The sequence below is a fragment of the Burkholderia sp. BCC1208 genome (genome assembly GCF_902833095.1).
GTDB lineage: Bacteria > Pseudomonadota > Gammaproteobacteria > Burkholderiales > Burkholderiaceae > Burkholderia.
Window position 1 is genome coordinate 57672 of sequence record NZ_CADFDY010000007.1, and the last position, 230686, is coordinate 288357.

Genomic DNA, 230686 nt, shown 5'->3' on the forward strand with positions numbered 1-230686 from the left:
CGCGCAAGTGTTCTTCAAGTGCGAGAACCTGCAGCGCATGGGCGCCTTCAAGTTCCGCGGCGCGTTCAACGCGCTGTCGCGCTTCAACGCGGAACAGCGGCGCCATGGCGTCGTCGCGTTCTCGTCGGGCAACCATGCGCAGGCGATCGCGCTGTCGGCGCGCATCCTCGGCATTCCCGCGACGATCGTGATGCCGCAGGACGCGCCGGCCGCGAAAATGGCCGCGACGCGCGGCTACGGCGGCAACGTCGTGACCTACGACCGCTACACCGAGGATCGCGAGCAGATCGGGCGCGAGCTCGCGGAAAAGCACGGGCTCACGCTGGTTCCGCCCTACGATCACCCGGACGTGATCGCCGGCCAGGGCACCGCGGCCAAGGAACTGTTCGACGAAGTCGGCCCGCTCGACGCGGTGTTCACGCCGCTCGGCGGCGGCGGGCTGCTGTCGGGCACCGCGCTCGCCACGCGTGCGCTGTCGCCGCATGCGAAGCTGTACGGCGTCGAGCCCGAAGCCGGCAACGACGCCCAGCAATCGTTCCGGTCCGGCACGATCGTGCACATCGACACGCCGCGTACGATCGCCGACGGCGCGCAGACGCAGCATCTCGGCAACCTGACGTTCCCGATCCTGCGCCGCGACGTCGACGACATCCTGACCGCGACGGACGCGGAACTCGTCGACTGCATGCGCTTCTTCGCCACGCGCATGAAGATCGTCGTCGAGCCGACCGGCTGCCTGTCGTTCGCCGCCGCGCGGCGGATGAAGGATGCGCTTCAGGGCAAGCGCGTCGGCGTGGTGATCAGCGGCGGCAACGTCGATCTCGAGAACTTCTGCGCACTGGTGTCGGCACCGGCCTGACCGTCGCGGCGCGCATGAAGATCCTGTCATGCGCGCGCCGCCCACCCTTCACGTCGCGTTAAGTTTCGCGCCCTAGACTGATTGCGTCGTCCCCGAAGTCAGTCGTATAGGAGTCGCCATGAATATGCACGCGATCGTCGCCGCCGCCTTGGCGGCCGCTTCCCTGTCGGCGTTCGCTCAACCGGGCGTGACATCATCCGGTTTTCCCGCCGCCTCGCCTCACCCTGCAGTCGGGCAAGCGATGCACCGTTCGCCCGCCATGTTGCCGCCCACCGGCTTCGTGCTCGCGAAGATCGATCAGAACAATACGCCACCCGATCAAGGAGACGACCCGGGCGGCCGCACGCACGGCGGCACGCACATGTAACGACACGCGCCGGCCGTCGGCATCCGGAACGACGGTAACCGGTTCCGGCGCGGCGGCATGCATTCGAACCCGGCCGTTTCTTCAGACCTGAAACACTGTCCGCGCACATCGAACGAAAGGATTTGGAAAGCCGACGCCGGACAATGACGTTTTTTCGCATCCGCGCGCAGCCGGACGATTGACGCGCCCGAGCGCACGCCATTACCCTTGCGCGCTGATGGTTCCCGGAGACGGGATCAAAAGGGAACGCAGGCGAGGCAATGCCTCGAATCTGCGGCTGCCCCCGCAACTGTGAGCGGCGAATCCGTGCCACCGCGTGCCACTGGGAAACCGGGAAGGCCTGCACGGATGGCGACCCGCGAGCCAGGAGACCTGCCATCGACCCGAGGTCCAGCAGCCGCACCGGGCGGGGTGTCCCGATGTGCAAGCACCGCCGTTGGCGGTCGCCCGTTGCATGGACGACCCGACCTCAGGATCCGTCAGATGTCCATCGTTCCCGAACCCGCTTCCCTGCCGGAAGCGTCGCACCGACACGCCGTCGGCATGCGCCCCCTGCTCGCCCTGCGCTCACGATCGCCGTACCCGCCACACGCTTTGTCCCGCCGCCTCATGCACATTCGTCACCTGCTTGCCACGTCCGCCGCCACCGCGCTGTTGTCCCCGCTCGCCCATGCGGCCGGCGACACGGCGCTTGCGCAGCCCACCGTGCCCGCGCCGGGCGCGGACCTGCCGACGATCAGCGTGACCGACACGCGGCATCTGCCCGAATCGTTCGACCGGCGCTACGCGTCGACGCAGGTGCTCACACGCGAGGATCTCGACCGGCTGTCGCCGACCGACCCGAGCATCACGCAGGCGCTCGCGACGCTGCCGGGCGTGACCGTCGCGCAGAACGGCGGGCCCGGCTCGTCCGCGTCGGTCAGCATCCGCGGCTCGTCGGCGAGCCAGGTCGCCGTGTTCATCGACGGCATCCGGATCGGCTCGCCGACCACCGGCATCGCGCCGTGGGCCGACCTGCCGACCGAAGCGTTCGAGCGCGTCGAAGTGATCTCCGGCCCTGCCGCCGCGTCGTTCGGCAACAACGCGATGGGCGGCGTCGTGCAGTTGTTCACGCGCCGCGCCGCCAATCAGCCGAACCGGACCACCGTGTCGTTCGGCGGCGGCTCGAACAAGACGTTCGACACGCAGTTCCGCACGTCGGGCACGGTGCCGTCGACGGGGCCGCTGGCCGCGCTCGGCGGGCTCACCTATTCGCTCGGGCTGCACGACTACAACACGGCCGGCATCGATGCGACGCGGCCGTTCTTCTACGGCCACGAAGACGGCCGCAATCCGTATCATGCGCAGGATCTCGATGCACGGCTCGGCTATGCGCGCGACAACTGGTCGATCTCGACGTTCGCGCTGTACCACCGCTCCGATCTGTCCTACGACAACAGCGGCTACGCCAATCGCGAGCTCGATCACCAACTGACGACCGGCGTTGCGTTCCATCTCGACATCACGCCCGATACGCAGTTCGACCAGTCGTTCGGCTATGCGAACGACCGCCAGTTCATCCACGCGGACAACCCCGCCCTCGCGACGGATCAGATCAATTCGCAGCGGATCAGCACATCGACGTCGCTGACCCATCAGGAGCACGGCTTTCACCTGTTCGGCCTGCCGCTGTCGGGCGAATCGAAGCTCGCCTACGACTTCACGCGCGAACAGGCGTTCCTGCCGGTCGACGTTCCCGGCGGCGTGCCGACGCGCAACGATTCCGCGTTCTCGCTGCATCAGTCGGCGACGCTCGGCAGCGTGACGATGTTCGTCGCCGGCCGTCACGAGGTCGTCTCCGGGCAAGCGGTGAACACCGGCAACGCCGCGCTGTCGTGGGCGATCACGCCGGTCTACACGGCGCGCGTGTCGTACGGCAATGCGTTCCATCTGCCGACGTTCAACGACCTGTACTACCCCGGCTACGGCAACCCGGCCCTCAGCCCGGAACGCAGCACGTCGATCGAGGCCGCGCTCGACGCGAACACGGCGTACGGCACGTTCACCGCGGCGATCTACGACACGCGCGTCAACAACCTGATCGCGTACAACCCCGCGACATTCTCGCCGATGAACATCGGCCGTTCGCACATTCGCGGCATCGACCTGTCGTACAAGGGGACGATCGGCCGCTCGACACCGGTGAGCGTTGCCGTCGGCATCCTGAATCCGCAGGACGAGACCAACCAGACCTGGCTCAACCGCCGGCCGCGCCAGACGGTCAGCCTGAACGTCGACCACACGTGGGACGAACTGAAGCTGCACGCGCTGAGCACGGGCGCGTCGCTGCTGTACGGCGGCTCGACGTTCGACGATCCGGCCAACCGGCAGTATCTGGCGTCGTACCTGACGGTGAGCCTGCGCGCGTCGTACCGGATCAATTCGCACCTGACGGTGTCGGCGTCGCTGTCGAACCTGTTCGACCGGCAGTACATGACCGCGTACGGCTACAACACGCTCGGGCGCACTGCGTTCGGCAAGGTCAGCTATACGTTCTGACGGCCCGGCGGATCGGCGCAATGCGCCACACCGGCACGCGCGGGAAATTGACATCGCGGCAAAAACTAATAGAATTAGTTTCTTGACTAACCCGCATAGCATTCGTCATGGCGCGTGCCGGCATTACCGTGGACAAGCTCGTCGAAGCCGGCGCGCAGCTCGCCGATGAAACCGGCTTCGAGCAGCTCACCGGCGCGGCGCTCGCGCGACATTTCGACGTCAAGCTGGCGAGCCTGTATTCCCATATCCCGAGCTTCGACGATCTCAAGAGCCGGATCGCGCTGTTCGCGCTGCAGGAGCTGGCCGATCGCGCCACCGACGCGCTGGCCGGCCGCACCGGCAAGGACGCGCTGGCCGCGCTCGCGAACGTCTATCGCGACTACGCGCGTGCGCATCCGGGCCGCTTCGCGGCCGCGCGCCATCCGGTGAGCGCCGAGCGCGCGGCCGCGAGCGCGGGCGGGCAGCTCGTCAGGATGACGTCGGCGGTGCTGCGCGGCTACGGCCTGCCGGATACCGAACTGGCGCATGCGATCCGCCTGCTCGGCGGCTTCTTCATGGGCTATGTGACGCTCGAAAACGCCGGCGGGTTCTCGCACAGCGCGCCGGACGCCGACGCGTCGTGGTCGCGCAGCCTCGATGCGCTCGACGTGATGTTGCGCCACTGGCCTTCGGCTGCATGACACACCGAACGGAATCCAAGCCATGAAAGACAAACCCGACGGCGTCGTGCTGCCGAGCCGTGTCGTTCCCTTCCCGACCTCGATCAGCGACGAAGCGCGAGCGGCGCTGCGACGCCTGACCGGCGATGACGGCGTGCCGCTGAATGCGTTGCACGTGATGCCGGCGCCCGACGATATCGATGCGTGGATGCGCGTGAAGGCCAGCGCCGACGCCCATTACGCGGCTGCGGTCGAGCAACTCGCCGGCTATTTGCGTTCGAGCGTCGAGACGATTCGCGTCGGCGATGCGGACGTGCATGTCGCGACACCCGAAGCGGCGGCTTCCGGCGCCTACGCGACCATCGACCTGCACGGCGGCGCGCTGGTCGCCGGCGGCGGCGCCGCGTGCCGCGCCAGCGCGCAGATGCAGGCCGACCGGCTCGGCATTCGCTGCTACGGCGTCGACTACCGGATGCCGCCGCAACACCCGTATCCGGCCGCGCTCGACGACTGCATCGCGGCCTATGCCTACGTGCTGGAGCATCACGCACCGGAAAACGTCGTCATCGGCGGCCGTTCGGCCGGCGGCAATCTCGCAGCCGCGATGGTGCTGCGCGCCCGCGACGAGGGCCTGCCGCTGCCGGCCGCGCTCGTGCTGTTGTCGCCGGAAGCCGACCTGACCGAATCCGGCGACAGTTTCGAGACTAACCGGCTCGTCGATGTCGTGTTGCCGGGGCCATTGATGGCGAACAACCTGCTCTACGCGAACGGTGCCGATCTCGCGCATCCGTACCTGTCGCCGCTGTTCGGCGATTTCGCCGCCGGCTTCCCGCCGACCTTCATCCAGAGCGGCACCCGCGATCTGTTTCTGTCGAACGCCGTTCGCCTGCATCGCGCATTGCGGCGCGCACAGGTGCCGACCGAGTTGCACGTGTTCGAGGGGATGCCGCATGGCGGGTTCATGGGCGCGCCGGAGGATATCGAGCTGAGCCAGGAAATCACGCGCTTCGTGCATGCGCACTTGCATTCGCCCGCATCGAATTGAGCCGGCGATGAACGGGAAAGCCCACAAGGACGACATCGGCATCGGCCCGGATCGCGGGATCGAATGCGGCGATCTCGCGGGCGGCCACGGACATGCGGTCGACGTCGATCCGCATCTGGCGGCCGTCATGCCGTTGATCGACGCGCTGGAGATCCACTGTCTCGCCGGATGCTGCGGCATCGACGCGTTCGGCTTCTGGCCGGACGAACTCGCCGCTGCGCTCGACACGGCCCCGCGCGCCTAGATCAACCCGCGCACGCCCGCGACCAGCTGGATCGCGCCGAATACCGCGACGACGGCCGCCGACACGCGCGACAGCCCGTGCATGAACGCGAACGACAGCTTCGCGCGCAGCGCGGCGGTCGCGCTGCTCAGGCACAGCCACCACGTGGCCGAGCCGACGAACACGCCGGCGACCATCCATGCGACGGTCGCCCACATCGCGCCTTCCCGCGCACCCGGCAGCGGGCCGAGCGCCGCGAAGATTCCGACGAACGACACGATCGTCATCGGGTTCGACAGCGTGAGACCGAACGTCGTCAGGAAATCGCGCAGGACGGTCGTACGCGGCAATTCGCGCTGCCCCGCCGGTGCGGCCGGCGCCTGGCGCGCAATGGCCCACGCGAGCCACACGAGAAACGCGCCGCCGCCGATCTTCAGGCCGACGGTCAGCATCGGGAACGCGGTGACGATGCCCGCGACGCCCAGCGCGCCGAGCAGGCCGTAAATCGCATCGGCGCACGCCGCGCCGATGCCCGTCGCGAATCCCGCCCGGAAGCCGCGGCTCAGGCTGCGCTGGATGCACAGCATGCCGATCGGGCCGACCGGCACCGCGATCGACAGCCCCATCACGACGGATTTGATGAACAGCATCGCCTGCCCCTTGCAACCCCCGGTGGATCGAATAGGCATCGTAGGGAAAGTCCGGCCCCCGCTGAATGCGTTTTTTAAGGAAAAATGGCGGCTCTACCTTAAAAATTCCACTGCGATGGACGATCTGGACTGGAAGGTACTGGCGCTGCTGCAGGACAACGGGCGCATCAGCTATACGGAGCTCGCGCGCCAGGTTCACCTGTCGGTGCCGGCGGTGACGGAGCGCGTGAAGCGTCTTGAAGCAGCCGGTGTGGTCGAAGGCTACACCGCCCGGATCAATCCTTCCGCGGCCGGCTATCCGGTGAGCGCGCTGATCGGCATCACGGTGCCGCAACCCGCGAAAGCGAAGTTCCTCAAGCTGCTGGAGACGATTCCCGAAGTCGTCGAATGCCATCACGTGACGGGTGCGGATTCGTATGTGATGCGGTTCGTCGCCGTCAGCATGGCCCATCTCGAACACCTGATCGAACGCATCAACCTGTACGGCGAAACGCGCACGTCGATCGTGATGTCGACGCCGCTGCCGGCGCGCGGTTTGGCGCGGCCGGCGTCGAAGTCCGGCGACACGCGCAGGTAGCGGGCCGCGGTTTCACGATCGTCGGACGTCCCGGCGGGGACCGGCGACGATCGATGGCGGCCCCCGGCCCGGTTCCCGCATGACGATCGGTACGCGCCGGCTATTTGCCGACCGCGCCGCCGAGCAGGCCGCCCACCAGCGACGTCACCGGCGCGAGCGGATTGGCGAGGCCGCCCAGCGGCGTGCTGCCCCCCGTACCGGTCGCGGCGCCGTCGTGCACGGTGGCCGGGATGCCGCCGACCACGCTCGTCACCAACCCGGAGATCGGCACCGCGCCGTTCGCACCGGCCGGGTTCACGAGACCGCCCACATTGGTTACCGTGTTGCCGACCGCACGGACGAGATCGCCGACGCCACCGACGATCGGCTGCGGCGACGCGGCGGTCACCTTCCATCCGGTCAACGTGATTGCGCTGCCGACCTGTCCGAGCAGGCCCGCGACCGGCTGCCCGAGGCCGGTTGCGGTGCCGACCTGCTGCGTGAGGTGGCCCGCCGTCGTCACGAGCGGCGTGATCGCGGTGCTGATCACCTGCGTCGCCTGCTGGACCGGGGCCGACGACAGCGATGCGTCGAGCGTCGCGCCGCCCGTGCGCAGACCGCTCGCCACCGTGTCGAGCAGCCCGCCGACCGGCGTCGTGATCGGCGCCAGCGGCGCCAGCGGGCCAGACCCGAGCGCCTTGACGGTTTCGCTGATGCCGCTGACCGGGTTACCGGCCGTGGCTACGACCGTACCGAGGCCGCCGACCGTCGTGCCGACCGGGTTCGGAACGATGCCGATCTGGCCGAGACCGTCGCTCACGGCGTCCGACGTATCGCGGATGATCGTGCCGACGCCGGTCACCGTATCGGCCAGCCCGACGGTGACGCCCTTGCTGACGCCAGGCACGCTCGCGCTGCCGAGCGTGGCGCCCGCGTCCATCACGATCCCGCCGATGGAGGTGACGATGCCGTTCGTACCCGGCGCGCCGCTCGTGCCCCAGCCGCTGGTGTTGCCACTGCTCGTGCCGCTGCTGCTCGTGCCGCTGCTGCTCGTGCCACTGCTGCTCGTGCCACTGCTGCTTGTGCCACTGCTGCTCGTGCCACTGCTGCTCGTGCCACTGCTGCTCGTGCCACTGCTGCTTGTGCCACTGCTGCTTGTGCCACTGCTGCTTGTGCCACTGCTGCTTGTGCCACTGCTGCTCGTGCCGCTGCTGCTCGTGCCACCGCTGCTTGTGCCGCTGCTGCCGCTTGAGCCATTACTACCGCTAGTCCCACTCGTCCCGCTCGTGCTCGTCCCAATGTTGTTACCAGCAAGCGTCGGCGCCGTAATGTCACTTCCGCCGCACGCCGCGAGCGTACACGCCACGGCAATAGCGGCGAGCGTAACGTTCGCCTTGATGAAATGATTTTGCATGGAAGCCCCAGTCTGCTAATCAGCGCGAACATTTCATCAAGCATCTACCATGCCATCTCCTTTGGTTTCCTTAACAGTTTCACAAACGCCTTGCAATGACCATCCAGACCGCACTGCTCGGCACGGCGCATCGCATGCGGATGGTGCCTTACGGCGCAGCCCGTCCCGACATGTCGATAGCACTGACGTAACACCGGCCCTGCGTTACGTAGCACGAACCCGGAAAGCCGACGGCATCTACCCGCGCACGCGCCACATCCTCGTCACGGCCGCTTCACCAGCTTCATGATCGTCAGGGTGCCGTTGACGTTTTCCACCCGAACCCGAACCTTGTCGCCCACATGCAGCGACGAGATCATCGCCGCGTCGCCGGCCTTGAACGCCATCGTCATCGGCGGCATCCCGATGTTGTCGAGGGCGCCGTGCTTCAGCGTCATGAGTCCGCGCCCGGCATCGATTTCCTTGACCTCGGCATCGGTCAGCTTCGCATCCGGCGCCGGCACGTTCGTATCGCCCGACTTCATGCCCGGCATGTCGCCACCCGCAATCACCGGCGTGGCAACGACCGCCATCGCGCACGACATGGCGACAGCGTGAAAGCAGGTTTTCATCGAGCGTCTCCCGCCGGACCCGGCTCATTTCTGCTGCCAGCCGGCGCCAAGCATCACACGATCAACGTCACGCCGGCCCAGGCAATCAGCACGACACCCAGCACGCGGCCGACACGATCGCCGCCGGGCAGGACCTTTTCCACGAACACGAACAGCGACAACGCGACGATCCACACGACATTCATCACGCCGCCGACGAACAGCAGCGCCATCAACAACCAGCAGCAGCCCACGCAAACCATGCCGTGCCGCACGCCCAGCAGGAAGCTGCCGGCAACGCCAGGACGCCAGTGCGCGACGAGAAACGCCGCCGGCGCGCGGCATTGCCGCAGACACGCGCGTTTCAGCGGCGAGAATTGATAAAGCCCGGCCAGCGCCAGCACGACGGCGGAAAGGCGCGCGCTCTTCGACCACAACATCATCGCGGAGATCAGCCCGGCCGGCTGCAGCAGCGCCTGAAGCAACGCCGCCCCGATCGAGAACGCGAGCCATGTCGTCAGATAGCCGGCCAGCAGCGCCGCCGACGTGAACGCCGATCCCGCCGCCCCGCGGCCGCGCTGCCGCAGCACGCGCCGGTACAGCATCACGAGCGGCGCCGCGCCGGGCGTCATCATCGCGATCATCATCACCCACCACATCGCGATCACGGTCGCCAGAGACGGATCCATGCTGCCCATGCCGTCCGCCAGCCGATGCGGAAACAACGCGACGGCCGTCATCTCCCACGCCGACATGCCGGTTCCCGCGCCGGTCCACAGGTAGAACCAGCACAGGCCGACGAGCGCGGCCATGCCAATCAGCATGACGGCGCGCTCGCGCGCGAGCCAGGTGTCGAACGGCGTCATGCCGCGGCGCGATGCCGGATCAGCCCGTGGTTATTCAGATGCAGCCGCGCGAATTGCGCATACGTTCCGTCGAGATTCAGCGCAATGTTGCCCTGCGAACGCCCCGTGCCTGAACCGATTTCGGCCAGCTCGTATTCGAAACCGTGCGGCAGGTCGATCCGCGCGCGATGCTCGGCACCGGTCACCGGATTGTGGATCGGTTCGCCGATGACGTCGAACACCCCGTCCACGTGAATCCGGCCGCGCCGCGCATCGACATCGACGTCGAAATCGATCTTCGTGAAGATCGGATCGAACGCGTGCTCGAGCGTCGACGCATACACCGAGAACATCGTCGCGAATGGATCGGTATCCTGACCGGTCATGATCTTCAGCACGGCGTCGCGTTGCGCCGGACTGGCGCGCTCGTCGACGACCGGCTGGCACTTGCCCTTGCCTTCGTGAACGGCGCCCGGCCACTGGAACACCACCGCGATCCTGACGCCGTCGAGCACCACGTCGCCGTAGTGGCCGCTGTCGATCGAAATCGCACCCATCGCTTCGCAGTTGCCGTTGGTCGGCAATGCATTGAACTGGCAAGGGCAACCGTATGAGCAATTGCAACTGATCATTTCGGTACCCTGAATTTCCCACGGCGTCATGGCTCCACCTCGCGCGCTGAAACGGACGAACGCTTCGAATCTAGTGCACGCGATCGGGGAAAGCAAAGCAGCAATGGCAGCGTGAAAACCGCGGGCGCCTGCCTCACGTAAGACGTTTCGGGATGCGTTCGCCGCGCTGTTCCGGAAACCGTCCCGTCGCCCGTTCTCACACGAACAACGACGCGACGATCGCACACCACACCGCGCCGGCACCGCACAGAAACGCGCGCCGCGCGACGAACATTCGCGACTCGTCGTCGGGTGTTTTCATTGGCGAGGTCGCGAGAAACGGCACGCTGACGAGGCACGCGAAACCCGCCAGCGCGGGCACGATCACGACGCAGTCGCCGACTCGCCAGGGCAGCGCTTCGTGCAATCCCCAGTAGCCGAGAAACAGCATGCCCATCGAGGACATCGTCGCCGAGGCCGAGCTGAGCGCGACCACCGATCCTGTCGGAAATTGCACGGGAACCTCCCCTCGCACGGCAGGCGTGCTGCCGCTCATCTAGCCGGGGATCGCGATGATCGCGTCCGCCGGCGCGGACTCACGCGCTCATTTCCGGCTCGAACGCATGGCGTGCGCCTTCGCGGCCGAACAGCGAATGCGCGTTGTCACCGATTGACGGATTGGGCCCGATCGAGCGGTTGGGTCGTACGCGTTCGACAAGGACGCGCGTCGCGCCGCTAACCCGGCTTCTTCGTGCCCTGCGCAACGGAAATCCACCCGACCACGGCCGCGGCGACCCAGCAACAGGTGATCATCAGGTCAAGATCCATCCAGCCCTGGAAATTCGTACTGTTTTCGAAACTGCAGCGCTGATAGCCCCTGATCCACATGCAGCCGCTGACCAACTGCTGGATATGCATGTAGATGCTGTACACGGCAACGGCCGAAGCGATGACGGCGACCCGCAGGCTTATGCTCTTTTTCATTGACGCTGAAGGCGTGGAATGATCTCCCGCCGATCTTAAGCCAATGGCGATGCGTGACGCAATCGATCCGGTATCGCCCGAGGTGTATGCGGCATCGTGCGTGCAACCGGTCGCGCACGGCGAAATCGTCGCAACGGGGTCGTCGCGCCCCGTCGCCCGGTCACGCTCGAGAACATCGAGGAATGCGCTGAAGAACCGCCGCGTGCTCGAAGGCAGCCGTGCAGACATGATCGCGAATGCGCTGCCGACAATGGTGCGGGCGCGGGGAGACGCGGCGGCCTGGGTGCATGCGCGCGTGCGGGCATGACGCTTGCGTGGGCTGATGCCCTCGCCTGCTGACAGCACGCTGGCAGCAGGCGGCGCTTAAGGTTGCACGATCGCTGCCCAGGAACGTCGCCATGGCCCATACCGCGGAACTCGCCGACCACGCCCTCAAACGCCGCGGCGTGACCCTGCTCACGCTGTGCATCGCCGTACTCGTGGCCCAGGTCGATACGGCCGTCGTCAACCTCGCCACGCGCGCGATCGGCGCCTATTTCCATGCCGGCGTCGGCGCATTGCAATGGGTCGTCGACAGCTACAACCTCACGTACGCGGTGCTGCTGCTGACCGGCGGGCTGCTCGCCGATCTGTACGGTCGCCGCCGCGTCTTCATGGCCGGCACGGCCGTCTTCACGATCGCGTCGCTGCTGTGCGCGCTGGCGCCGTCGGTGTCGGTGCTGATCGCCGCCCGCGCGCTGGCCGGCGTCGGCGCGGCGCTGCTGCTGCCGGCGTCGCTCGCGATCGTGCGGGTCGTATGGCGCGACCCGGTCGAGCGGGGCCGCGCGCTCGGCATCTGGGCCGCGTGCAACGGCGTCGCGATGGCGATCGGCCCCACACTCGGCGGCGTGCTGATCCGGCACTTCGGCTGGCGCAGCATCTTTTTCGTCGTCGTGCCGCTGAGCGTCGCCGCGATGCTGCTCGCGATCCCGGCCGTGCCCGAATCATCCGATCCGCACGGCCGGCATTTCGACGGCACGGCGCAAGTCACGGGCGCACTCGCGCTCGGCGGGCTCGCGTATGCGGCGATCGTGTTCCGCGAGGCGCCGGTCGCATGCGCGATCGCCGGCTGCATCGCGGTCGCGTCGTTCGTCGCGTTCGTGGCGATCGAGCACCGCCACGGCGAATCCGCGCTGGTGCCGCTCGACATTTTCCGGATCGGCGCGTTTCGCGGCGCGATCGCCGCGACCACCGGCATGACGTTCGGGATGTATGGCGTGCTGTTCCTGCTGCCGCTCACGTGGCAGAGCACCGGCCGCCTCGATTCGACCGGCGCGGGCCTCGCATTGCTGCCGATGGCGCTCGTGTTCGTCGCCGTGTCGCCGTGCTCAGGGCGGTTGTCGGAACGCATCGGCACACGGGTGACGACGGCCGGCGGCGTCGCGGTGATCGCGAGCGGGCTCGCCGCGATCGGTGCATCCGCCGGTTCGTCGAGCCTGCTCGGTGCCGAGATCGGGCTCGCAATGACGGGGCTCGGGATGGGGATCGCGACAGGCCCGCTGATGACCGTCGCGGTCGGCGCCGTCGAGGCCGCGCGCTCGGGCACCGCGAGCGCGCTCGTCAACGTCGCGCGGATGACCGGCGCGACGCTCGGGATCGCGGTGCTCGGCACGCTGTTCGCGGCCGCGCATGGCGGTACCGCGGGGTTGCGCGCGGCGATGTTCGTCGGTGCGGCGGTGCAGTTGGCGGGCGCTGTCGGGGCAGCGATCAGTGTGCGACGCGCGCGCCAATCGGCGTGACGCTGCGCGACCGGCTGCACCAGCGGCGGCGCGCGTCGCATGCGCCAGTCGCAGACGATGGCCTCAGCCGATATCTGCCGCCGAATCAACGATGCTTTCCGCCGTGCTTGCGCGCCCGATGTTCGGCACGCTTCTGCAACAGCGCCGGCATCAGTTCCTCGATGTATTGCCGCGCCTGCCCGCGCGTGACGATCTCGCTGAACCGCCGGTGAGCCTTGTCCTGGCCGACCAGCGCCGCATGCGCTTTCCGCAGGATGTGCAGATAGGCGATCAGGCTCGTGCCGTCGCGCACGGGCAGCGCATCGCGCGGATCCAGGGTCGGGGTGGTACTCATGTTCCGATCCTTTGCGGACAATCGGTCCGGCATGTCGCCGTGACGAGCGCGAGCAGGTCATGGGCGAGACGATCGCGGTCGGTCAGCGGCGCGAGGCCGAACAGCCGCTCGAGCGTCGCGGCCACCGACGCGTGGTCATACTGCGTGTGATCGACGTGCCCGGCCGCGACCCACGGCGAAATCACGATCGCCGGCACGCGCACGCCGTACACGTCGAAGCCGAAGCCGCTCGCGTTCAGCGTCGCGGGCGCGCCATCGTTCGGGGGCGGCGCGGCGCCCGGCCGGACCGAATCGTAGAAGCCGCCATGCTCGTCGTAGACGATCACGAACAGGCTGCTGTTCCATACCGGCGAGTTGCGGATCGCGTTGTACACGCGTGCGGCGAGCTGGTCGCCGCCGGCCAGCCCGTCCATCGGGTGCTGCGAGCTGCCGTTCCGGTAGGTGCCGTGCACGATGTCGCCATAACCGGGCTCGATGAACGTGTAGCGCGCGGTGTAGCCGGCCGCGAGATCGGCTTCGAAATGCGCAAGATCGTCGATATCGAAGAAGCTGATGCCCTTCAGCGACGCGACCTGCGGCACGTGGCCGAGCGGGTCGCCCGTCTGGTCCTGGTAGATGCGCCAGTTGTCGTCGCCGAGTGCGGCGAAGATCGAACCCTTCGGGTAGGGAAAGCCGTCCAGTGCATCCCAGCCGCACATTTCTTCCTTGGTCGGCGAATGGTCGAGCCCGGCCGACGACGCGCCGTGCAGAAAGAACCGGTTCGGCCAGGTCGGCCCCGGCATCGATGCATGCCATGCGTCGCACAGCACGAACGCATTCGCGAGCGCGTACAGCGACGGTGCCTGCGTCGCGGCGTCGACGCCCTGCATGATCTTGCCCGCGTCGGCCGGCTGCGGCGGCGTGCCCTCGGAATGCGACGTCGCGTAGTTCGACACGAATCCCGAATTGGCGACCGGCGGATACGCGTGCCCTTGCACGAACGGCACGCCCGCGCCGCAGAGCTGTTCGAGCACGTCGGTGAATTCGTGACACGGATCGGTCGGCATCCGGTCGGGCGCGCCGCCGCCGAACGGATAGACCGCGCCGCCGTACGCGTTGCTGTTGCCCGGCGACGCGGCGACGATGTCGGCGATGCCCGACAGCGCGAAGAGGTGATCGAAGGAACGGTTCTCGAGCATCAGCACGAACACGTGCTGGATGCGATCCCGAACCGACGGGGATGCGGGGGCTGCGTCTGCACTCATGGCGCCTCCTGGCGTCGCGCGACGAATGTCCGGCCGGCACGGCCGTTGGCCCGTTGAAAGCACTGAAGGGATTGAAAGCCGCGCGCGGGCCGCGCATTGCCGACGAGTGTACGACCGCGCCGGCCCGCGCGTAAAGCTGCGGGCGAACGGCGTCGCAGCACGTGCGGTCAGTCGTCGACGGTGTGGACCACGATGCGTTTCGCCGGCTCGAGCGGTGCGTGACGGAGAGATTTACTGCGGGACGCGGCTGCCTGAGCGTCGTATACGCGCGGCGCCGGTAAAGGCGAGAGGCAGAAGAAGTCGCTGCGGCGCGACGGCGCCGCCGGCGATCGACGAAAGGCACATCGTGCGCCGTTCATCCGGCTCGTCCAGCCAAGGGGCCGAACAAGTGTCGAACGGTGCGCACTGTTGCGCACCGTTCGTGGCCGCTTAGCGGCGCGGCTGCCCGCTTCGCGGCGGACGCGGAGAATTCGCGTCCTTGTGCCGGAAGTTGATGCGGCCCTTGGTGAGGTCGTACATCGACAGTTCCAGCGTCACGCGATCACCCGCGAGAATGCGGATGTGGTTCTTGCGCATGCGGCCCGACGCGTACGCGCCGACCACGACGCCGTTTTCCAGCGTGACACGGTATTTGCTGTCCGGCAGCACTTCGTCGACGATTCCGTCCAGTTCCAGCAGTTCTTCTTTTGCCAAACCAATTCCTCCAGAGGTGATTGACCGCGGCCGCGGCGACTGCCCGGCGCCGGCTCCCGCAACGGGACGGCGGCCGGCAGGCGGCCGGGATCGGTTCGTTCAGACGGGCCATGGGCCTGTCTTGCGATCGGAGCCCGGCGCATTGCGGCGGTCGGGCGGTCAGTGGCGGCGGCGCAATGAGCGCGCCGCGCAAGTCGGGACCGCGCCGGCTACGGGGCATGGCGGCGGCCTGCTCGGGTTGATGCGTTGAAGCGGTGATGCGCTGGCGAAGCGACGAGCGCTTCGCGAGGGCGTTGCGTCGCACGCGGGTCACGCATGCGATGAGGGAGGCGTCACGACCGATGCATCGTGAATGTCGCGATGCATCGGTCGTGCGCATCGGAACGCACGGGCCGCCGTCATGCGGCGCCCCGCGCGATACTCCATCCGGCCTCGGCCGCCGCATGGCGACCGCTGCCGATGCGGCTTACTGCGGCGTGATGTTCGACGCTTGGAGACCCTTCGGGCCGCGCTTCACTTCGAAGCTGACCTTCTGGCCTTCGGCCAGGGTCTTGAAGCCCGTGCCGCGAATTTCCGAGAAATGGGCGAACAGATCGTCGCCGCCGTTGTCCGGGGAAATGAAACCAAAGCCCTTGGTTTCGTTGAACCACTTGACGGTACCGGTATCCACAAATACTTCCTTAATACAAATAATTGAACATGCGCCCTCGACGGGCACAGAAAGAATCAAAGAGGGAGAGACCAACGACTGCCGCACGGTGTGCGGCCAATGATGAGCAATCGAACTTCTTGACGACTTCGGTCTCGGACACTACGCGGTAACGGCCGCTTCGTCAAGTTATTTTGATGCGACGCACAAGTGCCGACCTCCGGGCGCCGTCACGGACGCCAACCGGTCGAGGGCATTACATCGCCTGTCGGAGCGCGAGGACGGGCGGTAAAAGGCGAGGATCGCGGCGTGAAAACGCGCCGGCAGAGGATTCGGTGCCAGGGGCGTGAAACGTGGCGACAGTGTCGAACCGGCCACGGGCGCCAGACGTCGTGCGCCAGCCTGCCAGCGGGCCGCCTCCCCGGCTTTGCGCGACGGCGGCGGCCGCCGCGACGCTAGTCGAACGGATTCAGCAACCGGACGCCCGTACGAGCGAAATCGTCGACGTTGCGCGTGACAACCGTCAGATCGTTGATCAGCGCGGTGGCCGCGATCAGCTTGTCGAGTTCGTGCGTCGGATCGGGCACGCGCAAATGCCCCCACATCTGGCCGATGTCGATATCGACCGGCAGGATGTTCGGCGCATAGCCGGACAGGATCATCCCGATCCAGGCCTCGAGCGCCGACGCCTGGCTGTGATCGCCGCGATGACGGATCAGGTCGACACCGCGCCGCAACTCGGCCACCGTCACGACGGACAGATAAAGCGGGCTCGCATCGGCCTCGGCCTGCGCGAAGAACGCCCGCACGCCGCGGTTGGTTCGCTTGCCCTTCCTGATTTCGCTGATGACGTTCGTATCAATCAAAAACACGCCTGACCTCGCCTGAATCCTGAACACGTTGGAAATCCGCGTCTTCGCCAACCTCCGGCATGCTCATCAGCGCTTGCGCAAAGGTCCGCCGCTTCGGCCGGCCGAGCGCTTCGGCCAGAATGGCTCGATGTTCGGCCTCGGCGCTCCTGCCATTGGCCGCAGCCTGCTCGCGCAGGCTTTGAACGAGAGTGTCATCCACGTTACGCACCAGAAGATTTGCCATGAGTACCTCCATCCAGATTTGCTATCAATGATAGCATCGCGAAGGTAAATTGCAAGCATTGCTATCACCTTCGTGACCGGACAGAACACTGAGTCGGCGTGGACCAGCGGCAGCCGACGATGAGAATTTCGTCCCTCATTCGCCGCTGCTCCGACGCACCGAACTGCTGTCGCTCAAGGTAAGCCGGAGCGGGACGATGTGGAAGCCGGCCGGATGGCCAATCGAGTGCATCGCATCGATAACGGCGAATGTCGGGCCGGCGAGGAACGGGATTTGCGACGCGAGCGTCGTTGTGCGACACGCGCCCCGAGTACGGGGTGTCGCATCGATTCGCGCTGAAACATCGTGTTGCACAACGCGCCGCGATCATCGCCGTCGTTTGATACCATCGGATCACAAGACCGGCGATCGAACGCCGTGCGAAGCGCGCAGAAGACCTTGCATCGACGCGGACCATCCGTGCCTGAAATCCCGATCCAAGACACGAGACGCTCTTCAGTGGACTTTGTTACGCCCTCTCTGGAAACCCTGTTCTCCCCGACACCCGACAAACTCTACTTCCCGGCATGCGTTGCAGCCGTGGCGATCATCGCGTGGCTCGTCGCCCGACACGTGCCGTTCTACCGATCGGCCGTCGACAAGTCGCTGTCGATGCGCTATCGCAATCTCGACGGGTTCCGCGGCATCCTGGCCACCTCCGTGGTCTTCCATCACTTCGCGTGCAATCAGGCGTTGCTGTCGACCGGCGTCTGGGGTGCCGGCACCGACTTCCTGCGCAATCTCGGGACGATTCCCGTCGCGATGTTCTTCATGGTCACCGGGCTGCTGTTCTGGGAACGCGCATGCAGAGGCGCACTCGACATGCGGACCTTCTTCGTCGGACGCGTGCGACGCATCGCGCCGCTCTATCTGTTTTACGCAGCCGTCATCGTCATCTGCACGCTTTACTGGTTTCCCCGCAACGCCGTCGGCGCACCGACGCAGTTGCTGGCCGACCTGCTCAAGGCCGTTTCGCTCGGCTGGTTCGGCGCGTTCCCGATCAACGGAGCGGAGCGAACCCCGTATCTGAGCGGCGTCTGGTGGACCCTCGCCTACGAATGGCGGTTCTACGTCGCCGTTCCGTTTCTCGCGTGGTTCGTCGCCACGCGTGCGTGGCGCAAGCTGCTCGCCCTCGCGATCGTCACGGCCTGCGCGGCGCTGTTCGGGCCGCCCGGCGGCATGGCGCTGCTGTTTGCGTTCGGCGCGGTGGCCTACGAGGTGTCGCGGCATCCCGCAATCCGAGCGCGGCTCGCGACGAAACCGGCGGCGACCGTCGCGCTGCTGATCCTCGCGATATCTCCGTCTCCCGCCGAACGCTATTCGCTCGCCGGCGCGCTGCCGCTGCTTCCGGTGTTTCTCTGCATCGCCAGCGGGAACACGTTCTACGGCGTGCTCAAGACCCGGCCGCTCGCGCTGCTCGGCACCGCCAGTTTCAGCATCTACATGATCCACATGGTGATCGTGTACATGATCGTTCACGCGTTCGACAAGTTCGTTTTCCCGATCAATTCGGCCGACGACTCAGGCATCTGGGCGCTCGCGCTGGCATCCGCGCTGGTTGCCGTCTTCTGTGCGCTGCTGACTTACCGCTACGTCGAGCATCCGTTCATCGCAAAACGCAACGACACTCGGTCGGCACGCCGCGCGGCCGAAATCGCTCGCGAGCGTCAAACGGTCACGACGTGACCCGCTCGCGGCTCAGAAGCGGTACGAGATGCCGATCTGCAGGACCGGATACCACCGATAGCGGGACATCATCTGCCGCAGCGAGTCGAGCCCGCTCGCGACCAGCACCGGGCTCTTCGCCGGCCCGGCCGCCGCGCCGCCCCTCCCGACGATCACGCCCGCTGCGATGATCGACGTGCACGCCTACCCGCGCGCCCTGCCTGATCGCCGGATGCTCGGCGATCAACCGCTCGACCTCCGCCGGATGGCGTTGAAACCGCCGACGACGAACATCTCCCCGATGCGGTTGACGAGATCGCTTCCCGATGACCGGCGGAATCGGTACCATCGAGCGGGCGCCGCGCGACGGTGCACCGGCGCCGGACTTTCGTACCACCGATTTCGCCATGTCCCGGGAACCCACACATTCCGCGTTGCTCTGGATCGTCGCCGCTGCGTTCTTCATGCAGTCGCTCGATACGACGATCGTCAACACCGCGCTGCCCTCGATCGCTCAAAGCCTGCAGGCGTCGCCGCTCGCGATGCAGCCCGTCGTGGTCGTCTACACGCTGACGATGGCGATGCTCACGCCGGCCTCCGGCTGGCTCGCCGACCGGTTCGGCACGCGCCGCGTGTTCTCGGTCGCGATCCTCGTGTTCGTGCTCGCGTCGATCGGCTGCGCGGCGTCGCACACGCTCGGCCAGCTCGTCGTCGCGCGCGCCGTGCAGGGCATCGGTGGCTCGATGCTGCTGCCGATCGGGCGGCTCGCCGTGCTGCGCCGCGTGCCGGGCGAACAGTACGTCGCGGCGATCGCGTTCGTGTCGATCGCCGGCCAGCTCGGCCCGATCGTCGGGCCGACGCTCGGCGGCTGGCTCACGCAGGCGATTTCGTGGCACTGGGTGTTCATCGTCAACGTGCCGGTCGGCGCGATCGGCTTCGTCGCGGTTCAGCGCTACCTGCCGCACGACCAGGCGACACAGCCGCCGCCTTTCGACTTCATCGGCTGTGCGCTGCTGTCGGCCGCGATGATCGCGTTGTCGCTCGCGATCGACCCGCCGATGTCCGCGCACCGCGCCGCGTGGGCGGCCGGGCTCGCCGGACTCGGCCTGGCGAGCGCGCTGGCGTACCTGCCCCACGCACGGCGACGCACGCAGCCGCTGTTCCGGCTCGGGTTGTTCCGCGAGCCGAACTTCGGATCGGGGCTGCTCGGCAACCTGCTGTGCCGGATCGGCACGAGTTCGGTGCCGTTCATGCTGCCGCTGCTGATGCAGGTGCAGCTCGGCTATACGCCGCTGCAATCGGGGCTGATGATGCTGCCGGCCGCGATCGCGGGCGTCATCGCGAAGCGGTGGATCGCGCCGCTCGTGAAACGCTTCGGCTATGCGGCGTTTCTGGTCGTGAATACGGGGATCGTCGGCTGCGCGATCGCGGGGTTCGCGCTGGTGTCGGCGCGGCCCGCGCCGGTGCTGGAAAGCGCGCTGCTGACCGTGTTCGGCGCAGCGAATTCGATGCAGTTCGCGGCGATGAACGGCGTGACGCTCAAGGGGCTGTCGCACGCCGACGCGGGCAGCGGCAACAGCCTGTTCACGATGATGCAGATGCTCGCGATGGGGCTGGGCGTGTCGATCGGCGGCGGGCTCGTCAACCTGTTTGCCGCCTATCGGGGCTCGATGGCGCACGGGTTCATGCTGTCGTTCGCGTGCATGGGCGCGGTGACCCTGCTGTCGTCCGTCGTGTTCCGGCGGATCGATACGGCCGCGCCACCGGCCGGTGCGGCGGCGCGCCCTTCCGCGTGATCGCGGCCGTCAGTTCACCTGGCGGCGCTCGACGACGCGCCTGAGCACCCAGCGGATCGACGAACCGTCGGCCGGCGGCCGCGCGACGTGATATTCGTCGACTTCGAGCGTGTACAGATAGCCGGGCTGGTACGCAAACCCTTCGATCCCCGCGTACCACAGGCTCCAAGGCTCGGTCGGGCTGCTGCGCACCTGCAGGCACTCCATCGGCGCGACGCCCGTGCAGCGCGCGGACTGCGGCGCGACGTAGACGGTCTTGGCCACGGGCTTGCCGTCGGCCGGGCGGATGGCATTCGGCGCGGTGGCCGCCGCATCGATCTGGCATCCGGCGAGGAGCGTGCTGCCGGCAAGGACGGCCGCGCCAAGCAGCGTTCGGGTCTTGTGAATCATCGGATATGCCTCTGGGAGCGTTGGAGGGCCAATTAGACGAGCCACCCGGCGAGAAGGTTCACAAACACCTTACAGAACGCGTTCGAGGACCGTCATTTAGCGGATGTCGCGTGCGAGCCGATACATTACGGTGTTCCGGTTCCGCCGCGCGCTTCAACCGGCCACGCGATCGCCGTCGACGGCGGCTTCACCGTGTAGCGATCGTGTACCATCGACGCTTCCCGATACGCTTCGGCACGCTGCGTTCGTCCGCCCGGCCCCGCCCGCGCGGTTCGCGCGGCACGTTTCTCCTTCGCATGACCTCATCCGTTCCGTCCGACACCGCGCTGCGCCCGCTGCCGATCGATACGCTGGCCGTACCGGCCGCGCTCGACGGACGCACGGGCACCAACCGCTCGGGCAGCGCGCATCCGCAGATTGCCGCGACCAACGACCTCGACGCCGTGCGCGCATGGCTCGCCCGCTTCGTCGATACGCCGACCACGTTCCAGAACTACCGCAAGGAAGCCGAGCGCCTGCTGCTGTGGGCCGTGATCGCGTGCGGCAAGCCGCTGTCGTCGCTCACGCACGAGGATCTCGTCGTCTACCGGCAATTCCTGCTCGCGCCCGCGCCGGCCGATCTGTGGTGCGCGAACGGCGGCCGCAAGCATCCGCGCGACGATCCGCGCTGGCGGCCGTTTTACGGGCCGCTGTCGGCAGCCAGCCAGCGACAGGCGCTGGTGATCCTGAACGCGATGTTCTCGTGGCTCGTGCAGGCCGGCTATCTGGCCGGCAACCCGCTCGCGTTGTCGCGACAGCGGCAGCGCCGGCCCTCGCCGCGCATCACGCGCCATCTCGGGCAGCCGCTGTGGCAATCGGTGAAGGACGCGATCGCCACGATGCCGCGCGATGATGCACGCGCGTGCTTCCATGCGGATCGCGCGCGCTGGCTGTTCACGCTGCTGTATCTCGGCGGGCTGCGCATCACCGAAGCGGCCGATACGACGATGGGCCAGTTCTTCTGCCGGCGCGATGCGAACGGGCACGAGCGCTGGTGGCTCGACGTGACGGGCAAAGGCGGCCGGCAGCGGCTCGTGCCGGCCACCGACGAGATGATGGCCGAGCTGGCGCGCTACCGGCGTGCGCACGGCCTGCCCGCGCTGCCGTTCGACGGCGAACCGACGCCGCTCGTGCTGCCGGTCGGCGGAACGCGCAAGCCGCTCACGCGCGCGGCGCTGCACCGGATCGTGAAGCAGGTGTTCCGGCACGCGGCCGACCGGCTGCGTGCGAACGGCGAAGCGGGCGAGCAGGCGGCGCGTGTACTCGAACAGGCGTCCGCGCACTGGCTGCGCCACAGCGCGGGCTCGCACATGGCCGACGGCCGCGTCGACCTGCGGCTCGTGCGCGACAACCTCGGCCATGTATCGCTCACGACGACGAGCCAGTATCTTCACGCGGACGACGACTGGCGCCATCGCGAGACGGAGGAAAAACACCGGATCGGGTGGTAGGTGCGCCGCGCGGCGCATCGTGCACGATCAGTACACGGCCACCCAGTGCCCGGGCACCCACGCCCAGTGATTGCCGGCCCACCGGTAGTGCCCCTTCGCCCAGCGATAGCCGGGCGCGGGCGGCGGCGGCGCCACCTCGACGACGGGCGCCGGCTGCGGCGGCCGCACCGGTTCGACCACGCAGGCGGACATCAGCACGGCACTCGCGCTCACCAACACGGCGAGCGAAACGGATCGGATCTTCATCGTCGATTCTCCCTGTTGTGTAATCGGTTAGCGGGAGCGGACGCGGCAACGCGCCGCATCACGCGGCCCCGCGAATCAGGCCGCTCATCGGCCGTGGGGCGCCGCTTTCCGCAAATAACGCAGCCGCGGTGCGGTGCGGATCGAGCCGCAGGCTTTCGGCAGCCGCGCCCGCGATCAGCGCGTCGAGCGACGCGGTCGGCTTCAGGTCGCGCCCTTCGTACAGGTCGCCCGGCCGCAGCCCCGGCCAGTCGGCGATCACGCGGCCGCCTGCCACTGCGCCGCCGGCGAGCATCGCGACCGACGCCTGCCCGTGATCGGTGCCGCCCGTGCCGTTCACCGCGGCCGTGCGGCCGAACTCGGTCGCGACCAGCACCGTGGTCTGCCGCCACGCAGGCCCGAGGCCATCGCGCAGTGCGGCGAGCATCGTGTCGAGCGCCTTCAGCTGATTCGCGAGCCGCGCGTTCTGCGCGCTGTGGGTATCCCAGCCGCCGGTCTCGATCATCGCGATCCGCGGGCCGTCGTCGCGCGCGAGAAACGTCGCGGCGAGCTTGCCGACGCCGGCCGGGTCCTGCCGTGCATGCGCATCGCCAGCGAGGCCGCGCGCCTCCATCGCCGATTGCCACAACGGACCGAGCTGCGCGTCGGCTTCGTAGAGCGCCGACACGCGTGTGAGCAGATCGTCCGGCGCGGCCGGCAAACCGGACGGCGCATACGACGCCGCCTGCACCGTGCCTCGCAGCGCGAGCGGCACGGTCGGCGCGAATGCGATCGCGCTGTCGCGCGTCGCCGGCAGCAGCGCGGCGAGCCGGTTCAGCCAGCCGTCCTTCACCTGGTACGGCGCACGGCCGCCCGTTTCGAGCACGTTCTGGCCGTCGAAATGCGAGCGGTCGCGATACGGCGATGCAATCGCATGGACGAACAGCGCCTGACCGTCGCGGTACAACTGCGCGGTCTGTGCGAGCGACGGATGCAGCGCGAACGTACCGTCGAGCCGCGTCGCGGCCGCCGTGTCGATCGCGAGCGGGCCGCGCAGCGACGCATACGCGGGCTCCGCATACGGGACGACGATGTTCAGGCCGTCGGCCGCGCCGCGCTGGATCACGAACACGAAGCGCCGGTCGTTGTCGACGTTCGCGAACACGATCCGCGGCGCGACGAGGATCGCGCCCGCGCCGGCGGCGGCAACGCTGAGGAATTGTCGGCGAGACAGTGCCATGATCATCTCCGTTGGAAATCGGGCGACACGAGCAGCAGCGCGAGGGACGTCGTCGCGCTTTCGGCGCGCGCGAGCGCGGTCGCGGTCGGCGCGCTCATCGAACCGGCGAGCAGCGTGTTGCCGAGCGTGCGCGGGTCGAGCCGGTCACCGGTACGCGCGGCCAGGCGCTGCGCGATTTCGACGCGGCGCACGAGCGCGTCGGGCGCGGCCCAGCTCGCGGCGACGTCGTCGTAGCCGGCCGGCGAGCCCGGCCGCCACACCGGCTGGCCGAGTTGAGCAAGCAGCGGCGCGGCCTTCAGATCGCCGGTGTCGCGCCAGCCGAGCCCGCGCAGCGACGATACGGCCCACTCCCACGGCGTCTTGAACTTTCGGTTGGTCGGCGACCAGGCATCGGGCGCGTCGACGAGCGCGCGATAAACGGTCGGCAGGTCGCCGCCGCTGTCGTCGAACGCGCGGGCCAGACGATCGATCAGCGCCGGCGGCGGATTGTCGGCGACGAAATGACGGGCGAGCTGGAACGCGATGTGCCGTCCGGTCGCATCCGAACGAGCGAGATCGTGCAGGATCGCGCGAGCCTGGGCTTCGCCCGGCTGATCGTAGGTGCGCCCCATCACCGTGCGTGGGCCCGGTTCGTGCAGATTCGGGCGGAATATGAATGCGCCGGGCGCCGCGTCGCCCGGTTGCGGCCCGCGTCCGCCGGCGATGCTCCAGCCGGTCAGCGCGCGCGCGAATTCCGTCACGTCGGCCTGCGTGTAACCGGTGCGCACGCCGAGCGTATGCAGTTCCATGATTTCGCGCGCGAGGTTCTCGTTGAGCCCGCGCTTCGCCGACGGATTGCGTGTTTGCGCACGCAGCGCGGCCGGGCTGTCGGGGCCGACCGAGCGCGCCTGATCGAGGAACACCTGCATCGCGGGATGCTGCTCGACGGCGACGAGCATGTCCTCGAAACGGCCGAGCACGTGCGGGCGGATCGCGTCGCGTTCGAATGAGCCCGCGTACGCGGCCACCTGCCCCTTGTCGACCGATACCGCGAAATGGTTCGCCCAGAAATGCACGAGACGCTCGACGAACGGCGCGGGCGTGCTCAGCGCGCTGTTCATGCGCGCGGCGACGGCGCTGCGATACGCGTCGTAGCCGTCGCGGCGGATCGACTGCGCGGTTGCGCGCTTTGCGGCCGCGTCGTCGCTCGTCATCGCGTTGCGTGTGTTCGCGAAGCGCGTGGCGAGCGTGACCGCGTCCGGCTCGCCTGCCCATGCGGCCGGCCGTGCGTCGTAGCGGTCGAACTGGGCGAGCAAGGCGGCCTTCGGGTCGGCGGGCGGTGCTTCGTCGGCCCGCGCGCCGAGACCGAAGCGGTTCAGCGCGATCGCGGCCGGCGTGGAGTCGTTCGGGTAGTCCATGACGGGCTCTCTTGCGGTGCGTACTCACGTTCAACGTGGAAGCACAGCAAAATCCGTCGCGGGGATGGCGAATATTTTTTGTTCGTCGCGGATTTCCGGGGTAGGCACTTGCCGACCCTTCTCGGCCGCTCGACGCTACCCAGTCCTAGGTCTGCTCTCAACCCGCAAGGGGACGGTCGCCCACACGCAAAGCGGCCATTCGGAGACGCTCCGCCGGGCGCTTTGTTAGCGAAATGCCTGCCGGATTCCCAGCGCAATCATGAGCCCTCCACACGTTAGGTCGATCCGTGCCTTCGCGCGACGATACGTCGTCGCAATCGCCGCGTGCGATAGAACGAGCGCGACTGCTCCGTACCAGCACGTCGCTGATGCACCGACGGTAGCAAGCATCGCGAAGAACGTCGGCGTTGAAACGTGGGTGGGCACCGCTGAGGAAAACACCGCCGCATAAAAGGCGATGGACTTCGGGTTCGCGATATTTGTCGCGATACCTTGCAGGAAGGCGGCACGAAACAGAGGCGCGTTCGTTTGGTGAGGTGCTCCAGAGGGGGTTGCTCGTGCCGACACAACGAGCCGCAGCCCGAACCAGATCAGATAGGCCGCGCCAGCAAGCCTGACGCCGACAGCGAGCCACGGGAAAATAGCGAACACCATTCCGATACCAAGGATGGCGCAAGTCGCCCAGAACAGATTCACCGTCACGATGCCGGCGACAAGCGCGAGCGCATCGGAGCGTGTGCCGGCTACCGCCTTGTGAGTGATTGCGACAAAGTTCGGCCCGGGTATGACGACACCTGCCGCATAGACAGAAAAGACTGTCGCAATAGCAGACCAATCAACCATTTGTAGCCTCAGTGAATTGTCGTTGTACAAAACGTGGAGTTGCCTCATCTGCCAGTATTCTGAAGCAATTCACGACTGACCGCTGTTGGCCGACTACGACCTGTCCGCAAGTAATCCCTCCGCGAATCCGCGAAGATCCAATATTTTTCAGTACGTCGTCGACGCGCAACGGCCCCGCGATCAGTCCGGCGCACGCATGCGCGTGACCGAAGGCGAGTGTCGGCGACACGCGTACCGCGTGTCGCCCACTCGACGCTTACTCGCTCGCCGATGCCTCCGGCTTCTTCTGCAGCTTCGGCGGCAAACGCCAGTTGCCGCTGTGCTGCAATCCGTCGACGAACTTCGCGCGCTCGTCGGGCGTCAGCGTCGCCGCGAAATCGACAACACTGCGCTCGACCTGCGCCCGCATCGCGGTGTCGGCCGCGCGCGTGCGGTCGAGCGCCGCATCGATCGCCGCGCGATCGAGTTGCGGCGCGGCAAGCAGGTCGAGCACGGTAATCCGCCCGTCGCGCCCTTCCCGCGCGAAATCGCGGCCGCTCTTGCGCGCCGCCTTCAGCGCGGCGGCGAACTCGCGCTGGCGCGCATCGGGCAATTCGTCCGCCGCGAAACGCAACGCCGTGCGCGACGCGGGCGTGCCGGCCGCGTGCAGGTCGCCATGCGTCGAGAACCACTGATACGCGCCGCCGCCGATCGCGCCGAGCATGAACACGTTCAGCACGACCGAGCCGACGAGGGTGAATTTCCAGCCGCGCTCGGTCATTCGTCGCCCCCGTCCACGCTCGGACCGCCGAACGTCGTCGTCAGATAACCCGGCTCGTGCTGTGCCGACGGTGCACTGCCGAGCATCAGCATCGACACGGCCACCGCCCCCGCGAGCGCACCGGCCAGGCCGACGCCGGCGAACGCCGCGCCCGACCACCATACGGCGCCGCGCCGGCGTGCGCGCTGCGGCGCGGGCGCCGTCGCGACGATGCGTTCGACGAGCGTCGGCGCGGGCGGCGCGACCGTGTCGTACGCCAGCCACGCATCGAGGTCGGCCGCATCGTCGAGCGCCAGCAGCGCTTCGCGCGGGTTCGCATGCGCCCACGCTTCGGCGGCCGCGCGCTCGCCGGCCGGCCAGCGCCGCGCGTCCGAGCCGTACGCGGCGACGATGGTACGAAATCGTTCGGGTGTCATCGCTTGTCCTCGCTAGGTGGGTCGCCGGCCAGTTGCGCGCGCAGGTTGCGCCGCGCACGGGCGAGCAGGCTTTCCAGCGCATCGACGGTGATGCCCATCAGGTTGGCCGCTTCCACATTCGACATTTCCTGATAGTACTGGAGCACCAGCGCTTCCCGCTGCCTCGGCGGCAACGCGGCCAGCGCCTGCCGCACGCGCGCGTCGCGCGAACGCAGTTCCGCATGCGCGGCCGGTTCCGGTTGCGTGTCGGGCACGTCGGGCAGCGTATCGACGGGCTCCTCGCGCCGGCCTCGCAACCGGTCGTAGCACAGGTTCAGCACGACGCGATGCAGCCACGTGTCGAAACGAGCTTCGCCTTCTCGCCAGCGCGGCGCCTGCTTCCAGATTCGCAAGAACGTCTCCTGCGCGACATCCTCGGCTTCGTTCCGGTCGCCGAGCATGCGCGTCGCCAAGGCGAGCAGCCGCGGCAGCTTGCGCGCGACGAGCACGCGTACCGCCGACGCATCGCGCGCGCCGACGCGCGCGACGAGTTCCGCGTCCGGATCGCGGTCGCCGCGATCGTTCAACGCCGCCTGCTCCGTCGCGCGGCGCGTGGGCGCCGCACTGTCACGGCATGGGTATCCGCCGCCCGGCTGAAGCTCATCGTCGTGCTCTCCTTGCATGCGTCGGGCCATCGCCGGACGGCGCCATGCCGACGGTTCGTCGACACCGCGCGCATCGCGCCCGGCATCGCACACGGCGTCGGCCGTGTCGGTTTCATCGACATCCGGTTCGCGCCGCATGTCGATCCTGTCGGCCGGCCGCGCGACCGTCGGCCGGCGCGCTCAATATACGACGACCGGCGCGGGCCGGTAATACACCGGACAGGCCGGCACCACGACGCAGCCGGCCAGCACGATGGCTGCGACCGCCAGTATCACGATGATTCGAAAAGGCATCGCCACGACTCATGATGTTGCGTGAAAAATCCGCTGCGCCGGTACCGCGTGCCGCGCGACGGCGTGCACGTCAGGCCCAGTGGCCCGGCACCCAGCGCCAGGCCGGGCCGCGCGCGGCCCAGTGTCCGGGCACCCAGTGATAACCGACGCGCACGACCTGCCAGTGGCCCGGAATCCATACGTAACGGCCCTGCCGCCAGTGCCAGTGCCCTTGATCCCATACGTAACCCGCCCGGGGCGCCGGCATCACTTCGACGCGCGGCGGCGGCGGCGCGTAAGGCGCGACGATGACGGCCTGCGCGAATACGGCCGACGTCGCGAGTGCCGCCACGCACCCGGCGGCCAATCGCAATGGAACAGAAAGTTTCATGAAAGACTCCGAAATAACGGGCATCGACCGGAAGCGATCGTTCATGCGTTAAACGGAGCCGGCAGACGTAATCCGTCGCGGCGTCGGCAAATAAATTTTCGGTGGCCCCACCTTGCTTCGGAGCAGGCCGCAGGCGCGCGACGCGCGATCGTACGTATCGGCCGCCGCACCCACGGGGTTGCGGTACTGTCACAACGCGGCAAAACTGCCCTTCGACAATGCATGCGACCGGGATCCCGCTCGTTTCCGGCCCACGCCCCGGCCGTGCTCGCGCATGGCCGCGCGGTTCCGCATCTCGCGCCCCATCAACGAAAATACCGACCATGTCGAACCAGGACACTCTCCCTGACCAGCCGAACGAGCCGGCCGCCTCCGTGTCGCGTCGCGGCTTCCTGAAACTCGCCGGCGTCTCCGGCCTCGCGACCGCCGCCGGCGGCCTCGCGGCAGCCCGCGCCGGCGCGTCGAATCCGGACGGCACGCCCGAGCAGGTTCACCTGACGTGGGGCAACGACCCGACGTCCGAAGTCGTGATCTCGTGGGCGTCGCTCGCCCCGGCCGTCAATCCGCGCGCCCGCATCGTCGCCGACGGCGAGCCGGCGCGCACCGTGCACGGCGTCCAGCGCCTGTACACCGACGGCCTGAACGGCGAGACCGTGTTCGCCTACCACGCGCGCGTGCACGGCCTGAAGCCGGATACGCACTACCGCTACGAGATCACCGCCGACAACGACAGCAATGCCGCCCAGCCGTTCTCCGCGAATTTTTCGACCGCGCCGCGCGGCCGGGCGCCGTTCCGTTTCACGAGCTACGGGGATCTCGCGACGCCGAACGGCGCATGGGTGCTGTCGTCGCCGCAAAGCCGCTTCGCGGTGCAGGCCGTCGAGCAGTTCCAGCCGCTGTTCCACCTGCTGAACGGCGACCTCTGCTACGCGAACCTGAACCCCGCGCACCAGCCCGACGTATGGCGCGATTTCGGCAACAACAACCAGACGTCGGCCGCGAATCGCCCGTGGATGCCGTGCCCCGGCAATCACGAGATCGAATTCAACAACGGTCCGCAAGGGCTCGACTCGTACCTCGCACGCTATACGCTGCCGGAGAACGGCACGCATTTCCCCGGCCGCTGGTACAGCTTCCGCGTGAGCTCCGTGCTGTTCGTGTCGCTCGACGCGGACGACGTCGTGTACCAGGACGCCGCCGCGTTCGTCGGCGGCCCTGCGCCGCTCGTGCCGGCCGCGAGCACCGGCCGCCCGCCGATCGAGCCCGGCACGTCGTTCTACGTGCGCGGCTACAGCAACGGCGAGCAGACGCGCTGGCTCGAACGCACGCTGCGTCACGCCGCGCATGACGACGACATCGACTGGATCGTCGTGCAGATGCACCAGGACGCGCTCAGTTCGTCGAAGACAGGCAACGGGTCCGACAAGGGCATTCGCGAAGCGTGGTTGCCGCTGTTCGATCGTTACGGCGTCGATCTCGTGCTGTGCGGCCACGATCACGACTACGAGCGCAGCTATCCGGTGCGCGGCTGCAATCACCGCGCAGGCGTCGATGCGAAGACCGGCGAAGTGGTCGAAACGCTGCAGCCGCGCCCGGTCGGCTCGAACGATCCGAATCGTACGACGTTCGACACGAGCCACGGCACGATCCATCTGATCCTCGGCGGCGGCGGCACCAGCGCGCCCCTCGACGTGTACGGCGAAAACCCGTCGACCGGCTTTGCGCAGGCGAAGGTGTTCACGAAGCCGAACCGGCCGGTGCCCGGCACCGCGCCGAACACGTTCGTGCGCCAGCCGGCCGATGCGCTCGAGGATGCGGTCTGGTCCGCGCGCCGCGACACGGGCACCGGCTACGGGATCGCCGTGTTCGACCACGATCCGGGCAAGCCGGGCGGCCACACGACGATCACGATGCGCTACTACCATGCGCCGGGCGCCGATCAGCACCCGACCGCGCAGTACGAGCTGTTCGAGACGATCGAGCTGAGCAAGAAGCGGCACGAGCGGTGATCGACGCATCAGGCGCCCGCCACGGCAGGCGCCTGACGTTACCGTCGACGGACGGGACGCGCGGCGTGCGTTAGACTGCCCGCCTCGCACACCGGTCCATGCAGATGAGTTTCGAATACCGCATTCACACGCCCCCTTCGGCCGACGCATTCGACGCCATCGCCAATGTGCTGCGGCAAGCGCATGGCGACATCGATGTCGATCCACATGAACGGCGGCTTGAAATTCGCGATGCGGCCGGCGGCTGGCCGCTGATCGACCTGTCGATCGAAGAAGCCGGTTTCTTCCTTGTCACCACACTCGGCCCCACACGCAATGCGATGCTCGACGCGATCGGACATGCGCTGCCCGGAATCGGCGCCCCTTGGCGTATCGACGACGCGTGACCGGCTCGCGCGACTGAATCGATCGCACACGCCCATCCGGCCGCATCGCCGCAACGGCCGCGCCACCGTAAAATGCGCGTTTCCGCCGAAATCTTCTCGTTGTATCGCCGCTCGTGATGACGGCACGCGCAGCCGGAACCGAATCATCCGAAATCGAATGGGCATGTTGAAACAGGCAGCAAGCATGAAACGCAAGAACAAGGCAACGCTCATCGGGCTCGGCGCGGTACTGTTATGGGCTTCGGTCGTCGCGCTCGTTCGCGGGGTCAGCGAAAGCCTCGGCGCCACCGGCGGCGCAGCGATGATCTATACCGTGGCGTCCGTGCTTCTGCTGTTTTCGATCGGCTTCCCCGACCTGAGCCGGTTCCCGAAAAACTATCTGCTGTGGGGCGGGCTGCTGTTCGTGTCGTACGAGCTGTGCCTGTCGTTGTCGATCGGCTATGCGAGCAACGGTCGGCAAGCGATCGAAGTCGCGATGGTCAACTATCTGTGGCCGAGCCTGACGCTCGTCGCCGCCATCGTGTTCAACAAGCAGCGCGCGAACCTGCTGGTGGTGCCCGGCGTCCTGCTGTCGATGCTCGGCATCTGCTGGGTGCTCGGCGGCGACCAGGGGCTCGATCCGGCCGGCATGCTGCGCAACGTCGCCGACAATCCGCTCAGCTACGGGCTGGCCTTCGTCGGCGCGCTGATCTGGGCCGGCTATTGCACGGTGACCGCGCGCATCGCCGACGGCAAGAACGGCGTCACGCCGTTCTTCATGCTGGTCGCCGCGGTGCTCTGGATCAAATTCGCGATCGAAGGCGGCGGCGGCATGACGTTCAGTTTTCATGCGGTCGTGTACCTCGTGCTGGCGGCGTCGGCGCTCGGGTTCGGCTATGCGGCCTGGAACACCGGCATCATGCACGGCAACGTGACGATCATCGTCGGCGCATCGTACTTCACGCCGGTGCTCGCCGCCGCCTTCGCCGCCACGCTGCTGCACGCGCCGCTGTCGGCCGAATTCTGGCAAGGTGCGTCGATGGTGTGCGGCGGCTCGATCCTGTGCTGGCTCGCGACGCGCAGCCGGCGCCACGAAGCCGAGCCCGTGCGGATCGCCAAGGAGGCCGACGGCAATTGCCACGGGTGACGATGGCCGGTGCCGTCGACGGAAGGCCGGATCGCGGCCGGCCATGCGCCGCAGCGTCGGCCGCCGCGCACTAATGTTGCGATTCCAGCGCGATCCGCATGGCCAGCCCGGCCAGCACCGTCCCCATCAGCCAGCGCTGAACCGTCGCCCAGAGCGGTCGCCCCGCGAGAAAACCCGCGATCGAACCGGCCGCGCAGGCAATCAGCGCGTTGACGCTGACGCTCACCGCGATCTGCACGCAGCCGAGCGCCAGCGATTGCGCGAGCACGCTGCCGTGCCCCGGCACGATGAACTGCGGCAGCAACGACAGATACATCACCGCGATCTTCGGGTTCGCGAGGTTCGTGACGAAGCCCATCGCGAACAGCCTGACGCGGCTGTCGTGCGGCAACTGCCGGACCTGGAACGCGGAGCGCCCGCCCGGCTTCAGCGCCTGCCACGCCAGGTACGCCAGATAGAGCGCGCCGGCAAAACGCAGCGCATCGTACGCATACGGCACGGTCATCAGCAGCGCGGTGATGCCTACCGCCGCGCACACCATGTAGAACACGAATCCGAGTGCGACACCGCCGAGCGACACCAGCCCGGCGCGGCGGCCCTGGCAGATCGAGCGCGAAACCAGATAGATCATGTTCGGTCCGGGCGTCAGCACCATGCCGAGCGACACGAGTCCGAACGCAAACAGGGTGGGCAGGGCCGGCACGGCACACTCCTTCAGGGTAACGATAACGAGGTCCGAACAATATATTGCATCTGGTCCATCGTCGGCATGAATAAACTGCAAGTGGCCCATGAGCGCCGTTCATCGTGCCAGCCGGTCGCTACCTGCTCTTTTTCGCGCGCGTCCGGATCGCCTTTTCGGCCTTCGCACGCTGCGCGTCGACGAGCCGCACGAACTCCTCGGTAACCGCGTTGCCGGCGGTATTCCATGCCAGTCGCACGGAGCGATGCAGTCGCGGCGACAGTGCGAGCACGCGGCCGCCGAACGGCGTGTACGTGAGCGTGATGCGCGGCACGATCGATACGCCCATGCCGGCCTCCGCCATCGACAGGATCGTGCGCATCTCGACCACGTTGAACGCGGCCCGAAGCGGCGCGCCGCCGCGTGCGAAGTAATCCGCGATCACCGGCCCGCATCCCGCCTTCGAGAAGATGAACGGCGCCGTGGCCAACTGCTTGGCCGATACGCTCTTGCGGTCGGCGAACATGTCGCCGGCCGCCACCGCGACGAAATCCTCGTCGAGCAGCGGCAGGTTGTGTGCGAAGGTCTTGGTGCCGGCCACCACGCCGACATCGGCCGTCCCGTCGGCGATCCACCCTTCGACTTCGTTGTCCGTACCTTCGAGCAGCACCGCGGATACGCCGGGGTGCATCTCCTTCAATGCCTCGAGCGCGGGAACGACGAACGCCAGCGACACGCTCGGCAGCGACGCAACCACCAGCTTCCCTTCGAGCTTGCCGCGCGACAGGCTGAACTGCTGGCGCAGCATCTGCGCTTCCCGCACCACGCTCTGGACATACGGCCACAGGCGTTCGCCGGCCGCCGTCAGAACGACCGGCTGCCGGTCGCGCCAGAGCAGCTTGACCTGCGTGATGTCCTCCAGCTCCGTCAGCGCATGGCTGATCGCGGATTGACTGCGGCTGAGCCGGTCTGCCGCGGCCGTCAGCGAGCCGAGTTCGACCACGGCAGCCAGGGCCTGCAACTGGGCAAGCGTCATCGGGTTTCCTTGTTCGGTGGCATGCATACTGCGCATGAAGCGCACGATTCACTTGAATTATATTGAACCGATGCGACGGGCACGCAGCCGACATGCGTACCTCGTCACGCACGCACCGAATGTTCCGCGCAACGCTCGGGCACGATGCACGATCGAACCGCCGGCATGCTGCATGCGACCGATCGCGCATGCGTTCTGAAAGCTGCAACGCGTAGTATTCGCAGACCGGCATATCGTGTCGACCGACAGCACGGACGATACGGAACCTGCTTTGCCGCCACTACGCCGATTGTCGATGTCGGCGTTGCCATGCTTTCAGAGGCACGAAATGGAAACCTATGTGTTGCTGGGCTGCGGATTGGGCCTTGGCCTGTTGATCGCGATCTGGGGTATCTGGTCGCTCCGATGACGCGCGCCGGCTCCGTCCGCGCGCAAGGAATCCGTATGGAGAAGGACGGGAAACCGTAGTGGCAGCGAAGCGTTCCGGCTCACTTGATTCGCAGTCCGATTCAGTCTGCCGTCGCCCGCGCCCCGAACCGCCGGCCGCCTCTGCCGCCCTCGCGCAATACGTCCGACGCCACGTCCTGCTCCATTTCCGAAGACGCGTTAGACTATTCGGATGGAACAATGCCGTTATTGTCAGAGAATCCGCGATGAATGGGATTGCCATGGCGACGAATGCCGCCGGGCAATCGCCAAGGCGCTGCGCCGGCAGCGCGCGGGCCTGCCGATGGTCCCCGATCGCATTCGCAACGAGCTGCCGTCCGGCGCGCCGACCCAGCAGGTGATCGCCGTCCTGTCGCGCCAGCGCCTGCGCGCGCGCCGCGGCAACGAGGAACGCCGCGAGCGCAAGGAAATCGACGACGACGGGGTCGGGTCCGGCAACTCCTAGTCCGCGATTCCGCCGCGAACGAGATGTTCGCCGGTCCTCCCCGGCCGGGCACCTGCCCGTGCGCGACATCCCGCCCCTCATTCTTCTGCCATTGCCTGCCATCCCCGCAATACAGCATGGGGACAGTACGCGGTCGCGCCGAAATTATTACCTTCAGCGCAACGATCTTTCACTAAAACCCACGTTTACCCTAGGCGAACCGACACCTACGATGTAATCAACCGCTGACGACAAGGTGTCGAACGCGGAAAGCCAATAAACATCGGAGGTCATCATGAAATCGCTCGTTTCCGCAGTCGCCGCCGCCGTCGCACTGTCCGCCTCGTTCGGCGCATTCGCGCAAAGCACCGTGACCCGCGCCCAGGTGCGCAATGAACTGGTCCAGCTCGAGAACGCCGGTTACAAGCCCAGCCAGTCGAGCCCGCACTATCCGGCCGACCTCGAGGCCGCGGAAGCCCGCGTGCACGGCAACGACAACAGCGGCATCGGTTCGCAACCGGCCGCGGCCGTCGAGGGCGGCGCACCGGCCGTCCGCGCACACAACCCGCGCGACTCGGTCTACTTCGGCCACTAAGCGCGCCGCGCGCGTGCAGTCCGCCCACGCAACGAGCCCGTCCCGCGACGGGCTCGTTGCGTTCCGGCGTGTCGTCAGCGATTGCCGCCCGACGCGACGCGGCCCGTCTCGTCAGGCCCGCCGCCGCGGACCAGATCCTGATAGCGCACGCACACGCACTGCGCGGACGCCTTCGCCGCGTACATCGCCGCGTCGGCCTTGACGAGCAACTCTTCGGCCGACGCGCCATCCGCCGGAAACTCGCTGACGCCGATGCTCGCGCCGACGGCCATGCGCCCTTCGTCGACTTCCAGTTCCTCGGCCATCACGATCTGGATGCGCGTCGCGACATCGCCGATCACCGCCGGTGAACGCACGTCCGAAATCAGCACGACGAATTCGTCGCCGCCGAGCCGTGCCACCATGTCGCCGTTGCGCAGCACCTGGCTCAACCGCTTCGCGACCGTGACGAGCGTGCGGTCCCCGGCCGAGTGCCCGTGCTGGTCGTTGATCTGCTTGAAGCGGTCGAGATCGACGAACATCACCGCCAGCCCCTCGCGCACCGCAGCCGCATGCCGGATCGCGGCATCGAGATGCTCCATGAACAGCAGGCGGTTCGGCAGGCCGGTCAGCGGGTCGTGACCGGCGAGGTGGGTCAGCTCCAGCTGCTTCGCGCGCAACATCGCCATCTGCGTGCGGATCTCGACGCGCATGCTGTCGAAACAGCGCGCGAGCACGCCGATCTCGTCGGCCCGCGCAACGGGCAGCCGTTCGGCGGCCTGATCGTCGAACACATGCGTCGCGGCGCGCGCGAGCGTCTGCAGCGGTCGCGTGATCGCACGCGCGAACAGGATCGCGAGGATCACCGCCAGCACGCTCGATACGAGCACCATCCTGACGATCCGTTCGCCCAGCATGCCGGCCGGCACGAGCACGTCCGCCAGCGGGCGGGCCATCCCGAGCACGACGAAGCGGTTGCCCTCGTCGTGCCCGAACGGCGTGCGCACGAACGCGAACATCTGGCCCGGCGCCTCGTCGGGCTGCGCGAGGCCATTGAGCGTCACGTTCGTGCGCCCGCTGTCGAACAGCGCACGCGTGACGGCAAAGCGATCCTGCATCAGCACGCGCCGGCCGCGATCGAAGCCGAACGTCTGCTGCGGATCGGGATGCACGAGAAAATCGCCCCACTCGTTCGCGAGATAGACCGCATAGTCGTCCGGCAGATCGCGTTCGAGACGGTCGAACACCCGAGAGAGTTCGACGTCGACGACGAGCGCGCCGACCGTCTCGCCCGATGCGTCGACCACCGGCGTCCCCACGCGCAGGATCGGCAGCCCTTCCGCCGCATGCGATCCCGTCTCGTGATCGATCGCGATCGGCGACAGGTAGATATGGCCGGGCGCCGTCGCGAGCGTATCGAATACGTAGGAGAACTGCCCTTTCTCCTGAAACACGCTTTCGGGAAGCACGACGATGCCGCGCGCATCGCGGTCGAGGCGAATGCGTTCAATCCCGAAATGCCCGCTCGCGATCAGGCGGATCTGCAGATATTCGGCATGATTTCTCATGAAGCTGTAATACACCTGCTCGAGCCGCATGCGTCGCGCGCTGTCCGGATGGTCGCCGCCCGCGACGAACGCGGACGACGGCAACTGCGCGAGCACGAGCACATCGTCGGCAACATCGGCGAGCGCGGTCGTGAAGCGCTGCCCGAGCAGTTGCGTCGACATCAGCAGACTGTGCTCCGCTTCCTGCACGAGCATCGCGCGGTTGGCGCGATATGCGTAGTAGCCGGTCGTGCCGGACGCGATCACGCCGATGCACGCGAACAGCACCGACAGCTTCGACGTGAGCCCGAGCCGGATCATTTTTCGAATCGCTCCGGCCGATCGCCCGACACGATACGGCTCCACAGCGACTCGCGGCGCGCGATGTCCTCCACGGGCTGAATCCACACGAGATGCTGGTGCCCGGTATCCAGGCCGCGCGGCGGTTCGAGCGTGTTCGCGAGGCCCTGACGCTCGGTGAGCAGCGCGCCGATCGCCGGTTCGAGCATGTAGTCGATCCACGCGAATGCAAGCTCGGGACGGAGCGCGCCGCGCGTGACGGCCCAGCAATCGAGCCACGCGAGCGCGCCTTCGTCCGGGATCACGTAGCCGACGTCCGCGCCGGCGCGACGCAACTGCTCGACCTGCTGCGTGCCGTAGTTGCCGAACATCAGCGCCGCGCGATGCTGGACGAACAGCGCGGTCGCTTCTTCAGGCAGCGTGTAGTACGTCAGCAGGTTGCGGCGCAGGTCGATCAGCTTGCGGGCCACCGCAAGCGTCTGCGCGGGCGACAGGTGGAACGGATCGGGATAGCCGAGCGCCAGCGCCGTGAACGAGAAATTGTGCTGCGCGCTGTTGAAGTCGAGCACCTTGCCGCGATAGCGCGGATTCCACAGCTCGCGCATCGAGTGCGGCGCGGCCGGCACCTGCTTGCGGTCGTAGATCAACCCCATCGACGAATACGTGAACGGGATCGCGTAGGATGCGCCACCCTGCACGAGACCGCCGATCGTCGCGAGCTGCTGGAAATTCGGTAATTGCCGCCGCCGGTTCGGGATGCGCGACAGGTCGATCGGCGCGAGCAGGTGTTCATGCGCATAGCGCTGGATCTCGGCCGTGTTCGCGGCCAGCACGTCGTACGGCGGCGGCGAAGCGCTGTGCATCCGCGTCCACAACGCTTCGTCGGAATCGACGAGCGTCACCTCGACGTGCACATGAAACTGCGCCTCGAATGCGCTGACGACATCGCTGTCCGCGTAACCGGGCCAGGCCAGCACGCGCAGCACGTTGTCGTTGATGGTTTCGGGGGAGACGGCGAAGGCCGGCAGAGCGCGCGCAAGCAAGCCCAACGTCAATACGACGAGCAGCATGCGCACGGCGCCGCGGGCGCGTGTGCGTACGCCGATTCCCCTGATCAATCGCACCCCGCGTGAATCGCCCGGCTGCATTCGACTGTCCTTTTTCGAGTCGATGCGATATCCCGCAACGAGACCATAAAACGCATGGTCACGCAATCGGAACAAGCCGCACATCGCGCATATTCACTGGCCTCACGGCTGAATGCGACCCAATTACAGGGGTCCACGTCGGGCCGCGAATACGCGATTACGCGAACACGACCGTCAGCGCCAGGCCTGCGTGAATTCGGCGATCACGCGCGACAGGTGCGCGCGCATCGCGTCGCGCGCCCCGTCCGCGTCGCGCGCCATGATCGCCGCGAAGATCCGCTGGTGATCTTCCTGCGACGCCTCGCGCAGCGCGGTCGAGTGAAAGTGCTCCTCGATCTTGTCCCACAGCGGATCGCTGCGCGCGCAGTCCCACATCGCCGTGACCATGTGCAGCAGCACCGTATTGCCGGTCGATTCCGCGATTCGCAGGTGGAACTGGCGATCGGCCGCGTCGTATGCGGCCTTGTCGTTCATCTGCTCGCGCATCGTCGTCAGCGAGAAAAACAGGCGGTCGAGATCGGCATCCTTGCGTTCGGTCGCCGCGAGCGCCGCGATTTCCGCCTCGATCAGCCCGCGCGCGCGCAGCGTCTCGATCGGCCCCGGCCCGCGCGGCACGTCGAACGTCACCGGTCGCGCGGCATCGGCCGCCGACACGTAGATGCCCGAGCCGATCCGCACCTCGACGATCCCCTGTACCTCGAGCGCGATGATCGCCTCGCGCACCTGCGTGCGGCTCACGCCGAACTGGTCGGCCAGGCTGCGCTCCGACGGCAGCCGTGCGCCGGCTTCGAACGCGCCGGCGGCCACCATCGCGTGAATCTGCCGCGCAAGGCCGATATAGGAGCGGTCCGCGGCATCGGTGTCGCGGCTGGCGGACAGGCTGGAAAGATCGGTCATCGAAAGGCTCGCAACAGGCTGCGCCGCTGCGGCGCCGGATCGCCGAAATGGTACACCAATTTGGTCCGAAGCCGGTGCGGCCTGCCGGCGAGCCCGACCAGCCGTTTCCTCGAATGTCACGCTGACCATCGTTCCCCCTCAACAACTGGTAAACCACTATCCCGCACAATTGGCATACCAATCATAATCCCCCACACCGATGACGGGCCGGCACGCCGCCGCCCGGTCGTCCACCGCATGAACCGCCAGCCAGGAGCCGCTCCAGTGAAGATGTCTTTCCGTTGGTACGGCGAGTCCGATCCGGTCTCGCTGCAATACATCCGCCAGATTCCCGGCGTCACGCATATCGTGTCCGCGATCTACGACGAGCCGGTGGGCGAGGTCTGGCCCGTGCACAAGATCGACGCGCTGAAGGCGACGATCGAGCGCGCGGGCCTGCAGTTCGACGTCGTCGAATCGGTGCCCGTGCACGAGGACATCAAGCTCGGCAAGCCGACCCGCGACCGCCTGATCGACCACTACCGGCAGACGATCCGCCATCTCGGCGCGGCCGGCATCCGCGTCGTCTGCTACAACTTCATGCCCGTGTTCGACTGGACGCGCACCGAGCTGTCGAAGACGCTCGACGACGGGTCGACCTGCCTCGCATTCAGCACCGACGCGGTCGACCGGATCGATCCGAACGACGGGATCGCACTGCCCGGCTGGGATTCGAGCTACCGGCCCGAACAGTTGCAGGCGCTGCTCGCCGATTACCGCGATATCGACGAGAACGCGCTCTGGGCCAACCTCGAATACTTCCTGAAGGCCATCATTCCGGTCGCCGAGGAAGCCGGCGTGAAGATGGCGATCCATCCCGACGATCCGCCGCGCCCGATCTTCGGGCTGCCGCGCATCGTGAAGAACCGCGACGATCTCGCGCGGATCGTGCGCATCGTCGACTCGCCCGCGAACGGGCTGACGCTGTGCTCGGGCTCGCTCGGCGCGGGCCCCGAGAACGATGTCGAAGCGCTCGTGCGCGAATTCGGCGCGATGGGCCGGATCCATTTCGCGCACATCCGCAACGTGAAGGTCGACGCGAACGGCGATTTCGAGGAAACCGCGCACCTGTCGAGCTGCGGCTCGCTCGACATCGCAGCGATCGTGAAGGCGTATCACGACACCGGCTTCACCGGCTACGTGCGCCCCGACCATGGCCGCATGATCTGGGGCGAGACGGGCAAGCCCGGCTATGGCCTTTACGACCGCGCGCTCGGCGCGGTCTACCTGAACGGCCTGTGGGAAGCGCTGGCGAAGTTCGATCACGCGCCGCAAGCGTCGCGGTAATTCGCCCTTCGAGGCGGCCGGCGCAGCGGATCGCCGGTCGCCCGCCACGATATTCCGCGCGGAGACACCTGCATGCCACGCATCCGATGGGCCATGATCCTGATGTGCTTCCTGGCCAACGTCATCAACTTCATCGACCGCGCGAACCTCGCGATCGCTGCGCCCAGCATCCGTGCCGACCTCGGCCTCGACGCGGTCGGCATGGGGCTCGTGCTGAGCGCGTTCTTCTGGACCTATGCGTTCCTGCAATTGCCGGCCGGCTGGTTCATCGACAAGGTCGGCGTGCGCGTGAGCCTCGCGCTGGCCGTCGGCTGGTGGTCGGTGTTTACCGTCGCGACGGGCGCCGCGCGCGGCCTCGCGCAACTCGTCGGCGTGCGGCTGATGCTCGGCGTCGGCGAAGCGGCCGCGATCCCCTCGTTCGCGAAGGTCGCGTTCAACTGGTTTCCGCGCAGCGAGCGCGGCCTGGCCAGCAGCATCTTCGACAGCGGCTCGCGCGTCGGCTCCGCGCTGTCGCTGCCGCTCGTCGCGTGGCTGATCTCGATCGTCGGCTGGCGCGGGTCGTTCGTGATCACGGGCGGCATCGGCATCGTGTGGGCGCTGGCATGGTGGTTCGTCTATCGCGACCCGGAACGCTATCGCGCGATCGCGCCGGACGCCGTCGATGCGCTGCTCGCGCAACGCGGCGCAGCGACGGTTGCGTCCGCAACCGACAGCCCGAAGGTGTCGTGGCTCGACCTGTTCCGCTACCGCACCGTGTGGGGCATGATGATTGGCCTGTTCTGCCTGAACTTCGCGATCTACTTCTTCATCACGTGGTTCCCGAGCTACCTGTTGCAGTCGCGCGGCTTCTCGCTCGCGTCGCTCGGCACGTGGGGCATGCTGCCCGCGCTGCTCGCGATTCCCGGCGGCTGGCTCGGCGGCTACGTGTCGGACAGCCTGTTCCGCCGCGGCTGGAGCGCCACCGCCGCGCGCAAGACCTGCCTCGTGCTCGGCATGCTGCTGTCGTCGTCGATCGCGCTGTCCGCGTTCGTCGAAAGCGTGTGGGCCTGCCTCGGCCTGTTCGCGCTCGCGTATGCCAGCCTGTCGTTCGCCGGTGCCAACGTATGGACGCTCGTCGGCGAAGTCGCGCCGACGCCTGCGCACGTCGCATCGCTCGGCGGCATCCAGAACTTCGCGGGCAATCTCGCGGGGATCTTCATCACGACCTTCACCGGCGTGATGCTGTCGATCACGAAAGGCTCGTTCGTCGTGCCGCTCGCGGTGGCGGGCGCGCTGTGCGTGGTCGGCGCGCTATCGTACCTGTTCATCGTCGGCAAGGTCGAGCCGTTGCCGCCGCTGCGGCGCGGCAGCAACGGGCGGAACGTCGAGCCGAACGCGGCCTGACGCAGCGGGACGGCGCGGCCGAAACACCGGCGCTTTCCTTTTGGGGCCGCGAATCGGACAATGAGCCGCGCCCGCCGGCGCGGCGCCGCCTCGGCTCGCGTGCGGCTTCGAACACTGCGTGCGCTTGAACTTCGGCCATCCGTGGAGCCGCGACATCGAACGCGCGATCCGCGTGCTCGGCGAACTGGTCGCGCAGCCGTCGGTCCGCCAGGCCGGCCGAATCGCACGACGAGCGCGCTGCGCCGGCTGCATCACGGCCATGCAGCCGATCGGCACGCGGGTTACATTGCAGGACTCCCCGCCTTTTCACGATTGCCCATGAGCCCACTGCCTTACCTCGATCACGACGCGCTGCTGAAACTGACGGCCGAAGCGGCGCACGTCACGCAGCCGTGCACGTGCACGAAGACATCGCTCGCCGGCTGGACGACCCTGCCGCTGTCGCTGCCGGACACGCAGCTGCTCGAAGTGGCCACGCTCGCGCCGCCGGGCGACGCGGAGCCGACCTACGCGGAACATCATCCGGCCGGCACGCGCTACGCGTCGGACGACGCGCCGATCGCGCTGCGCCATTTCCCGTACAACCGCTGCACCGTCGGCCGCTGCCGCGCGTGCGGCCGCCTGTTCCTGCGCTACCAGGAAGGCGGCGGCTACTTCATCGACCAGCGCATTCGCGCGCTCGATCCGGCGCTCGTCGTCGACGCGTGACCGCGGAACGCACGGGATGTTCAAGCGCGATGTTCGGCGACGATGCCGAGCTTGCGACCGCATGACGGCAGCTCGACCGGTTTCCGGGTTTCCATCAGCGCGATGCGAGAACGACCATGTCGCCGCAGGACGCGGCAGCGCAGGCAGGAAAATGAAACGGGCGGTTCGCTGGCCGCCCGTACGATGACCGGAAGCAAACCGGCCGGCGCCCGGCCGTCACGCGGGCGCTGCCGGCGGTTAGTGCGCCGCTGCCGGCTTGCCGAATGCGCCGAGGATCTTCTTCTCGAGCGCGATGTAATCGCGGCCGAAGTGATGATCACCCTCCGTCCTGATCACGTCGGCGCCTGTGTTCGCCAGCGCCGGGCACATCGTGTCCTTCTCTTCCGCGCCATAGAAGCACTGCACGAGTTGCGGCGGCACCTTCGCGATTTCCGGCGCGACCTTCAGCGCGTTGTCGCTCGCGGGCATGCCGAGCCAGCCCGTCACGCGGATCTGGAAATCGGCCGACGGCGCGAAGCCGAGCAGCGACATCACCGCGACCTTGTCGCGCAGGTCCGTTGGCAGCCGGTTGTACGCGAACGGCATCACATCGGCGCCGAACGAGTAGCCAACCAGCGCCACGCGGCTCGCATGCCAGCGCGCCATGTAGGTGCGCATCACGCGGGCAAGATCGCGACTCACCTGCGCGGGCGGCTTCTCGCTCCAGAAATAACGCAGGCTGTCGATGCCGACCACCGACACGCCGTCGCGCTGCAGCGCCTCGGCGATCGTCTTGTCGAGATCGCGCCAGCCGCCGTCGCCAGAGATCACGATCGCGAGCCGGTCGCTGCCGCCCTTGGCCGGCAGCTCGACGAGCGGCAGGTCCGACACGTCGAGCTCGTCGCTGCTGCTGGTGTCGCGCAAGTGCGACGTGACGAGCGACACGAGCTTCGCGGTATCGCCCGCGGCAGCCGTTTCGACGAAACCCGGCATCGCGCGGCGCACGATCGTCGGATCGGGCGGGCACGGCTTGAAGCGCGGATCGAGCTTCGCGGCCGGCCCCACCGCGACGACGCCGGCGATCGTGTTCTCCGGCGCCATCGACAGGATCTGCTTCGCGATCGCGCCGCCCTGGCCCACGCCCGCGACGATCGGCGTGAAATAGCGCGACGACTGCGCGAGACGTTCGAGCTGATGGCTGACCGCCTCGGCGTCGCCGTCGAGGTGATGGCAGGTCTCCTGCTTCGCGGCGAGGTTCGCGGCGTAACGCCCGGAGCCGACGCCGACCGTCATCGCACCGGCTTTCGCGAGCGCGTCGGCCGCCTGCTGATCGGCGGCATGCCAGCCGGCCTCACGCGAGAACAGCACGACGAACCCGCGCAGCGGCCCGCTCGGCTTGGTCACGGTCACGGGTCCGTAGCGGCCGCCGGACACGGTTTCGGCTTTCACGGCGGCCGGCTGCGCGGCGCCCGCGGCGCCGGCCAGCATCATTCCCGCGCAGGCGGCTGCCGCCCGCGCGATTACCTTCTTCAACATCATGAACGCCGACCTCCAGCCAGCAATGACAGATCCGCAAGCGTGACGAACACGCCGACCGAGCCCGAGGCCGCGAGATAACGCGGCTCCCAGTGCGGTTCGAACTTGCTCTTGAAAGCGCGCAAGCCGCGGAAGTTGTAGAAGCGGCCGCCGAAGCGCCAGACCATCAGGCCGAGCCGGTGGAACGGCGACGGCATCTTCGCCGCCCCCATCCCCGAGAACGGTGCGATGCCCAGGCTCAGCTTGCGGAACCCCGCTTCCTTCAGATGCAGCGCGAGCTGCGTAAACAGGTACTCCATCGCGTACGGCGATGCCTCCGGCAGATGGCGCATCACGCCGACCGTCGCCTCGGTGTTGAGGTCGGTCGTCATGAACGTGACGAACGCGATCGGCTTGTCGGCCTGCCTCACCAGCATCACCGACTGCGTCGCGAGATAGCCGTCGTGGAACGCGGCCACCGAGAAACTCTTCTCGCGCGCATCGCGGCTGTCGAGCCAACCGTCGGAGATGCCGCGCAGCGCCGGCAACGCGGCCGGCACGTCGTCCGGCGCGATCACCTCGACCGCCAGCGCATCCTTGTCGCCGCGGCGCAGCGCGTAGCGCAGGTGCGAGCGGTTCGATCCTTTCAGATCGAACTGATCGAGCGCGATGTGCGCTTCCTCGCCCAGCTTCATCAGCGTGAGCCCTGCGTCGAGATACAGCGGCAGCGCGTTCGCGCGCACCTGGTAGAACGCCGCGCGGCCGCTGTGCGCATGCGCGAGCGCGATGAACTTGCTGATCAGCGCCGGCCACTCTTCACGCGGCCCGACCGGGTCGTGCAGTGCGGCCCACGTGCGGCCGTTCTTCGCGTACATCAGGAACGCGCGGCGCGACTCGGAGAACAGGAACGACTTGTCGCCCATCAGCGCCAGGCCCGCGTCGCTGCACTCCTGCGCGCGGATGATCTGCTCCGCGTCGACCAGGTCCTGCTCCGCCGGCTTCACGAAACGACCGGGCGCCGGACGCAGCAATTGCCACAGCGCGAACAGCGCGACGAACACGCCGGACGCGAGCGTCGCGCGCAGCGCCCGCGGCGCGCGGGCATCGAACGAGAAATGCGACCACAGCTCGCGCGTGTAAGGCACGTCGCGGAACGCGAAGAACAGCACCCACACGGCCAGCATCAGCACCATCGCCACCGACACGAACCAGCTCACCGTGAAGCGCTCGGCGAGCAGCGACGAATGACGGTTGAACCGGCGACGGCTGACGAGCAGCAGCACGAGCAGCGTCCCGAGCACACCGGCCTCGACGAACGCGAGGCCCTTGGCCAGCGACAGCGCGAGGCTCGCGAGCGTCAATGCGAAGGTCATCCACCAGGCGCCGTCGAGCCGGCGCAGCAGCCCGCGCGCAACGAACAGCAGCGCGACGCCGAGCACGCTGCAGATCACCTGCGAGCCTTCGAGCACCCACAGCGGCACGATGTGGCGCAGGATCGCGATCCGGTGCCAGAACGCGGGCGTCGCGCTCGAGATCACCAGCATCCCGCCGACCGCGAACGTCACGAGGCTCAGGAACACCGGCGCGAGCTGCGACACGCGCACGGCCTGCCGCGTCACGAGCCGGCGCCGCAGCGCGCGGCCCTCGAACCCGGCCAGCAGGCCGGCCGACAGCACGAGCGGCACGCCGAAATAGATCGCGCGATAGGCGATCAGCGCGGCGACCATCGCGTGCGCGGGCACTTCGCGGCCGAGCGTGAAGACCATCGCCGCTTCGAACACGCCGATCCCGCCCGGCGTATGGCCGATCATCCCGAGCAGCAAGGCGGCCGCGTAAACGGTAATGAAGGTCGGGAAGCCGACGGGCGCCGCCGGCAGCAATACCCACAGCGTCAGGCCCGCGGCAACGACGTCGAGCACCGCGTAGACGACCTGCGCGACGAGGTCGCGCCGCGCCGGCACGTCGAACGACAGCCATTTGAAGCGCGTGACGACCGGGCGCGCGGTGTTGCCGCACAGCACGACCAGCGCGGCGAGCGCGACGAGCAGTGCAGCGCCCGTCCACGTGAGCACGCCGGGCGCGACGTGCAGCATCGCCGCGAGCGCCTCCGGCACGCAGACCATGCCGACCGCCGTCATCAGCACCATCGCGAGCGCCAGCGTGCCGCTCGTAAACACCGTCATCCGGCCGATCTGGGCAGGCGTGACGCCCGACACGCCGTACACGCGAGCGCGCACCGCACCGCCCGTCAACGCGCCGAAGCCGGTCGCATTGCCGAGTGCGGAACCGGCGATCGCGCCGATCCACAGCGCGACGCGCGGCACCTTGGCCGCGACATAGCGCAGGCCGACCGCATCGCGGGCGACGAGCGCGAGATAGCTGAGGGCCGTCGCGGCCAGCGCCGCGCCCCACTCGCCGACGGACAGGTGACGCAACTGGCGGATCACCGACCGGTAGTCGACGGATTCCGACAGATGCTGGAAAACCACGATCAGCAGCAGGCCGATGCCGAGCGCGAGCAGCGGCGACAGCACGCGCTCGTTGCGGATCAGCGCCCGGGTACGGGCGATCGCCGCCGCGGCACGGCCCGGCGACCCAGGGTGGCGGGAAGACATAGGTTGTTCAGTGGTGGTGCATAGCGTGTCGCGGCGCGGGATGGCCGGGCGGCGACGTATCTGGTTGTTCTGCGTGGGCGCCGGCCGAAGACGGGCTCGGAGCGCCTGGATCAGAACTTACGAGTATACGGAATTAATATTACAGAATCTTTCACGTCGGCTTTGTGCGGATTTGTGGTTTCTCGCACATCAAAACGCATAAAGAGACAGTGCGTCCTACGAACGCAAGGTGCGCATCATACCGGGAACCGGGGCGGTTTTTTCATCGGATGAATGACTTGTCGTCCATTTGGGAAGAATCTGCCGGATGGGCTCTGCCCCGCGAGGACGAACGCGTCGCGTCGCGAGGCTTTACCGGAATGGGGGCGGATTAATTCGGACGTCCGCGCCAGCGCGGAAACATCCTGCCTCCCTTACTTCGCCCGCTCATGCTCCCCCAACCCGATCGCCTTGTAGTCGTAAGTCGGATAGAACTCCGTCCGGTACACACCCCACGCCGTATCCTCGAGCACGCGATTGACCTCGCGTAGCCGCGACGCCGGCAGTCGCAGCACGACGATCTGCCCGATCCCCATCGTCACGGTCCAGCTCACCACCTCGACACCCGGCGGCGGAAACGCCTTGTAGAACCCCTGCTTTGCAAGCTGCGCATTCAGCTCCGCGAGCGGGCGCGATTCGTCGTGTTTCAGGAAGACGGTCAGCAGTACCGCGTTGTCGGGCGTGGCGACAGCCGAACCGGCCGGCACCGTCGACGTCTGACCGACGGCCGGCGCGCCGGAGATCGCGGCCGCCGCCAACGTTGCGGCAATCACGAGCGTTCGAATCGGAACATGCGGGAATACGGTCATCACGCGACTCCATGGCTTCGTGGCTGGAGCCGTCATCATGCACCGCCGGATCCATTGCTGCAGTGAGCCACGCCGATACGATTACGCCGCGTCCGCGCCTTCGCGCTCGCGCAGCAGATCGATGAATGCCCGCAGCTTGGCCGGTACATGCTTGCGATTCACGTAATACAGCCACATCGGCGGCAGCGTCCGGCACGCGCCGGGCAACACCTCGACGAGCGTCCCGTCGCGCAGATCCTGCTCGATCCGCTCGCGCATGAACGCGAATGCAATGCCGATGCCCGCGCGCGCCGCGTCGATCACCGCATCCGCGTCGTTGGTCACGAATGCGCCGTCGGGATCGAGATCGACGTCGCGGCGCCCATCGCGCAGCAGCCACTTGTGCAGGCGCCCGCTTTCCGAAAAGCGGAAGCGGATACATGGATGATCGCCGAGATCCGCCACCGCCTCCGGCGTGCCGTGCCGCGCCAGGTAGTCCGGCGACGCGACGAGCGCGCACGACAACGCGGGGGCGATTCGCACGCCGATCATGCCCGGCTGGAGCCGGTCGGCAAGACGAATCCCCGCATCGAATCCGTCCTTCGCGATATCGACGAGTTCGTTCTCGTAATGGATCTCGAGCCGGACCTTCGGGTAGCGGCGGCGGAATTCCGCCAGCATCGGCGCGATCACGAGCGTGCGCGCCAGCGGCAGCGCCGTGATGCGCAGCAGGCCGCTCGGCTCGCTGCGTGCGTCCTTCAGTTCTTCCCGCACCTGCACGACTTGCCGGTACGCGGGCTCCGTCTGCCGCCAATAGCGCTGCCCCGCTTCCGTCAGGCTCACGCCGCGCGTGCTCCGGTTGAACAGCTTGACGTTCAGTTCGCCTTCGAGTTGCCCGATCGCAAGGCTGACGGCGGCGGGCGTCAGGCCGAGCGCGGCGGCCGCCCGGGTGAAGTTGCCGGACGTCGCGACACTCATGAAAACGTGCAGCCCGGCCATCGGATCGCGTCGGCTCATTATTAGAAAAACTTGAAACTCTTTCGAGCGGAATGGCGATTCTCCCATATAACCGGACTGCCTAAACTGGCCCTGTCGTCCAATCGGAGCCCCGCATGAACCCGTTCAGCACCGCACTGCCGCTTGCAGCCGCCCAACGCACGATCGACGCAGGACTCGCGCATGCCGCCGCATGGCAGATCGCGGGTGTCGCCATCGCGATCGTCGACGCCGGCGCCAACCTGCTCGCATTCGCGCGCACCGACGACTGCTTTCTCGGCGCGATCGACCTCGCGCAGCGCAAGGCGCTGACGGCGATCCGCTTTCGCGCGTCGACCGCGTCGCTGGGCGCGATGTCCGGCGTGGACGGGCCGTTGCGCGGCATCGAGCACAGTCACGGCGGGCTCGTCACGTTCGGCGGCGGCGAGCCGCTCATCGACGGCGACTGGCGCTGCGTCGGCGCGATCGGCGTGTCGGGTGGCAGCGTCGAACAAGATGAAGCGATCGCGCGAGCCTGCAGCGATCATTTCCTGGCAACACTCAACCGCAAGGAGTAGGCACATGGCACAAAAACGCATCCTCATCACCGGCGCGGGCTCGGGCTTCGGCCTCGAAGTCGCGCTTCGGCTCGCCGAACGCGGCCACGACGTGACGGCCGGCGTCCGCGCCGCCGCCGAGATCGACGTCGTGACGAGCGCCGCCGCCCGACGCGGCGCGACGCTGCGCGTCGTCAAGCTCGACGTCACGTCCGCGTATGACCGGGCCCGCGCGGCCGATGTCGAGGTCGACGTGCTCGTCAACAACGCCGGCGTCGGCGAAGCCGGCGCGCTCGTCGACCTGCCGATCGAGATCGTGCGCGAACTGTTCGACGTCAACGTGCTGGGGCCGCTCGAGCTCACGCAACAGATCGCGCGCGGCATGCTCGCGCGTCGCCACGGCAAGATCGTGTTCGTGTCGTCGATTGCCGGGTTGATCACCGGCCCGTTCACGGGTGCGTACTGTGCGTCGAAACATGCGGTCGAATCGATCGCCGAGGCGATGCATGCCGAACTGGCGCCGCACGGCATCCGCGTCGCCGTCGTGAATCCCGGCCCGTACAGCACCGGCTTCAACGACCGGATGATGGAGACGCCGCAACGCTGGCGCGATCCGGCCGTTCACACCGTGACGCCGGAAAAGCTGAGCTTCCCGCTCGAACAACACGATCCGGAGGAAATGATCGCGAAGATGGTGGACGTGATCGACGGCGACGGCGGCGTGTTCCGCAACCTGCTGCCGCGGTCGGCAGAGGCATTCGTCCGCGCCGAGCAGGCGCATGCGTGGGATCGCCAGCAGTAAGGCAAACCGGCGGCGGCAGGCGGTTCACGCAGAGGCACCACGCCAGCCGCCGATCACGCCACACCACACGCAGCGTTCGCCATCGACGGCGTCCCGACAGCCCGGACTGCCGACGGCCGACGCGCGGCCAGCCGCCGCGCGGAGCCCGCATGCCGGCGCGGCGGCATCAAGCCGCTCCGCCTGCGTTCAATACACGTCCCGCATATAGCGCCGTGCCTTCGAAAGCCGCGCGACGTAGTCGTTCGCGGCTTCGTCCGACATCCCGCCGTGCTCGGCGACGACCGCCTTCAGCGCCGTATCGACGTCCTTGGCCATCCGCGCGGCGTCGCCGCACACGTAGAAGTGCGCGCCTTCCTCCAGCCATGCGAACAACTCGGCGCCCTGTTCGCGCATCCGGTCCTGCACGTAGACCTTGTCGGCCTGGTCGCGCGAGAACGCGAGATCGAGCCGCGTGAGGAACCCGCTGTCGTGCATCGCGCCCAGCTCGTCGCCGTAGTAGAAGTCGGTCTGCGCGTGCTGCTCGCCGAAGAACAGCCAGTTGCGCCCGCGCGCGCCGCGCGCCTGCCGCTCGTGCAGGAAGCCGCGGAACGGCGCGACGCCGGTACCCGGGCCGACCATCACGATCGGCACGTCGCCGTTCACCGGCGGCCGGAAATGCGCGGACTTCTGCACGAACACGGGCACGCGGCCGTCGTCCGCGCGATCGGCGAGGAACGTCGACGCGACGCCTTTGCGCGCGCGCCGGCCGTTGTGATAGCGCACGGCCGACACGGTCAGGTGAATCTCGCCCTCGTGTGCGCTCGGGCTCGACGCGATCGAATAGAGGCGCGGCTGCATGCGCTTGAGCATGCCCACCAGCTCCGCGCCCGACAGCTCGACGGGGTATTCGTGCAGCACGTCCGCAAGCTGTTGCCCCCACAACCATTGCTTGAGGTCGGCCTTGCGATCGTCGCCGAGCAGCGACTTCAGCGCGCCGTTCGCGCTGCGCGATGCGATGAAGGCCAGCGTGTCCGGATGCGGGCGCGTGATGTCGAAGTGGCGTGCGAGCGCATCGCCGAGCCGGATATCGCCGATGCCCGCCACCGACACGGGCGCATCGGCCTTCAGCGCGGTAACGGACAGCAGTTCGTCGACCAGTTCCGGGCAGTTGGTGGGCCATACGCCGAGCGCGTCGCCGGTTTCGTATTCGAGGTTCGCGCCCTGGGTCGACAGCGACACATAGCGCGTGTCTTTCGCGGCGCCCGGCCGGTTCAGCCGCAGGTTCGCGACGAGCTTCGACGGCGCCGGATGCGCCTTCGTCGGCAGCAGCCCCGACGGGCTCAACCCGCCGGACGGCACCGCGTGCAGCGCGGCATCGGCCTCCTTGATCCGCGCGACGACGCGCTCGAGCCACTGATCGGCATCGTGCTGGAATTCGACGTCGCAGTCGACGCGCGCGCACAGGCGCGCCGCGCCGAGTTCCGCGAGCCGCGCGTCGAGCCGGCGGCCATGGCCGCAGAACTGGTCGTAGTTGCGGTCGCCGAACGCGAGCACCGCGAAATGCACGCCGTCGAGACGCGCGGCGCTGCCGGCCTGCAGCGCGTCCCAGAACTCGCCGCCGTTGTCGGGCGCATCGCCGTCGCCGAACGTGCTCGTCATCAGCAGCACGTATTGCGCACCGGCGAGCGACGTGACCGGATAGTCGGACATGCACGCGGTGCGGATCTCGAAGCCCGCGTTCATCAGCTTCGTCGCGTAATCCTCGGTCAACGATTCGATGTTGCCGGTCTGCGAGGCCCACAGCAGCACGACCTTCGGGCGCGTGCGCACGATGCGCACACCGCCGGACGCGGCGGCGTCGGCCGGCAGCGCGGGCGCCACGGCAATCTGCGCACCGGCCGGCAGCGAGCGGCTGAACAGGCCCGCGAGCATGCCGTCGAGCCAGAACCGCACGGGCGGCGTCAGCGGAGCGCCGGCCGGCAGCACGGGCACGCTGCCTTCGCGACGGCCGGCGCTCGCCTTCAGCCCGCCGACGAGGCCGGCCACGTACAGCCGCTCGGTGTCGGTCAGCGGCGGCGGCGCGAGATCGGCGACGCCAAGCGCGGCCGCGAAAGTGTCGATGTCTGCCATGTCGGATTCCTGTGAAGCAGTGGCCTGCACCATCGCCGGCGCGGGCCGCGCGTCGTCGGCGCACGCATCGGGTCGCGCGGTGTCGTCGTCGGTGGACGCGAACGCGTCGGCCTCGACGCGCGTCAGCGCGACCGCGCAGTATTTCAGTTCGGGTTGCTGCGATTCCGGGTCGATCGCGTCGTTCGTCACCGCGTTGATGCACAGATCGTCGCCGTATACGTCGTTCCAGTGCATCGGCGCGAAGCAGTTGCCGCACCGCACGCGCTCGGTCACGACGGCCGGCAGCACCGCGCGGCCGCGCGCCGAACGGATCTCGACGCTGTCCTTCGCGGCGATGCCGAGCGCGCTCGCATCGTCCGGGTGCAGTTCGACGAACGGGCGCGGGTTCAGCTTGTTCAGCATCGCGACCTTGCCCGTCTTCGTCATCGTGTGCCACTGATGTTGCAGCCGCCCGGTGTTCAGCACGATCGGGAACGTGTCGTCGGGCAGCTCGGCCGGATCGACGTGCGGCCGCGCGAAAAAGCGCGCCTTGCCCGACGACGTCGGAAACGCGAGGCGCGGGGCCGCGCTGCCGTCGGCCGCGGTGCGCGGCGTCTGGCTCACGCCGTCGTTCAGGTAGCGGATCGGGTGCCGCTCGCGCGCGGTGCCCGGCGCGACCGGCCACTGCACGGGCCCCTCGCGCAGCGCCGCATGGCTCGCGCCGCGCAGGTCGTAGCCCGTCGCCGGATTCGAGAAACGCACGATCTCGTCGAACACGTCGGCCGCCGACGCATAGTCGAACGCATCGCCGAAACCCATCGCACGCGCGACTTCCGCGACGATGCGCCAGTCGGGTAGCGCGTCGCCGGGCGGCGCGACCGCGGCGCGCATCAGCGTCATGTTGCGTTCGGAGTTGATCATCACGCCGTCGCCCTCGGCCCACAGCGCGCCGGGCAGCAGGATGTCCGCGTAGCGGTTGGTCTCGGTGTCGAGGAACGCGTCCTGTGCGATCACGAGTTGCGCCGCCTGCAGCCCGGCGATCACGTTGCGCCGGTTCGGCACGGTCGCGACCGGGTTCGTGCAGACGATCCAGCATGCCTTGATGTCGCCGGCCGCCATTCGCGCGAACAGGTCGACCGTGCCGTTACCGGTTTCCTTGCGCAGCGTGCCGGCCGGCACGCGCCACAGGTTCTCGACGAAGCGGCGGTCATCGTCGGATGCCACCGAGCGCTGGCCCGGCAACCCCGGCCCCATGTAGCCCATCTCGCGGCCGCCCATCGCGTTCGGCTGGCCGGTCAGCGAGAACGGCCCGCTGCCCGGGCGGCAAATCTTGCCGGTCGCGAGATGCAGGTTGCAGATCGCGTTGGTGTTCCACACGCCGTGCGTGCTCTGGTTGAGCCCCATCGTCCAGCAGCTCATCCATTCCTGCGCGTCGCCGATCCATTGCGCGGCGGTGCGGATGTCGGCTTCGGCCAGCCCCGTGATCTCGGCGACACGCTCGGGCGTGTAGTCGGCGAGGAACGCGGGCATCGCGTCCCAGCCTTCGGTGTAGGCGTCGATGAACGCGGCATCCGTGCGGCCGTTCGCGTGCAGCAGATGCAGGAGCCCGTTCGTCAGCGCGAGATCGGTGCCCGGCCGGATCTGCAGGAACAGGTCGGCCTTGTCGGCGGTGCCGGTGCGGCGCGGATCGACGACGATCAGCTTCGCGCCGGCCTTCACGCGATCCATCATCCGCAGGAACAGGATCGGGTGGCAATCGGCCATGTTTGCGCCGATCACGAAGAACAGGTTCGCGCGATCGAAATCCTGATACGACCCGGGCGGGCCGTCGGCGCCGAGCGACTGCTTGTAGCCGGTGCTCGCACTCGCCATGCAGAGGCGCGAGTTCGACTCGATGTTGTTGGTGCCGACGAAGCCCTTCGCGAGCTTGTTCACGAGATACTGCGCCTCGATCGACATCTGCCCCGACACGTAGAACGACAGCGCATCGGGCCCGTGCGTATCGAGCACCGCGCGCAGCCGCCGCGCGGTCTCGGCGATCGCGTCGCGCGCCGGCAGCGGCACGAGGTCGTCCTCGCGCGCGCGCCGCACGAACGCGCGGTCGAGCCGCCCCGAGCGGCGCAGCGCGACGTGCGCCGACGAACCCTTCGTGCACAGCCGCCCGAAGTTGGTCGGATGGTCGGCGTCGCCGGACACCTTGACGACTTCGCCGTCCTCCACGTGCAGCACCATCCCGCAGCCGACGCCGCAGTACGGGCACACGCTCTTGACGGGGGTGGCGGTCATGCGTGCTCCGGAGCGCTCAGGCCGCGATCCACACGAAGCCGTCCTCGACCCGCGACGGATACGCGTTCACCGACTGCTCGGGCGCTTCCAGGCATTCGCCGGTACGCAGGTCGAAGTGCTGCTTGTACAGCGGCGATGCAACCACGACGCGCTCGCCGAGGCTGCCGATCAGTCCGCGCGACATCACGGCGGCCCGCGACACGGGATCGACGTTGTCGATCGCGAACACGCCGCCGTCGGCGTGCGCGACGTGAAACACCGCGACCTGCTCGCCGTTGACGAGCGCGCACACGCCGGTGTTCGGCACGATGTCGTCGAGCGGGCACACGCGGGTCCAGGACAGCGGAAGACGGTCGTTCATGATGGGCTCCTTGTAAAAGACGCTGGCGTCGGTCAGGGTCAAACGGTTGCGGGTTCGGCGACGACGGGAATCGACACGGGCTTGCCCCCTGTGCGCTCGCCGGGCGTCGCGGGCCGGATCTGGCCGCGCGTCTCGACGAATTCGATGGTCGTGTCCGGCGCCTCGCTGTTCACGAAGTGGCGGAAGCGCTTGCGCGTTTCGGGATCGGTGACGGCCTTCTTCCATTCGCACTCGTAGGTGTCGATCACGTGCTGCATGTCGGCTTCGAGTTCGGCCGCGATCGCGAGCGTGTCGTGCACGACGACGTCGATCAGGTAGTCGAGGCCGCCTTCGAGGTTGTCGCGCCACACGCTGGTGCGTTGCAGGCGGTCGGCCGTGCGCACGTAGAACATCAGGAAGCGGTCGATGTAGCGGATCAGCGTGTCACGATCGAGATCGGACGCGAGCAGCTCCGCGTGGCGCGGCTTCATCCCGCCGTTGCCGCACACGTACAGGTTCCAGCCCTTCTCGGTCGCGATGATGCCGACGTCCTTTCCCTGCGCTTCCGCGCACTCGCGCGTGCAGCCGGACACGCCGAACTTGATCTTGTGCGGCGCGCGCAGCCCCTTGTAGCGATTCTCCAGGTCGATCGCGAGGCCGACCGAATCGTCGACGCCGTAGCGGCACCACGTCGACCCGACGCACGACTTCACGGTGCGCAGCGCCTTGCCGTACGCATGCCCCGATTCGAAGCCGGCGGCGATCAGTTCCTCCCAGATCGACGGCAACTGTTCGACGCGGGCACCGAACAGGTCGACGCGCTGGCCACCCGTGATCTTCGTGTACAGGCCGTATTTTTTCGCGACCTGGCCGACCGCGATCAGCCCTTCCGGCGTGACTTCGCCGCCCGGCATGCGCGGCACGACCGAATACGTGCCGTCGCGCTGGATGTTCGCGAGGTAGTAGTCGTTCGAATCCTGCAGCCCCGCGTGTTCCTTCTTCAGCACGAACTCGTTGAAACACGACGCGAGGATGCCCGCGACGGCCGGCTTGCATACGTCGCAGCCTAGCCCGCGGCCGTGCTTGTGCAGCAGTTCGTCGAACGTCGTGATGCGCTCGACGCGGATCAGATGGAACAGCTCCTGGCGCGAATGCGGGAAGTGCTCGCACAGATGGTTGTTGACCGCGAGGCCCTGCTTCTTCATCTCGGCCTTCATGATCTGCGTGACGAGCGGCACGCAGCCGCCGCACGACGTGCCGGCGCCCGTGCACGTCTTCAGCGCGCCGAGGCTCGTCGCGCCGTCGGCCACCGCCGCGCAGATCTGCGACTTCGACACGTTGTTGCACGAGCAGATCTGCGCGGCCGCGGGCAGCGCATCGACGCCGATCGCCGGCTTCGCCGCGCCGTCCGACGACGGCAGGATCAGGAATTCCGGCGATTCGGGCAGCTCGATGCGGTTCAGCATCATCTGCAGCAGCGTGCCGTACTCGGTTGCGTCGCCCACCATCACCGCGCCGTGCAGGAACTTGCCGCAGTCGGACACCACGAGCTTCTTGTAGACCTGGCGGCGCTCGTCCGCGTACTGGTAAGTACGGCTGCCGGCCGTCGTGCCGTGCGCGTCGCCGATGCTCGCCACGTCGACGCCCATCAGCTTCAGCTTCGTGCTCATGTCGGCGCCTGCGAACGCGGCGGCGTCGCCGGCCTCGCCGCCGAGCTGTTTCGCGACCACGCGCGCCATGTCGTAGCCGGGCGCGACGAGGCCGTACACCATGCCGTTCCAGGCCGCGCATTCGCCGATCGCGTAGATGTCGGCGTCACTCGTGCGGCATGCGTCGTCGATCGCGACGCCGCCGCGCGGGCCGATGTCGAGCCCGCACGCGCGGGCCAGTTCGTCGCGCGCCCGGATGCCGGCCGAGAACACGATCATGTCGGTGTCGAGATGCGAGCCGTCGGCGAACGCCATCCGGTGCGTGCCTGCTTCGCCGTCGACGATTTCGAGCGTGTTCTTGCCGGTATGCACGGTCACGCCGAGCGCCTCGATCTTCGAACGCAGCATCCGGCCACCGCCGTCGTCGACCTGCACGGCCATCAGGCGCGGCGCGAATTCGACGACGTGCGTGTCGAGCCCCATGTCGCGCAGCGCCTTCGCGCATTCGAGGCCGAGCAGCCCGCCGCCGATCACGACGCCGCGCGTCGCGTGCGCGCCGCACGCCTGCATCGCTTCGAGATCCTCGATCGTCCGGTACACGAAGCAGCCCGCGCGATCGCGGCCCGGCACCGGCGGCACGAACGGACGCGAGCCCGTGGCGAGCACCAGCTTGTCGTACGCGAGCGTTTCGCCCGACACGAGCGTGACCGTATGCGCGGCGCGGTCGATCGATGCGACTTGCGCGTTCAGGCGCAGGTCGAACTGCGGATGGCGTTCGAAGAAGCCGGGTTCGACGAGCGACAGGTCGTCCGCCGACTTGCCCGCGAAGAATTCCGACAGGTGCACGCGATCGTAGGCCGGGCGCGGTTCCTCGCCGAGCACGGTGACCTGCAGCGCGCCGGCCGTGCCGGCTTGCGCCGCGACGCATTCGAGAAGCTTGTGGCCGACCATGCCGTGGCCGATGACGATGAGTTTCATGATGACGGTTCCTTCGGTCGATCAGTTCGCGGCGCCGGCGGCGGCCAGCGCGCGATCGCGCAGTTCGGCTTCGCGCGCCTTGTGCTCTTCGCTGAAGCGCACGGCCATCGCGCACAACGCGGTCGCGGTGACCGCGAGGCCGAGCAGGCTCAGCGTGTGCTGCACGTCGCCGACGCCCTTCAGCAGGAAAGCCGCGGCGACCGCGCCGACGTTGCCGCCCGCGCCGACGATCCCCGCGACGCCGCCGAGCGCCTTGCGGTCGATGAACGGCACGAGCGCGTAGGTCGCGCCGCACGCCATGTGCGTGAAGAGGCCGAAGGTCAGCATCGCGACGAGGGCGATGCCGATGCCTTGCGCATGCGAGAACCAGATCAGCCCGAGCCCTTCGCCGATGATCAGCGCGCACAGCAGCATCGCGCGCACGTCGAGGCTGCGGCGTGCGGCGATCTTGTCCGACAGCCAGCCGCCGAGCGCGCGGGCGAACAGCGCGAGCAGACCGAACAGGCCGACCGCGAAACCGGCGTCCTTCAGCGACAGATTGAAGTGATCGACGTAGTACAGCGCGGCGATGTTGTGGATGAACACCTCGACGCCGAAGCACGCGCCGTACGTGACGAACAGCATCCACACGCGGTAGTTGCCGCATGCGGCGAAGAAGCTGGCCCAGCCGCCCTTCTTGCCGCTGTCGACCGTCACGCCCTGCTTGCGCAGCGCGACGAAATCGCCTTGCGGGCAGTCCTGCGTGAAGCGCCAGTAGGCCCACGCCATCACGAGCATCGCCACGCCCGGCACGACCAGCGCGACGCGCCATGACGAGTCCTCGCCGAGGCCGAGCATCAGGCCGGCGGCGACCAGCAGCGGCATCAGCGCCTGCGTCGCGCCCGCGCCGGCATTGCCCCAGCCGGCCGTCGTCGCGTTCGCGGTGCCGACCACGTTCGGCGCGAACATCACCGAGGTGTGGTACTGCGTGATCACGAAGCCCGCGCCGATCGCGCCGATGCCGAGCCGGCAGATCAGGAACCACAGGTAATCGTGCGTGAACGACACGGCGAACACGGGGATCGCGCCGAGCAGCAGCAGCCCGGCATACACGCGGCGCGGACCGAAGCGGTCGCACATCGGACCGACCAGCAGCCGCACGGCGATCGTCGCGGCCACCGCGGCGATGTTGACGTTCGCGACTTGCGCCGCCGTAAGATGGAATTCGCGCGCGATCAGCGGCATCAGCGGCGCGCACGCGAACCACGCGAAAAAGCATACGAAGAACGCCATCCACGTCAGATGGAACGCGCGCATCGGCGCGGTGCGGAGGCTGAAGAGATCGATACGGGTAGCTTTGTCGGTCATGTCATCCGCCAAACGAAAAACGGCGTCCTGCGCACCCGGTCTCGTGGAGAGACCCGATGCGTAGGACGCCGTTGCCCATGATGAAGCCCGTTGCCGGGCGGTTCTGTAATCGGTACTGCGGACGCATCGCCATTGACGCGTCCGAACCACCTTACGCAAACACCGTGCCATGTCGGCCCGAGTCGCGCTGGCGGCCCCGCCGCGCAAGGCTCGCCGGCCAGGCTGCACCGCGCTCCGGCATGCGGCGCACGATGCGCCGCGATGCAGCGAGGCACAGTTGTGGTGCGCTGCAGCACTGTCGCCGTGCGACATTGCGGTGCGCGTTGACGGGGCACGATGCACACCGATGCGGCATCGCGCCGGCCCGTGCGCGGCAAGCGCATGCATGCGTACGGCCATCGCGCGGTGCATCGCGGCGCGCGATGGCCGTACGTTGAGCCGGTTGGCCCGGATATTGCTGAACCCTATGCATCACACCGGCAACGGCGCCGGTGGGCAGTCCCCGCAAAACCCTGCTCGCCCTTCACGGCGAGCCATCCAGGACAACGGCGTCCCCCGTGCTCGGCACGGCCGGATGCCGGTGCGTTTCGACCGCCCGCCGCCGCCGCGCAACAACGCGTTATCAGACCGCCGCATGGATGCGATGCGGCACAGGAACACGACATGACGACAGGCAAAGTCACCTTGCTGGGCGCCGGCCCCGGCGACCTCGATCTCCTCACGCTGAAGGCCGTGAAAGCCCTGGCCGCCGCCGACGTGCTGCTGCTCGACGATCTCGTCGCGCCCGGCATCGTCGAACTCGCGCCGCGGGCGCGCGTGATCCGCGTCGGCAAGCGCGGCGGCTGCCGCTCCACGCCGCAGGCGTTCATCGAGCGGCTGATGCGTCGCTACGCGCTGCGCGGCGCGCACGTGGTGCGCGTGAAGGGCGGCGACGCGCTGCTGTTCGGGCGCGCCGGCGAAGAGCTCGCGACGCTGCGCGCGGCCGCGATTCCCGTGGAGATCGTCAACGGCATCTCGTCGGGATTCGCGGCCGCCGCGAGCCTCGGCATCTCGCTCACGCACCGCGAGCACTGCCAGGGCGTCACGTTCGTCACCGCGCACCGCCAGGACCACGGCGAACCCGACTGGGCACGGCTCGCGGCGACCGGCACGACGCTCGCGATCTACATGGGGATGAGCCGCGTCGACAGCCTCGCGGCGGGCCTGCTCGCCGCGCTGCCGGCGTCGACACCGGCGGCGGCCGTGCAATGGGCCGGCACGCCCGACGAACGCCGCTGGACCGGCACGCTTGGCAGCCTTGCGTGCGGCATCGACGAAGCGCGGCTCGGCAGCCCGGCCGTGATCCTCGTCGGCGGCGCGATCGGCGAGGCGGCCGTGCAGCACGAGGATGCCGCGCGCGACACGGCGCTGGTCCGGGCCGCGTAGCATGCGCTGCATCACGCGGCGCCGGCCGCCCACCTTCTCCGAATCCATAGGCCACGTTCGCGCCGGCCGCCGGCCGCGCACGCACGGTAACGGGGCCACGCGGCGACTCGGCCGTCACATGCCGTTCGCGCGTCGCGCCGCCCTTCCGCCGCTTCCGCTCGCCTCATGAGTTCGTCCGCCCCGCCCCGCCTGCGCGTGCTGCTCGTCACCGATACCGACAAGCCGATCGGCGAACTCGGCGACGCGCTCGCACGCCTCGGCTACGAGATGCTGAACGACGTCGCGACGCCCGCGCGCCTGCCGGCGGCCGTCGAGGAACAACGCCCCGACGTCGTGATCATCGATACCGATTCGCCGTCGCGCGACACGCTCGAGCAGCTCGCGGTGATGAACGCGACTGCGCCGCGCCCCGTGCTGATGTTCAGTCACGACGGCGACCAGGCGCTGATCCGCGCGGCGGTCGGCGCGGGCGTCAGCGCGTATCTCGTCGAAGGATTGTCGGCCGAGCGCCTCGCGCCGATTCTCGAAGTCGCGCTCGCGCGCTTCTCGCACGACGATGCGCTGCGCCGCCGGCTCGCCGACGTCGAGCGCGAACTCGCGGAGCGCAAGCTGATCGACCGCGCGAAACGCGTGCTGATGGACCAGCGCAGGCTGTCCGAGCACGATGCGTATGCGGCGCTGCGCAAGCGCGCGATGGATCAGGGCCTGCGCATCGTCGATGTCGCGCGGCAGTTGCTCGATGCGTCACCCCAGTCATGACCGCCATGAATATTTCGCCCCCCACCGCGCCGGAACGCGCGCATCTTCGCCTCGGGTTCGTCGCGCTCAGCGACGCGGCCCCGCTGATCGTCGCGCAACGCCTGGACCTCGGCGCACCGCACGGCCTGACGCTCGAACTGAACCGCCAGCCGTCGTGGGCCGCCGTGCGCGACAAGCTGCTGAGCGGCGAGCTCGACGCCGCGCATGCGTTGTACGGGCTCGTCTGCGGGCTGCAGCTCGGCATCGGCGGTCCGCAGGCGGACATGGCCGCGCTGATGGTGCTGAACCGCAACGGCCAGGCCATCTCGTTCTCGCGCGGCCTCGCCGACGCGTACCGCGAGGGCGGCAGCGTGCGCGACGCGCTCGCGGCGCTCGGCCGCAAGCCGCTGCTCGCGCAGACGTTCCCGACCGGCACGCACGCGATGTGGTTGAACCACTGGCTCGCATCGCACGACGTCGATCCGCTGCGCGACGTGCGCAGCGTCGTGATTCCGCCGCCCGAGATGGTCGCCGCGCTCGCGGGCGGCGAGCTCGACGGCTTCTGCGCGGGCGAACCGTGGCATGCGGTCGCCGAAGCGTGCGGCGCGGGCCGCACCGTCGCCGTCACGAGCGAAATCTGGCCCGATCATCCGGAGAAGGTGCTCGCGGCCCGCCGCGACTTCGTCTCGCTGTATCCGGCCACCGCACGCGCGCTGATCCGCACGCTCGTCGATGCGTGCGCGTGGCTCGACAGCGCCGCGCACCGCCGCGAGGCGGCCGACTGGCTCGCGTCGCCCGACGCGCTCGGCGTGCCGGCCCGGCTGATCGCACCGCGCCTGCTCGGCGACTACGGCGCGGGGCCGTTCGCCACGCCGCTGCTGCCGATCCGTTTCCACGACGGCGGCGCAGTGAACCGGCCCGATCCGCGCGAAGGCCGGTGGTTCCTGACGCAATACCGGCGCTGGGGCATGCTCGACGGGCCGCACGACGACGCGGGCATCGCCGCGGCGATCGCGCAGACCGCGTTGTATGATGCTGCGGTCGCCGAAGGCGGCGCAGGCCCGTCGCGGGCGTGACGCGCGCCGCGCGGTGCAGCCGACGTGTGCTGCCGGGCCACGGCGCCCGGCCGCTGTCCGCCCATGCCGCTCGTGCCGCCCATGCCGCTCGTGCTGCTCGTGCTGCTCGTGCTGCTCGTGTCGCCCGTGCCGCTCATGCCGCTCGTGCGATAGCGCCTTGCCACTCCGTCCCCGCTCCGAATCGATGCCGAAACGAACGCGCGCGCCGCTCGACGTGCTGCTCACCGAAATCCGCGCGTGCCGCGCATGCGAAGCCGACCTGCCGCTCGGCCCGCGCCCCGTCGTGCGCGCGCATCGCGACGCACGCATCCTGATCGTCGGGCAGGCGCCCGGCGCACGCGTCCATGCGAGCGGCATCCCGTGGGACGACGCGAGCGGCAAGCGGCTGCGCGACTGGCTCAGCGTCGACGCCGACACCTTCTACGACGAGACGCGCTTCGCGATCGTGCCGATGGGCTTCTGCTACCCGGGCCGCGGCGCGAGCGGCGACAACCCGCCGCGCCCCGAATGCGCGCAACTGTGGATCGACCGGTTGGTGGCCGAACTGCCGTCGATCCGACTCACGCTGCTGATCGGCCAGTATGCGCAGCGGCATTTCCTGCACGGCACGCGCAAGGCGACGCTGACCGACACCGTGCACGCGTGGCGCGACTACGGCCCCGCGATCCTGCCGCTGCCGCATCCGTCGCCGCGCAATCAGGCATGGTTCAAGCACCATCCCTGGTTCGACGCCGAGGTCGTGCCCGAGCTGCGGCGCCGGGTCGCGCCGCTCGTGGCGGGCTGACCGCGCAGGCGCCCATCCCCGTCGCGCCCGGTTCGCTGTACCATCGCGGCTCCACCGCGTCACGAACAGCAGAATCCTTCATGCCCTCCACCGCCCCGCCGCGCCTGTACGGGATGCCCGAACGCAGCGACCGGCTCGATTTCTACATCCGCGACCAGGCGTCGCGCCAGGCGATCACCGAGCCGCACCGGCACGCGTATTTCCAGATCCAGTTCAACCTCGGCGGCGACACCGAGCAGCGCATCGGCGGCGTCACGCGGCCGTTTCCGCGCGGCGCGCTCGCGTTCGTGCTGCCGCACCGCGAGCACCTGATTCCGCATCCGGAAGGCGCGCACTTCATCGTGATCAACTTCAGCCAGGCGTTCCTGCGCGCCGATCTCGACGTCGATCCGCTCGATCTCGAGGACGTGCCCGCGCACCGCTTCCCCGAGCTCACGCCGTTCCGCTTCCAGGAGCATCTCGACTTCATCCTGACCGGCGATACGTACGACGAAGCGCGCCGCCTCGCGCTGTGCATGCTCGACGCCGATCGCGTGCGCACCTTCGGCTCCACCACGTTGCTGCGCGGCTACCTGCTGCAACTGATCGGGCTCGTCTGCACGCAGTACGCGGGCGCGCTCGACAAGCTCGCGCAGCGCGGCGCCCAGCGCGCCGGCCGGCGCGACGCGCTGGCCCGCGTGCTGCGCCACGTGCGTGCGAACCTGACCCGTGAGGACCTGACGCTCGCCGCGACCGCCGAAGCCGCGTTCCTCTCCCCGAACTACCTTGCGCACCTGGTCCGCAAGGAAACCGGCAGCACCTTCACCGATCTCGTGACCGAGCGCCGGATCGCGCTGGCGCAGTCGCTGCTGGCCCATACCAGCCGGCGCATCGCGGACATCGCCCGCTCGGTCGGCTTCCGCGACGAAGGGTATTTCGCGCGGCGCTTCCGCGCGCGGGTCGGCGTGTCGCCGAAGGCGTACCGCGACGCGAACGCCGCGCTGCCCGCCGACGACGATGCGCCGGCGGCCGCCGACGCGTAGTTTTGTCCCGGTAAAACGCAGTTGCGTCGCATCCGGGCGCACGCGCGTCGGGTATCGTTGCACGCATGCCGGCGCGGTGCGCCGGCCATCCGTCTTCCTACCGAACGAGGGCCATCCGATGTCCGCCTATGTCATCGACGCCGCCGAGCGTCCTTCCGTCGAAGTCGAACAGTCGTCCGCGCGCTTTCCGGTGCGCCGCGTATTCTGCGTCGGCCGCAACTACGCCGACCACGCCCGCGAAATGGGCGCCGACCCCGACCGCGAGCCGCCGTTCTTCTTCACGAAACCGGCCGACGCGATCATCCCGGCCAGCGGCACGGTCGCCTATCCGCCGCTGACGAACGATCTCCATCACGAAATCGAGCTGGTCGTCGCGATCGGCAAGGACGGCCGGTCGATCGACCCGGCCGACGCGCTGTCGCACGTGTGGGGCTATGGCGTCGGCGTCGACCTCACACGCCGCGACCTGCAGGCCGAAGCGAAGAAGCTGAGCCGTCCGTGGGACTGGGCGAAGGGTTTCGACGCATCGGGCCCCGTGACCGCGCTGCGCGCGGCGACGGCCACCGGCCATCCGGCCACCGGCCGCATCTGGCTCGCGGTCAACGGCGAAACCCGCCAGCAAGGCGACCTCGCCGACATGATCTGGGCCGTGCCCGACGTCATCGCGTACGTGTCGCGCTCGGTCGAACTGAAGGCCGGCGACCTGATCTTCACCGGCACGCCGGCCGGCGTCGGCGCGCTGCAGCCGGGCGACCGCGTGACGGGCGGCGTCGACGGCATCGCGACGTTCGAATTCGTGGTCGGCGCGAAGCCGTAACGCGGCACGCGGGGCGAGCGCCCCGCGATACCCCGATGCCGGTCAGTCGTAGCGGCGCAGGAAGGCATCGGCGACGGCCGGCGGGTTCAGCGCTTTCGCCGATGCGTTTTCCAGCGCCTCGGCCGCGTCGTCGTCGCTGATCGACACGAACAGCGTGATGGCCGCCCTGTCGTCGCCCGTGCCGAATACGCCGTCGCGATCGAGCAGGCGCAACGCCTCGATCATGTCGGCGTGCAGTTGCCGCGAAAATTCGGTGAATCGCGACCGGACGAACTGCGGGCTCAGCACTTCGTCGGCCAGCCTGCCGCAGATCGCGTTGAACGGCGACGCCTCGGCCGCCGCGTACGCCCATTCGGAAACGCCCCACACGAACGACGGATCGTCGTCCGTAACCGCCTGCTGCGCGCTGATCCGGCGCAGCCCTTCGACCGAATTGGCTGCCGGCACCACCGTCATCGCGCCGCTGTCGGTGTACAACGCAAACGCGTAGAAATGCTCGTCCGGGTGCAACGCCCGCAGCGCCCTGAAGGTCGCCCTCGCGGCATCGGCAATGTCCCGCTGGAAATCAGAAAAGTCGCTCATCGCATCCTCGTCCAGTCGCCTTTCGTGCTCGTCGGGACACGCGGCGCGCGGATCGTGCGTCGTCTCCCGGCATGCGGCGGATTGTCCGTCATTCGGCCGCGCGCCGGTACCGGGGCGCACCCGCGCTCACCGCCCGGCGTCCTGCCCGTCGAACGCCCGCACGCACACGGCGGCCGCCAGCGCGACCGCCGCCGACAGCAGCATCATCGCGAGCGGCAGGTAGCCCGCGTTGGCCGGGGTCAGCAGCGCGCCCGTCAGCGACGACAGCGCGCCGCCGCCGCCGATCGTCATCGCGCCGGCCAGCCCCGACGCGCTGCCTGCGAGTTCCCGCCGTACCGACACCGCGCCCGCATGGGCGCCGGGATTGCTCAGCCCGTTGCCGACGCCGACCAGCACGCACGGCCCGAACCATGCGAGCGCGTGGGTCGCGCCGCCGAACACGAGCACGAGGCCGATCAGCGGGCCCGCACACGCCACGACCCGCCCGCAGAGGATCGTCGTGGCCAGCGCATGGCGGCGCGCGAGCCGCGCGGCCAGGAAGCTGCCGCACACGAAACCGGCCGTGATCGTCCCCATGTAGAAGCCGATCTCCGCCGGCGCGATGCCGAACAGCATTTTCGCGGCGAGCGGCGCGCCGGCCAGAAACGCGTAGAACGCGCCCGTCGAAAACGCCATGCAGAGCGCATAGGCCCAGAAACGGCGCGCACGCAGCAGCGCCGGATACGCGCGAAGTTGCTGCCCGAAACTCGACGGTCGATGCGTATGGGTTTCGACGAGATCGAGCGCGCACCACGCGAACAGCGCGATGCCGACTGCGGCCAGCAACCAGAAGCTCGCGCGCCAGCCGACCGTCTGGTCGAGCGCGCCGCCGAGCGTGGGGCCGAGCATCGGCGCAAACGCGGCAGCCATCGCCGCATAGCCGATCCGGCTCGCCGCGCGCGCGCCGCCGCCGGCGTCGCGGATCGCCGCCATCGACACGGGATAAACCGACGTGATCGCCGCCTGCATCAGCCGGCAGCCGAGAAACACGCGGATATCGGTCGCCATCGCGCAACCGAGCGAACCGAGCGCGAATATCGCGACGCTCGTCAGCACGATCGGCCGCCGCCCGAACCGGTCGGACAGCGGCCCCGTCACGCATTCGAGCGACGCGGCCACCGCCGCATACCCGCCGAGCGACAGCGCGACGAGCGCATAGTCGGTGTGCAGGTCGCGCGCGATCGCCGGCAGCGACGGCAGGAACAGGCTCAGCGGCAGCACCGACAACGCGCACAGCAGGATCAACGTTGCATGCCGCGGCGATGCCGGGTCGGAAGCGGTCGACAGATTCGATGCCAAGCGGATGCTCTCCCGCGCACGGGCCGCACGGCCGCGCGCAATGCAAAAAAAAGCCCCCGAACGAGTCGGGGGCGCATGGATGCCGGCGCGGTGCCGCTACCGGACCCTGCGCCTGTGGACTACTACGATGAAGCAAGCCGTTTTCATGCCGAATGGCTCCTGAATGCGTGGCGGACCGCCAGCGATACCGGACGATGTTAGGTGACCAACAACAGCCGCGTCAACGCCCTAACGCGTGCGCACCGAGACGAACTTCCGCGCGTTGTTGCGCTGGATCAGCACGGCGATCACGCTGCCGCCGGTCGCTTCGAGCGTCTGCACCTCGTCCGGCGTCTCGAGCAGCGTGTCGTTGAGCTCCAGCACGACGTCGCCCGGCTGGATGCCTGCGCGCGCGGCGGGGCCGTGCACCGCGTCCACCATCATCCCGACCGCGAGCCCCGTCGAACGGCGTTCGACGTCGCTCAACGCGTGCATCGTCAGTCCGAGACGGTCGCCATGGTCGCCGCTGTCGCCTGCGTCGCCGGTGCCCGACCCCGGCCGCGCGGCGGCCTTCGGCGCGGCCATGCCGACCGTCGCCGCCGCGCTCCCGCCCGCTTCGTCGGCGCCCGTGATCGTCAGCGTCATCGGCGCACGGTTGCGGATCACGCGCAGCGGCGCCTTCCCGCCGGGCGGCAACGCGGCGGCCAGGTCGTTCAGTTCGGCCGAGCGACCGATGGCCTTGTCGCCCATCTTCACGATCACGTCGCCGGGCTTCAAGCCGGCCGCTGCGGCCGGCGAGCCGGGCTCGACGCCGTTGACGAGCGCGCCTGCCGGACGCGGCAGCCCGAACGCCGCGGCCAGACCGACGCCGACGTCCTGGACGTCGATGCCGAATGCATTGACGGACGGCGCGCCCGGCACGGGCGCCTGAGGCTGCTGCGTCTGCATCTGCGCCTGCTGTTGCGCGCGCAACTGGGCGCGCACCTTTGTCGCGAATGCGATCGGAATGGCGAAGGTCGTGCTCGCGTAGCGGTCGGCGCCCGTATAGACCTGTACCGCGATGCCGATCACGTCGCCCGCGCGATTGAACACGGGGCCGCCCGAGTTGTCCGGGTTCGGTGCGATGTCGGTCTCGAAGAACGGGAATGCGCTGCCGTCCGGCAACCGGCGCGACGTCGCGCTGACGATGCCGGCCGTCACCGTGTTGCCCGACCCGTCCGGCGCGCCGATCGTCATCACCGGTTCGCCCGCGCGGACTTTCGACGAATCGCCGACCCGCACGAACGGCAGCTTCGTCGCGTCGACGCGCAGCACGGCCACATCGCTTTGCGGATCGACGGCCAGCACCGTCGCCTTGAATTCGCGGCGGTCGGTAAGCCGTACCGTCACGTCGGTCGCCTCATCGACCACATGGGCGGACGTGAGAATCAGGCCATCTGCGCTGACGATGAAGCCCGAGCCGCTGCCGGACACCGCGCGCGGCGCCGTATCGGGCGCCGGCGCCTGCGGCCCCTGCGCGGGCGGCGGTGCGCCATGCCGGAAGAACGCGGCGAGCGGATCGTCGGGGTCGAGGACGGCAAAGGCCGGCCCGCCGGTTTGCGGATCGGGTGTGGCGGCCAGGATGGTCACGACCGCCGGGCCGTAGCGCTCGACGATCGCCGGGAAATCGACCGGCATCGCGTAAGGCGCGGCGGGCGGCCGCGCCTTCATCGCCGGCGGTGCGGCGTGCGGCGCGAGGGTGCCGGCAACGGCGGCGGGCGGCGGTAAACATCCGGCAAACACGCCCCCGATCAACGCGGTGCGAAGCACGGCGCGAGCAAGCGTCTGGCAAACCACGGCGCAACCTCCCCCGGCAGCCGCGGCGCCACGTTGCGCGAGACGCGCAGGCGCCCGACAAGCACCGGTACACCCAACCATTTATAGCCCACGCGTCGGGTGGAACGTACGAATCGAAACCCGTATGCCGGGAGGCGCCGTGGCGGCGGAACCGCGACGGCGTTCGTTTCGAACAAAGTACGCGGTTCGTCAATCCGCACAAGTCCTGCGACCGCTCACTCCCCGCCGACTCGCTCCGCGATCGCCGACACCATCCGCAACATCGGCTCGAACGCATCGGCCGACGTATTGCCGAAACCGAGCACGAGCCCGTTGCCGGCCCGCCCCGCGTCGATCGCGAAACCCGACAGCGGGAACGGCCCGATGCCATGCGCGCGCGCCGCTTCGACGATCGCGCGATCGCGATAACGCGCCGGCAGCCGCAGTGCGAGATGCAGCCCGCATGGGCCGCCCTCGACCTGGTGCGGCACGCTCAGGCTGCTATCGAGCGCGGCGAGCAGCAAACGCCGCCGGTCGCGATACAGCCGACGCATCCGCCCGAGATGCCGGCCGTACTCGCCCGTCTCGATGAAATCGGCCAGCGCGAGCTGCACATGGCGCGTCCCGCCGCGCAGCATCTCCGGCAGCGCCGGCCGCACGGCGGCCAGCAACGCGTCGGGCAGCACGAGAAAACCGATCCGCAGCGCCGGAAACATCGTCTTGCTGAACGAGCCGAGATAGACGACCGGCGAATCGGGCGCGAGCCCATGCATCGCGCCGATCGGCTCGCCGGTGTGACGGAATTCGCTGTCGTAGTCGTCCTCGATGATCCACGCGCGATGGCGGCGCGCCGCATCGATCAGCGCGAGCCGGCGCGAGATCGACAGCACCGCGCCGGTCGGGAACTGGTTCGACGGCGTCGTATAGACGAGGCGCGGCGGCCGCTCGCGCCAGTCGTCCGGTTCCGCGCGCAGTCCTTCCGCGTCGACCGGCATCGGCACGACGTCGAGGTCGGCCGCCTGCATCGCGGTGCGCGCGCCACGATAGCCGGGCTCCTCGACCCACACCGTATCGCCCGGATTGGTCAGCAACTGCGCGCACAGCGCGATCGCCCCCTGCGCGCCCTCCGTGATCACGATCTGCTCGGGATCGCAGCGTATCCCGCGCGTGACGGCCAGGTGGCGCGCGATCGATTCGCGCAACGCCGGCTCGCCGAGCGGATCGCCGTACGCGAGCAGGTCGCGGCCGGCGCGGCGCAACGCGCGGTCGATTGCGTGCCGCCACGCATCCACCGGGAAATGCGACAGCGCCGGCACGCCGGGCCGGAAGCCCTCCGATTCGCCGGTGCCGACGAGGCTTGGCCGAATCCGGCCGAGCCGCTGCGCGACGGCCGGCGGCGCGGCACGCCGGCGCGGCGGCGCGGGCCGCGACAGCCCGACGACCCGCGTGCCGCGACGGTCCGACTGCAGGAAGCCTTCCGCGACGAGCTGCTCGTACACGGCGGCCGTCGTATTGCGCGACACGCCGAGCGTTTCGGCCAGCGCGCGCGTGCCGGGCAGCCGCGTGCCGGCCGGCATCGCGCCGCCGAGAATCGCGTCGCGCACGCGGCGCAACAACTGGCGCTGCAGCGAAGGTGCGCCGGGCGCACGCGCCAGCGGCGCATCGAGCGGCAGCAACGGCGCATCACCGGGAGGAAAGGGAGTCGTCATCGGAACGTCGCAGCGTGAAAAGGTCGACCGTACGGTGAACGGCGTACGGCCGACGGCCACCGATCGTGGCACCATAAATTTGCCGTTCTCTGGCGCTTCTCATGGTACCTCGCCGGGACTACGATCGTCTGCATGCCGGCATGTCGCCGGCCGCCAACCGAAGCGAGATCGACCTTGCCCACGCTCACCAACGCTTTCCAGCAGCCCATCGGCCAACCCGTTCCCGACTGGTCCGCGCGTCCGCGCCCCGAGCGCATCGCGCTCGACGGCCGCTATTGCCGGCTCGAACCGCTCGACGCCGAGCGCCACGCGGCCGACCTGTACGCCGCCTACGCCCAGGCGCCTGACGGCAGCGACTGGACCTATCTGGCGCACGGCCCGTACGCCGACGAATCCAGCTACCGCGATTACGCGCGCGGCGCGCAGGCGAGCACCGATCCGCTGCACTACACGGTGATCGACCGCGCCACGGGCCGCGCGGTCGGCACGCTCGCGCTGATGCGCATCGATCCGGCCAACGGCGTGATCGAGGTCGGCTCCGTCACGTTCTCGCCGCTGCTCAAGCGCACGCCGGTGTCGACCGAAGCGCAGTTCCTGCTGATGAAGTATGCGTTCGACACGCTCGGCTACCGGCGCTACGAATGGAAGTGCGACGACCTGAACGCCCCATCGCGCAAGGCGGCTGCGCGGCTCGGGTTCCGCTACGAAGGCACGTTCCGGCAGGCGATCATCTATCGCGGCCGCAATCGCGACACCGCGTGGTTCTCGATCATCGACGGCGAATGGCCGGATGTGCGCGCCGCGTTCGACGCGTGGCTCTCAGCGGAGAACTTCGACGCGCAAGGCGAACAGCGCCAGTCGCTCACCGCGATCCGCCACGCGCAGGCCCGCGCGCGCGACGCCGCCAGCCGCGCGAACGACGCCACGCGCGTCACGGTCCGTGCGCTCGTCGCCGCCGACGAAGCCGCGTGGCGTCCGCTGTGGCAGGGTTACCAGAACTTCTACGGCACCGCGCTGAGCGACGCGGTGTTCGCGACGACGTGGGCGCGCCTGATGGATCCGGCCGAGCCGATGTTCGTGCTCGGTGCGTTCGACGCATCGGGTGCGCTGGTCGGGATCGTGCATGCGATCTACCACCGCTCGTGCTGGACCGAAGGGCCGTACTGCTACCTGCAGGATCTGTACACGGCGCCCGACGCACGCGGGCAAGGTGCGGGCGGCGCGCTGATCGAGGCCGTGTACGAACGGGCCCGCGAAGCCGGCGCGAGCCGCGTGTACTGGCTCACGCGCGAGACCAACACGACCGCACGCGCGCTGTACGACAAGCTCGCGAACAACGCCGGTTTCATCCAGTACCGGCACGATCTGAAGCAGTAACGTCGCCCCGTCCCGACGGCCGATGTTCAGCCATGAACATCGGCCGGATGGCGTGCGTCGCCGTCCTCCGGCACGTCATCGCGCGCCGCACCGGCCATGCCAGGCACCGCTGCCGGGCGAATCATCTCGTCGCCATTGGCCGGCACGGGCCGCCGTACCGGCCGGAACACCGGTTCGCCGGGCTCGATCGGCTGCCCCGAGAGCGCGCAGCGACCGGGCTGCAACGCGACGCGCAAGCGCCAGCGTTGCTCGCCGTAGTGACAGCGACCGCTCTCGACCCATCGCACCAGCAGCCCATCGTGCCCCGCCTCCAGCACCGTGACGAACAGTTGCGGACGCAACGGCGACGCCGCGGCCGGCGCGTGCTCCGGAATCGGCGCGCGACCGATCGTCACGAGCGGATGCGCGACCACGCCGCCGCGTGGCAGCATCGCATCGTCGTCGCCGAGCGCGGACGCGGACACGTCGCACGACAGGTCTTCTTCGCAGATCGGGCTTTCCATGGTGTTTTGAGCATGCTTGACGGATTTCCGTGCAGGTTGAACGACGCCGGCGCCGCACTCAGCGCCGGCCCATCGGTTCGCGCAGGAGGGACAGGCCGATCGCCGCGCCGGCGACGCCGGCCGCGAGCATCAGCCCGATGCCGCCGGACCAGCCGAACGCACCGACGATCGCGCCGATCGTCAGCGGGCCGATCACCTGGCCGAGATAGTTGCCCTGCACGACCCAGCCGATGCTGAGCGGCGCCAGCGACGGCGACGGTGCGGAACCCGGCGCACACGCGAGGATCGTCGCGGGCAACATCCCGGCCATGGCCGAGAACGCGAACCCGAGCGCGACCGCGAGCGGTGCGGGCGTCGCGGCGCTGAAAAGGCCCGCCCCCGCCGCGCCGATCGCGACCGACGTCGCGGCCATCACGAGCCCCGGTCGCGCGCCGCGCGACAGCAGCCAGCCGGCCGTCAGGTTGCCGATCACGCACGCGGCGACGATCGCCGCACTGATCAGCCCAGCCGTGCCGACGGCAACGCCGAGGCGCTGCATCAGAAACACCGGCAGGAACGTCATCACCGCGAAGAACTGCACGTTGTAGGTCGCGAAACCCAGTGCGAGGAGCGTAGTCGAGCGCGCCGCGAGCACGTTGCGCAGCGCGGGTCCGATGCGCGTCGCCCCCGTCTGTCGCGACGGCGCGTCGGCCGACGTCGTGACCGGCACCGCGGCTGCGGCGACGAGCGTCAGCGCCGCGGCCGCGAGCCAGCCGTTGCGCCAGCCGCCGAGCAGCGGCCCGACCAGCATCGACAACGCCATGCCGGCCGGCATGAAGGTGCTCCACAGGCCGAACGCGAGATTGCGCCGCTCGGGCGGCGTCACGCGGTTCAGCACGGCCGGCGCGGCGACCACCACGATCACGAACCCGAGCCCTTCCGCAACGCGCGTGGTCAGCAGCAGCGCGAAGCTGCCCGCCCATGCGCCGGCGACGCTCGACAGACCGAGGATGACGAGGCCCGTCACCAGCAGCCGCCGGTCGCCCCAGCGCCGCACCAGCAGGCCGGCGGCGATCCCGCCGAACACGCCGACGAACGGAAACACCGACATGATCCCGCTCAGCGACGCGAGCGAGCCGCCGAACTCGTGCTGAAGCGACGGCAATGCGATCGTCGCCTTGCCGACGTGCAGCGCCGACACGATGCTCGCCAGCACGACGTTCGCGACGGCGGCCCGGTAGCTGCGCGACGGCAGCGTGGCGGCATCGGCCGCGACAGGCGATTCGGTCATCTTCACCTCCGTTGAAGCGGCCGCGTGCAACGGGATGTGTCACGCGGCCGCAATCGGACTGGCGCACATGATACAAATTGAAGTTCACTTCAAGTAAAGGGGTAACGCGCGCAACGATCCGTTTCGGCGATGGCGCCAATGGGCCGAATTCATGCCGCGCGCACCGGTCGCGGTGAACGAAGCCGTCTCGCGATTCGTCTCATTGCGCTGAGACGAACGTCCCGGCGTCTCACCTGGCCCCCGACTTCGCAATCGCAGCAAATTCGACATGCCGTTCCTTTCGAATCTTTGCGCGTCGGCCGTTAGCGAAATGATGCAACGCATCCAACGCACCCTTTCCGACCGCCACGCATCGCCCCGATTCACGCTGGCCCCGTTCCTGCATACCGGTCGATCGCGCAATCGCGCGACGGGCACACCGGCAGCGTTGCCGCGCGCCCGACGACAACCTGACGGAGACAGCAACGTGAGTACACCGGCACCGATCACCACCCCCAGCATGAAAGCCGCCGTCTGGCACGGCCGCCACGACATCCGCGTCGAAGAGGTTCCCGTTCCGCAGCGCCCGCCCGCAGGCTGGGTCACGATCCGCGTGCACTGGTGCGGCATCTGCGGCTCCGACCTGCACGAATACGTCGCCGGGCCGGTGTTCATCCCGGTCGACGCGCCGCATCCGCTGACCGGCCTGAAGGGCCAATGCATCCTCGGTCACGAGTTCAGCGGCGAGATCGCCGAACTCGGCGCCGGCGTATCGGACTTCGCGGTCGGCGACCGCGTGACGGCCGACGCGTGCCAGCATTGCGGCACCTGCTGGTATTGCAAGCACGGGCTGTACAACATCTGCGAGAACCTCGCGTTCACCGGGCTGATGAACAACGGCGCGTTCGCCGAATACGTGAACGTGCCGGCCGAACTGCTGTACAAGCTGCCCGACAACTTCCCGACCGAGGCCGGCGCGCTGATCGAACCGCTCGCGGTCGGGCTGCATGCGGTGAAGAAGGCCGGCAACATCGTGGGGCAGACCGTCGTCGTGGTCGGCGCGGGCACGATCGGCCTGTGCACGATCATGTGCGCGAAAGCCGCGGGCGCCGGGCGCGTGATCGCGCTGGAGATGTCGGCCGCGCGCAAGCAGAAGGCGCTGGAGGTCGGCGCAAGCATCGTCATCGATCCGAAGACGTCCGACGCGATCGCCGAAGTCCGGGCACTGACGGGCGGCTACGGCGCCGACGTGTCGTTCGAGTGCATCGGGCACACGGCCACCGCGAAGCTCGCGATCGACGTGATCCGCAAGGCCGGCAAGTCGGTGATGGTCGGCATCTTCGAGGAACCGACGTCGTTCAACTTCTTCGACATCGTGTCGACCGAGAAGGAAGTGATCGGCTCGCTCGCGTACAACGGCGAATTCGCGGACGTGATCCGCTTCATCGCGGACGGCCGCATCGACGTGCAGCCGCTCATCACCGGGCGCATCGCGCTCGGCGACATCGTCGCGCACGGCTTCGAGGAACTGGTCAACCACAAGGACCGCAACGTGAAGATCATCGTCCAGCCGGCCGTCTCCTGACCGCACGCGCGCGGCCGCGGCATCGATTCGGCATCGATTCGCGCCCGCCGCGCAGGCTGCCCGCTCCGCCGCCGAGCGTCGCACGTTCGGGGGGCGGCGCGCCTGCCCGCGCCTCCGTTCCCCGCTGTCATCATCGACAGAAACAGCCGCCATGTCGCGTTCCATCCGGATGCGGCATGCTGAAACATTCGGAACCCCTGGCTCGGCGCGATTCTTCGATATACTGGGCCGAACCCTTTTCGGGGCAACCGGAGGCAACCACGCCTCTCGCGCGTCCGCCCCCGACCTGCGTGGAATGGCGCACCGTGAAACCGCGAGCCGGACTGATTCTCGAACTCTTCGTCAACCTCGTGCTGCCCTGGGTGGCCTATCGGGTCGCGCATCCATATTTCGGCGAAACCGGCGCGCTGTACGCGTCGGCGGTTCCGCCGATCGTCTGGTCGATCGTCGAATTCATCCGCTCGCGCCGCGTCGACGCGGTGGCGGCCATCGTGCTGCTCGGCATCACGCTGTCGATCGTCGGGATGGCGTTCGGCGGCAGTCCGCGCACGCTGCTGATGCGCGAATCGATCGGGTCGGGCACGATCGGCGTCGTGTTCCTGCTGTCGCTGCTCCGCGAACGCCCGCTGATCTTCTATCTGGCCCGCGCCACCGTGGCCCGCGAGATGGACGGCGGCGCCGCGCACTTCGAAGCCGTCTGGGACGCGCAGCCGGGCCTGCGGCAGATGCTGCGCCTGATGACGTTCGTGTGGGGCGCCATCATGACGCTCGAGATGCTGCTGCGCTGGTGGATGGTCGTCAGCTGGCCGGTCGAGCGCGTGCTGGTCGTGTCGCCGGTCATGGGCTACACGGTGTTCGGCTGCCTGCTGCTGTGGACCTTCTGGTACCGGCGGCGGATGCGCGTGCGCAACAGCGTCGACATCCCGGGCCGCGGCGGCGTCACCGAAACCGCCGGCCGCTGACACGCGGCTGGCCGGCTGCCCGGCGGCGTGTCACCGCACCTGCTGTATGATGCGCGGCGTCTCGTCCGCCCATCCGTTTCCCGTCATGTCTCTTTCGCTCCTTCCGTGTGCCACGATCTGGCTCGCCCTGTTCGCGGCCGCCGCATTCGCGTGGCATCGTCCGCTGCACCGCCTGAGCATCGGCCTCGCCGCGCTCGGCTATGCGGGCGCCCTGGCGTTCGGCCAGCTTGCGCCGATCACGCTGGCGCCGTTCGCGCTGCTGATCGCGGCCGGTTGGGGCGTGTTGCCCGGGCGTCCGCTCGCGGTGCGCGTCGCCGCGCACCTCGTCTTCGCCGCGCTCGCGATCGCGCTGAGCCTGCATCTGATTCCCGGCTTCCATAATCCGCGCGTGATCGCCCCGACCCGCTTCACGCCGGACGCCGTGCCGTTCACGATGTACCTGAATTTCGACAAGCCGCTCGTCGGCCTGTGGCTGTTGTGGGTGCTGCCGTGGGTCGCGCCCGACGTCGCGCCGTTGCGCGCGCTGCGCACCGGCGTGGTGGCGGCCGTCGCCACGGCCGCCGCGTGCCTGGCCGGCGCGCTCGCGGTCGGGATGGTCGGCTGGGCGCCCAAATGGCCGCCGTCCGGCTGGCTGTGGCTCGTGAACAACCTGTTGCTGGTGACGCTCGCCGAGGAAGCGCTGTTCCGCGGCTACGTGCAAGGTGGGCTGACCCGCGTGTTCCGCGCCCACTCATGGGGCCCGTGGGTCGCGCTCGCGGCCGGGGCGGTGCTGTTCGGCGCCGCGCACGCGGCAGGTGGCTGGCAATGGATCGTGCTCGGCACGGTGGCCGGCGTCGGCTACGGGCTCGCCTGGCGGCACGGCGGCCTGCTCGCCGCCGCGCTCGCGCATGTGGGGCTGAACGTCATCCACTTCGGCCTGTTCACCTACCCGATGCTCGCCGCCGCGCGCTGATCGCGGCGCCCGCGCTGCCGCTCAGTTGAACCCGGCCACCGCGTGCGGCACGTACGGGCGTTCGAGCGTGGCGATTTCGTCGTCGGTCAGCTTCAGCGCGAGCGCGCCGAGCGCATCGTCCAGTTGCCGCGGCTTCGAGATGCCGATGATCGGCGCGGTGACACCGCGCTTTTGCGCAACCCACGCGAGCGCGACCTGCGCCCGCGGCACGTTGCGCGCGGCGGCGATCGCCGCGACGGCCTCGACGACCGCCTTGTCGGCATCGGCCGTCGCGTCGTACAGCCGCTGGCCGACGTCGTCCTTCTGCTGCCGTTCCGACGATTCGTCCCAACTGCGCGTCAGGCGCCCGCGTGCGAGCGGGCTCCACGGAATCACCGCGATGCCTTCGTCCTCGCACAGCGGCAGCATTTCGCGCTCTTCTTCGCGATACAGCAGGTTCAGGTGGTTCTGCATGCTGACGAAGCGGGTCCAGCCGTTCTGCTTCGACGTGTGCAGCGCCTTCGCGAACTGCCACGCGAACATCGACGATGCGCCGATATAGCGCGCCTTGCCGGCCTTCACGACGTCGTGCAGCGCCTCGAGCGTCTCCTCGATCGGCGTGCCGTAGTCCCAGCGGTGAATCTGGTAGAGATCGACGTAGTCGGTGCCGAGCCGCTTCAGGCTCTGGTCGATATCGGTCATGATCGCCTTGCGTGACAGGCCGGCGCCGTTCGGCCCCGGCCGCATCCGGTAGAACACCTTCGTCGCGATCACGACGTCGTCGCGCTTCGTGAAATCGCGCAACGCGCGGCCGACGATCTCCTCGGACGTACCGTCCGAATACATGTTCGCGGTGTCGAAGAAGTTGATGCCGGCCTCGACCGCCCGCTGGATGATCGGGCGACTTTCCGCTTCCGGCAGCGTCCACGGGTGCGTGCCCCGCGACGGCTCGCCGAACGTCATGCAGCCCAGCACCAGCTTCGACACGTCCAGCCCGGTCGATCCGAATTTCACGTATTCCATTGCACGCCTCGCCACTCGAGTTGGGGTTGCGGCCGGATGCGCGCCGCGCATCCGCCAGACGTCGCATGGTATCCCTCATGCCGCGAACGCGTATGACCGCGCGCCGCGTGCAGGCTGCGTGAAAGGAACGAAAAGGACAGGACGAAAAAGGACGAACCGGAAGACCCGCCTACTTGGCCTGGTCGGCGATCGGCTGCAGGAACGCGGAGAAGCCGGTCAGCATGATCTGCACGCCGATACACAGCAGCAGGAACGCCGACACGCGCTTCGCGACCTTGGTCCCTTCACTGCCGAGGTAGCGCGCGAGCAGCGCGGAGCGGCTGTAGACCTGCCAGATCACGAGCGCGACGAGCACGGACACGGCAATCGACACGATGCTCGACAGCATGAATTCCGACAGCTTGTGCGTGCGGTTCGCGTTCAGCGCGATCGCGGTCGCGATCGAGCCGGGGCCGACCGTCAGCGGCACCGTCAACGGGAAGAACGCGCGCGTCATGATCGCGTTCGCGTCGATCGGCTTGACCGGCGTGTCGCCGCCGCCCGGCCCGTCCGGTTCGTTCAGCATCTGCCAGCCGGCCACGGCAACCGCGAAGCCGCCGCCGATGCGCAGCGCTTCCATCGAGATCCCGAAGAAATGCAGTACCGGCGTGCCGGCGAAGAACGCGACCATCAGCACGACGAACGCGTTGAACGCGACCTTCCTCGCGAGCAGATCCCGTTCGTGCGCGGTGAGCGCCTCGGTCCGTTCGAGAAACAGGAACGCGATACCGATCGGATTGATGATGCCGATCAGGCCGGTAAAGCCGAACAGGATCTCGGAGACGAGGCGATTGACGATCATCGTGCGAAGCAGCGGTCGGGACGGGGCCGGCAGCGCGCCGGGGGTCACGCATTGTAGTGCAAGCGCCCGTGCCCGAGACGCAAAATGCGGCCGGCCCGGTTTCGCCGTCGATCGTCGTGAAGGTTCGTCGTGCAGCCTTATTCGGCGCCTGCGTCCCAGGCCGGCGGCCGCTTCGCGAAGAAAGCCGCGAAGCCTTCCTTCGCTTCGGGCGTCGCCCGCACGCGGGAGATCGTCTGCGCGGTGAACGCCGCACGTTCGTCCGACGGCGGGTACTCGCCGATCGCATCGAAAAAGCGCTTGATCTCCATCAGTGCGTGCGGGCCGTTGCGGCCGAGTTCCGCGAGCGTCCGGTCGAGCGTGTCGTCGAGCGCATCGAGCGGCACGGCCTGATGAATCAGACCGATCGCGACGGCTTCGGCAGCCGCGAGCTGCGTCGCCGTCAGCGCGAGCCGGCGCGCCTGGCGCTGGCCGACCGCCTCGACCAGATACGGGCCGATCACGGCCGGCAGGATTCCGAAGCGGGCTTCGCTGACCGAGAATCGCGCGTGGTCGCTCGCAATCACGATGTCGCAAGCGGCGCACAGGCCCACGCCGCCGCCGAACGCGTGGCCCTGCACGCGTGCGACCGTCGGTTTCGGGCACTGCCGGATCGCGCGCATCATCGCGGCGAACCGCTCGGCGTCGCGCAGGTTCGCGGCCGCATCGTTCGTGCTGGCGCGCTGCATCCACTGCAGGTCGGCGCCCGCGCAAAATGCGCGACCGTCCGAACGCAGCACGATCGCGCGCACGTCGTCGCGCCGGCCGAGCATCGTGAACGCTTCGGTCAGCTCCGCGATCATCGTCTCGTCGAATGCGTTCAGCACGTCGCCGCGCTGCAGCGCGACGGTCGCGATGCCGCGCGCATCGACCGCGACGGCCAGGGTCTTCAATCCATCCATCGAACAGGTTTCCTCGGGTAGAACAGCCAATATCGGAATCAGGCGGCCTGGCGGCGGTCGATCACGCGCCGGGCCTTGCCGGTCGCGGTCGCGGGAATGCCGCCGGCTGCCAGCACCGTCACGCCGGACGACACGCCGACCATCGTCTTGATCCGGTGCTGCAGCTCGCGTGCGAGCGCCGCGCGATCGCCGTCGGTGACGGACGTCGTCGCTTCGGAGCGCAACTCGACCGCGAGGTCGAGCCGGTCCATGTGACCGTCGCGCGACAGCGTGATCTGGAACTGGCCCGACAACTGCGGCAGCGCGACGACGATCTCCTCGATCTGGCTCGGGAACACGTTCACGCCGCGCACGATCAGCATGTCGTCGGAGCGGCCCGTGATCTTCGCGAGCCGGCGCATCGCACGCGCGGTCGGCGGCAGCAGCGCGGTGAGGTCGCGCGTGCGGTAACGGATCACCGGCATCGCTTCCTTGGTCAGCGACGTGAACACGAGCTCGCCCTGGCTGCCGTCGGGCAGCACTTCGCCGGTGACGGGATCGATGATCTCCGGGTAGAAGTGGTCTTCCCAGATCACCGGGCCGTCCTTCGTCTCGACGCATTCGCACGCGACGCCCGGGCCCATCACTTCCGACAGCCCGTAGATGTCGAGCGCGTCGATGCCCACGCGCGTCTCCACTTCGTCGCGCAGCGCCTGCGTCCACGGCTCGGCGCCGAAAATGCCGATCTTCAGCGACGATTCGGCCGGGTCCATCCCCTGCCGCACCATCTCGTCGATCAGGTTCAGCATGTACGACGGCGTGACGAGGATGATCTTCGGCTCGAAATCGCGAATCAGTTGCACCTGCTTCTCGGTCTGCCCGCCGGACATCGGCACGACCATGCAGCCGAGCCGCTCCGCGCCGTAGTGAATCCCGAGACCGCCCGTGAAGAGGGCCATAGCCGAACGCGTTGTGCAGCGTATCGCCCGGGCGGCCGCCGGCCGCGCGGATCGAGCGCGCGGTCACGTTCGCCCATGTGTCGATGTCGCGCGCCGTGTAGCCGACCACCGTCGGCTTGCCGGTCGTGCCGCTCGATGCATGCACGCGCACGACCTGCTCACGCGGCACCGCGAAGAGGCCGAACGGATAGTTGTCGCGCAGGTCGTTCTTGGTCGAGAACGGGAATTTCGCGAGATCGGAGAGCGACTTCAGGTCGTCCGGATGCACGCCCGCCGCATCGAACGTGCGCCGATAGTGCGAGACGTTGTCGTACGCGTGGCGCAGCGACCACTTGAGGCGTTCGAGCTGCAGCGCCTGCAGTTCGTCGCGGCTGGCGGTCTCGATCGGCTCGAGGGCGGCGGCGGGATGCGTCGGGTGAGTCATCGGGGTGCTCCTCCAATGGAGTAATGTCGTTGTCGTGTTCGAGGTGGCAAGGCGGTCATGACCGGAACGTGCGACCGGCCGCGTGCAGCGCGGCGAGGCGCGGCGACACGCGATAGCGGTCCTCGCCGTAGCTCGCCGCCAGGTTCGACAGCACGCGATGCACGCGGCCGATGCCGATCGCATCGGCCCACGCGAGCGGGCCGCACGGGTAGTTCACGCCTTTCTCCATCGCAAGATCGAGATCGGCCGGCGAGCACACGCCCTGGTTGACCGTATCGGCCGCTTCGTTCGCGAGCATCGCGACGGTGCGCATCGCGACCATCCCCGGCACGTCCGCGACGCCGACGACGCGAAAACCCGCCTGCTGGAACAGGCCGACCGCATCCGCATAGGCGGCATCGCTGCACTGGAGCGCGCGCGTCAGCGCGACGAGCCCGGCCTGCGCGTAATCGCGCGCGAGATCGACGAGCACGAGATCCGCCACGCCGGTTTGCGCGGCGCGCGCGGTGGCCGTGCGGCCGTCGGTCAGCGCGATCGACGCGCGGCCAGCCGTGGCGAGCAGGTCGTCCGGCTGTGCGCCGGCGTGCCGGACGCCTTCGATACGTTCGGCGAAACGTGCGTGCAGCGCGGCGGCCGGGCCGTCCTGCGCAAACAACACGACGTCGGCCGGCGCGGCGCGCGGCGCTTCGAGCTCCGGGGCCGGCGGTGTCGCGCCGTCCGCGTACGAATAGAAGCCCCGCCCGGACTTGCGCCCGAGGAAGCCCGCATTCACGAGTTCCTGCTGGATCAGCGACGGCGTGTAGCGCGGGTCGTTGAAATACGCGCGGAACACCGACTCGGTCACCGCGAAGTTCACGTCGTGGCCGATCAGGTCCATCAGCTCGAACGGCCCCATCCGGAAGCCGCCGGCTTCGCGCATCACCGCGTCGATCGAAGCCGGCGCGCCGCCCTGCTCGTTCAGCACGCGCAGCGCCTCCGCGTAATACGGCCGGGCGACGCGGTTCACGATGAAGCCCGGCGTCGATTTCGCCATCACCGGTTGCTTGCCCCACGCGGCGGCGGTCGCATACAGGCCCCGCGCAACCTCGGGCGCGGTCGCGAGCCCGCTGACCACCTCGACGAGCGCCATCAGCGGCGCCGGGTTGAAGAAATGCAGGCCGGCGACGCGCTGCGGCACGCGCAGCCCGGCCGCGATCGACGTGATCGAGATCGACGACGTATTGGTCGCCAGCACGCATGCGTCGTCGACATGGCGTTCGAGGGTCGCGAAGATCTCGCGCTTCACGTCGAGCCGTTCGGCCGCCGCCTCGACGATCAGCGCGGCGCCCGCGAAATCGGCCAGCGCGCGCACCGCGCGGATCCGGCTGCCGGCCGCATCGGCCTGCGCCGGTTCGAGCCGGCCCTTCTCCGCCAGCCGCGCGAACTGCGCGCGGATGCCGGCCAGCGCCTTGTCGCAGGCCGCTTCGTTCAGGTCGTACAGCAGCACCGCATGGCCGGCCGCCGCCGCGACCTGCGCAATGCCCGCGCCCATCGCGCCGGCGCCGATCACGCCGACGACGGCCGACGGCGCCAGCGCGCCCGAGTTCACCGAATGTGCAGAGGAAACAGCCATCGCTTGCGATCCGTCATGAAGTGGAAGTGCGAACGATTATAAACCGACCGGTCGGTATATTTATGTCAGGGCGAGCCCGAATGTGTCGTGCAAAAGACCGTTACGAAACCTGCAACGACAAAAAAATCGAAAGATGGGGGCACTTTTTGTAAACCGAAAGGTCAACGTAAGGGTTCGAATATGAGATAGTGACCCCCGAACGCCTGATAAAATTCGACAAATTGCCGGATTCCAGGGGGAATGCGTGTCGCGCCGTCACCGCCGTCCGTCGCCCTGTTTCGGGGTCGAATCGAGCTTCCGGCCCGCGTCGTCACGTAGGCTTGTTTCGCCGTCCGCGGGTAACCGCGTCAACCGTTTCATCCCGCGACGGGCTTCGGCCCGCCCGCGCCCCTCGCCGCCTCGCGGCAGCGAACCCTGGGCAGCACCGTTGCGTGCCGCCCCTCTTCGGTTTCATCGTTCTCGTTCGGCGGATAGTACGGCCGGGCTTCGTCAACCCGTGACGGCGCGTCGCGCGCCGTCACCCGCATAAGGAAACCCTTCATGCCGCTCTCGTCCAACCAGCTCCCGCGCTGGACCCTCTGGGCCCCGCTTGCCGCATGGCTGGTACTCGCGCTGTCGCGCGTCGTGCCAGCCGAAGGCCTCGTCATCGCGGTATTCGCCGCCGCGCTCGCCGGCGCCGTGTTCGCCGCCGTCCACCATGCGGAAGTCGTCGCGCACCGCGTCGGCGAACCGTTCGGCACGCTCGTGCTCGCGGTCGCCGTCACCGTCATCGAAGTCGCGCTGATCGTGTCGGTGATGCTCGGCGCGGGCCCCGAGAAATCGGGCCTCGCCCGCGACACCGTGTTCGCCGCCGTGATGATCATCTGTAACGGCATCGTCGGCATCTGCCTGCTGGTCGGCGCATGGAAGCACGGCGAACAGGACTTCCAGGGGCGCGGCGCGAGCAAGGCGCTCGCGGTGCTCGCGTCGCTGTCGGTGCTGTCGCTCGTGATGCCGAACTACCTGAGCGCCGCGCCCGGCCCGTTCTTCTCGAAATCGCAGCTCGCGTTCGCCGGCGTCGCGTCGCTGGTGCTGTACGGCGCGTTCGTGTTCGTGCAGACCGTGCGCCACCGCGACTACTTCCTCGCCGCGCACGATAGCGCGGACGAAGCGGTGCACGCGGCGGCGCCGAGCAATCGCACCGCGGTCACCAGCATGGTGCTGCTGTTCGCGAGCCTCGTCGCGGTCGTGCTGCTCGCGAAGCTGCTGTCGCCGGCCGTCGAGCATGCGGTGCTGAAGCTCGGCGCGCCCGAAGCCGCGGTCGGTATCGTGATCGCCGCGCTCGTGCTGTTGCCGGAAGGGCTCGCGGCCGTCACCGCCGCGCGTGCGAACCGCCTGCAGACCAGCATGAACCTCGCGCTCGGTTCCGCGCTCGCGAGCATCGGGCTCACGATCCCGACCGTCGCGGCCGTGTTCATCTGGGTCGGCCAGCCGCTCACGCTCGGGATCGGCGCGATGGAAACGGTCCTGCTGGCGCTCACGCTGCTGGTCAGCACGCTCACGCTGAGCCAGGGACGCACGACGGTGCTGCACGGCGTCGTGCACCTGTCGCTGTTCGCCGCGTACCTGTTCCTGTCGATCACCCACTGACGCCCATACGCGCGCGGCACGGCGAATCGCCGCCGTGCCGCGCGCTTCCTTTCACGCCCCTTCACACGCCTTCACTTCACGCGAGCGCTACCGCACCGGAATCACCAGATGCTGGCCGGCCAGGATCAGGTTCGGATTGGCGAGGTTGTTGCGGCGCTGGATCTCGCGATAGCGCTGGCCGCTGCCGAGCTTGCTGGCCGCGATCATGTTCAGCGTGTCGCCCGCCCTCACCACGTACATGTGCTCGCCCGACGCGGCCGCGGTCGTCACCGCCTGGTCGCTGACGAAGTACTTGCGCAACAGGTCGAGATACTGCGGCGACTGCTTGAGCTTCGCGATCGCGGCGTTCAGGTAGATCAGCAGATCCTGGTCGGCGGCGCGCACGCCGATCTTGTACGCGATGTTCGAGCCGTCGAGCTTGGTCACCGCGAACTTCAGGTCGGTGTCCTTGATCGAGCGGACCGCGAACGGATAGTCGTAAATGAACGCGTCGACCGTATGGCCGTCGATGCTCTTCGCGATGAACCCCGGATCGGAATCGTCGACCTCGACGAACCGGACGTTCGGATACTGGCGCGTGACGAACGCGCGCACGTCGGGATCGCCCTTCAGGATGCCGACCGTCTTGCCCGCGAGATCGTCGGCGGAGCGGATCGCGGACCCTTGCCGCACGATCAGCGAATAGCCGAAATCGTCGACGTACGGCACCGAATAGACGATGCCCGCCGGCGTGTTGTCCGGGAACGTCAGCCCGTCCATCGCCACATCGACGACGTGGTTTCCCTTTGCATCCGTATCGAGCAGTTGCTTCGGCACGCCCGGGTACGTGTCGACCTCGTGACGCGTGTCGACGGCGACCGGCTTGCCGCCGTGCGAGAACGACGGATCCGCGAACAGCAGCCGGGCGAATTCGACGTTGAAGCCGTGCGGTGCGCCCTTGTCCTCGCCGAAGAACGGTTCGCTCGGGTTCTGCACCGAGATCCGCACGATGCCGTTTTCGGCAATCGACTTCAGCGTGCTGGCCTGCGGCGTGAAACCGGCCGGCAGCACGTTGACCGACGGCGACGGCTGCGCGGGCTGGCCCGCGTCGCCGGCCTGCGCGGACGTCGCGGCCGGGGCCGGGGCAGCGTCATGCGCGGGAATCAGCGTCGATAGGCCGCCCTCATGCACCAGCCATACGCCGACGAGCACCACCAGAAACACGACTGCACCGAGAAGTTTTTTCATGGTTGCGTGCCTGCGGGAAGTTATTGTTGTTTCGACTGCAACACGGCGGGATTCGCCGCATCGGGCCCGGGCACATGGCTGCCGTTCATCACCGCCTGCTGCTGCGCCTGCTTGACCTCGGGGTTATCCATCAGCGACGTCTCCATTTCGGAGAACGCCTTGTTGACCGAGCGCATCACCGAATCGACGGCCACGTCTGTCTTGATCTGCTCGAACGTGTCGGCCGCCTGCCGCCCCGCGAGCTTGTTCATCTGCTGCGCTGCCTGCGACATGTCCCACATCGCCTTCGCGCGATCGATCGCCGACGCGAAATTCTTCAGTTCGGCCTGCACCTGCTTGTAGCGGCCCTCGCGAAACGCGAGGAGCTGCTTCATCGTATCGAGCTGCGACCGGAAGCGCGGCGCATCGTCCGGATACTGCTTCTCGAACAGTTCCGTCTTGCCCTCGAAGTTCTTCACCTCGGTGCGGAACGCGGTGATGCTGTCCGCGAATTTCTGTGCCGCCTGGCGCTTTTCCGCGAGCTGGTTGATCAGCGTCTCGATCGGATTCGCCTGCGCCTCCTCGACGATCATCTTCACCTTCTGGTTCGCGAACTTCATTGCGACGACCGGCGCCAAATAGATCGCGCCGAGGCCGATGACGCCTGCCGTGATCAACGCGATCATCCCCTTCAGAATGAACAGTGCGGCCGGCGCTGCGATGGCGACGCCCGCGATGATGATCGCCCACTTGATCAGCTTGACCTTGCCATTCCCCGAACTGCCGTTTGCTTCATTCGAAAGCTGCGACATGAGTTTTTCTCCTTGTACCTCGAACCGAACTGCGTGCGTGTGCTGCTTCAAGCTCAATCGAAATGCGTCGGACTCCAGTGCCGCCGGACGATCGGGAAAGCCGGCGGCGCAATACACGGACGAGCGCCGGCGGGCGTCACGAAACGCCGGTGTAGGCACCGTTCAGGATGCGGAAATCGGGGGCGGGAGGCGGCGGCGCGATGCGGCGGCGCCGAACAACGCCGGACATCGTCGCGACCATCGCGCAGACGGGAAAGTGTACCGACGCACGGTACGAAACGGGATGACGGATACGTGACGCGACGGGCGTCGGGAGAATCGTTGCGCCGGCAGCGCCGATCGATGCGGGGCCGGGGTTCCGTTAAGAGTGCGTAAAGGCTCATCGTTGTTCTTTTGCGTATCGCGGGTGCAGGAACCGCACAGCCGGCGCGGCCCGCTCCAAATGCACCGACGTATCGTGCGCCGGCCGGCATGCAGCGTCAAGCGGTTGTCGCAGTGCAGCGAACCGCCGCACTCCGCCGTCGAAACGCAGGCATCGCGCCAGCTTTCATGACGGTAAGGATTCGCACGACGCCCGGCTGCCGCGTTCGATCAGGATTGCTTGTCATTGCATGCGGCAAGCTTCCGGATTGAAAGCTTGTTACACGACGTGGGCGCATTACGCCGCCGCGTCATCCGGCTCCTGCACGAGAAACCGCTCGACCATCGCGTTGAACACCGGCAGCGCCGGATTGTCGTTGTCCGCGCGCCATGCGAGATACAACTCGGCCGCCACGTTGACGCCCGCCAGCGGCCGGAACACCACGCCGTCCACATGAAGCTCGCGCGCCGACGCCGGCACCAGCGCCGCGCCAAGCCCCGCACGCACGAGGCCGAGGATCGTATGCGTCTGGCCGACGTAATGCAGGTAGTTCGGCAGCCGCCCGGCGCCCGCGAACATCCCCGAAATCATGTCGTGGAAATACTTGCCCTCGTTCGGCGAATACGCGATGAACGGCTGCCGGTCGAGCTCGTCGGGGCCGATCTGCTCGTAGGCCGCGAGCGGCGCGCCTTCCGCGACCGCGACGAGCATTGGTTCGCGCTGCACGAGCCGGTATTCGAGCGGCTGGCGCGCGGCGCGCTGGCGCACGAAACCCGCGTCGAGCATCCGCGACGCGAGCGCGTCGATCTGCACGGTCGACACCATCTCGCGCAGTTCGACGTCGACGTCCGGCAACGCATGCGCCGCGTGCGCGAGCAGCACCGGAATCATCCGGTACGCACTGACGGCCGTGAAACCGAGCGTGATGCGCCCGGCCCCGCCATGCGCGACCCGCTGCGCGGCCTGCTCGGCCCGCGCGGAAAATTCGAGGATGTGCCGCGCGTCGCGCAGGAAGCGTTCGCCGGCCGCGGTCAGGCTGACCTGCCGGCTGCTGCGCTCGAGCAGCGCGATGCCGAGCGCGTGTTCGAGCAACTGGATTTGCCGGCTGAGGGGCGGCTGGGTCATGAAGAGCCGCCTGGCCGCACGGCCGAAATGCAGCTCTTCGGCAACCGCGACGAAACAGCGAAGCTGATGAAGTTCAATCATTCAAAACTTGAATCAATCGATAGTCTTTTGATGTTAGACCGATATCGATGCGATTTCTATACTCGGTTCCACCCGATGCGCGGCCCGCGCCGCGCACGACGACCGAGACCTTCATGACCATCGACATCCTGCTGACCCAGCCGCTGCCCGACACCATCGACGCCGAACTGTCCACCCGTTACACCGTGCATCGACTGTATGCGGCCGAGCAACCGGACGCGTTGCTCGATCGCGTGGCGCCGCGCATTCGCGGCGTCGTGACCGGCGGCGCGAACGGCCTGTCCGCCGCGCTGATGGACCGGCTCGGCGCGCTCGAAATCATCGCGATCAACGGCATCGGCACCGACGCGGTCGATCTGGACCGCGCACGGGCGCGCGGCATCCACGTGACGACGACCCCCGACGTGCTGACCGACGACGTCGCCGACATGGCGCTGGGGCTGATCCTGATGACCCTGCGCGACCTCGGCGCGGGCGAGCGGATCGTGCGCGCCGGCCGCTGGGGCAAAACGGCCCAGCCGCTCGCGACGCAGGTCACGGGCAAGCGGCTCGGCATCGTCGGGCTCGGCCGCGTCGGACGCGCGATCGCGCAGCGCGCGCAGGCGTTCCGGATGCCCGTCAGTTACTTCGGCCCGCGCGAGCATCTCGACAGCGGCTATCGCTTCGTGCCCGACCTCGCCGCGCTCGCGCGCGACAGCGACGTGCTCGTGATCGCGGCCTCGGCCGATCACGGCAACGTGCTCGTGACGGCCGACGTGCTCGCCGCGCTTGGCCCCAAAGGATTCCTGATCAATGTCGCGCGCGGCAAGCTGGTCGACGAAGCCGCGCTCGTGCGTGCGTTGGCCGACGGCACGATCGCCGGCGCCGGTCTCGACGTGTTCGCGAACGAACCGCACGTGCCGGCCGCGCTGCTCGAACTCGACCGCGTCGTCGTGCAGCCGCACCGCGCGAGCGCCACGCATGAAACGCGCGAGGCAATGGGCCGCCTCGTGCTTGCCAACCTCGCCGCGTGCTTCGCGGGCCAGCGCCCGCCGACCAGCGTCACGCGCTGAACGCGGCACCGCCCTCTCGTTACAACACCGGATGCCTCCGCACGACGGAGGCCAGGAGACACGCATGTCCAATCGATCCAGCGGCGCTGCCGTCGCCGCATCGCCCGCCGCCTCGCGCACGATCGGCCGCGTCCGTTATGCGGTCCTCGCGCTGATTTTCGCCGTCACCGTCGTCAACTATGCGGATCGCGCGACGATGTCGATCGCCGGCACTGGCGTCGCGCACGACCTCGGGCTCACGCCCGTGCAACTCGGCGTCGTCTTTTCGGCATTCGCATGGGCCTATGCGATCGGCCAGATTCCGGGCGGCTGGCTGCTCGACCGCTTCGGCGCGCGACGCGTGTACGGCCTGAGCCTGTTGCTGTGGTCGGTATTCACGATGCTGCAGGGCACGGTCGGCGGGTTCGCCGTGCAAGGCGCGGCCGCGACGCTCGCGCTGTTCGTGATGCGCTTCATGCTCGGCCTCGTCGAATCGCCGGCGTTTCCGGCCAATTCGCGGATCGTCGCATGCTGGTTCCCGACCGCCGAACGCGGCACCGCATCGGCGCTGTTCAATTCCGCGCAATACATGGCCGTCGTGCTGTTCACGCCGGCGATGGCGTGGCTCACGCATGCGCTCGGCTGGGAGCACGTATTTCTGTGGATGGGGCTGCTCGGCATCGCGCTCGCCGCGCTGTGGTTCGCGTGGTATCGCGAGCCGCACGGCCACCCGCGCATGACCGACGCGGAGCGCGACTACCTGCGCGCCCACGGCGCGCTCGTGGATCTCGAGGCGAACCGCGTGCGCGAGCGCCCGCGCGCGTCGTGGCACGACGTGTCGCAACTGTTCCGCCACCGGAACCTGTGGGCGATCTACATCGGCCAATACTGCATCACGGCGCTCACGTACTTCTTCATCACGTGGTTCCCGATCTACCTGATCAAGGGGCGCGGGATGACGATCATGGAAGCCGGCTGGGTCGCCGCGCTGCCGGCGATCTGCGGCTTCACGGGCGGCGTGCTCGGCGGCGTGCTGTCGGACTGGCTGATCCGGCGCGGCATGCATCCGTCGAGGGCGCGCAAGACGCCGTTCGTCGCGGGGATGGCGATGGCGACGCTGCTCGTGCTCGCGAACGGCGCATCGTCGAACGCGGTCGTGATCGCGCTGATGGCGATCGCGTTCTTCGGCAAGGGGCTCGCGGCAGTCGGCTGGGCCGTGCTCGCCGACACGGCGCCGGAAGGCATGGTCGGGCTGAGCGGCGGCGTCTTCAACGGCCTCGGCAACATCGCAGGGATCGTCACGCCGCTCGTGATCGGCTACTTCGTCGCCAGCACGGGTTCGTTCGCCGGCGCGTTATGGTTCGTCGCCGCGCACGGGCTGATCGGCATTGCCGCGTACGCGTGGCTCGCGGGCCGCTTCGAGCGGATCCGCATCGCGCCGGCCGCATGAACGTCGCGGCGGCACGCACGCGTCGTCACGCGCGCCGGCGGCCGCCCGGCATTTGCTCCGTCGTCAGCCGGTCGAGCTCGCGCAGATCGTTCTCCAGCGCAGGCGTGAGCGTCGTGCGCAGGTGATCGAGGAAGGTGCGGATCTTCGCATCGAGATAGCGGCGCGTGGCATACACGGCATAGACGCTCACCGTCTGCAGCCGGTACTCGGGCAGCACGCGGATCAGGCGCCCTTCGCGGATATCGTCGAGCACGGTATACAGCGCCACGCACGCGATCCCGCGCCCGGCACGCACCGCGACGCACAGCGCGTCCGGCACGTTGACCTGGAACGGCGCCGGCTGCAGCGCGTAGACGGTCTCCTCGCCGTCGCTGCGCTCGAGCCGCCATTCGCCGGCCGGCGACGCGGGCGTGTCGAGGCGCAGGCACACGTGGTTCGGCAGTTCGTCGGGCGTCTGCGGCGTGCCGTGCCGCGCCAGGTATTCGCGCGACGCGACGAGCACGCTGCAGCTCGTGCCGCAGGTCTGCGCGACATAGCCGGAATCGGGCAACTGCGACGCCGTCACGATCGACACGTCGTAGCCCTCTTCGACCAGATTCGGCATCCGCTGCGCCAGCGTCAGCTCGACCGACACGTCGGGATTGTCCGCCTGGTAGCGCACGATCGACGACACGACATGGCTCTGCCCGAGCCCCGTCATCGCATGAATGCGCATCTTGCCGCTCGGCCGCAGCAGCGCGTTGCGCGCCTCCGCGTTCGCGTAATCGAGTTCCGCGAGGATCGATTTCGCGCGCTCGAAATAGCGCTCGCCGCTTTCGGTCAGGCCGAGGTGGCGAGTCGTGCGATGCAGCAGGCGCGTCTGTACGTGGGCTTCGAGGTTCGAGACCGCGCGCGACACCTGCGCGGTGGTCGCGTCGATTTCCTTCGCGACCGCAGTAAAACTGCCGGCTTCGACAACGCGCACGAACAGGCGCATGTTTTCGAGCATGTCCATTGAATTGGCTTGGGGAGAGTCAGTGGGGAGGCGTCGGCGGCGCTCGCGTCAGAGGAGCAACGGAGCGCGGCCGCGAACCACGTCGAATCGATCACCGTGCCGGGGAGAAGGCGGGAGAGCGGGCATCGCGGACGGGGTTCTGGCATGACGGGGGGAATTGACTGCGCCGAATTGTACGCCGCTGCAGACAAATTTGCGCGGTTCCGCGTGGGCAAGTTCCCATCCGACGAAAGGATTTTGCAAGACTTGCACGTCGCACGTCTGCAACAGCTTGATGCAGCGCGACAATATGTATCACAACACGATATAATTGCAGGCTTGTCGCCGCGCCTCCCCGCATCGTCATTTTTACCGCTTACCGTCCATGTCGTCAGGCTCCTCCCCGTCGCGCCGCACGTTGCGGCAATGGCTGCACAGCTTCATTCCCCATCCGATGACACTCGGCTGGCGCGAGCGCCTGCGCTCGTGCACCGGCGCGCTCGTGGGCATTGCGACGGTCGGCGTCACGATGCGGCTGCTGCCCGGCGTGCCGGGCCTCGTGCCGCTGCTCGTCGCGCCGATGGGGGCGTCGGCGGTGCTGCTGTTCGCGGTGCCGGCCAGCCCGCTCGCGCAGCCGTGGTCGATCATCGGCGGCAATCTCGTCGCGGCGACGGTGGGCGTCGCATGCGCGCAATGGATCGCCGATCCGATCACGGCCGCCGCGGTCGCGATTGCCTGCGCGATCGGCGGCATGTTCGTGCTGCGCTGCGTGCACCCGCCGTCGGGCGCCGTCGCGCTCACGGCCGTGGTCGGCGGCCCGGCAATCCATGCGCTCGGCTTCGGCTTCGTCCTGCAGCCGATCGCGCTGCAATCGGCGATCCTGCTGTCGGCCGCGCTCGTCTACCACGCGCTGACCGGGCACCGCTACCCGCACGGCGGCGTGCGCCCCGAAGCGAAACAGCAGGCCGGCGCCGCACCGGCGCGCGGTGGCTTTACGCGCGGCGACCTCGACGCGGTGCTGAAGCGCCGCAGCGAATGGCTCGACGTCGATCCGGACGATCTCGAAGCGCTGCTGCGCGAAACCGAAATGCAGGCTTATACACGCACGTTCGGCCAGTTGAAGTGCGCGGACCTGATGACGAAGAATGCGATCGAGGTCGCGCCGTCGACGTCGGTCGCGGCCGCGCTGACGCTGCTCGACCGTCACCGCGTGAAGGCGCTGCCCGTGGTCGACGGCGAAGGCCGCCTGACCGGCATCGTCACGCGCGCCGACCTCACGCGTCAGTTGCGCCGTCCGACGCCGCTGTGGCAGCGTCTGTCCGCCCGGTTGCCGCAATCGTTCGGCGGCCAGCCCGCGAGCGTCGCGTCCGTGATGACGCGCGACGTCGCGTCGGTGCCGGAAACGATGCCGATCACGGCGCTCGTGCCGCTGTTCACGCATTCGGGCCACCACCATATTCCGGTCGTCGATGCATCGCGCCGGCTCGTCGGCATCATTACGCAGACGGATCTCGTCACGGGCCTTTATCAGCAGACCCAGATGCTCGAGGCCGCGTAGCGCGCATCGCGCGACGCAACCGCCTGCGAAACGCGGAATGCATTCGTTCCGCCCGATTTCGGCCATTTATATCATGTTGTGATATATTTACCGCCACCGTAACCGACTGCCCGACCGACCTCGATGAACGATACCCGACGCGCGCTCGCGAAAAGCGATTTCCAGCAACTGTCCGAGTTCCGCTACCAGATGCGCTGCTTCGAGCGCTTCTCCGAACGCGCCGCGCAAAGCGAAGGCGTGACGCCGCTGCAATACCTGCTGCTGCTGCACATCAAGGGCTACCCGCATCGCGAATGGGCGACCATCGGCGAACTCGCGGAACGCCTGCAGGCGCAGCACCACGGTGTCGTGGCGCTGGTGACGCGCTGCGAAGCGCTCGGGCTCGTGAAGCGCAAGCCGAGCGAAGCCGATCGTCGCCAGGTCGAAGTCCACCTCGAACAGGCGGGCGAAACGCTGCTCGCCCGTCTCGCGGCCATGCACCGCGCCGAGCTGAAGTCGCTCAAGGACGCGTTCCAGGTTCCCCAGATCGATTACTGACCCTTGCCCTTGCCACTCCGATGAACGCACCACACAAACGCGATTTTTCGATCAACGAACGCCTGCCCAGGATCGCGTTGCTTGCCGCCGGGATCGGCCTGCTCAGCACGCTTGCCGCGTTCGTGCTGTTGAGCCTGATCCACCTGTTCACGAACCTGTTCTTCTTCCAGCAGTTCTCGTTCGCCGACCATTCGCCCGCGAACAACACGCTCGGCGCATGGGTGATCGCCGTTCCGGTGATCGGCGGGCTGATCGTCGGCTTGATGGCGCGTTTCGGTTCGGAGAAGATCCGCGGCCACGGCATTCCCGAAGCGATCGAGGCGATCCTGTTCGGCAAGAGCCGCATGTCGCCGAAGGTCGCGATCCTCAAGCCGCTGTCGTCCGGCGTCGTGATCGGCAGCGGCGGCCCGTTCGGCGCCGAAGGCCCGATCATCATGACCGGCGGCGCGCTCGGCTCGCTGATCGCGCAATGCGTGCACGTGACCGCCGCCGAGCGCAAGACGCTGCTCGTCGCCGGTGCGGCGGCCGGTATGACGGCCGTGTTCGGCACACCGGTGGCCGCCGTGCTGCTCGCGGTCGAACTGCTGCTGTTCGAATGGCGTCCGCGCAGTTTCCTGCCGGTCGCGCTGGCGTGCGCGGTGGCGGGCTTCGCACGCGCGGTGTTCTTCGGCGTCGATCCGCTGTTTCCGGTGACGACCGCCGCGCCGACGCCCGTCGCGCTGCTGTCGTGCATCGTCGCGGGCCTGCTGTCGGGCATGCTCGCGTGCGGCCTGTCGGCGGCGCTCTACCGCGTCGAAGACGCCTTCGCGAAGCTGCCTGTGCACTGGATGTGGTGGCCCGCGCTCGGCGCGATCGTGATCGGCATCGGCGGCTGGCTCGAGCCGCGCGCGCTCGGCGTCGGCTACGACGTGATCGGCGACCTGCTGCACCAGCACATCGCGCTGAAGATCGCGCTCGCGCTACTGATCGTGAAAGCCGTGATGTGGGTGATCGCGCTCGGTTCGGGCACCTCGGGCGGTGTGCTCGCCCCGCTGCTGATGCTCGGCGCCGGCCTCGGCACCGTGCTGTCGCCGGTACTGCCGGGCGGCGATCCGGCGCTGTGGCCGCTCGTGTGCATGGCCGCGACGCTCGGCGCGACGCTCGGCGCCCCGCTCACCGCGATCGTGTTCGCCTTCGGCCTCACGCACGACGCCAATGCGCTGTTGCCGCTGCTCGCCGCGACGCTCGTCGCGCACGGCTTCGCGACCATCGTGATGAAGCGCTCGATCATGACGGAAAAGATCGCACGCCGCGGCTACCACATCTATCGCGAATACGGCGTCGATCCGCTCGAGCGGCACGACATCGGCGAGGTAATGACGTCGGCCGATCGGCTCGTCGCGATCGACGGCTCGGCGACGCTCGATACCGTCGAGACGCAATACTTCGGCGCGAAGCAGACGCATCGCGCGTATCCGGTCGTGCAGAACGGCCGCCTGCTCGGCCTCGTCGATCGCGCGACGCTCGATGCGCAGCGTGCAGAGGCCGGCGCCGACGCGCCGATCTCGGCCGCGTTCGCCAACCGCGCACCGGCCGTCGCGCTGGCGCACGAAACGTGCCGCGTCGTCGCGTCGCGCCTCGCGATGCTCGGCCTCGAACGCCTGCCGGTGGTCGCCGACGAGCAATCGCTGCGCATCACGGGCATCGTGTCGCGCAGCGACCTGATCAAGCCCGCGCTCCAGCACTTCGACGACGAACACAAGCGCGAGCGCTTCCGTCCGGTCGTCCCGGCCAACCTGCGCGACGTCGGCTCGCGCAAGATCGGCTGACACGGCCCGCGTGCGCGGCGTCCGGCCGCGCACCGCTTCCCCGCCTCGCCTTGCTGCCCGATGCCGCGTGCCCGCCGCACGCCGCATCGCGGCCCCGCACCTTCTCCGTTTAAAGTTGGTTAACAATTCGGCAGACGAAAGTTTGTCATCATGGTGCTCATGCGACGGGGCCATCCATCAGCCATTCCACTTCGTCATCAGATAAAGAGTCGCGGCGCGGCATGCACGCACATGCCGCCCGCCGCGGCCGTCATCTCACCACACCACGACCGGGCAGCGCAGCGACCGCGCGAGGCATGACGTTGAGCCGTACGCGACGCATGCCGCACCGCAGCAACATGCGCAGCATCCGAGCCGCCGTTTGGCAAGCGCGTTAACAACTTGTTTCGGAATGACCGGAACCGCGCCTGCCCGATGCGAATCTCACTTGCACGCAGCACTGCTGCGCATCCCACTCAATCAATCACGACTCGAGGGAGATAACGTGAACGTGAAATACTTACCGCTCATCGCATTGACCGTGGCAATTTCTGCTCATGCCGCCGAACCTGCCGTGCAGAACGTGGGACAAAGCCAGAAAGCGGCTCCCGACGTCTCGGCGTGCATCGCCAAGACCTGGGCCGACAAGTCGCAACAACAGGTGATCTCGCAGAACGTGCTGGCCAACGGGCTCGCGACCGACGTGTACGCACCGGGCCAGCAGCCGCCGAACGGCGCCGCCGCGATGGTTCGTCCGTCGTGGAAGCCGGGTGCGAAGACGTGGGTCGGCGTGCGCGGCGACGCAGCGTCCGCCGGCGACATCAACGCCTGCCTGTAACGATGTAACGAGAACAGGCGCTCCGGATGGCCTTGCGCCATCCGCTTGCGACGAGCCCCGCTTCGGCGGGGCTTTTTCTTTGCCGTGTGGGAAGCGTCTTACAGGTAGCTGCAGACGTAATCGAGCGTCTCGAGCACTTCGATGTCGAAGCGGCTCTTGCCCGGCACGGAGAACGATTCGCCGGCGCCGTAGGTCTGCCATTCGCTGCTGCCGTCGAGCTTCACGCGGCACTTGCCGGCCTGCACTTCCATCAATTCGGGCGCATCCGTGCCGAAGTTGAGCGCGCACGGCAGGATCACGCCGAGCGTCTTGCGCGTGCCGTCCGGGAAGAGCACGGTATGCGACACGCACTTGCCGTCGAAATAGACGTTCGCGCGCTTGACGACCGATACGTTGTCGAATTGGGTTGCACTGGTCATGTGATGCCTCTGATTGCTGGATGCCGGATGGCGATGGGGTTGAAGGCCGGCCGTAGCGGCAAGCCGACGCGACGGGCCGGCCGCTATGATACCGGCTCGCGCAATGTGCGCCGCAATGATCCGCGGCCAGCGCAGGCCCGGCCCCACGATCGTCAGGATCACTACGCGATCTGCGCGGGGTACCGACTCACCGCAACCCCTTGCGTCGCGCGGAGTCGCGCAGGCAATCGAGCAGCATCGCCGCGGCCGGCGTCAGCGGGCTGTCGCGGCGCGTGACGACCTGCACCGATACGCCCGGCAAGCGCTCGCGGATCGGCAGTACCGCGAGCTGGTCGCGCGCCCACTCGCCTTGCAGCAATTGCTCGGGCATCGATGCGATCAGGTCGCAACCGGTCATCAGGCTGTGCGCAAGACCGAAGCTCGGGCATTCGACGACGCGCGCCGGCACCGGCAGCCCGTACGCGACGAACGAGTTGAACAACACCTGTGTCGAGCTTTCCGGAGACGGATTCATCAGCCAGTCGGCCTCGACGAGATCGGCAAGCGACGTGGCCGACGCGAGCGGATGCCCTTTGCGCGCCACGATCAGCGAACGGCTCGCATAGAGCTCCGCATGATCGAACTCGGCCGCCAGCAGTTCGGGCACGACGACGGCCACCGCGAAATCGAGCGAACCGTCGTGCAGGCGCGGCAGCGCGACGCCCGGAAACCCTTCGACCAGATTGACGCGCGCCACCGGAAAGCGGCGCCGGAACGCACGAAACGCGTCGGGCAGGATCGTCACCGCCGCCGCCGGCGTGATCGCCGCCGCGACGGAACCCGTCATCGCGCCCTGTGCCTGCTCGATGTCGTCGCGGGCGCGCTGCATTTCGGCGACGATCAGCCGCGCGCGCACCTGCAGTTTCTGGCCGAACGCGGTGAGCTGCACGCCGCGTGCGGTGCGCACGACGAGCGATACGCCGAGCGCGATCTCCAGTTCCTTGACCGCCTTCGTGAGCGCAGCCGGCGACACGTTCAGGCGCCGCGCGGCCGCGCGAATGCTCCCTTCCTCCGCGGCGGTGACGAACGCTTTCAGCTGATGATATTTCATGGCGGCAATGCGTGATCCGTGGAAACCCTGGGCGCCGCGCCGTGCAGTGGCTCAGGGTATTCCCGAGCGGCAACCGACGGTGTGCACCAAAGCAATTTAGCAGCTTCTGGTACGCAAAAGAAATTTATATGCTTGGCCGTCATATGCGCGTCAAACGCCCCACCGGCCCCACAGGAGACACCATGCTGCAAGCCGTGAACCCCGTCATCCCCGGCATCGCCGCGATCGCCCCCGAGCTCGTCGAAGTGCGCCGCCGCATCCACGCCCATCCCGAACTCGCATTCGAAGAAACGCTCACGAGCGACCTCGTCGCCGAGCTGCTCACCGGCTGGGGTTACGACGTGCATCGCGGTATCGGCAAGACGGGCGTGGTCGGCGTGCTGCGCGAAGGGCAAGGCACGCGCACGGTCGGACTGCGCGCCGACATGGACGCGCTGCCGCTGTCGGAAACCACGGGCCTGCCCTACGCAAGCCGCCACGCGAACAAGATGCATGCATGCGGCCACGACGGCCACACCGCGATGCTGCTGTGCGCGGCGCGCCACCTCGCGGCGACGCGCCAGTTCTCCGGCACGCTGAACCTGATCTTCCAGCCCGCCGAGGAAAACTTCGGCGGCGCGAAGGCGATGATGGACGACGGCCTGTTCGACCGTTTCCCGTGCGATGCGATCTTCGCGATCCACAACATGCCGGGCCGCGCGGCCGGCGACATGGCGTTCCGCACCGGCGCCGCGATGGCGTCGGCCGACCGCGTGACGATCACGCTGCGCGGCGTCGGCGGCCACGGCGCGATGCCGCATTTCGCGCGCGATCCGATGTCGGCCGCCGGCAGCATCATGGTCGCGCTGCAGACGATCGTCGCACGCGAGGTCGACGCGCAGCATGCGGCCGTGATCACCGTCGGCAGCGTGCAGGCCGGCGAAACGTTCAACATCATTCCCGAAACCGTCGTGATGAAGCTGTCGGTGCGCGCGCTGAACGCCGACGTGCGCGCACTGCTCGCGCGCCGCATCGAAGCGCTCGTGAAGGGCCAGGCGGAAAGCTTCGGCGTCACCGCGGAAGTCGACTACGACTATGGCTACCCGGTGCTCGTCAACCACGCGGAACCGACCGCGTTCGCGGCCGACATTGCACGCCAGATGCTCGGCGCCGAGCGCGTCGAAATCGAAGCCGCGCCGCTGATGGGCAGCGAGGATTTCGCGTTCATGCTCGAAGCGCGCCCCGGCTGCTACGCGTTCATCGGCAACGGAATCGGCAGCAAGGGCGGCTGCATGGTGCACAACCCCGGCTACGACTTCAACGACGACATCCTCGCGATCGGCGCGAGCTACTGGGTTCGCGTCGCCGAAGCCTGGCTCGCGGCCTGACGGCCCTTCATCACGCAGTTCCGCGCTCAAAGCAAGGGAACCCCATGGAAACGTCCGCCCTTTCGTTCGCCGGCACGCCGGTCGATGCCCGTGCCGCCGCCAAGAAACGCCGGCTGATCGCAGCCGCCGCCGTCGGCAACGCGCTCGAGTTCTATGACTTCACGGTCTACAGCTTCTTCGCGATCCTGATCGGCAAGCTGTTCTTTCCCGTGCATTCGTCGTTTGGACAACTGATGCTCGCGGTCGCGAGCTTCGGCGTCGGCTTCGTCACGCGTCCGCTCGGCGGGCTCGTGATCGGCATGTACGCGGACCGCGCCGGCCGCAAGAAGGCGATGATCCTCACGCTGCTGCTGATGGCGTTCGGCACCGCGATGATCGCGGTCGCGCCGACCTTCGCGCAGATCGGCATCGCCGCGCCGCTGCTGCTCGTGCTCGCACGGTTGCTGCAGGGGTTCGCGTCGGGCGGCGAAGTCGGCGCATCGACGACGCTGCTGCTCGAACAGGCGCCGCAGCATCGACGCGGTTTCTATGCGTCGTTCCAGTTCTCGAGCCAGGGGCTCGCCGCGCTCGCGGGCGCACTCACCGGCGTCGCACTGACGTCGACGCTGAGCGCCGCGCAACTCGAAAGCTGGGGCTGGCGCGTGCCGTTCATCATCGGCACGCTGTTCGTGCCGATCGGCTACTGGCTGCGCCGTACCGTCGAGGAAGTGCCTGCCGCCGTGCCGGCCGCCACGCACGACGAGCCGGTCGCATCGCTGCCGCTCGCCGACGTGCTGCGCCATCACGGCAAGGCCGTGTTCGCCGGCCTCGGCGTGACGATCGGCGGCACGTCGATCCACTACATCATCGTGTTCTACATGGCGATCTACGGCGTGCAGGTGCTGCACTTGCCGACCTGGTTGTCGATGACGGCGGGCTGTGTCGCCGGTGCGATCCTGATGCTCGTGACGCCGATCGGCGGCCATCTGTCGGACGTGTACGGGCGCAACCGGATCGTCTGGTGGACGCGCATCGTGCTGATGGTCGCGATCTATCCGGCGTTCATCGCGCTGAACCGTTGGCCGGGCGCCGTGTCGCTGCTGTCGATCATCGCTGCACTGTCGATCGTGCATGCGATCAACATTGGCGCGACGGGGGCGATGCTCGGCGAGTTGTTTCCGCGGGCGGTGCGTGCGACGGGCGGTGCGCTCGTGTACAGCGTCGGCGTCGCGATCTTCGGCGGCTTCGCGCAGTTCTTCGTCACGTGGCTGATCGCGGCGACCGGGAGTCCGAATGCGCCGGCGTGGTATGCGATCGGCTGCGGCGCGATGACGTTGCTTGCGATTCGGTGCATGGACGAGAAGGCGGGGAAGGCGTTGGATTGAGCAGCGGCCGGTGCGCGGCACGTGATGACGCGGCGCACGCGCATCAAGCATGATGCGCTCCATCGTCACACCACGACCACACTTCGACTACGCCCCGCGCGAACGCCTTAGCCGGGCTCGCCTGATTGCGCTAACGACGGTCAATCTGACACAGTTGACATGCGAGCGAGGGTTCCGCTTCGTGGAACTCATGCCCAGCTTATACCGGATGACCGACGCACTGAACACGTTGGAGCAATTTCGTTCGCCAAGCGAAACGTCGTCGAACGATTACTGCCGGTCAAGCCACATTCGACTGTTGTGAGGCTTCGAAATTATGATAGCGACAGACGAAAGCGCGTTCATTGAAAACAGCTTGAAAACGTCGATCCCTCTGCTCGACCTCTACCTGTCGCGCTACACCTCCGCCAACAGCTTCACGCAGTTCGTCTTGTTATCGAAGAACGACGGCTCCGTGATCGTTCGTTGCCCGATGCGGCCGAGCCTCGCGCGGATGTCCGATGTTGTAGCGTTACACAAGGCTCGAAATCACGTGACAACCGCATGTAGCGCGATGGCCGTGCCGCGCTATCGGAATGCCGTTGTCCTTCATCGACTCGTCGCCTTCCTCGATGACGTTCGGCGACACGTCCGGATGCTCCGGGCACGATACATGGTCACCTTTGCGGGCAACGTAGCGGCCATCGAATTTCATGCTCGATGAACCCGTTTCGACTTTGCCACCGTGATCGGTATCATCGCCGACTCGAATAAAATTGATCATCTGCCGGGTACCCGGGGGAAGTGAAGAACAAATTCACCAGTTTTTAAAGAAATTAAGTCTGGCCACACAAGCGTTGTGCTCTTCCCGCAACTTTGCTGCGGTCATCTTGCAATTCAAATCCACATATTTAACCCAATCTGGATTGCTTCCATCTGGTGTGCTTTTTATCAATTTAGATATTACCTTGTTAGTGTCTCCGCTTTCGTAAAGATTCGCCATGACGGAGAGCGATCGTCTGAAATCATCCATGCCAATAGATGATCCTAAGTAGCGAATTTCATTCGTTCTCACCTCTGTCGCCGATGTCAAACAAGTCCATTTGTCGATAGACGCCTCCGCTCCCGGGGCGGTGGCGTCAAAAGCCGCATTGCAATATTTCTCTTTATATGTAACCCACGCCCTTTGGGCTAAGATGAGATTTTGCTTCTCCAGAGGAGCCGCTTTCCCCAGAAATTCACTGTAGCTTCTGTTTAATATTTTATCCGCCTCCTCGTAATTTGTTTGTGCACAATTGGTTAACTCCGCATTGGTTTGGCCATTACAGACTACCTTCGAAAAGGCTGCGCTCGAAATCATCACCAGTACAAAAAAAGCAATATTCTTCGTCACAATTTATCTCCAACAATCACAAGTCATACCTTTCTCGAACAGAACTGCCTCCTTCTCTCGCCGTTTGAGCAGGCCGTCGTTCCCGGTTCCTTCCCATAGTACTTTCATGGCACGTAACTGTGCCGCAACTTCCGGGAGGTTCTTATTCTGAATGGCTGCTCTAATGTTTCTCATGTGAACCCGTGTTTTTTGTCCGGGCTTGTCTTCAAGCTGAGCCCCGCGATTATAGACTAAACTGAGCAGCGCCCCTTGACAATGAGGATGTAGTTCTGTCGTACCTGGGAATGCATCAACGGTAAATTGAGCGTAACGTTGCTTAACCCTCTTGGCCATCTCGAGGGCTTTGGGTTCGGATATTTTTATATCACTAAAAGACGGAATAAATGCACGCGCCGCGTCCCCTCGCTTCCCGAGCGCGGTTAATAGCAGGGAAATCTCTTCCTCAGTAAAGAATCCATCCAAATCAACGCGAACCATTGCTTCGGTTTGTTGTCCCAAGTCATAGCCGTAACCAATTGTTACACCACTGGACTGGCTATTTTTAGGAACATACGGAATTTCACCAAATCCTTCCGAATCGAGAATAAGGTGAAAACCTTCCACGGAAGCATAGAACATTCCCTCCGTGGTGTGAAATTCCAGCACGTCAGTTTTACATTTTTGGCTACAACCAGCCATAAAATTTCCAATCAAACCGATCGGATGGAGGTGCCAAGGCGAAAGGTCCGTGGGGAAGCCATCGACACCCTTGATTTCCTCCCACCACTGAAGCTTCGCGAGCCGATCCAGTTCTGTCTTCCACATCTCGGTCTGCTTCTGCATGAGCGGGCTGAGTTCTTCCCACTTGCCCAGACCGCCGCCCCATTCAGTTTCATTGCGCACCACAAGATGCGACACCGCTTCGGCCATCCACCGCGTTTCCAGTGCGTGTTTCAGTTCCTTCGCCGTCACCTTCCCGTCGTGGTCCGTATCGATTGCCTTTTCAAGCTTCGTGATGAGTTCGCCAGCGTTGACCTTCGCCGATTCCCCCATAAACTCAGTCCCTTCCTCGTCCGCTAGATATTGTTCGGTCGTATGGATATGGCGTTTGAACATGTCGGCAGGGCTGACGCTGCCGTTGTCGACCAATTCGAAACCCGGCCATTCCCAAGGACTACGAAACTGTACGTGTGGGTGATCTGTGTCGCACACCCAGCCTTTCAGTTCCGAACCGTCCTTCAAACCAATCGTGATATTCCACCAATGATGGCCCTTGTCATCAATTGCGACGCTGCCTTCACCGAGTTTGTCAAGTTCGGTACGACGAAGCACGTCTCGGAAATCCGCTCCCGGCCCGCTCGCCTTGGATACGTCCAGCGGAAAGTTCTGCCATCCAGCAACGTTCGCCGTGCTGATCGTGTTCGCCAGACTGCTTTCGACCCACAGCGGTTTGCCAACGTCCGCGAACGTTTGCTTGGCCTTCTGTTTGCCCTTCGCGGGCACATTTGTCACACTCTTGGGCTGAACCCTGATCCAGCGCGAACCCTTTGCATCGCCTATCGGCACGAGCTTCAACCCGGATTGGGTCAGCTTCTGATCCGGCGCGGGCACTTCGCTTACCAGCTTGGCCCCCGGCTCGATTTCCAGAAGCGGTTTGTTTTTATCGTTCAGTTCTTTCGCACGCGCACGGCTTTGATCAATGAAGTCTTTCAGGTCCGGCCCCGCGAACACTTCGAGATGCAACATCGGGTAGTTCGACTTGGGCGGTATCGGACTGGCCTTCATGGGCCATTGATACTGACCGACATGCGCGACGACTTCGCCTGCCTTGACGTGCTGCGGCTCCTTCAGGATCACGACCGTATCAAGCGGTTTCGGATCGACAACGGCGTCCAGTTCCCCTTTGAACACGTAGCTCCACTGTGCTTGGGGAGATACCGGCTTACCCACTTCGGCAGACAAAACCGTGCCCGGTTTTATGGCCTTGATCTTGATCCAGTCCGGGTGTGCAGGGTCGCCTTCGCCCGCAATGATTTCGGCTCCGGTCGGTAATATCCCGATAATCTTGCTCTTGCCATCCGGCAACTCTCGAATGTGCAATCCCGTCTCGGGAGCCGGTGGTGCGGCATCTTGATCGCTATTCGGAGGCGGCGGTGCGTCCTGATTGGTGTTGTTAATCGGCAGATCGTCAGCCCCATCGGTCCGCTTCGCGGGCAGCTGCGCAGGCGCTTTCGGCTTCGGAACGGCTTGCTTGTCCTTCGCCTTGTCGCCCACCCGATAGTACCGGTCGCCTTCCCAATATGACATCGGTGACGGAAGTGGCTGGTCCGGATGCCGGTCCGTTTTCGCTTGCCCCATCCCCTTTTGATAGGTTTCCCAATCCATCGTGTGCATATACAAGCTGAAGAACACGAGGGATTTGTCCTTCGCCGGTTTGCTGCTGGGCGGGTTGTCGGCGGGAGCGGGTGTCGGAGGCGTGGCGGTACTCGATGCGGGCGCGGGAGCCAACGCCGGTGCCGAAGCCGGTTTCGCGGGTTCTGTCGGCGCCGGTTTCGGCGGCAATTTCAGTTCGTGGCGAACCAGTACAAAGCCGGTCGAGTAGTGCGCCAGACCAACGTTGTTCGGGTACGTCGTTTCCTCGTATTTCGTGTTCAGCCGGTACGCCACGATTTTGCCGTCCGCAATCGCACGCACGCCGCTGTCCTGCTTCAGCATTTCCGCGCTGCCGTCGGCGAAATGCACGCCGCCGTGCCACATGCCGCTGACACCGAGCGGATAAAAGCCGTTTTCGCACTTGGCCAGCGCCGTGAAATAGGTCATCGGGTCGGCTGCGTCGTTCTTGCCTACGGGCGTGAACGGGTAAGCCCAACTCAGTGGCGTATCCGCCGGTTCGGCAGGTTTGGGGGCCGATTTTGGAGCGGCCGGTGGATGGTGCTTCTTTTTAGGCGTTGTCTTGCTCATGATTCCCGACTCGGATTCGGTTTCAGGATTTCTTGTATTGGAACGATCCCCCCGCGCGGTTTAACCGGAGAACACCGTGAAACGACCTCCGTCGGCCGATACCGGCGACGAATGCAGCGGATTTTTCAGCGTGCCGCTTGCCGCTCCTGCTTTCTCCCAATTCGCGCACTTTTCTACAATCTGGCCCGACGTTGCGTTCTCGATCATGTTCGCTGTCAGCTTGATATACGAGCCGTTCGCGCCGATCCAGATTTCATCGGCCGACAGATACATCTTCTTGCCCGCCGTAATCTTCACATCTTGCGAAGCAGCCAAACTCATCGAATCATTCTGCGCCTGAAGGTCTATCGGGCCGCTCGCCGCGTAGATCTTGACGCCGAGTTTTTCCGCAAACAGGCTGATTTGCTCCAGCACACTGGCGAGTAACGCCCGTCCGGCCGCGAGGTTAATGTCTTCCCCCGCAACCAAGTTGGTCTGCTTGTTTGCTGTGATGTGCGCCGATCCTTGGGTCGATGCGGCTATGCCTTCCGGGCTCGACAGCAGCATGATCGGCTTCGCAAAACCGTTCGCGTTGCCCGTGCCGCCGCCCGCCGTACGCCCGCCCTTGCTCGTGCCCGCCACTACGTGCTGCGTGGCATCGGTGAAGGCTTTCAGCGCGTCGTGGCCGCTTTGCTGGCTTTGCGCCCGATTCGTCTGGCTCGCCTTCGACGTCGTCGCCAGCATTGCTTCGGCGCGGGTAAGCTGTTCGGACGCTGCCGTCACACTCAGCGGCTGGGTCGCGGCGGGTTGCGTCGAAACATAGAGCCCTTGTTCGGCCCGCACCGCACCGTAGCCCAATGACTTGAGGTCAAAGCCCTGCCCGATGAACGCACCACGCGTGTTGCCCGAATGCTGGATCAGATAGCCCAGATGCAGATGCGAGCTATAACTCGTCGAGTACAAGTGCACGCGGTTCTGCCCGCTGGCGTCATCCATCATCAGTTGGTTATAACCTTCACCGCCGTATTCGCGCGACAGCAAGCCCGAGGTCAGCCCATGCGTGTGCCATTCCGGCATGCTTTCGCCGCCGTGCATTCTCGACAGAATCACCGGGCGATCGCAATCACCGTTGATGAAGCCGATCAAAACTTCATCGTTCTTGCGCAGTGGAAACATGCCGCCGCGCTTGTGGCCCGCGTCCGGCATCGCCGCGCGTATCCACGCCGATACGTTCTGGTCGCCGTCATTGAGTCGATTGGACGTCAGCCGGATCTTCGCTCGCAGCATCGCATCCGTATAAATTTCTTCGCCCTCCGGCCCGCCGACGATGCCCGTCTGAAGCTGCATGATCGGTTTCTTGTGTTCGAATGGGCTACGAAACGCGACGCGGCGCCGTTGCGCTTCGATTTCGACGCGGAAGAATCCAACGCCGCCGTCGTCATGACGCACGGACGAACCCGCACCGCTCGCGCGCGCCTGCTCGACTTCAGCGCGCAGGCTCCTGCGAAAACGCATCAGGTTGTCGAGTCCCGGCACGTTGTTCTGGATGAGCCAGCTTACCGAGAGAATCGCCATTTCACGATCCTGATCCGGCTGCGCATCATGGACGGGGTGCCCGGTCAGCACCCCATAGCGGCCAGGCCATGCGCAACGCAACGCGCCCACACCGTAGAAGCGTTGCGCGCGTGAGCGCCATTCTTCGGTGACAACGTTTGCCTGAGCCTCGCCCATGTCGCGATCGGACCACGTATGCGCCCCCGTGTATTCGTACTGCTCGCCCAGCCCCGGTACATCGTCAAGATCGAACGCGGGCATCATGACGTGCTTCGAAAGATCCGGACGCTTGTAGTCGAACGTGCCCGTGTCGAGTTCGGCCGTCTGAATTTCTTGCGAGTCGATCCACTCGCTAAGACCATCGAATTCCTCGTCCTGTACCGAGCGGCTAAACGAAATGGTTTTTTGCTTCAATTCGGGAACCGAGAAAAGATCGTCCATGATGACGACCTTGTGAGACTTGCCGTCCTGCGCAATATCGAAACGCGGAAAAAGACCGAGCTCTTCGAATGTACGATGCACGTAATTCCAGTCGGATTCCCATTGCATCCGCTGAGAATACGAACGCAACGCTTGGCGCAGTTGCCAGGTAAAGTTACCGGCAGCCTGCGGATACTTTCCCAGCACATCGGACACGGTTTGTTGCGCAGGTGTCTCGATCCAGTCGCGCCGGTCACTGCCGAGGCGCAGCAGCGCGAGGAATGAATTGAAGCGGAGTTGATAGTACGTATTGGCTCCGTCCCCGCCCAAGCGACTGAACGCAGTCACATAACCGTGAATCGGCATTTCGCTGCCGTCCGTTTGCCGAATCCACAGCGTCACGGATTGCCGGATTAGCGCCTTCGCCGGAATCGTTTCGAGTCGCGTCGACGTTGCGTCGATCGTGAATTCGAAGTCTCGCCCAAGGCACGCGCGCCCCCGGACATAAAGCGGGACCAACCAGTCTTCGCCAAGCGGCGTATCGAGGCGGACAATTCGTCCGTGTTGCACGTATTGCGTGCGCAGTGCCTTGTTCAGGAGATCGGAAACCATCAGGCTACCCCGTACCGTGTTGTAACAAAAACGGCCGCCGGGCAGCGCCGGGCGGCGGATTGGTATCTCGTCGAAATAGGAAAAAGCTCAGAATTTTCCGGCCACTGCTGCGGTCTTCGGCATAGACACGATTCAAGCCGCACACCGAACCGAGCTGGAATTCATCATATCAAATCCAACTCGGATGCAACTTACGTCACGCTTTCGAGCACAACGATATCGGCCGGCCGCACAAGCACGCAGGCCGTGAGGGCATTGCATTCGGCAGCGGTAGCGACAGCGCCCGTTGTAGCCCGGGCCAGCCAGATAGCGACAAATCGCATAACCGTTGTTTGCTTCAAATTTCCAGGCAGTAAATGTTAGAGAATGTGAACCCATCGAGCGCGTACCGCTGGCAACGCAATGCTCATGCACGTCATGCGCACTCGGCGAACCGATGACTGCGCGACGAGCGGCCGCTATATGACCCTCGCAACCGCCGTAAACGCAAAAAGACACGGACCTTCACCGCCCGTGCCTTTTTCACCTGCACAAACCGCCCGCGCTCAGAACGTATGCATCATCCCCACATACGCGCCCGTCTGCGACTCGCCCGTCATCGGGCTCGTCCCCGACGTTGCGTCGCGCGGCGTCGCGAGCAGCGAGAAGTTCGAATTCCCGCCGTTGCGCACATACGCAACCGTGCCGTACAGGAACGTGCGCTTCGACAGGTTGTACGTGGTGCCGAGCACGTACATCATCGCGTGCCCCGACGGGTCGTGCGACGCATCGCCGCCGCCGTCACCCACCTTCACGTAATAACCGCCGCCCGTCACGGCCCACTGCGGCGTCGCCGAGTAGGTCGCGCCGAGCCAGTAATGATCGGCGCGGTCGGCAACCCCGGCCGGGCTGTCCGGCGCCTGGTAGTGCGTATAGGCGCCCTGGATCTTGAACTTCGACACCTTCACGTTCGCGCCGACGAAGTACTCGCGCGACGCCGTGAAGATGTTGCTGAACTTGCCGTTGTTGTCGCGCAGCTCGTCGTAGATGCCGCGCACGTCGAGCACCGGCGAGTGGTACGAGATCATGATCCCGTCCGAGCGGCCGAAATCGTCGGCCGCGCCGTAGTTGAAGCCGCGCGACTGGTTGCCGAACGCGTATTGCGCCTGCACGTCGAAGCCGCCGATCACCGGGCTGTGATATTCGATGTTGTTGCTGCTCTGCTGCCAGTTGCGGCCGCGCACGAGCGACGCCGACGAAAACGCCTGCTGGACGAACGGATCGAATTCCCACACGCCGTCGCTGTCGATGAACAGGTTGCGGCCGGCCTGCAACTGGCCCCACGTGTTGCTCTTCAACCCGACGTACGCGCGCCGCGACCACATGCGTCCACCGCCCGTCTGGCCGTTCATCACCTGGAACGCGGTTTCCAGGTTGAACACCGTCGACATCCCGCCGCCGAGATCCTCGACGCCCTTCAAACCGAACATGCTGGTGCCCCAGTCGCCACTTTCCGCGCTCCAGCGCGTCCCGCTGCCACCGTTCGGCTTCGCGATGTGGTTCAGGTATTCGATGCCGCCGTCGATCCGGCCGTATAGCGTGACGCTCGTCTGTGCAAGCGCGGCCGCTGGCGTGGCGGCCGCAATCAGCCATGCGAAGTATTTGAGTCGCAAAATGATGCCCCCTCGAAGTCTCGACCGTCCGACGCGCGCCCCATGCACGCGCCTCGGGTCGGCTTACCCGCGATCGAGCGAAAAACGTCCGGGGCCGGCCGCGCAGAGCGCGAGCAAGCCGCCCGAGATCGCGATGTTCTTGTAGAAATGAATCATGTTGTTGATCTGCTCGCCGCCCGTCATCGTCCAGTAGTGGTGACCGATAATGGCGGTGCCGATCGTATACAGCGCAAGCAACAGCGCGAGCGGCCTCGTCTGGAAACCGACGAGGATCGCAATCCCGACGAACAGCTCCATCACGACGGAGATCGCCGCGGACACGATGGGCGCAGGCGCGCCTTCCGAACCCATGAACGCGATCGTACCGGAGAAGTCGATAATTTTCTTCCAGCCGAACATCACGAACAGGATCACGAGCAGGATTCGGGCAAGCAGCAACAGCACATCGCGCTGGGACGCGAGAAACGGTTGATTCGGTGTCATGGTGTGATCAACGAAAGCGATGCGCGCACCCGCACGCAACGGATTGCCTGTGAACCGGGGCGGACGGCCATCCGCGCCGTCCGCCCCGCTCTGCAACAACCGGCATCGGGGTCCGCCCGATGTGCTGTGCTCCTCCTCTTTTACGTTGTCGCCCTGCTTCGTCGCGTGCCGCGTCAGCGCAGCTTCGCGACGTCCTGCTCGGTCACCTTCGCGGCCGGATTGCCGAACTGCCCGGTGAGGTAGTTCGTCAACGCGGCGATCTGCGCATCCGACAACTCGTGGCGGAACGCCGGCATCCCGACGTCCTCGCTGCCGGCCTTGCGCTGCACGCCGTTCAGGATCACCTGCACGAGGTTGGTCGGATTCGACGCGCCGACCGTCGAGTTGTGGAACAGCGGCGGGTAATAACCGTCCTGCGTGCCCTTGCCCTGCATCTGGTGGCAGGTCGCGCAGTTGCCGAGATACAGCCGTGCCGGATCGATGCCCGACGACGCGAGCGCGACGCCGCGCAGCTTCAGGCCATCCTCGGCCGGCTTGCCCCACGACGAGCGCGATTGCTTCGCGTCGCCGCTGGCGACGGCCGGCACCGTGCGGATGTACGTGGAGATCGCGCCGATGTCGGCTTCGGTCATCTTCGAGAAGCTGTGCTCGATCGCCTCGGCCATCGGGCCGGCGGCCTGCGCGAGGCCCGGCACGCTGCCGGTGCGCAAGTACTGGACGAGCTGCTGCTGCGTCCAGCCGCCGATCCCCGCGTTCGGGTCGGACGTGATGTTGTAGCCGTCCCAACCCGCGAGCACCGAGCCCGACAGGAAGCTGCCGCCCGTTTCGTCGAGCGACTTCTCCTGCATCGCGATGCCGCGCGGCGTGTGGCACGTGCTGCAGTGCGCGAGGCCCTGCACGAGATACGCGCCGCGGTTCCACTCGGCGCTCTGCGCCGGCTTCGGCTGGTAGACGCCGTCCTTCAGGAACAGCCAGTTCCAGATCTTCAGCGGCCAGCGCATGCTCAGCAGCGCGGGAATCTCGTTCTTCGGCGGTGCCTGCTTGACCGGTTCGACGCCGTGCATGAAGTACGCGTACAGCGCCTGCACGTCGTCGTCGTTGATCTTCGCGTACGACACGTACGGCATCGCCGGGTACAGGTTGCCGCCGTTCTTCGACACGCCGTGACGCACCGCACGCTCGAAGTCGTCGAACGTCCAGTTGCCGATGCCCGTATCGGGATCGGGCGTGATGTTGCTCGTATAGATCTTGCCGAGCATCGGCACCGGCATGCCGAGGCCGCCCGCAAACGGCTTGCCGCCCTTCGCGGTGTGGCACGCCATGCAGTCGCCGGCGACCGCGAGGTATTCGCCGCGCTTGACCTGCGCCGGATCGGCCGAATCCGCCGCGCGTGCGAGGCCGGGCAGCGCGAGGCAGCCGGCGAGGAGGAAGGTGAGAGTAGATTTCCGCACGGTCAGACTTCCTTCTTCAGCGTGTCCGACATCCGCAGCGCGAGCGCCGCGATCGTCAGCGTCACGTTCACCGTACCGACGGTCGGCATCGTCGAGCTGCTCGAGATGAACAGGTTCGGATGGTCGAACGTGCGGCAGTCCTTGTCGACGACCGAGTCGCGTGCATCCGCGCCCATGATCGTCGCGCCCGTGATGTGGTTGTTCGGCGCGAACTCGTCGTTGAAAACGACGTCGGTGCCGCCGAGCACCTTCGCGGCCGTCGCGTAGACCTCGCGCGTGTGCACGGCGCCGCGCTTCACGTAATCGTCGATCGCATACGTGATCTCGGGGCGCGGGATGCCGATCGCGTCGGTGGCCGTCTTGCTCGGCACGATGCGGTTCTCGGGTTGCGGCAGGATTTCGTGGAAGCAGTCGAACTGCACGTAGCGCGCGGAACGGTCGCGGATCTGCGCGTCGAGCTCCTCGTGCTTCATCAGCTTGCCGGCCTTGAAGATCTTCTGCGTCTCCTGATTGATGCGCGACATGTTCGACAGGTGGATCTTCTTCGCGGCTTCGGTCGCGCGGAACGGGCCGTCGCGGAAACCGATCAGCGACGTCATCTCCTGCGGGCCGCGGCCCGGCCACAGCTTCTCGTTCGCGTAGAACGACACGCCGGTGCCCGGGTGGTCCATCAGGTTGCGCCCGACCATGTCGGAGCTGTTCGCGACGCCGTTCGGGAAATCGCGGTTCGCGGACATCAGCAGGATCTTCGGCGTCTCGATGCCGTTCGCCGCGAGCACGAAGTACTTGCCCTCGACGCGATGGTCGGCGCCCGTCTTGTCCTTGTAGATCGCGGCGACGATGCGCTTGTCCGGCCCGGTCTCGAGCTTGTAGACGACCGCGCTGTCGATCAGCTTCGCGCCGGCCTGCTCGGCCTTCTCGACGTGGACGATGCCGTTGTACATCGCACCGATCGGGCAGATCGGCATGCAATTGTTGTTCCCGCAACAGGTCGGCCGGCCGTCGTACGGGCGGCTGTTGCGCGCGACGGGCTCGGTCACCACGTGGAACTTCGGGTCATAGCCGTTGAGCGCGCTCTTGATGGTCTGCTCGTTGAACGACAACGGCAGCGGCGGCATCGGATACGCCTGCTTGCGCGGCGAGTACAGGTCTTCCTCGGGGCCCGGGCCCCACACGCCGAGTTCTTCCTCGGCACGCTGATAGTAATGCTCGAGGTCGTCGTACTGGATCGGCCAGTCGCGGGCGACGCCGTACACGGTCTTCATCTTGAAGTCGTTCGGGATGAAGCGCCATGCCGACGCGGCCCAGTGCCACGTCGTGCCGCCCACCGCGCGGATGTACTGCGAGTTGAACTTGTGCTCGCCCTTCAGGATCAGGTAGTCGTTCGGCGGGCCGTACTCCGGATGCGGAGCCCACGGGCTCGACGGATACGGCGCCATGAAATCGGTCTTGTCCGGCTGATTGCGAAAGCGCTCGACGATTTCCCAGCGCGGCATGCGCGGGCCGGCTTCCAGCAGGATCACGGACTTGCCCGCCATCGCGAGCTGGTGCGCAACGATCGCGCCGGCGACACCCGAACCGACGACGACGATGTCGGCTTTTTGCGTATCGGTATCGGCCATCAGGCTTGCCTCTCGGTCGGTTTTTCGGCCCAGAAGCCGGGTTTGTTGGGGCAATACGAAGGGATCACGAGCGTATCGGACACCACGCTGAACATTAATGCTTCTTCGTAGGCAATCACGACGTTGTCGACGATGCCGAGATACCACGCGCCGAGAATCGTCAGTGCGAGCGATTCCTGGTCGGGATTCAGCGAGCCGGATGCGAGCGCACCGGCGAGTTGCGGCAGGCTGTCGGCCGTCTTGAACGAGCCCTTCTGCAATGCCTGCAGATAGCGCTGGCCGGTCACGCGGCTCAGCCCTTTCTTGCCGGTCAATGCTTCGGAAAGCGTCATGAACGTATCGAGCGGCGCGGTGCCGGGATCGTCGGCCAGGGCCCGCAACGCCAGCGAGCCCGTGAGGCCCGCCGCCGTCAGCGCCAGTGCGCCCTGCAGCCATTGACGCCGCGTGATGCCGGTTGCGGCTGCGTCGTTGTCACGACGCGAGTGGGGGGTGTTGTCGTTGTGCATGTTTCCTTCTCTCGAACACCGGATTCGGGAAAACCACGCTTGATATTTCTCAAACATTGGCGCGGACCTGCAATGTACGCGCACAAGCCGGATCAAACAATCTTTTTATAGTCCATTTAATGTTCCGCAATCCGTGACAATCGACATTTCGCTGCATTTTTGTGTCGTCGACGCGACAAGTCCGTGGCACGCCCGCCCGTGTCGCGCGCCGACGACACACTGCACGCCGCGCTGCGCACGCATGACGGTCGGTTAGAATCCGGTGCAATCAAACAGAAAGCTTCCCTCCGAGGGCAATCGAGCGATGAAGCAGCGCGACAAACACAACAAAGAAACGCATCGAACCAATCACACGACCCGGCTGCTCTGGCGCATCGGCGCCGTCGCGGCGCTCGCCGGCATCGCGGCCCTGTCGCTGCATGCGGGCGCGGCGCGCACGGTGAGCGTGTCGCCGCAAGGCACCGTCACCGAAGTCCGGCAGAGCGTCGTCAAGTTCGACGAACCGATGGTCGCCTTCGGCTCGGCCTCCGCGCCGAATCCGGCGCGCGTGACCTGCAACGATTCGGCGGCCGCACGCGGCCAGGGCCACTGGCTCGACGACAAGACCTGGGTTTACGATTTCGAAAGCGACCTGCCGCCCGGCGTACGCTGCTCGGTCGCGCTCAACGACACGCTGCGTTCGGTCGCCGGCAATGCGGCCAGCGGCCCGCGTCGCTTCACGTTCCAGACGGGCGGCCCGTTTCCGGTGTCGGTGCGCCCCGGCTCCCGCGAGATCGAGGAGCGGCAGGTCTTCGTGATGAAGCTGAACGGCCCGGCCGAGCCGCGCTCGGCGCTCGCGAACATCTGGTGCGAAGCGTCCGGCATCGGCAACCGCATTCCCGTCACGGCCGCCGACGACGCCACGCGCAACGCGCTTCTCGATCATTTCGGGTTGAAGAAAGAGGCGGCGCGCGTGCTGACGCTGTCGTGCTCGCAGGCGCTGCCGGCGAGTGCGAAGATGCAGCTCGTATACGGCAAGGGCGTCGCGAGCCCGAGCGGCATCGCGAACGAAACCGAACGGCGCTTCGATTTCACCGTGCGTGCCCCGTTCGCCGCGAGCTTCTCGTGCGAACGCGAGAACGCGAAGGCGCCCTGCACGCCGCTGCGCCCGCTCACGCTGTCGTTCAACGCCCCGATCTCGCGCAAGCAGGCCGACGCGATCAAGCTGCGCGGCCCCGACGGTTCGCTGTCGCCCACCTTCGCGGCCGACGATCACAGCGAGGAAGTGACGACCGTCACGTTCAATCCGCCGCTGCCGGCTCAGGCCGGCCTGACCGTCGAGCTTCCGTCGGGCCTGCACGACGTGATCGACCGGCCGCTGTCCAACGCCGATCTGTTCCCGCTCGCGACGCGCACCGCGCCGATGCCGCCGCTCGCGAAATTCTCGTCGGGCACCTTCGGGATCGTCGAGCGCTTCGCCGAACCCGATACGCCCGCGCTGGTGCCCGTCACGCTGCGCAACGTCGAGGCCGACCTGCATATCGCCGGCCTCAATGCAGGCGGCGCGCAATTCGCGAACCTGAAGGTCGAGAACGACACCGCGATCCGCCAATGGATGCGCACCGTCGATCGCTTCGACAACTGGTCGATGACGGCCGGCTCGATCGACGACCAGATGCCCGGCCTGCTGGAACGCAAGGGCCAACACCCCGTCTACGTGCCGCTCCAGGCCGGCGAAAAGCAGCCCGCGCCGCAGAACCGCCGCATCGACGTGCGCTCGCTGTCGCTGCTGACCGGCGAGCCCGGCGCGCAGGTGCTGACGCTGCCGAAGGCCGACCCGAAGACGCTGCGCCCGTTCGAAGTGGTCGGCGTGCCGATCGACAAGCCCGGCTTCTACGTGCTCGAACTTGCGTCGCCCGCGCTCGGCCGCTCGCTGCTCGCGAAGCCGTCGAGCATGTACGTGCGCACCACCGTGCTCGTCACGAACCTCGGCGTGCACCTGAAGCAGGGCCGCGAGAACAACCTCGTCTGGGTCACGACGCTCGACAAGGGCAAGCCGGTGCCGAACGCGCAGATCCGCGTGTCCGACTGCAACGGCGACGAAATCGCGGCCGGCAAGACCGACGCGCAGGGCCTGCTGAAGATCGACGGGCCGTTCGAGCCGAAGCGCGCATGCAGTTCGTCGGAGCGCTTCGACGACTACTTCGTCTCGGCCCGCGTCGACGATCCGAAGACGGGCCCCGACATGGCGTTCGTCAGTTCGGGCTGGAACCGCGGGATCGAATCGTGGCGCTTCAACGTGCCGACCGACACCGACAGCGCGCCGACCGTGCGCGCGCATACGGTGTTCGACCGCACGCTGCTGCGCGCCGGCGAAACCGTGTCGATGAAGCATTTCATCCGCACCGAGACGCTGCAGAGCCTCGCGTTCCCGTCGCAATACCCGACGCGCATGACGATCCGCCATCTCGGCACGGGCCAGACCTACAAGCTGCCGCTCACGTGGGCGGCCGACCACACCGCGGACTCGCAGTTCACGCTGCCGGCCGCCGCGAAGCTCGGCGAGTACAGCGTCGAACTCCAAGGCGGCCCTGAAGACGCGCCCACCGCCACCTACTACAGCGGCAGCTTCCGCGTCGAGGCGTTCCGCCTGCCGGTGCTGAAAGGCTCGATCGGCGCGCGCGACGCGCAGAAGAGCCCGCTCGTCGCCGTGAAGGAAGCGCCGCTCGCGGTGCAGATCGACTACGTGTCGGGCGGCGGCGCATCGAACCTGCCCGTGCAGGTGTCGGCGCTGATGAAATGGGCGTCGCCGCCGTTCGCGGATCGCTTCGAGGATTTCAGCTTCACGCCATATCGCCCCGACACGAGCGACGGCAACGCCGACGACGATGCGCAGGACGGCGACAACGCGTCGTCGTCGAACAACAACGATCCCGACGCGACGAAGCTGATCGCCGACAAGCTGCCGCTGACGCTCGACCGCAATGGCGCGGGCTCGGTCACGCTCAAGGGCCTGCCGGACGTCGACGCACCGAAGCGCATCGCGCTGGAGGCGACCTTCGCGGATCCGAACGGCGAAGTGCAGACGATTCGCGGCGACACGATCCTGTGGCCGGCCGCGGTGGTGGCCGGCATCAAGGCCGGCCGGTGGGTGTCGGTCGGCCAGCGCGTGCCGGTGCAGGCCCTGGCGGTCGATCTGCAGGGCAAGCCGCGCGCGTCGGTGCCGATCGAGATCAAGGGTGTCGCGCGCATCACGACGTCGTCGCGCAAGCGGATGGTCGGCGGCTTCTATGCGTACGACAACAAGAGCGACACGCGCGACCTCGGCGTGCTGTGCTCGGGCAAGACCGACGACAAGGGCCGCATGGCCTGCGACGCGACGCTCGAGCAGGCCGGCAACGTGCAGCTGATCGCGGTCGCGAAGGACGGCGACGGCCGCACGTCGAATGCATCGACGTCGGTATGGGTCACGCGCGAGGACGAACTCTGGTTCGGCGGCGACAACACCGACCGGATCGACGTGATCCCCGAGAAAACCTCGTACGAGCCGGGCGAAACGGCCCGCTTCCAGGTGCGGATGCCGTTCCGCTACGCGACCGCGCTCGTCGCGGTCGAGCGCGGCGGCGTGATGGAAACGCACATCGTCGAGCTGAACGGCAAGAACCCGACCGTCGACCTGAAGGTCGGCGAATCGTGGGGGCCGAACGTCTACGTGTCGGTGCTCGCGCTGCGCGGCCGGATTCGCGAGGTGCCGTGGTACTCGTTCTTCACGTGGGGCTGGAAAGCGCCGGTCGAATGGGCGCGCGCGTTCTGGCGCGAAGGCCGCCACTACGAGGCGCCGACCGCGTTCGTCGACCTGTCGAAGCCCGCGTTCCGCTACGGCCTCGGCGAGATCAAGGTCGGCACGGGCGTTCATCGCCTCGGCGTGACCGTGACCACCGACGCGACGCGCTACACGGTACGCAGCAAGGCGCAGGCGCACGTGAAGGTCACGCTGCCGAACGGTCAGCCGGCACCGGCCGGCACGCAGATCGCGATCGCGGCCGTCGACGAAGCACTGCTCGAACTGATGCCGAACAACAGCTGGGACCTGCTCGACGCGATGCTGCGCCGGCGTGCGTACGGCGTCGAGACGGCCACCGCGCAGATGGAAATCGTCGGTCGCCGCCACTTCGGCCGCAAGGCCGTGCCGGCCGGCGGCGGCGGCGGCAGCGCGCCGACCCGCGAGCTGTTCGATACCCTGCTGCTGTGGAACCCGCGCGTGACGCTCGACGCGAACGGCAGCGCAACCGTCGAGGTGCCGCTGAACGACGCGCTCACGCGCTTCCGGATCGTCGCGATCGCGGCGGTCGGCCCCGACCGTTTCGGCACGGGCAGCACGTCGATCCGCAGCACGCAGGATCTGCAACTGATCTCCGGCCTGCCGCCGCTCGTGCGCGAAGGCGACGCGTTCCGCGCGCAGGTCACGCTGCGCAACACGACCGACCGCGCGATGCAGGTCGTCGTGACGCCGCGCGTGACGGGTCTCGACGTCGCCCCGCAAACCGTGTCGCTGGCGGCGAATGCGGCGACCGAAGTCGCGTGGACGATCACCGTGCCCGAGCAGGCGCTCGATGCGGCCGGTGCGCTGAACTGGCGCATCGAGGCGGCCGAGCAAGGCGGCAAGCGCGCGTCCGACGCGCTGGCCGTCGCGCAGAAGGTCGTGCCCGCGCTGCCGGTAACCGTGCAGCAGGCGACGCTCGCGCAGGTCGACGGCACGCTGACGGTGCCCGTGTCGGCCCCGGCCGGCGCGGTGAGCAACGCACAGGGCGCACCGCGCGGCGGCATCGCCGTGTCGCTGCAGTCGAAGCTCGCCGACGGCCTGCCCGGCGTGCGGCGCTGGTTCGAGCGCTATCCGTACCGCTGCCTCGAACAGCAGACCTCGCGTGCGATCGGGCTGCGCGACCCCGCGCAATGGCAGGCGCTGATCGCCCGCATGCCCGTCTACCTCGATAGCGACGGCCTGGCGAGCTACTTCCCGCCGTCGTCGGACGATTCGCATCACGGCAGCCCGACGCTGTCGTCGTACCTGCTCGTGGTGTCCGACGAAGCCAGCCGTCTCGATCCGCGCTTCGCGCTGCCGGAAGACCTGCGCACGCAGCTCGAAGCCGGGCTCGCGCGCTTCGTCGATGGCCGCCTCGAGCGCAACGCATGGGCGCCGCGCCAGGATCGCGACCTGCGCAAGCTCGCCGCGATCGAGGCGCTGTCGCGCTACGGCGCCGCGCAGGGCCGCATGCTCGGTTCGATCGAGATCGCGCCGAACCAGTGGCCGACGTCGGCGGTGATCGACTATCACGCGATCCTGACCCGCGTGAAGGACATCCCGCAACGCGACGAGAAACGCGCGCAGGTCGACCAGATCCTGCGGGCGCGCCTGACCTACCAGGGCACGCAGCTCGTGTTCTCGACCGCGCGCGACGACGACCTGTGGTGGCTGATGACCAGCAACGAGACCAACGCCGCCCGTCTCGCGCTGGAATTCGCCGGCGACCCGGCGTGGAAGGACGAAATGCCGCGCGTGACGGCCGGCCTGCTCGCGCTGCAACGCCAGGGCGCATGGCAGACGACGACGTCGAACGCGCTCGGCCTGCTCGCGGTCGAGCGCTTCTCGCGGACCTACGAGAGCACGCCGGTCGCCGGCGCGACGAAGGTTGCGCTCGGCGGCGACGCGCGCTCGATCTCGTGGTCGCAGGCGGCACCCGCCGCGCCCGCCGATACGCCCGCGTCGGCCACTCCCGCGACCCGCGCGGCGGCCGCACGCAGCGTGCTGCTGCCGTGGCCGCGTGCGTCGCAGGGGCCGGCCACGCTGTCGGTCACGCAGGACGGCACCGGCCGCCCGTGGGCGACCGTCGAAAGTCTCGCGGCCGTGCCGCTGCGCTCGCCGTTCGCGGCCGGCTACCGGATCACGAAGACCATCACGCCCGTGTCGCCCGCCGTCAAGGGCGTGCTGACGCGCGGCGACGTCGTGCGCGTGCATCTCGACATCGATGCGCAGAGCGACATGACGTGGGTCGCCGTCAACGATCCGATCCCCGCCGGTGCGACGATCCTCGGGTCGGGCCTCGGCCGCGATTCCGAGGCCGCGACTCAGGACGAGAAAACGCCGGACGGCGCGTGGCCGACGTTCATCGAGCGCGACTTCGACGGCTACCGCGCGTACTACGACTATTTGCCGAAGGGCAAATTCTCGGTCGAGTACACGGTGCGGCTGAACAACGTCGGTACGTTCGGACTGCCGCCGACGCGCGTCGAGGCACTGTATGCACCGTCCGTGTACGGCCTGTGGCCGAACCCGCCGATGACCGTGAAGCCGGCCGACGCGGGCAAGTGACGAGACCGCGATGATGGATCTGGCTTTGTCGCGGCCGGCGCGTTTCGCCGGCCGCGTATTCGTCGCCGTCGTGCTGGCCGCGCCGCTCGTCGCGCATGCCCTGCCCGGCTACGACGACGTGCGTCGCAACTGGCGCAGCTCCGACTGGGTGCTGCTCGCCCGCGACGGCACGCCGCTGCAGCGCACGCGCATCGACGTCACCGAACGGCGCGGCGAATGGGTGTCGCTCGCCGACGTATCGCCCGCGTTCCGCGAGGCGATCGTCGTGTCCGAGGACAAGCGCTTCTACGAACACAGCGGCGTCGACTGGCGCGGCATTGCCGGCGCCGCGTGGGGCAACCTGTGGAATGAACGCACGCGCGGCGCGTCGACCGTCACGATGCAGCTCGCGGGCTTGCTCAGCGATTCGCCGCGCCGCTCGGGCCAGCGCTCGCTGCCGCAAAAGGCCACGCAGGCCGTGAACGCGCTGTGGCTCGAACGCAGCTGGCGCAAGGACCAGATCCTCGAGGCCTACCTGAACCTGGTGCCGTTCCGCGGCGAAACGATCGGGCTCGGCGCGCTGTCGCAGGTGCTGTTCGGCAAGGCGCCGTCGGGCCTCGACGCACGCGAGGCCGCGATCGCGGCCGCACTCGTGCGTGCGCCCAATGCGGCGGCGGCGAAGATCGCCGAGCGCGCGTGCCGGATCCTGCGCGACATGCATGCGGCGCAGGCGTGCGCGTCGCTCGACGGTTACGTGGAGCTCGTCACGGCGCGCCCGGCCAACGCCGTGCGTAACGACATCGCGGCGGACGGCGCCGCCCTCGCCCCGCACTTCGCGCGACGCATCGCGGCCGAGGTCAAGCCGGCGGCCGGCGCGCAGGTCCGCACGACGCTCGATGCGCGGCTGCAGCGCTTCGCACGCGACGCGCTGATGCGCGCGCTGACCGAACTCAACGCGCCCGCGCACCGGCGCAACGTGCAGGACGGCGCGGTGGTCGTGATCGACAACGCAACCGGCGAGATCCGCGCGTGGGTCGGCTCGTCGGGGGCGCTGTCGAGCGCGCGCGACGTCGACGCCGTGCTCGCGCCGCGCCAGGCCGGCTCGACGCTCAAGCCGTTCCTCTATGCGCAGGCGCTCGACGAAAAACGGCTGACGGCCGCGTCGCTGCTCGACGATGCGCCGATCAACCTCGCCGCCGGCGGCGGCCTGTACATTCCGCAGAACTACGACAAGGATTTCAAGGGCTGGGTAAGCGTGCGCAGCGCGCTCGGCGGCTCGTTGAACGTGCCGGCCGTACGCACGCTGGTGCTCGTCACGCCGCATCGCTTCGCGCGCACGCTGACCGCGCTCGGCCTGCCGCTCGCGCAGGAAGGCGATTACTACGGCTTCAGCCTCGCGCTCGGCAGTGCGGACGTCACGCTGCTGTCGCTGACCAATGCATACCGCGCGCTCGCGAACGGCGGCATCGCGCGCAAGATCGTCGACCTGCCGGCCGCGGCATCGACGGCCGCCTCCGGTGCATCGCCGCCCGCGCGGGCTGACGCCGGCACGCGCGTGTTCAGCGAGGCAGCCAGCTTCGTCGTCACCGACATCCTGTCCGACAACAACGCGCGCGTGCGCACGTTCGGCTTTGACAACCCGCTCGCGACGCGCTTCTTCTCGGCGGTCAAGACCGGCACGAGCAAGGACATGCGCGACAACTGGACCATCGGTTTCACATCACGCTATACGGTCGGGGTGTGGGTCGGCAATGCGGACGGCTCGCCGATGTGGGACGTGTCGGGCGTCACGGGTGCGTCGCCCGTGTGGTCGGCCGTCGTCGGCTATCTGCACCGCGACCTGCCGAGCCGTGCGCCGCGCGCGCCGGCCGGCGTCGAGACGCGCCGCATCTCGTTCGAGCGCGACATCGAGCCGGCGCGCAACGAGTGGTTCATCGCGGGCACGGCGGTCGACACGATCCGGCTAGCGGCGCCCGTCGCGCCGGGCAAGGACGGCGCGCGCGCACCGCTGACGATCGGCGCGCCAACCGACGGCACGATCTTCGCGATCGACCCGGACATTCCGCCGAAGAACCAGCGGATCTGGTTCGAACGCTCCGCCGGCCACGCGACGAAATTCGCGTGGCGGCTCGACGACAAGGTGATCGGGCATGCCGACCGCGTCGCGTGGCTACCGTGGCCCGGCCGGCACCGGCTGGAACTCGTCGATGCGCGCGGCAACGTCGCGGATGCGATCGGCTTCGAGGTGCGCGGCGCGTTCGCGAAGCCGGCCGCGCGCAAGCCCTGAGCCGGCAGGGCCGGCCTTACTGGCTGGCCGTATTCGCTTTCACCCGGTTCAGGACATAGAATGACAGCAGCGCCGCATTCCCGACGCACACCGGCTGTGCCTCATTTTCCCGATTGCCCGCGACCATGAACATCCGCCATGAACGCTTCATCCGCCCCGCGCTGGGCGTCTTGTGCGTTGCAACGCTCGCCGCACTCCAGGCCTGCAACGGCGATGCCTGCTTCGGCGTCGACGTGTGCTTCGACGACAACACGCAGACCATCTCGCTGTCGGGCACGGCCGCGACGGGCGACGCGCTCGCGAGCGCCCAGGTCACGATCAATTGCGCGGCGGGCTCGGCAACGACGCTGACCGACGGCGGCGGCAATTATCGTGCGACGCTCAACGCCGCGCTGCCATGCGTCATCACCGTGGCGTCGGGCGGCACGAGTCTGCATTCGCTCGCCTACGCGGGCGGCACCTTCAATACGACGGCCGAGACCGAGTTGATGCTCGTTTATCTCGCGGCGCAACTCGGGACGAACACGGCCGGGCTGATCGGTAATTTTCAGGGCACCCTGCGCTACCAGCGGGCGATGAACAGCCCGGACACCGTGCAGGCCGCGCAATCGGCCGTGGTGACGAACCTGCAGCAGCGCTATGCGGTCACGCTCGCCGCACCGGCGTTCCTGACCACCTCGTTCGTGGTCGGGCAACCGGGCGTCGACGGCGATCTCGTGGCGCTGGCCAAGGCTGGGGCGATCGACCCGAACGGACTGCCGGATCCGGTTGCCGTTTCGCTGTTGCAGCAGGCCGGGGCCGCCCATCCGCTGTAAGCGGCGATCAGATCGGCGGCATCGGACCGGGCGACGCGATTCAGCAGGATCCGGTTCATGAGTCGGTCACCAGCCGGCGCTTACGCCGCCTCCCCGCTCCCGCATACCACCGGCGCCGCCTGCTGCTGCGACAGATACCGCAGCAGCTTCGTCACCATCCACACGACGATGAACGACAACGCGACGAAGAACACCGCCAGCGGCGTCAGCACATGAATCGACACGAAACCGGCCAGACCCATCATCGCGGACGACACGAGCAGCAGCGCACAGCCGAGAATCGCGCTCGTCAGGCCGGCGATATGCGGAAACAGCGAATTGCCCTTGGCCATCAGCGTCGGATACATCGCGCCCGCGCAGAAGCCCATCACGAGCACCGGCGTCGCGAGCGTCCATACGCGCAGGCCGACGGTCAGCGCCAGCACCAGCATCACGACCGACGCGATCGCCATCACGCGCGCACCGATCCGCAGCCGTTGCTCGGCGCTCGGCAGCCCGCGCCCGTGAATCCGGTTCGACAGACCGCCGAGGAAATACATGAGGCCGATGCCGAGGGCGAGATAGCCAAAGAAGGTCGGCGGCTTGTGCAGCGTGGTCTGCACCATGAACGGCCCGACGATGTTGAATACCAGCAGGATGCTGTAGCACAGCCCCTGTGCGAGGAAACAGCTCTGGAACACCGGGCTCGCCAGCACCTTGCCCGCGTTCGCCATCAACGTGCGCAGCTCGAGATGCACCGGCTTCGGCAAGGTTTCGCGGTAGTGCCACAGCAGCGCCCACATCGCCAACGAGTAAACCAGCAGGAACACGAGGCACGCGCGCCAGCCGAACCATTCCTGCAGGTGCGCGCCAATCACCGGCGCGATGATCGGGGCGAGCCCCCACGCGATCGACATGTACGTGAACGCGTGCATCAGCGCCTGGCCGGAAAACGAATCGGTGATGATCGCCTTCGCCAGCAGGTTGGTGGTCGCGATGCCGAAGCCCTGCAGGCAGCGCGCCAGCACGAACGTCTCGAGGTTCGGCGCGCCGAGCGACAGCAGGCAGCCGATCGTGTAGATCACGAGCCCGAACGCGAGCACGCGCTTGCGGCCGTATGCGTCGGCGATCGGCCCGAAGATCAGCTGGCCGAGTGCGTAGGCCGCCATGTAGCCGGACACGCTCGACTGGATCGCCTGCGGCGTGGTCGCGAACGAACGGGCCATGTCCGGCAGCGCGGGCACGTAGATGTCGATCGCAAGTTGGCCGGCGGACGCGAACAGGCAGATCAGGAACAACAGGAAGCGCGGCGAATTCGACTCGCGCGCGGGAGTGAGCGTGGCGTTCATGACAGCGGGGGAAGGATTAAGGCGACGACGACGCGGCACATCCGGCGCGTTCGCACTACGAACGCGCGTACGCAGCGTGCCGAATTGCGTATTGTGCCCGTTGTTGCCGAAGTCGACGCGATTCCCACGGCGCGCGAGAGGTTGAACGCCGATTGCATGACGCCGGCACTTCGCACTTCCCCCCCATTGACACGCCTCCCCGCCTTCGCCAATACTCCCGGAAGCGCCAATAATTGTTGAACAATCCTGCATGATAATTGACGCCTGACCGGCCAGCACCAATGATTCCGGCCGGATATTCGTGTCTGCCCACTTTCACCGAGAGCACCGCGTCATGTCGAACTATCCCGCCGCCTATCAGGTCACCAAGGGCTCTGTCCTGCACGTCGACCGGTCCTTCTATTCCGCGATCGCGCAACGCCAGGACGCCCGGCAGCGCATCGAATCGCACGTCGTGCCGATCCGCAGCGGCTTCGCATGGACGGTGCCGGCCGGCCACGTGTTCCGCATCGTCACGCTGGAAGGCCCTCAGGTCGCCGACTTCAACATGTGGAACCTGCACAATCCGCGCGAACGCATGTGGGCATCGCGCACGCGCCAGCTGCAGGCCGCGCATGTGACAACGTTCGACCGGATCTGGTCGACATTGCCCTACCTGCGCCCGATGGTCACGATCACCGACGACACGCTTGCCGGCTATGGCGTCGACGGCGACGGCGGCCGCGTGCACGACCTGCTCGGCACGCGCTGCGACCCGTACGTGAACAAGCTGCTGACCGGCGAGGACTTTCATTTCCACTGCCATTCGAACCTCGTGCGCGCGGTCGCGCCGTACGGGCTGACCGAATTCGACGTGCACGACGTACTCAACGTGTTCCAGTGCACGGGCCTGAACGACGACGACAAGTACTTCATGAAGGCTTGTCCCGCGAAGCCGGGCGACTATCTCGAGTTCTTCGCCGAAATCGACCTGCTGTGCGCGATGTCCACGTGCCCGGGCGGCGACCTGTCGGTGCCGATGTGGGGCCCCGATGCGCGCGACCCGATCGACGTGTGCCGGCCGCTCGGCGTCGAGGTATACCGGCTCGCTCCGGGCCTGCTCGACGGCTGGTCGTCGCCGCCCGTCGCACCGTACAAGGGCCTGCACGGGATGCAGCCGCCGCAGGCCGGCTGGCAGCATGACAAGACCCCATGACAAAGCCCGTAGAATGACGCCACGCCGCCGGCCAGCCACGCCGGCCGCGCATGATCAGGAGAGGAGCGAACGAACAGCATGGCAAGCGAAAAAGCGAGAGGACAGTCGGTCGCCGACCGGATCAGCCATCAATTGCGCGAGCACATCATCAGCGGCAAGCTGCCGCCCGGCACCGCGCTGATCGAGATGGATCTCGCGGCCGAGTACGACACGTCGCGCAATTCGCTTCGCGAAGTCCTGCATCAGCTCGGCCGCGAAGGCCTCGTCACGTTCGTGCGGCACAAGGGCGTCGTCGTGCGCACGCTCAATCGCCAGGACGTGCGCGATCTTTATGTCACGCGCCGCACGCTCGAACTGCATGCGCTTAACACGGCCGAGCTCGCGCAGCCGGCGCTGCTCGAGAAAATGCAGTCGGCCATTCGTGCGTCCGAGCGCGAACTCGAGAAAGAGAACTGGCAGGCCGTCGGCACGCACAGCCTGCGGTTTCACCAGCATATCGTCGCGCTGCAGAAGTCCGCGCTGCTCGACGAATTTTTCCGGACCATCTCGGCGCAACTGCGCCTCGTATTCGCGTCCGATCCCGACGAAAAGCGCGTGCAGACGGCCGACTGGATCCAGCGCGAATACCGGATCTACGAACTGCTCACGCAGAACCGTCGCAGCGAAGCCGTCACCGCGCTCGCCCGCTATCTCGACGATTCCGAGCGGATGCTGCTCGACGCGATCAAGCGCGGCCAGCGCGAGGCGGCCTGAGCCGGACGTCGCACCTCCCGCGTGCGGGCCGGCACGATGCGGCACGCACGCACCCGACACCGCACGTCGTCAGGCTTCCTCGCCCGCCGGCAGCGCATAGCTGCCATCCGCCCGATGCGTCTCGAGCCCGGTCAGCGGCGGATTGAACACGCACACGAGATGCAGATCGCCACGTGTTGCGCGCAGGATGTGCGGATCGTTCAGGTTGAGCGCGTAGATCGTGCCGGGCGCGATCCGGTGCACCTTGCCGGTCGCGGTTTCGACGACTTCCCCTTCGCCCGCCACGCAGTAGTTGGTTTCGAAGTGGTTCTTGTAGTGCAGATGCAGTTCCGCGCCTTCATGCACGCGCGTCTCGTGAACGGAATAGCCGACGCCGTCCTGCTTGACGATCATGCGCTTGCTGTCCCAGCCCGGGCCGTGCGCGTGGCGTTCGGTATGGGCGATATCGGCCGATCTTACGACGATCATGAGTACCTCTGAATAATGACAATGAAAAAAGGCAAGTCGATGCTTGCCGCTGAAAAGTCGTTCATTCGGAATCGGCCAGCGCGCGCTCGACCAGCACCGCCGCATCGAGCAGTCGCGCGTCGTCGCCGCGATGTCCCGTCAGCAGCAGGCCGATCGGCTGCTTCTCCCGACGGTCGCCCGGCACGCTGATACTCGGCAGGTCGAGGCGATTCGCGAATTCGGTCAGCCGGAACGCACGCGCGTTTGTCGCGAGATACACGGGCTCGTCCGACAGATCGGCGATGCGCGGCGGCAACATCGGCACCGTCGGCGTCAGCACTGCATGCGCATCGCCGAGTTGCGCGTGATATGCGTCGGCCAGCGCCTTCAGGCGCAGCAGCGCGGCCGCGTAGTCGTGCGCGCGCACGTGCTCGCCTGCGGCGATGCGCGGGCCAACGAGCGGATCGTAGCGATCCGCGGCCGTGTCCAGCAGCGTGCGATGCAGCATGAACGCCTCGGCCGCGATAATGCCGCCCGCACGCGCGACCGCGCCGGCCTCGGCCGTGCAATCGAGCCGCTTGCGCTCGATGCGTGCGCCGCGCGCGGACAGCCGCGACAGCCACGTGTCGAAAGCCTGTCCGACGGACGGGTCGAGGTCGTCCGTCGCGAAGCGTTCGGGAACGACGAAATGCAGATCCTTCACGTGCGCCGGCGCTGGCCGGCGGCCGGCCGCGCGGCCGCACAGCGCCGCGTCGACCCGCCGGCACAGGTCGGCCGTCGCGGCCAGCATCCCCGGCACGTCGAACGTCGCCGACAGAAAACGCATGCCCGCATCGGGATAACGTCCGCGCGACGGCTTGAATCCGGCCACGCCGCAGAAGGCGGCCGGAATGCGCGCCGATCCGCTCGTGTCGGAGCCGAGCGACAGATCGGCCGCGCCGAGCGCCACCGACACCGCCGCACCCGAGCTCGATCCGCCGGCCACGCGCTCGCGCTGCGCGTCGAGCGGCGTCGCGGGCGTGCCGTATGCGCGGTTCACGCCAAGCGCACCGTACGCGAATTCGGTCATCGCCGTTTGCGCGACCAAAACCGCACCCGCGCGACGCAGCGCCGCCACGAGCGCCGCGTCGGTTCGCGCAGGCAGTTCGTCGGCCAGCACACGCGAGCCCGCATGCGTGACCCAGCCGGCGCAATCGAAGCAGGCCTTGACCGTCAGCACCGCAGCGGCCAACGGCGCATCGGCGGCAGCGCGGTCCTCCGATGCGTCCCATGCGCGTGCTTCGGCCAGTGCCTCGGCATCGCGGCGCGCAAGCCATGCGGCGCCGATGTCGTCGGGAAAAGCGTCGGCGCGGGCGAGGCAGGCGCGCAGCCGGTCGGCGCAGGTCGCCTCGTGTGCATCGCGTTGCCGGAAATCAGACCCATTCATGCGGGCTCCTCGTCGATCGATCGTTCATCGTGAGTCACGCGAAATGAACGTGGCGCAGAAAATCCTTCACGCGCGCATCGGCGCTGCCGCGAATCCGGTCGGGCGGCACGTCGTACAGGATCCTGCCGTCTTCCATGAAGACGATCCGGTCGGACACCTTGAACGCGAAGTTCATTTCGTGCGTCACGATGATCATCGTCATGCCCTCCTTCGCAAGCGTCTCGACCACTTTCAGCACTTCGCCGACGAGTTCCGGATCGAGCGCCGACGTCGGTTCGTCGAACAGCATGATCGACGGCCGCGTGGCGAGCGCCCGCGCGATCGCCACGCGCTGCTGCTGGCCGCCCGACAGCTGATGCGGATATTTGTTCGCGTGTTCGAGCATGCCGACCTTCGACAGCAGCGACAGCGCCTGCAGCCTGACCGCACCCGCATCGGCCTGCCGGTGATAGCACGGCGCCATCATCACGTTCTGCAGCGCCGTGCGATGCGGGAACAGATTGAAGCTCTGGAACACCATGCCGATGTCGAGAATGCGATCGTGCGACACGCGCGGTGGATGGGCGCCCGACGCGCGGATGAACGGCTCGCCGTACAGGTCGATCTCGCCTGCGTTCACCGGCGCGAGGCCGTTGATGGTGCGGATCAGCGACGTCTTGCCCGAACCCGACGGGCCGATGATCGACACGACCTGCCCCGGCGCGACGTCGAGGTGAATGTCCTTCAACACTTCGTGGCGACCGTAGCGCTGCTGGATGCCTGCCAGCCGCAGTGCGAATTCCGCGTGTGCGCGTGGCCGCGGCGCGACGGCCGGCGTCGACAGCGGCAACGCGACGTTCGCGGGGCCGGTCCGGGCCGGCGTGCGGCGGCTGACGTCGAGATGTCGTTCGAGATAGCCGAGCAGCCGGCTGAACACCGTGACGATCAACACGTAATAGAACGCCACGGCCAGCATCGTTTCGAACACGAGGAAGTTCTGCGTGTACAACCGCTGCCCGACGAGCAGGATCTCGGCGAGCGAGATCACCGACACGAGCGACGTCAGCTTCACGATCGTGATGAATTCGTTCGCCAGGGCCGGCAACGCGATGCGGATCGCCTGCGGCATCACGATCATCCGCTGGATGCCCGTGAAGCGGATGCCGAGCGCGCGGCCGGCCTCGAGTTGCCCGCGCGGCACGGACAGGATTCCGCCGCGATGGATCTCTGCGAAATACGCGGTCTCGCTCAGCACCATCGCGATCAGGCCGGCCGTGAACGGATCGGACAGCACCGCGCTGGTCGCGGGAAAAACCTGCGGCAGGTTGTAGATGAACACGAGCAGCACGAGCAGCGGGAGGCTGCGGAAAAACCAGATGTACACGCTCGCAGCGCGTTTCAGCAGCGCATGGTGGGACTGTCTCGCGAGCGCGACCGGAAAGCCGAGCAACACGCCGAGCAGCCAGACGGACACGCTAAGCTCGACGACGACGACGCAGGCGCGCCAGAAATCCTTGTCCCACAAGAGTTGCAACGCATAGTGCCAATCGAACTGCATCGAAGACTCCTCGACCGCGTATAGGTGATGCGAGCGCCCGGCGCGTGTCGTGCGAAAGGTCGCGCCGGCGCGCCGCCATGGCGCTCGGTGGCTGCGCTGCCGTTATTTCGCCGTGCCGAGCGCGTTGGCGACGTCGGCGGCCGTGGGTTCCTGCAGCCCGTATTTCTTCACGAGGCCGCCGTACTCCCCGCTGTGCTTCGCATCGTTCAGCGCACCCGCCAGCGCGCCTTGCAGCCCCGTGTCGCCCTTCGTCACGCCGAGGCCGATCACGATCGGATACAGCAACGTCGTCGAACTGATCTCGGTGCGCCCGTTCGTCTGCTTCGGAATGCCCTGCGCGACGGCCGCGTCCTCGATCTGCACGTCGACCGCCTTCGACATCAGCGCGGACGTCGCCTCCGGCGAGGTCGGAAATTCAAGGATCGCGATCTCGCCGCGCCCGGTCGTCTTGCAGGTGTCCTGCGAGACCGCGCGCAGCTTCGGCGTCCACGATGCGCCCTTGATCGTGCCGACCCGCTTGCCGCACAGGTCCTGCGGCGTCTTCGGCAGGAATGCACTGCCCTTCGCGACGAGCAACGACGCGCCCGTTTTCAGGTAGGGCACGAAGTCGATCTGCTTCACGCGGTCGGGCGTCACGTAGAGCGCCGACGCGACGAAATCGAAGCGGCGCGCCTTCATCCCGAGGATCAGGTCGGGAAAGCGCGTATCGAGGAAAACCGGCTCGAGCTTCAGATGGCGCGCCAGCATCCGCGAGAACTCGGCGTCGAAACCGGCCGGCTTGCCGCCGTCCAGATAGGCATATGGCGGATACGTCAGGTCGGAGCCGACCAGCAACGTGCCGGGCCGCACCGTCTGCAGCGGCGCCGCCGACGCGAGCGAGCACGCGAAAGCCAGCGGCACGAGCGCGCCGCGGAGGAAACGTCGAAACGAAAACTGACCGGACATGGCGTGGCTCCTGAGGTTATTCGGCACCGGCGCGAAAACGCTGCAACGCCTCCCACGCACCGCCACATGCGGTTCGACAGGATTTTACGCCGAAAATTGTTGAACAATTTCGGCCGATTCTGACCAGTAAAAATTGATAACTGAATCCGGGTTTACGCGGAAGACGAAACTGCGATGCACGATTCACGCGCGCACGCATGCGCTGTCGTTCTGCGCCGACGCGGGTTTCAAAAAAGGGGGAAACGACAAGAGGAAGACGACGATCGCGACGGATCGCCGATGAGGTACGCGCGCCGATTGCAGGCGTCGCGATTTTCGATACGGAGCTGGCGTGCGGCAGCCGAAGCCTGCCCGAACGGCGCGCGATCGGCCGGCGTTCGCGCGCCGGCCCGCGTCATACCGCTACGACGCGATCAGTACTGCGCCTGGTCCGTCGGATTCTTGAACAGCTGCTTCATCTCCGCCGACAGCGGATAGTTCAGGCTCACGCCCTTCGGCGGAATCGGTTGCGTGAACCACTGGTTGTACAGCTTCTCGGCCGCGCCCGAGGTCTGCATCTTCGCGATCACGCCGTCGACGACATGCTTGAACGCAGGATCGTCCCTGCGCATCATGCACGCGTAGTTTTCGTGGACGAGCGGCGTGCCCGCCACCGTGTACGCGCCCGGGTTGCGGTCCTTCGCGATCTCGCCGTACAGCAGCGGCTCGTCCATCACGAACGCCACCGCGCGCCCGGTCGTGACGTTCATGAACGCTTCGGCGTGATCCTTCGCGCTGATGATCGTCATGTTCATCGCCTTCTCTTCGTTGAGCTTGCGCAACAGGCGCTCGTCCGACGTGCCGGCCGTCGTCGCGACCGTCTTGCCGGCCAGGTCCGCAAAGTCCTTCACGCCCGAATCCTTGCGCGTGCTGAAACGGATGCCGTACAAAAAGATGCTGTTCGAGAACGCGGCCTGCTTCTGGCGTTCGAGCGTGTTCGTCGTCGAGCCGCATTCGAAGTCGATCGTCCCGTTCTGCAGCAGCGGAATCCGGTTCTGCGACGTGATCGGGATTTCCTTCACCGCGAGGTTCGGCAGGTTCAGGTCCGTCTTCACCTGGTCGATGATGCGCGACGCGATGTCGCGCGAGTAGCCGATGTTCTTCTGCTGGTTGTCCGAATACGAAAATGGCACCGACGACTCGCGAATGCCCAGCGACACGACGCCCGTGTCCTTGATTTTCTTGAGCGTACCGGTGAGGGCCTGCGCGTGCGCGGTGCCGGCCAGCGCACAGGCCAGCGCGATGGCGAGCCAACGGAAACGGCGATCCATGCGTGTCTCCTGACGAAACGTTGATCGAATCGCGATCCTACGCCCGACAATATTCGCGTCACATCAGGAGAAGCGTAAACAACCTTCCGCCGCGGCCCGATCCTGAAAGATGTTTTCCGTGCCGCGCAAACCGCCGCGCGCCGCTCGTCTCGCCCGACCGCCCCGCGCGCGGGCTCGGTCGCGCCGTCTGTGCCGGCCGTTCCAAACGCGCGTTCGTGCTGCGACGCATCAACGTAATCGTTTGCGGCACCCGTCGTTTTTCTCGTGAAACGCACTCAAGAAGCCGCCGCGCACGCCGTTACCCAGTGCATGGCGCGTCGCAGCAACCCGCTGCAACCGTCAGACAAAAACGACAAGGTCCGGCTCGCCCGGACCGGCGCCACCGCCGGCACGACGGTTATCTACGAGGATCGAGTTTCAACATGAGAGCCAAACGATTCAATTTCGCGCTGGCGCGCCCCGCACATGCGCGCATGCTCGCCGGCATGCTGTCCGCCGCCGCCCTGCTGCCCCTCGCCGGCTGCGGCGGTGGCGGCGGCGACGGCAGCAACCCGTCTGCGTCCAACGCGGCACCCGCACCGGCCCCCGCACCGACGCCGGCGCCCACTCCCGCGCCGGCCCCGACCACGCCGCCCTCGTCGTCCGGCAGCAATGCGTGCTCGTCGCAGCAGGCCGCCGTGCAGATGGCCGCGCAGGCCGCACCGGTCGAGCCGCCGGTCGACCACCTCATCGTCAAGCTGAAAACCCTGACGGCCACGCGTGCGATGGCGGCCATCGACGACGGCTCGCGACTCGACGCGGTGATCCAGCGTGCGATGACGCGCTGGACCGCGCCGGTGACCGGCAGCGCACGCGCGTACGCGAGCACGGTCCCGCAAACGCCGGTGAACGTGCAGGTCGAGCGAACGATCTCGAACGGCGCGGCCGTGCTGTCGCTCGGCCAGCGCATGGCCGCCGCCGATGCCGCCGCGCTCGCGCAGACGTTCGCGGCCGACGGCGATGTCGACTACGCGGAACCGGATCACCCGATGCAGATCCGCGACACGCCGAGCGACCCGCTCTACAACCAGCAGTGGTACATGTCCGACCCGGCCGCCGGCATCGACCTGCCGCCCGCGTGGAACGTGACCAAGGGTTCGCCGACCGTCGTCACGGCCGTACTCGACACCGGCTACCGGCCGCACGGCGATCTCGTCGGCAACCTGATACAGCAAGGCTACAGCTTCATCAGCAACGTCAACACCAGCAACAACGGCTCGACGCGCGGCCCGGACGCAACCGATCCGGGCGACTGGGTCACGCAGCAGGAACTCGACAACGTCAACGGTCCGTACTATCACTGCGCAAGCGAGCCGAGCAACAGCAGTTGGCACGGCACGCGCGTGATGGGCGTGATCGGCGCGACCGCCGACAACGGCACCGGGATCGCCGGCGTATCGTGGCTCAGCCGAATCCTGCCGGTGCGCGTGCTCGGCAAGTGCGGCGGCGTGACGAGCGACATCGCCGACGGCATGCGCTGGGCAGCCGGCATTCCCGTCAACGGCGTGCCGAACAATCCGAATCCCGCGAAGATCATCAACCTGAGCCTGGGCGGCGTCGGCGCATGCAGCACGACGTTCCAGCAGGCGATCGACGACGTGACCGCGAAGGGCGTGACCGTGGTCGTCGCGGCCGGCAACGACGGCTTGTCGACCGGGCTCGACCAGCCCGCGAACTGCCGCGGCGTGATCACCGTCGGCGCGACCGACGCGACGGGCCGCCGCGCATCGTTCAGCAACTTCGGCGCCGATGTCGCGCTGAGCGCACCGGGCGTCAACATCCTGTCGACGTCGAACACCGGCACGACGACGCCGGGCTCGGACACCTATGGCCTCGCGAACGGCACGAGCCTCGCGACACCGCAGGTGACGGGGGTCGCCGCGCTGATGCTGTCGGTGAACGGCAATCTCACGCCCGCGCAGATCCTGCAGAAGCTGCAAGGCGGCACGCGTGCGGCGAAGCTGGCGGCCGGCACGTCGTGCACGGCGCTGCCGGCAGGCTCGGGCATCCTCGATGCAGGGGCCGCCGTCGCGACGGCGAACCAGTAACAGCCCCCCGTTCGACGCAGCCGCGCGCATGCCGACATGGCACGCGCGCGGCTGTTTCGTTACGGCTGTCGCGCGTACCCGCGAACGTGCATCGGCGCGATCAAGTATCTCGAAATAACGCCTGAAAAAAGGGCTGACAAAAGGGTTGACGCTTCGCACGACGAGCCATTACCATCGCTCCCGTCTAATTACATGGAGTGTTCTGTGAACACCGATGCGAGTTGTAGTTGGTTCCTGACCAACTTGACTGCTGCCTGAGGAAAACGCGCAGAGCCTCGTCTTCTGCCGCATCCCGGGAAGCAGGATGCGGCGCCCTTCCGGCCTGATTACCGGCCAGATTCCCCGCCGAATTTTCGATGTTGTCGAATGCACGCGACGCGCCGTCGCGCGTGTGCGTTCGTGTTGCGCGCGGCGTCGGCCGCGTGCGCTCTCCATTCGCGTGCCGTCCGGCCGCGCGCCTCGTTGCGCGCGCCGCTGCCGATCGCCCGTGCCGACTATCCGCAACCGACAGGAGTGCAGATGAACTCAGACGACAGTAGTCGATTACCGCTCGCCGGTGCGACGCTGCGCATCGACACGCCGTCCGCATCATGCGCGCCGGCGAGCGTTCCCGCCTTTACCGACCCACATCCGATCGCGCCTGACGCGACGCGGCGGGGAGCGCTCGTGCGTCGATGACGTCACGGTCGCTCCCCGCCCGCCGCCTCGTGCGCAAGGAGCGACTCATGACGACACGACACAATACTTCGCACAAGAAACAGCGCGGCTTCATCAAGGCCGGCGCCGGCCAGCAGAACGACCCGCGCGTCATGCGCGCCGCGCAGGAAGCAGCCCGCCCGCTCGAAGACACGCTGAAGTCGCTGCACACCAGCACGCGCGGCCTCACCTACGACCAGGCCGCCGACCGCCTGCAGCATGACGGCCCGAACGAAATCGCGCACGACAAGCCGCCGCACTGGACCCGCCAGTTGCTGCTGTCGTTCCACAACCCGTTCGTCTACGTGCTGCTGGTGCTGGCCGCCATCAGTTTCTGCACCGACGTCTACTTCGCGGCCCCCGACGATCGGGATTACGTCGGCATGACGATCCTGCTGACGATGGTCACGATCAGCGCGCTGCTGCGCTTCGTACAGGAGTTCCGTTCGCTGCGCGCGGCCGAGAAGCTCAAGGCGATGGTCCGGACGACCGCGACCGTGCAGCGCACGATGACCGACACGTCGGAGCCGACGCGCCGCGAGGTGCCGATGCGTGAGGTGGTCGCCGGCGACATCGTGCATCTTTCCGCCGGCGACATGATCCCCGCCGACGTGCGGCTGCTCGCGTCGCGCGACCTGTTCATCAGCCAGGCCGTGCTGACCGGCGAGGCGCTGCCCGTCGAGAAGTACGACACGCTCGGCGCGGTGGCCGGCAAATCCGCGAGCACGCATGCGGCCGGCGCCGCCAACGACGCACCGGCGTCGCTGCTCGATCTCGAGAACGTCTGCTTCATGGGCACCAACGTCGTCAGCGGCACGGCGACGGCCGTCGTCGTCGCGACCGGCGAGGACACGTACTTCGGCTCGCTGGCGCGCAACGTCGTGAGCCACAAGCGCATCGAGACGAGCTTCGACCGCGGTGTCGCGAGCGTCAGCTGGCTGCTGATCAAGTTCATGTTCGTGATGGTGCCGATCGTGTTCATGATCAACGGCCTGACCAAGGGCGACTGGCTGAGCGCACTCACGTTCGCCCTCGCGGTGGCCGTCGGCCTGACGCCCGAGATGCTGCCGATGATCGTCAGCGCGAACCTCGCGCGCGGCGCGGTCGCGATGGCGCGCCGCAAGGTCGTCGTCAAGCGGCTGAATTCAGTGCAGAACTTCGGCGCGATGGACGTGCTGTGCACCGACAAGACCGGCACGCTCACGCAGGACAAGATCATCCTCGAACACCACCTCGACCTGTCCGGTCACAAGAACGAGGACATCCTGCGGCTCGGCTGGCTGAACAGCTTCCACCAGAGCGGCCAGAAGAACCTGATCGACATCGCGGTCGTCGCGCGCGCCGACGAGATCGGCGAACGCGTGAAGCCGCAGGGCTACAAGAAGATCGACGAACTGCCGTTCGACTTCGTGCGGCGCCGCCTGTCGGTCGTCGTCGAGGACACGCACGGCACGCACCTGCTGATCTGCAAGGGCGCGGTCGAGGAAATGCTGGCGGTTTCCACGCACGTGCAGGATGAGGACGGCGTGCGCCCGCTCGACTTCGTGGCCCGCAAGCGGCTGCTCGAACAGGCCACCGCGTACAACGAGGACGGTTTCCGCGTGCTCGTGCTCGCCACCCGCATGATTGCGCGCGGCGACGAACGCGCGCAATACCGCACCGCCGACGAACACGACCTCGTCGTGCGCGGCTTCCTGACCTTCCTCGATCCGCCGAAGGAATCGGCCGCGCCGGCGCTCGCCGCGCTGCGCGGGAACGGCGTCGCGGTGAAGGTGCTGACGGGCGACAACCCGACCGTCACGATGAAGGTGTGCCGCCAGGTCGGCCTCGAACCCGGCAAGCCGATGCTCGGCACGGAAATCGAAGCGCTCGACGATGCCACGCTCGCGCAGGTCGTCGAACGCACGACCGTGTTCGCGAAGCTCACGCCGCTGCAGAAGGCGCGCATCGTCAAGGCGCTGCAGGCGAACGGCCACACGGTCGGCTTCCTCGGCGACGGCATCAACGACGCGCCCGCGCTACGCGACGCCGACGTCGGCATCTCGGTCGACAGCGGCGCCGACATCGCGAAGGAAACCGCCGACATCATCCTGCTCGAAAAGAGCCTGATGGTGCTCGAGGAAGGCGTGATCAAGGGCCGCGAGACGTTCGGCAACATCCTGAAGTACCTGAACATGACCGCCAGCTCGAACTTCGGCAACGTGTTTTCGGTGCTCGTCGCCAGCGCGTTCCTGCCGTGGGAGCCGATGCTCGCGACGCAGCTGCTCGTGCTGAACCTGATCTACGACACGTCGCAAATGCTGCTGCCGTGGGACAAGATGGACCCCGAGTTCCTGAAGAAGCCGCGCAAGTGGGAAGCCGGCAACATCAGCCGCTTCATGCTGTGGGTCGGGCCCACGTCGTCGGTATTCGACATCACGACGTACATCCTGATGTGGACCGTGTTCGGTGCGGGCGCGATGTATCACCTGCAAGGCGGGTCGGGCGGCCAGATCGTGATGAACTCGGGCTGGTTCATCGAGAGCCTCGTGTCGCAGACGCTCGTCGTGCACCTGCTGCGCACGCAGAAGATCCCGTTCCTGCAGAGCACGGCGTCGCTGCCGGTGCTGCTGTCGACCTTCACCGCGATCGGGATCGGCTGCTGGCTGCCGTTCTCGCCGTTCGCGGACGCGATCGGCTTCATGCACCTGCCGGGAACCTTCTGGCTGTGGCTCGCCGCGACGATGGTCGGCTACATCGTGCTCGCGCAGATCGTCAAGACGATCTACGTGCGCCGCTACAAGCAATGGTTCTGATGTCGCGCCGATGACGACGTGCCGGCCCGTGCCCCACCGGCGCGGGCCGAACGACTCGCTCTACCGTCGTTCGGTGACGAACGGGCCGCATCTGCGGCCCGTTTTTCGTTCATCGGGCGTCGTTCGCGCCGAACAGCTGCGCGCACACCGCGCGTCCTTCGTCGGTCAGCGCGGCGCTGCCGGTCCCGTCCTCGTTCAGCGTCGTCGCGCTCAGGCCCGCGGCGTCCAACTGCGTCAGCACGCGGCGCAGCGTGCTCATCGGCAGTTGCGTGCGCTTCGCGATCTTGGGCAGCGACCACGTCTTGCCGGCCGGATCGCTGGCGGCTTCGTTCAGCGTCGCGAGCGTGGCGACGAGTGCGGGATCGAGCGGGGATTCGTCGGTTTCGGAAGTCATCGGTTCGGGTTCGTCGGCCGACGTCGTGCCGGCATGCGTTGAGAAAACGATCGCGGACACTATACGCCGCGTCACGCGCCCTTGAGCGCCGCGCGCATGAACGACACGAAACGCGCGGTGACGGGATCGTCGCGATCGGACAGCCACGCGAGCCCCACGCGCCACTTCGCGTCCCGGCCGTCGAGCGGCAGCACCGTCGCGTCGCGCAGCAGGTACCGCGCGCTCGACGGGATGAACGCGACCCCGACGCCGGCCGCGACCGACGTCAGCACCGACTGCACGTCCTCCGCCTGCTGCATCACGTGCGGCACGAAACGGCGCTCGACGCACCATCGGTCGATCTGTGCGGCCAGCCCCGGGCCGCGCGCACGCTGCAGCGCGATGAAGCCGATCTCGTTGAGCGCGTCGAGGTTGGCCGGCACGCGCTTGAAGCCGAGATGCGGCGGCACCGCGAGCGCGAGCGCTTCGTCGATCACCTTGAACGACGACAAGCCTTCGTCGGAAGGCAGACGCAGGAAACCCGCGTCGAGCTTGCCGGCGCGCAGCCGGCGCGTCTGTTCGGACGACGACAGGTCGCTCAGCGTCACCGCGATACCCGGATTGCAACGACGGAATTCGGCGATCAGCTTCGGTACGAGCGTCAGCACGGACAGGCAGATGCCGAGCCGCAAATGCCCGCGCTGGCCACTGGTCGCTTCCCGCGCATGCGCCAGGATTTCGTCGGCATCGCGCACGAGCGCTTGCGCATCGGGCAGGAAGCGCTCGCCGAACGACGTCAGCTCAGCGCCATGCCGGCCGCGCTCGAACAGCTTGCCGCCGAGGCTCGCCTCCAGCGCACCGATCTGCTTGCTCAGCGCAGGCTGGCTCATGTGCAGCGCATCGGCCGCGCGGCTGAAATGGCACAGCTCGGTGACCGTCAGGAACGTACGCAGCAGTTTCAGTTCCATTCTTTAACGGAATCGTAATGAACGAAATATTCATTTTACCGATCGAATGCAATGGCGTTCAATACGGACATGCCCTCCCAGGAATTCACCTTCATGTCCCTCGATCCAGCGGCCGACTGCGTGACCGAGCCATCATCCGATGTCGCGGAGGCAACCGCATGCGCCGTTGCCGCCGATGCGCGCGCACCGAAGCGTCGTGCCGAACGCACGGACGGGCGCAGCCGCCGCTTTCGCTTCGGCGACGCGCTTGAAGACGCGCCGCCACGCGCGGTGACGGGATCGATCGCGATCAGTTTTGCGGTCGTGTCGCGGCGGAACTGGCCGCGCTGAACCGCGCACGTGCCCGCCTTTCTCCGCACGCGCACCGCTGCCCGGCGGCGCGAAAACGACCGGAATCCTCCCGTATCGCGCGTCATTGCGCGGCATCCAATCGTCATCGCCCCGCGATCGACCGTATAATTTCCCGCACCCGCTGACCGCCCATGCATTCCGCGCAGCCGCATCGCGCGTGAAAAGGAGACTTTCGCTTGACCGGCCTCATCGCGCGTCTGCCTCGCGCCCGGACCACCCTGATCCTCGCCCTTTCGTTCCTGCTGCTCGCATTCGCCACGAACGCGTCCGCGCAACGCGTGCAGCCGCATCGCACCGCACATGCGCAGCCGCATGCACACACGAAGGCCGTCAAGAAGAAGCCTCATCGCAAGAAAAAGGCCGTCAAGCATCGCCGCTCGCGCGTGACGCATCAAGCGGTCAAACGCCACGCGGCACCCGCGCCGCAGCCGCGACGCGCGAAACGCACGACGGTCGTGCGGCCGCGTCCGCCCGCGAAACCGAAGCTGCTCGCCAGTTGCGGCTACACGCCGCGCGCGGTCCGGTCGCTGCATTCACGCGCGGCCTACGTGCTCGACGTCGATTCCGGCACCCCGCTGCTGGCCCGCAATGCGCGCACCGTACGACCGATCGCGTCGATCTCGAAACTGATGACGGCCGTCGTCGCACGCGACGCCGATCGTCCGCTGAACGGCGTGCTGCGCGTGACCGCACGCGATCGCGACACGATCAAGTTCACCGGTTCGCGCCTGCAGGTCGGCTCGGCGTTGTCGCGCCGCGAGATGTTCCATATCGCGCTGATGTCGTCGGAGAACCGCGCGGCCGCCGCGCTGAGCCGCGACTATCCGGGCGGGCGCGCCGCATTCGTCAAGGCGATGAACCGCGAAGCGCGCCGGCTCGGCATGCGGCATACGCACTTCCGCGAGCCGACCGGCCTGTCGCCGCACAACGTGTCGACGGCGCAAGATCTCGCGCGGCTCGTCGGCGCGGCCGCGCAGGATCCGCTGATCCGCTATTTCTCGACCGATCTGTCGACCACCGTGCGCCCCGGCGACGGCGAACTCGTGTACGTAAACTCCGACCCGCTCGTGCGCTACCGCCGCCTGCCGATCCGGCTGCAGAAAACCGGCTTCATCAACGAATCGGGGCACGGCGTCGTGATGCGCATGCGCGTGAAAGGCCGTCGCGAAACGGTCGTGCTGCTCGGTGCACCGACGCGTGCCGGCGTATCGAGCGACGCAATCCGAATCCATCGCTGGCTGTCCTGTTCGATCCAGTAAGCGCACACGGGCAGCCGGCGCGTTCACGCCACGGGAGCGACGTCATGCAGCACGAATACCGCTTCAACGCGTTCGGCCGGCTGCTCGCCGTGGTGCGCACGGATGGCCGCTGGGCCGTGTTCGATCTCGGCGCCGAAGGCAAGCGGCGCCCGGTCAATCTGCAGGTCCCGGCGACGCTCGCCGCCGACGAACTCGGCCAGTACCTCGGCGATCTGCTGCACGAAAACGCGCCCCCGCGATACAGCGAAGTCGTACCGGTCGCGCATCGACACGCGTAGTCGCATCGGAAAGCGCCGGGTAGCGCCGCCAGCCGGCGCCAATTCGACAGTTAAACTTGCAAGTTTAACTGTCGTGTTCTATGATTCGCCGCATGAACCCGCCACGCAAACCCGGCGTTTCCGCCGAAACCGTCGCCGCCGACCTGACCCTCGCGGTCGGGCAGCTCATCCGCCGGCTGCGCTCCGAGATCGATTCCGAAGGGCTCGGCATGTCCCAGACGAGCGCGCTCGCGCGGCTTGAACGGCACGGGCCGATGACGACCGCCGATCTCGCGCGCGCCGAGGCGATGAAGCCGCAGTCGATGAAGTCGATCCTCGCGAGCCTCGAGGAAGATGCGCTCGTCGAGCGCGAACCGCATCCGACCGACGGCCGCCAGATCCTGTTCAAACTCACTGCCGCCGGCCTCGCCGCACGACGCAAGCGCAACGCCGCGAAACACAAGTGGCTCGGCGCCGCGATCGAGAAGCTCGACCCGCAAGACATCGACACGCTTGCCGCGGCAATCCCGCTGATCCGCCGCATCGGCGATCAATGAACCGGCCCGTGCGCCACGCAGCATCCGCGCGCACGGTTTTCCACGCCCCCTCCCGGAGTCCCATCATGAGCGCAACCCGTCTCGACACGAACACGGCGCTGGTCGTCATCGACCTGCAGAAAGGCATCGTCGCCCTCCCCACCGCGCACCCGGTCGCACCGGTGATCGCCCGCACCCGCGAACTGCTCGACGCATTCCGCAGCCGCGGCCTGCCGGTCGTGCTGGTCAACGTCGCGGGCGGCGCACCGGGCCGCACCGAGCAACCGCCGCGCACGGCGCAGTTCCCCGCCGACTGGACCGAACTCGTGCCCGAACTGAACCGCCAGCCGAGCGACCACGTCGTCACGAAGCAGACCTGGGGCGCCTTCACCGGCACCGGCCTCGACGCGCATCTGAAGGCAGCCGGCGTCACGCAGATCGTGCTGACCGGCGTCGCGACGAGCATCGGCGTCGAATCGACCGCGCGGCAGGCGCACGAACTCGGCTACAACGTGACGCTCGCCGTCGACGCGATGACCGACCTGAACGCGGACGCGCACGTCAACAGCATCGAGCGGCTGTTCCCGCGCCTGGGCGAGACCGGCGCGACGCAGGACATCGTCGCGCTGCTCGACCGACGCGGCGCGTGAGCGACGAACGCATCCGGCCGGCGCCGAGCCACGCGGGCGGCCGGCTCGATCCGTCGATCTGGAAAGTCAGCGCGGTCGCGACGCTCGGTTCGCTGCTGTCGCAACTCGATGCGACGATCGTCAACGTGTCGCTGTCGAGCCTCGCGACCGACCTGCATGCCAGCCTGTCGACGATCCAGTGGGTGACGAGCGGCTACCTGCTCGCGCTGACGCTGGTGCTGCCGCTGAACGGCTGGCTCGTCGACCGCATCGGTGCGAAGGCGCTCTACCTGTGGTGCTTCTCGGCCTTCACGCTCACGTCGGCGCTGTGCGGGCTCGCGTGGTCCGCGACGTCGCTGATCGCGTTCCGCGTGTTGCAAGGCGTCAGCGGCGGCTTGCTCGCGCCGATGGCGCAGATGATGATCGCGCGCGTCGCCGGCCAGCAGATGGCGCGCGTGATCGGCTACGCGGCGGTACCGGTGCTGCTCGCGCCGATCCTCGGCCCGGTCGTGGCCGGCGCGATCCTGCAGCACACGTCGTGGCGCTGGCTGTTTCTCGTGAACCTGCCCGTCGGCGCGCTCGCGCTCGCCCTGGCCGCACGGTTCCTGCCCGGCGACCGGGACGATGCGCCGCGGCGCGAACTCGACTGGATCGGCCTCGCGTTGCTGTCGCCGGGCCTCGTGCTGTTCCTGTACGGCGTCGAGCGGATCGGCTCGACGCTCGGTCTCGCGGCGGTCGCCTGCTCGGCGGTGCTGCTCGTCGCGTTCCTGCGCTTCGAGCGCCGCCGGGGCGAGCATGCGCTGATCGATCTCGCACTGTTCCGCTCGCGCGTGTTCGGCGCGGCAGCCAGCACGCAGTTCCTGTCGAACGGCGCGCTGTATGCAGGCCAGATGCTGATTCCCGTGTTCCTGATCCAGGCATGCGGACGTACCCCGGGCGAAATGGGCTGGCTGCTCGCGCCGCTCGGGCTCGGCATGCTCGTCACCTATCCGTCGATGGGCGCGCTGACGAGCCGGTTCGGCGTACGCCGGCTCGCCGCCGCCGGAGCGTTGCTCGCACTCGTCGCCACGCTGCCGTTCGTGTACCTCGCGCTGACCGGCTACGATCCGCTCGTGCTCGTACCGGCGCTGTTTCTGCGCGGCATGGGCCAGAGTGCGATCGGCGCGCCGTCGATCGCCGCCGCGTATGCGTCGGTCGAGCGCCGCAACCTGCCGATGGCGACCACGTCGCTCAATATCGTGCAACGGCTCGGCGGCCCGACGTTCACGACGCTATGCACGCTGTTTCTCGCGTGGCGGCTGCAGGCCGAATCGACGTCGGCCGGCGGCACGCAGGCCGTCGCGTATGCGTGGGCGTTCGGCCTGCTGTGCGCGCTGCATGCGGCGAGCTTCGCGACGGCGCTGCGGCTGCCGTTGCGGTCGGCCGGTGCGGGCGGCGACGAGCGACGGGCCCGCGACACACCGGCCGGTTCGCGCTGAAGACGGGCCGGCACGCGTGTGCGGCCTCCCGCTACGGCAGCCGCAGCGCCGCGACGGAGCCGGCCCGCTACCCGCGCAACGGTTTCGCGCGGCTGCGCGCGGTCGCCTAGCACCACTGCCCGCTACACCGTGCCCGGCTCCTGCGGCGCGGGCGTCGTGCCCGCCGCCTCGAGTGCCTGATGCAGCGTGGCGAAGATGCACGACGCGCCGACCACCTCGGTGATCCCGTGACGATCCATGTCCGCGCGCAGATAGCGGCTCACGCGCCCGAACAGCACGCCGACGCCGCGCGCATGCAGCGCCCTGACGAGATCGGCCAGGGTCCGCGCGGCCGAATAGTCGACATCGGTGATCGCGCCCGCATCGACGACGAACCAGCACGGCGGGACCGGCGCCGCATCGACGAGCGCGGTCACTTCGGCAGCGAACAGGTGATCGTTCGCGAAGAACAGGTCGGAGCCGAACCGGTAGACGATCAATCCGGGCGCCGTCATCGCGCCGCGCCGGGTGGGCACCGGCTGCCACCGCCCGTTGCCGGCGACGGGTTCGAGCACCATCGTGTGCGGCTGGTAGCTGTGGCGCACGTGCCGCATCAGCGATAGCGCGACGGCCAGCAGGATGCCCTGCTCGACGCCGACCGTCACGACGGCCGCGGCCGTGATCAGCGCGAGCGCGAATTCGCCGGGGCTTTCCTGGCGGATCGCCGCGAGGCTGCGCACGTTGATCAGCCCGAGCGCGATCGTGAACACGATGCCGGCCAGCACCGCGTGCGGCAGATACTGCAGGTAGGGGCTGAAGAACAGCAGCACGACGGCGACGACGGCAGCGAACGCGAGATGCCCGATCTGGCTGCGCACGCCCGCGCCATCGGCCATCGCCGTCTGCGTCGGGCTGCCGTTGACGACGAATGCACCGCCGAGCGCCGCCGCCGCGTTCGCGGCCGCGAGCCCGAGGATGTCGGCATTGGTGTCGACGTCCTCGCCATACTGCTGCGCGAACACGCGTGCGGCGGCCGCGCTCTGCGCGATGATCATCACGAAGCAGGAAGCGGCGACCGGCACGAGATCGAGGAACTGCTGCCACGTGACGGACGGCCAGCGCAGCGGCGGCAGCCCACCCGCCACGGGCCCGAGCACCGCGATGCCGTGCGCGGCGAAGCCGAACGCACCGCTCGCGGCGATGCTGCCCGCGACGGCGATCATCGGCATCGGCACGCGCGGCAGGAACCGCTTGCACGCGAGAATCGCGGCGACGACGAGCGCCGCGAGCGCGAGCGTCGGCCGGTGCGCGTGAACCAGGTGCGTGACGACATAGTCGATTTGCGCAAGGCTGCGCGACGCCGGGTACGGCACGGACAGGCCGAGCATGTCGCCGAGCATCGCAATCGACACCTGCACGCCGACGCCGGCGAGGAAGCCGACCAGCACCGTGCGCGACAGGAAATCGGCGAGAAAACCGAGCTTGAAGATCCGCGCGAGCAGCAGCATCGCGGCGGTCAGCAACGCGACCATGCCGGCCAGCGCCGCATAGTCGGCGCTGCCAACCGGCGCCATCGACGACAGCCGGCTCGCGAAAATCGTCGCGGTTGCCGAATCGGCGGCGACCACGAGATGGCGCGACGCGCCGAAACATGCGAACGCAACGAGCGGCAGAAACACCGTGTAGAGCCCCGTGACGGCCGGCATGCCGGCGATGCGCGCATAGCCGAGCACCTGCGGAATGTCCATCGACGCGAGCGAAATGCCCGCGAAGACGTCGCGGATGGCGCCCGCGCGGCGGATCGGGAGGATGCCTTGCAGCAGCCGCACGCGTGACGGACGGCTTTCGTTGGAATCTTGCATGCGTGAAATGCGTGAGGTCGAAATGACGGGGCCGCGAACGGGTGCGCGACGATGCCGCGTGTCGCTCACCGTCGCCGGACGGGCCGCCCGCCCGCGCGAGCGGCACACCGACGACGCCTGCGACGTCCGCATGATTGCATGGATCGCCGATCGCGCGCATCGACACGCGAAGGCCTGCCGTCATGGCTTCAGGTGCATCGCGTCCCGGTGTACCCCGCTTCCGGCAACCGGCGCGCGCGCCGGCTTGCGGTGATGCGGATTCGCCCTCCCCCTCACCTCGATGCAGAGGAGACCTGCACAAAGGTGAGCCGATTCGGGAGCCGATCGACCCGCCTTCACGACACGCGCCCGGAACCCGATGGCACAATCACGGTCCCTTTCATGCGCCCTTCACCGGGCGCGCGCGCCGCATCGCGGCGCCGATTCAACGCACGAGAAGGCCCCATTCCGCCCCTATGACCCTGAACGAATCCTGGTTGACGCCGCTCGTCGGCATCCTCGTCCTGTTCGCCGCCGCCGGCGCGATCGCCGCTGTCGTCCACTTCCTGCTGTTTCGCGTGGTCGCGCGTCTCGCGCGGCTGTCCGCCACGCGCGTCGACGACGCGCTGTTCGAATTCGGCGCGTTCAAATGGCTGAACCGCATCGTCCCGTTCGTCGTGATCAAGCTCGGGCTCGGCACGGTGCCCGGCATTCCGACCGTGGCCGCACAGGTCGCCGACAAGGTGCTGTTCGCGCTGATCGTGTTCCTCGTGACGATGACCATCGGCGCGACGCTGTCCGCGCTCGAGCACACGCACCGCACCTCGCAACGGGACCAGCCGCGCCTGTCGCTGAAAGGTGCGATGCAGCTCGTCAAGCTGGTGATGTTCATCACGGCCGCGCTCGTCGTGATCGGCGATGCGACCGGCAAGCAGATCGGCCTGCTGCTGTCCGGCATCGGCGCGATGTCCGCGGTGCTGATGCTGATCTTCAAGGACACGCTGCTCGGCCTCGTCGCCGGCGTGCAGCTGTCGTCGAACGACATGCTGCGGATCGGCGACTGGATCACGATGCCGTCGGCCGGCGCGGACGGCACGGTCATCGACATCACGCTGAACACCGTCAAGGTCGCGAACTTCGATCACACGATCATCACGGTGCCGACGTGGAAGCTGATCACCGAGAGCTATCAGAACTGGCGCGGGATGACCGAAGCGGGCGGCCGCCGCATCAAGCGCGCGCTGTTCGTCGATGCGACGAGCGTGCGTTTTCTCACGAACGACGAGATCGAACGGCTCGAACGCCTGACGCTGCTGAAGGACTATCTCGAGGACAAGGTCGACGCGATCGAGCAATGGAACGGCACGCTCGGCGCGGCCGGCGACTGCCCGGCGAACCGCCGCCAGCTGACGAATCTCGGCACGTTCCGCGCGTACGTCGCGAATTACCTGAAGTGCCATCCGCGCATCCGCCGCGACATGACCTGCATGGCGCGGCAACTGCCGCTCACGGCCGAAGGCATTCCGCTCGAACTGTACTGCTTCACCGATACGACCTCGTGGGTCGACTACGAAACCATCCAGGCCGATCTGTTCGATCACCTGATCGCGGTGCTGCCGGAGTTCGGGCTGCGCGTGTACCAGCACCCGTCGGGCTTCGACATGCGGCAGATGGTCGATGCCGCGCAAGCCGGACTGCAGGCGCCGCGCGCGGCTTGATACAGGCCACGGCGGCCGGCGGCCGGTCGCCGCCGGCCCTGCCGTCGCGCGGCGGCGCTCACCGCGCCGCGCACTCGGACGCGAGCCGCCCCAGCACCTTCAGCGCGTCCTCGATCTGCCGCGACCACGGGTAGCTGTAGTTGAGCCGGATGAAATGCCGGTAATCGGAGCCGGCCGAGAACATGTGCCCGGGCCCGACCGTGATCCGCTGCGCGAGCGCCAGTGTATACAGCTTCATCGCATCGACCTGCGGCGGCAGCTCGACCCACAGCACATACCCGCCCTGCGGCTGCGACAGCCGCGTGCCTTCCGGGAAGAAACGCCGCACCATCGCACTCATCAGGCTCGCCTGCTGCGCATACTGCTTGCGCATGCGCCGCAGGTGAAAATCGTAGCCGTCGTATTTCAGGTACTCGGCGATCGCGAGTTGCTCGATCGCGGGCGTCGCGAGCGTGTTCAGGAATTTCAGCTTCTCGACCTGGTCGCGATAACGGCCCGGCATCGCCCAGCCGATCCGGTAGCGCGGCGACAGGCTCTTCGTGAACGATGCGCAATGCAGCACCAGCCCGTCGCGATCGAACGACTTCAGCGCGCTCGGCGCCGTGTCGCCGAAGTGCAGCTCGTGATAGACGTCGCTCTCGATCGCCGGCACGCCGTGCTTCGCGAGCAGTTCGACCAGCGCCCGCTTGCGCGCATCGGGCATCTGGAAGCCGAGCGGGTTCTGGAAATTCGGCATCACCATGCAGGCGGCGATGCGCTCGCGCGCGAGGACCCGCTCGAGCGCGTCGAGATCGATGCCGTCGCCCGGGTGCGTCGCGACTTCCAGCGCGCGCATGCCCATCCGCTCGATCGCGTGCAGCATCGCGTAGAACGTCGGCGACTCCACCGCGATCGTGTCGCCCGGCTTCGCGACCGCCTGCAGGCACAGGTTGATCGCCTCGGTCGCGCCGATCGTCATCACGATCTCGCCCGGCTCGACCGCGACCCCGCGCTCCGCATAGCGCCGCGCGATCTGGCGGATCAGCTCCTGATTGCCGGGCGGCAGGTCGTCGATCACGCCCCAGCGCGTGCGCCGCCGCCCGATCGCCTGCGCATAGCGCGCGATGCGCTGCACCGGGAACTGCGACGCGTCGGGATACGGCGAGCCGAGCGGCACCGCGTCGTCGCGCGCGATCGAGCGCAGCGTCGACAGCACGAGCCGGCTCACGTCCACGGCCGACGGCTCGGCGGCCGGCGCGGAGACATGCAGCTCGGCCCCGGCCGGCGCCGCCGCGCGCGCCCGCACGAAGTAGCCCGACTGCGGTCGGCTTTCGATCAGGCCGCGGCTTTCCAGCACGAGATACGCGCGCAGCACGGTCGTGACGCTGAGCTGCTGCTGCCGGCTCGCCTGCCGCACCGACGGAATCCGCTCGCCGGACCGGTACACGCCTCGCTCGATCTGCGCCTGGAGATCGTCGGCCAGTTGTTCGTAACGCTTCACGCGCCTCCCTTTCAACTTCCCTTCGGCAACACAGTTGCGATCCGCACCGTATGAATGGCCGAAACTGTACTCTTTTTTGAAGTGAAAAGGTGTACACACAGCGGGACGGGTGCCGCGCGTACTCTGCACGCATCGACCCCGACACCCGCATCATGAAAAAGAAATCCGCCACCGCGCGCATCGAACCGTACACCCACCCGGCCGCCGGCTGGGGCGCGCTGAAAGCCGTCACGATCAACCTGATCAAGGAAAAGGTCGCCGGCGGCAACTACCGCACGCTGCTGCGCCAGAACCAGCCGGACGGCTTCGACTGCCCGGGCTGTGCGTGGCCCGATCGACAGCACGCATCGACGTTCGAATTCTGCGAGAACGGCGTGAAGGCCGTGGCCGCGGAAGCGACGAGCAAGCGCGTGACGCCCGAATTCTTCGCCGCGCACACGGTGACCGAACTGCTCGAACAGTCGGATTTCGAGCTCGAACAGCACGGGCGGCTCACCGACCCGATGGTGTACGACGCGCAGACCGACCGCTACGTGCCGATCGCATGGGACGACGCGTTCGAGCTGATCGCGCGCCACCTGCGCGCGCTGCCGGACCCGAACCAGGCCGCGTTCTACACGTCCGGCCGCGCCAGCAACGAGGCCGCGTTCCTGTACCAGCTGTTCGTGCGGCGGTACGGCACGAACAACTTCCCCGACTGCTCGAACATGTGCCACGAAGCGACGAGCCGCGGGCTGCCGGCGTCGGTCGGCGTCGGCAAGGGCACGGTCACGCTCGACGATTTCGAGCATGCGGACACGTTGCTGATCTTCGGCCAGAACCCCGCGACCAACCATCCGCGGATGATGGGCGAGCTGCGCGAGTGCGCGAAGCGCGGCGCGACGATCGTGTCGATCAACCCGCTGAAGGAGCGCGGCCTCGAACGCTTCGCCGATCCGCAAAGCCCGCTCGAGATGCTGACGATGTCGGGCACGAAGATCGCATCGACGTTCATCCAGCCGACCATCGGCGGCGATTTCGCGCTGATCAAGGGGATGGCCAAGCGCGTGCTCGAACTCGACGACGCCGCGCGCGCCGCCGGTGCGTCACGCGTCATCGACATTGCATTCATCGACGAGCACACGGCCGGTTTCGACGCATTCGCCGACGATCTGCGCGCCGAAAGCTGGTCCGCGCTGACGGCCGAAAGCGGCGTGCCGTACGAGCAGATCGACGCGCTCGCGCAACGCTATGCACGCAGCGAACGCGTGATCGCGACGTGGGGCATGGGCATCACGCAACACAAGCATTCGGTCGCCACCGTGCAGATGCTGACGAACCTGATGCTGATGCGCGGCAACATCGGCCGGCCCGGCGCCGGCCTGTGCCCGGTGCGCGGCCATTCGAACGTGCAGGGCAACCGCACGGTCGGCATCGAGGAAAAGCCGTCGCAGGCATTCCTCGACCGGCTCGGCCACGTGTTCGATTTCGAACCGCCGCGCGATCACGGCTACGACGTCGTCGAGACGATCGAAGGGATGCTCGAAGGCCACGTGAAGGTGCTGATCGGCCTCGGCGGCAATTTCGCGATGGCGACGCCCGACACGCCGCGCACGTGGGAAGGCATGCGGCGCTGCGAGCTCTCCGTGCACATCACGACGAAGCTGAACCGCAGCCATCTGATCCACGGCCGCGACGCGCTGATCCTGCCGACGCTCGGCCGCACCGAGATCGACCTGCAGGACAACGTCGCGCAAGGCGTGACGGTCGAGGATTCGATGAGCATGGTCCACGTGTCGTACGGGATGAACAAGCCGGCGTCGCCGAACCTGATGTCGGAACCGGCGATCGTCGCGCACATGGGCCACGCGCTGTTCGGCAGCGGCACGATCGACTGGCTCGCGTACAAGGACGACTACGCGAAGATCCGCGACGCGATCGAGGCCACGCTCGACGGCTTCCACGACTACAACGCGCGCATCGCACGGCCCGGCGGCTTCCACCTGCGCGTCGCGTCGCGCGACCGCGAATGGCTCACGCCGACGGGCAAGGCCAACTTCATCGCGCACGCACTGCCGACCGACACGCCGATCCAGCGCGCCCGCGCGCTGCACGGCGCCCGGCTGATGACGCTGATGACGACGCGCTCGCACGATCAGTACAACACGACCGTCTACGGGCTCGACGACCGCTATCGCGGCGTGTTCGGCCAGCGCCGCGTGGTGTTCGTCAACCGCGACGATCTCGCGATGCTCGGCCTGCAGGCCGGCGAATGGGTCGACATGGAAACCGTGTGGCACGACGGCATCGAGCGGCGCGCGGACGGCTTCCTGCTGGTCGAATACGACATCCCGCGCGGCTGCATCGGCGCGTACTACCCGGAAACCAACCCGCTCGTGCCGCTCGACAGCGTCGGCGACGTGTGCAACACGCCGACCTCGAAGTCGGTGCCCGTGCTGCTGCATCGCGCGGCCGCGCCGGCATCGACCGCCGCCTGACGGAGCACGACGATGATCGTTCGGCCGCGCGAGCACTGGCTGCGGATGCTGCTCGTCTGGAACGGCTCGGTGCTGCCGACCATCCTGCCGCAGCTCGTCCTGACGCTCGCGATCAGCCTCGTCGCGGTGTGGGGCGGCGGCCGCGTGCTCGGCGAAAAGGTGCCGCTGAACCCGACGCCGTTCACGCTGATCGGCCTGACGCTCGCCATCTTCGCGGGGTTTCGCAACAACGCCAGCTACGAACGCTATCGCGAAGGCCGCCAGCTGTGGGGCGGCGTGCTGACCGCCACGCGCACGCTGGTGTCGCAGGCGCTCTGCTACGGCGCGGTCGACCGTGACGACGCATCGCGCCGCGCGTTCGTGCGCACGGTCGTCGCGTTCGTCTACACGCTCAAGCATCAACTGCGCGGCACCGACCCGGCCGCGGACCTGCGCGCGCGGCTCGACGGCGCCACCCTTGCGCGCGTCGCCGCTTCCCGGTATCGCCCGGTCGTCATCGTGCACGCGCTTCGCGAAGCGTTCGCCGCGCGCGCCGATGCGGGCCGTCTCGCCGACACGCGCCTGTGGATGCTCGATGCGCGCCTCGACGATCTCGTCGCGATGGTGAGCGGCTGCGAGCGCATCGCATCGACGCCGATTCCATTTTCATACGACGTGCTGCTGCACCGGACCATCTATGCGTATTGCGTGTTGTTGCCGTTCGGCCTCGTCGATTCAATCGGCGCGGCGACACCTTTTGTAACAGTTTTCGTCGCCTATACGCTGATCGCGCTCGACGCGATCGCGCATGCGATCGCCGAACCGTTCGGCGACGGGCCGAACCATCTCGCACTCGATGCGATGACGCGGCAGATCGAGCGCACGCTGCTCGAACTGAACCGCGAACCGCTGCCGGCCGAGGTGACGCCCGGCGCGTCCTACCGCCTCACCTGACCGGCGATCCCCGCTCAATCGCGGCGGCCGCGCAGGAAGTCGCGATGCTCGGCGGCCGCATCCGCGATCCGTCGCAGCAGGACCACGCCGTTCAGCAACGCATGCGCGTCGTCGCCGTCGCGCGCGGCCACGCGTCGCCGCAACAGGCCGGCCGCGGCGTCGCAAGTCCGATCGAGCCGCGCGAAATCCGCCCGTGCGACGCGCCCGCGCACCACCGCCGCCGCGCGACGCACGGCCGGTTCGCGCGTGCCCAGTTCGGCGAGCGACAGCAAGCTGTCGCCGAGTCCCCAGATCGCGAGCAGGTCGCGCATGTCGCGCTCGATCAATGTCTGCGGCAGGCCGCCCGCGAAACCGAGCTCGCGCGCGAGACGGTCGGCCGTGCGGCTCAGCCACGCACTCGCGGGCCACGCCCGCGGATCGCGCGCGATCCCCGCCAGATCGCGGCGCACCGCGCGATGCAGGCGTCGTCGGCTCGTGCCCGGATCGCCGGGGAACACCAGCGCGAATACCAACGCGCCGAACGCGATGCCGAGCAGCGTCGCGAGCGCGCTATTCAGGAACGCGGCATCGCCGATGCGGGTCGTGTTGTCCGGCGACGTGAAATTCCAGAAGAAGATCGAGAACGCGCTGCCCATCGCGGCCGTGCGCGGATGGCGCATCGCGAGGCCGGTGCCGATCAGGAACACGCCGAGGATGTACGCGAGCATCTCGAAGCCCGACACCGCCGGCAGCAGGATGAAGTTGCAGACGGCACCCGCGACCGCCGCGCATGCCGTGCCTTTCATGAAACCGACGATCGCACGCACCGAATTCGGGCGTGTGGAGAACAGTGCGCTCACCACGGCCGTGATCGCGACGAACCCGCCGCCCGCCGGCCACGCGGTGAAGACCCAGATCGCCGACGCGGCCAGCACCGCGATGAACGCGCGGATGCCGTTGTGACACGCGAGCACCGGATCGCGGTGGAACGCGTAGCGCACGCGTGCAGGGGGCGGCACCGGCCGGTCGAGCAATGCCTGGCTCGCGAATGCGCGGTCGAACCCGCCGAGCAGCGCCGACAGCCGGTCGAGCGTGAGCAGGCGCGACGTGTCCGGGGCGGCCGGCGCGGCGGCCTCGGCGCGCAGCGCGTCGTCCACGCGTGCGCGTAGCGCGGCCATCCGGTGCCCCGCGTCGCCCGATGCAGCGATCCCTTCGAGCACGTGCGCGACCTCGTCGACCAGCGGCTCCGGCGCATCGTGCGCGCGCGCCGCGTGCTCCCGGATCGCCTGCCCCGCCGCCTGCGCAGCCAGCACGCCGAGCGCCGCCGCGCGCAAATGGCCGATCGCGTTGCGCACCGGCGGTGCGCCGGCCGCCGCATATTCTGCCGCGGTATCGAGTTCGAGCGCATCCGCGAACAGGCGGTGCACGGCCGCGCCGTTCGGCTCGCGGCGCAGCGCGCCCGCGCCGACCGCCACCGCGCGGTCGAGATAGCGCGCGAGCCGCATCCGGACCTCCTTCAGCGGCGCGCCCGGCGCGAAGACCGTTTCGAACAGCGCGCCGCACAGGATGCCGACCACCACGTACAGGAACCGCGCGACCGCGATGTCGAACGCATGCAGCGGCGCCGATACCGCGTCCATCGCGATGATCGCGGCCGTGTAGCCGGCGAGCACCGCCGCATACGCGCGAAAATTCCGCTGGAACGTCGCGATACCCGCGCACAGGCCGATCCAGGCGGCGAGCGCGGGCAGGAACAATTGGGGCGTCTGCGCGAACGCGCCGGTCAGCGCGAGCGCGACGGCCGCACCGATCGCGGTACCGAGAATCCGGTACTGACTCTTCGACAGCCCCATCCCGCGGCTGCCTTGCGCGACGATCCACACGGTCGAGGCAGCCCACATCGGATCGTCGAGATTCATCCGGAACGCGATATAGAGCGCCAGCAGCGACGCGGCGGTATTGCGGAGTGCGAATGCAAGCGCGCCGGACGGCAACGTCGGGCATGCGTCGCGCAGCGCGGCCCGGACGGCCGCGAGCGGCGGCATGCTGGGGAATGCGAATTTCATCCGGCGAGCATACGGTCGCGTGGCGACCGCCACTACGGGGCAGCGGCGGGATGCGTTATTGCGCCGGGCGGGATAATCGGCTCGACCCGCGGCAATCCGGCCCGCGACGGTAAGATGCGCGCATGCCGACCACTGAAACGAATCGCATGGACCTCGAGAGCATCCGGATATTCTTGCGTGTGGTGGAACGCGGCAGCTTCACTGCCGCCGCCACGCAAATCGACATGCCGCTCAGCCGCGTGAGCCGCAAGATCAGGCAGCTCGAGGACGACCTCGGCGTCCAGTTGCTGTACCGCACGACGCGTCGCGTGTCCGTCACCGAAGCCGGACGCGACTACTACGAACGTTGCCTGCGCGCCGAGGAGATTCTGCTCGACGCGGACCGTCAGGTGCGCGCGCTGCGCACGGAACCCGAAGGCACGCTGCGCGTGCTGGTGCCTTACGCGATCGGCCTGTTCGAACTGGAACCGGCGCTCGCCGAGTTTCGCCGGCGCTACCCGCTGGTCCAGCTCGTGCTGATCTACGACAACAGCGCGCTCGACCTCGTCGAACACGGCTTCGACGTCGCGCTGCGCACCGGCGTGCTGACCGATTCCGGCTATGTCGCGCGCTCGCTCGGCTGGTCGCACGCGAAGTTCGCGGCCAGCCCGCGCTATCTCGACCGCGCGGGCCGGCCGCACACGCCGCAGGATCTCGCCGATCACGACATCCTGTTCGTCGGCCGCGACACGCCCGGCCTGACGCTGCGCCTCACCAACGCGGCCGGCGACGTCGCCGACGTGCCGGTGCGGCCTGTGCTGATCTCGAACGAATCGGTCACGGTGCTGCGCCAGGCCGCGAGCGGCGGCGGCATCGCGCTGATTTCGACCCACTTCACCACACGGCGGCTCGAGAGCAACGAACTCGAAATCGTGCTGCCCGACTGGCATCGCACCGACGACGTCGAGCTGCACGCGCTCTACCCGAAGCGCGCGACGCTCGACAGCAAGGTGCGCGCATTCGTCGAGTTCCTGACGGAAATCTTCACCGCGTGGCGGACCGCGCCCTAGCCAATGTAAACACCGCCGCACGACCTGCAATCGATGCACGTCCGCTGCATTATTGCGGCGCAGGAAAGGAACTAATGAGCGCGCAAGCGTTGATCGGCGTTCGCCGCATCGTTAGCCTGTGGCGATGAAAAACCGCCACACACGCTACGGCAGCCACGCGAACGCTGCCCGCCGACGCGTCACGCGCGTCGCGCCCTCCTGACCGGCCTGCCTGCTTGCCGAAGCCCGTCACGGCTTCGCCGATCCGATTGAACGCCTGAACCGCACGCGGCGCGCGAGCGGCCCCTCGTTTGCCGGGCCGCCCACGCGCGGTGCGTGTCCGTCCGCTTCGCGGCTCGTCCGCGCAGGCGCCGCATGCGTGCGCGCGGCTGCCGGCGCTTGCGCCCCGCACGCCCCCTTCATCACGCAGGAACACCATGTCATCTCCGTCACCCCAGGCGCCGCTGTCGGGCGGCAAGCTCGCGATCGGCACGATCGCGGTATCGCTCGCCATGTTCATGAACGTGCTCGATTCGTCGATCGCGAACGTCGCGATCCCGACGATCTCGGGCGACCTCGGCGTGTCGGTCGACGAAGGCACGTGGGTGATCACGATCTTCGCGGCGGCGAACGCGGTGTCGATTCCGCTGACCGGCTGGCTCACGCAGCGCTTCGGCCAGGTACGCCTGTTCGTCACGGCGATCCTGCTGTTCGTGTTCGCGTCGTGGCTGTGCGGGATCGCGCCGAACCTGCCGACGCTGCTGGCCGCGCGGATTCTGCAGGGGGCGGTCGCGGGGCCGCTCGCGCCGCTGTCGCAGGCGCTGCTGCTCGGCGCGTGGCCGCGGCAGAAGTCGTCGACGGCGCTCGCGCTGTGGTCGATGACGGCGCTCGTCGGGCCGATCGCCGGGCCGTCGCTCGGCGGCTGGATCACGTACGACTACAACTGGTCGTGGATCTTCTACATCAACATTCCGGTCGGCTTCTTCGCGGCGGCCGTCACGTGGTTCGTGTTCCGCGATCGCGAATCGGCCACGCGCCGCCTGCCGATCGATACGGTCGGCCTGCTTCTGCTCGTGCTGTGGGTCGCGTCGCTGCAGATCATGCTCGACAAGGGCAAGGATCTCGACTGGTTCAACTCGCCCGTGGTCGTCGCACTGGGCATCGTCGCGCTGATCGGTTTCGCGTTCTTTCTCGTGTGGGAGCTGCACGAAGCCAACCCGATCGTCGACCTGCGGCTCTTCACGCAGCGCAACTTCGCGGGCGGCACGATCGCGATCTCCGTCGCGTACGGGATGTTCTTCGGCACGCTCGTGCTGCTGCCGCAATGGATGCAGGGCTATCTCGGCTACCGCGCGGTCGATTCGGGGCTCGCCACCGCACCGCTCGGACTGTTCGCGATCCTGCTCACGCCGATCATGGGCCGCTTGCTGCCGCGCACCGATCCGCGCTATCTCGCGACGCTCGCATTCGTCGGCTTCGCGGTCGTGTTCATGATGCGTACGACGTTCTACACCGACGTGTCGCGCTGGGATCTCGTACTGCCGACGCTGCTGCAAGGCATTCCGATGGCGATGTTCTTCGTGCCGCTGACGGCGATCATCCTGTCGGGCTTGCCGCCGGAAAAGATTCCGGCCGCGGCCGGCCTGTCGAATTTCGGCCGCACGTTCTGCGGCGCGGTGGGGACGTCGCTGATCGGCAATGCGTGGAACGACCGCACGATCCTGCACCACGTGCGGCTCACCGAACAGGCGAGCGTCACCAATCCGGTCTTTACGCAGCAGCTCGACACGAGCCGTTCGCTGCTGCACCTGAGCCCCGATTCGGCGCTCGCGTTCTTCAATGCGTCGGTCGATTCGCAGGCGGCCGTGATGGGCTTGAACGACATCTTCTACGTGTCGGCGATCATCTTCATCGCGATTATCCCGCTCATCTGGATCACGAAACCGTCGCGCTCGGGCGGCGGCGATGCCGATGCGGCGGCGGCCGGCGCGCATTGATCCGGACCCGCTGCAGCGCGCGCCCCGTGCCGCGGCAGGCGTAATAAAGACTTGCAATCGATACAGGCGGAAACGTCAACAGACGGTGCCCGTATCGCGTTTTTTCCTCAAGCGCCCACGATCCGGACGCGCAACGACAGGAGAAATCACCATGCGAGCCCTTACCCGCCACATCGCGATTGCCGCCGCCCTGATGTCGGTGCTGACCGGCACCGCGTTCGCCGACACGCCGTGGCAGAACGCGCATCCGCGCCGCGAAGAGGTCAACCAGCGTCTCGCCAACCAGAATCGCCGCATCCATCACGAAGTGAAGGAAGGCGAGATGTCGCACGCGCAGGCCGCACGCCTGCATCGTGACGACCGCAAGATCCGCCAGGAAGAGCGGGACATGGCTGCGCAGGATCACAGCCACATCACGAAGAGCGAAAAGCACGTGCTGAACCAGCAGGAAAATGCGGTCAGCAACAAGATCGGCCAATAACACCGACAACACCGGCAAGCGCCCATTCGCCACTAGCTGAAACGCCCGCTGCCGCGATGCGGCAGCGGGTGCTTGTTGTATCGAATCGTTTCAACGCGCCAACGGCGTCGAATGCTGCGGGTATACTCCGTCGTCAGCCGCCCGTTGCATCGTCGTCCGTCAAAAACGGCCCGATTCCCGGCGGTTTCGTCGCGAAGCTTCGCGTTTCGCCACCCCGCGCCCCAGCCTCGATACGAGACACCCGACGACCGACCATGAAACGATTCCTGCTGCTCCTTCCCGCCGCCCTGCTCGCCGCCTGCGGTTCCGCTCCGTCGTCCGACTCGGCCGGCTCGGGCACGGCACCGATGATCTACGTGTCGTCGCAACGTCCGGCCTACGCGATCGCGAACTGCCTCGACAGCCGCCTGTCGGGCACCGAACAATCGCAGCACAACGGCGTGACCGACATCGCCGTCGGCTCGAATTCGTACTTCGTCACGCTGACGCCGTCGGGCAACGGCTCGGTGATCAAGGTCGTGCGCGGCTCGGGCAACGAGCCGGCCGAGGAAGCGATGCGCTTCGCGGTCGCGCGCTGCGCGATCTGACACCCTCCCGCGCCGGGCGTCCGCCCGGCCCGTCGCCACGCGCCAACCGGCGCGCCTGCCGAATATTTTCATCCGGGTACCCGTCGATGAGAGAATCGCACCACGATTCCTTTTCAGTGGAGCCCGCATGAAGCACCTGCTGTCCCGGCTGTTCGTCAGCGCCGCGCTCGCCGCGCTTGTTCCGGCGCTGCCGGCGCAGGCTGCCACGCCGCCCGGCATCTTCGTCGTCGCCACGCAACTCGGCGAATTCACGACCCTCGACCCGAGCGGGATCTACGAGCTGGTGCCGTCCGAATACGTCGCGAACACCTACGAACGGCTGGTGCGCGTCGATCTGAAGGATCCGACGCGCTTCGACGGACAGATCGCGCAATCGTGGACGGTCGGCGCCGACGGCGTGACCTACACGTTCAAGCTCCGCCCGGGCCTCACCTTCCATTCCGGCAACCCGGTCACCGCCGACGACGTCGCGTGGTCGCTGCAGCGCACCATCCTGCTCGACAAGGGGCCGGCCGGCGTGCTCGCCGATCTCGGCCTGACGAAGGCGAACGTGACGCAGAAGGTGCGCGTGATCGATCCGCAAACCGTCGTGCTCGAAACCGACCGCAAGTACGCGCCGAGCTTCGTGCTCAACGTGCTGAGCGCATGCCCGGCCTCGGTCTTCGACAAGAAGCTGCTGCTGTCGCACCAGCAAGGCAACGATTTCGGCAGCGGCTGGCTGCGCACCAACGACGCGGGCTCGGGCCCGTACCAGCTCGTCAAGTGGACGCCGAACGAAACCATCGTGCTGCAGCGCTTCGACAAATACCGCACGCCGTACCCGATGAAGCGCGTCGTGCTGCGCCACGTGCCCGAAGCGTCCGCGCAACGGCTGCTGCTGGAGAACGGCGACGCCGACGCCGCGCGCAACCTGAGCCCCGACAGCCTCGCCGCGCTGTCGAAGGCCGGCAAGATCAAGGTCGCGTCGTGGCCGGTGTCGGCGCTCCTGTACCTGAGCCTGAACACGAAGAACCCGAACCTCGCGAAGCCCGAGGTGCAGCAGGCGATGAAATGGCTCGTCGATTACGACGGCATCCAGCGCAACATCGTCAGCACGACCTACAAGGTGCATCAGACCTTCCTGCCCGAAGGCTTCCTCGGCACGCTGAACACGAACCCGTACAAGCTCGACGTCGCGAAGGCGAAGGCGCTGCTCGCGAAGGCCGGCCTGCCGAACGGTTTCGACGTGACGATGGACATGCCGAACGACTATCCGTACCTCGAGATCGCCCAGGCGCTGCAGGCGAACCTCGCGCAGGGCGGCATCCGCGTGAAGCTGATCCCCGGCGATGCGAAGCAGGCGATCGGCAAGTACCGCGCGCGCCAGCACGACATCTTCGTCGGCGAATGGTCGCCCGACTACATGGACCCGAACAGCAACGCGCGCGGTTTCGCGTGGAATCCGGACAACTCGGACCAGTCGCCGACCAAGATGCTCGCGTGGCGCAACAGCTGGAACATTCCGCAACTGACGAAGGACACCGAGGCCGCGCTCGTCGAGCCGTCGCCCGCGAAGCGCGCGCAGCGTTACGAAGCGCTGCAGAAGGCCGTGCTCGCGAACTCGCCGTTCATCATCATGTTCGAGAAAGTCGTGCAGGTCGCCACGCGCCCCGGCGCGACCGGACCGGAAATCGGTCCGATCAACGACCTCGTGTCGTACCGGACGCTCGCGAAATAATCGCGGCTGCGCGAAGCGCCGGACATGCAGCAGCAAGGGCCGGCCCGCACCCGTTCAATTGAGCGCCGCCCATACCAGGTACGCATTCAGCCCGACGATCACGATCGTCGCCGCGCCGGCGACGATCGTGAGCGGCATCCGCATGGCGTAAGCGCCCATCACATCCGTGCGCGCCGACAGCATGACCAGCGCGATCATCGGCATCGGCAGCACGAAGCTCAGCACGACCTGGCTCGCCACCATCGTCCGCGTGACGTCGCAGCCGAGCGCGACCACCACGAACGCGGGCGCGATCGTCACCGCCCGCCGCACCCAGATCGACATGCGGCGGTGGATGAAGCCCTGCATCACGACCTGCCCGGCCATCGTGCCGACCACGGAGCTCGACACGCCCGAGGTCAGCAGCGCGACGAGAAACAGCGCGCCGGCCGCCGGCCCGAGCACGGGGATCAGCGTGTGATAGGCGTCGCCGATGTCGGTCATGCCCGGCGCGGCCACGTGGAACGCCGACGACGCCATCATCACCATCGCGAGATTCACGAAGCCGGCGAGCCCGAGCGCGACCACGACCTCGCGGTTCGAGAAGCGCACGAGCCGCCGCCGCTGCGCGTCGTCGCGCGGCGCGGCGCGATCCTGCGTGAGGCCCGAATGCAGATACAGCGTGTGCGGCATGATCGTCGCGCCGATGATCCCGACTGCAATCGTCAGCGCCGCATGATCGGGAATCTGCGGGACCACCAGATGGAACGCGGCCGCACGCCAGTCCTGCGGCGCGATCAGCAGCTCGCCGAGATAGCACGCGCCGATCACGCCGACCAGCGCCGCGATCGCCGCTTCCAGCGGCCGGAAGCCGCGCTTTTCGAGGGCGAGGATCGCGCAGGTCGCGAACGCGGTCGCGATCATCCCCGCGAACAGCGACAGGTGGCACAACAGCCCGAACGCGAGCGCGCCGCCGAGGAATTCGGCGAGATCGGTCGCCATCGCGGCGATCTCCGACGCGATCCACATGCCCCACACGACCGGCACGGGGAAACGGTCGCGGCACAGCTCGGCGAGATTGCGGCCGGTCACGATGCCGAGTTTCGCCGACATCGCCTGGAACAGCATCGCGATCGCGTTCGCGGCCAGCACGACCCACAGTAGCCGGTAGCCGTACGCGGCGCCGGCCTGGATGTTGGTCGCGAAGTTGCCGGGGTCCATGTAGCCGATCGACGCGATCACGGCCGGGCCGACGAACGGCAGCAGCGCGGCGACGCCGGTGCGACGCCCTTCCAGCGCGGCGCGCGCCGCGCCATCGGCTGGCTCGGCGGACGGGCCCGGCAGCGCGAAGCCGCCGGCAGGTTTGCTCGGGACGGGAAGCATGGTGGGGTTTCCGTTCGAATGAGGAAGGCTGATTCGGGCGCACATGCCGCGGCCGGCCTGCCGCGTGCCGGCCATGGCAGGACGATGGCGGCGTTACAGCGGCACGACGTCGGGACGATTGCGCGGAAACTGCGCGATCACGTCCGGCGCGACGTTCAGGTGCGCTTCGACGAGCTTCGGCGGCGTATGCGCGAGCCAGTCGGACAACGACACCTCCGCATAGCGGTCGGTCTTGAAGATTTCGAGGAACACGAGGTCGGTCTGGCCGGTGTTCTGCACGTAGTGACCGAGGCTCTTCTTCACATAGCCGACGTCGCCCGCGCGGAAGTCGGCCGTCTGCGCCTTCGGCCCCGTGTCGAACACCGTCATCCGCGCCTCGCCTTGCAGGTAGTACTGCCATTCGTCGGCGTTCGGATGCCAGTGCAGTTCGCGCATGCCGCCCGGATGCACGGTGACGAGCGCCGCCGCGACCGTCGTCGACACGTTGAAGTTGGTGCTGTCCGCGATCCGCACCTCGCCGCCGCGCGTCTTCCTGACCGGTTTCATGTCGCCGAGCGAAAAAACGAACGGATGCGGCGGCGCACCGGCCGACGCGGCCGACGCGCGCTGCGCGTCCGCGAGCGGGCCGGGTTCGTCGCCCTGGAAGATCCACAGGTTGTCGAGGGGCACGTTCCTGAACGCGTCGGCCGGCACGCCGAAGTTGAGCGCGAGCACGTCGGGCGGCGTATGCGCGATCCAGTCGGTCAGCAACAGCGTGTTGAATTCCGATGCGCGGCCGTTATCGAACGCGAGCAGGAATTCGGCGCCGTCGCGGCCGAGGCCCTGCAGCGAATGCGGCAGGCCGGGTGGGAAATACCAGAGATCGCCGGTTTTGACGTCCTGCACGGACGGCCGGCCGAGCTCGTCGAGCACCGTGATCCGGCAGCGGCCGTCGAGCATGATGGCCCACTCGGCCTGCTGGTGCCAGTGCATCTCGCGAATGCCGCCGCGCGTCAGCCGCATGTTGACGCCGGAAATGGTTTCGGAAATCGCGAAATCGTCCTGCGTCACTTCGCGCGCCCACCCGCCATTCTGAATGCGTTTATGGGCATTATTGAAAGACGCCCAGAATAACGGCATTCCGTTGATATCGGTGGCCGGCGGATTCTGAAAAGACGGGAATTGATTGGCGATGGCCGGATTTTTAGGCCCCGGGTCGGTCAGGCTCTGGCGGTTGCGCGCATTCACCGCGCCTTCCGGCGGGCTGTCCGGATTGCCGAACGAGGCGGCCTTGGCCGATACCGCGATGCCCGCGGCGGCAATGGCGCCGGCCGTACCCGCCAGCATCTTGCGTCGAGAAAGATTCGTCATGATTTCCTCTTCATTCCTGCAATAGAGAGAATTTCCATTACGGAACACTTGCTGTTTTTCGGATTATCGAAAATCAAACATCCCGTGACGCAAGTTAAATCCAAATCGCCGAAAAACTTAAATGAATTATTAGTCTGAATTAATGATTTAATCTGATCGGCTTTAATTTTGTAATTATTTCGGCGCGGAGGGATGCCGGACGGCGACGGATGTCGGCGAATCGGTCAGGTACGGTAAATGAGGAAATACGACCGCGTCAGGTCGGAATGTCACGCATGGCGACAGGAGACGATTGACGCGCGCAACGTGCAATCACCGATGCAATGCGATGCAGTCGATTCGGCTAACCGATCGTGAAAAACGGAAAACAGGCGAACGCCGATACGTCGAACACCGGCTGACCGGGCCGCGCCGGGCCGCGGCTTACTCCCGCGGCATGTCGGCGAGCCGCTGCGCGGCGAACCGCAATCCGCCCAGAATGCGCTCCGCGACCCTTGCCGGAAAACCGGGCGGCAGCGCGGCGCCGACCGACTCGATCACGTGCGGCGTCGTGGCGATGAGCCGTTCGACGATCGGTGTCGCGATATCGCCGAGCAGGCAATATTCGGCCATCGCGCTAAAGTGCCGTCGCGTGATATCGCGCATCGCATAGTGCTTGCGCTTGCCGTGCACGGCCATCGCGAGCTTCGCCTTGTGCCACGACCACTGGTTCGCGCCATCGCCTTCGACCGGCCAGATCGACATCACGTCATAGAGCGGCGTGAGGCGGAAACGGCCGCCCTGCAGCAGGCGCAGGCTGAAGTTCTTCGCATGCCCGTCCGGTGCGGCGAGCATCCAGAACACGATCAGGGCGGCGAACAGTGTGTCGAGATCCTCCCGCGCCGTCTCCGAACGGCGCAGCAGGCCGGCCAGATCGGGCACGCCGGGGCCGCCCTGCGACTCGTACTTCAGGTGAGGCGGCACGCCGAGCGCCTGGCAGAAATCTTCCTGCGGCAAGCGCAACAGCCACCCGCCGTCACGATGCAACACCCGATCGAACCGTTCGACCGACAGCACCTTGTGCGCGCCGAAACGCACGATTTCCGCACCCGCCGCCGGCAGCCCGAACGCTCGCAGGATCGCGAGACACAGCCACTCGTTCTCGACGGAGGCCGTGAGGTCGGCCCGCTTGTTGCCGACCAGCCCGAGCGGCAACTTGAGAATATGCGTCGTGGGCGTGGCACCGTGCGGGCGCATCCAGCGCCCGTCGTGAAACAGCAGCGCGGTCTTTTCCTGCGCACCGGCCAGCGACAGCCGGAAATCGTCGTCGTCCTCGGCCCCCGTCGCCACACCGCTCGCCTGATCGAGCACGCGTGCGACGTCCTCGTCCGACAGCGGCGTACCGTCGATGCGATCCAGGCCGGTTGGCGCATCGTCTTCGCCGAGCAATTGCACCGCCCCGACGCAATCGCGACCGAGCGCGGCAAGCAGATCGAACGGCTCGGTCGTCGCCGTGCCGAACCTGGCGGCCAATCGGCGCCGAATGGCGTCGCTGTCCGGAAGCAGGTTGTCGAAGTAATGATTGACGCGTTCGCCGCGCAACGGAGCGTCGCCGACACCGAACGGCAGCGACAACGACAGCGGGCGGCCGACGGCCGACTGCTTCCAGCCGGCGTCGTACAGCAGTTCCATGTCGCCGCGCACGGGAATCCGCCATGTGCCGACCCTCTGGCCGTTCGTCCAGATCGACAGCGCGCGAGTATGCGATTTGCGTCCCATCGCTTACCACTCGGCGGCGGCTGCGTCGGGCTCGCCCTTGGTGCGGATGCTGAGTTCGAGACCGTACAGCGCGGTCAGCTCGAGCAACTGCCTGAGCGACAGGCTTTCGGTACGCGTGGTTTCGAGCAGCGACAGCCGCGACTGGCCCACGCCGATTCGCACTGCCGCTTCGGATTGCGTCAGGCCCTTGGCCTGACGCGCCGAAGACAGGATTTCGCCCAGTTGCGCGGGCGTATTGACGATGAAATTCACGGCGCGTATTCCTGTAGGCAATAAACCCAGTATATTCCTGATAGGCATAAACGCAAATTATTTCTCATATGCATAAACGTAAAATATGCCTGACAGACATAAAAAGCGAACCCTTGTATGCCGGCCCCAGCTTCTCGAGAGGGTTTTCGACCCTATCGCCCGCCCTCACGCCATAGTTTTTATCCGCTGGCGCGAATGATTTTGGCTTTGTTAGATGGATGACATTCGATCAACCGACGACAACGATCTAACAACCGATGACCTGCGCGTTCGCCCGTACCGTCGAATCCCGCTATGCCGAATTGACGCCGACCGCCAAGCGTATCGCGAGCTACATGCTCGCGAACCTCGACCGGCTCGGGCTCGAGACGGCCGACCAGATCGCGCAACAGGCCGGCACGAGCGGCATCTCGGTCGGCCGCTTCCTGCGCAGCGTCGGCTATCGCAATCTCGACGACCTGAAGCGCGAACTGCGCGGCGGCGGCGATCGCCCGTGGATGATCACCGACCGGCTCGACGAATACCGCCGTGTCACCGGCACGCAACCGGCCGATCGCAACCGCGGCAACGGCGGCGACGGCGCCCTCGCGTCGTCGCTCGAACGCGAACTCGACGCGATCCGCCACGTGTACCGCCTGGCCGAAGGCCCGGTGTTCGCGCAAGTCGCCGACCGGATCGCGCATGCCGACGCGGTGTTCATCCTCGGCATCCAGTCGACGCGCGGCATCAGCAACGCATTCAGCAGCTACCTCGAATACCTGCGCCCGCGCGTGTTCTACTCCGACGGCCAGTCGGGCTCGTACGTCGATTCGCTGAACTCCGAATTCGAACGGCCGTACTGCGTCGTCACCGATACGCGCGCGTATTCGCGCAGCGCGCGCCGCTATTGCCAGGCGGCCGCCGAGCGCGGCCAGCCGTTCGCGCTGGTCACCGATCTGTCGTGCCCGTGGGCGCGCGAATGGCCGGCCGACCTGCTGCAGGTGAAGACCGACGTCGGCCAGTTCTGGGATTCGCTCGCGCCGCTCACCTGCCTGTTCAACCTGCTGATCACGGCCGTGGTCGATCGCCTCGGCCCCGCGATCGACCGGCGCGTCGCGCGCAACCGCGAACTGCAGCACACGTTCGACCAATTCGAATCCTGAGCGAGCCTGAACCCACCTGAACCGCCGATGAACGATCACCGCCTCGTCGAAATCACGCCCGCCACGCATCGCGTCGACATCGATCTGGTCTATGCGACCGAGCGCAACCTGACCGGCAAGCCGATCTACCGCCGTGCGCACTGCCTGTTGCTGGCGCCGGCCGAAGCCGCATTGCGCCGCGCGGTCGACATCGCCGCGCAGGCCGGCTTCACGCTGCGCATCTACGACGCCTACCGGCCGCCGCAAGCGCAGCAGGTGCTATGGGATTTCCTGCCCGATCCGAACTTCGTCGCCGATCTCGGCCGCGGCTCGAATCACAGCCGCGGCACCGCGCTCGACCTGACGCTCGTCGGCACGAACGGCGAGCCGCTCGACATGGGTACCGGCTTCGACGAGATGGTCGCCGCATCGGGCCACTTTCACGCGGGGCTGCCCGAGCAAGTGCAACGCAACCGCCTGCTGCTGCTCGGCGTGATGCACGCAGCCGGCTTCGCGCACATCGACAGCGAATGGTGGCACTACGAACTGCCCGGCTCTCGCGCGTTGCCGCAGATCGACAACGCGGCGAGCGGCCCGTGGCGCCTGATGTAACGACGATGCACGCCCTCTTTTCCGTTCACGTTCACCGACTTCAACGACCGATGGAGCGCACATGAAATTCCCGACATCCCGGCTCGTCGCGGCGCTGGCCGCCGCGTCCGTTCTCGCCGCCGTTCCGCTGTCCGCCGCCCATGCGGAAACGCCGAAGGACCTGTTCGTGATGGCCACGCTGCTCGACGAATTCACGACGCTCGATCCAGGCGAGATCTACGAGCTGGTGCCGGAGGAATACGTCGCGAACACGTACGACCGGCTCGTGCGCGTCGACCTGCGCGATCCGTCGAAATTCAACGGCGACGTCGCGCAGTCGTGGACGGTGAGCGCCGACGGGCTGACCTATACGTTCAAGCTGCGCACCGGCCTCAAGTTCCACTCGGGCAACCCGCTGACGGCCGACGACGTCGCGTGGTCGATCCAGCGCGCGGTGCTGCTCGACAAGGGGCCGGCCGCCGTGCTGACCGGCATCGGCCTCACGAAGGCGAACGTCGCCGCGAACGTGAAGAAGCTCGACGACGCGACGGTCTCGATCACGACCGACCGCAAGTACGCGCCGACCTTCGTGTTGAACGTGCTCGGCTCGTGGCCCGCATCGGTGCTCGACAAGAAGCTGCTGCTGTCGCACCAGCAGGGCAGCGACTTCGGCAACGGGTGGCTGAAGACCAACGAAGCCGGCTCCGGCGCCTACAAGCTGGTCAAGTGGACGGCCGGCGACAGCCTCGTGCTGCAACGCTTCGACGGCTACCGGCTGCCGCTCGCGATGAAGCGCATCGTGCTGCGTCACGTGCCCGAAGCCGCGAGCCAGCGCCTGCTGCTGGAAAACGGCGACGTCGACGCGGCGCGCGACCTGAGCCCCGACGATCTGGCGTCGGTCGTGAAGTCCGGCAAGGCGAAGGTGGCGGCATCGCCGCAGGCGACGCTGCTGTATCTCGGCCTGAACACGAAGAACCCGACGCTCGCGAAACCCGACGTGCAGGAAGCGCTGAAATGGCTCGTCGACTATGCGGGCATCCAGAGCAACGTCGTGAAGACGACCTACAAGGTGCATCAGACCTTCCTGCCCGAAGGTTTCCTCGGCACGCTGAACGCGAACCCGTACAAGCTCGACGTCGCGAAGGCGAAGGCGCTGCTCGCGAAGGCCGGCGTGCCCAACGGCTTCTCCGTGACGATGGACGTGCGCAACGACTATCCGTACACGGAGATCGCGCAGGCCGTGCAGGCGAACTTCGCGCAGGCGGGCATCAAGGTGCAGCTGATCCCCGGCGACAACAAGCAGACGCTCGCGAAATACCGCGCGCGCCAGCACGACATCTACATCGGCGAATGGTCGGCCGACTACATCGATCCGCACAGCAACGCGCAGGGTTTTGCGTGGAATCCGGACAATTCCGACAAGTCGAGCTATAAAATGCTGGCCTGGCGCAACAGCTGGGACATCCCGCAGCTCACGAAGCAAACCGACACCGCGCTCGCCGAGCCGACCGCCGCGAAACGCGCGCAGCTGTATCAGGCGATGCAGAAGGAAGTGCTCGCGCGCTCGCCGTTCGTGATCATGTTCGAGAAAGTCGCGCAGGTCGCGACGCGGCCCGGGGTCAGCGGGCTCGAGGTCGGGCCGATCAACGATCTGGTGTCGTACCGCAACCTGAAGAAGCAATAAGCCTCGCCGCATGTCGACTCCCGCCTCCTCCCTCGAAGCACTGCGCACGCTGCCCGCGCGGCGCCCGGCCGTGCGCTGGGCACTGCGCGTGCTGCGCTGGGCACTCACGCTCGCCGTCACGTTCGCGGGGTTGCTCGCGCTGACGTTCGTGATCGGCCGCAAGGTGCCGATCGATCCCGTGCTCGCGATCCTCGGCGATCGCGCATCGGCCGACGCATATGCGGCCGAGCGCATCGCGCTCGGGCTCGACAAGCCGCTCGTCACGCAATTCCTGATCTATGCGCGCGACGTCCTGCACGGCAACCTCGGCGTGTCGCTGCTGACCGCGAACCCGGTGCTCGACGACATCAAGCGCGTGTTCCCGGCCACGCTCGAACTGGCGACGATCGCGACGCTGATCGGCATCGCGATCGGCGTGCCGCTCGGCGTCGCGGCTGCCGTGAAGCACAACCGGCCGATCGATCACATCGCGCGCTTCGTCGGGCTGATCGGCAATTCGGTGCCGGTATTCTGGCTCGGACTGATGGGACTGCTGCTGTTCTATGCGCGGCTGCACTGGGTCGGCGGCCCCGGCCGGCTCGATCCCGTGTACGACGGGATGGTCGACCCGCGCACCGGAAGCCTGCTGATCGATGCGGCGCTCGCGGGCGAGTGGGACGTATTTCGCAACGCGGTGTCGCACATCGCGCTGCCGGCCGCGATCCTCGGCTACTACTCGGTCGCGTATCTCAGCCGCATGACGCGCTCGTTCATGCTCGACCAGATGAGCCAGGAATACATCGTCACCGCGCGTGCGAAGGGCTTGTCCGAGCGTCGCGTGATCTGGCGGCACGCGTTCGGCAACATCGCGGTGCCGCTGCTCACCGTGATCGCGCTCACGTACAGCAACCTGCTCGAAGGCTCGGTGCTGACCGAGATCGTGTTCGCATGGCCGGGGCTCGGCTCGTACCTGACCGGCGCGCTGCTGAACGCCGACATGAGCGCGGTGCTCGGCGCGACGCTCGTGATCGGCGCGATGTTCATCACCGTCAACCTGCTGACCGACGCGCTGTACCGCGTGTTCGATCCGCGTGCGCGCTGAGGGCCGCCCCGACATGACCGCTTCCACCCTGCTTCTTTCATCGTCCGTGCCGAAGGTCGTCCAATCATGAGCGCCGAACGTCTGTCCCCGCGCGCGTGGCTGTTGTCCGACGCACCGGCATCGCGCTCGCAGGCCGCGCTCGGCCTCGCGTACCGTCGCTGGCGCCGGTTCGCCACGAATCCGCTCAACCTGTTCGGGCTCGCGATCCTGGTCGCGCTGATCGCGGTCGCGCTCGTCGGCCCGCTGATCATGCCGCACGATCCGCTGCGCCAGGTCCTGGCCGACCGGCTGCTGCCGCCGGGCTCGCCGTCGCACTGGTTCGGCACCGACCAGCTCGGCCGCGACATCCTTTCGCGGCTGATCGACGGGTCGCGCCTGACGCTCGGCATCGCGCTGCTCGTCGTCGTGATCGTCGTGCCGATCGGCCTGCTGATCGGCACGACCGCCGGCTATTGCGGCGGCTTCGTCGACAGCATGCTGATGCGCATCACCGACATCGCGCTCGCGTTCCCGAAGATCGTGCTCGCGCTCGCATTCGCGGCCGCGCTCGGCCCCGGCGTGATCAACGCGGTCGTCGCGATCTCGATCACCGCGTGGCCCGCGTATGCGCGGCTCGCGCGTGCGGAGACGATCCGCATCGCACAGGCCGACTACATCCATGCCGCGCGGCTGCAAGGCGCGTCGGGCCCGCGCATCCTGCTGCGTTACATCATGCCGCTGTGCATGTCCTCGGTGATCGTGCGCGCGACGCTCGACATGGCCGGCATCATCCTGACCGTCGCGGGCCTTGGCTTTCTTGGCCTCGGCGCGCAACCGCCGAGCCCCGAGTGGGGTTTCATGGTCGCGTCGGGCCGCAACGTGCTGCTCGACGCGTGGTGGGTCGCGACGCTGCCCGGCATCGCGATCCTGCTCGTGAGCCTCGCGTTCAATCTGCTCGGCGACGGGCTGCGCGACGTCTTCGATCCCCGCCATGGAGCGTGACATGTCGATGAATTCCACCGCCGCGCCGGCACCGCTCTGCGAGATCGACGGGCTGAAGATCGGTTTCCGCGGGCACGACGGCAGCGTCACCGACGCCGTGCGCGACCTGTCGCTGACGCTCGCGCCGGGCGAGCGGCTCGGCATCGTCGGCGAATCGGGCTCCGGCAAGTCGCTGACCGGCCGCGCGCTGCTCGGCCTGCTGCCCGATGCCGCGCGCTGGTCGGCGCGCACGATGCGCTTCGCGGGCCACGACCTGTGCACGATGTCGCCGCGCGAGCGCCGGCGGCTGTGCGGCAGCCAGATGGGCATGATCCTGCAGGACCCGAAATATTCGCTGAACCCGGTGATGACGGTCGCGAAGCAGATGGGCGAAGCGTTCCGGCTGCACGAGCCGGGCCTGCGCGGCCGCGCGCTGCGCGAGCGGATCGTCGAAGCGCTCGAGGCCGTGCAGATCCGCGACCCGGCGCGCGTCGCCGATGCGTATCCGCACGAGCTGTCGGGCGGCATGGGCCAGCGCGTGATGATCGCGATGATGGTGTCGACCGGCCCGCGCCTCTTGATCGCCGACGAGCCGACCTCCGCGCTCGACGTCGCGGTGTCGATGCAGGTGCTCGCGGTGCTCGACGCGATGATCGCGCGGCATGGCACGGGCCTGATGTTCATCAGCCACGACCTGCCGCTCGTGATGTCGTTCTGCGACCGCGTCGCGGTGATGTATGCCGGCCGCGTGGTCGAAACCTGCGCCGCGCGCGACCTGCGCGACGCCTCGCATCCCTATACGCGCGGGCTGCTCGCCGCGAACCCGCCGCTGGCGAACCCGCCCGACGAACTGCCCGTGCTGCGGCGCGACCCGGCATGGCTCGATCCCGCATCGCCGGCCGCCGCACGCGCCGATCGACAGGAGGCCGCACGATGATCGACGTCGATCACGCATCGATCCGTTTCCCGACCCGCACGGGTCACGTCGACGCCGTGCGCGACGCGAGCTTCGCGGTACGCGACGGCGAGGTGTTCGGGCTCGTCGGCGAATCGGGCTCCGGCAAGTCGACGCTGCTGCGTGCGCTGACGGGCCTCGTGCCGCTCGCGGCCGGCAGCCTGTCGATCGACGGCCGCCCGGTGGGCGACACGCCCGATCGCGCGTTCCGCCGCCACGTGCAGATGGTGTTCCAGGATCCGTACGCGTCGCTGCATCCGCGCTTCACCGTCGACCAGACGCTGCGCGAGCCGCTGTCGATCCATGCGATCGGCGACGCCGATGCGCGGATCGCCCGCGCGCTGTCCGAGGTCGGCCTCGGCCCCACGTTCCGCTTCCGCTATCCGCACCAGTTGTCGGGTGGCCAGCGGCAGCGCGTGGCGATCGCGCGTGCGCTGATCGTCGAGCCGCGCGTGCTGCTGCTCGACGAGCCGACGTCCGCGCTCGACGTGTCGGTACAGGCCGAGATCCTGAACCTGTTGCGCCGCCTGCATCGCGAACGCAACCTGACGATGATCCTCGTCAGCCACAACCTCGCGGTGATCGGCTTCCTGTGTCAGCGCGTCGCGGTGATGCAGCATGGGGAGATCGTCGAGCAGCTGCGGATCGAGGACGTGCGGGCCGGGCAGGTCGCACGCGACTACACGCGCACGCTGCTGAATGCGACCGAAGGCTACCGCCGCCTCGATCCGGTGGCCGACGCGCCTGCCACGTGACATCCGCCGGACGCGCACGCATGCGATACTTCGCACGCCGTGCGCCGGCTTGCCGCCGCATGGAACCCTTGTGCACCGCACGGGTCAACTTCCTTTCGTCAACAGCACAGCAATAGGGAGGCGTTCATGCTGCAATTCATCGAAACCCTGGTCGTCGGGCTCATCGTCGGCCTCCTCGCCCGCGCGTTCAAGCCGGGCGACGACAAGATGGGCATCCTGATGACCATCGTGCTCGGCGTCGTCGGCTCGCTGGTCGCCGGCTACGTCGGCCGCGCGGCCGGCTGGTATGCCCCGGGCCAGGGTGCGGGCTGGATCGCGTCGATCATCGGTGCGATCATCCTGCTCGTCGTCGTGGGTGCGATCCGCAAGCGCACGGGCTGAATACCGCCCACCGCTCCAGGTCGAAACGGCCGCTCGTCGCACACGAGCGGCCGTTTTGCTTTTCCCGCATCGTCGTTCCCGGGATCGTCGATTCGTTGAGCACTCAACGATTCACCGGCGAATCGTGCGTCCACCGGCGCGCTTCCCTGGAGCTTACGTCATCGGCAATACCCTGACTTGCGGGCGCACAAATTTGAGATAAATTGATTGAAGGAACACGGCGTCGTTTGCTCATCGCCGCTATTTCTGGTTTCCCACTCAAGAGGTTCGATGAAGTTGCCGTTTACGCATACAGCACCGCAGCGTTGACGGACTGCCATTCGAGCGGCCTCGCTGCGACGCGCTTCCTCTCTGGAGCCTGTCATGAAGCATCGTCTGTTTGCCGCCTCGCTTGCACTGGCTGCCTCGCTTCTGGCCTCGTCCTCGTCATTTGCTGCCGGCGCGTCCGGCATCATCCACTTCACCGGCATGATCGTCGAGCCGCCGTGCGCATTCGCGCTCGATACGGCCGACGCCGCGCATGCGTACGTGCGCCCCGACTGCCCGCGCCCGGCGAGCGGACAAGTCGCGTTCGTCGACGCGGCCAGCCTGCGCACGATCAGGACCACGACCTTTACGCAGGCCTCGCGCGCAATCGTTTTACCTGGCCGCCCGGGCAACGCGCGCGCGCCAATGATCGCCGTCGTGACCTACCAGTAGAAGCCGCTGCGGAACCGTCGTGCGTCAGTCGCGATGGCGCGCGATCCAGTCGCTGAACGCGCGAATCTTCTGCTGGCTGCCGAGGTTCTCGGGGTAGACGAAGAAGTAGCGTGCGCCCGTTTCGAGCACGACGTCGAACGGCCGTTCGAGCCGGCGCGCGCTGACGTCGTCGTCGACGAGCGTCACGTCGCCGATCGCGACGCCGAAGCCCTGCATCGCCGCGTTCGTCGCGAGATCGAGCGTGTCGAACGTCGGCCCGCGCGCGGGATCGACACCGCGCTCGCCCGCATGGTCGAGCCATGCGCGCCAGTCGCGGTGGTCGCGCGTCGGATGCAGCAGCGTATGGCGCGCGAGATCGCCGACCGCGCCGAGCGGCGACGCCTGCCGCAACTCGGGCGCGCAAACGGGTGTCAGCCGCTCGTCGAACAGCGGCAGCGCGACGACGCCCGGGCCCGGCGACGTCCCGTAGACGATTGCCGCATCGAACGGCTCGCTCGAAAAATCGACGACGTGCTGCCACGCGGTCGTGATCTGCACGTGGAGATCGGGATGTTCGCCCTGGAAGCGCATGATGCGCGGCAGCATCCAGCGAATCACGCAGGTCGGCACCTTCAGCGCGAGATCGGTGCGCTGCCGCGTGAGCTTCATCGAGATGTCCTCGATCCGCGCGAAGCTCTCCTCGACCACCGGCAACAACTGTTCGCCCTCCGCCGTCAGCGTGAGACCCTTCGCATGCCGTTTGAACAGCGGAAAACCGTAATGCGCCTCGAGCGTCTGGATCTGCCGGCTCACCGCGCCCTGCGTAATGCACAGCTGCTCGGCCGCGCGCGTGAAGCTGCGGTGGCGAGCCACCGTCGAGAAGATCTGCAGCGCGTGCAGGGGCGGAAGTCGGCGCATGGCGAACGGGAAACAGGAAACGGCGCGGAAGGACCGCGCGCCGACGCCGGCGCGCGCTGACCGACACGATAAGCCAAACGCCGGCTTTGCGCGAGACGCTGGATGCTCAGGCCGTCGCGGTCAGCGCGCCCGCCGCGATGCGCGCCGCCGCCGTGACGACATCCGCGCGCGCCGCGGCAGCGGCGTCCGGCTGCGTGAACGACACGGCCATCACGATCGGCGCGCGCGACGGCGGCCACAGCACGGCGATATCCGTCGTCGTACCGAAACCGCCGGTGCCGGCCTTGTCGGCCACGCGCCAGCCGGGCGGCACGCCCGCCGCGATGCCGGTCGCCCCGCGTGCGCCGCCGACCATCCATTCCGTCAGTTGCGCGCGTTGCGGCTCGTGCAGCACCTCGCCGAGCAGCAGGCGCTGCAGCGTGTCGACCATCGCGACCGGCGTCGACGTGTCGCGCTCGTCGCCGGGCGCGGCCTTGTTCAGTTCGGGTTCCCAGTGATCGAGGCGGAAGGTGGTGTCGCCGCTTTCGCGCGCGAACGCCGTGACGGCCTGCGGGCCGCCGAGCACGCCCATCAGCAGGTTGCCCGCGCCCTTGTCGCCCGACTGCAGCATCGCCGTGCACAGCTGCGCGATCGTCATGCCGGTGTCGACGTGGCTTTCCGTAATCGGCGAGCCGGACACGATTTCATAGCGGCGGTACAGGATGCGGCGCGGCAGCAGCGATGCGTCGAGCGAGCCGCGCGCGAGCATCGCGGCGGCCGCCATGACCGCATACGTGCCGCACAGGGGAAAGCGCTCGCGCGCATGGTGCGCGATACGCACGCCGTTCGACGTATCGAGCGCGGCGACGCCGAGCCGCCCGTTCGAGGCTTTTTCGAGCGCGGCGAGTTCGGCTTGTGCGGTATGGGCGCGCCCCTGGTCGGCGACCGGCGCGGAGGTGCACGCGGCAACGAACGGCGCGGCAACGGCGGCGAGCAACAGCGAGCGGCGTGTCGGAGAATGTTCCATGAATGAGATCTGTTCTGTCGGAAACGGTGGCTCGAAGCAACGCGGCCGCGCATCGGCGACGCGCGACCGTTCACGCCGACGGCCGGCCCGCGACGGCCTTCGCCGCGCATCCCCGAAAGACGCCCGTCGGCCCCGCGCGAAGGCGGGATTCGCATGAACACCTAGCGTAGCAGCGACCGCCGTCGCGTTCCAGCGAAACGGCCGCGCTTCACCCTTGCGACGAAGGCAGATACGGCATCGGATTCACCGGCTTGCCGTCGCGTCGCACCTCGAACAGCAGCGCGACGCGCGAATTGTCGAGGTCGCCCATCTCGGCGATCGCATCGCCCTGATGCACGATGTCGCCGGTCTTCACGAGCAACTTGCGGTTGTGCGCATAGGCAGTCAGGAAATCCGCGTTGTGCTGGACGATGATCAGGCTGCCGTAATCGTTCAGGCCGGTGCCCGCGTACATCACGCGGCCGTCGGCCGCGGCGCGAACCGTGTCGCCCGGTCGGCCGGCGATCTGGATGCCGCGGTTCTGCCCGGGCCGGAACCCGTCGACGATCTTGCCGGTTGCCGGCCACTTGAGCGCGACGCCGCCCGCATGTCGCCTGGTTTCCTTGACGACCTGGCGATCGCTCGCGGTCGACGCGGCGGCTTGCGAACTGGCCTGCGCGGTTGCCGGATTACTCCCCGCGCCATTGCTCGCGACGGCCTGCGTGCCCGTCGTGCCCGCCGGCGGCAGCGGCTGCTGCTTGACGATGCGCAGCACCTGCCCCATGCGCAGTCGGCCGTTGGCGGTCAGCTTGTTCCAGGTGCGCAAGTCGGCCACGCTGCAATCGTTCGCGGATGCGATGCCCGTCAGCGTGTCGCCGCGTTTCACGACGTACTTTTGCGCGACGAGGATCGGTGCGGGGGGCATCGTTGCGGGCGGCGGTGCGGCAGGCGGGCTCGAATCGGAAGGCTGCCCCGCCAGCGTGTCGCTCGGCGGAACGGACTGCGTACTTGCACAACCGGCCATGACGAGCACGGCGGCCAGGCCCGACAGCCACGCCGCCTTGCGGTGAATCTCGCGCGTTTTCATGGACGATCCGACTCCGGTTTGACAATCTTTCAAGCATCTCAAAAACGGAACGGCCGACGTGTAACCGGATGCAAACAATGATGACAAACGATCACGGACCGGATGCCGGCCGGCATTCGCTACCGGTAATACGGTCCGATCCGGAAAAACTTGATGGTCTTTTCGCAGAAAACGGAAGAATTTTCGTCGTAAAAAACTATGGTCGCGATGTTTCAATAGGTTCGAGACGCAACATTCACCGCAACCATGCGACGAATTCGGCACCGGCCCATGCGATACCGATGCACAGGAACAGCAGATGCAACGCGATCTTGAACGACACGCCCCAGGACGAATCGATCTGCATGACAGGCTCCCCGATTGATGTGCGTCCATCATCGGCCATCGATCGCACCCCGAAAATGCGGAAGCGGCGAACCGGGTCTCAGGCTCGCCCTGAGACCGGCGCGCCGGTTCCTGCTAACTTATCGGCCATCCTCCCCCATCGCTTCGCCCACCATGCGCTTCGACCTGACCGACCTGCGGCTCTTCCTGAACATCTGCGAAGCCGGCACGATCACGAGCGGCGCCGAACGCACGCACATCACGCTGCAGGCGGCAAGCGAGCGCATTCGCGGAATGGAGGACGAACTCGGCGTGCCGCTGCTGCACCGGACCAAGTCGGGCGCGCAGGCGACCGATGCGGGCCGCGCGCTCGAACACCACGCCCGCACCGTGCTGCAGCAGATCGATCACATGCGCGGCGAACTGCAGCAATACGGCCAGGGGCTGCGCGGCCATATCCGGCTGCTGTGCAACACCGCGTCGCTGAGCGAATACCTGCCGGACGCACTGGCCGATTACCTGCCCCGCCACCCCAAGCTGTCGATCAGCGTCGAGGAACGCTCGAGCCAGGAGATCGTGCATGCGATCCGCAACAAGACGGCCGAGGTCGGCATCGTCGCCGATTCGGTCGGGCTCGGCGGCCTCGAACAGAAGCCGTTCCGCGAAGACTGGCTGATCGTCGTCGTGCCGGCCGCGCACCCGCTCGCGTCGCGCGACAAGGTCGCGTTCGACGACATCGCCGGCGAAGACTTCATCGGCCTCACCGACGGCAGCGCGCTGCAAGTGCATCTCGCCGACCAGGCGCGCGCGCTCGGCAAACGGATCCGCTATCGCGTGCAGTTGAAGAGCTTCGACGCGATCTGCCGCGTGATCGCGAGCGGCGTGGGCATCGGCATCGTGTCGCGGCATGCGGCCGAGCGCGCGATGCAGACGATGGACGTGCGGCTCGTCGAACTGTCCGATCCGTGGGGCCATCGGAAACTGACGCTCTGCGCGCGGTCGTTCGACACGCTGCCGAAGTACACGCGCGAGTTCGTCGCGTTTTTGTCGGGCAACGCACCGCCGCGGTAACGCGTCGCCCTCGACTCGGAGACATGGCCATGACCGATACCGATCTCGCAACCCGCTATCGCGCGTATATCGACTGCCTGAACCGGCAGGACTGGACGGCGCTCGGCGAATACGTGTCCGACGACGTGATCCACAACGACCGGCCGCTCGGCCTCGCCGGTTACCGCGCGATGCTGGAACAGGACTTCCGCGACATTCCCGATCTCCGTTTCGAGATCCGGCTGCTCGCGTGCGAGCCGCCGCACGTCGCGTGCCGCCTGCGCTTTGCGTGTTCGCCGAAAGGGACGTTCATGGGGCTCGCCGTCGACGGCCGCAAGGTCACGTTCGCCGAGAACGTGTTCTACGAGTTTCACGAAGGCAAGATCCGCCAGGTGTGGTCGGTGATCGACAAGGCGGCGATCGAGAAGCAGCTTTAACCGTCGTCGAAGCGGAGGGCGGCGCCTGCGGCGGCCGGTGGCCGGTGGCCGGTGGCGGCTCGATGCACTTCAATTCTTATGGATAACGTTTTCTCTCGTCACTCATCGAGAACCCGTTTCCTTGTCATGCTGCCACCCGCCGCTTCAAAGCCGATCGCCGTCGGGCAACGAACACTCGATCGACGAAGAAAAATCCCGGCGATTTTCGTGTAATTTCGATTTCCCTCCCGCCCCATCCGCTTCCGCCATCCGGGTTTCTACCGTCGCATCCGATGTGAAAGTTCATTGACATCACACGGATCGATGCCTAAATTTGGAAAACGTTTTCCATCAATTGAGCGCGACGTCGATCATGGCCCGCGCAGGGGGAACGCGTGCCCGCTCGATTTGTGATTCAGGCCGTCCGTCTTCAGGGATCAGGGTTGCGAGGCGGAAGCCGGGTACGGGCATCGAGCGCGGCATCGGTCACACGTGCCCGTCCTTCACCACTATTCGAAACTGGAGACACCATGCATCCGCGCAGCAGATTCGCGCTCGGCGCCGCTGTCGGCGTCCTTTCCGTCGTGCTCGTCAGCGCGTGCGGCGGCAACGACGTGACCGACACGCCGCCGTCGCCCCCTCCGTCCACCCCGCCCGCGCTCGCATCGAACTCGCTGCAGGCGCTCGTCTATGGCGCGCCCGACACCAGCGTGCCGGCCGGCACGAACATTTCCCTCACGATGATGGGCCAGATGCGCGCGCTGTTCGACCTGATCCGGAAATCGCCCGACTTCACGCAGGTCGTGATGGATCTCGGCGACGGCACGCCCGTCCACGTGCTCGACACGAATACCGGCGACAAATTCCTGCCCGGCAAGCTCGCGCTCGGCCTGTCGTACATCCTGATCGACATGAAGTCGAAGAACGATCCGCAATACGCGAGCTACCTCGCGACGTACCAGACGATCACGACTGCGATGATGGCGCAGTCGGGCAGCAACTACGCGTACGCGAACACGTCGTGGGGCGAGTACTACTACCTCGTCGCGCTGAACAACCTGAAGGCGCACGGGATGCTCAACGAAGTCTTCAGCGACGCGATGCTCGCGACGCTGCAGCAGCGGCTCACGTTCTGCGACATGTTCGGCCCCGATGCGAGCGGCAAGACCAATACGTGCCCGGCCGCCGGCACGCCGATCGACATCGCGTCGCTCAACACCGCGCAGAACTACTATGCGGTGTCCTACGGAATCGCCGGGCTGCGCCAGAAGCTCGGCTGGAGCAGCCCGTCGTTCGCGTCGAAGACCGATCCGGCGGTCGCGACGATGGGCGCGCGCGATGCACTGCTGTACACGCTGACGAACCACATCCGCAACGACTCGTCGGGCGGATTCTCCGACGAAGCGTCGAACACGCACACGACCTACTACGACCAGGCGCGCTTCGACCGCTACAGCACGCTGCTGATCGGCGAAGTGGTCGAGCGCACGTTCGAGATGGGCAACGAAGCAAATCTCACGCCGGAGCTGAAGGGCTATCTGCGCAAGTCGGTCGACCTGATCCTGCCGCAGTTGAACACCGACGGCCAGGGCTTCAACTACGGCCGCTCGATCGGCCCGTACGGCGATTCCGCGTTCATGGAGGTACTGACCGCCGCGGCCAATGCCGGCGTGCTGACCGATCGCGAGAAACAGGTTGCGTATGCATTCATCTACCAGGCCGCACGTCGCTTCGACACGTACTGGTACGACCCGTCGCTGCCGACGCCGTCGGTGAACATGTGGGTCAAGGGTCGCGGCACCGACACGTATCGCGGCAAGCCGCGCGTGATGGGCGAGAACTTCAGCCTGCTGCACCAGTACCTGTACGTGAACGCGTGGTGGAACAAGCTCGGCTTCGGCGGCCAGGCGCCGATGGCCGATGCGGACTACCGCGCGTGGCTCGACGCGCTGCCGCGCTACACGCTCACCTGGTACAACCAGCCGGGCGACGCCGCGCATCCGTACAGCGCCGCGCTGCTCACCGTACGGGACGGCCGGCGCGTGATCAACCTGAACCTCAGCCAGGCGCCCGACTACAACTCGTACACGCCGTATTACCCGGTGCCGTTCTCCGACAAGCTGATCTACGGCACGACCGACCTCGGCTACGCGCTACTGCTCCCGCAGGTGACGTACAACACGAAGACCTACGTTCCCGTCACGTACTACCGGAACCTGAACGTGCAGCAAAGCAACGGCCAGGTGATCGTGTCGTTCGATACGGCGAAGTTCCGCCTCGCGTCGAAGAACGCCGCTTACACGACCGATCTCGACCTGCAGGTGCACACGGTGCTGACGTTCGCGCACGGCACGGTCTCGCGCAGCGATACGCTGAGTTCGGGCACGCTCGCGGGCAACCTCGCGGTCGAAACGGACTTCACGTCGTTCGCGGATTTCGCGTCGACGCAAGCCAATGGGGACGGCATGTCGGTGACGTACGCGAACGGCGCCGCGACCGGCTATGCGGCATCCGGGTTCGACAACTGCGCACTGTCCGCCTTCGACACGGCAAACGGCACGACGAATCCGCTGTCGACGACGCCGATCGGGCAGTTGCATTCGAACTTCGCCTGCACGACGAAGCCGTTCGCGCTCGGCGCGGGCGCGACCCGCACGCTCGGGTGGACGCTGAGGTACGCCGATCCGGCGTAAGCGGCGTAACCGCGCCCCCGTGCCCGATTCCCGAAGCCGGCTGCCGAAACCGGCTTCGGGATCAGTCGGCGGCCGGGCGCGCGTTCACCACCATCCCGACCCCGCCATATACGCGCCGAGCGCAATCAGCCCGACGAAGAAGCAGCGCTTGAACATCTTCTCGCTCATCACGCGCCGCGCATACTGCCCGCCGGCCATTCCCGCCAGGGCGGGCACGAGCGCGAGCGCCGACACGCCGAGATCGACCGTCTGCAGGGCGCCCGTCACACGCAACTGCAGGCCGAGCACGATCGTCGACGCGGTGAACGACAGCCCGAGCGCCTGGATCAGATCGTCCTTCGACAGCCGCAGCGCCTGCAGGTACGGCACGGCCGGTACGACGAACACGCCGGTCGCGGCCGTCACGACACCCGTCAGGTAGCCGACCACGGCCGACAGCCATTTTTCATGGCGCCCCGGCGCGGGCAGTCGCGCGGCCGCCAGCCCCCACAGCCCGTAAAGCACCAGCACCACGCCGAGCGCCGCATGCGTCCACGTGCTGCCGGCCGCGAGCGCCGGCAGCCCGCCCGTCAGCGTGCCGACCGTCAGGCCCGCGAGCAACGGCCACAGCCGGCGCAGCAGCGCGCCGAACGACGGGCCGAGTCCCAACTGCCACACGTTGGTGATGAACGACGGCACGAGCAGCAGGCTCGCCGCGGCCGACGGCGGCATCGCGAGCGTCAGCAGACCCATCGCGATCGTCGGTAGCCCGAGCCCGATCATGCCCTTGACCGCGCCGGCCAGCAGAAAAACCAGCACGATGATCGTCAGCGTATGAATTTGCATGGCAGACATTCCGTTCGGTGAGCACGGCGCCGATGGTGCCTGCCTGCCATGCCGCCCGCCATCTGGTTTTGCCTGAGGCTGGCTCGGGCCGGTCGGACGGGGCGTTCAGGCCCGTCGATCCGGCCCCGTGAATCACCCGCGGCTCTGCTCGCTGTCGAGGTGCGCCATCTGAGCGGCCGGATAGCGCTCACCGGCAGCTGCCCCGGCGGGAACCGCCGCTTCGATGCGGGCGAGATCATCGACCGTTAGTTGCAATTCAGTCGCCAGCAGACCGTCCTGCAGTTGCGTGCGCTTGCGCGCGCCGATCAGCGGCACGATGTCGGCACCGCGCGACAGCACCCATGCAATGGCGACCTGCGCGGGATTACTGCCCTTCTCGTCGGCGATCGCGCGCAGCGCGTCGACGAGCGCGAGGTTGTGCGCGAGGTTCTCGCCCTGGAAACGCGGGCTCGCCGCGCGGAAATCGCGCTCGCCCTGCCGCGCCGCAGTCCAGCGCCCGCCCAGCAGCCCCCGCGACAGCACGCCATAGGCCGTCACGCCAATGCCCAACTCGCGGCATACGGGCAGAATCTCGGCCTCGATCCCGCGCGAGAGCAACGAGTATTCGATCTGCAGATCGGCGATCGGCGCGACGGCGGCTGCGCGGCGGATCGTGTCCGCGCCGGCTTCCGACAGGCCGATATGACGCACGTACCCGGCCTTCACGAGATCGGCGATCGCGCCCACCGTCTCCTCGATCGGCACCGCCGGATCGACGCGTGCCGGGCGGTAGATGTCGAGGTAGTCGGTGCCGAGCCGCTTCAGCGAATACGCGACGAAGTTCCGGATCGCCGCGGGCCGCGCGTCGTAGCCGGCAAACCCGCCGGCCGGATCGCGCAGCGCGCCGAATTTCACGCTGATCCGCACCTGGTCGCGCGCACGGCCGCGCAGCGCGTCGCGGATCAGCATCTCGTTGTCGCCCATGCCGTAGAAGTCGCCGGTATCGAGCATCGTGATCCCGTGATCGAGCGCCGCGTGCAGCGTCGCGATGCTTTCGTCGCGGTCGGCCGGCCCGTAGAAATCCGACATCCCCATGCAGCCGAGCGCGATCGCCGATACCTGCGGGCCCGTGCGGCCCAGTTGACGCATGTCCATGTCCGTTTCCTTCGAATGGTGAGTGGATGAAACGGATTCTGAGCGCACGGCGCCGCGCGATAAACGGGAAACGCTCCACCAAACCATTCGACGCTGATTAACAATGGAGCCTGTTCCCGTTCCCGCCGAGGCTCTCGCCCACATGGACCACCTGCAAGCCATGCGCATCTTCGCGCGCGTCGCCCATCTCGGCAGCTTCACGAAAGCGGCCGAGCAGCTCCAGCTGCCGCGCCCGACGGTCAGCAACGCCGTCCAGTATCTGGAAAAGCACCTGAAGATCCGCCTGCTGCAACGCACGACGCGGCGCGTCGCGCTGACCGCCGAGGGCGCGACCTACTACGAGCGCTGCGTGCGGTTGCTGGCCGATCTCGACGACGTGGAAACGCTGTTCGAGGATGCCGGCGCGTCGCCGCGCGGCATGATCCGCGTCGACCTGCCCGAACGTTTCGCGCTGAACCGGGTGATTCCGGCGCTGCCGGATTTTCACGCGCGCTATCCCGATCTGCGCGTCGTGATCAGCACGACCGACCGCTTCGTCGATCTCGTCGCGGACGGCATCGACTGCGCGGTGCGGGTCGGCGTGCTGTCCGACACGTCGCTCGTCGCGCGGCGCGTCGGCGAGATGGCCCAGATCAACTGCGCGTCGCCCGCCTATCTCGCGCGCCACGGCACGCCGCGCTCGCCGGACGAGTTGCCGGATCACGTCGCGGTCGGCTATTTCTCGAGCCGTACGGGCCGCGAGCTGGACTGGGAATATGCAGACATGGATTCGGGCGAGGTGCACACGGTGAAGATGCACAGCGTCGTGTCGGTCAACAGTTCGCAGGCGTATCTCGCGTGCTGCCTCGCGGGCCTCGGGCTGATCCAGGCGCCGCGCGACGGGCTCGCGCCGCTGCTCGCCGACGGTTCGCTGGTCGAGGTGCTGCCGGAATGGAATGCCGGGCCGCTGCCGGTGTCGGTGGTGTTTCCGCACGGCCGGCATCTCGCGCCGCGCGTGCGGATCTTCGTCGACTGGCTCGCGGAAACGCTCGGCGGCCGGGCGGACTGACGGCGGCCGTGCCGGAGCCCTTCGCCCCGGCGCCGGCGCGCGATCAGAACTTGTGGCGGATCGCGGCGCGCACCGCGAACTGGTTCGACGACGCCGACGGGCCGTCCGTCCCGACGACATAGCCGCCGTCGGCTGCCGTGCCCGTCTTGTCGCCGCCCACCTTCTGCCACGCGCCCTGCAGGTAGACGTCGGTGCGCTTCGACAGGCTGTAATCGGCCATCAGGCCGACCGTGTGGTACTTCGGCTTGAACGAGCCGGCCGCGGCATCGTACTTGCCGTCCGTGTATACGTACTGCGCGCCGAGGTAGAAATCGGACGTGAGCTGGTACTTGCCGTTGATCTCGAAGTTCTGGAACTTCGTCGCGGTCAGCCCGAGGCCGGCGAACGTCGACGCCGGCAGGTAGACCGTCGACACGGGATTCTTCACGTCGGTCTTCGTATAGACGATGCCGACCGTGGCCGGGCCGAACGTGTAATTGACGCCGCCGCCGAAGATGCGCAGCCGATCGGCGACGAAGTTCGCGTCGTCGGCCGCGATCGCGCCCGCGCTGCCGACGCCCGGGTTGTTCGCCTGCAGGTATGCGGCCGCGACCTGCAGCCCGGCCAGCGAATACTGCGCGCCGATGCTGTACTGGCGGTTGTTCGAGAAGCCCGTGCCGTTGCTGAAGCTGTACGTGCCGCCGAACGTCAGGCCGTTCCAGTCGGGGCTCGCGTACTTGACCGTGTTGTTGACGCGGAACGAGTTGTCCGTGTTGTCGTTGTCGAACGGGTGCGAGAACAGCGTGCCGCCCCAGTTGCCGTTCGCGGTCAGCGGCGCGAGATAGTCGACGACGGAATCGTACTGGCGGCCGAGCGTCAGCGTACCGAAGCGCGACTCGGAAAGCCCGACGAACGCCTGGCGGCCGAACATGCGGCTACCCTGGCCGAGCCGGCCGTTGTTCACGTCGAAGCCGTTTTCCAGCGTGAAGATCGCCTTCAGCCCGCCGCCGAGATCCTCGCTGCCCTTCAGGCCCCACCGGCTACCCTGCGCGTAACCGCTCGCGAGCTGGTAATTCGTCTTTCCGACCCCATTGACGTTGACGTTGTTCGTGTAATTGAAGCCTTCGTCGATCACGCCGTACAGCGTCACGCTGCTCTCGGCGAAGGCCGGCGCGGCGAACGCAGCGAACGCGGCGGCAAAAATGACGTGCTTCTTCATGACGGTTCTCCGGAGCCGAGGGCCGGGCGGGCCGAACGCCCGGCGAATGTTTGATCTGTTCTGGGTATGGATGGCCCGCAGGGCGGACGACGCGGTGTGCGGCCGCGTGAGGACAAAATGGTGTCACGACGCAAACCGTCCGTCCATCGGGTGCTGATCGTCGCGCGCAAAGCGTTGCGCTCGTCCAACTGCCCGGTTGCGCGGACCGCCTGAGCGGGCTTATCGGCAGCGGCCGGCCGGCCCGCCATCCGCGTAAACCCGGTAGGCGTCGCATCGGTGGCACAATGCGCATCCGTTCGCCATTTCTTCACGAAGTCATGCTTCACCCCGATTCATGCGCGGCGCGTGCCGGCCGTGCCCGCGGCCCGCGCCGGAAGGCGCGCCGATGACCGCGCCGGCCCGGGCCGGCCGCTACGCCGAGCTCGATTTCTTCCGCGGCCTCGTGCTGCTCGTCATCGTCGTCGACCACATCGGCGGCAGCATCCTGTCGCGCGTCACGCTGCACGCGTACGCGCTGTGCGACGCGGCCGAGGTATTCGTGTTCCTCGGCGGCTTCGCGACCGCCATTGCGTACAACTCGCTCGCCGAGCGGCACGACGAGGCCGCCGCGCGCCAACGTTTCATCTGGCGTGCGTTCGAGATCTACCGCGCGTTCCTCGTGACGGCCGGCCTGATGCTGCTGATCACCGCCGCGCTGAATGCGTTCGCGATCGACGGCCCGAACATGCCGACCAACGATCTCGACGGGCTGCTGCACAAGCCGCTCGCCGCGCTGCGCGACATCCTGCTGTTCCGCCGCCAGCCGTACCTTGCATCGGTGCTGCCGATGTACGCGTTCTTCGCGCTGCTCGTCCCGCTCGCGCTGCCGCTCGCGCGCACGCAGCCGTGGCTGATGCTCGCGTTCAGCGGCTCGCTGTGGTACGCGGCGCCGCACGTCGCGCACTTTTTGCCGACCGTCGAAGGCGCGCCGTGGGATTTCAATCCGTTCGCGTGGCAGTTCCTGTTCGTGCTCGGCGTGATCGCGCGCTGCCAGCCCGTCTACCAGACGCTCGCGCCGAGACCGCAAGGCTGGCTGCTGACGGCCGCGTCGCTCGCGGTCGTCGCGGCCGGCGCGTACTACCGGCTGCGCATCGAGCCGTTCCCCACCGATCCGTCGATCAAGCAGAACCTCGGCGCGCTGCGGCTCGTGAACTTCCTCGCGATCGCGTGGCTCGCCGCCAAGCTCGTGCACCTCGGCTGGATGAAGAAGGTCGCGCACGCCATGCCGTGGATCGGCACGATCGGCCGACAGGGGCTGCTGTGCTTCGTCGCGGGCACCGGCATCTCGCTCGCGGTCGATTCGCTGCTCTACCAGGCGACCGAAGGCTATCTCGACGTGCCGCTGGGACTGACCGCCGACGCCGTCGCGATCGGGCTGCTGTATCTCGTCGCCAAACTCTACGGGCCGCTCGTCGCGCGGCTGCCGTTCCGTTCGCGGCAATGACGCGCCGCGCCGTCATGCGCCGCTGCTACGATAGCCGGCGCCTCTCCTGAAATGATTCGCCATGCGCCGACTCGCCCTTCCGTTCGCCCTCGCCCTGATCGCCGGCTCCGTCGCCACCGCCCATGCCACGCCGCCGGCAGCGCCTGCTCCCGCGGTATCGCCCGCGCCGCCGGCCGTCCAGACCGCGACGACGCCGTCGGCCGCGCAGGAGCCATCCGTCAATCCGGGCAGCAGCGTCGTGCTGCGCACGTTCCGCTCGGCATCGCTGAAGCGCGACTGGTCGTACACGGTCTACCTGCCGCCCGGCTACAACCCGGAAGGCGCCCGCTACCCGGTGATGTACCTGCTGCACGGCAACGCAGGCAATGCGAACGACTGGGTCACGCAAGGCCGGCTGCAGGCCACCGCCGACACGCTGATCGAGCGCCACGACATCCCGCCCGTCGTGATCGTGATGCCGCAGGGCGGCACCGACTGGTACGTCGATCGCAAGGAGAAGATGCAGAGCGCGTTCCTCAACGACCTGCTGCCCGAAGTCGAAGCGCACTTCGCGGTGTCGAACCAGCGCGCGGGCCGTGCGATCGGCGGCGTGTCGATGGGCGGCTTCGGCGCGCTGCGCTTCTCGCTGCTCGAGCCGGGCCTGTTCTGCGGCGCGATGCTGCTGAGCCCGGCGATCTATGCGAACGAGCCGCCGCTCAATTCCGCCGCGCGCTACGTCGGCGTGTTCGGCGACCGGCAGTTCGATTCGCGCGTGTGGCACGAGCTGAACTACCCGGCGCTACTGCGCGGCTATTTCGCGCGCAACTGGCGCGTGCCGATGTTCATCGCGGCCGGCGACGACGACCTGACGATCCAGGCGGAATCGAGCGTGCTGTACACGCATCTGCGCCGGGCGCAGAACCCGGCCGAGCTGCGCATCGTCGACGGCGGGCATACGTGGGACGTCTGGCGCGGGTTGCTCGGGCAGGGGTTGAAGTATGCGCTGGAGTGCGTGAAGTAGCGGTCGATCTGATCGGGCTCGCGATTGCGCCCCTCTCCCGGAGGGAACCGGCCTTTCGGCAGGGACGCGCGGAGCCGGCGGCCTGACTTTACGCCGCGAAGCGTGCCCGGTGCCCGACGCCCGGCCGCCCCCGCCGGGCCCGGTCGACTCAAAGCCACGTGCCGCCCTGCCGTTCGCTGGGCTCCTCGGCAAGCGCGTCGAAATCGTGAATCCAGTCCAGGTGATGCAGCACGCTGTCGCGCCCGGCAAGACGCGCGTTGCGCGCCTGTGCGGCCGGCCCGTCGGGCAGGTGCAGCACGTCGGCCGCGGAAATCGACGCGTACTGCACCTTGCGCGTCCGGCCGCGACGCAGCCGCTCGTATGCTTCCTGCGCTTCGCGCCAGTTGCCCGGCCCGGCCTTCGCCAACTGCGCGGCCAATACCACCGCATCCTCGATCGACTGATTCGCGCCCTGCCCGTGGTGCGGCACCAGCGCATGCGCGGCGTCGCCGATCAAGGTCACGCGCCCGCGGCTCCAGCGGCCGAGCGGCGGACGATGGAACAGCCCCCAGCGCTGGCTGATCGGCACGGCGGTGATCATCTGCACCACCGCCGGATGCCAGTCCCGGAACACGCGCAATTGCTCGCCCTCTTCCGACGGCATGACCCAGTCGCGCGACGGCCACGGTGAAGGATGCCGCTCGACCAGCAGGAAATTCTGGTCGCCGCCGTCGCCGATCGGATAGTGCAGCAGATGCCCGTGCGGCCCGACCCAGAACTGAATCGTGTCGGGGTCGGGCAGCAGGTTCATGCGCGCGGCCGGCACCACGCCGCGAAAGCCCGAGCAGCCCGAATACAGCGCATCGTCGTAGCCGAGCATCCAGCGTCGCGTGATCGAGCGCGCGCCGTCCGCTCCGATCACGAGATCCGCGTCGACCTGCGTGCCGTTATCGAACGACAGCGTCACGCGATCGGCGTGTTGCGCGAGGTCGACCAGACGATGACCGAGATGAATGCAGTCGGGACCGACCGCCGTCGACAGCACGGCCTGCAGATCCGCGCGATGCACGCCCCAGTACGCGCCGCCGAATTGCCGGCGATAGTCGGGTTCGCCGCGATGATGGCCGATCACAGCGCCGCTGCGCCCGTCGCGATAGACGAGGCCCGGGATGTCCGCACATGCCGCGTCGAAGGCCGCACGCAAGCCCATGCGTTCGTAGAAGCGCGTCGCGTTGGCCGACAGCGCGACGGCCGCGCCGACTTCGCGCAACACGGTGGTCTGCTCGTAGAGCTGCGCGTCGATGCCGTGCTCGCGCAATGCGAGCGCGAGGGTCAGGCCGCCGATGCCGGCGCCGACGATCGCGATCTTCAGGTTCGTCTGCATGATGAAGGTGTCTCCGATATTCGTGGATGAGATGCGCGGCTTGCGCGGCGGTCATGTCGAATGCACGCGCCGTATCGGTATTTTCAGGAGTGGACTTTTATCCCGCAATAAAATGAAATGAATCTGCTTCATCACCGAATGCAATGAACCGGGCCACGCGAAACCGATGGAACTGAGCGATATCGACCTCAACCTGCTGCTGCTTTTTCAGCGGCTGATGCAGGAACGGCGCGTGTCGAGCGTCGCCGAGCAGATGAACATGAGCCAGCCGGGCGTCAGCAACGCGCTCGCCAAGCTGCGCCGCCGGCTCGGCGATCCGCTGTTCGTGCGCGGGCCCGGCGGCGTCGTGCCGACGCCGTTCGCGCTGCGTCTCGCGGAACCCGTGTCGCAAGCGCTCGCGACGCTGCACGCCGCGCTCAATCCCGAGACGGGCTTCGATCCGCGGCTCGCCACGCGCACGCTGACCATCGGCATGACCGATATCGGCGAAGTCGTGTTCCTGCCCGCGCTGCTCGAACATCTGTCGGATACGGCGCCGGGCATCGCGCTCAACACCGTCCGCAACACGAGCATCAACCTCGGCGACGAAATGGCCGACGGCCGCGTCGATCTCGCGATCGGCCTGCTGCCGCAACTGAAGGGCGGCTTCTATCAGCGCCGGCTGTTCGATCAGCGCTATGTGTGCCTGTTCCGACGCGGGCACCCGCTCGAGGGGGCGCCGCTGACGGTCGACGCATGGCGCGACGCCGAACATCTGGTCGTGGTGTCGGCCGGCACCGGGCACGGGCAAGTGGACGAATGGCTGGCGCGGCGCCGCGTGAAGCGCCAGGTGCGGCTGACGGTGCCGCATTTCATGAGCGTGGGCTACATCCTGCAGCGCACCGACCTGATCGCGACGGTGCCCGAGCATCTCGCGCTACAGCTCGCCGCGCCGTTTTCGCTTGGCTGGCGTGCGCTGCCCGTCACGCTGCCCGGTGCACCGATCCACATGCTTTGGCATGCGCGGGTCAATCAGGACGAAGGGAACCGGTGGCTGCGCAACGTTGTGGTCGAGTTGTTCGCGGACACGGGCGCGCGAACGCGAAAGGCCGCACCCGCGCGGCGGAAATGATCATGGCAATCGTCCGTCACGGAGACCGAGTCAATGAATCCCAGACGCGTGCATGCGCTCTATCTCAAACATCGTCCCGACGTGGATCTGGTCAAATGCGAATGGATCCATCTGCTGTCGACTGGCAGCGTCGATCGCGACCTTCTCTGGAAGATGCTGTCGACGATCGGTTCCGCGGACGTCGTGATCCACGTTCGTCGCAAGATCGGCGATTTTCTGCCGATCGAACCCGCCATCGCCTTTATCGGCCAGCACATCGGCAAAGGACAAATGCTCGTTTCCGATCGCGCATTCACGAACTTCGTCATCGTCGCGCACAACGGCGTGGCGGCGACCTGGCCACAATGCCTGACGCGAAGCCGGATCGATTTGCTGCCGGGCGCGCCAAACGACACGGCGGTATAGTCGACCGATCGCGAGAGCGTGTCGCGTGGTCAATCGCGCTTCGCGGCTCCGCATCAACAGGCAGGCCGTGCGTTTCGACTACATTGCCGGAGTGGCGACGACATCGACCGTCGGCCACCTCCCCGTCACTCAACCCGCAGGGAATCAAGCCATGTCCGTCTCGAAGAAATTCGCCGCCGTCACGGGCGCCGGCTCCGGCATCGGTCGCGCCGCGGCCATCGCGCTCGCCCAGGCCGGCTTCACCGTCGCGCTGCTCGGGCGCACGGAGGCATCGTTATACGCAACGCAGGACGCAATCCGCGCCGCCGGCGGCGATGCGCAGGTGTTTCCCGCCGACGTCACCGACGAAGCCTCGGTCGACCACGCGTTTGCGCGGATCGCGCAGCAGTTCGGCCGGCTCGATGTCCTGTTCAACAATGCCGGCCGCAATGCCCCGGTCGTTTCCCTCGACGAATACGAACTCGACGTGTGGAACAGCGTCGTCGCAACGAACCTGACCGGTGTCTTTCTGTGCGCGCGGGCCGCGTGGCGGCTGATGAAGACGCAGACGCCGCAGGGCGGCCGAATCATCAACAACGGCTCGATCTCGGCGCACGCCCCGCGCCCCGATACGATCGCTTACACGGCCACCAAGCACGCGGTAACCGGGATCACGAAGTCGCTGGCGCTGGACGGCCGCCGGTACAACATCGCGTGCGGCCAGATCGACATCGGCAATGCCGCGACGTCGCTCACGGAACGGATGACGCAAGGCGTCCCGCAAGCGGACGGCACCCTGGCGCCCGAGGCGCGGATGGACGTCGCGCATGTCGCGAATGCGATCGTCCAGATGGCGAATCTGCCGCTCGACACGAACATCCTGAACATGACGATCATGGCGACCACGATGCCGTTCGTCGGGCGCGGATAAACACGAGCGGCGGCCCGCTCCGGGAGACGTCACCCGCGACAGCGGGCCTCCTTCCGGAGGTCAACGCGCCCCGTCGTTCAGGTCAATGCCGGCGTGCGCTGTCGGGCTTCGCGCTGGTCGGTGCCCAGCCGCGCCGCCAGCCAGTCGCAGATGAACGCCTGTCCGAGCCTCGGATCGTCGGCCTGACAGTGTGCGGCGCCCGTTTCATCCGGATCGGACAGCCGGCGTGTCGCGTCGACGCCATGCGCCTTCGCCCGATCGTACGTGTCGGTCGCCGGGTGGCGATCCCGTCATGCTCCATCAGCTTGCCTTGGTTTTCTTGCCAGTGGACGGGGGCTTGCATATGACGAACCGACGGCGATCCTTGCCCCTGATCCAGAGCGGAGCATTGCCGCGCCCGCTCCACTCCTTCCCGCTCTCCGGGTCGCGATACCGCGCCGGCAGCTCTTTCACGACATACGAGCCTCGGCGGCCGTTGCGGCCGACCAGGTCGCGATGCTTGATCGCATAGGTGTCCATCAGCGAGTGAACCTTCGCGATCGCATCGATGCGTTCGCGCGCGCGTGCGCGCTCGATTTCCTCGTCCAGTTCGTCCAGCTCGGCAACGAGCTGCGCATAGGTCTTGCTCGCGTTCATCTTCTGCTTCCTGCCCCGCATTTGCATGAAAATCAATATGATTCGCACGACTAATAGATTGACTTGCAACGCCCGGCCATGGCGATACTCACTTGATCGGCATGCGACGCACCTCTGCGCGCCGGATCACAGGACGCGCGCAGTTGGCGAATCTGCGAAGCGAAGCACCGCGCCGCGGCAAATACCCCGATGCTGCAAACAGGCAGACGCGTCCTGCCGAACCGATCGTCCGCCCGAGGCAAGCCCCACTGCGAACATCCCGGCACACAATCGCGCCCTGCATTTAACATATCAAGTGATATATGAAATGAGATCGTAATGGTATCCATCTCAAATATCAACTGATATCCTTCCCGCCATGAACATGGCGCCCCTTCCCCCGCGGCTGAGCCGCGAAGAAAGTCGATTGCAGACCCGTGCACATTTGCTTGCCGCGGCGAAGCGGCTGTTTGTCGACCGAGGTTTCGGCGCCACGTCGCTCAGGGATATCGCGGCCGAGGCCGGCTACACGCAGGGCGCGTTCTATTCGAATTTCGCCAGCAAGGAGGCGCTGTTCGTCGAGCTGATGCAGGAGCGCTCGAAGACGCAAGTGGCCGACATCGCCCGGGCGCTGAGCGACCCGTCCGCGTCCGGGGAAGACATATTGAATGCGCTGGAAGTGTGGTCGAGGACGGTCGATGCCGAACCCGAATGGTCGGTGCTGGGTGTCGAGTTCAAGCTTCAGGGGCGCCGCAATCCCGCTTTTGCAACGGCGTCGCAGGCGTTGCTGGACACCCACCGTGACGGCCTGGCCTATTGCATCGAACAGATTTTCGCGAGGCTGAAGAAAGTGCCGCCCGAATCGCCGACCGTCCTGGCCGTGTCGTTCATGGGGCTCTCGCAAGGCCTGTCACTGCAGCAGTCGGTTTTGTCCGAGGTGCCGATCGGGCACATGATCATGGTGTTCCTGCGCAGCATGCTGGCCGCGGCAACGCCCGTGCGTTGACCTGCGAGGTTGCGGGCAACGACGGGATGACCGGCTCCGCGACGGAGCCGGATCGCGAGTCGTCCAGTTCGCACCCACTGACGTGAGTCTATCGCGCTCCGTCAGGCATCCGCATCCGGAATCCGCGACGACTGAATCACCACCAGCGTATCGCCCGCCTCGATCCGGCACGGCGGATCCTCGTAAAACGACTGGATCTTCCCGCAGCGGTCGAGCCCGACCACGATCGCGCCCGGCACGACATTGGTCATGCAGCCGATCTCGTGCGGCAGCGCCTCGCGCTCGATCAGCGTCGCGCGACCGCGCGTCGACAGCATGTCGTTCACGAACGGCACGATGTAGCGGCTATGGACCGCATCCGCCAGCAACAGCGCGCCGATCTTCGTCGACGACACGATCACGTCCGCGCCGGCCTGCCGCAGTTGCCGCTGGTACAGATTCTCCTGGATCCGCACGACGATCTTCGTATCGGGCGCGATGCTGCGCACCGACAGCGTCAGCAGGATCGCGGTGGGATCGTCGGTCACCGAAATGATCACGGCCTTCGCCGCGCGCACCTGCGCCTGCTGCAGCAGATCCTCATGCGCCGGATCGCCGAGCAATCCCGTCACGCCGAGCGACGTCGCCGCCTCGAGGGCCTGCTGTTGCGAATCGATCACGATGATCGTGGCCGGATCGACGCCGCTCTCCAGCAACTCGCGCACCGCGATCGACCCCGACAGGCCGTAACCGCACACGACGATGTGATCGGACAGTTGCTTCTGCAGGCGTTTCATGCGGAATTCCTCGACGACGCGCTGGATCACGAACTGATACGCCGTGCCCAGGAAAATGAACCAGATGCCGATGCGGATCGGCACGATGAAGAATGCATCGAGCAGGCGCGCCCGCGCCGTGACGGGCACGATATCGCCGTAGCCGACCGTCGCGACCGTGACCATCGTGAAGTACACGAGATCGGCCACGGTCATCGGCGTGCTCTTGGTCGAATCGCGCAGGCCGTCGCGATCGAGATACAGCACGACGAACGCAAGCGTGCACAACAGCACGACCGCGCCGAGACGGAACAGCAGCGTGCGCTGAGGCGACGTCGCGGGGCGCGTGAACAGCGTGCGCGCGCGCGGCGCCTGCCACGGATTGCGGGCGCGACGCAGACGCAAGCGCAACGAGCGGCGCTGATCGGATGGCGTTGCCAACGGGAAGTCTCCTGAAGGATGCGGGCTCGATTCTACGACGGGAACGCGTGCGCCCGGCCAGTCACAGCATGCTGCGCGGCCGCACCATCGTCCCGTCGACGAAACGCCGCGCGCGAAACGCCGACAGGTCGAGCGACGGCGCTCCCGTGTCGATCCATTCGGCGAGCAGCCGGCCGACGATCGGCCCCATCGCGAAACCGTGCCCGCAGAACCCCGTCGCGATCGCGAGGCCCGCCGGCGTGCCGGGCGCATCGATCACCGGAATGCCGTCGGGCAACACGTCGATCAGGCCGGCCCATGCCTCGACGATCTGCGCATCCTTCAGCGCGGGAAAGATCGCCTTGAGCTTCGCGAGCGCGCGCGGCGCATGCGCGCGATTCGGCTGAGGCTGCGGATCGCGCGGCTCGATCGGCCCGGTCGCGCCGTTGATGCGTGCGAGCACGTCGCGCCATGCGGACGCATTGAGGTGCAGCCGGAACTTGTCGCGCTGCGACCAGAATTCCGGCCAGAAGAGGCTCAATCCGCGCAGATGGCCGAGCGTCATATCGACGTCGACCTGCATGTCGTCGGCGAGATTGATCGCGCCGTTCTTGCGCTGCCGAATGCCGAGACCATGGCCCCACACCGTAGCAGCGGACACCGGCGGGACCACGTTGGTACGCATGCAGGTACCGCGCACGGCCTGCTGCGGCAGCCGGATGCCGACGCCGTCGAGCAGCCGGAAACTGGTCGCGCCGGCCGCGCAGATCACGCGACGCGTGCGGATCGTGCCGCGTTCGGTCGCGACGCCGACGACCGCGCCGCCGGCCGTCTCGATCGCGGTCACACCGCATCCTTCGAAGAAACGCGCACCGGCCTCGGTCGCGCGCGCCGCGAATGCGGCGGCCACGCGACGCGGCTCGGCCTGCCCGTCGGTTGCCGTATACAAGCCGCCGAGGGTACGCGCGTGCGCCGACAGCCCGCTCACGCGCTCGTCGATCTGTGCGCGCGTCAGCGTGCGCGTGTCGAGCCCGTGCTCGCGCGCGACGGCGAGCCACGCCTGGAACGACGCCCAGTCGTCTTCGTTGTCCGCCATGTAGAGGCAGCCGCCCTGCCGCCATTCGAGATCGAAGCCGAGCGCCTGCTCCAGGCCTTCCCAGATTCGCATGCCGGCCATCATCAGCGGCACTTCGGCCGATTCGCGCCCCTGCTGTCGCACGAAGCCCCACGCGCGCGTCGATTGCTGGCCGGCGATGCGCGACTTGTCGAGCACGACGGCTTTCAGGCCGCGCAGGCCGAGGTAGTAAGCGGCCGCGCAGCCCATGATGCCGGCGCCGGCGATGACGACGTCGGCGTCAAGCGGAAACGCCGTATCGGCGTGGCTCAATGCGTCGTGCAGCGGATAGGTGGTGGTCATTGTTTTTTGTCGGGTGTCGATGCATGACCGGCAAAGCTTATCGCGGCAACGTCGTCACATGAAGCGATAAATTTCAGAAAACCGTCATTCGGCCATCCCTTCGGGGTCCGTCATCGCATCGACGCCGACCGCGGTGGCGCGGCCTGACGATGCCACGGCGCCGCGGCCGCATGTTGTACCGACGGTTGCCGTCGCTTGCGCGTCGATACCGGCAGCGGTGGAATTGTCGGCCGATGCCGGCTCGCCGACATCCAACGCGGTCGCGGAAATTCCATTCGACAATGCGAGGTCGCCGAGCGTAACGCGAACTGCTGCGTCGACGGGGGCGATGCCCGACACGATGCACCCTCGCCCAACCGGATTTTTATCGATCAGGACTGCAAATGTAATGGCGGACGATGCCCGATCGATGCCGGAGCCGTTCGCGCTGGGTCAGCTTCGGCGGCTGTCGTCCGTCGAGCGAGACGACGGCGAGCCGTTCATGTATATGCCGACGTAGCGCGAACGCGCACTCGATGCGTGCCGGCTCGACGGCGTCGACGGCGACATGTCGAGCGCTCGATAAACCACGCGGCCCTTCGGCCCAGGACTTCGCGGTCTGCGCGGGAGGCCGCCGCTACGCCGGCGCCCTCAGTGCGAATAGCGCGTTTGCGTGCCTGCCGCGCGATCGAACGGCTGCAGCCTCGCAAGCTGCTCGATCGACATCGTGACGACTTCGAGAACATGCCGCGCGATTTCGTCGTCGGCCATGCCCGCGTTGACGTACCGCTCGATGCTCATCGTGCGGGGCGGATAGCTGCCGCCTTCGTCGTCGATGATGTCGATCCTGGCCGTACGCTGCTCGGGCGACAGCACGATCTGGACAGTTTTGCCGTGAACGACGGTCTGCATGCACAAAGTGGACATTCGCAGTCTCCGATTGCGTCGCCTTCGGACGGTCGATACCTCACAACAGGAGTCGTCAATCTACAAATTTCCGGACACATTCGCAATATTCAGGCAGCAATTTCCCGTCGTTCGGGGCGCCGCACCGCCGGCCGACCCGATGCCCGCATAGCGCGGGCACGGGCATGCGCCGCGCTATGCATAGCGGCTCAGCCATTCTTCGGAGAACTGTCTCGCGTATGCGACCGCTTCGGCTTCGGTCTCGAATTCACCCAGCTTGCGGAACGCAGCCTCACGGCTGAAACCCACTTTCGTGACCTCGACCTGCGCGGCGTATTTGCCGGCCTCCGTCACGCGCGGCTCGCAGTTCATTTCGTATCCGCGCATCAAGAATTTCTTCTGCATCGGTTCAACACTTTTTTGAGACGGCAAAATCGTAGCATGCGGGTGCGGAGGCCTGGAAAATGTATCCAAGTCGGTTTCACTAGAGGAAACTATCGATCGATCGTCCGGCAAGGGCCTCGACCGTCCGCTGCGCGATATCCTGTAAAAATGAGTTGAATACGTCGGGCCGAGCGAGTACACGCCCCGCGTTGGTGCATCATGCGGCGATTACTTGCCGTCTCGTATGGAATCGCATCCGCGCCCATCGAAATGCAGACGGAAGGTGTCGAACGCACCGTCGCGCATACGCGCCGCGGCAGGCCGGGCGTAACTTCATGACACACCTTTCACACAAACGCACCTTTCACCACACTGAATGACGACCATTTTGCGGTAAAGTTATCTTTTCCGTGCGTGGCCGGTCGGCTCGCCATTGGACGTCATGAAGACTGTCCGCCGAGACTGCCGCAAGGCGTCGTTCTGAACGTCACGATCCGTCCCCGTAGCATGACCACTGAAGCAATCACCACGGATTCCCTCGCGGTTGCCGAGCGCGTGCGCGAGCTAATGACCCGCAACGGCATCGGCAAGCGCCAGCAGACCACCGAGCTGTGCCGCATCCTCGATCTGAGTTTCTCGCAAGGCCACCGCAAACTGCGCGGCAGCAGCCCCTGGACGCTCGCGCAGATCAAGAAAGTCGCCGAAGCGTACGGCGAACCCGCCGCCCAGCTGTTCGGCGCGCAAACGCTCGACCCCGGCATGGTCGGCGCCTATTCGCAGGAAGCCGTCCTGTATGCGGGCGTCGCCGAGATTCCGTGTACCGCATGGATCGGCGCGCCGCTCGAAGCCGGTGCGCGCCCCGAGTTCGTCGCGTACGAACAGAACGGCCGCTGGCGCGTGCTGCGCCATACCGGCGTGCTGTACCAGAACGCGTACGACGTGCACAAGATCGAGATCTATCCGCGCCGCGCGGAGAGCGACAAGCTCGTCGTCGCGGTGATCGACCCCGATCGCGTCAGCGCGACCGAGCTGTGCCGCTATCTCGAACGGCAGGGTTTCGCGACGGCCGCGTTCGACGGGCTCGCGGCCTTCGTCGACGCGCTGCAGGGCCAGGCCTTCGACGCGGTCCTGACCGAATGGCTGTTCGACGACGGGACGGCCGCGACCGCGATCAAGGCCGTGCGCACGTCCGACAACCCGGGCGCGCCGATTTTCGTGTTGACGGGCGACCTGCTCACCGGCCGCGCGAGCGAAGCCGACATCAGCGAAGTGATCCGCGCGTTCGACGTGGTGTGCTACGAAAAACCCGCGCGCATGGCGATCCTCAGCGCCGATCTCGCGAAGCGCCTCGCGCGCGGCTGACGTCCGACGGGCCGGGCGCCCGTCGAACGGCCAACGCACGCGCCGCGGCCATGGACCGGTTCCTCAGTACAATAGCCGCACCCGTTCACGCGCACGCCGGCATCCGCCGCCCGACTCCATGGCCCGCCTCATCCCCGACGACTGGAAAAGCCTCGCCGCGACCGGCGCGGCCGAACGCGAGCGCGAAACGCTCGCCGCGCTCGAACACGCGCTGCCCGACGGCTACACCGTGTATCACGGCGTCCACTGGACGCGTGCCGACCAGGCGTTCTCGGTGTTCGGCGAAGCCGCGTTCGTCGTCGTCAGTCCGGCCGGCCGCGTGCTGCTGATCGAGCAGAAGGCCGGCTTCCTGCGCGAAACCCCGAAAGGGCTCGTGAAGGTCTACCTGCAGAAGGAGCGCAATGTCCCGATCCAGCTCGCGCGCACGCAGGAGACGCTGCATCGGCGCCTGACGGCCGCGCTCGGCGCGGGCGTCTACGGCGTCGAGGCGCTGCTGTACTGCCCCGACTATTCGATCCGCGACGCGTCGATCGCCGGCGTCGCGCCCGAGCGCATCGTCGATGCGTCGCGCAAGGCGCAGCTCGCGCAAGTGATCCTGCAGATCCTGCCCGAGGACGACGAGCCCTTTCCGAACGCGCCAAAGCTCCACCATTTCCTCGCGGACGAACTCGCGCTCACGCCCGACACGAGCGCGCTCGTCGGACAGGCCGGCACGCTCGTCACCCGGCTGTCGGGCGGGCTCGCCGCATGGGCGCGCCAGCTCGAGTTCACGCCGTTCCGGCTGCGCGTCACCGGCACCGCGGGTTCGGGCAAGACGCAGCTCGCGGTGCAGGTGATGCGCGATGCCGTCGCGGCCGGCCAGCGTGTGCTCTACGTATGCTTCAACCGGCCGCTCGCCGACTACATCGCGCGCATCGCGCCGCCCGGCGCGAAGATCGCGAACTACCACCAGCTGTGCGACTGGGTCGCGCGCGACGGCGGCTATACGCCCGACTTCCAGGTGCCCGGCGAATTCGAGCGGCTCGAGGCGCGCTTCGCGCAAACGCCGATTCCCGAACGCTGGCGCTTCGACGTGCTGGTCGTCGACGAAGGGCAGGATTTCCACGCGCCGTGGGCGGCCGCGCTGGAGCGCTTGCTCGCGCCGGACGGCGCATGGTGGTGGCTGGAAGATCCGCTGCAGAACCTGTACATGCGCGAACCCGTCGCGCTGCCCGGCTGGGTCACGCTGAAGGCGCTCACGAATTACCGCAGCCCGCGCGACCTGCTCGAATTCGTGCGCGACGTCGTCGGCCGGGCCGAGCCGCTCGCGGCCGAACTGCGCTCGGGCAGCCCGTTCGACGGCTCCGATCCGTCGGTGTCGGCATACGGCGAAGATGGCGCGTCGGACGACGCCTTGGCGCAAGCCTGCATCGACGCGACCAAACGTGCGATCACGCATGCGCTGTCGCTCGGCTTCCGCAAGCAGGACATCGCGGTGCTGTCGTACCGCGGCCGCGAAGGCTCGGTGCTGGCGCCGCTCGACCAGCTCGGCCCGCACCGGATCAAACGCTTCACCGGCAAGTACGACCTGTTCGGCAACCCCGAGTATCGCGAAGGCGACGTGCTGCTCGATTCGATCTACCGCTTCAAGGGCCAATCGGCGCCGTGCGTGATCCTGACCGAAGTCGACTTCGACACGCTCGACGCGCGTGCCGCGCGCAAGCTGTTCGTCGGCGCGACGCGCGCGACGATGAAGCTGCTGATCGTCGCGTCGTCACGGGCGGCCGCGCAACTCGCGGCGGGTTGACGCGGCGGGCGAACGGCCGTTGCGCGGCGCGCAACGACTGCAGGCGAGCGCCCGCCCCGCCGCCGGCCACCGTCCGTCAAGCCACCCGAAACGCGCCCACCGCGCGACGCAGCCCATCCGCCTGTTCCTCGAGCGACGCGGCCGCCGCGGCCGCCTGCTCGACCAGCGCCGCGTTCTGCTGCGACACCTGATCCATCTGCGACACCGCGCGGTTCACCTGCTCGATCCCGTCGCGCTGCTCGCTCGATGCGGCCGCGATCTCCGTCATGATGCCCGTCACGCGCCCGATCGCCTGCTGGATGTCCTGCATCGTCGTGCCGGCCATGCCGACGAGCCGCGAGCCGGTCGCGACGCGTTCGACCGATTCGCCGATCAGCGTGCGGATTTCCTTCGCCGCGGATGCCGAGCGTTGCGCAAGCGTGCGCACCTCGCCCGCGACCACCGCGAAGCCGCGGCCCTGCTCGCCCGCGCGCGCGGCTTCGACCGCCGCATTCAACGCGAGGATGTTGGTCTGGAACGCGATCCCCTCGATCGTGCCGATGATGTCGGCGACTTTCTGCGAGCTCCGGTCGATCTCGTTCATCGTGCCGATCACCTCGCCGACGACCGTCGCGCCGCGCGTCGCGATCTCGCCCGCGCTGTCCGCGCAGGCCTGCGCCTCGAGCGCGTGGTCGGCGTTCTGCTTCACGGTCGCCGTCAATTGCTCCATGCTCGCGGCCGTCTCCTGCAGCGCCGACGCCTGTTCCTCGGTGCGCTGCGACAGGTCGGTGTTGCCGGCCGCGATCTGGTGCGTCGCCGTCGAGATCGCTTCCGAGCCCTGGCTCACCTGGCGCACCGTATCGGCGAGGCTGCGCTGCATGCCGGTCACGCCCTTGACCAGTTCGGCCATCTCGTCGCGCGACGACCAGCGCACTTCCGACGTGAGATCGCCGTCCGACAGGCGGCGAAAATGCGACAGCAGGCGATTCACCGGTTGCGTGATCGCGAAATGCAGGCCGATCGCGCAACCGAGGCACGCGGCCAGACCAAATGCGATGCCCGCGATCGCGCCCATGCGCATCCAGCCGTAATAGGTCTGCGCGGTGTCGTACACGTCCTTGCCGCGCGCGGCCTGGTACGCATCGAGCACGTCGGTCGCCTGCGTGAGCGCGACCGACAGCGGCGGTGCGACCGTCATCAGCAACCGGTCGGCTTCGTCGCGCCGCCCTTCGCGAATCGCGTCGATCAGCGGCTTCAGCGCCTGCCCGATCAGCGCCTGGCGCGCGGCATCGAGGCGGCTCGCGAGCGGACCTTCGTCATCGCCGTGCGGCATCGCCGCGTAGTTGCGCCACGCCGTGTCGGCCTTTGCGAGATAGCCCTCGGCCTTCTTCACGAGATCGGGTACGTCCGGCGCTTCCGGATGCAGCAGCGCACGATCGAGCGTCGTACGCACGATCGTCAGGTTCAGGCTCGCCGCGGACAGCGCGGTCTTTGCGGCGAGTTGCCGCGTATAGGCCTCGTCGAGCGCGCGGTTCGAACTCTGCATGCCCGCGAGGCCGATCAGGCCCGACACGACGAGCAGCACGGCGACGAGGCCGAGCGTGGAGAAAATCCGCGTACGGATCGAGAAACGGGAAAACAGGGCGTTCAGGTTCATGACGGCACGTGAGCGATGAAAAGTGCCGCGGCAATCGGTCCGCGGCATGCTGTATTACGGTTTGCCTGCAAAAAACTTGAGTCCGTCCCTGCTTTGCAGTTGATCGGGGTCAATTCCTGAGGCGGCAATCTCCGGTTACGACTGCAACATATCGAGGCTGGGCAGAAATTGACTAGTCAATCATTCATGGCTATATTTCGATTCAATTCCCTGCCATGGCAGATATCTCGATGACAACCGACACTTTCTTCACTCCGCCGGCCGCCGACGCGGCCCGCCGCGACGCGCCGACCGGGCTGATCGTCGCCGCGCTGCTGCTCGTCATGCTGCTGTCCGCGCTCGACCAGACGATCGTGTCGACCGCACTGCCGACGATCGTCGGCGAACTTGGCGGGCTCGACCAGTTGTCGTGGGTCGTCACCGCGTACCTGCTGTCGTCCACCGTGGTGCTGCCGCTGTACGGCAAGCTCGGCGACCTGTACGGCCGCAAGATCGTGCTGCAGGTCGCGATCGTGCTGTTCCTCGCCGGCTCCGCCCTGTGCGGCATCGCGCAGGACATGACGCAACTGATCGTGCTGCGCGCGCTGCAGGGGCTCGGCGGCGGCGGCCTGATGGTCGTCACGATGGCCGCGATCGGCGATCTGGTCCCGCCCGATCGCCGGGCGCGCTACCAGGGGATGTTCGGCGGCGTCTATGGCCTCGCGACGATCGTTGGCCCGCTGCTCGGCGGCTTCCTGGTCGAGCATCTTTCCTGGCGCTGGATCTTCACGATCAACCTGCCGCTCGGCCTGCTCGCGCTCGCGGTGATCGGCATGGCGTTCCGGCCGCACACCGCGCACGTGAAGCACCGGATCGACTACATGGGCGCCGCGTTCCTCGCGACCGCCCTCACCTGCGTGATCCTGTTCACGAGCGAAGGCGGCTCGCTGCTGCCGTGGACGTCGCCCCAGCTGTGGATGACGCTCGTGCTCGGTCTCGTCGCGATCGGCGGCTTCATTTATGAGGAGCGCGTCGCGGCCGAGCCGATCATGCCGCTCGAGCTGTTCCGTCATCGCACCTTCGTGCTGGTCAGCCTGATCGGCTTCGTGGTCGGCATCGCGCTGTTCGGCTCGGTCACGTTCATCCCGCTCTACCTGCAGGTCGTGAAGGGTTCGACGCCGTCGCAGGCCGGCATGCAGTTGCTGCCGATGATGGGCGGGATGCTCGTGACGTCGATCGTCAGCGGGCGGCTGATCTCGCGGTTCGGCTCGTACCGGCCGTTCCCGATCGCGGGGACGCTGATGGGCGGCGTCGCGATGGCGCTGCTGTCGACGCTGACGCTCGATACGCCGCTGCACACGATGTACGCGTACATGGCGTTGCTCGGGATCGGGCTCGGGATGGTGATGCCCGTGCTGACGCTCGCCGTGCAGAACACGGTCGAATTCCGGCACATGGGTGTGGCGACGTCGGGCGCGACGCTGTTCCGCTCGATCGGCGGCTCGCTCGGCGTCGCCGCATTCGGCGCGCTGTTTTCGCACGGGTTGCAATCGCGGATGATGGACGCGCTGCCGGCCGGCACCGAGCTGCCAGCCGCGCTCGGCCCGCTCGCCGTGCACCAGTTGCCGGATGCCGTGCGCGACGCGTACCTGCACGCGTTCGCCGGCTCGCTGCACGTCGTGTATCTGTCGGCCGCGACGGTGATCGCAATCGCGTTCGTGCTCGCGTGGTTCGTCGAGGACGCACCGCTGCGCAAGCACAACTGAGCGCCCGCGGCTCGCCGAGCGACCGTCGAGCCGCCTCGCGAGCCGCCCGCGCCCGCCGTCACGCCAGCAGCACGACACCGCCCGTCGTCGCGCGCGACTCCAGCAACCGGTGTGCATCGGCCGCCTGTTCGAGCGGCAGCCGCGCGCCGATCTCGACGTGCATTCCGCCCGCCAGCCGGTCGAGCGTCGCACGCGCGGCGTCCCGATACGCGCCGACGTCGCGTGCGATGAAACCGAGCACGCTCGGCCGCGCAAGCGCGATCGAACGGGCCGGGCCCAGCTCGTCGAGATCGATCGTCTGCCGCGTGCCGATCGCGGCCACCTGCCCGATGCTCGCGACCATCCCGAACGGACGAACCGCCCCGAGCGTGCGGGTCAGCACGTCGCCGCCGATTCCGTCGATCGCGTAATCGACGCCCGCCCCGCCGCCGAATGCACGCGCGGCCGCGACGAAATCCTCCTCGCGATAATCGACCACCGCTTCCGCGCCGTGCGCGCGCACCAGCGCGGCTTTCGCGGCCGATCCGACCGTGCCGATCACCCGCGCGCCGAGCGCGCGCGCCCACTGCGTCGCCAGCAGCCCGACGCCGCCGGCCGCCGCATGCACGAGCACCGTATCGCCGGCGCCGACCTGCCGGACGCGATGCAGCAGCATGTAGACGGTAATCCCCTTCAGCAGTCCCGCGGCGGCGGCTTCGTCGCTCAGCCCGTCGGGAATCGGCAGCACGCGTTCGGCCGGCATCGTGCGCAGACTCGCATAGCTGCCGGTCGGCATGCCGCCATACGCGACGCGCTGACCGGGCACGAGATCCGTCACGCCCGGCCCGACCGCGTCGATCACGCCGGCCGCCTCGACACCGAGTGCCGCCGGCAGCGCGGGCAACGCGTGCGCGCCCGTCCTGAAATAGATGTCGACGAAATTCACGCCGATCGCGGTCTGGCGAATCCGTACTTCGCCGGCGCCGGGCGGCGCGACGGGCGCATCGACGCGGCGCAGCACGCTGGCGTCGCCGTAACGGTCGATCCCGATCCGGATGGCGTTGGCGGTTTGGGTCATGACGTTCCTCGCTATCGAATGAAGTGACACGATCATCGCATCGTGCATAATCGATCGGAATTCACGCTGAACGCCCACCTACTGTGCAAAATTCGACCGATCAGAATGCTGTCGCCGGGCCCACGCTGCCGATGAGCTGGGATGACATCCGCTACTTCCTGGCGGTGATGCGCGGCGGCAGCCTGTCGGCGGCAGCGCGGGCGCTGCAGGTCCAGCATTCGACGGTCGCGCGGCGCATCGACGCACTGGAGTCGGCGCTCGGGATCCGGCTGTTCGACCGGCTGCCGCGCGGCTGGCCGCCGACCGACGAAGGGCTGCACCTCGCCGAGCACGCCGCGCGCCTCGAAGCCGACGCGCATGCGTTCGCGCGCGCGGCGCAAGGCGCGGCCGCGCTCGACGGCGCGGTGCGCGTATCGGCGTCGCCGGTATTCGCCAGCCATTTCCTCGCGCCGCGCCTGGCCCGCGCGCAGCGCGCATGGCCGGCGCTGCGGATCGACCTGATGGGCGAGATGCATGCGGCGAACCTGTACGCGCGCGAAGCCGATCTCGCGGTGCGGCTGTCGCGGCCGACCGAACCGGGCCTCGCCGCGCGCCGGCTCGGCACGATGCGCTTCGCGCTGTGCGCGGCGCCGGAATGGGCCGACGCGCCGCCCGACACCTGGCCATTCGTCGGCTACGACGATGCGCTCGCGCAAACGCCGCAGCAGCAATGGCTCGAACGCTTCGCGGCCGGGCGCCGTTTTGCGTTCATCGCCAACGACCTGGCCGCGCAGCATCGCGCGTGCGCAGCCGGGGCCGGCGTCGCGCTGCTGCCGCGGTTTCTCGTCGACGATCCGGCCGCGCACGCCGGTGCGCCGCTCGTCGAGCTGACGGCCGCGCCGCGTTGCGACATCGAGCGCGAGATCTGGCTCGTCGTTCATCCGGACGTGCGCCGGTCGCCGCGCGTGCAGCGCGTCGCCGACGCGATCGCCGACGCGGTGCATGCGGCGGACGGCCGGCTGTAAGCCGCCGACGCCGCAAACGGCTTTGCCACGCGCGGCGGCGCCGGCATGGTAGCGTTCTGATTTCACTCGCCCTGCCGCCATGCCTACCGCTCCCGCCTGCGTCGTGCGCGACGCGACCGACGCCGACCTCGATGCGATCCACGCGATCTATGCGCACCACGTTCACCACAGCGTCGCGTCGTTCGAGGAAACGCCGCCCGACGTCGCCGAACTGCGCGCTCGCCGCGGCGCGGTGCTGCGCCACGGCTTGCCGTATCTCGTCGCCGAATGCGACGGCCGCGTGGCCGGCTACGCCTACGCGACGCCGTACCGCACGCGCAGCGCGTACCGCTTCACGATCGAGGATTCGATCTACATCGACGATGCCCAGCGTGGGCGCGGAATCGGCCGCGCGTTGCTCGCGGCGCTGATCGCCCACTGCGAAGGCGGCCCGTGGCGACAGATGATCGCGGTGATCGCCGACGGCGGCACCGGCGGCTCGACGTCGCTGCATCGCGCGTTCGGCTTCGAGCCGGCCGGCCTGCTGAAAGCGGTCGGTTTCAAGCACGGCCGCTGGATCGACACGGCGCTGCTGCAGCGCCCGCTCGGCGACGGCGCGAACACGCGCCCCGCCTCGCCCGAGCCTGCCGCCCCGCGCTAGAATGGCCGCATGTCAAAACAGACTCATTCCACGCCCGACGAGGCCGCGCCGGATTCCCGCAACGAGTACACGGTCGACGAACTCGCGCGCGTGTCCGATACCACCGTGCGCAACGTCCGCGCCTACCAGGATCGCGGGCTGCTCGCACCGCCGGAGAAACGCGGGCGCGTCGGCATCTACGACGACACGCACGTCGCGCGCCTGAAGCTGATCAACCATCTGCTCGCGCGCGGCTACACGCTGTCGAACATCCAGGACCTGATCAAGGCGATCGACGAAGGCCACGACCTGCGCTCGATCCTCGGCCTCGAAAACGCGATCGGCAGCCGCTGGTCGCACGAGTTGCCGAAAACCTATTCGCTCGCCGCGCTCGCCCAGATGTTCGGCCCGCAGGCGACCACGCAACTGTCGCGCGTGACCGAGCTCGGGCTGCTCGAACGGCGCGGCCTGTCGTTCGTCGCGAAAAGCCCCGCGCTGCTCGAGGCGGCGGCTGCGATGACGAAGGAAGGGATTCCGCCGCGCGAGCTGCTCGACGTGATCAGCCTCGCGCGGCCGCATTTCGACGCAATCGCGCGGCTGCTCGTCGATCTCGTCGTGAAGCGGCTCGACCGCTACGACGCCGGCACGCTGCCGCCGGCCACCGACGTGCCCGAACTGGTCGACGCGATCTGGCGCCTGCGCCCGCTCGCGGCCGTGTTCGTCGAAGGCGAGACGAACCGCGCACTCGAAACTGCCGCCAGCGCGTATCTCGGCGGGCGGGTCGCGACGATCCTCGACAAGAAGCTCAGCGACGAAGCGGCGCGGCAGTCCGGTACGAGCGATACGCAAGGCGACGGCGACGACGCATAGGGCCGCCGCCCCGTCATGCATGCGTCGGCTCGTCGCTACAACGCGTGCGTATCCGATTCGCGGAAAGACCGACGGCCGTTGCAGGGGAGAACCGCCGTTCGCATGGGTCGGCGAACGGCCGGCAGCGCCGGTCGGCCGTCATTCCAGCCGGACGGCGCCGCATCGCGGCGCTCGCGGTAATCAACCGCGCCGCGAAACAGTTACAAGTTATCGGTTGACGCCAACCCGCCCGACGGTTAATGTATGCGTCGAAGTCCAAGAAGTCCGATTGCTGTTCATCAATTGCTCGCTCCTCCCAGCGGTATTCGTTGTCCTCTCCCTCCTTGACGCTTCAGGCGCTCTTCAACAGAGCAAATCTTCGTATATTTTTCTCAAGGAATCTTCATGGATACCGGTATCGTCAAGTGGTTCAACGACAGCAAAGGCTTTGGCTTCATCACTCCGGACAAGGGCGGCGACGACCTGTTCGCTCACTTCTCCGAAATTCGCACCGACGGCTTCAAGACGCTGGCTGAGAATCAAAAAGTGAGCTTCGAAACGAAGCAAGGCCCGAAGGGTCTGCAAGCGGCCAACATCCAGCCGCTGTAACGTTTGAAGGGCCCGGCATCCCGCGACGGACGCCGGGTCGCAGCGACATCCTCACGGAGCTTCGTCTCCTAAAGTTGGCGCGATCGGCTCGAGCTGCATCGGTTTAGTTAGCAGCTTGCCCAGCGCCACACGTCTCGTTGCACTTCATCCCCCCTCCGGCCGCAACGCCTTATTTTCGCTTTCCGACTGCGTCAGATTCAGCTCGCAATGGCATTGAATCGGCATACCCGTGCGTATTTCGCACGGCACGCGCGCACTCGATCATCATTAAAATTAAAATGCATAACCAACGAATTCAACAGTACAACGGCTACGCCGTCCAACCCTCGGCGCATCGCCTGCCCGACGGGCGTTTTTCTTCCAATCTGCTGCTCGAACGTGCCGATAGCGAGCACGACGAAGGCCGCTACCAGTTCTATTCGCTCGATTACTTCACGAGCGAAGCGCAGGCGCTGGCGCATTCGGCGCGCTGGGCACGCAACTGGGTCGATACGCGCGGTTGACGGCAGCGCCCCCAGTACCGGCACTCATCGTGCATGAGTGGTCGGTGCGGTCGGTTCGAACTTCCGGATCGTCCCTTCGATGTCGTCGTCAAGCTGCGCCCTCTCGCGGGGACGTTGACGACGTACTGGCGATATCAGCGCAGACGGCCATCAAAAAACCGGCGGGCAAGCTGCCCACCGGCCTCCTGCCTCACACGTCCGTCCCCCGACTTCAGCGACCCGCCACCTTCTTCTGCCGCCACAAGCACAGCAGATCGCAAGCCACATGCGCGGCCGCGATCGCCGTGATGTCCGCGTGATCGTACGCAGGCGCCACCTCCACCACATCCGCCCCGACCAGATTCACCGCCCCGAGCCCCCGCACGATCGCCAGCGCCTGCGCCGACGACAACCCGCCGGCCACCGGCGTCCCCGTTCCCGGCGCGAATGCGGGATCGAGACAATCGATATCGAACGTCAGATACGCAGGCCGCATGCCGACGATCTCGACGATCCGCTCGACCGCCGCCCGCGAACCATGGTCATGCACCCAGGCGGCATCGAGCCGCTCGATTCCGAGAAAGTCGTCGTTCCACGTGCGGATCCCGACCTGCACCGACGTCGCGGGATCGATCAGCCCTTCTTTCACCGCCTTGTAGAACATCGTCCCGTGATTGAGGCTGTCCGGATCGTCGTCGGCCCACGTATCGCAGTGCGCGTCGAAATGGATCAGCGACAGCGGCTTGCCGTAGCGCTCCGCGTGCGCGACCAGCAGCGGATACGTGATGTAGTGGTCGCCGCCGAGCGTCAGCATCTTCGCGCCCGAGCGCAGGATCGTGCGCGCATGCTCGACGATCGCCGGCTTGATCGACAGCGGATTGTGCGCGTCGAACCAGCAGTCGCCGTAGTCGACGGCCGCGAGATCGTCGAACGGATCGAAGCCCCATGGATACGGATTGAGCTCCGCGAGCTGCACGCTCGCCGCGCGAATCGCGGCCGGCCCGAGCCGCGCACCGGAACGATAGGTCGTCGCGAGATCGAGCGGCACGCCCGAGATCGCGACATCGACACCGTCGAGCGCACGCGAGTAGTTGCGGCGCATGAACGACAGCACGCCCGCATAGGTGTTTTCGATCGAGGAACCGTACGGCGTCGTGCGACGGATCGCGCCGTCGCCGTGGAGAAGTTCGGTCATGGTCGGGCTTGCTTTCGTGATGGCCGGGCGGCCCCGCTTCGACTGAGCATTCGGGCCGGGCACGGCGTGGATTCATCGGGCATGCACCGGCTCGCGCATCCAGTCGCGACGCGAGGCGGGACATCGACAGCGACAACGGCAATACCGCGGCGATCATAGCAAGCCGATTCGCAGCCGTTGCCCCGGTTCAACCGGGGCAACGCGCGGAAAAATCCGGTGGCGGCATCGCAGCCCGTCGCGGTCGTTTCCTAGAAGGATTCGCCGGTTTTCGCGCACCGGTTCTTCCGGATAATGGCCGGCAGCCGCGCCGTCGACCGCGCGCCGTCCGCCGCGGACGACAACGAACCGGAGACACCCGCCTTGATCGCCACACTTCCCGCCGCCTACCGCCGGCTCTGGCCGCTCGCCATCGCCGCGGCGCTGCTCTACGGGCTGTCGCTCGCCGCCGCGCCCTATCCGGGCCAGGCCGCCGCGAAAGCCGCGATGGGCATCCTGCTGCTCGCGGCGGGCAGCACCTGCGGCGCGCCGCGCGAACGCGCGTGGCTGTGCACGGCGCTCGCGACCGCCGTACTCGGCGACGTGCTGCTCGCGCTGCCCGACTGGCCGCTGTCATTCGTCCTCGGCCTCGGCGCGTTCCTGCTCACGCACCTGTGTTATTGCGCGATTTTCTTTCGGTGGCGCGCGCGGCCGCACGGCTGGCGCGTCGTTGCGCTCGTCGGGCTGTGGATCGCCGCGCCGGCGTTCTACGCGGCGTTCTTCCCGCACCTCGGCGAGCTGCTGGCGCCGGTCGCCGTCTACATGCTCGTGCTGTGCGTGATGGCGACCTTCGCGCTCGCCGCCCGCACGCGCGGCCCGCTGGTCGCGATCGGCAGCCTGATCTTCGTCGGCTCCGACACGCTGATCGGCGTCGGCCGATTTCTCGGCGGTTTTCCGGGCATCGACTATGGGATCTGGAGCCTCTATGCGCTCGCGCAGATCACGATCGTGGCCGGGGTTTTCCATGAGACTGCCGCCCGCTCGATCCGTCCCTGATACCGTTTCAAACAGGCCGCCGCGCGCCGGCGGTCCTGCTTCTTCCCTGACTCGCCCTGTCGACGGCCTTTTCCGGTCATCCCGCATCGCGGAAAGCGAACCGTTCCAAACCCCGCTCAGCCTTTTCCCGCCTGGCTTCCGGCCCTTAGAGCGCCGCTTCTAGCCTCTTGCGGTTTCCAGGCTCACCCTCTATCGTTACATCAAACAATGTAACATTCAGAAATGAGCCAAATCGGAGACACCCGGATGAATGCTCGCACGTTGCCTTTCGGTCCACCCGGCCATGACGGCCTGGACGAAACCATCGACATCGCCATCATCGGCACCGGCTTCGCCGGTCTCGGGATGGCGATCCGCCTGAAACAAACGGGCGTGACCGACTTCGTCGTCCTCGAAAAGGCCGCGTCGGTCGGCGGCACATGGCGCGACAATCATTACCCCGGGTGTGCATGCGACGTGCAATCGCACGTCTATTCGTTCTCGTTCGCGCCGAACCCGCGCTGGACGCGCATGTTCGCGCCGCAGCCGGAGATCCGCGCGTATCTGGAAGACTGCGTGCAGCGCTTCGGCATCGGCCCGCACCTGCGGATGAATCACGAACTGCAGCGCGCCGAGTACGACGAAGCCGCGCAACGCTGGCGCCTCACGTTCGCGAACGGCAAGCGGCTGTCCGCGCGCGTGCTGGTGTCGGGAATGGGCGGGCTGTCGCGCGCCGCGCTGCCGGCGATTCCCGGCGTCGAAAACTTCCAGGGCCGCGCATTCCATTCGCAGCAGTGGGATCACGACTACGCGCTCGAAGGCAAACGCGTCGCGGTGATCGGCACCGGCGCGAGCGCGATCCAGTTCGTGCCGCAGATCGCGCCGCGCGTGAAGGCGCTCGCGCTGTTCCAGCGCACGCCGCCGTGGATCATGCCGAAGCCCGACCGCAACCTGACCGGCTTCGAGAAATGGCTGTTCCGCACGCTGCCGTTCACGCAGAAGATCGTGCGCAGCGGCATCTACTGGATGCTCGAATCGCGCGTGCTCGGCTTCGCGATCCATCCGTCGCTGATGAAGAACGTGCAGAAGCTCGCGCTGCGCCACATCCGCAAGCAGATTCCCGATCCGGAGCTGCGCAAGACGGTCACGCCGAACTACACGCTCGGCTGCAAGCGCGTACTGATCTCGAACGACTACTACCCGGCACTGTCGCGCAAGAACGTCGACGTGATCACGACCGGCATCGATCACATCGAAGCCGACGCGGTCGTGACGGCCGACGGCAAGCGTCATGAAGTCGACTGCCTGATCTACGGCACCGGCTTCCAGGTGGCCGATCCGTATCCGCGCGGCGCGATCATCGGCCGCGGCGGCCTCGACATCGTCGACACGTGGCGCGACGGCGCGCACGCGTATCTCGGCACGACGCTGCCGGGCTACCCGAACTTCTTCATGATCGTCGGCCCGAACACGGGCCTCGGCCACAACTCGATGGTGTTCATGATCGAGTCGCAGATCGAATACATCCTCGGCGCGCTGCAGGCGATGCACCGCGAACGCGCGGATGCGATCGAGGTACGCCCGCTCGTCGAGGCGCAGTTCAACAGCGACCTGCAGGGCAAGCTGAAAAAGGCGATCTGGTCGACGGGCGGCTGCAAGAGCTGGTACCTCGACCCGCGCACCGGCAAGAACACGACACTGTGGCCGGGCTTCACGTGGCGCTTCCGCCAGGCAACCGCGCACTTCTCGATCGCCGATTACCACGCGTATCGCGCGCCGCGGCACGACACGACCGCGCGGCCCGTCGCCGCGCCGGCCGCTTCCGCTTCCACGTCCGCCGAAGCGGCCTGAGCCAGACAAGGAGCCACCGACATGAGAGATTTCGCCAACAAGGTCGCCGCGATCACGGGTGCCGGCTCGGGCATGGGCCGCGCGCTCGCGATCCAGCTCGCGCAGGCCGGCTGCCACGTGTCGCTCGCCGACAAGAACGGCGTGGGCCTTGCCGAAACCGAACGGATCGTCCGCGCGATCGCGCCGAACGTGCGTGTCTCGACGCGCGTGCTCGACGTCGGCGATCGCGACGCGATGTTCGCGTGGGCCGACGACACCGCGAAGGAGCACGGCAAGGTCAACCTGATCTTCAACAATGCGGGCGTCGCGCTGTCGAGCACGATCGAAGGCATGGAATACAGCGATCTCGAGTGGATCGTGAACATCAACTTCTGGGGCGTCGTGCACGGCACGAAAGCGTTCCTGCCGCACCTGAAGGCATCGGGCGACGGCCACGTGATCAACACGTCGAGCATCTTCGGGATCTTCGCGCAGCCGGGCATGAGCGGCTACAACGCAACCAAGTACGCGGTGCGCGGCTTCACCGAATCGCTGCGTCAGGAGCTCGACATGATGAAGTGCGGCGTGTCGGCCACCTGCGTGCACCCGGGCGGCATCCGCACGAACATCGCGCAGTCGAGCCGCGTCGCGAAGAACATGGTCGGCTTCATCGTCGAGAGCGAACAGCAAGGCAAGGACAGCTTCGAGAAGTTCTTCATCACGACCGCCGACGACGCCGCGCGCACGATCCTCGCCGGCGTGCGCAAGAACAAGCGCCGCGTGCTGATCGGCCGCGACGCGAAGGGCGCGGACTGGATGGCGCGCATCCTGCCGGCCGCCTACCAGGCGCTCGTCGTGCTCGCGACGCGCCGCGAGGCCGCGAAGGCCCGTCGCCATGCCGCACGCGGCACGCCGGTGCCGGCGCCGGTGCACGCCACCTACAACAATGCAGGCAATCAGGGAGAACAATCATGACGACACCGAACATGATGCCCGTGCGGCGCGACATCCGTTTCGCGCTGCCCCCCGAACGCGCGAAGGACTGGCATGTGCAGGGCGTGCCGGTCACGCACTTCATGAACGCGCTGTCGCTGCTGTTCCCGGCCGGCGAACGCTTCTTCATGGATTCGGTGCGCAACTACCGCGACCGGATCGAGGATCCCGAGCTGAAGAAGCAGGTGCTCGGCTTCATCGGCCAGGAAGCGATGCACACGCGCGAGCACATCGAGTACAACGACCTGCTGCAGGCGTCCGGGCTGCCCGCGCACAAGCTCGACAAGCGCCTGTGGACGATCCTCGGCTGGTTCAAGAAGGTGCTGCCGCACTCGATGCAGCTCGCGATCACGATCGCGCTCGAGCATTACACGGCGATCCTCGCGAACCAGTTGCTGTCGGGCCACGAACACCGGATCGACGGCTCGGTCGAAGGCTACCAGCAGATGTGGATGTGGCACGCGATGGAGGAAACCGAGCACAAGGCGGTGTCCTACGACGTGTGGCGCACCGTGATGAAGCCGGGCCTCGGCAGCTACCTGCTGCGCACCGGCACGATGCTGACGACGACCGTGTTCTTCTGGGCCATCGTGTTCGACTTCCACGTGCGGCTGATGCGCGCCCACCGTCGCGAACACGGCAAGTTCGGCGGCATGTGGCGCCTCGTGAAGTATCTGTACAGCCCGAAGAACGGCGTGTTCCCGAGCATCGCGCGCGAATGGCTCGACTACTTCCGCCCGGGCTTCCACCCGTGGGATCACGATAACCATCAGTACTTGCAGGGGCTCGACACGCTGCTCGAGAACATCGACGCGACCAACGCGCGCTATGCGGCGCAAGCCGCCCCGCGCCGCGTGCCGCTGCATTCGGTTGCGCAGGCATGACGCCATGGCGCGCGCTCACGAGATGCTGACCGTGCAGTCCGGCGACGTGAAACTCGCCGTCTACATAAGCGGGTCGCGTCGCGCGCCGCCGCTGATCCTCGTGCATGGCTATCCCGATTCGGCGGCCGTGTGGGCGCCGATCCGCGCGCGGCTCGCGAAACGCTACCGCGTGATCGCATACGACGTGCGCGGCGCCGGTGCATCCGATGCGCCGCGCCGCCGTGCCGACTACACGCTCGAACGGCTTGCCGGCGACCTGAAGGCCGTGGCCGACGCGACCTGCGGCGGCCGGCCGTTCCACCTGGTCGGCCACGACTGGGGCTCGATCCAGTGCTGGGAGGCCGTGACCGACCCTGCGTGGCGCGGCCGCATCGCGTCGTACACGTCGATCTCGGGCCCGTGCCTCGATCACGTGTTCCGCGCGAAGATGCGCGTCAAGCAGAGCCTGAAGTCGTGGTACATCGCGTTCTTCCACCTGCCGCTCGTGCCGTCGCTGGTGTGGCGGCTCGGCGGTGCGGCGCTGTGGCCGCGCTGGCTCCAGCTCACCGAACGCGTGCGTGCCGAGCGCGATCCCGTGCAACTGAAGAACGCGCTGAACGGGATGCAGATGTACCGCGCGAATTTCCTTGCGCGAGCCCGCAAGCCGCGTGAACGGTACGCGCAGGCGCCGGTGCAGATCCTGGTTCCGGTGCGCGACCGCTACGTGACGCCCGAGATGTCGGTCGGCCTCGATCGCTGGCTCGGCGAACATGTTCGCGAGGAAATCGACGGCACGCACTGGATCGTGCTGCGTCACCCGGACATGATCGCGTCGCGGATCGACCGCTTCGCGTCCGCGCAGGAGCGGCCGGCGGTGACGAACGCCGCGGTTCAGCGCGCCGTCGGCGGCGCCGGCAGGCGTCTGAACAGCGTCTCGTAATCGACGACGAGCCCGTCGTCGTCGATGTCCATCTCCGCGGTGAAATTCCGGAAGATCCCTTCGTAGCGATAGCGGCCGCCCGGTTCGATGCACGCATAAGCCTGCTTGACCGGCGTGACCGTCAGGTCCGGCGTGGAGATGTACGCGACGTCGATCGGCCGCCGCTCGCCGCGCGCGAGCCCGAGGCGGCCGATCGGCAGCGAATTCGTGAACGGCGTCGCCGCGATGTCGATGTCGATGCAACCGTCCAGTTCCGGCAGTGCACGGCCTGAACCGTCGCGCCAATGCCCAGCCCCGTCGCCGTGCAGTTCAAGCGTGCCGCCGCCCATCACCTTGAGCACCGCGCGAGTCACGCGCCATCGAGCATCGCACTCGACGCGATATGCAAGCCCGTAGGCGCGACCGTACCGCTGGCCGACCACCGCGCTTTCGACGACGATCCCGCCGCCGCTCCGGTCGAACGTCAGATGTTCGACCCCGTCGCCTTCGAGCGACGCCCATCGCACTTCACGCATCTTTCCGCCTCCCGGTTTCCGCCATTGCGGGGCATCGTCGCACAAATCCCGGCAATCGAGAATGACACCGTCGACGAGTCCAGCGTGCGTCATTTGTGTTCGACGTCTATGTCCGGCCCCTCAAACGCTGACCGGATAGCTTCCACGACTCGCGCCGCTCTGTGCTCGTCCTCGAGCTGCGGATACTGCTGTTTGAGCTTGCGAGAGATTTGCCAGCCGTTTTCCCTAACGGAGCGAATGATCCGGTCTGCATCCAGGTTCGGCATCTCCACGACCTCCTTGAGTCGCTCCTGGGCAAGTTGAAAGATAACCAGTGTTCTAGCTTCATCGGCCATCTCTGTGTGAATCGTGTGCTCGACGACTCGCGCGGTATACAGAACGTGAGCCGTCAGATCTGGATAGCGCCAGACGAAACGCGCATCTTCGTAGCTGTCGAAATCGAAGTTGCTGCGCGTTCCGTCGTCATAGGTCACGAGTTCCCCGAACCGAAAGGACGTTGCGTAGCGCCGCATGACACAGCGAGAAAACCCCTCGAGCGTGCGATCGTAGCCGGCACGGAACTCCGTCGAGCTCGTGATGGTTGCCGAGATCGGCAATATCACGCCATCCGGCACCGCCTTGTCCCGCGCCAGTGAGTCATTGATCAAGAAGCGATGAATCCGGCCGTTGCCGTCACGCATGGGATGGATATAAACGAAGCCGAACGCCAACGCAGCAGCACGTGCCAGCGGTTCGGCACCTCGCGTCGCTATCTCGAATTCGGCGAGCCCCGCCAGCATCGGCGTCACGTCTTCGAACGCGGGGGCAATGTAATGCACGATATTTTCGCGCATCGTCGCCTGCCCCACGAAGACGGGTGAACGCCGCACCCCCAAGCCAAACGCATCGTGGCCCAGAATGCCGGCCTGCAGCGTACGCAGGCTCGAGGCGCTTAGTGGAGCGTCGATACGACCGCAATATTGCGCGATGACGTGCGCAAATCGCTGGATGCGGTCCGCCTGATCCACCTCTTTCTCGATGAGAAAACTTGCACGCGACTCCTTGAATGTCAGCCAACTGGCTGTTCGCATCAAGATGTCTGGCCCGAAGGCGCGGTCCAACTCGCTCAATGCCGCGCTCAAATCGAACTGCAGGGCTTCCTGAACCGCCGCAGTCCGGCGAACCAGAGGGCAAAACGCAGGCGTGCCGGGCAAGTTGTCGTACAGCCGCCAACGGCGGTTTCGAAGTGGCTCCGTGCGGGTAAGGTATTCAGTCGAAGAAATCGCAGCGACATAGCCGCCATTCGTCACGTCCGGTACGTCCAGACGCTGGCCCGTCAACCATTCATACAGGAAACCCGCGCGTCGAGCGTATTGGCCCAACGGAGCAATCCGGCACCAGTTTTCAATCGGTTCGGGTCCAACGACGGCAAACAAGCGAGCAAAAAACTCGAAGTGAAGCGCTTCATACTTCAGTCCAAACTCAAAATGACCCGCGAAGTCGTCGGAGGGTCGATAGCTGGGCGGATACCGGTTTTCTACCTGATCGTCGCTTTCACGGGTTGCACGTGTGCTGCCAACAATCGAATCGACACGCAGAGGCTGCGCCAGCGTAATGTCATAGCGAGCAGCCAGAGCCTTGAAACCGACTTGCATGGATAAATCCCCTAACGAGATTCCAAAAACACTAACAATTCCGCGATCCTACACGAAAACGCTAACGCGCTAGCTCGCGCGAAAACGATAGTAATGGCGCGAATTTGCTAATAAACCGTATAAAGCTCGCCAAAACGCTAACAAACGCCCAAATACATCCCTTTCACGCCCCATTTCAGGACATCGACCACAAATCCTGACTATCCAGAATTCCCTATTCCGGTGCATGGGATTGTGTCCTATGCTCGCGGCTCGTCCTGTTCCGCCGCCATCATGCCTACCGCCCGCCCCGCCTCGCCGTCGATCGACCCGCGCATTCTGCTACGCGGGATCGGGCAGATCGTGCTGCAGGCGAATGCGTTCACGGGCGCGCTGCTGCTCGCCGCGCTGGCGCTGACCGACCTGCGGCTCGCGTGCGCGGCGCTGGTCGGCTCGGCCGCGGCGAGCATGACGGCCGTGCTGACGGGCGCCGAACACCGCGACGTCGAACAGGGGCTCCATGGCTTCAACGGCGCGCTGGCCGCGCTGATCGCCGTTGTATTCGCACCCGATCCCCACGTCGCCCTCAGGCTGACGCCGCTGGCCGCGATCGGCGCGGCACTCGTACAGCGCACGATGCGCAGGCCGCTCGCCCGCTGGCGCCAGTGCCCCTATTCGAGCCCGTGTCTGGCCGTCACCGCGCTGTGGCTCCCGTTTGTCGCATTGCAGCATGCAGACGGCGCCACCGCCGGCCCGCTGCTGACGCTGGCTTCCGCAACCGACGCGCTGCTGTCGGGCGTCGCTCAAACCACCTTCGCGCACGGCGCATGGGCCGGCGCGCTGGTCGTCGCGGGCCTCGCCGTCGCATCCCGCCGCGCGGCCGCGTTCGCGCTGGGCGGCGCGCTCGTGTCGACCGTGCTGCTGATCGCGCTCGGCGCGAGCGGCGCGGCGTTCGCCGACGGCCTGCTCGGCTTCAACGGCGCGCTCGCCGCGCTCGCGCTGATGTCGCGCGGGCCGCGTGCGGCGCTCGCGGCCGCCGCACTCGCCGCGCTGATCCAGTGGCTCGCGATGCGCGCGGGTATCCCCGCGCTCACGGCCCCGTTCGCGCTCGCGTCGTGGGTGACCGTAGCCGTCGCGCGCCGCCTCACCCTCGGAGAACCCGATGTCATTCGCACACCGTCCTGACGCCGTGAAGCCCGGCGGCCCGATCTCGGACGCCGAGCGCCGGCTGCGCGTCGACCTCGCCGCCGCCTACCGGCTCGTCGCGCTGAACGGCTGGGACGACTTGATCTACACGCATTTGTCCGCGACCGTGCCCGGCGAGCCCGGCCACTTTCTGATCAACCCGTTCGGCCTCACGTTCGACGAGGTTCGCGCCTCGAACCTCGTGAAGATCGACCTGGCCGGCCACCGGATCGGCGACAGCGAGCACGCCGTCAACGTGACCGGCTTCGCGCTGCATGCGGCCGTGCACACCGCACGCGCCGATGCCGTCTGCGTGATGCATCTGCACAATACGGCCGGCATCGCCGTATCGATCCAGAGCGACGGGCTGCTGCCCGCGTCGCAGCATGCGCTGCGGTTTCATGGCGACCTCGCGTACCACGACTACGAAGCACTCGCGTTCTCGCCGGCCGAAGGCGCTCGGCTGACCGCGAGCCTCGGCGCGAAATCCGCGATGCTGCTGCGCAATCACGGCACGCTGACGGTCGGCCGTACCGTTGCCGAAGCCTATGTGCTGATGGATACGCTGATCAAGGCGTGCGACATCCAGATCCGCGCGCAGGCAGGCGGCGGGTCGCTCGTGCTGCCGGACCCGGCCGTCGCGGACCGCACCGCCGAACAACTGCGCGACGGCGGCGCGATCGAAGGCGAGCTGGAATGGCCGGCGCTGCTGCGCCGGCTCGACCGGATCGATCCGTCGTATCGCGACTGACGCCGCCTTCGCCCCGACCGAATCGTTCATCGTCAATCGTTCAATCCCAACCGGAGCATGTGTCATGCCGACTTTCAATATCCAGCTGTTCGAAGGCCGCACCGTCGAGCAGAAGCGCGCATTCGTCGAAGCGATCACGCGCGTCACGTGCGAGACGCTCGGCTGCACGCCGGGCTCGGTCGATATCATCATCACCGACGTGAAGAAGGAGAACTGGGCGACCGCAGGCAAGATGTGGAGCGACGAGCGCTGAGAGCGCGTCGCACCAAAACGACGCGCTTCCGAAACAGGGCAGCGCGTCGTCATCGTCTGATCGCGACGCGGTTCCGATCTGACCGCCCTCTCGATCGACATCCTGCAGCCTCTTCAATACCCGATCGTCGGCAGCTATCTCGATATATCGCCGTTGACAACGATTCTCGCTACCACTAACTTTCGAGAACATCGCGGCGCCCAGGGAGCATTCCGATCCAACTGCGAAGTGAATCAAATATTTTCTGCAGATTTTTTATGCAAATATATTCGCATAACGAATCATTATTTCTTCCTTGGTACGCGAAGCAGCGGTGTTGTTTTCGTCGGCAACCCGACCACCTGCAACGCGCTCGAGACCCTGCCGCGGCGTCGAACGTGGAGAGAAATACCCGAGCGAAATATTCGCCAATGATCGTACCAACAGGCAACACATGATTTCGGACAAACACGTCGCACGTGCGCTGAATGATCTGATCCTGCAAATGGGCGCCGATCTGGACCGCTCCCTGCTGACAGTGAAAGCGTCGTGTCCCGACGCCGAGTTCGTGATCTATCGCACATTCGTTTCGTCGCTGTTGACCACGATGCTGGTCGACTTCATGAATCCGCTCCATGCACGACACCCCGACCTGAAGCCGCCCGAACTCTCATGATCCCGGCCCGCGCCGCCCGTCGCGGCGTTGGGAGCGGCTTCCGCAGCACCGGCCCTCGCCCGTTGTGCGCCCGCACATCGCTTTGTCACGCAATCGGCGCATAATGCCGGACAGACTCAGCAGCCAATGGCCACCCGACGGAGACCGCCATGGAAGCGAAGAACGAGGAAGTGGTCACACACCTGCTCTCCGACGTCGTCGAATTCGCGCGCGCTCGGCTGCCCGAAACCACGTTCCGGATCGTCGAACCTTTCCTGCGTCATTACTACGATTTCGTCGATGCCGACGATCTGCAGAACCGCGGCATCGCCGATCTGTACGGCGCCGCGATGGCGCACTGGCAGACCGCCCAGAAATTCGTGCCCGGCAGCGAGCGCCTGCGCGTGTACAACCCGATTCTCGAACAGCACGGCTGGCATTCCGATCACACGGTGATCGAGATCGTCAACGACGACATGCCGTTCCTGGTCGACTCGGTGACGATGGCCATCAACCGTCTCGGGCTCGCGCTGCATTCTGCGCTGCATCCGGTGTTCCGCATCTGGCGCGGCGCCGGCGGCGGCATCGAGCGCGTCGACGCGGGCGGCGCGACGTCCAGCGACGGCCAGTCGCAGCTCGCGTCGTTCATCCATTTCGAAGTCGACCGCTGCGGCGACGCCGCGTTGCTCGACACGCTGCGCGAGGACATCGCACGCGTGCTCGGCGACGTGCGCGCGTCGGTCGAGGACTGGCCGAAGATCGTCGACATCGTCCGCGCGACGATCAAGGAGATGAAGGCGCGCGAATCGACCGCGGAGGACATCGAGGCGCGTGCATTCCTCGAATGGATGGCCGCCGATCACTTCACGTTCCTCGGTCAGCGCGACTACGCGCTCGTATCGGACGGCACGGGCTTCGGCCTGCGCGGCATCGAGGGCTCGGGCTTCGGCATCCTGCGCGAATCGCTGCGCACGTCCGACGCGCCCGACGTGACGCCGCTGCCGCAAGCCGCCGCCGACATCATCACCGGCGCGTGGCCGATTTTCCTGACCAAGGCGAATTCGCGCGCGACCGTGCACCGCCCCGGCTATCTCGACTACGTCGGCGTGAAACTCGTCGGCGCCGACGGCAAGGTCACCGGCGAGCGTCGCTTCATCGGGCTCTATACGTCGACCGCGTACATGGTGTCGAGCGCCGAGATCCCGATCGTGCGCCGCAAGTGCGCGAACATCGTGCGGCGCGCGGGCTTCTTGCCGAAGGGGCATCTCGGCAAGTCGCTCGTGACGGTGCTCGAAACCTATCCGCGCGACGAACTGTTCCAGGCCGACGAAGACCAGCTCTACGACATCGCGCTCGGCGTCCTGCGCCTACAGGAACACCAGCGCACGCGCCTGTTCGTGCGCCGCGACCGGTTCGATCGCTTCGTGTCGTGTCTCGTGTTCGTGCCGCGCGACAAGTACAACACCGACCTGCGCCGCCGCATCGCGAAGCTGCTCGTCGATGCCTACAACGGCGTGAACGTCGAATTCACGCCGCTGCTGTCGGAATCGGCGATCGCGCGGATTCATTTCGTCGTGCATGCCGAACCGGGCACGATGCCCGACGTCGACACGCGCGAACTCGAAACGCGGCTCGTGCAGGTCACGCGCCGCTGGCAGGACGATCTCGCCGACGCGCTGCTCGACGCATTCGGCGAAGAGCAAGGCAACCGGTTGCTGCAACGCTATGCCGATTCGTTCCCGGCCGGCTATCGCGACGACTATCCGGCGCGCACGGCCGTACGCGACATCGAGCTGATCGAGCGCGTGAAGGATTCGGGCCAGCTCGCGATGAACCTGTACCGGCCGATCGAGGCGGAGCCGCGCGCGTTCCGCTTCAAGGTGTATCGCGCGGGCGACCCGATCGCGCTGTCGCGCAGCCTGCCGATGCTCGAACACCTCGGCGTGCGCGTCGACGAGGAGCGGCCGTACCGGATCCAGACGCAGGATGCCGCGCATGCGTGGGTACACGATTTCGGCCTGGAGCTCACGGACGATACCGAATTCGACATCGAGCGCGTGAAAGGCCTGTTCGAGGATGCGTTCGACCGGATCTGGAGCGGCCGGATCGAGAACGACGACTTCAATCGCCTCGTGCTGCGCGCGCACCTGAGCGCACGCGAAGTGACGATCCTGCGCGCGTATGCGAAATACCTGCGGCAGGTCGGCTCGACCTTCAGCGACGCATATATCGAACGCGCGCTGACCGGCAATCCGGCGATCGCACGGCAACTCGTCGAGCTGTTCCTGCTGCGCTTCGACCCGCACATCGGCAACACGCGCGACGTGCTGGCCGAACGGCTGCTGAAGGCGATCGAAGGCGCGCTCGACCAGGTGCCGAACCTCGACGAGGACCGCATCCTGCGCCAGTTCCTCGGCGTGATCAATGCGACCGAGCGCACGAACTACTTCCTCGCCGACGCGAACGGCGAATCGAAGCCGTACCTGTCGTTCAAGTTCGATCCGGCGAAGGTGCCCGGCCTGCCCGAACCGAAGCCGATGTTCGAGATCTGGGTGTATTCGCCGCGTGTTGAGGGCGTGCACCTGCGCGGCGGGCGCGTCGCGCGCGGCGGCCTGCGCTGGTCGGATCGCCGCGAGGATTTCCGCACCGAGGTGCTCGGGCTGATGAAGGCGCAGATGGTGAAGAACGTCGTGATCGTGCCGGTCGGCTCGAAAGGCGGCTTCGTCGTGAAGAACCCGCCTTCGCCCAGCGATCGCGAAGCATGGATGCGCGAAGGCATCGCGTGCTACCAGACGTTCCTGCGCGGGCTGCTCGACCTGACCGACAACCTCGCCGGCAACGCGATCGTGCCGCCGCCCGACGTGGTGCGCCACGACCCCGACGATCCGTACCTGGTCGTCGCCGCCGACAAGGGCACGGCCACCTTCTCCGACTATGCGAACGCGATCTCGCACGAATACGGCTTCTGGCTCGACGATGCGTTCGCGTCCGGCGGCTCGGTCGGCTACGACCACAAGAAGATGGCGATCACCGCGCGCGGCGCGTGGGAATCGGTGAAGCGGCACTTCCGCGAGATGGGCGTCGACACGCAGACCACCGACTTCACCGTGGTCGGCGTCGGCGACATGTCGGGCGACGTGTTCGGCAACGGGATGCTGCTGTCGCCGCATATCCGGCTGGTCGCCGCGTTCGATCACCGGCACGTGTTCCTCGACCCGAACCCCGACCCGGCGACGAGCTTCGCGGAGCGCCAGCGCATGTTCGCGCTCGAACGCTCGAGCTGGGCCGACTACGACACGGCCGCGATTTCGCCGGGCGGCGGCGTGTATCCGCGCACCGCGAAAACGATCCCGCTGTCGCCGGCCGTGCAGGCCGCGCTCGGCATCGACGCGCACGCGCTGCCGCCGACCGAGCTGATCCGCGCGATCCTGCAGGCGCCGGTCGACCTGCTGTACAACGGCGGCATCGGCACCTACGTGAAGGCGGCGCGCGAAACCCACGCGCAGGTCGGCGACCGCGCGAACGACGCGGTGCGCGTGAACGGCGCGGACCTGCGCTGCAAGGTCGTCGGCGAAGGCGGCAATCTCGGCTGCACGCAGTTCGGCCGCATCGAGTTCGCGCAACGCGGCGGCCGCATCAATACCGATGCGATCGACAACTCGGCCGGCGTCGATTGTTCGGATCACGAAGTCAACATCAAGATCCTGCTCGGGCTCGTCGTTTCCGACGGCGAGATGACCGAGAAGCAGCGCAACGCCCTGCTCGCCGAAATGACCGACGAAGTCGGGCTGCTCGTGCTGCGCGACAACTACTACCAGACGCAGGCGCTGTCGATCGCGGGCCGCTATGCCGTCGAGATGCTCGACGCCGAGGCGCGCCTGATGCGCTGGCTCGAACGCGCGGGCCGCCTGAACCGCGTGATCGAATTCCTGCCGACCGACGACGAAGTCGCCGAGCGGCAGGCCGCGAAGGTCGGCCTCACGTCGCCGGAGCGCGCGGTGCTGCTCGCGTACAGCAAGATGTGGCTCTACGACGCGCTGCTCGAATCCGACGTGCCCGAGGATCCGCTGGTGGCCGCGATGCTCGTCGACTACTTCCCGAAGCCGCTGCAACAGCGCTTCAGCGAGCCGATGCGTCGCCATCCGCTGCGCCGCGAGATTCTCGCGACGCACCTGACCAACGCACTCGTGAACCGCGTCGGCTGCGCATTCGTGCACCGGCTGATGGAGGAAACCGACGCGAAGCCCGGCGACATCGTACGGGCGTGCATCATGGCGCGCGACGTGTTCGACCTCGATGCGGTATGGCGCGACATCGACGCGCTCGACAACCGTGTCGCCGACGACGTGCAGGCGCGCATGTTCGTCGACGTCGCTCGGCTGCTGGAGCGCGCGGCGCTGTGGTTCCTGCGGCATCTGCAGTCGGGTGCGGTGGCCGACGGCGGTGTCGCCGGATTGATCGCGCGCTGCCGCGACGCGGTGCAGCGCATCGCGCCGCAACTGCCGTCGCTGCTGCCGGCCGACGATCTCGATGCGCTGTCCGAGCGGCAGCGCGTGCTGGTCGACGCCGGCGTCGACAGCGCGCTCGCGATACGCGTCGCGAGCGGCGACATCTCGGCCGCGCTGCTCGACATCGCCGAAGTGGCGGCGACCTGCAACCGCAGCCTCGAACTCGTCGCCGGCGTCTATTTCTCGCTCGGCACGCTGCTCAATTACGGGTGGATCGGCGAACGCGCGGCGACACTGCCGACGCCGACGCATTGGGACATGCTCGCGCGCGCCGCCGCACTCGCGGAAGTCGCGCGGCTCAAGCGCACGCTCGCGACGAGCGCGCTCGCGGAATCGCCGGATTCGACCACGCCGGACACGATCGTCGGCGCGTGGCGCGCGCGCCGCGAGGCCGCGCTCGCGCGCTACGAGCACCTGCTCGCGGATCTGCGCGCATCCGGCGGCGCGAGCCTCGCGGTGCTGCTCGTGGTCGTGCGGGAGATGGCCGTGCTCGAACGCGCGTGACGGGCGCGACGGGCGTGACGGGCGCGACAGGTCAGACCGTCGCGACGAGCAATTCTTCCGCGCGGTTCGGCGGCCGCAGGCCGTCCGTGCGATCGGCGAAATAACGGCGCGTCAGTTCGGCGGCCGAAACGTGTTCGGCCTTCGCAAAGCCGGCCTCCCGTGCGAGCGCCTGGATCTGCGCCGGCATGAAGAAGCTGATGAACGGCGTGCCGCTCGCACGCGCGCCCTTCGCGGCCATTTCCAATCCCGGGCGCACGTCCGGATCCGCGTTCTCCAGCGGCAACAGGAACGTCATCGCGAACGTCGAACCCGGCGCGAGCGACGCGGCTTCGCGTAGCGCGGCCGCATTCGCTTCGCGTGTCAGATACATGCTGACGCCGGTGGACACCACGACCGCCGGCTTGCCGGCATCGAAGCCCGCGCCGACGAGCGCGTCGCGCCACGACTGCTTCGCCTCGAAATCGACAGGCACGAAGCGCAGCCAGTCGGGCACGCCGGAGCCGAGCTCGACCAGGCGGCGCTGCTTCCAGCGCTGCGGCGCCGGCTGGTCGACTTCGAACACCGTCACGCGCGACGCCATGTCCGGCCGGCGCTGCGCGAAGCTGTCGAGCCCCGCGCCGAGAATCACGTACTGACTCACGCCGCGCGCGGCCTGCTCGGCCACGAGATCCTCGATGAAGCGCGCCCGCGCGACGATCGAGGCGCGAAACGGCCGCGTGAACCGCGGATCCATGTCGCCGCGCTGCTGCCAGCCGGGTTCCGGCGCGAGCAATTGCAGCCCGATTTCGTCGGCGATCACATGCGGCGGTGCGTCGAGCTCGACGTGCAGCGCGCGCCACAACGCGACGCGCGCGGCCGTGCCGTCGGGCGCGTCGTCTTCGCGGATATCGGTCATGTCGACCTCACGCGCCCTGCTTGCCCGGCGCCTGCAGACGCCAGACGCGGCCGTCCGGATCGCGCACGGTCATGTCGCGCGTGCCCCAGTGCGTGTCCTCGAACGGCGTGACGACATCGACGATCGGCTGCGGCTGCACCGCCTGCTCGTCGGCGACCTTGATCACGACCTGCATGTCGGGCTTTTCGCTCGGCGGCACTTCGGCGATGAACAGGAACGGACCGTCGCCGCTGCGCAACTGGCCCGAGTTGTGATCGGTTTCGAATTCCAGCCTGAAGCCCAGCGCCTGAAAGAACTTCGCCGACTTGCCCCAGTTGTGCGTGGTCAGATACACGGCTTCGATTCGCTCGGATGACATGTCACTCCTCCTTGTTGGACGGTCCCGCGCCGATCGGCGGCGCGGCCAGGTACGCGCGCAACGCGTCGGCCACGAGCGCGGACAGCGATTGCTCCGTTTCGATGGCGCGATGCTTGACCTGCCGGATCAGGCCGAGCGGCAGGTACACGTTGAATTGCTTCACTTCTTCGTCGGTCATGGAGGCTAGTATGCTAGCAATCTAGCAAAAGTCAACTGAGGGTGATGGCGGGACGGTCGCGGCCCGCGTGCAGGCCGCCGTCGGATGTCGTGTGTCCGCGTTACCTCGCGCTGCGTGCCGCGAGCCGCACGAACAGCGCATCGAGGTCGAATCCCGCCGTATTGACGCCGATCGTGTCGCGCAGGCACGCCGCCCAGTCGGCTGCATCGTCGAACGTGACCGTGCGGCCGGCTCCCGCCGCGTCGCGCAGCGTCAGCACGGTGTTGAGCAGCGCCGCGCGGCCGTGCGGCAGCACACGGCATGCGATCAGGTCGTTCACGAAGATCGATTCGGGATACGTCGACGTGAACCAGTTCGCGGCCTCGTAATCGATCCATTCGGCCGGCTTCAGCGAGAAGCGGTAGGTCGTCTGCCAGCCGTCGGGGATCTCGAACTGCATGTCGAATTCGCCGTCGACCGGCGCATCGATCACGCGAAACGCGCCGTGCGGCGTCAGTTGCCGCTCGCCCGGCACGAAGCGCAGCGGCGTGGTCAGCGTCGCGCTGCCGAAGCCGATGTCCGCGAGCCATGCCGCGCCGTCGAGGTCGATGCGCAGCAGCATGTGCGTCTGCGCGGTGACGATCTCGGGCGGCCGCATCCAGCGCACGCGCGCGATCAGCGGCGTCACGCGAAAACCGATCGTCGTGAGCGCGGTATGGAACAGCTTGTTGAGTTCGAAGCAGTAGCCGCCGCGGCGGCGTTCGATCACCTTGTCGACGATCGCGGGCAGGTCGAGCGCCACCCGCGCGCCGGTCAGCGGATTGAGGTTTTCGAACGGAATCGCCTGCGGATGCAGCAGATGCAGCCGGCGCAGCACGTCCAGCGTCGGCTCGGCCGGCCCGTCGTAGCCGATGCGGGAGAAATAGCGCGAGAGGTCGAACGAGTCAGTCATGAACCGGCACCGATAAAGGAACACGCCACGATAGCATCGCGCGAAATCCCCATGTTGTGCGGGACCACGGTTCGTCGCCGGCGTGCGCGATGCCGGCTACGCATCGCGCACGCACCCGCCCCACGTTACGGCAGCAGCTTCAGCGCGGACGACGCAACCGACGGCACCGAAATGCCGTGGCTCGTGGCGAACTGCACGGCCTGGCCGAGCGTCGCGGCAAGCGATTGCAACTGGCCCGGCGCGCTTTGCGCGATATACGACGCGGCCTGCATGTTCTGCGGATTCAGGCCCGATTGCAGCAGCGACGCCGCGCTCGTCGAGCCCAGATTGCCGAGCCCCGACTGCAGTTGCGAATACTGCGTGAGCCCCTGGCCCAGCGACGCGAGGCCGTTGCTGAACGCCTGCTTGTCGATCGGGCCGTGCGTAGCGCCGCCGCTCGCGAACGCCTGGCCGAGCGCCTGCGACACCGATTGCTGCGCGCCGCCCATCTGCGACAGCGTGGCCGGCGACAGCGCATCGCCGCCGGACAACTGGCTCGCGGCCTGCTGCGCCTGCCCGGCCGCCCCCGTCAGCCCCATCGCCGACGCGAGCGACGACTGGCCGTTCAGCACCTGCTGGTTCGCACCGACATAGGCCTGCAGCAACTGCGCGACACCGCCCTGCGCAGGCGCCGCCTGCTGCTGCCCGCCGCCGAGCAGCGACGCGCCGATCGACTGCAGGTCGAGTTGCGCGTGTGCGGCGCCGCTCACCAGGATGCCGAACGCGATGCCTGCCGAGGCCAGATGCCGGCCCGTCGCGCGAATGTGCTTCATGTGTTTCCCTCGTGCCCGAATTGTCGAGGCGATATTGTCGAAGCGCGTCACGCGCCGCCGCAACGACTGAAACACATCGAAACGAAATCGGACCGCGTCGCCGCTTGCAATTCGGCGGCCGACGGCCGCCGTCGAGCGGATTCGCGTGCGTTTGCCGCGCGATGCCGCGCACGTACCGCGATTCGTTCTCCGGTCGCATCAATGGATACCGGCCCGTGCCGGCGACGCGACGAAACGAAACGCATCCGCCGGCGCGCTTCGCGTCGAGCGATGCAAAACGAAACGGGCAGCTCGCCGCCGCCCGTTTCGTCACCCGGCTTGCCGACTGCCTGCCGGCCGCGGTATTACGCCGCCATCCACGCAGGCACCCGCCGGGCCACCCAGTCGGCCGCCTGCTCGTAGCCGCGCGCGAGCTGCAGCACGGCGAGATCGGCGCGCGGACGGCCGATCAGTTGCATCCCCATCGGCAAGCCCGCATCGTTGAAACCGACCGGCACGTTGATCACCGGGCAGCCGGCCAGCGTCCACGGCACGACCGTTTCCATCCAGCGGTGGTACGTGTCCATCGCCCGGCCCGCGATCTCTTTCGGCCAGCGCTGGTCGACGTCGAACGGGAACACCTGCGCGGTCGGCGCCGCGATGAAGTCGTAACGGTCGAAGAAGCGCAGCACCGCCTGATGCCACGCGGTCCGTTCGACGCTCGCGTCGAACACCGCCGCGCCCTGCATCGCGAGCAGCCCTTCGACCTCGTAGATCGCCTCGGGCTTCAGCAGCGCGCGGCGCGCCGGGTCGCGATAGTGCGCGAGCAGCCCGCCGCCCGACAGCAGGTGCCGATGCGCGAGCCACAGGCGCCAGATCCGGTCGGGCGCGAATGCCGGCAGCGCTGCATCGACGTCGCAACCGATCTCGCGCAGCGTCGCCAGCCCGCGCTCGCACTGCGCGAGCACGCCGGCCTCGGTCGCGAGATAGCCGTTCCAGTCGCCGACCCACGCGACGCGCTTGCCGCGCAGGTCCGCGTCGAGCGGCTGCGCGAACACCGCCGGATCTTCCGCGAGCGACAGCGGATCGTTGCGGTCGTAGCCGGCCTGGATCGCGAGCAGTTGCGCGACGTCGCCGACGGTACGGCCCATCGGCCCTTCGATGCCGAGCTGCTGCATGAATACGTCGACGCCGGGCCAGCGCGGCACGCGGCCCTGCGACGGACGGAAGCCGTAGATGTTGCAGAATGCGGCCGGATTCCGCAGCGACCCGCCAAAATCGCTGCCGTCCGCCACCGGCAGCATCCGCGACGCGAGCGCCGCCGCCGTGCCGCCGCTACTGCCGCCCGCGCTCTTCGTCAGGTCGTACGGGTTGCGCGTCGCGCCGTAGACCTCGTTGAACGTGTGCGAACCGAGCCCGAACTCGGGCGTATTGGTCTTGCCGATGAAGATCGCGCCGGCCGCGCGCATCCGCGCGACGCCGACGGAATCGGCCTGCGGCACGTTCTCTCGGAAGATCGGCGAGCCGTAGGTAGTCCGCAGCCCCTTCGTCGTCGCCAGATCCTTCGGCGCCTGCGGCATCCCGTGCAGCCAGCCACGGTACTCGCCACGCGCCAGCTCGGCATCCTTTTCCGCGGCTTCGGCCAGCAGCGCATCGCGCTCGCGCAGCGCGACGATCGCGTTGACCGCGCCGTTCACGCGCTCGACATGATCGAGATACGCACGCATCGTCTCGACGCACGACACCGCCTTGCCGCGGATCGCCGACGCGAGCTCGCCGGCCGACAGGCGCACGATCGGATCGACGGGAACGGAAGCGGGAGCGAGAAACTGCGGGGCGCCGTGCGGCATGCGGGTCTCCTGGGAAGCGGTATCGGATGGCGCGCCGCCGGGCGGCGGCCGACGCTCTACTCTACGCGACGCCACCCGGGCGACCTCCGATATTTTGCGGCGCGATTCATTGCGGATCCGACTGAATCGCGCTCGCGCGGATAGTCCGCGAGGACCAGCCAGGGCCGGGGCCGCCGCCGCGAGCAGCCGTTTATGCGCATAAACTTAAATTTCTTATATTTTTAATCGGTGCATCACGGGACCGCGCGTTAACGACATTTTTATGCGGCCGGCCGATCTCTTTAGATCGTTTCGTCCGGTCGCCCGCTACGCTGGAAGCACTTCGTTTCCGGGTTTATCGTCCATGCTCAAGCTGCTGGTTCCGGTCGGCCATTCACCGCGCTCGCTTCAGGCCGTCCGGCACGCGACGTTTCTGTATCGCGAGCGCTGCGCATCGGAGGTCGTGCTGGTCAACGTGCAGGCGCCGCTTGAATCGACGCGGCTCGAGGCCTATCACCCGCTGTCGCGGTTGCGCGCGATCGAGGCACAATTCGCGACCGACGATCTCGCGATGGCCGAACGGATTCTGCGCGATGCGGACGTGAAGTTCAGCGTCGTGATGAAGGTCGGGCCCGTGGCCGATACGATCGCGGCCACGGCAGCCGAAACCGGGTGCGACGAGATCGTCGTGGCCGTGCCGGGACGCGATCCCCTGCACGCGTTGATGTCGGTGTTTCGGCGCAGCGTGATGGCCCAGCTGATGCGGATTTCGAACGTGCCGGTGACGGCGGTGCAATGACCGGTACTGCACGGCGCGCGTACGCACCGTGCGCACGCTGTGGCGCAGTCAGTCGATGACCTTGCGCCAGAACACCAAATAGGCGGCTGCCGAAGACGCCAGCAGCAGGATGGCCCACATCGGGGCAAGACTGATCAGGACGGAAGAGACGTTCAACATTTGGATTCCTCACTATTTCGACAGCGATATTCAACACCTGCCTGCTTGCCGGACCCGATGCGTCGATTCCGCATCGCGTTCCGTCAAATCATGCATTCATGCTATCGCTTTGAACGGCCGCGCGACCGTCGCCGCCTGCCCGCACCCTGACATTCGTCAAACTCGCGCGCATTGCCCGCCCATCGAGCGGCGACGCGAAAACAGGACAGGATCGCCCTGCCGCGCCACCGCTTTCAGCAGACGTTTACCGGGGGAAGCCCCAAGTGCTTCGTCGAACGTGTCCGCGTTACGCTTGAGCAACGAGGAGACGAACCATGAGACGAGCCGTACATATCGCTGTTTTTGCATTGCTGGCCTATCTCATCGGCGATCGCGCGATCCTGCACGCGCAGGGCCGCGACGCCAGCCCACTCGCGTGCGAGCAAGGCGCCGCGCAGGTGAAGAGCGACGCGCTCGGTCGCGGCTTCGGCGAAGCCGCCGCCGGCAGCCAGAGCGAGGCATTCATGTCGGGCTGCCTGGTGACGGGACGGAGCGACCAGGACGTCGCGATGGCCGCCCGCTGACGCGTATCATCCGGCGGCAGGCCAGCTACGCCCGAAGTCGCAGGCACGGGCGTCGGTTCGCACTGCCTGTCGCCACGTCCCGATCGACGTTTCGGCGGACGTCGCCGTCCGCCCTCCCTTCCCCGCTACCCCCGACATGACCGATTCGAACACCGCGCTGATCCAGCGCTTCTACACGGCCTTCCAGCAGCGCGACATCGACGCGATGCTCGCGTGCTATGCCGACGACGTCGTATTCAGCGATCCCGCATTCGGCGAACTGCGCGGTGAACTCGCGCGCGACATGTGGCGGATGCTGGTCGCGCGGGCCCAGGAGTTCTCGCTGACGTTCGGCGAAGTCGCCGCGGACGAGCAGGCCGGGCGTGCGAAGTGGAGCGCGCACTACCGGTTCGCCGCGACCGGACGGATGGTGGCCAACCGGATCGACGCGCGATTCCGGTTTCGCGACGGATGCATCGTCGAGCATCGCGACCATTTCGACCTGTGGCGCTGGGCGCGTCAGGCACTCGGCATGAAAGGCGCGCTGCTGGGCTGGACGTCTTTCATGCAGCGCGCGATCCGCGCGCAGGCACGGAAAAATCTCGACGCATATCGCGCCAAACGCAAATAAGCCAGGCGGCGCGGTCGCGCCGCTACGGCTTCATCGCCGCATCGATCGGGTCGCAGGCCATATTCGGCAACGCGCCGTCCAGACTTGAGGCCGTTCTGGCGATACCGGCTTTCATCGGCCTCCGGATGCCGCCGGCAAGCCCTACGCGCCCTTTGCCGTAGCCGTACGTGGTGGGCGCGATGTCCGGCCGTCGCGGCCGGCAGCATCGCACCGTCCCGATAAGTAGATCCCGCGCTTCCCCCCCCCGCCATACATACGACCGGCAGAACAGGCTCCTCCCCTGCGACCGCGCATCCCTTCTTGCGCGTCTTAACTCTTATATAAGACATAAGACATTTGACGTTCCACATCATTGAGATTAGAATTCCGCTCAAAGCAGTGCCTGGAATAGCCCCGGAGTGCCGGCAAGGCCTTCCCCTCAAACGCAATATCAGCAGGTCTCCCCATGCTTGAAAACTTTCGTGCTCACGTGGCCGCCCGCGCCGCGCTCGGTATTCCTCCCCTGCCGCTGACGGCTCAACAGACCGCCGAACTGGTCGAATTGCTGACGAACCCGCCCGCCGGCGAAGAGCAGACGCTGGTCGACCTGATCACCCATCGCGTGCCTGCCGGCGTCGACGAAGCCGCCCGCGTGAAGGCCGGCTTCCT

General features: G+C 67.3%; 204 protein-coding genes, 3 pseudogenes and 1 riboswitch (2 of these 208 only partly in view). Of the genes and pseudogenes, 105 read left to right on the plus strand and 102 right to left on the minus strand.

The window, feature by feature from the left end:
* From HWX09_RS17580 to HWX09_RS17605, 6 genes are all read left to right on the plus strand, one after another.
* A protein-coding gene (locus HWX09_RS17580) for a threo-3-hydroxy-L-aspartate ammonia-lyase (protein WP_027780737.1) crosses the window boundary here: on the plus strand, positions 1 to 859 show its 3' portion. 116 nt of this gene lie to the left of the window's left edge; only the last 859 of its 975 coding nucleotides appear in the window; the start codon falls outside the window, past its left edge; it ends in the stop codon at positions 857 to 859.
* A 118-nt stretch (positions 860 to 977) separates the two neighbouring features.
* Complete coding sequence (locus HWX09_RS17585; RefSeq protein WP_027780738.1) at positions 978 to 1226, plus strand: hypothetical protein; 249 nt, start codon at positions 978 to 980, stop codon at positions 1224 to 1226.
* Between the two features lie 201 nt (positions 1227 to 1427).
* Positions 1428 to 1621, plus strand: a riboswitch (cobalamin riboswitch).
* 214 nt (positions 1622 to 1835) lie between these two features.
* Entirely contained in the window at positions 1836 to 3764 is a 1929-nt protein-coding gene (locus HWX09_RS17590; RefSeq protein WP_027780739.1) for a TonB-dependent receptor, read from the plus strand.
* A gap of 128 nt (positions 3765 to 3892) precedes the next feature.
* Positions 3893 to 4444, plus strand: a complete 552-nt coding sequence (locus HWX09_RS17595) for a TetR-like C-terminal domain-containing protein (protein WP_244135815.1) — start codon at positions 3893 to 3895, stop codon at positions 4442 to 4444.
* A 22-nt stretch (positions 4445 to 4466) separates the two neighbouring features.
* A complete protein-coding gene (locus HWX09_RS17600; RefSeq protein WP_027780741.1) occupies positions 4467 to 5468 on the plus strand; it encodes an alpha/beta hydrolase in 1002 nt (333 codons plus the stop codon).
* 7 nt (positions 5469 to 5475) lie between these two features.
* On the plus strand, positions 5476 to 5712 hold the full coding sequence (locus tag HWX09_RS17605) for a DUF6331 family protein (RefSeq protein WP_175888590.1): 237 nt from the start codon (positions 5476 to 5478) through the stop codon (positions 5710 to 5712).
* On the opposite strand, the gene HWX09_RS17610 is transcribed toward HWX09_RS17605, so the two are convergent.
* Positions 5709 to 6341: a LysE family transporter gene (locus tag HWX09_RS17610; RefSeq protein WP_027780742.1), complete on the minus strand. Its 633-nt coding sequence runs from the start codon at positions 6339 to 6341 to the stop codon at positions 5709 to 5711. The two genes, HWX09_RS17605 and HWX09_RS17610, sit on opposite strands and share 4 nt — an antisense overlap.
* 115 nt (positions 6342 to 6456) lie before the next feature.
* Here HWX09_RS17610 and HWX09_RS17615 point away from each other — a divergent pair, with 115 nt between their 5' ends.
* On the plus strand, positions 6457 to 6918 hold the full coding sequence (locus HWX09_RS17615; RefSeq protein WP_027780743.1) for an Lrp/AsnC family transcriptional regulator: 462 nt from the start codon (positions 6457 to 6459) through the stop codon (positions 6916 to 6918).
* Between the two features lie 100 nt (positions 6919 to 7018).
* Here the strand turns inward: HWX09_RS17615 and HWX09_RS17620 are convergent, their stop codons facing one another.
* The 6 genes from HWX09_RS17620 to HWX09_RS17645 all read right to left on the minus strand — a co-directional run bounded on the left by HWX09_RS17620 (position 7019) and on the right by HWX09_RS17645 (position 11341).
* Positions 7019 to 8311, minus strand: coding sequence for a collagen-like triple helix repeat-containing protein (locus HWX09_RS17620; RefSeq protein WP_080681157.1), 1293 nt, complete (start codon positions 8309 to 8311; stop codon positions 7019 to 7021).
* Positions 8312 to 8574: 263 nt separating this feature from the next.
* Positions 8575 to 8922: a copper-binding protein gene (locus tag HWX09_RS17625; RefSeq protein ID WP_027780745.1), complete on the minus strand. Its 348-nt coding sequence runs from the start codon at positions 8920 to 8922 to the stop codon at positions 8575 to 8577.
* 53 nt (positions 8923 to 8975) lie between these two features.
* Positions 8976 to 9767: a DUF2182 domain-containing protein gene (locus tag HWX09_RS17630; protein ID WP_027780746.1), complete on the minus strand. Its 792-nt coding sequence runs from the start codon at positions 9765 to 9767 to the stop codon at positions 8976 to 8978.
* Entirely contained in the window at positions 9764 to 10408 is a 645-nt protein-coding gene (locus HWX09_RS17635; protein ID WP_027780747.1) for a DUF1326 domain-containing protein, read from the minus strand. The genes HWX09_RS17630 and HWX09_RS17635 overlap by 4 nt, the downstream gene beginning before the upstream one ends.
* Positions 10409 to 10574: 166 nt before the next feature.
* Positions 10575 to 10874, minus strand: a complete 300-nt coding sequence (locus tag HWX09_RS17640) for a hypothetical protein (RefSeq protein WP_027780748.1) — start codon at positions 10872 to 10874, stop codon at positions 10575 to 10577.
* A gap of 218 nt (positions 10875 to 11092) precedes the next feature.
* The gene (locus HWX09_RS17645) at positions 11093 to 11341 is read right to left on the minus strand and encodes a hypothetical protein (protein ID WP_027780749.1); all 249 of its coding nucleotides are present in this window, start codon (positions 11339 to 11341) and stop codon (positions 11093 to 11095) included.
* 398 nt (positions 11342 to 11739) lie between these two features.
* Here HWX09_RS17645 and HWX09_RS17650 point away from each other — a divergent pair, with 398 nt between their 5' ends.
* Positions 11740 to 13119, plus strand: a complete 1380-nt coding sequence (locus HWX09_RS17650; protein WP_027780751.1) for an MFS transporter — start codon at positions 11740 to 11742, stop codon at positions 13117 to 13119.
* A gap of 85 nt (positions 13120 to 13204) precedes the next feature.
* On the opposite strand, the gene HWX09_RS17655 is transcribed toward HWX09_RS17650, so the two are convergent.
* The 6 genes from HWX09_RS17655 to HWX09_RS17680 all read right to left on the minus strand — a co-directional run bounded on the left by HWX09_RS17655 (position 13205) and on the right by HWX09_RS17680 (position 17134).
* Entirely contained in the window at positions 13205 to 13453 is a 249-nt protein-coding gene (locus tag HWX09_RS17655; RefSeq protein WP_027780752.1) for a hypothetical protein, read from the minus strand.
* The gene (locus HWX09_RS17660) at positions 13450 to 14697 is read right to left on the minus strand and encodes an alkaline phosphatase family protein (protein ID WP_027780753.1); all 1248 of its coding nucleotides are present in this window, start codon (positions 14695 to 14697) and stop codon (positions 13450 to 13452) included. The genes HWX09_RS17655 and HWX09_RS17660 overlap by 4 nt, the downstream gene beginning before the upstream one ends.
* A gap of 429 nt (positions 14698 to 15126) precedes the next feature.
* The gene (gene infA / locus HWX09_RS17665) at positions 15127 to 15390 is read right to left on the minus strand and encodes a translation initiation factor IF-1 (RefSeq protein ID WP_027780754.1); all 264 of its coding nucleotides are present in this window, start codon (positions 15388 to 15390) and stop codon (positions 15127 to 15129) included.
* A 466-nt stretch (positions 15391 to 15856) separates the two neighbouring features.
* A complete protein-coding gene (locus HWX09_RS17670; protein ID WP_006483056.1) occupies positions 15857 to 16060 on the minus strand; it encodes a cold-shock protein in 204 nt (67 codons plus the stop codon).
* Between the two features lie 434 nt (positions 16061 to 16494).
* Positions 16495 to 16911 (minus strand): type II toxin-antitoxin system VapC family toxin, encoded by a 417-nt coding sequence (locus HWX09_RS17675; RefSeq protein WP_027780755.1) that lies wholly within the window; start codon positions 16909 to 16911, stop codon positions 16495 to 16497.
* Positions 16898 to 17134, minus strand: a complete 237-nt coding sequence (locus tag HWX09_RS17680; RefSeq protein WP_027780756.1) for a DNA-binding protein — start codon at positions 17132 to 17134, stop codon at positions 16898 to 16900. Before HWX09_RS17680 ends, HWX09_RS17675 begins: the two co-directional genes overlap by 14 nt.
* A 498-nt stretch (positions 17135 to 17632) precedes the next feature.
* On the opposite strand from HWX09_RS17680, the gene HWX09_RS17685 reads away from it, so the two are divergent.
* Positions 17633 to 18859, plus strand: coding sequence for an acyltransferase (locus tag HWX09_RS17685; protein WP_027780757.1), 1227 nt, complete (start codon positions 17633 to 17635; stop codon positions 18857 to 18859).
* A gap of 12 nt (positions 18860 to 18871) precedes the next feature.
* Here HWX09_RS17685 and HWX09_RS17690 read toward each other — a convergent pair whose 3' ends face one another.
* Positions 18872 to 19015 (minus strand): hypothetical protein, encoded by a 144-nt coding sequence (locus tag HWX09_RS17690; RefSeq protein ID WP_155257262.1) that lies wholly within the window; start codon positions 19013 to 19015, stop codon positions 18872 to 18874.
* A gap of 230 nt (positions 19016 to 19245) precedes the next feature.
* Between HWX09_RS17690 and HWX09_RS17695 the strand changes: the two genes are divergently transcribed.
* Positions 19246 to 20634: a DHA2 family efflux MFS transporter permease subunit gene (locus HWX09_RS17695; protein ID WP_027780758.1), complete on the plus strand. Its 1389-nt coding sequence runs from the start codon at positions 19246 to 19248 to the stop codon at positions 20632 to 20634.
* A 9-nt stretch (positions 20635 to 20643) separates the two neighbouring features.
* Here the strand turns inward: HWX09_RS17695 and HWX09_RS17700 are convergent, their stop codons facing one another.
* A complete protein-coding gene (locus HWX09_RS17700) occupies positions 20644 to 21024 on the minus strand; it encodes a DUF4377 domain-containing protein (protein WP_027780759.1) in 381 nt (126 codons plus the stop codon).
* A 296-nt stretch (positions 21025 to 21320) separates the two neighbouring features.
* On the opposite strand from HWX09_RS17700, the gene HWX09_RS17705 reads away from it, so the two are divergent.
* Positions 21321 to 22514 (plus strand): tyrosine-type recombinase/integrase, encoded by a 1194-nt coding sequence (locus HWX09_RS17705; protein ID WP_027780760.1) that lies wholly within the window; start codon positions 21321 to 21323, stop codon positions 22512 to 22514.
* 27 nt (positions 22515 to 22541) lie between these two features.
* On the opposite strand, the gene HWX09_RS17710 is transcribed toward HWX09_RS17705, so the two are convergent.
* From HWX09_RS17710 to HWX09_RS17745, 8 genes are all read right to left on the minus strand, one after another.
* Positions 22542 to 22760 carry a YXWGXW repeat-containing protein gene (locus HWX09_RS17710; RefSeq protein ID WP_027780761.1) on the minus strand — a complete coding sequence of 73 codons (219 nt, stop codon included), beginning with the start codon at positions 22758 to 22760 and terminating at the stop codon, positions 22542 to 22544.
* 58 nt (positions 22761 to 22818) lie between these two features.
* Positions 22819 to 23982, minus strand: coding sequence for a DUF1501 domain-containing protein (locus tag HWX09_RS17715; protein WP_027780762.1), 1164 nt, complete (start codon positions 23980 to 23982; stop codon positions 22819 to 22821).
* Positions 23979 to 25373, minus strand: coding sequence for a DUF1800 domain-containing protein (locus tag HWX09_RS17720; protein WP_027780763.1), 1395 nt, complete (start codon positions 25371 to 25373; stop codon positions 23979 to 23981). Before HWX09_RS17720 ends, HWX09_RS17715 begins: the two co-directional genes overlap by 4 nt.
* 225 nt (positions 25374 to 25598) lie before the next feature.
* Positions 25599 to 26216 carry a LysE family translocator gene (locus HWX09_RS17725; RefSeq protein ID WP_027780764.1) on the minus strand — a complete coding sequence of 206 codons (618 nt, stop codon included), beginning with the start codon at positions 26214 to 26216 and terminating at the stop codon, positions 25599 to 25601.
* A 256-nt stretch (positions 26217 to 26472) separates the two neighbouring features.
* Entirely contained in the window at positions 26473 to 26976 is a 504-nt protein-coding gene (locus HWX09_RS17730) for a periplasmic heavy metal sensor (RefSeq protein WP_027780765.1), read from the minus strand.
* Complete coding sequence (locus tag HWX09_RS17735; protein WP_027780766.1) at positions 26973 to 27392, minus strand: hypothetical protein; 420 nt, start codon at positions 27390 to 27392, stop codon at positions 26973 to 26975. The genes HWX09_RS17730 and HWX09_RS17735 overlap by 4 nt, the downstream gene beginning before the upstream one ends.
* Positions 27389 to 28174, minus strand: coding sequence for an RNA polymerase sigma factor (locus tag HWX09_RS17740; protein WP_080681158.1), 786 nt, complete (start codon positions 28172 to 28174; stop codon positions 27389 to 27391). Before HWX09_RS17740 ends, HWX09_RS17735 begins: the two co-directional genes overlap by 4 nt.
* A 226-nt stretch (positions 28175 to 28400) precedes the next feature.
* Positions 28401 to 28700 carry a YXWGXW repeat-containing protein gene (locus HWX09_RS17745; protein WP_027780769.1) on the minus strand — a complete coding sequence of 100 codons (300 nt, stop codon included), beginning with the start codon at positions 28698 to 28700 and terminating at the stop codon, positions 28401 to 28403.
* Between the two features lie 323 nt (positions 28701 to 29023).
* Here HWX09_RS17745 and HWX09_RS17750 point away from each other — a divergent pair, with 323 nt between their 5' ends.
* The 3 genes from HWX09_RS17750 to yddG all read left to right on the plus strand — a co-directional run bounded on the left by HWX09_RS17750 (position 29024) and on the right by yddG (position 32221).
* The gene (locus tag HWX09_RS17750) at positions 29024 to 30709 is read left to right on the plus strand and encodes a metallophosphoesterase family protein (RefSeq protein ID WP_027780770.1); all 1686 of its coding nucleotides are present in this window, start codon (positions 29024 to 29026) and stop codon (positions 30707 to 30709) included.
* 98 nt (positions 30710 to 30807) lie between these two features.
* A complete protein-coding gene (locus HWX09_RS17755; RefSeq protein ID WP_027780771.1) occupies positions 30808 to 31095 on the plus strand; it encodes a hypothetical protein in 288 nt (95 codons plus the stop codon).
* A 184-nt stretch (positions 31096 to 31279) separates the two neighbouring features.
* Complete coding sequence (yddG, locus tag HWX09_RS17760) at positions 31280 to 32221, plus strand: aromatic amino acid DMT transporter YddG (RefSeq protein WP_155257263.1); 942 nt, start codon at positions 31280 to 31282, stop codon at positions 32219 to 32221.
* Positions 32222 to 32291: 70 nt separating this feature from the next.
* On the opposite strand, the gene HWX09_RS17765 is transcribed toward yddG, so the two are convergent.
* Both HWX09_RS17765 and HWX09_RS17770 read right to left on the minus strand, forming a co-directional pair.
* On the minus strand, positions 32292 to 32924 hold the full coding sequence (locus HWX09_RS17765; RefSeq protein ID WP_027780773.1) for a LysE family translocator: 633 nt from the start codon (positions 32922 to 32924) through the stop codon (positions 32292 to 32294).
* Positions 32925 to 33042: 118 nt separating this feature from the next.
* Positions 33043 to 33939 carry a LysR family transcriptional regulator gene (locus HWX09_RS17770; protein ID WP_027780774.1) on the minus strand — a complete coding sequence of 299 codons (897 nt, stop codon included), beginning with the start codon at positions 33937 to 33939 and terminating at the stop codon, positions 33043 to 33045.
* Between the two features lie 619 nt (positions 33940 to 34558).
* On the opposite strand from HWX09_RS17770, the gene HWX09_RS17775 reads away from it, so the two are divergent.
* Entirely contained in the window at positions 34559 to 34831 is a 273-nt protein-coding gene (locus HWX09_RS17775; protein WP_027780775.1) for a hypothetical protein, read from the plus strand.
* A 274-nt stretch (positions 34832 to 35105) separates the two neighbouring features.
* On the plus strand, positions 35106 to 35405 hold the full coding sequence (locus tag HWX09_RS17780; RefSeq protein ID WP_027780776.1) for a DUF4148 domain-containing protein: 300 nt from the start codon (positions 35106 to 35108) through the stop codon (positions 35403 to 35405).
* A 74-nt stretch (positions 35406 to 35479) separates the two neighbouring features.
* Here the strand turns inward: HWX09_RS17780 and HWX09_RS17785 are convergent, their stop codons facing one another.
* The 3 genes from HWX09_RS17785 to HWX09_RS17795 all read right to left on the minus strand — a co-directional run bounded on the left by HWX09_RS17785 (position 35480) and on the right by HWX09_RS17795 (position 39276).
* Entirely contained in the window at positions 35480 to 37252 is a 1773-nt protein-coding gene (locus HWX09_RS17785) for a GGDEF domain-containing protein (RefSeq protein ID WP_027780777.1), read from the minus strand.
* Entirely contained in the window at positions 37249 to 38379 is a 1131-nt protein-coding gene (locus HWX09_RS17790; protein WP_027780778.1) for an extracellular solute-binding protein, read from the minus strand. Before HWX09_RS17790 ends, HWX09_RS17785 begins: the two co-directional genes overlap by 4 nt.
* A 174-nt stretch (positions 38380 to 38553) precedes the next feature.
* Positions 38554 to 39276 (minus strand): FadR/GntR family transcriptional regulator, encoded by a 723-nt coding sequence (locus HWX09_RS17795; RefSeq protein WP_027780779.1) that lies wholly within the window; start codon positions 39274 to 39276, stop codon positions 38554 to 38556.
* 264 nt (positions 39277 to 39540) lie between these two features.
* Between HWX09_RS17795 and uxuA the strand changes: the two genes are divergently transcribed.
* The 4 genes and pseudogenes from uxuA to HWX09_RS33640 all read left to right on the plus strand — a co-directional run.
* Positions 39541 to 40602: a mannonate dehydratase gene (gene uxuA, locus HWX09_RS17800; RefSeq protein WP_027780780.1), complete on the plus strand. Its 1062-nt coding sequence runs from the start codon at positions 39541 to 39543 to the stop codon at positions 40600 to 40602.
* Between the two features lie 72 nt (positions 40603 to 40674).
* Positions 40675 to 41985, plus strand: coding sequence for an MFS transporter (locus HWX09_RS17805; RefSeq protein ID WP_027780781.1), 1311 nt, complete (start codon positions 40675 to 40677; stop codon positions 41983 to 41985).
* Between the two features lie 318 nt (positions 41986 to 42303).
* Positions 42304 to 42693, plus strand: a complete 390-nt coding sequence (locus HWX09_RS17810; RefSeq protein WP_027780782.1) for a hypothetical protein — start codon at positions 42304 to 42306, stop codon at positions 42691 to 42693.
* Between the two features lie 5 nt (positions 42694 to 42698).
* Positions 42699 to 42848 (plus strand): annotated as a pseudogene (locus HWX09_RS33640) (DUF934 domain-containing protein); the annotation flags it as partial.
* Positions 42849 to 42930: 82 nt separating this feature from the next.
* On the opposite strand, the gene HWX09_RS17815 reads toward HWX09_RS33640, so the two are convergent.
* The 4 genes from HWX09_RS17815 to HWX09_RS17830 all read right to left on the minus strand — a co-directional run bounded on the left by HWX09_RS17815 (position 42931) and on the right by HWX09_RS17830 (position 48646).
* Entirely contained in the window at positions 42931 to 44211 is a 1281-nt protein-coding gene (locus HWX09_RS17815; protein WP_027780783.1) for an AcvB/VirJ family lysyl-phosphatidylglycerol hydrolase, read from the minus strand.
* Positions 44208 to 46802 carry a bifunctional lysylphosphatidylglycerol flippase/synthetase MprF gene (mprF, locus tag HWX09_RS17820; protein WP_027780784.1) on the minus strand — a complete coding sequence of 865 codons (2595 nt, stop codon included), beginning with the start codon at positions 46800 to 46802 and terminating at the stop codon, positions 44208 to 44210. Before mprF ends, HWX09_RS17815 begins: the two co-directional genes overlap by 4 nt.
* 413 nt (positions 46803 to 47215) lie before the next feature.
* Positions 47216 to 47650 carry a hypothetical protein gene (locus HWX09_RS17825; protein ID WP_027780785.1) on the minus strand — a complete coding sequence of 145 codons (435 nt, stop codon included), beginning with the start codon at positions 47648 to 47650 and terminating at the stop codon, positions 47216 to 47218.
* 81 nt (positions 47651 to 47731) lie between these two features.
* Positions 47732 to 48646 carry a LysR family transcriptional regulator gene (locus tag HWX09_RS17830; RefSeq protein WP_027780786.1) on the minus strand — a complete coding sequence of 305 codons (915 nt, stop codon included), beginning with the start codon at positions 48644 to 48646 and terminating at the stop codon, positions 47732 to 47734.
* A gap of 95 nt (positions 48647 to 48741) precedes the next feature.
* Between HWX09_RS17830 and HWX09_RS17835 the strand changes: the two genes are divergently transcribed.
* Both HWX09_RS17835 and HWX09_RS17840 read left to right on the plus strand, forming a co-directional pair.
* Positions 48742 to 49182 (plus strand): heme-binding protein, encoded by a 441-nt coding sequence (locus tag HWX09_RS17835; protein WP_027780787.1) that lies wholly within the window; start codon positions 48742 to 48744, stop codon positions 49180 to 49182.
* Between the two features lie 4 nt (positions 49183 to 49186).
* On the plus strand, positions 49187 to 49963 hold the full coding sequence (locus HWX09_RS17840) for an SDR family oxidoreductase (RefSeq protein WP_027780788.1): 777 nt from the start codon (positions 49187 to 49189) through the stop codon (positions 49961 to 49963).
* A gap of 186 nt (positions 49964 to 50149) precedes the next feature.
* Here HWX09_RS17840 and HWX09_RS17845 read toward each other — a convergent pair whose 3' ends face one another.
* The 4 genes from HWX09_RS17845 to HWX09_RS17860 are packed head-to-tail and all read right to left on the minus strand — an operon-like array spanning position 50150 to position 58651.
* The gene (locus tag HWX09_RS17845) at positions 50150 to 54337 is read right to left on the minus strand and encodes a bifunctional nitrate reductase/sulfite reductase flavoprotein subunit alpha (protein ID WP_027780789.1); all 4188 of its coding nucleotides are present in this window, start codon (positions 54335 to 54337) and stop codon (positions 50150 to 50152) included.
* Positions 54338 to 54353: 16 nt separating this feature from the next.
* Positions 54354 to 54698, minus strand: a complete 345-nt coding sequence (nirD, locus tag HWX09_RS17850; RefSeq protein ID WP_027780790.1) for a nitrite reductase small subunit NirD — start codon at positions 54696 to 54698, stop codon at positions 54354 to 54356.
* Positions 54699 to 54736: 38 nt separating this feature from the next.
* Positions 54737 to 57304: a nitrite reductase large subunit NirB gene (gene nirB, locus HWX09_RS17855; protein ID WP_027780791.1), complete on the minus strand. Its 2568-nt coding sequence runs from the start codon at positions 57302 to 57304 to the stop codon at positions 54737 to 54739.
* Between the two features lie 21 nt (positions 57305 to 57325).
* Positions 57326 to 58651: an MFS transporter gene (locus tag HWX09_RS17860; RefSeq protein ID WP_027780792.1), complete on the minus strand. Its 1326-nt coding sequence runs from the start codon at positions 58649 to 58651 to the stop codon at positions 57326 to 57328.
* A 663-nt stretch (positions 58652 to 59314) separates the two neighbouring features.
* On the opposite strand from HWX09_RS17860, the gene cobA reads away from it, so the two are divergent.
* From cobA to HWX09_RS17890, 6 genes are all read left to right on the plus strand, one after another.
* Positions 59315 to 60076 (plus strand): uroporphyrinogen-III C-methyltransferase, encoded by a 762-nt coding sequence (gene cobA / locus HWX09_RS17865; protein WP_027780793.1) that lies wholly within the window; start codon positions 59315 to 59317, stop codon positions 60074 to 60076.
* A gap of 165 nt (positions 60077 to 60241) precedes the next feature.
* Positions 60242 to 60835, plus strand: coding sequence for an ANTAR domain-containing protein (locus HWX09_RS17870; RefSeq protein ID WP_027780794.1), 594 nt, complete (start codon positions 60242 to 60244; stop codon positions 60833 to 60835).
* Between the two features lie 5 nt (positions 60836 to 60840).
* Complete coding sequence (locus HWX09_RS17875) at positions 60841 to 61890, plus strand: CmpA/NrtA family ABC transporter substrate-binding protein (RefSeq protein WP_027780795.1); 1050 nt, start codon at positions 60841 to 60843, stop codon at positions 61888 to 61890.
* 184 nt (positions 61891 to 62074) lie between these two features.
* Positions 62075 to 62674, plus strand: coding sequence for a uracil-DNA glycosylase family protein (locus tag HWX09_RS17880; RefSeq protein ID WP_027780796.1), 600 nt, complete (start codon positions 62075 to 62077; stop codon positions 62672 to 62674).
* Positions 62675 to 62754: 80 nt separating this feature from the next.
* Positions 62755 to 63696 carry a helix-turn-helix transcriptional regulator gene (locus HWX09_RS17885; RefSeq protein ID WP_027780797.1) on the plus strand — a complete coding sequence of 314 codons (942 nt, stop codon included), beginning with the start codon at positions 62755 to 62757 and terminating at the stop codon, positions 63694 to 63696.
* A gap of 118 nt (positions 63697 to 63814) precedes the next feature.
* Positions 63815 to 64513 carry a fumarylacetoacetate hydrolase family protein gene (locus tag HWX09_RS17890; protein ID WP_027780798.1) on the plus strand — a complete coding sequence of 233 codons (699 nt, stop codon included), beginning with the start codon at positions 63815 to 63817 and terminating at the stop codon, positions 64511 to 64513.
* A gap of 42 nt (positions 64514 to 64555) precedes the next feature.
* Here HWX09_RS17890 and HWX09_RS17895 read toward each other — a convergent pair whose 3' ends face one another.
* The 4 genes from HWX09_RS17895 to HWX09_RS17910 form a co-directional block, all read right to left on the minus strand.
* Positions 64556 to 65095, minus strand: a complete 540-nt coding sequence (locus tag HWX09_RS17895) for a DUF4303 domain-containing protein (RefSeq protein ID WP_027780799.1) — start codon at positions 65093 to 65095, stop codon at positions 64556 to 64558.
* 126 nt (positions 65096 to 65221) lie between these two features.
* The gene (locus HWX09_RS17900) at positions 65222 to 66433 is read right to left on the minus strand and encodes an MFS transporter (protein ID WP_027780800.1); all 1212 of its coding nucleotides are present in this window, start codon (positions 66431 to 66433) and stop codon (positions 65222 to 65224) included.
* Positions 66434 to 66661: 228 nt separating this feature from the next.
* Entirely contained in the window at positions 66662 to 68248 is a 1587-nt protein-coding gene (locus tag HWX09_RS17905) for a trypsin-like peptidase domain-containing protein (protein ID WP_027780801.1), read from the minus strand.
* A 215-nt stretch (positions 68249 to 68463) separates the two neighbouring features.
* On the minus strand, positions 68464 to 69936 hold the full coding sequence (locus tag HWX09_RS17910; protein ID WP_027780802.1) for a PLP-dependent aminotransferase family protein: 1473 nt from the start codon (positions 69934 to 69936) through the stop codon (positions 68464 to 68466).
* A gap of 174 nt (positions 69937 to 70110) precedes the next feature.
* Here HWX09_RS17910 and HWX09_RS17915 point away from each other — a divergent pair, with 174 nt between their 5' ends.
* Positions 70111 to 71313, plus strand: a complete 1203-nt coding sequence (locus tag HWX09_RS17915) for a GNAT family N-acetyltransferase (protein ID WP_027780803.1) — start codon at positions 70111 to 70113, stop codon at positions 71311 to 71313.
* A 26-nt stretch (positions 71314 to 71339) separates the two neighbouring features.
* On the opposite strand, the gene HWX09_RS17920 is transcribed toward HWX09_RS17915, so the two are convergent.
* Positions 71340 to 71816: a DUF3331 domain-containing protein gene (locus HWX09_RS17920; protein WP_027780804.1), complete on the minus strand. Its 477-nt coding sequence runs from the start codon at positions 71814 to 71816 to the stop codon at positions 71340 to 71342.
* Between the two features lie 58 nt (positions 71817 to 71874).
* Positions 71875 to 73086, minus strand: coding sequence for an MFS transporter (locus tag HWX09_RS17925; RefSeq protein ID WP_027780805.1), 1212 nt, complete (start codon positions 73084 to 73086; stop codon positions 71875 to 71877).
* Between the two features lie 499 nt (positions 73087 to 73585).
* Between HWX09_RS17925 and HWX09_RS17930 the strand changes: the two genes are divergently transcribed.
* The 3 genes from HWX09_RS17930 to HWX09_RS17940 all read left to right on the plus strand — a co-directional run bounded on the left by HWX09_RS17930 (position 73586) and on the right by HWX09_RS17940 (position 76564).
* Positions 73586 to 74650 (plus strand): 2,3-butanediol dehydrogenase, encoded by a 1065-nt coding sequence (locus tag HWX09_RS17930; protein ID WP_027780806.1) that lies wholly within the window; start codon positions 73586 to 73588, stop codon positions 74648 to 74650.
* A 305-nt stretch (positions 74651 to 74955) separates the two neighbouring features.
* Positions 74956 to 75612 carry a VC0807 family protein gene (locus tag HWX09_RS17935; protein ID WP_027780807.1) on the plus strand — a complete coding sequence of 219 codons (657 nt, stop codon included), beginning with the start codon at positions 74956 to 74958 and terminating at the stop codon, positions 75610 to 75612.
* Positions 75613 to 75697: 85 nt separating this feature from the next.
* Complete coding sequence (locus HWX09_RS17940) at positions 75698 to 76564, plus strand: CPBP family intramembrane glutamic endopeptidase (RefSeq protein WP_027780808.1); 867 nt, start codon at positions 75698 to 75700, stop codon at positions 76562 to 76564.
* A gap of 21 nt (positions 76565 to 76585) precedes the next feature.
* Here HWX09_RS17940 and HWX09_RS17945 read toward each other — a convergent pair whose 3' ends face one another.
* The 6 genes and pseudogenes from HWX09_RS17945 to HWX09_RS17970 all read right to left on the minus strand — a co-directional run bounded on the left by HWX09_RS17945 (position 76586) and on the right by HWX09_RS17970 (position 82861).
* The gene (locus HWX09_RS17945; protein WP_027780809.1) at positions 76586 to 77566 is read right to left on the minus strand and encodes an aldo/keto reductase; all 981 of its coding nucleotides are present in this window, start codon (positions 77564 to 77566) and stop codon (positions 76586 to 76588) included.
* A gap of 169 nt (positions 77567 to 77735) precedes the next feature.
* Complete coding sequence (locus HWX09_RS17950) at positions 77736 to 78407, minus strand: MarC family protein (protein WP_027780810.1); 672 nt, start codon at positions 78405 to 78407, stop codon at positions 77736 to 77738.
* A gap of 137 nt (positions 78408 to 78544) precedes the next feature.
* Complete coding sequence (locus HWX09_RS17955; protein ID WP_027780811.1) at positions 78545 to 79345, minus strand: enoyl-CoA hydratase-related protein; 801 nt, start codon at positions 79343 to 79345, stop codon at positions 78545 to 78547.
* Between the two features lie 38 nt (positions 79346 to 79383).
* A pseudogene (paaK, locus tag HWX09_RS17960) lies at positions 79384 to 80707 on the minus strand (phenylacetate--CoA ligase PaaK).
* Positions 80708 to 80762: 55 nt separating this feature from the next.
* Positions 80763 to 82319: a 3-hydroxyacyl-CoA dehydrogenase gene (locus HWX09_RS17965; RefSeq protein ID WP_027780812.1), complete on the minus strand. Its 1557-nt coding sequence runs from the start codon at positions 82317 to 82319 to the stop codon at positions 80763 to 80765.
* 356 nt (positions 82320 to 82675) lie between these two features.
* Positions 82676 to 82861, minus strand: coding sequence for a hypothetical protein (locus tag HWX09_RS17970; RefSeq protein WP_175888589.1), 186 nt, complete (start codon positions 82859 to 82861; stop codon positions 82676 to 82678).
* On the opposite strand from HWX09_RS17970, the gene HWX09_RS17975 reads away from it, so the two are divergent.
* On the plus strand, positions 82860 to 83948 hold the full coding sequence (locus HWX09_RS17975) for an ionic transporter y4hA (RefSeq protein WP_027780813.1): 1089 nt from the start codon (positions 82860 to 82862) through the stop codon (positions 83946 to 83948). The genes HWX09_RS17970 and HWX09_RS17975 overlap by 2 nt on opposite strands.
* Positions 83949 to 84035: 87 nt before the next feature.
* On the opposite strand, the gene HWX09_RS17980 is transcribed toward HWX09_RS17975, so the two are convergent.
* From HWX09_RS17980 to HWX09_RS17990, 3 genes are all read right to left on the minus strand, one after another.
* Positions 84036 to 85175 carry a transporter substrate-binding domain-containing protein gene (locus tag HWX09_RS17980; protein ID WP_027780814.1) on the minus strand — a complete coding sequence of 380 codons (1140 nt, stop codon included), beginning with the start codon at positions 85173 to 85175 and terminating at the stop codon, positions 84036 to 84038.
* Between the two features lie 20 nt (positions 85176 to 85195).
* Positions 85196 to 85966, minus strand: a complete 771-nt coding sequence (locus HWX09_RS17985) for a hypothetical protein (protein ID WP_027780815.1) — start codon at positions 85964 to 85966, stop codon at positions 85196 to 85198.
* 658 nt (positions 85967 to 86624) lie between these two features.
* Positions 86625 to 87533: a LysR substrate-binding domain-containing protein gene (locus tag HWX09_RS17990; protein ID WP_027780816.1), complete on the minus strand. Its 909-nt coding sequence runs from the start codon at positions 87531 to 87533 to the stop codon at positions 86625 to 86627.
* 113 nt (positions 87534 to 87646) lie between these two features.
* Here HWX09_RS17990 and HWX09_RS17995 point away from each other — a divergent pair, with 113 nt between their 5' ends.
* Complete coding sequence (locus HWX09_RS17995; RefSeq protein ID WP_027780817.1) at positions 87647 to 88585, plus strand: 2-hydroxyacid dehydrogenase; 939 nt, start codon at positions 87647 to 87649, stop codon at positions 88583 to 88585.
* Between the two features lie 64 nt (positions 88586 to 88649).
* Positions 88650 to 90014, plus strand: coding sequence for an MFS transporter (locus tag HWX09_RS18000; protein WP_027780818.1), 1365 nt, complete (start codon positions 88650 to 88652; stop codon positions 90012 to 90014).
* A gap of 25 nt (positions 90015 to 90039) precedes the next feature.
* On the opposite strand, the gene HWX09_RS18005 is transcribed toward HWX09_RS18000, so the two are convergent.
* Positions 90040 to 91008 (minus strand): LysR family transcriptional regulator, encoded by a 969-nt coding sequence (locus tag HWX09_RS18005; protein WP_027780819.1) that lies wholly within the window; start codon positions 91006 to 91008, stop codon positions 90040 to 90042.
* 364 nt (positions 91009 to 91372) lie between these two features.
* Between HWX09_RS18005 and HWX09_RS18010 the strand changes: the two genes are divergently transcribed.
* The 4 genes from HWX09_RS18010 (at position 91373) to HWX09_RS18025 (ending at position 95707) form a co-directional block, all read left to right on the plus strand.
* The gene (locus HWX09_RS18010) at positions 91373 to 92545 is read left to right on the plus strand and encodes an HPP family protein (protein WP_027780820.1); all 1173 of its coding nucleotides are present in this window, start codon (positions 91373 to 91375) and stop codon (positions 92543 to 92545) included.
* A 123-nt stretch (positions 92546 to 92668) separates the two neighbouring features.
* On the plus strand, positions 92669 to 93082 hold the full coding sequence (locus HWX09_RS18015; RefSeq protein ID WP_027780821.1) for a helix-turn-helix domain-containing protein: 414 nt from the start codon (positions 92669 to 92671) through the stop codon (positions 93080 to 93082).
* A 20-nt stretch (positions 93083 to 93102) separates the two neighbouring features.
* On the plus strand, positions 93103 to 94890 hold the full coding sequence (locus HWX09_RS18020) for a chloride channel protein (protein ID WP_027780822.1): 1788 nt from the start codon (positions 93103 to 93105) through the stop codon (positions 94888 to 94890).
* A gap of 484 nt (positions 94891 to 95374) precedes the next feature.
* Entirely contained in the window at positions 95375 to 95707 is a 333-nt protein-coding gene (locus tag HWX09_RS18025; RefSeq protein WP_175888591.1) for a hypothetical protein, read from the plus strand.
* Positions 95708 to 95805: 98 nt separating this feature from the next.
* Here HWX09_RS18025 and HWX09_RS18030 read toward each other — a convergent pair whose 3' ends face one another.
* Together HWX09_RS18030 and HWX09_RS18035 are read right to left on the minus strand one after the other, a co-directional pair.
* The gene (locus HWX09_RS18030; RefSeq protein WP_006478890.1) at positions 95806 to 96126 is read right to left on the minus strand and encodes a pyrimidine/purine nucleoside phosphorylase; all 321 of its coding nucleotides are present in this window, start codon (positions 96124 to 96126) and stop codon (positions 95806 to 95808) included.
* 187 nt (positions 96127 to 96313) lie between these two features.
* Complete coding sequence (locus HWX09_RS18035) at positions 96314 to 97216, minus strand: LysR substrate-binding domain-containing protein (RefSeq protein WP_027780824.1); 903 nt, start codon at positions 97214 to 97216, stop codon at positions 96314 to 96316.
* 182 nt (positions 97217 to 97398) lie between these two features.
* Between HWX09_RS18035 and HWX09_RS18040 the strand changes: the two genes are divergently transcribed.
* The 3 genes and pseudogenes from HWX09_RS18040 to HWX09_RS33965 form a co-directional block, all read left to right on the plus strand.
* Entirely contained in the window at positions 97399 to 98583 is a 1185-nt protein-coding gene (locus HWX09_RS18040; protein WP_027780825.1) for a M20 aminoacylase family protein, read from the plus strand.
* 44 nt (positions 98584 to 98627) lie between these two features.
* Entirely contained in the window at positions 98628 to 99947 is a 1320-nt protein-coding gene (locus HWX09_RS18045; RefSeq protein WP_027780826.1) for an MFS transporter, read from the plus strand.
* Between the two features lie 316 nt (positions 99948 to 100263).
* Positions 100264 to 100416, plus strand: a pseudogene (locus tag HWX09_RS33965) (hypothetical protein); the annotation flags it as partial.
* Between the two features lie 42 nt (positions 100417 to 100458).
* Here HWX09_RS33965 and HWX09_RS18050 read toward each other — a convergent pair.
* The 9 genes from HWX09_RS18050 to HWX09_RS18090 form a co-directional block, all read right to left on the minus strand.
* Entirely contained in the window at positions 100459 to 100710 is a 252-nt protein-coding gene (locus tag HWX09_RS18050) for a PAAR domain-containing protein (protein ID WP_080681162.1), read from the minus strand.
* A gap of 33 nt (positions 100711 to 100743) precedes the next feature.
* Complete coding sequence (locus HWX09_RS18055; RefSeq protein ID WP_155257264.1) at positions 100744 to 101319, minus strand: lysozyme inhibitor LprI family protein; 576 nt, start codon at positions 101317 to 101319, stop codon at positions 100744 to 100746.
* A gap of 3 nt (positions 101320 to 101322) precedes the next feature.
* Positions 101323 to 104259: a calcium-binding protein gene (locus HWX09_RS18060; protein WP_027780828.1), complete on the minus strand. Its 2937-nt coding sequence runs from the start codon at positions 104257 to 104259 to the stop codon at positions 101323 to 101325.
* A gap of 60 nt (positions 104260 to 104319) precedes the next feature.
* Positions 104320 to 106824, minus strand: a complete 2505-nt coding sequence (locus tag HWX09_RS18065) for a type VI secretion system Vgr family protein (RefSeq protein WP_027780829.1) — start codon at positions 106822 to 106824, stop codon at positions 104320 to 104322.
* A 545-nt stretch (positions 106825 to 107369) separates the two neighbouring features.
* Positions 107370 to 108476 carry a porin gene (locus HWX09_RS18070; RefSeq protein ID WP_027780830.1) on the minus strand — a complete coding sequence of 369 codons (1107 nt, stop codon included), beginning with the start codon at positions 108474 to 108476 and terminating at the stop codon, positions 107370 to 107372.
* Positions 108477 to 108539: 63 nt separating this feature from the next.
* On the minus strand, positions 108540 to 108959 hold the full coding sequence (locus tag HWX09_RS18075) for a DoxX family protein (protein WP_027780831.1): 420 nt from the start codon (positions 108957 to 108959) through the stop codon (positions 108540 to 108542).
* A gap of 173 nt (positions 108960 to 109132) precedes the next feature.
* Positions 109133 to 110410: a cytochrome c gene (locus HWX09_RS18080; protein ID WP_027780832.1), complete on the minus strand. Its 1278-nt coding sequence runs from the start codon at positions 110408 to 110410 to the stop codon at positions 109133 to 109135.
* 2 nt (positions 110411 to 110412) lie between these two features.
* Positions 110413 to 112032, minus strand: a complete 1620-nt coding sequence (locus HWX09_RS18085; RefSeq protein ID WP_027780833.1) for a GMC family oxidoreductase — start codon at positions 112030 to 112032, stop codon at positions 110413 to 110415.
* On the minus strand, positions 112032 to 112538 hold the full coding sequence (locus HWX09_RS18090; RefSeq protein ID WP_027780834.1) for a sugar dehydrogenase complex small subunit: 507 nt from the start codon (positions 112536 to 112538) through the stop codon (positions 112032 to 112034). Before HWX09_RS18090 ends, HWX09_RS18085 begins: the two co-directional genes overlap by 1 nt.
* Before the next feature lie 304 nt (positions 112539 to 112842).
* On the opposite strand from HWX09_RS18090, the gene HWX09_RS18095 reads away from it, so the two are divergent.
* The 3 genes from HWX09_RS18095 (at position 112843) to HWX09_RS18105 (ending at position 121968) form a co-directional block, all read left to right on the plus strand.
* Positions 112843 to 118887 carry an MG2 domain-containing protein gene (locus tag HWX09_RS18095; protein ID WP_027780835.1) on the plus strand — a complete coding sequence of 2015 codons (6045 nt, stop codon included), beginning with the start codon at positions 112843 to 112845 and terminating at the stop codon, positions 118885 to 118887.
* Positions 118888 to 118897: 10 nt separating this feature from the next.
* On the plus strand, positions 118898 to 121153 hold the full coding sequence (pbpC, locus tag HWX09_RS18100) for a penicillin-binding protein 1C (RefSeq protein ID WP_027780836.1): 2256 nt from the start codon (positions 118898 to 118900) through the stop codon (positions 121151 to 121153).
* A gap of 125 nt (positions 121154 to 121278) precedes the next feature.
* Positions 121279 to 121968 carry a hypothetical protein gene (locus HWX09_RS18105; RefSeq protein ID WP_027780837.1) on the plus strand — a complete coding sequence of 230 codons (690 nt, stop codon included), beginning with the start codon at positions 121279 to 121281 and terminating at the stop codon, positions 121966 to 121968.
* A gap of 80 nt (positions 121969 to 122048) precedes the next feature.
* On the opposite strand, the gene HWX09_RS18110 is transcribed toward HWX09_RS18105, so the two are convergent.
* Positions 122049 to 123296, minus strand: a complete 1248-nt coding sequence (locus HWX09_RS18110) for a multidrug effflux MFS transporter (RefSeq protein WP_027780838.1) — start codon at positions 123294 to 123296, stop codon at positions 122049 to 122051.
* A gap of 334 nt (positions 123297 to 123630) precedes the next feature.
* Between HWX09_RS18110 and HWX09_RS18115 the strand changes: the two genes are divergently transcribed.
* Both HWX09_RS18115 and HWX09_RS18120 read left to right on the plus strand, forming a co-directional pair.
* The gene (locus HWX09_RS18115; RefSeq protein WP_027780839.1) at positions 123631 to 124491 is read left to right on the plus strand and encodes a DUF1989 domain-containing protein; all 861 of its coding nucleotides are present in this window, start codon (positions 123631 to 123633) and stop codon (positions 124489 to 124491) included.
* Positions 124492 to 124569: 78 nt separating this feature from the next.
* Complete coding sequence (locus tag HWX09_RS18120; RefSeq protein WP_027780840.1) at positions 124570 to 125244, plus strand: GntR family transcriptional regulator; 675 nt, start codon at positions 124570 to 124572, stop codon at positions 125242 to 125244.
* A 69-nt stretch (positions 125245 to 125313) separates the two neighbouring features.
* Here HWX09_RS18120 and HWX09_RS18125 read toward each other — a convergent pair whose 3' ends face one another.
* From HWX09_RS18125 to HWX09_RS18145, 5 genes are all read right to left on the minus strand, one after another.
* Positions 125314 to 125712: an ectoine synthase gene (locus HWX09_RS18125; protein WP_027780841.1), complete on the minus strand. Its 399-nt coding sequence runs from the start codon at positions 125710 to 125712 to the stop codon at positions 125314 to 125316.
* 61 nt (positions 125713 to 125773) lie between these two features.
* Positions 125774 to 127117, minus strand: a complete 1344-nt coding sequence (locus HWX09_RS18130; RefSeq protein ID WP_027780842.1) for an amidase family protein — start codon at positions 127115 to 127117, stop codon at positions 125774 to 125776.
* Positions 127118 to 127151: 34 nt separating this feature from the next.
* Complete coding sequence (locus HWX09_RS18135; protein ID WP_027780843.1) at positions 127152 to 128654, minus strand: amino acid ABC transporter permease/ATP-binding protein; 1503 nt, start codon at positions 128652 to 128654, stop codon at positions 127152 to 127154.
* A 102-nt stretch (positions 128655 to 128756) separates the two neighbouring features.
* Positions 128757 to 129599, minus strand: coding sequence for an ABC transporter substrate-binding protein (locus HWX09_RS18140; RefSeq protein ID WP_027780844.1), 843 nt, complete (start codon positions 129597 to 129599; stop codon positions 128757 to 128759).
* Between the two features lie 413 nt (positions 129600 to 130012).
* Positions 130013 to 130909: a glutamate/aspartate ABC transporter substrate-binding protein gene (locus HWX09_RS18145; protein WP_051421289.1), complete on the minus strand. Its 897-nt coding sequence runs from the start codon at positions 130907 to 130909 to the stop codon at positions 130013 to 130015.
* Positions 130910 to 131173: 264 nt separating this feature from the next.
* Here HWX09_RS18145 and HWX09_RS18150 point away from each other — a divergent pair, with 264 nt between their 5' ends.
* The 3 genes from HWX09_RS18150 to mgtA all read left to right on the plus strand — a co-directional run bounded on the left by HWX09_RS18150 (position 131174) and on the right by mgtA (position 136487).
* Positions 131174 to 131335 (plus strand): hypothetical protein, encoded by a 162-nt coding sequence (locus HWX09_RS18150; protein WP_155257265.1) that lies wholly within the window; start codon positions 131174 to 131176, stop codon positions 131333 to 131335.
* Positions 131332 to 132996, plus strand: a complete 1665-nt coding sequence (locus HWX09_RS18155) for a S8 family peptidase (protein ID WP_027780846.1) — start codon at positions 131332 to 131334, stop codon at positions 132994 to 132996. The genes HWX09_RS18150 and HWX09_RS18155 overlap by 4 nt, the downstream gene beginning before the upstream one ends.
* A gap of 725 nt (positions 132997 to 133721) precedes the next feature.
* Entirely contained in the window at positions 133722 to 136487 is a 2766-nt protein-coding gene (mgtA, locus tag HWX09_RS18160; protein WP_080681260.1) for a magnesium-translocating P-type ATPase, read from the plus strand.
* Positions 136488 to 136596: 109 nt separating this feature from the next.
* On the opposite strand, the gene HWX09_RS18165 is transcribed toward mgtA, so the two are convergent.
* On the minus strand, positions 136597 to 136881 hold the full coding sequence (locus HWX09_RS18165) for a hypothetical protein (RefSeq protein ID WP_027780848.1): 285 nt from the start codon (positions 136879 to 136881) through the stop codon (positions 136597 to 136599).
* Positions 136882 to 136952: 71 nt separating this feature from the next.
* Positions 136953 to 137828, minus strand: a complete 876-nt coding sequence (locus HWX09_RS18170; RefSeq protein ID WP_027780849.1) for a LysR substrate-binding domain-containing protein — start codon at positions 137826 to 137828, stop codon at positions 136953 to 136955.
* Positions 137829 to 137879: 51 nt separating this feature from the next.
* Here HWX09_RS18170 and HWX09_RS18175 point away from each other — a divergent pair, with 51 nt between their 5' ends.
* From HWX09_RS18175 to HWX09_RS18200, 6 genes are all read left to right on the plus strand, one after another.
* The gene (locus tag HWX09_RS18175) at positions 137880 to 138158 is read left to right on the plus strand and encodes a hypothetical protein (RefSeq protein ID WP_027780850.1); all 279 of its coding nucleotides are present in this window, start codon (positions 137880 to 137882) and stop codon (positions 138156 to 138158) included.
* 197 nt (positions 138159 to 138355) lie between these two features.
* Positions 138356 to 139438: a serine hydrolase gene (locus tag HWX09_RS18180; RefSeq protein ID WP_027780851.1), complete on the plus strand. Its 1083-nt coding sequence runs from the start codon at positions 138356 to 138358 to the stop codon at positions 139436 to 139438.
* Between the two features lie 44 nt (positions 139439 to 139482).
* On the plus strand, positions 139483 to 139716 hold the full coding sequence (locus HWX09_RS18185) for a hypothetical protein (protein WP_027780852.1): 234 nt from the start codon (positions 139483 to 139485) through the stop codon (positions 139714 to 139716).
* Between the two features lie 80 nt (positions 139717 to 139796).
* The gene (locus HWX09_RS18190) at positions 139797 to 140252 is read left to right on the plus strand and encodes a MarR family transcriptional regulator (RefSeq protein WP_027780853.1); all 456 of its coding nucleotides are present in this window, start codon (positions 139797 to 139799) and stop codon (positions 140250 to 140252) included.
* Between the two features lie 65 nt (positions 140253 to 140317).
* Positions 140318 to 140881, plus strand: coding sequence for an isochorismatase family cysteine hydrolase (locus HWX09_RS18195; RefSeq protein WP_027780854.1), 564 nt, complete (start codon positions 140318 to 140320; stop codon positions 140879 to 140881).
* A complete protein-coding gene (locus HWX09_RS18200; RefSeq protein ID WP_027780855.1) occupies positions 140878 to 142338 on the plus strand; it encodes a DHA2 family efflux MFS transporter permease subunit in 1461 nt (486 codons plus the stop codon). The genes HWX09_RS18195 and HWX09_RS18200 overlap by 4 nt, the downstream gene beginning before the upstream one ends.
* A 122-nt stretch (positions 142339 to 142460) precedes the next feature.
* Here HWX09_RS18200 and HWX09_RS18205 read toward each other — a convergent pair whose 3' ends face one another.
* On the minus strand, positions 142461 to 144179 hold the full coding sequence (locus tag HWX09_RS18205) for a SulP family inorganic anion transporter (protein ID WP_027780856.1): 1719 nt from the start codon (positions 144177 to 144179) through the stop codon (positions 142461 to 142463).
* Between the two features lie 455 nt (positions 144180 to 144634).
* Between HWX09_RS18205 and HWX09_RS18210 the strand changes: the two genes are divergently transcribed.
* Positions 144635 to 145876, plus strand: a complete 1242-nt coding sequence (locus HWX09_RS18210) for a mechanosensitive ion channel family protein (RefSeq protein WP_027780857.1) — start codon at positions 144635 to 144637, stop codon at positions 145874 to 145876.
* A 58-nt stretch (positions 145877 to 145934) separates the two neighbouring features.
* Here the strand turns inward: HWX09_RS18210 and HWX09_RS18215 are convergent, their stop codons facing one another.
* Positions 145935 to 147356: a PLP-dependent aminotransferase family protein gene (locus HWX09_RS18215; RefSeq protein ID WP_027780858.1), complete on the minus strand. Its 1422-nt coding sequence runs from the start codon at positions 147354 to 147356 to the stop codon at positions 145935 to 145937.
* Between the two features lie 152 nt (positions 147357 to 147508).
* Here HWX09_RS18215 and HWX09_RS18220 point away from each other — a divergent pair, with 152 nt between their 5' ends.
* Both HWX09_RS18220 and HWX09_RS18225 read left to right on the plus strand, forming a co-directional pair.
* The gene (locus HWX09_RS18220) at positions 147509 to 149833 is read left to right on the plus strand and encodes an FdhF/YdeP family oxidoreductase (protein ID WP_027780859.1); all 2325 of its coding nucleotides are present in this window, start codon (positions 147509 to 147511) and stop codon (positions 149831 to 149833) included.
* 12 nt (positions 149834 to 149845) lie between these two features.
* The gene (locus HWX09_RS18225; RefSeq protein WP_027780860.1) at positions 149846 to 150766 is read left to right on the plus strand and encodes a bestrophin family ion channel; all 921 of its coding nucleotides are present in this window, start codon (positions 149846 to 149848) and stop codon (positions 150764 to 150766) included.
* A 14-nt stretch (positions 150767 to 150780) separates the two neighbouring features.
* Here HWX09_RS18225 and HWX09_RS18230 read toward each other — a convergent pair whose 3' ends face one another.
* Positions 150781 to 152811, minus strand: coding sequence for an FUSC family protein (locus tag HWX09_RS18230; RefSeq protein ID WP_027780861.1), 2031 nt, complete (start codon positions 152809 to 152811; stop codon positions 150781 to 150783).
* 146 nt (positions 152812 to 152957) lie between these two features.
* Here HWX09_RS18230 and HWX09_RS18235 point away from each other — a divergent pair, with 146 nt between their 5' ends.
* The 5 genes from HWX09_RS18235 to HWX09_RS18255 all read left to right on the plus strand — a co-directional run bounded on the left by HWX09_RS18235 (position 152958) and on the right by HWX09_RS18255 (position 158621).
* Positions 152958 to 153860, plus strand: coding sequence for a LysR family transcriptional regulator (locus HWX09_RS18235; protein WP_027780862.1), 903 nt, complete (start codon positions 152958 to 152960; stop codon positions 153858 to 153860).
* Between the two features lie 416 nt (positions 153861 to 154276).
* Positions 154277 to 155836 (plus strand): DHA2 family efflux MFS transporter permease subunit, encoded by a 1560-nt coding sequence (locus HWX09_RS18240; RefSeq protein WP_027780863.1) that lies wholly within the window; start codon positions 154277 to 154279, stop codon positions 155834 to 155836.
* Positions 155837 to 155987: 151 nt separating this feature from the next.
* On the plus strand, positions 155988 to 156317 hold the full coding sequence (locus tag HWX09_RS18245; RefSeq protein ID WP_027780864.1) for a hypothetical protein: 330 nt from the start codon (positions 155988 to 155990) through the stop codon (positions 156315 to 156317).
* Positions 156318 to 156571: 254 nt separating this feature from the next.
* Positions 156572 to 156904, plus strand: coding sequence for a sugar ABC transporter ATPase (locus HWX09_RS18250; protein WP_027780865.1), 333 nt, complete (start codon positions 156572 to 156574; stop codon positions 156902 to 156904).
* A 127-nt stretch (positions 156905 to 157031) separates the two neighbouring features.
* Positions 157032 to 158621 (plus strand): ABC transporter substrate-binding protein, encoded by a 1590-nt coding sequence (locus HWX09_RS18255; RefSeq protein WP_027780866.1) that lies wholly within the window; start codon positions 157032 to 157034, stop codon positions 158619 to 158621.
* Between the two features lie 54 nt (positions 158622 to 158675).
* Here HWX09_RS18255 and HWX09_RS18260 read toward each other — a convergent pair whose 3' ends face one another.
* From HWX09_RS18260 to HWX09_RS18275, 4 genes are all read right to left on the minus strand, one after another.
* Positions 158676 to 159983 (minus strand): Nramp family divalent metal transporter, encoded by a 1308-nt coding sequence (locus HWX09_RS18260; RefSeq protein WP_027780867.1) that lies wholly within the window; start codon positions 159981 to 159983, stop codon positions 158676 to 158678.
* 93 nt (positions 159984 to 160076) lie between these two features.
* A complete protein-coding gene (locus tag HWX09_RS18265; protein WP_027780868.1) occupies positions 160077 to 161333 on the minus strand; it encodes an oxalate decarboxylase family bicupin in 1257 nt (418 codons plus the stop codon).
* Between the two features lie 423 nt (positions 161334 to 161756).
* Positions 161757 to 163091 (minus strand): type II toxin-antitoxin system HipA family toxin, encoded by a 1335-nt coding sequence (locus HWX09_RS18270; protein WP_027780869.1) that lies wholly within the window; start codon positions 163089 to 163091, stop codon positions 161757 to 161759.
* 3 nt (positions 163092 to 163094) lie between these two features.
* Positions 163095 to 163343 (minus strand): helix-turn-helix domain-containing protein, encoded by a 249-nt coding sequence (locus tag HWX09_RS18275; RefSeq protein WP_027780870.1) that lies wholly within the window; start codon positions 163341 to 163343, stop codon positions 163095 to 163097.
* 257 nt (positions 163344 to 163600) lie between these two features.
* On the opposite strand from HWX09_RS18275, the gene HWX09_RS18280 reads away from it, so the two are divergent.
* From HWX09_RS18280 to HWX09_RS18320, 9 genes are all read left to right on the plus strand, one after another.
* Complete coding sequence (locus HWX09_RS18280; protein ID WP_027780871.1) at positions 163601 to 164485, plus strand: MurR/RpiR family transcriptional regulator; 885 nt, start codon at positions 163601 to 163603, stop codon at positions 164483 to 164485.
* Positions 164486 to 164512: 27 nt separating this feature from the next.
* Positions 164513 to 165076, plus strand: a complete 564-nt coding sequence (gene ddpX / locus HWX09_RS18285) for a D-alanyl-D-alanine dipeptidase (protein WP_027780872.1) — start codon at positions 164513 to 164515, stop codon at positions 165074 to 165076.
* 61 nt (positions 165077 to 165137) lie between these two features.
* Positions 165138 to 166739 carry an ABC transporter substrate-binding protein gene (locus HWX09_RS18290; protein WP_027780873.1) on the plus strand — a complete coding sequence of 534 codons (1602 nt, stop codon included), beginning with the start codon at positions 165138 to 165140 and terminating at the stop codon, positions 166737 to 166739.
* Between the two features lie 10 nt (positions 166740 to 166749).
* Positions 166750 to 167820 carry an ABC transporter permease gene (locus tag HWX09_RS18295; RefSeq protein ID WP_027780874.1) on the plus strand — a complete coding sequence of 357 codons (1071 nt, stop codon included), beginning with the start codon at positions 166750 to 166752 and terminating at the stop codon, positions 167818 to 167820.
* 66 nt (positions 167821 to 167886) lie between these two features.
* Positions 167887 to 168801 (plus strand): nickel transporter permease, encoded by a 915-nt coding sequence (nikC, locus tag HWX09_RS18300; RefSeq protein WP_027780875.1) that lies wholly within the window; start codon positions 167887 to 167889, stop codon positions 168799 to 168801.
* Between the two features lies 1 nt (position 168802).
* The gene (locus HWX09_RS18305; RefSeq protein WP_027780876.1) at positions 168803 to 169717 is read left to right on the plus strand and encodes an ABC transporter ATP-binding protein; all 915 of its coding nucleotides are present in this window, start codon (positions 168803 to 168805) and stop codon (positions 169715 to 169717) included.
* Complete coding sequence (locus tag HWX09_RS18310; protein WP_027780877.1) at positions 169714 to 170490, plus strand: ABC transporter ATP-binding protein; 777 nt, start codon at positions 169714 to 169716, stop codon at positions 170488 to 170490. Before HWX09_RS18305 ends, HWX09_RS18310 begins: the two co-directional genes overlap by 4 nt.
* Before the next feature lie 126 nt (positions 170491 to 170616).
* Complete coding sequence (locus HWX09_RS18315; RefSeq protein WP_027780878.1) at positions 170617 to 170871, plus strand: GlsB/YeaQ/YmgE family stress response membrane protein; 255 nt, start codon at positions 170617 to 170619, stop codon at positions 170869 to 170871.
* 363 nt (positions 170872 to 171234) lie between these two features.
* Positions 171235 to 171570 (plus strand): hypothetical protein, encoded by a 336-nt coding sequence (locus HWX09_RS18320; protein WP_027780879.1) that lies wholly within the window; start codon positions 171235 to 171237, stop codon positions 171568 to 171570.
* Positions 171571 to 171594: 24 nt separating this feature from the next.
* Here HWX09_RS18320 and HWX09_RS18325 read toward each other — a convergent pair whose 3' ends face one another.
* The 3 genes from HWX09_RS18325 to HWX09_RS18335 all read right to left on the minus strand — a co-directional run bounded on the left by HWX09_RS18325 (position 171595) and on the right by HWX09_RS18335 (position 174539).
* Positions 171595 to 172467 (minus strand): LysR substrate-binding domain-containing protein, encoded by an 873-nt coding sequence (locus tag HWX09_RS18325; protein ID WP_027780880.1) that lies wholly within the window; start codon positions 172465 to 172467, stop codon positions 171595 to 171597.
* A gap of 106 nt (positions 172468 to 172573) precedes the next feature.
* Positions 172574 to 173473, minus strand: a complete 900-nt coding sequence (bla, locus tag HWX09_RS18330) for a class A beta-lactamase (protein ID WP_027780881.1) — start codon at positions 173471 to 173473, stop codon at positions 172574 to 172576.
* 208 nt (positions 173474 to 173681) lie between these two features.
* Positions 173682 to 174539, minus strand: a complete 858-nt coding sequence (locus HWX09_RS18335; protein WP_027780882.1) for a peptidoglycan DD-metalloendopeptidase family protein — start codon at positions 174537 to 174539, stop codon at positions 173682 to 173684.
* 498 nt (positions 174540 to 175037) lie between these two features.
* Between HWX09_RS18335 and HWX09_RS18340 the strand changes: the two genes are divergently transcribed.
* From HWX09_RS18340 to HWX09_RS18350, 3 genes are all read left to right on the plus strand, one after another.
* Positions 175038 to 175934 carry a LysR substrate-binding domain-containing protein gene (locus tag HWX09_RS18340; RefSeq protein WP_027780883.1) on the plus strand — a complete coding sequence of 299 codons (897 nt, stop codon included), beginning with the start codon at positions 175038 to 175040 and terminating at the stop codon, positions 175932 to 175934.
* A 29-nt stretch (positions 175935 to 175963) separates the two neighbouring features.
* Positions 175964 to 176350 (plus strand): ester cyclase, encoded by a 387-nt coding sequence (locus tag HWX09_RS18345; RefSeq protein ID WP_027780884.1) that lies wholly within the window; start codon positions 175964 to 175966, stop codon positions 176348 to 176350.
* A 509-nt stretch (positions 176351 to 176859) separates the two neighbouring features.
* Complete coding sequence (locus HWX09_RS18350) at positions 176860 to 179022, plus strand: hypothetical protein (RefSeq protein ID WP_027780885.1); 2163 nt, start codon at positions 176860 to 176862, stop codon at positions 179020 to 179022.
* A gap of 84 nt (positions 179023 to 179106) precedes the next feature.
* On the opposite strand, the gene HWX09_RS18355 is transcribed toward HWX09_RS18350, so the two are convergent.
* A complete protein-coding gene (locus HWX09_RS18355; protein WP_027780886.1) occupies positions 179107 to 179847 on the minus strand; it encodes a sulfite exporter TauE/SafE family protein in 741 nt (246 codons plus the stop codon).
* 132 nt (positions 179848 to 179979) lie between these two features.
* A complete protein-coding gene (locus HWX09_RS18360) occupies positions 179980 to 180981 on the minus strand; it encodes an aldo/keto reductase (protein ID WP_027780887.1) in 1002 nt (333 codons plus the stop codon).
* A gap of 142 nt (positions 180982 to 181123) precedes the next feature.
* Here HWX09_RS18360 and HWX09_RS18365 point away from each other — a divergent pair, with 142 nt between their 5' ends.
* Positions 181124 to 182029: a LysR family transcriptional regulator gene (locus HWX09_RS18365; RefSeq protein ID WP_027780888.1), complete on the plus strand. Its 906-nt coding sequence runs from the start codon at positions 181124 to 181126 to the stop codon at positions 182027 to 182029.
* Between the two features lie 43 nt (positions 182030 to 182072).
* On the opposite strand, the gene HWX09_RS18370 is transcribed toward HWX09_RS18365, so the two are convergent.
* The gene (locus HWX09_RS18370) at positions 182073 to 183227 is read right to left on the minus strand and encodes a porin (protein ID WP_027780889.1); all 1155 of its coding nucleotides are present in this window, start codon (positions 183225 to 183227) and stop codon (positions 182073 to 182075) included.
* A 385-nt stretch (positions 183228 to 183612) separates the two neighbouring features.
* Between HWX09_RS18370 and HWX09_RS18375 the strand changes: the two genes are divergently transcribed.
* Together HWX09_RS18375 and HWX09_RS18380 are read left to right on the plus strand one after the other, a co-directional pair.
* Positions 183613 to 184710 (plus strand): OpgC domain-containing protein, encoded by a 1098-nt coding sequence (locus HWX09_RS18375; protein WP_027780890.1) that lies wholly within the window; start codon positions 183613 to 183615, stop codon positions 184708 to 184710.
* A gap of 61 nt (positions 184711 to 184771) precedes the next feature.
* Positions 184772 to 185710 carry an alpha/beta hydrolase-fold protein gene (locus HWX09_RS18380; protein ID WP_027780891.1) on the plus strand — a complete coding sequence of 313 codons (939 nt, stop codon included), beginning with the start codon at positions 184772 to 184774 and terminating at the stop codon, positions 185708 to 185710.
* Positions 185711 to 185858: 148 nt separating this feature from the next.
* Here the strand turns inward: HWX09_RS18380 and HWX09_RS18385 are convergent, their stop codons facing one another.
* Positions 185859 to 187073: an FAD-dependent monooxygenase gene (locus HWX09_RS18385; protein ID WP_027780892.1), complete on the minus strand. Its 1215-nt coding sequence runs from the start codon at positions 187071 to 187073 to the stop codon at positions 185859 to 185861.
* 166 nt (positions 187074 to 187239) lie between these two features.
* On the opposite strand from HWX09_RS18385, the gene HWX09_RS18390 reads away from it, so the two are divergent.
* From HWX09_RS18390 to HWX09_RS18400, 3 genes are all read left to right on the plus strand, one after another.
* Positions 187240 to 188184: a LysR family transcriptional regulator gene (locus tag HWX09_RS18390; protein WP_027780893.1), complete on the plus strand. Its 945-nt coding sequence runs from the start codon at positions 187240 to 187242 to the stop codon at positions 188182 to 188184.
* A 33-nt stretch (positions 188185 to 188217) separates the two neighbouring features.
* Positions 188218 to 188589, plus strand: coding sequence for a hypothetical protein (locus HWX09_RS18395; RefSeq protein ID WP_051421290.1), 372 nt, complete (start codon positions 188218 to 188220; stop codon positions 188587 to 188589).
* Positions 188590 to 188740: 151 nt separating this feature from the next.
* Positions 188741 to 189499: an SDR family oxidoreductase gene (locus HWX09_RS18400; RefSeq protein ID WP_027780894.1), complete on the plus strand. Its 759-nt coding sequence runs from the start codon at positions 188741 to 188743 to the stop codon at positions 189497 to 189499.
* A 300-nt stretch (positions 189500 to 189799) separates the two neighbouring features.
* Here the strand turns inward: HWX09_RS18400 and HWX09_RS18405 are convergent, their stop codons facing one another.
* The gene (locus HWX09_RS18405) at positions 189800 to 190135 is read right to left on the minus strand and encodes an H-NS histone family protein (RefSeq protein ID WP_034185300.1); all 336 of its coding nucleotides are present in this window, start codon (positions 190133 to 190135) and stop codon (positions 189800 to 189802) included.
* A 358-nt stretch (positions 190136 to 190493) separates the two neighbouring features.
* On the opposite strand from HWX09_RS18405, the gene HWX09_RS18410 reads away from it, so the two are divergent.
* Positions 190494 to 191120, plus strand: coding sequence for a TetR/AcrR family transcriptional regulator (locus HWX09_RS18410; RefSeq protein ID WP_051421291.1), 627 nt, complete (start codon positions 190494 to 190496; stop codon positions 191118 to 191120).
* 101 nt (positions 191121 to 191221) lie between these two features.
* Here HWX09_RS18410 and HWX09_RS18415 read toward each other — a convergent pair whose 3' ends face one another.
* The 5 genes from HWX09_RS18415 to HWX09_RS18435 all read right to left on the minus strand — a co-directional run bounded on the left by HWX09_RS18415 (position 191222) and on the right by HWX09_RS18435 (position 195002).
* On the minus strand, positions 191222 to 192316 hold the full coding sequence (locus HWX09_RS18415; protein ID WP_027780897.1) for a potassium channel family protein: 1095 nt from the start codon (positions 192314 to 192316) through the stop codon (positions 191222 to 191224).
* Positions 192317 to 192377: 61 nt separating this feature from the next.
* Positions 192378 to 193712: an FAD-binding oxidoreductase gene (locus HWX09_RS18420; RefSeq protein WP_027780898.1), complete on the minus strand. Its 1335-nt coding sequence runs from the start codon at positions 193710 to 193712 to the stop codon at positions 192378 to 192380.
* Between the two features lie 84 nt (positions 193713 to 193796).
* Entirely contained in the window at positions 193797 to 194051 is a 255-nt protein-coding gene (locus HWX09_RS18425; protein ID WP_027780899.1) for a hypothetical protein, read from the minus strand.
* A gap of 291 nt (positions 194052 to 194342) precedes the next feature.
* A complete protein-coding gene (locus tag HWX09_RS18430) occupies positions 194343 to 194618 on the minus strand; it encodes a hypothetical protein (protein WP_027780900.1) in 276 nt (91 codons plus the stop codon).
* Between the two features lie 174 nt (positions 194619 to 194792).
* Positions 194793 to 195002 (minus strand): hypothetical protein, encoded by a 210-nt coding sequence (locus tag HWX09_RS18435; RefSeq protein WP_027780901.1) that lies wholly within the window; start codon positions 195000 to 195002, stop codon positions 194793 to 194795.
* Between the two features lie 486 nt (positions 195003 to 195488).
* On the opposite strand from HWX09_RS18435, the gene HWX09_RS18440 reads away from it, so the two are divergent.
* Together HWX09_RS18440 and HWX09_RS18445 are read left to right on the plus strand one after the other, a co-directional pair.
* Positions 195489 to 196343: a helix-turn-helix domain-containing protein gene (locus HWX09_RS18440; protein WP_027780902.1), complete on the plus strand. Its 855-nt coding sequence runs from the start codon at positions 195489 to 195491 to the stop codon at positions 196341 to 196343.
* 118 nt (positions 196344 to 196461) lie between these two features.
* Entirely contained in the window at positions 196462 to 198129 is a 1668-nt protein-coding gene (locus HWX09_RS18445) for an ATP-binding domain-containing protein (protein ID WP_027780903.1), read from the plus strand.
* 76 nt (positions 198130 to 198205) lie between these two features.
* Here the strand turns inward: HWX09_RS18445 and HWX09_RS18450 are convergent, their stop codons facing one another.
* Positions 198206 to 199765, minus strand: coding sequence for a methyl-accepting chemotaxis protein (locus HWX09_RS18450; protein WP_027780904.1), 1560 nt, complete (start codon positions 199763 to 199765; stop codon positions 198206 to 198208).
* A 230-nt stretch (positions 199766 to 199995) separates the two neighbouring features.
* Between HWX09_RS18450 and HWX09_RS18455 the strand changes: the two genes are divergently transcribed.
* A complete protein-coding gene (locus tag HWX09_RS18455) occupies positions 199996 to 201510 on the plus strand; it encodes an MDR family MFS transporter (protein ID WP_027780905.1) in 1515 nt (504 codons plus the stop codon).
* Between the two features lie 58 nt (positions 201511 to 201568).
* Here the strand turns inward: HWX09_RS18455 and HWX09_RS18460 are convergent, their stop codons facing one another.
* The gene (locus tag HWX09_RS18460; protein WP_027780906.1) at positions 201569 to 202567 is read right to left on the minus strand and encodes a quinone oxidoreductase; all 999 of its coding nucleotides are present in this window, start codon (positions 202565 to 202567) and stop codon (positions 201569 to 201571) included.
* Positions 202568 to 202698: 131 nt separating this feature from the next.
* Between HWX09_RS18460 and HWX09_RS18465 the strand changes: the two genes are divergently transcribed.
* From HWX09_RS18465 to HWX09_RS18485, 5 genes are all read left to right on the plus strand, one after another.
* Positions 202699 to 203571 carry a LysR family transcriptional regulator gene (locus tag HWX09_RS18465; protein ID WP_051421351.1) on the plus strand — a complete coding sequence of 291 codons (873 nt, stop codon included), beginning with the start codon at positions 202699 to 202701 and terminating at the stop codon, positions 203569 to 203571.
* 79 nt (positions 203572 to 203650) lie between these two features.
* Positions 203651 to 204211 (plus strand): GNAT family N-acetyltransferase, encoded by a 561-nt coding sequence (locus tag HWX09_RS18470; protein ID WP_027780908.1) that lies wholly within the window; start codon positions 203651 to 203653, stop codon positions 204209 to 204211.
* A 9-nt stretch (positions 204212 to 204220) separates the two neighbouring features.
* Complete coding sequence (locus HWX09_RS18475) at positions 204221 to 205060, plus strand: MerR family transcriptional regulator (RefSeq protein WP_027780909.1); 840 nt, start codon at positions 204221 to 204223, stop codon at positions 205058 to 205060.
* A 384-nt stretch (positions 205061 to 205444) separates the two neighbouring features.
* Positions 205445 to 205648, plus strand: coding sequence for a cold-shock protein (locus HWX09_RS18480; protein WP_027780910.1), 204 nt, complete (start codon positions 205445 to 205447; stop codon positions 205646 to 205648).
* Between the two features lie 278 nt (positions 205649 to 205926).
* Positions 205927 to 206151: a hypothetical protein gene (locus HWX09_RS18485; RefSeq protein ID WP_027780911.1), complete on the plus strand. Its 225-nt coding sequence runs from the start codon at positions 205927 to 205929 to the stop codon at positions 206149 to 206151.
* A 211-nt stretch (positions 206152 to 206362) separates the two neighbouring features.
* On the opposite strand, the gene speB is transcribed toward HWX09_RS18485, so the two are convergent.
* A complete protein-coding gene (gene speB, locus HWX09_RS18490; RefSeq protein WP_027780912.1) occupies positions 206363 to 207325 on the minus strand; it encodes an agmatinase in 963 nt (320 codons plus the stop codon).
* Between the two features lie 360 nt (positions 207326 to 207685).
* Between speB and HWX09_RS18495 the strand changes: the two genes are divergently transcribed.
* The 5 genes from HWX09_RS18495 (at position 207686) to HWX09_RS18515 (ending at position 212962) form a co-directional block, all read left to right on the plus strand.
* The gene (locus tag HWX09_RS18495; protein ID WP_027780913.1) at positions 207686 to 208357 is read left to right on the plus strand and encodes a lysoplasmalogenase; all 672 of its coding nucleotides are present in this window, start codon (positions 207686 to 207688) and stop codon (positions 208355 to 208357) included.
* A gap of 246 nt (positions 208358 to 208603) precedes the next feature.
* Positions 208604 to 210187, plus strand: coding sequence for an NAD(P)/FAD-dependent oxidoreductase (locus HWX09_RS18500; protein ID WP_027780914.1), 1584 nt, complete (start codon positions 208604 to 208606; stop codon positions 210185 to 210187).
* A 21-nt stretch (positions 210188 to 210208) separates the two neighbouring features.
* A complete protein-coding gene (locus HWX09_RS18505) occupies positions 210209 to 211141 on the plus strand; it encodes an SDR family oxidoreductase (RefSeq protein ID WP_027780915.1) in 933 nt (310 codons plus the stop codon).
* The gene (locus tag HWX09_RS18510; protein WP_027780916.1) at positions 211138 to 212043 is read left to right on the plus strand and encodes a metal-dependent hydrolase; all 906 of its coding nucleotides are present in this window, start codon (positions 211138 to 211140) and stop codon (positions 212041 to 212043) included. Before HWX09_RS18505 ends, HWX09_RS18510 begins: the two co-directional genes overlap by 4 nt.
* 4 nt (positions 212044 to 212047) lie before the next feature.
* Positions 212048 to 212962, plus strand: coding sequence for an alpha/beta fold hydrolase (locus HWX09_RS18515; protein WP_027780917.1), 915 nt, complete (start codon positions 212048 to 212050; stop codon positions 212960 to 212962).
* Here HWX09_RS18515 and HWX09_RS18520 read toward each other — a convergent pair.
* On the minus strand, positions 212914 to 213477 hold the full coding sequence (locus tag HWX09_RS18520; protein WP_027780918.1) for a putative glycolipid-binding domain-containing protein: 564 nt from the start codon (positions 213475 to 213477) through the stop codon (positions 212914 to 212916). The genes HWX09_RS18515 and HWX09_RS18520 overlap by 49 nt on opposite strands.
* A gap of 89 nt (positions 213478 to 213566) precedes the next feature.
* The gene (locus tag HWX09_RS18525; RefSeq protein ID WP_027780919.1) at positions 213567 to 215111 is read right to left on the minus strand and encodes a Fic family protein; all 1545 of its coding nucleotides are present in this window, start codon (positions 215109 to 215111) and stop codon (positions 213567 to 213569) included.
* A gap of 273 nt (positions 215112 to 215384) precedes the next feature.
* Between HWX09_RS18525 and HWX09_RS18530 the strand changes: the two genes are divergently transcribed.
* The 5 genes from HWX09_RS18530 (at position 215385) to HWX09_RS18550 (ending at position 222925) form a co-directional block, all read left to right on the plus strand.
* Positions 215385 to 216275: an urea transporter gene (locus HWX09_RS18530; protein ID WP_027780920.1), complete on the plus strand. Its 891-nt coding sequence runs from the start codon at positions 215385 to 215387 to the stop codon at positions 216273 to 216275.
* A complete protein-coding gene (locus tag HWX09_RS18535) occupies positions 216253 to 217026 on the plus strand; it encodes a class II aldolase/adducin family protein (RefSeq protein ID WP_027780921.1) in 774 nt (257 codons plus the stop codon). The genes HWX09_RS18530 and HWX09_RS18535 overlap by 23 nt, the downstream gene beginning before the upstream one ends.
* A gap of 64 nt (positions 217027 to 217090) precedes the next feature.
* The gene (locus HWX09_RS18540) at positions 217091 to 217279 is read left to right on the plus strand and encodes a 4-oxalocrotonate tautomerase (RefSeq protein ID WP_027780922.1); all 189 of its coding nucleotides are present in this window, start codon (positions 217091 to 217093) and stop codon (positions 217277 to 217279) included.
* A gap of 433 nt (positions 217280 to 217712) precedes the next feature.
* A complete protein-coding gene (locus HWX09_RS18545) occupies positions 217713 to 217934 on the plus strand; it encodes a hypothetical protein (protein WP_027780923.1) in 222 nt (73 codons plus the stop codon).
* Between the two features lie 149 nt (positions 217935 to 218083).
* Positions 218084 to 222925, plus strand: coding sequence for an NAD-glutamate dehydrogenase (locus tag HWX09_RS18550; RefSeq protein ID WP_027780924.1), 4842 nt, complete (start codon positions 218084 to 218086; stop codon positions 222923 to 222925).
* Between the two features lie 31 nt (positions 222926 to 222956).
* Here HWX09_RS18550 and HWX09_RS18555 read toward each other — a convergent pair whose 3' ends face one another.
* The 6 genes from HWX09_RS18555 to HWX09_RS18580 all read right to left on the minus strand — a co-directional run bounded on the left by HWX09_RS18555 (position 222957) and on the right by HWX09_RS18580 (position 227928).
* Positions 222957 to 223820 carry a class I SAM-dependent methyltransferase gene (locus HWX09_RS18555; protein ID WP_027780925.1) on the minus strand — a complete coding sequence of 288 codons (864 nt, stop codon included), beginning with the start codon at positions 223818 to 223820 and terminating at the stop codon, positions 222957 to 222959.
* A gap of 7 nt (positions 223821 to 223827) precedes the next feature.
* On the minus strand, positions 223828 to 224178 hold the full coding sequence (locus tag HWX09_RS18560) for a glyoxalase (RefSeq protein WP_027780926.1): 351 nt from the start codon (positions 224176 to 224178) through the stop codon (positions 223828 to 223830).
* 1 nt (position 224179) lies between these two features.
* Positions 224180 to 224356 carry a ribbon-helix-helix protein, CopG family gene (locus HWX09_RS18565; RefSeq protein ID WP_034185225.1) on the minus strand — a complete coding sequence of 59 codons (177 nt, stop codon included), beginning with the start codon at positions 224354 to 224356 and terminating at the stop codon, positions 224180 to 224182.
* Positions 224357 to 224456: 100 nt separating this feature from the next.
* On the minus strand, positions 224457 to 225287 hold the full coding sequence (locus tag HWX09_RS18570) for an arylamine N-acetyltransferase (RefSeq protein WP_027780927.1): 831 nt from the start codon (positions 225285 to 225287) through the stop codon (positions 224457 to 224459).
* A 125-nt stretch (positions 225288 to 225412) separates the two neighbouring features.
* Positions 225413 to 226099, minus strand: a complete 687-nt coding sequence (locus HWX09_RS18575) for a hypothetical protein (RefSeq protein WP_027780928.1) — start codon at positions 226097 to 226099, stop codon at positions 225413 to 225415.
* Between the two features lie 344 nt (positions 226100 to 226443).
* A complete protein-coding gene (locus HWX09_RS18580; protein WP_027780929.1) occupies positions 226444 to 227928 on the minus strand; it encodes an amidase in 1485 nt (494 codons plus the stop codon).
* A gap of 343 nt (positions 227929 to 228271) precedes the next feature.
* On the opposite strand from HWX09_RS18580, the gene HWX09_RS18585 reads away from it, so the two are divergent.
* From HWX09_RS18585 to acnB, 4 genes are all read left to right on the plus strand, one after another.
* Entirely contained in the window at positions 228272 to 228706 is a 435-nt protein-coding gene (locus HWX09_RS18585; protein WP_027780930.1) for a universal stress protein, read from the plus strand.
* Positions 228707 to 229179: 473 nt separating this feature from the next.
* Positions 229180 to 229428 carry a hypothetical protein gene (locus HWX09_RS18590; protein WP_027780931.1) on the plus strand — a complete coding sequence of 83 codons (249 nt, stop codon included), beginning with the start codon at positions 229180 to 229182 and terminating at the stop codon, positions 229426 to 229428.
* A gap of 136 nt (positions 229429 to 229564) precedes the next feature.
* Positions 229565 to 230038, plus strand: coding sequence for a nuclear transport factor 2 family protein (locus HWX09_RS18595; protein ID WP_027780932.1), 474 nt, complete (start codon positions 229565 to 229567; stop codon positions 230036 to 230038).
* A 445-nt stretch (positions 230039 to 230483) separates the two neighbouring features.
* Positions 230484 to 230686 carry the beginning of a bifunctional aconitate hydratase 2/2-methylisocitrate dehydratase gene (gene acnB / locus HWX09_RS18600; RefSeq protein WP_027780933.1) on the plus strand. It continues 2383 nt past the right edge of the window, so 203 of the gene's 2586 nt are visible here — the first part of the coding sequence; the start codon lies at positions 230484 to 230486; the stop codon falls past the right edge of the window.

Excerpts from the sequence above, each read along its gene's own strand:
- HWX09_RS17980 (WP_027780814.1), bottom strand. The coding sequence starts at position 85,175 with ATGAAAAAACTTCTCGGTGCAGTCGTGTTTCTGGTGGTGCTCGTCGGC.
- mprF (WP_027780784.1), bottom strand. The coding sequence starts at position 46,802 with ATGTCTTCCCGCCACCCTGGGTCGCCGGGCCGTGCCGCGGCGGCGATC.
- nirD (WP_027780790.1), bottom strand. The coding sequence starts at position 54,698 with ATGAACGACCGTCTTCCGCTGTCCTGGACCCGCGTGTGCCCGCTCGAC.
- HWX09_RS18145 (WP_051421289.1), bottom strand. The coding sequence starts at position 130,909 with ATGGATCGCCGTTTCCGTTGGCTCGCCATCGCGCTGGCCTGTGCGCTG.
- HWX09_RS18280 (WP_027780871.1), top strand. The coding sequence starts at position 163,601 with ATGACCTGCGCGTTCGCCCGTACCGTCGAATCCCGCTATGCCGAATTG.
- HWX09_RS17720 (WP_027780763.1), bottom strand. The coding sequence starts at position 25,373 with ATGGACTACCCGAACGACTCCACGCCGGCCGCGATCGCGCTGAACCGC.
- HWX09_RS18385 (WP_027780892.1), bottom strand. The coding sequence starts at position 187,073 with ATGCAGACGAACCTGAAGATCGCGATCGTCGGCGCCGGCATCGGCGGC.
- HWX09_RS17985 (WP_027780815.1), bottom strand. The coding sequence starts at position 85,966 with ATGTCGCAGCTTTCGAATGAAGCAAACGGCAGTTCGGGGAATGGCAAG.
- yddG (WP_155257263.1), top strand. The coding sequence starts at position 31,280 with ATGAAACGCAAGAACAAGGCAACGCTCATCGGGCTCGGCGCGGTACTG.
- HWX09_RS17830 (WP_027780786.1), bottom strand. The coding sequence starts at position 48,646 with ATGAGCCGACGCGATCCGATGGCCGGGCTGCACGTTTTCATGAGTGTC.
- HWX09_RS17895 (WP_027780799.1), bottom strand. The coding sequence starts at position 65,095 with ATGAGCGACTTTTCTGATTTCCAGCGGGACATTGCCGATGCCGCGAGG.
- HWX09_RS17600 (WP_027780741.1), top strand. The coding sequence starts at position 4,467 with ATGAAAGACAAACCCGACGGCGTCGTGCTGCCGAGCCGTGTCGTTCCC.
- HWX09_RS18530 (WP_027780920.1), top strand. The coding sequence starts at position 215,385 with ATGCCTACCGCCCGCCCCGCCTCGCCGTCGATCGACCCGCGCATTCTG.
- HWX09_RS17725 (WP_027780764.1), bottom strand. The coding sequence starts at position 26,216 with ATGGTTGATTGGTCTGCTATTGCGACAGTCTTTTCTGTCTATGCGGCA.
- HWX09_RS17635 (WP_027780747.1), bottom strand. The coding sequence starts at position 10,408 with ATGACGCCGTGGGAAATTCAGGGTACCGAAATGATCAGTTGCAATTGC.
- HWX09_RS18485 (WP_027780911.1), top strand. The coding sequence starts at position 205,927 with ATGCATAACCAACGAATTCAACAGTACAACGGCTACGCCGTCCAACCC.
- HWX09_RS17735 (WP_027780766.1), bottom strand. The coding sequence starts at position 27,392 with ATGACACCCGAACGATTTCGTACCATCGTCGCCGCGTACGGCTCGGAC.
- HWX09_RS17990 (WP_027780816.1), bottom strand. The coding sequence starts at position 87,533 with ATGATTGAACTTCATCAGCTTCGCTGTTTCGTCGCGGTTGCCGAAGAG.
- HWX09_RS18120 (WP_027780840.1), top strand. The coding sequence starts at position 124,570 with ATGGCAAGCGAAAAAGCGAGAGGACAGTCGGTCGCCGACCGGATCAGC.
- bla (WP_027780881.1), bottom strand. The coding sequence starts at position 173,473 with ATGGAACATTCTCCGACACGCCGCTCGCTGTTGCTCGCCGCCGTTGCC.
- HWX09_RS17875 (WP_027780795.1), top strand. The coding sequence starts at position 60,841 with ATGAATATTTCGCCCCCCACCGCGCCGGAACGCGCGCATCTTCGCCTC.
- HWX09_RS17995 (WP_027780817.1), top strand. The coding sequence starts at position 87,647 with ATGACCATCGACATCCTGCTGACCCAGCCGCTGCCCGACACCATCGAC.
- HWX09_RS17745 (WP_027780769.1), bottom strand. The coding sequence starts at position 28,700 with ATGAAACTTTCTGTTCCATTGCGATTGGCCGCCGGGTGCGTGGCGGCA.
- HWX09_RS18260 (WP_027780867.1), bottom strand. The coding sequence starts at position 159,983 with ATGCTTCCCGTCCCGAGCAAACCTGCCGGCGGCTTCGCGCTGCCGGGC.
- HWX09_RS17710 (WP_027780761.1), bottom strand. The coding sequence starts at position 22,760 with ATGAAGATCCGATCCGTTTCGCTCGCCGTGTTGGTGAGCGCGAGTGCC.
- HWX09_RS18380 (WP_027780891.1), top strand. The coding sequence starts at position 184,772 with ATGCGCCGACTCGCCCTTCCGTTCGCCCTCGCCCTGATCGCCGGCTCC.
- HWX09_RS17645 (WP_027780749.1), bottom strand. The coding sequence starts at position 11,341 with ATGAAAAAGAGCATAAGCCTGCGGGTCGCCGTCATCGCTTCGGCCGTT.
- HWX09_RS18340 (WP_027780883.1), top strand. The coding sequence starts at position 175,038 with ATGCGCTTCGACCTGACCGACCTGCGGCTCTTCCTGAACATCTGCGAA.
- HWX09_RS18395 (WP_051421290.1), top strand. The coding sequence starts at position 188,218 with ATGAATCCCAGACGCGTGCATGCGCTCTATCTCAAACATCGTCCCGAC.
- HWX09_RS17700 (WP_027780759.1), bottom strand. The coding sequence starts at position 21,024 with ATGATTCACAAGACCCGAACGCTGCTTGGCGCGGCCGTCCTTGCCGGC.
- HWX09_RS18130 (WP_027780842.1), bottom strand. The coding sequence starts at position 127,117 with ATGAATGGGTCTGATTTCCGGCAACGCGATGCACACGAGGCGACCTGC.
- HWX09_RS18325 (WP_027780880.1), bottom strand. The coding sequence starts at position 172,467 with ATGCGCCGACTTCCGCCCCTGCACGCGCTGCAGATCTTCTCGACGGTG.
- HWX09_RS17795 (WP_027780779.1), bottom strand. The coding sequence starts at position 39,276 with ATGACCGATCTTTCCAGCCTGTCCGCCAGCCGCGACACCGATGCCGCG.
- HWX09_RS17950 (WP_027780810.1), bottom strand. The coding sequence starts at position 78,407 with ATGATCGTCAATCGCCTCGTCTCCGAGATCCTGTTCGGCTTTACCGGC.
- HWX09_RS17785 (WP_027780777.1), bottom strand. The coding sequence starts at position 37,252 with ATGATCCGGCTCGGGCTCACGTCGAAGCTGTCGGTGCTGTTCGCGTGC.
- HWX09_RS18535 (WP_027780921.1), top strand. The coding sequence starts at position 216,253 with ATGTCATTCGCACACCGTCCTGACGCCGTGAAGCCCGGCGGCCCGATC.
- HWX09_RS17965 (WP_027780812.1), bottom strand. The coding sequence starts at position 82,319 with ATGGCTGTTTCCTCTGCACATTCGGTGAACTCGGGCGCGCTGGCGCCG.
- HWX09_RS17750 (WP_027780770.1), top strand. The coding sequence starts at position 29,024 with ATGTCGAACCAGGACACTCTCCCTGACCAGCCGAACGAGCCGGCCGCC.
- HWX09_RS18020 (WP_027780822.1), top strand. The coding sequence starts at position 93,103 with ATGAACGCACCACACAAACGCGATTTTTCGATCAACGAACGCCTGCCC.
- HWX09_RS18470 (WP_027780908.1), top strand. The coding sequence starts at position 203,651 with ATGCCTACCGCTCCCGCCTGCGTCGTGCGCGACGCGACCGACGCCGAC.
- HWX09_RS18085 (WP_027780833.1), bottom strand. The coding sequence starts at position 112,032 with ATGGCCGATACCGATACGCAAAAAGCCGACATCGTCGTCGTCGGTTCG.
- HWX09_RS18365 (WP_027780888.1), top strand. The coding sequence starts at position 181,124 with ATGGACCACCTGCAAGCCATGCGCATCTTCGCGCGCGTCGCCCATCTC.
- HWX09_RS18460 (WP_027780906.1), bottom strand. The coding sequence starts at position 202,567 with ATGACCCAAACCGCCAACGCCATCCGGATCGGGATCGACCGTTACGGC.
- HWX09_RS18035 (WP_027780824.1), bottom strand. The coding sequence starts at position 97,216 with ATGAAATATCATCAGCTGAAAGCGTTCGTCACCGCCGCGGAGGAAGGG.
- HWX09_RS17655 (WP_027780752.1), bottom strand. The coding sequence starts at position 13,453 with ATGAGTACCACCCCGACCCTGGATCCGCGCGATGCGCTGCCCGTGCGC.
- HWX09_RS18400 (WP_027780894.1), top strand. The coding sequence starts at position 188,741 with ATGTCCGTCTCGAAGAAATTCGCCGCCGTCACGGGCGCCGGCTCCGGC.
- HWX09_RS18410 (WP_051421291.1), top strand. The coding sequence starts at position 190,494 with ATGAACATGGCGCCCCTTCCCCCGCGGCTGAGCCGCGAAGAAAGTCGA.
- HWX09_RS18390 (WP_027780893.1), top strand. The coding sequence starts at position 187,240 with ATGGAACTGAGCGATATCGACCTCAACCTGCTGCTGCTTTTTCAGCGG.
- HWX09_RS17770 (WP_027780774.1), bottom strand. The coding sequence starts at position 33,939 with ATGACGCTTGCCCAGTTGCAGGCCCTGGCTGCCGTGGTCGAACTCGGC.
- HWX09_RS18125 (WP_027780841.1), bottom strand. The coding sequence starts at position 125,712 with ATGATCGTCGTAAGATCGGCCGATATCGCCCATACCGAACGCCACGCG.
- ddpX (WP_027780872.1), top strand. The coding sequence starts at position 164,513 with ATGAACGATCACCGCCTCGTCGAAATCACGCCCGCCACGCATCGCGTC.
- HWX09_RS17715 (WP_027780762.1), bottom strand. The coding sequence starts at position 23,982 with ATGATCATGGCACTGTCTCGCCGACAATTCCTCAGCGTTGCCGCCGCC.
- HWX09_RS18570 (WP_027780927.1), bottom strand. The coding sequence starts at position 225,287 with ATGACTGACTCGTTCGACCTCTCGCGCTATTTCTCCCGCATCGGCTAC.
- HWX09_RS18050 (WP_080681162.1), bottom strand. The coding sequence starts at position 100,710 with ATGATCAATTTTATTCGAGTCGGCGATGATACCGATCACGGTGGCAAA.
- HWX09_RS18245 (WP_027780864.1), top strand. The coding sequence starts at position 155,988 with ATGCGAGCCCTTACCCGCCACATCGCGATTGCCGCCGCCCTGATGTCG.
- HWX09_RS17740 (WP_080681158.1), bottom strand. The coding sequence starts at position 28,174 with ATGCGGCGCGAACCGGATGTCGATGAAACCGACACGGCCGACGCCGTG.
- HWX09_RS18405 (WP_034185300.1), bottom strand. The coding sequence starts at position 190,135 with ATGAACGCGAGCAAGACCTATGCGCAGCTCGTTGCCGAGCTGGACGAA.
- HWX09_RS17780 (WP_027780776.1), top strand. The coding sequence starts at position 35,106 with ATGAAATCGCTCGTTTCCGCAGTCGCCGCCGCCGTCGCACTGTCCGCC.
- HWX09_RS18350 (WP_027780885.1), top strand. The coding sequence starts at position 176,860 with ATGCATCCGCGCAGCAGATTCGCGCTCGGCGCCGCTGTCGGCGTCCTT.
- HWX09_RS18520 (WP_027780918.1), bottom strand. The coding sequence starts at position 213,477 with ATGCGTGAAGTGCGATGGGCGTCGCTCGAAGGCGACGGGGTCGAACAT.
- HWX09_RS17890 (WP_027780798.1), top strand. The coding sequence starts at position 63,815 with ATGTCCGCCTATGTCATCGACGCCGCCGAGCGTCCTTCCGTCGAAGTC.
- HWX09_RS17930 (WP_027780806.1), top strand. The coding sequence starts at position 73,586 with ATGAAAGCCGCCGTCTGGCACGGCCGCCACGACATCCGCGTCGAAGAG.
- HWX09_RS17955 (WP_027780811.1), bottom strand. The coding sequence starts at position 79,345 with ATGGATGGATTGAAGACCCTGGCCGTCGCGGTCGATGCGCGCGGCATC.
- HWX09_RS17885 (WP_027780797.1), top strand. The coding sequence starts at position 62,755 with ATGCCCTCCACCGCCCCGCCGCGCCTGTACGGGATGCCCGAACGCAGC.
- HWX09_RS18140 (WP_027780844.1), bottom strand. The coding sequence starts at position 129,599 with ATGTCCGGTCAGTTTTCGTTTCGACGTTTCCTCCGCGGCGCGCTCGTG.
- HWX09_RS18375 (WP_027780890.1), top strand. The coding sequence starts at position 183,613 with ATGACCGCGCCGGCCCGGGCCGGCCGCTACGCCGAGCTCGATTTCTTC.
- HWX09_RS17920 (WP_027780804.1), bottom strand. The coding sequence starts at position 71,816 with ATGGAAAGCCCGATCTGCGAAGAAGACCTGTCGTGCGACGTGTCCGCG.
- HWX09_RS18195 (WP_027780854.1), top strand. The coding sequence starts at position 140,318 with ATGAGCGCAACCCGTCTCGACACGAACACGGCGCTGGTCGTCATCGAC.
- HWX09_RS17775 (WP_027780775.1), top strand. The coding sequence starts at position 34,559 with ATGGAACAATGCCGTTATTGTCAGAGAATCCGCGATGAATGGGATTGC.
- HWX09_RS18590 (WP_027780931.1), top strand. The coding sequence starts at position 229,180 with ATGAGACGAGCCGTACATATCGCTGTTTTTGCATTGCTGGCCTATCTC.
- HWX09_RS17660 (WP_027780753.1), bottom strand. The coding sequence starts at position 14,697 with ATGAGTGCAGACGCAGCCCCCGCATCCCCGTCGGTTCGGGATCGCATC.
- HWX09_RS18105 (WP_027780837.1), top strand. The coding sequence starts at position 121,279 with ATGAACATCCGCCATGAACGCTTCATCCGCCCCGCGCTGGGCGTCTTG.
- cobA (WP_027780793.1), top strand. The coding sequence starts at position 59,315 with ATGACGACAGGCAAAGTCACCTTGCTGGGCGCCGGCCCCGGCGACCTC.
- HWX09_RS18545 (WP_027780923.1), top strand. The coding sequence starts at position 217,713 with ATGATTTCGGACAAACACGTCGCACGTGCGCTGAATGATCTGATCCTG.
- HWX09_RS18500 (WP_027780914.1), top strand. The coding sequence starts at position 208,604 with ATGAATGCTCGCACGTTGCCTTTCGGTCCACCCGGCCATGACGGCCTG.
- HWX09_RS17610 (WP_027780742.1), bottom strand. The coding sequence starts at position 6,341 with ATGCTGTTCATCAAATCCGTCGTGATGGGGCTGTCGATCGCGGTGCCG.
- HWX09_RS18435 (WP_027780901.1), bottom strand. The coding sequence starts at position 195,002 with ATGCAGAAGAAATTCTTGATGCGCGGATACGAAATGAACTGCGAGCCG.
- HWX09_RS18045 (WP_027780826.1), top strand. The coding sequence starts at position 98,628 with ATGGAAACGTCCGCCCTTTCGTTCGCCGGCACGCCGGTCGATGCCCGT.
- HWX09_RS18565 (WP_034185225.1), bottom strand. The coding sequence starts at position 224,356 with ATGACCGACGAAGAAGTGAAGCAATTCAACGTGTACCTGCCGCTCGGC.
- HWX09_RS18575 (WP_027780928.1), bottom strand. The coding sequence starts at position 226,099 with ATGAAGCACATTCGCGCGACGGGCCGGCATCTGGCCTCGGCAGGCATC.
- HWX09_RS17970 (WP_175888589.1), bottom strand. The coding sequence starts at position 82,861 with ATGAAGGGTTTCCTTATGCGGGTGACGGCGCGCGACGCGCCGTCACGG.
- HWX09_RS18315 (WP_027780878.1), top strand. The coding sequence starts at position 170,617 with ATGCTGCAATTCATCGAAACCCTGGTCGTCGGGCTCATCGTCGGCCTC.
- HWX09_RS18355 (WP_027780886.1), bottom strand. The coding sequence starts at position 179,847 with ATGCAAATTCATACGCTGACGATCATCGTGCTGGTTTTTCTGCTGGCC.
- HWX09_RS18440 (WP_027780902.1), top strand. The coding sequence starts at position 195,489 with ATGACCACTGAAGCAATCACCACGGATTCCCTCGCGGTTGCCGAGCGC.
- HWX09_RS17620 (WP_080681157.1), bottom strand. The coding sequence starts at position 8,311 with ATGCAAAATCATTTCATCAAGGCGAACGTTACGCTCGCCGCTATTGCC.
- HWX09_RS17845 (WP_027780789.1), bottom strand. The coding sequence starts at position 54,337 with ATGACCGCCACCCCCGTCAAGAGCGTGTGCCCGTACTGCGGCGTCGGC.
- HWX09_RS17925 (WP_027780805.1), bottom strand. The coding sequence starts at position 73,086 with ATGACCGAATCGCCTGTCGCGGCCGATGCCGCCACGCTGCCGTCGCGC.
- HWX09_RS17840 (WP_027780788.1), top strand. The coding sequence starts at position 49,187 with ATGGCACAAAAACGCATCCTCATCACCGGCGCGGGCTCGGGCTTCGGC.
- HWX09_RS18290 (WP_027780873.1), top strand. The coding sequence starts at position 165,138 with ATGAAATTCCCGACATCCCGGCTCGTCGCGGCGCTGGCCGCCGCGTCC.
- HWX09_RS18510 (WP_027780916.1), top strand. The coding sequence starts at position 211,138 with ATGACGACACCGAACATGATGCCCGTGCGGCGCGACATCCGTTTCGCG.
- HWX09_RS18505 (WP_027780915.1), top strand. The coding sequence starts at position 210,209 with ATGAGAGATTTCGCCAACAAGGTCGCCGCGATCACGGGTGCCGGCTCG.
- HWX09_RS18295 (WP_027780874.1), top strand. The coding sequence starts at position 166,750 with ATGTCGACTCCCGCCTCCTCCCTCGAAGCACTGCGCACGCTGCCCGCG.
- HWX09_RS17705 (WP_027780760.1), top strand. The coding sequence starts at position 21,321 with ATGACCTCATCCGTTCCGTCCGACACCGCGCTGCGCCCGCTGCCGATC.
- HWX09_RS18040 (WP_027780825.1), top strand. The coding sequence starts at position 97,399 with ATGCTGCAAGCCGTGAACCCCGTCATCCCCGGCATCGCCGCGATCGCC.
- HWX09_RS18335 (WP_027780882.1), bottom strand. The coding sequence starts at position 174,539 with ATGAAAACGCGCGAGATTCACCGCAAGGCGGCGTGGCTGTCGGGCCTG.
- HWX09_RS18595 (WP_027780932.1), top strand. The coding sequence starts at position 229,565 with ATGACCGATTCGAACACCGCGCTGATCCAGCGCTTCTACACGGCCTTC.
- HWX09_RS17615 (WP_027780743.1), top strand. The coding sequence starts at position 6,457 with ATGGACGATCTGGACTGGAAGGTACTGGCGCTGCTGCAGGACAACGGG.
- HWX09_RS18030 (WP_006478890.1), bottom strand. The coding sequence starts at position 96,126 with ATGACCAGTGCAACCCAATTCGACAACGTATCGGTCGTCAAGCGCGCG.
- HWX09_RS18475 (WP_027780909.1), top strand. The coding sequence starts at position 204,221 with ATGTCAAAACAGACTCATTCCACGCCCGACGAGGCCGCGCCGGATTCC.
- HWX09_RS18305 (WP_027780876.1), top strand. The coding sequence starts at position 168,803 with ATGTCGATGAATTCCACCGCCGCGCCGGCACCGCTCTGCGAGATCGAC.
- HWX09_RS17860 (WP_027780792.1), bottom strand. The coding sequence starts at position 58,651 with ATGACCGACAAAGCTACCCGTATCGATCTCTTCAGCCTCCGCACCGCG.
- HWX09_RS18555 (WP_027780925.1), bottom strand. The coding sequence starts at position 223,820 with ATGACCGATATCCGCGAAGACGACGCGCCCGACGGCACGGCCGCGCGC.
- HWX09_RS17585 (WP_027780738.1), top strand. The coding sequence starts at position 978 with ATGAATATGCACGCGATCGTCGCCGCCGCCTTGGCGGCCGCTTCCCTG.
- HWX09_RS17815 (WP_027780783.1), bottom strand. The coding sequence starts at position 44,211 with ATGATGTTGAAGAAGGTAATCGCGCGGGCGGCAGCCGCCTGCGCGGGA.
- HWX09_RS17590 (WP_027780739.1), top strand. The coding sequence starts at position 1,836 with ATGCACATTCGTCACCTGCTTGCCACGTCCGCCGCCACCGCGCTGTTG.
- HWX09_RS17870 (WP_027780794.1), top strand. The coding sequence starts at position 60,242 with ATGAGTTCGTCCGCCCCGCCCCGCCTGCGCGTGCTGCTCGTCACCGAT.
- HWX09_RS17805 (WP_027780781.1), top strand. The coding sequence starts at position 40,675 with ATGCCACGCATCCGATGGGCCATGATCCTGATGTGCTTCCTGGCCAAC.
- HWX09_RS18515 (WP_027780917.1), top strand. The coding sequence starts at position 212,048 with ATGGCGCGCGCTCACGAGATGCTGACCGTGCAGTCCGGCGACGTGAAA.
- HWX09_RS17695 (WP_027780758.1), top strand. The coding sequence starts at position 19,246 with ATGTCCCGGGAACCCACACATTCCGCGTTGCTCTGGATCGTCGCCGCT.
- HWX09_RS18320 (WP_027780879.1), top strand. The coding sequence starts at position 171,235 with ATGAAGCATCGTCTGTTTGCCGCCTCGCTTGCACTGGCTGCCTCGCTT.
- HWX09_RS18240 (WP_027780863.1), top strand. The coding sequence starts at position 154,277 with ATGTCATCTCCGTCACCCCAGGCGCCGCTGTCGGGCGGCAAGCTCGCG.
- nirB (WP_027780791.1), bottom strand. The coding sequence starts at position 57,304 with ATGAAACTCATCGTCATCGGCCACGGCATGGTCGGCCACAAGCTTCTC.
- HWX09_RS18360 (WP_027780887.1), bottom strand. The coding sequence starts at position 180,981 with ATGGACATGCGTCAACTGGGCCGCACGGGCCCGCAGGTATCGGCGATC.
- HWX09_RS17825 (WP_027780785.1), bottom strand. The coding sequence starts at position 47,650 with ATGACCGTATTCCCGCATGTTCCGATTCGAACGCTCGTGATTGCCGCA.
- HWX09_RS18190 (WP_027780853.1), top strand. The coding sequence starts at position 139,797 with ATGATTCGCCGCATGAACCCGCCACGCAAACCCGGCGTTTCCGCCGAA.
- HWX09_RS18005 (WP_027780819.1), bottom strand. The coding sequence starts at position 91,008 with ATGGACATGCTCGAAAACATGCGCCTGTTCGTGCGCGTTGTCGAAGCC.
- HWX09_RS18550 (WP_027780924.1), top strand. The coding sequence starts at position 218,084 with ATGGAAGCGAAGAACGAGGAAGTGGTCACACACCTGCTCTCCGACGTC.
- HWX09_RS18430 (WP_027780900.1), bottom strand. The coding sequence starts at position 194,618 with ATGTCCACTTTGTGCATGCAGACCGTCGTTCACGGCAAAACTGTCCAG.
- pbpC (WP_027780836.1), top strand. The coding sequence starts at position 118,898 with ATGATGGATCTGGCTTTGTCGCGGCCGGCGCGTTTCGCCGGCCGCGTA.
- HWX09_RS18585 (WP_027780930.1), top strand. The coding sequence starts at position 228,272 with ATGCTCAAGCTGCTGGTTCCGGTCGGCCATTCACCGCGCTCGCTTCAG.
- HWX09_RS17975 (WP_027780813.1), top strand. The coding sequence starts at position 82,860 with ATGCCGCTCTCGTCCAACCAGCTCCCGCGCTGGACCCTCTGGGCCCCG.
- HWX09_RS18225 (WP_027780860.1), top strand. The coding sequence starts at position 149,846 with ATGATCGTTCGGCCGCGCGAGCACTGGCTGCGGATGCTGCTCGTCTGG.
- HWX09_RS17605 (WP_175888590.1), top strand. The coding sequence starts at position 5,476 with ATGAACGGGAAAGCCCACAAGGACGACATCGGCATCGGCCCGGATCGC.
- HWX09_RS17680 (WP_027780756.1), bottom strand. The coding sequence starts at position 17,134 with ATGGCAAATCTTCTGGTGCGTAACGTGGATGACACTCTCGTTCAAAGC.
- HWX09_RS18185 (WP_027780852.1), top strand. The coding sequence starts at position 139,483 with ATGCAGCACGAATACCGCTTCAACGCGTTCGGCCGGCTGCTCGCCGTG.
- HWX09_RS18255 (WP_027780866.1), top strand. The coding sequence starts at position 157,032 with ATGAAGCACCTGCTGTCCCGGCTGTTCGTCAGCGCCGCGCTCGCCGCG.
- speB (WP_027780912.1), bottom strand. The coding sequence starts at position 207,325 with ATGACCGAACTTCTCCACGGCGACGGCGCGATCCGTCGCACGACGCCG.
- HWX09_RS18310 (WP_027780877.1), top strand. The coding sequence starts at position 169,714 with ATGATCGACGTCGATCACGCATCGATCCGTTTCCCGACCCGCACGGGT.
- HWX09_RS18345 (WP_027780884.1), top strand. The coding sequence starts at position 175,964 with ATGACCGATACCGATCTCGCAACCCGCTATCGCGCGTATATCGACTGC.
- HWX09_RS18135 (WP_027780843.1), bottom strand. The coding sequence starts at position 128,654 with ATGCAGTTCGATTGGCACTATGCGTTGCAACTCTTGTGGGACAAGGAT.
- HWX09_RS18000 (WP_027780818.1), top strand. The coding sequence starts at position 88,650 with ATGTCCAATCGATCCAGCGGCGCTGCCGTCGCCGCATCGCCCGCCGCC.
- HWX09_RS18525 (WP_027780919.1), bottom strand. The coding sequence starts at position 215,111 with ATGCAAGTCGGTTTCAAGGCTCTGGCTGCTCGCTATGACATTACGCTG.
- HWX09_RS18075 (WP_027780831.1), bottom strand. The coding sequence starts at position 108,959 with ATGACACCGAATCAACCGTTTCTCGCGTCCCAGCGCGATGTGCTGTTG.
- HWX09_RS18010 (WP_027780820.1), top strand. The coding sequence starts at position 91,373 with ATGTCGTCAGGCTCCTCCCCGTCGCGCCGCACGTTGCGGCAATGGCTG.
- HWX09_RS18210 (WP_027780857.1), top strand. The coding sequence starts at position 144,635 with ATGACCCTGAACGAATCCTGGTTGACGCCGCTCGTCGGCATCCTCGTC.
- HWX09_RS18170 (WP_027780849.1), bottom strand. The coding sequence starts at position 137,828 with ATGGAACTGAAACTGCTGCGTACGTTCCTGACGGTCACCGAGCTGTGC.
- HWX09_RS18270 (WP_027780869.1), bottom strand. The coding sequence starts at position 163,091 with ATGGGACGCAAATCGCATACTCGCGCGCTGTCGATCTGGACGAACGGC.
- HWX09_RS18465 (WP_051421351.1), top strand. The coding sequence starts at position 202,699 with ATGAGCTGGGATGACATCCGCTACTTCCTGGCGGTGATGCGCGGCGGC.
- HWX09_RS17945 (WP_027780809.1), bottom strand. The coding sequence starts at position 77,566 with ATGGAATACGTGAAATTCGGATCGACCGGGCTGGACGTGTCGAAGCTG.
- HWX09_RS17650 (WP_027780751.1), top strand. The coding sequence starts at position 11,740 with ATGGCCCATACCGCGGAACTCGCCGACCACGCCCTCAAACGCCGCGGC.
- HWX09_RS18250 (WP_027780865.1), top strand. The coding sequence starts at position 156,572 with ATGAAACGATTCCTGCTGCTCCTTCCCGCCGCCCTGCTCGCCGCCTGC.
- HWX09_RS18110 (WP_027780838.1), bottom strand. The coding sequence starts at position 123,296 with ATGAACGCCACGCTCACTCCCGCGCGCGAGTCGAATTCGCCGCGCTTC.
- HWX09_RS18115 (WP_027780839.1), top strand. The coding sequence starts at position 123,631 with ATGTCGAACTATCCCGCCGCCTATCAGGTCACCAAGGGCTCTGTCCTG.
- HWX09_RS17790 (WP_027780778.1), bottom strand. The coding sequence starts at position 38,379 with ATGCAGCCGGGCGATTCACGCGGGGTGCGATTGATCAGGGGAATCGGC.
- HWX09_RS18015 (WP_027780821.1), top strand. The coding sequence starts at position 92,669 with ATGAACGATACCCGACGCGCGCTCGCGAAAAGCGATTTCCAGCAACTG.
- HWX09_RS18450 (WP_027780904.1), bottom strand. The coding sequence starts at position 199,765 with ATGAACCTGAACGCCCTGTTTTCCCGTTTCTCGATCCGTACGCGGATT.
- HWX09_RS18235 (WP_027780862.1), top strand. The coding sequence starts at position 152,958 with ATGGACCTCGAGAGCATCCGGATATTCTTGCGTGTGGTGGAACGCGGC.
- HWX09_RS18095 (WP_027780835.1), top strand. The coding sequence starts at position 112,843 with ATGAAGCAGCGCGACAAACACAACAAAGAAACGCATCGAACCAATCAC.
- HWX09_RS18175 (WP_027780850.1), top strand. The coding sequence starts at position 137,880 with ATGGCGTTCAATACGGACATGCCCTCCCAGGAATTCACCTTCATGTCC.
- nikC (WP_027780875.1), top strand. The coding sequence starts at position 167,887 with ATGAGCGCCGAACGTCTGTCCCCGCGCGCGTGGCTGTTGTCCGACGCA.
- HWX09_RS17730 (WP_027780765.1), bottom strand. The coding sequence starts at position 26,976 with ATGACCGAGCGCGGCTGGAAATTCACCCTCGTCGGCTCGGTCGTGCTG.
- HWX09_RS18060 (WP_027780828.1), bottom strand. The coding sequence starts at position 104,259 with ATGAGCAAGACAACGCCTAAAAAGAAGCACCATCCACCGGCCGCTCCA.
- HWX09_RS18455 (WP_027780905.1), top strand. The coding sequence starts at position 199,996 with ATGACAACCGACACTTTCTTCACTCCGCCGGCCGCCGACGCGGCCCGC.
- HWX09_RS17755 (WP_027780771.1), top strand. The coding sequence starts at position 30,808 with ATGCAGATGAGTTTCGAATACCGCATTCACACGCCCCCTTCGGCCGAC.
- HWX09_RS18205 (WP_027780856.1), bottom strand. The coding sequence starts at position 144,179 with ATGCAAGATTCCAACGAAAGCCGTCCGTCACGCGTGCGGCTGCTGCAA.
- HWX09_RS17940 (WP_027780808.1), top strand. The coding sequence starts at position 75,698 with ATGTCTCTTTCGCTCCTTCCGTGTGCCACGATCTGGCTCGCCCTGTTC.
- HWX09_RS17835 (WP_027780787.1), top strand. The coding sequence starts at position 48,742 with ATGAACCCGTTCAGCACCGCACTGCCGCTTGCAGCCGCCCAACGCACG.
- HWX09_RS18480 (WP_027780910.1), top strand. The coding sequence starts at position 205,445 with ATGGATACCGGTATCGTCAAGTGGTTCAACGACAGCAAAGGCTTTGGC.
- HWX09_RS18540 (WP_027780922.1), top strand. The coding sequence starts at position 217,091 with ATGCCGACTTTCAATATCCAGCTGTTCGAAGGCCGCACCGTCGAGCAG.
- HWX09_RS17910 (WP_027780802.1), bottom strand. The coding sequence starts at position 69,936 with ATGACGACTCCCTTTCCTCCCGGTGATGCGCCGTTGCTGCCGCTCGAT.
- HWX09_RS17810 (WP_027780782.1), top strand. The coding sequence starts at position 42,304 with ATGAGCCCACTGCCTTACCTCGATCACGACGCGCTGCTGAAACTGACG.
- HWX09_RS18370 (WP_027780889.1), bottom strand. The coding sequence starts at position 183,227 with ATGAAGAAGCACGTCATTTTTGCCGCCGCGTTCGCTGCGTTCGCCGCG.
- HWX09_RS18265 (WP_027780868.1), bottom strand. The coding sequence starts at position 161,333 with ATGACGAATCTTTCTCGACGCAAGATGCTGGCGGGTACGGCCGGCGCC.
- HWX09_RS18220 (WP_027780859.1), top strand. The coding sequence starts at position 147,509 with ATGAAAAAGAAATCCGCCACCGCGCGCATCGAACCGTACACCCACCCG.
- HWX09_RS18560 (WP_027780926.1), bottom strand. The coding sequence starts at position 224,178 with ATGTCATCCGAGCGAATCGAAGCCGTGTATCTGACCACGCACAACTGG.
- HWX09_RS18230 (WP_027780861.1), bottom strand. The coding sequence starts at position 152,811 with ATGAAATTCGCATTCCCCAGCATGCCGCCGCTCGCGGCCGTCCGGGCC.
- HWX09_RS17625 (WP_027780745.1), bottom strand. The coding sequence starts at position 8,922 with ATGAAAACCTGCTTTCACGCTGTCGCCATGTCGTGCGCGATGGCGGTC.
- HWX09_RS18580 (WP_027780929.1), bottom strand. The coding sequence starts at position 227,928 with ATGCCGCACGGCGCCCCGCAGTTTCTCGCTCCCGCTTCCGTTCCCGTC.
- mgtA (WP_080681260.1), top strand. The coding sequence starts at position 133,722 with ATGACGACACGACACAATACTTCGCACAAGAAACAGCGCGGCTTCATC.
- HWX09_RS18090 (WP_027780834.1), bottom strand. The coding sequence starts at position 112,538 with ATGCACAACGACAACACCCCCCACTCGCGTCGTGACAACGACGCAGCC.
- HWX09_RS18420 (WP_027780898.1), bottom strand. The coding sequence starts at position 193,712 with ATGACCACCACCTATCCGCTGCACGACGCATTGAGCCACGCCGATACG.
- HWX09_RS18165 (WP_027780848.1), bottom strand. The coding sequence starts at position 136,881 with ATGACTTCCGAAACCGACGAATCCCCGCTCGATCCCGCACTCGTCGCC.
- HWX09_RS17630 (WP_027780746.1), bottom strand. The coding sequence starts at position 9,767 with ATGACGCCGTTCGACACCTGGCTCGCGCGCGAGCGCGCCGTCATGCTG.
- HWX09_RS18155 (WP_027780846.1), top strand. The coding sequence starts at position 131,332 with ATGAGAGCCAAACGATTCAATTTCGCGCTGGCGCGCCCCGCACATGCG.
- HWX09_RS18445 (WP_027780903.1), top strand. The coding sequence starts at position 196,462 with ATGGCCCGCCTCATCCCCGACGACTGGAAAAGCCTCGCCGCGACCGGC.
- HWX09_RS17880 (WP_027780796.1), top strand. The coding sequence starts at position 62,075 with ATGCCGAAACGAACGCGCGCGCCGCTCGACGTGCTGCTCACCGAAATC.
- HWX09_RS18065 (WP_027780829.1), bottom strand. The coding sequence starts at position 106,824 with ATGGTTTCCGATCTCCTGAACAAGGCACTGCGCACGCAATACGTGCAA.